This window comes from Pseudomonas sp. LB-090624, from assembly GCF_003205205.1.
Lineage (GTDB): Bacteria > Pseudomonadota > Gammaproteobacteria > Pseudomonadales > Pseudomonadaceae > Aquipseudomonas.
The window spans coordinates 1-201,796 of record NZ_QJRL01000008.1 but is presented as its reverse complement, the minus strand read 5'-3'; the positions used below and the strand labels follow the sequence as shown (position 1 = coordinate 201,796).

The following is a 201,796-nucleotide window of genomic DNA, read 5'->3' as shown; positions in this document are numbered from 1 at the left end:
CTTGGTCGAGCGCGCTTTCATGAACGCTTGGAACGCATGTTTGGGCGTCTACGGAGTGATTTTCCATTCCGACCAAGGGCGCCAGTACGCGAGCAGCAGGTTTCGTCTCGCTTTGGCCAAGAAGGGCTTCGCGCAAAGCATGAGTCGGAGAGGAAACTGCTGGGATAACGCCGTAGCTGAAAGTTTCTTCGCTACATTGAAGAGAGAGGAAGCCTGCGCGGTCTACCCCACAAAGAAACAGGCCCACCTGGCAATTGCCAGCTACATCCATGGGTTTTACAACAGCTGTCGACTGCATTCAGCACTGGGTTACCGTTCACCGAACGAATACGCAAAAGGCTTAAGGCAGTTGGCTCTGTAGCCAGCTTCTTGGCGTCCGCTGTCACGGGGCAGGCCCACCAAAAAACGCTGGCTCCCATCATCCGGCCCCTGCGCTGCGCTCCGGGGTCCCCTCACTACGGGCATGCTCCCGGGAGTACGCGCCGAAGGCCCCATCCATGGGGCCTCAGCGCTTGACGGGCATCCATGCCCGTCACCTCCCTCCGCATGCCCTTCGCTCAGCCTCCTGAAGTCGCAACCTGTGTCGCCTGAACTATCGCGCGCTTAGAAGCAAAATCAATATCAAAAGCGGAAAGCGGAAAGCGGAAAGCGGAAAGCGGAAAGCGAAACGCGAAACGCGAAACGCGCTCAGCGCCGTACTTGCTTGAGGGTTTCGGCGATGAGGAATGCCAATTCAAGCGACTGATCGGCATTCATCCGCGGATCACAATGGGTGTGATACCGGTCAGACAGCGCATCTTCAGTGATCGGCCGCGCACCGCCGATGCATTCGGTAACGTTTTGCCCGGTCATCTCGATATGGATACCGCCGGCATGGCTGCCTTCGGCCTGGTGTACCTGGAAGAACTGCTTCACCTCGTCCAGGATCTGCGCAAAATCGCGGGTTTTGTAGCCGCTGCTGGCTTTGATGGTGTTGCCGTGCATCGGGTCGGAGCTCCACAGCACCTTGCGCCCCTCGCGCTCGACAGTGCGGATCAGCCCTGGCAAGTGGTCACCAACCTTGCTCGCGCCCATGCGCACGATCAGGTTCAGGCGCCCTGGGTCGTTGGCCGGGTTGAGCGTGTCGATCAGGCGGATCAGCTCCTCGGGGTTCATGCTGGGGCCAACCTTGACCCCGATGGGGTTGTGCACGCCGCGCAGGAACTCAACATGGGCGCCGTCCAGCTGGCGCGTGCGGTCGCCGATCCACAGCATGTGCGCCGAGCAGTCGTAGTAGTCGCCGGTCAGGCTGTCCTGACGCACGAAGGCTTCTTCATAGTTCAGCAACAGTGCTTCGTGGGCAGTGAAAAAGCTGGTTTCGCGCAGTTGCGGCGCGCTGTCCAGGCCGCAGGCGCGCATGAACGCCAGGGTTTCGTCGATGCGGTTGGCCAACTGGTGATACTTGTCTGCCAGCGCCGAGTTGGCGATGAAGTCCAGGTTCCACTTGTGCACCTGATGCAGGTCGGCAAAGCCGCCCTGGGCGAAGGCGCGCAGCAGATTGAGGCTGGCGGTGGCCTGGTGGTAGGCCTGCAACAACCGGTCCGGGTCGGGGATGCGGCTTTTCGCGTCGAAGCCGATGCCGTTGACGATGTCGCCGCGGTAGGCGGGCAGGGTGATGTCGCCGATGGTTTCATCGCCCGCTGACCGCGGCTTGGCGAATTGCCCGGCCATGCGCCCGACCTTGACCACCGGGCAACCGGCGGCAAAGGTCATCACAATGGCCATTTGCAGCAGCACCTTGAAGGTATCGCGGATTTTTGCAGCCGAGAACTCGGCAAAGCTTTCGGCGCAATCGCCGCCCTGCAACAGGAACGCGCGCCCTTCGGTTACCTCGGCAAACTGCCGGCGCAGCTCGCGCGCCTCGCCCGCGAACACCAGTGGCGGGTAGCTGGCCAAGGTCTGTTCGACCTTCAGCAGGTGCCCGGCATCGGGGTAGGTCGGTTGCTGCTGGATCGGCAGGGCGCGCCAGCTGTCAGGGCTCCACGGTTGGTTCATGTCGGGCTCGGTCTTGTAGGTTGTCGGCTATAGGCCATGGTAACAGTTGCCGCCACGCTTGTTGCATCCAGGGCGTTGGCGGACAATGCGCGTTTTTGCGCGGGTGGGTGTTGAACATGACGGCGGAACGGGAAGAGCGGCTACTGGCACGGGTGGAGGATGCCTTTGGCGTCATCAGCGTGTACGAAGTCGACGACTACCGCTTTCTGGAATTTGGCGATGCCATCGAGCAAAGCTGTGTGTTCACCGCAGATCCCAGCTGGCTGGAGTACGACTATACCCGCGCCATGCTGGTCGGCGCGTTGTGCCATGAGCTGCCCGAGAGCGCGCTGTTTCTGGGGCTTGGTGCTGGCACGCTGACCCAGGCCTGCATGAAGTTCCTGCCGCTGGACGACATCGAAGCCATCGAGCTGCGCCCGGACGTGCCGCGCCTGGCCATGGAGTATATGGGCCTGGACGACGACCCGCGGCTGTATGTGCGCATCGGCGATGCCCTGGAGCTGTTGCCCACGGCAGAGAAGGCCGACTTGCTGTTCGTCGACCTGTATACCGACCATGGGCCAGGGGTAGGGCACCTGGCGTGGAAATTTCTGGAGAACTGCCAGCAGCAGCTCAACCCGGGTGGCTGGCTGGTGATCAACCAGTGGGCCACCGATGACGGCAAGCCGCTGGGTGCGGCGTTGCTGCGCGGGTTGTACCACCGGCATTACTGGGAGTTGCCGGTGAAGGAGGGCAATGTGATCCTGCTGGTACCGGCGGATCTGGAGCAGAGCCTGGACATCGATGGGCTGCGGGCCCGGGCCGAGGCCTTGGCGCCGCGCTTGGGGTATAGCCTTGAAGGGCTGATCCGCGAGATTCGCCCGGCTACCTGATCACGTCGTGGTGGGGCTGCCGGCAAAAGGGCCGGTACAGGCGGTAAAGAATTATCGATTCAGCCCCAGGCCATTGATGGCTCGATACTGGCCACGCCCCCTGAAAATATTCCTCACGTCCTTGCACTATTTCGGGTATAGTACGCGCCGGTCTTTTAGCGGGCCTCAAAATCAGGTGGTGCAAATCCTCCGAGTCCAGCTTCGGCTGCACGTCCGCTAGGCGGACCTTCCCAAGTTTTCTTTTTCAATCGTTTTCGCAAATCCCCGCCGACAAAGCTGCCTGGGTGACCTTCCGGTCTTTCAAGGCATGTGCAGCTTTGCAGCATGGGTCTTTGCGGATGCACTTAGAGGCAGACCCATGACCCAGGAAACCGGCGGCTTCGCCGCTCTCGATCTTAATCCGAACATTGTTGCTGCTGTTCTGGCGACCGGCTACGAAGAGCCGTCCGCCATTCAGCAACAATCGATCCCGATCATCCTCGCCGGTCACGACATGATCGGCCAGGCGCAGACTGGCACCGGCAAGACCGCTGCCTTCGCCCTGCCGATCCTCAACAAGATCGATGTGAGCAAGCGCGAACCGCAAGCCCTGATCCTGGCGCCAACCCGTGAGTTGGCGCTGCAAGTTGCTACCGCTTTCGAAACCTACGCCAAGCAGATGCCAGGCGTGAACGTGGTGGCCGTGTACGGTGGTGCCCCGATGGGCCCACAGCTGCGCGCCATCCGCAACGGCGCGCAAATCGTCGTCGCTACCCCGGGCCGTCTGTGCGACCACCTGCGCCGTGACGAAAAAGTCCTGTCGACTGTACAGTACCTGGTACTGGACGAAGCCGACGAGATGCTCAAGCTGGGCTTCATGGATGACCTCGAAGTGATCTTCGACGCAATCCCGGCTACCCGTCAGACCGTACTGTTCTCCGCGACCCTGCCGTCGTCGATCCGTTCGATCGCCGAGCGTCACCTGCGTGAACCGAAGCACGTCAAAATCCAGAGCAAGACCCAGACCGTTACCGCGATCGACCAGGCCCACCTGATGGTCCACGCCGACCAGAAGATCCCGGCAGTGCTGCGTCTGCTGGAAGTGGAAGAGTTCGACGCACTGATCGCTTTCGTGCGCACCAAGCAAGCCACCCTGGACCTGGCCGCCGCGCTGGAAGCCAAGGGCTACAAGGCTGCTGCGCTGAACGGCGATATCGCCCAGAACCAGCGTGAGCGCGTGATCGACTCGCTCAAGGATGGCCGCCTGGACATCGTCGTCGCTACCGACGTTGCCGCCCGTGGCCTGGACGTGCCGCGCATCACTCACGTATTCAACGTTGACATGCCGTACGACCCGGAGTCCTACGTACACCGTATCGGCCGTACCGGTCGTGCCGGTCGCGATGGCCGTGCACTGCTGCTGGTCACCCCGCGTGAGCGCCGCATGCTGCAGGTGATCGAGCGTGTAACCGGGCAGAAAGTCGCCGAAGCGCGCCTGCCGAATGCCCAGGCCGTACTGGATGCTCGCATCAAGAAGCTGACCAACAGCCTGGCGCCGCTGGTAGCCGAAGCAGAAGCCACCCACGGCGACCTGTTCGACCGCCTGACCAACGACCTGGGTTGCAGCGCCCGGGCGCTGGCTTCGGCCCTGCTGCGCAAGGCCACCAATGGCCAGGCGCTGGACCTGGCTGCGGTAGAGCGTGAGCAGCCGCTGGTACCAAGCTTCGCCCCGCGTGGCGAGCGTACCGAGCGCGGAGAGCGTGGCGAGCGCCCTGACCGTGGTGACCGCGAGCGCCGTGCGCCGCTGCCGCTGGCCGAAGGCCGCGTACGCTGCCGTACTGCTCTGGGTGCCCGTGACGGCATTGCCGCCAAGAACCTGCTGGGCGCGATCCTCAACGAGGGTGGCCTGGCACGTGATGCTATCGGTCGCATCCAGGTGCGCGACAGCTTCAGCCTGGTCGAGCTGCCGGAAGACGGCCTCGAGAAGCTGCTGTCCAAGCTCAAGGATACCCGTGTGGCTGGCAAGCAGCTGAAGCTGCGTCGCTACCGCGAAGATTGATCCTGGCGCACTAAAAAAATCCCCGGCCCAGGTCGGGGATTTTTTTTGCCTGTACCTACCCTTTCGCGGGCTTCAGTCGAAGCGATAGATGTCCATCCCCAGTGCGCCCAGGGTGAACCCCTGATGCACCACGCCGAACTTGCTCCCGGCCCCCAGGGCGAAGAACAGCGGCAGCAGGTGCTCGTCACTGGGGTGGTTACGCACCGCGAACGGTGCCTGCTGCCGGTAACCCAGCAATGCCGCCTGGTCATTTTCCTGCAGCCGTTCCACCACCCAGTCTCTGAACGCCAGCGCCCACGGCTCGATCGCATCCGGCCCCGCGTGCCAGTCCAGTTCCCCCAGGTTATGGGTGATGCTGCCCGAACCCACTAGCAAAATGCCCTCGTCGCGCAACCTTGCCAGCGCCTGGCCCACCTTCACCTGCAGCCCTGGGCCCATCTGGCTGGGCAGTGAAACCTGAACCACGGGAATGTTCGCATCCGGGTACATGAGCGACAGGGGTACCCAGGCGCCATGGTCGAATGGGCGCTGCATGTCCAGCTGCGCTGATAGCCCCGCAGCCTTCAACCGCTCACTGACCTCGCCAGCCAGACGGGGCTCTCCCGGCGCCGGGTACTGCACCGCGTACAGGGCCGGTGGAAAGCCGTAGAAGTCGTGCCAGGTTTCTGGCTGTGCGCTGCCGCTCACCAGCAGCTCGCGGCTTTCCCAGTGTGCCGACACCACCACGATCGCTTTCGGCCGTGGCAATGCGTTGGCCAACCCGGCCAGCGCCGGCCCGCTGGCGCCGGGTTGCAGGGCAAGCATGGGGGAGCCGTGGGAAATGAACAGGCTGGGCAGCATGGCAGGGGTCCTGGAGGTTAAGATGCAGTCATCTTCGATCAACCACAGATCGAAATCCAAACCAAGTTTTACCGACAAATCATCTAAAAATCGGGAGTGATCATGGAGCCAGCGTTCTGGCAGCAGCGGTGGGCCGACAACCAGATCGGCTTTCACCAGGCGCAGGTGAACCCCTATCTGCAGCAGTATTGGCCACAGTTGCCGCTAGCGCCGGGCAGCCGCGTGTTGGTGCCCTTGTGTGGCAAGAGCCTGGATTTGGCCTGGCTGGCAGGGCAGGGGCATCAGGTGATGGGCGTGGAGCTCTCGCGGCGGGCGGTGGAGGATTTCTTCGTTGAGCACGGGCTGGAAGCCGAGGTGCGGCAGCAGGGTGCATTCGAGGTGTGGCGCAGTGGTGATGTGGAGCTGTGGTGTGGCGACTTCTTTGCCTTGCGGGCGGAGGATGTTGGTGACTGCGTGGGGCTGTATGACCGGGCGGCGGTGATTGCCTTGCCGGTGCAAATGCGTGGGCGGTATATGCAGCTGTTGTCGGGGTTGCTGCCGGCCAATTGCCGCGGGTTGGTGGTGACGCTGGAGTATGACCAGTCGTTGTTGGCCGGGCCGCCGTTTTCGGTAAGCGATGAAGAGCTGAGGCAGGGGTTTGCGGGGTGGCAGGTGGAACAGCTAGAGGCTGTGGAGGTGATTGAGCAGAGCCCGAAGTTTGTGCAGGCCGGTGCGTCGAGTTTGTTGGAGCGGGTGTACCGGGTTAGCCGGTAAGCAGGTGTAGGGCTTGGAAAAACAAAGGGCGACCGAAGTCGCCCTTTGGGTTTGTCTGGTGAATCAACCGCGGCGGCGCAGGGCCTCGATGCGGTCTTCCAGCGGTGGGTGGCTCATCAGCAGGCCGGCCAGGCCGTGCTTCAGGCCGCCATTGATGCCGAAAGCCTTCATGGTGTCTGGCATGTGCACCGGCAGGCCTTGCTCCACGCGCAGGCGCTGCAGGGCGCCGATCATCGCCGAGGTACCGGCCAGTTGCGCGCCAGCTTCGTCGGCGCGGTACTCGCGGCGGCGCGAGAACCACATCACGATCATGCTGGCCAGGATACCCAGGATCAGCTCCGCCACGATGGTGGCCACGTAGTAGGCGATGCCCTGGCCCTCTTCGTTCTTGAAGATCACCTTGTCGACGAAGTTGCCGATAATCCGCGCGAAGAACATCACGAAGGTGTTCACCACGCCCTGCACCAGCGCCAAGGTGACCATGTCGCCGTTGGCCACGTGGCCGATCTCGTGGGCCAGTACCGCGCGCACTTCATCGGGCGAGAAGCGCTCCAGCAGGCCCTGGGACACTGCGACCAGCGCGTCGTTGCGGTTCCAGCCGGTGGCGAAGGCGTTGGCCTCGTAGGCCGGGAAGATGCCCACCTCGGGCATTTTGATGCCCGCCTCACGGGACAGCTCCTCGACCGTTTGCAGCAGCCACTGCTCGTGGCGCGTGCGCGGCTGGCTGATGATCTGGGTGCCGGTGCTCATCTTCGCCATCCACTTGGAGATGAACAGCGAGACGAGGGAGCCGGCAAAGCCGAACACGGCGCAGAATACCAGCAGGCTGCTGAGGTTCAGGTCAACCCCGTTGGCGGCCATGAACCCGTTGAAGCCGAACAGGCTCAGGGTAATGCTTGCAACCAGCACCACCGCAAGGTTGGTGGCTACAAACAACAGAATGCGCATCATGGTTGTTACGTTCTCCTGACGGATGAGTTGTTGCTTACTGCGGGGTATATAAGGGGCCTGCCGTGCCGTTTCAATCGGGCGACTATTTCAAACTGTGTACGGCGGAGTATGGCAGAGGATGGCGTGGGGGCTGTGGGATAGAGCGTTGCAGGATGTAAGAAACATTCGGTTTGGGGTTGTGGCGAGGCCATAGGGTGTATGGCGCGAGGGGTGTGGCGCCTGTGAGATCGAGCGCCGCCCGCGCGGCGCTCGATCTGCGCATCAACTCAAAAACCCCGTCGAACCTTACTGCGAATAACCCTTCAGGAAATTGCCAATCCGCCCGATCGCCGCTTCCAGGTCATCCACTCGCGGCAAGGTCACCACGCGGAAGTGGTCCGGCCATGGCCAGTTGAACGCAGTACCCTGAACGATCAGCAGTTTTTCCGACAGCAGCAGGTCGAGGGCGAACTTCTCGTCGTTGAGGATAGGGCACACCTTCGGGTCGATCCGCGGGAACGCATACAGCGCGCCCATCGGCTTCACGCAGCTTACGCCGGGGATGTCGTTGAGCAGTTCGTAGGTGCGGTTGCGCTGCTCCAGCAGGCGCCCCGGTGGCAGCACCAGGTCATTGATGCTCTGGTAGCCGCCCAGCGCGGTCTGGATGGCATGCTGCGCCGGCACGTTGGCGCACAGGCGCATGTTGGCCAGCATGTCGATGCCTTCGATATAGCTTTGCGCGTGGTGCTTGGGCCCGGAAATGATCAGCCAGCCGGAGCGGAAGCCGGCCACCCGGTACGACTTGGACAAGCCGTTGAAGGTCAGGCACAGCAGGTCGGGCGCCAGCGAGGCGGTGCTGATGTGCACGGCTTCGTCGTAGAGGATCTTGTCGTAGATCTCGTCGGAGAACACCACCAGGTTGTGCTGGCGGGCCAGCTCCAGCATGCCCAGCAGCAGCTCTTTGGAGTAGACGGCGCCGGTCGGGTTGTTCGGGTTGATGATCACCAGTGCCTTGGTATTCGGGGTGATCTTGGCCTTGATGTCCTCAAGGTCAGGGAACCAGTCGGCCTGCTCGTCACACAGGTAATGCACCGGCTTGCCGCCGGCCAGGCTCACGGCGGCGGTCCACAGGGGGTAGTCGGGTGCCGGGATCAGCACTTCGTCGCCGTTGTTCAGCAGCGCTTGCATCGACATCACGATCAGCTCGGACACGCCATTACCGAGGTAGATATCCTCGATGGTGACGCCTTCGATTTCCTTCTGCTGGCAATACTGCATCACCGCCTTGCGCGCGCTGAACAGGCCCTTGGAGTCGCTGTAGCCCTGTGCGGTGGGCAGGTTGCGGATCACATCCTGGAGGATTTCATCAGGCGCCTCGAAGCCAAACGGCGCCGGGTTGCCGATGTTCAGCTTGAGGATGCGGTGGCCTTCCTCTTCCAGGCGCTTGGCGTGCTTGAGCACTGGGCCGCGAATGTCATAGCAGACATTGGCGAGCTTGTTCGATTTGCTGAACTGCATGATGGGATCCCGATTGAGAAAACGCGCTACGCCCCGCCGAAACGTTTGAAAGGGCAGGAAGCGGGTGCCAGACTGAACGCCTGGCACACGAAGCCAACTAATATACGTGCCACCCGCGCCCCGGAAAAGACGGTGCGGGGTGAAATTCAGCCTGCCGAGGTCCCTACATGAAAAAGATCGAAAAAACCCTGGACGAATGGCGGTCGATGCTCGACCCCGAGCAGTACCAGGTCTGCCGCCTCAAGGGCACCGAGCGGCCATTCAGCGGCAAGTACAACAGCGAGCGCCGCGACGGTATCTATCACTGCATCTGCTGCAGCGCGAAACTGTTCGATGCGCAGACCAAGTTCGACTCTGGCTGCGGTTGGCCGAGTTTCTACGCCCCGATCGAGGACAGTGCGATGATCGAGATTCGCGATACCTCCCACGGCATGATCCGCACCGAGGTCACCTGCGCCCGTTGCGACGCGCACCTGGGCCACGTGTTCCCCGACGGCCCGCCACCGACCGGCCTGCGCTACTGCATCAACTCGGTGTGCATCGACCTGCGCCCTCGCGACTGACCGGAGCCTGACCATGGCGGCATCAATGCTGGAGATCGCTTGCGTGACCCTGGGCGGCGAGCACAAGAAGCTCGGTGATTTTCCGGGCAAGGCACTGCTGGTTGTCAATACCGCCAGCCAGTGCGGTTTTACCCCGCAATACAAAGGCCTGGAGCAACTGTGGCAGGCCTACCGCGAGCGCGGCCTGGTGGTGCTGGGCTTTCCGTGCAACCAGTTTGGCAAGCAAGAGCCGGGCGAGGCGCGCGAAATTGCCCAGTTCTGCGAGCGCAATTTTGGCGTGAGCTTTCCGCTGTTTCGCAAGATCGAGGTCAACGGCCCCGGCACTCATCCCCTGTATGTCGAACTGAAGAAGCGCGCCCCAGGGGTGCTTGGCTCACAGAAGATCAAGTGGAACTTCACCAAGTTCCTGGTCGACCCGGCCAGCGGCCAGGTCAGCCGCTATGCCCCGTTCACCAAACCACAGGCCCTGGAAGCTGACATCGAGCGCCTGCTCAGCCGCTGAGCGGCACCCAGTGGTCGACCAGCGCTAGCAACTCTTCGCGGCGGAACGGCTTGGCCAGGTAGTCGTTCATGCCGGCGGCCCGGCAGCGTTCGCGTTCTTCGGGCATGGCGTTGGCGGTAAGGGCGACAATAGGCAGCTCGGGCCAGCGGCCGCTCTGGCGGATGCGCCGGCTGGCCTCGTAGCCGTCCATCACCGGCATGTTGCAGTCCATCAGCACCAGGTCGAAATCATCCTGCTCCAGCAGCTCCAAGGCCTCGGCACCCTGGGTGGCGAGCTGTACCTGGCAGCCGAGCTTGGCCAGCATGCCCTTGGCCACCAGCTGGTTCACTGGGTTGTCTTCTACCAACAGGATGCGCGCCCGGCCTTGCTCCAGGGTAACGCCTGGGGTGGCCAGCGGGTGTTCGGGCTCGTGGCCCTGCAAGGTGCGGCGTAGCGTCTGGTATAAGGCATTGCGCGCCAGCGGCCGGGCCAGCTGATGCAGCGGTGCCAGGGCCAGCGCTTGCTCGCTGGGCAGGAAGTTGCCGTAGGCGGTCACTAGCAGGATCGGTGTTTTCAGTGCTGGGCGCAGTTCGAAGACGTGTTCCACGTCGTCGGTAATCAACAAGTCGAAAGCTGTGGCGTCCAGCCTGGCGACGTTGTCGTACCGCTGGTACACCAGGCCCCAGGCGGGCAATTGGGCCTGCAGCAGTTCGTTTAGCCCGCTGCCGGCTGCACTCAATGCGGCCACCCTGCCGTGCAGCGGTGCCGGTGCGATGGCTTCGGTGTGCACGGTCAGCGGCAACTCGGCGGTAAAGCAGCTGCCAAAGCCTGCTTCGGAGCGTATGTGCAAGTGGCCGTGCATGGCCTTGCACAGGTTGCGCGTCAGTGCCAGGCCCAGGCCGGTGCCGCCGTACTGCCGGGTGATACCGGCCCCGGCTTGGGTGAAAGGTTGGAATATCCGTGTCTGGGCCTCTTCGGGGATGCCGATGCCGGTGTCGCGCACCTCCAGGCGCACACCACCGACGATCGTCACCAGGCGCACATCGACGCGGCCAAAGCGGGTGAACTTCAGGGCGTTGGACAGCAGGTTGCTGACGATCTGCCGTACCCGCGTTGGGTCGCCGAGCACGCTGCTGGGAAAATCGCCGGCAATGAGGCAGGTCAGCTCCACGCTCTGCGCGGTGTTTTGCGACAGCAGGTTGGCGGTGTCCTCGACCATCGAGCCCATGTCGAAGGCAATGCGCTCCAGCTCCAGTTGGCCGGCATCGAACTTGGACAAATCGAGAATATCGTTAAGCAGCTCAACCAGCACCTTGCCCGAATCGTGGGCAATCGCCAGTTGCTGGCGTTGCTCGCCGGGCAGCGGGTTGTCCAGCGCCAGGGCGATCATGCCGAGCATGCCGTTGAGCGGGGTACGTATTTCGTGGCTCATGTTGGCCAGGAAGGCAGCGCGCGCCTGGGCCATGTCCAGGGCCCGGCTGCGGGCCTGTTCCAGTTCCTGGTTGGACAGGCTCAGGCTACTGTTGCTGGCCTTGAGCTCGTCGGTGCGCGCCGAGACGATGTCTTCCAGCTCGTTCAGGTACTGGGTCAGGCGGTTTTCCGCGTTACGGCGTTGCTCGATTTCGGTGGCCATGCTGACAAATTGCTGGTTGGCAACCTTCACCAGCACACCGATTTCATCGTGTTCGTGGCCGTGCGGGCATTCCAGCCGGGTTTGCCTGGGCTTGCGCGGGTCGCTGCCGCTGAGCGCGCCGATGACTGTGACCAGCGGCTTGGTCAGCATCATGTAGAACAGCGCCAGCAGGATGCCGGTCAGCACCAGGCTGCGGGCGAAGCCGTTGAACAGGGTAATGCCGGCGCGGTCGAGGAAGCGACTGCCGAAGGCGTAGGTGTCGACGTCCAGGTACAGGGTGCCAAGATAATCCTCGGGCATATGAGTGAGGAACAGGCGCTCCCTGAACTGGCGCTGCTCGCCGAACAGGAAATCGCTCAGTGGCCGGTAGCGGTCCTGCAAGGGCGGGCGCTCGACATCGGCCAGCACCGTTTCGTTGTTGTCGATCAGCCGGGCGCGGATGATTGCCGGCGATTGCAACAGGCCGCGGGTAAGCTCCAGGGCCAGCTCCGCGTCAATGTTATAGGCAATGCGCGAGGCCGGGTTGTGGCTGATTTGCAGCAAGGCGCGCACTTCACGGTTGATGGACGCGTCTTCGCTGGCATAATCGATGCCGATCTGGATGAGACTGAGCAATGTTCCCAGGATGAAGCCGACCAGGACTGTCAACCGGGCTTGCTTGTATGACAGGCGATTGGTGAACTTGATATCCATGAGTCCCGAGCCGGTTTCACGTTCCTTGCGCTGCGCAAGCATAGCCGAATAGCCCCGGCTGCTGGTGGGTCTGTCTGTTCATTTCAGTTGATCGCCAAGTGGGGGCGTTGTGCCCCCAAAAAACTGAAATTGTTAGGAGTCGTCATGGACGCTCGCTTGATTGCTTTTCTGGACCGCGCCGAATCGGTACTGGCGCGCCTTGAGCCTTTGTTGCCGGCACAACGCCCGAGCATCGACTGGGGCACCACCCTGGCCGCACGCTGGCAGCGCGACGGCCGCAGCGGCTACCTGCTGCCGCTGGAAGTCAGCCTGGATATCCGCCTCAGCGACCTCATCGGCGTCGACCAACAGCGCGACCAGCTTGGCCGCAACACCCACCAGTTCATCAACGGCCTGCCGGCCAACCACGCGCTGCTGTGGGGCTCGCGCGGCACCGGCAAGTCGTCGCTGGTTCGCGCCCTGTTGGCCGAACACGCCGGCGCCGGCTTGCGCCTGATCGAAATCGAACGCGACCACCTGGCCGACCTGCCGCGCGTGGTCGAGCAGCTGCAGAAACTGCCGCAACGCTTCATCCTGTTCTGCGACGACCTGTCGTTCGAAGCCGGGGAGGGTGACTACCGGGTGCTCAAGAGCGTGCTGGACGGTTCGCTGGAGCAGGCCCCAGACAACGTGCTGCTGTACGCCACCTCCAACCGCCGCCACCTGGTGCCCGAGAAAGAAAGCGACAACGAAAATTGGAAGCGTGTGGACGGCGAGCTGCACCCCAGCGAAGCGGTGGAGGACAAGATTGCCCTGTCTGACCGTTTTGGCCTGTGGCTGTCGTTCTATCCCTTTACCCAGGAGCACTTCCTGAATGTTGTGCAGCACTGGATTGGCCAGTTGGCACAACCTGCGGGCCTTGTGTGGCAGCGCTCTGAAGAACTCGACATCCTCGCCGTGCGCTGGGCCACTGGCCGCGGTAACCGTAATGGCCGTTGTGCCTATCAGTTCGCCCGCTACTGGGTCGGGCTGCAATTGCTGGAGCAAAAGTAAATGATCGACCTCAATGCCAGTGGCGCCGGCCTCGAAGGCTATAACCTGCTGGCGGCGCAAGTGCAGGCGCTGTTCGCCGACGAGCGTGACTTCATCGCCAACGCCGCGCAGTTTTCCGCGTTTCTGTATAACCAGGTGGACGACCTGAACTGGGCGGGGTTCTACCTCAACCGCAACGAAGAGTTGGTGCTGGGCCCGTTCCAGGGCCAAGTGGCGTGCGTGCGCATCCCGTTCAGTAAAGGCGTGTGCGGCGCTGCGGCGGCAACGCGGCAGACTCAACGGGTTGAGGATGTACATGCGTTCCCGGGCCACATTGCCTGTGACAGCGCCTCCAACAGCGAGCTGGTGATCCCGTTGGTGAAGGACGGCAGGTTGATTGGCGTGCTGGATCTGGATAGCCCGACGGTCGGGCGGTTCAGCGAGGCAGACCAGGTGGGGCTGGAGCGGTTGGCGGCGATCTTTCTGGCGTTGACTGACTGCTCATAGATGTTGCCTGTGTCGGCCTCTTCGCTTGTAGGAGCGGGTTTACCCGCGAATACGGTGGCGGCGGCAACGATGAATGACCAGGAATACTGGCCAGCAGCCCCGGCCCTTTCTGGCGGCGCAAGTGCAGGTGCTGTTCGTCGACGAGCGTGACTTCATCGCCATTTCTGTATAACCAGGTGGACGACCTGAACTGGGCGGCCCCTGCAGGTAGTCCGCGATGAAAAGCGTTTTCAGGTCCATAGGTTTCAGCTCTCGCCAAGGCTTGGTCAGATCCTCGAAAACCGACCTTGCCAGTAAAAGACTGTTACCTATGTGCGTGAACTGATTTGTAACCATGTGGGTGAGTCATACCGCTTGCAGCGGTTCAACTCCTTCTGGTGAGCTTCAGGAAATCATCCACCGACATCAATGGAACGGGCACGATCACCACCGCCCAGAAATGGTGCTCTGGGTTGGGTTCGATGGCGAGTATCACCGCGAACCTGTTCGATGAGCTTGGCGTGAAGACCCCGTCGGCATCAATCTGCCCACCGCCTGCCAAGAGGCTCCATTCAGTGGCAAGCGGATCGACTTCACGCTCGAGCCCATTGGCGTCGAGGTGAGTCATAACCAGTTTTAGCTTGTCGCCGCTTTTGCTTAACTTGAACTCATGTGTTGGCGCTCTATTGAGCACCACATAAGTACTGTACAGAGGAAAGGTGAGATGGCCTGTGGGTACAATATCTATCCATACAGGTTCCTGGTTGCTGGCTTCAGTACCTGGGATTGAAGTTTTATTATATAACTCGCTTGCACTCACCATCTTGACGAGCGGCCCCACACCAGAAGCCGGGGGCGTGCCCGCCTCAACGGCCACTATGGAAGGTGGGGTTTTCTCGAACAGGCCACACATAACATTGTCGAGTTCTTTCGCCCCTGTGCAGCCATGCAAAGTGCGTGGGTGGATCAATAGGCTCAAGCTGTAGAAGTCGCTAAGCCTATAACCTGCGTCAGGGACTGTATCCAGGCCGACATAGGTATTCATGTACGAGGTGTTGGTTGCGTAGGGTTGCTTGCTTACAGCAGGATCACTCGCGGAGGTCATCGTGAGCGGGGCGAAGATACCATCGTTGTCTTCACGCCAGGCGATATAGAAAATAGAGTGTGCTGAGTTCTCCGAGGCCCGCGGGTAGAAGCGCAAGGGACGCATTAGCCACTCACTGGCGGGTAGCGCATCCACGACATGCAGCGTGACATGTTGCTCGCTGGGCGGTAGCGTCAGGTAGCGCACGTCGAAGTCGTAACTGCGTTCCCGCTGCGCGCGCCACGGGTAGCCGATAGAGAAGCTCGATCGTCCTTGCTCAATTTCAAGCCTCACCCTTTTACCTGGCTCGTACAGTCCTTTGCATGCGCCAGCATCAAATTCACGAAACAAGTTCAAATGACTACTTTCATACGAAACAGTGATCGCCTCTATAGCGGCTGATGTGCTTCCCGGCTTCCGGCGTAGGGTGATGTGTTGGTAGTTCAGAAATCGCCGGCGAATACAGATTGTGTCTTTTCCGGGTGAGGTCGAAAAACTCAGCAGTGGTCGGCCCAGTCTGCAACTGACCAAGTGCGATACAAAGCCCAATGACGTTGGGATCTCAAATTCCAGCGTATCGCAGTCTTCCGGGAGGTCGTCTGGATGAGTGCCATGGACCCTGGATAGCTCTTCGTTCAATTCCACTGTGTCGCAAACAAGGTGGGCTCGCCATCCATGCATTTCATAAGCGGTGCCAGTTTTAGGGGCTTCCATGGGGCACCTGCGGTTGGGTTAGCTGCCATGCACCGTAGCCCCCTTTGCGTTCGTTCACAACTGGCAGAACTGACAGGAGGCAAGCGGCCCACCCGGCATCGCCCTTGCAGACAAAGCCTCAGTCGTAGATGACTTTCTTTTTCCAGGTCTCCTCCTCATCGGTCTTCAGCCCATCGGTCAATTCGTTGTGCTCGTCCTCTGCGGGGGCCATGCGGTCCAGCACCTGGCCATTGGCCCGGGCCAGTAGCTTCTCAAGATACGTCAGCTGCTCTTCATACACTTTTGGCTCCGGCTGCTTGCGCAAATACTGCACGCCGCGCTCGAAGGCCAGGCGCGCCTGGCCGGGCTGGCCTTTTTGCAGGGCCTGCTGACCAAGGTTGTTGAAGAACTCGATGTGCAGCAACACCAGGATATGGCGGATTTCCTTGACCCAGTGCTTGGCTTCGACGGCGGGCAAGAAGCCCTCTTGGGCTGCGCGGGTCACCTGATTGTGCAGCGCCTCCAGCAAGAAGCGTATGTCCTTGGCCTTGACCTCGGTGTGGATCGGGTTGGGTGGGTTGTTGACCGGGATCTTCTCGCCCAGGGCAATCAACCCTTCCAGTTCGGCGAGGCGCGCCTTGAGTTCGGCATTGCGCTTGTCCACCGCCAGCAGGCGCTGGTTGAGGTTCAGCTCCAGGCGGGCCAGTAGCAGTTTGAGAGCCGGGGTCATGAACTGGCCGGGGAACGTCTCGGTGATCTCGCCACAGCGGCGCAGGCGGTCGGCCAGCTCGATCTTTGTCCGAGCGCGGTCCAGCTTGCCATTCTCGACCACATTGTTGAGGTAGCCGATCACGATCAGCAACGCGATGCCCGCCACGATGAGCAGGGTGATCAGAAGTGGTGTCACCGTTAATGCCTCATGAAAAGGTTTGCATGATTGAGTGTAGGAGCGAGCTTGCTCGCGAGAGGCCCTGACAGCCATTCTCTTTTTCTATCGGCAAACTGTGCCATGCCTGGATGCTGGCACATTAATGCTGACTTGACGCCAGAAAATCAACGCCAAACCCGTTCAGGCTTGCTGAAACGGTGCTGGGTGTACCCGGAAGTCATTGATTTAAATAAATTTCTACAAAGGGGTTGACGCCTCCCCGAACCATCCATAGAATGCGCGCCACTTGCAGCGTAAAGCACATAGCGAAACGCAGCAGGGAGTGAAAGCAGGCAGTAATGCCAGCAGCGTGTCCCCTTCGTCTAGTGGCCTAGGACACCGCCCTTTCACGGCGGTAACAGGGGTTCGAGTCCCCTAGGGGACGCCAATGCGGGAATAGCTCAGTTGGTAGAGCACGACCTTGCCAAGGTCGGGGTCGCGAGTTCGAGTCTCGTTTCCCGCTCCAGTTTCTCCGGCACTGCTTAACGGCGGGGCAGGAAAAGAAAATCCAGGCTGAATCGTGAGGTTCATGTTCTGGTGCACTGAAAAGTGTTGTGTGTCCCCTTCGTCTAGTGGCCTAGGACACCGCCCTTTCACGGCGGTAACAGGGGTTCGAGTCCCCTAGGGGACGCCAAATGCGGGAATAGCTCAGTTGGTAGAGCACGACCTTGCCAAGGTCGGGGTCGCGAGTTCGAGTCTCGTTTCCCGCTCCAGTTTAAATACTGTGGCGTCTATGCGGTGCAGTGGTGGTGAAGGCTGTAAAGGCGCTTCACGCCGATAGTGGTAACGCTTCAAATTGCGGGAATAGCTCAGTTGGTAGAGCACGACCTTGCCAAGGTCGGGGTCGCGAGTTCGAGTCTCGTTTCCCGCTCCACATATCGATCTACAGAGATTCACGGAAATCTGTAAGTCATTGAAATCAGACGCTTCGGCGTCTTTTTTCGTTCCAGCCAAAACCACTCCGATCCATGGGCATCCTGTCTTCGATGTTGTACGTCTTCAATTGGGCCGTACAGCTCAGTCCCACGGTATATCCCGCGGCCACCAGGGAAATCAGCATCTCCTGGCTAGCGGCCTGGGCCGCGACAACAAGCGATGAGCCCGCGCCGCTCAGCAGTGATGAAATCTGTTGATGCAGTCCGCTCTGCAGCTCTGGATGGAACAGAACCAGTGGGCACGCAGCCAGTTCGGCCAGGGGCACACGTTTGTGGACCAACAGCGGATGGCGAGGTGGGAGGGCGACGACCAGTTCGGGCTGCCACAGCGTTTCGCTGGACAGACCGTGGGTTCGCCGGGGGCACAGGCAACGCCGACATCGAACAGGTTCTGCTGCAGGCCTTTGAGCTGTTCGGTCAGCGGCACCTCGAATAACTGTAGTTTGATGTTTAGCTCTTCCTCGCGGCTGCAGGCCAGCAGCGCCGCCAGACGCTTGGGGAGGATGCCGTCGGAGAGGGCAACGCGCAGTGTCGCGAGTGAACCGGCAGCGGCAGCCAAACTGGAACTGCGAGCCTGATCGACCAGACTGAAGATCCGTGGGGCGGATTCTGCGAGCGCTTGGCCTGCGGGCGTCAGATTCGTCCTGATACCGGCACCGCGCTCGAAAAGGGTCACCCCCAGATCATGTCCAGGTCACGGATCGTACGGGAGAGCGGTGATTGTTCGATATGCAGGCGATCGGCCGCACGAGTGAAGTGGCGTTCTTCGGCGACGGCGAGGAAGCACTTTAAGTGGCGCAAATTCATCGCTCACCTCCAGTAAGGGGTTGCCATCGGAGAAGATGGCAACCGCGTGGAGGAGCTTTGTGAGAGCAGTTGCTAAGAGGGGCATTGAAAGACGGCTTGACTACGAACATGTTGCTCCGGCTGCGATCAGTGCAGGCGGACGGATGCCTGCGGCACAGAGCATGGCATCACTGTATGAGGCTTCTCAACGTGGCAGGTGGCGAGTTCTGGCCAGGATTGGTAGCCCCACACAGGAATAAAATAAGAATGCGACGGTACTTTCACTGCCGGAGAGTCGCATGGACCAATTCTACTACAGGAATAGTGGAGTTCTCCTTCGATGGCCGAGTGAGTCAGTCCATCGAAATCGACTCCTTCAGCTCTCTTTCCGCTGTCGCGCTTTATATAAGCTGAACTTAATAAGTCTTGGCGATCGGTGATGGGGCAGATCTGTTTCGGTGGCTACATGTAGGTTTGATTCAGCACAGGTGGTGATCCCCTGTGCTGACGCTGCTGTCATTTGCACGGTCTGAAATCTTATGATGCCACTGAGTGATTTCGGATGGTTTTCACATAAATATATTTGCTGAGTAAAGGGGGCTATTTAATCAGCTTGTCCAGGTCTGTATTGGCGAAGGGTAGTCTCGGCGCGTCGAAATTACGTAGGATTAGCAGGTGAGGATCGAGCTTTAATCTACTAAGATTTTGCAGAGTGGGTTTTCCTCCGGCCACCAAAGCAGGTTCGAAGCCATAAATCTCATCTGGAGCGAGCGGGCCGTATTTCTTGATTGCACGCTCGAATAATGGCTTGCCGTTTGAGTCTGTATTATCATAGTCTTCTGGTTCGCTAGTGCCGAATAGCGATTGGATCGTTATGTTTTGAGCTGCTAGCTCTTTAGCTTTCAGTCGATTTTTTAATGCGAGTATTTCATTGTGGTTGCAGATGATTGAGGCGCTGTGTCCGGTTTTTTCGCCGCATAAGTAAAGGTTTCCAAACGCGCTTCTAGCAATGACATGAAATTTATCGATGGATTCTATCGGTGTATCCTTGAGCCAGGCATTTTTAATGTGCTCGTAATCATCGGGGTTGACGGTCCAAAAAAGTCCATTTGCATATCCTGCCCATCCTTCATCTTTCCAGTATTGGATTAATGCAGGTGGAAGTATGCTCTTCCATTTGTCAAGGCTGGCTTCTGGTACGCAGGTTCGCTGAGTCGCTTCTCCAAAGCACTCTATGAATTCAGCAAAATCTAAATCACGCATTAATTATTTCCTCTTTTTATCTGGAGGGCAAATGGTTAGTTCTACATTCATCATGCCTTCACCATCGCCCCGCTCAATGGCTCTTTCTGCTGCGCGTTCGAGGGTCTCAATTCTTTCCTTATGTCCCCAGCTTCCACCAATAGCGCTGTTTACACGTTTGTCTCCTAATCCTGTGGGGTCGGGTTTGGCCCAGCCTCCTGCGATCATATCAGGCTCGTGGAGCGCTGCTAGCTTTTCCATGATTGCGCCGCTCGCTGCTTTGGCCTCGGCTTTCGCAACTTTAGGGACTACGCCCTTGTTTCTTTTGCTTTCGTATATGCTTTTCTCTATTTCTTTACGCCTGTCACGCCGGTAATCACGCTGCGCTTTGTCTGCCAGAGGATTTCGTCCGGAATCTCCGGTTTTCCGCTTGGTTTCGTCGAACATTCTCCTTGCTCCAGAGAATTCTTTGGCCGACATGTTGTTGATTGCATCCTCCTGCCGCTTGAGCTGGCGAGCATACTCTTTGGCATACCCTTTTTTTTCTGTCTCGCTCATTTTTTTGTAGGCGTCAGACTGTCGAGGGTCGAAGCACTCTGGTTTTTTCTTTTGCAGCTTCTTCGGTCGTACCTTTCCGCCTGACGGTTGTCTGCGTGCGGCTGCTTCCTTAGCTCGCTTCTGCGCTGCTTCTTTTGCCGTTCGCTCAACAACCTCCTTGGATGTCTTGACGGATGCCTCTGCCACTGCCTTGGCGCCATGTCTACCTATTTTGCCTGCTGTTCCTAGGTACCCAGCAAAAGGAACTGCCGATAGCAGAGACAGGGCTGCTCCCGCATAGTCACCACGTGCGAGGCTGATCCCCGCATTAGCGACATCACCTATTTCGCCAACGACTGGAATCAGACCTACGATATCTAACCCTAGCTGAAGCCCATCCAGTATTTCATCGCCTGTAATGCCTTCTGCCGGTGTTTCGCTTTCTATCTCAGGGTTGGAGTACTCCGCAGCATCGCCGCTGGCGCTCGTTTCACCGCTTACTCTACCCAATGTGTTGCCATTCGGCGTGGTAGTCGAGCCGCTGTTTTTTGATGAAGCATAGAGTTGAGTGTAGGTCGGTATGTCCTTCAAGTCAGCCAGTTCCCTGCGGAACGCCTCTTGACGCAACGCTTCGTATTGTTCCTCGTTCAGTTCTAGGGCTTTGCCCCACTCGTTGGCCCCATCGGCAAAGTCCACCAGCACCTTGCCGGTGCCATCAGTCTGCACAAACATCCTGTCTGGGCCGTTTGGCAGCTTACGTAGCGATACTTCCTGTACGTGGACATGCAGCGTGTCCAGTTGAATGGGCTGCTCACTCATGGCATCAACTCCCATTCATCCAGAACAGGTCTCCATGGCGAACCAAGTGACACCCCTCGGCACGCACGGAGCTGCTGTGTTCCAACGGGTGGCATTTGCCTTCGACAGTACCGCTCTTGACACCTTTGGCTTGGCCGGCGGCGTCCCCGATGGTCTTGGGTGTGAAACTGCGCTTGTAGACGACTACTGGATGGCCATTTGCGCGCACGCTTTTCGCCACGCCGGTGCTGGTATCCAGCTCTGCCGTGACCGGATAAGGCACGGGTGGAACGCTGCTGCCCATCGGTGTTTTGCAAACGTCTGGCGCGATGCTGATGACCGTCCATTTCGTCTGTTGTCGAGCCATTACGTTATCGGCCATATCAGACGTGCTCCCTACTACGGTGCGGAGTACGTCGGATGATGGGAGCGTCGGGATTGGTTTCGAAACGCGCTTCGAGCACGCGAATATCAAGTGAGTTGGACAGACTGATGCGGTGCGTCATCGACAGAGTCATGGCGTCGGTGTCGATGCGCAAAGTGTCGGTGAGCATCGGCAACGGCAACATCATGCCGTTCGTCATGCGCATGAGTACGAAGGGGCGGTGGCCTGGAAGCTGGACTTCACAGTGCCCATCCTGGCTCAGGGATGGATCAATCAGGTTGAACAGGGCAACGCGTGCATCTGGTGTAGGAAAAGCAACTTGCTGGTCAACCGGGGCTCCATTCCAGTAGCTGAAATCGAAGTCCTGTGGCAATCCCGGCCAGTGGTTGTCCTCCCAGCTTTCGTCATACGTGCCAGCATGTGGCAAGCGCGGTGCCCAAGCGCGGCCAACGATGCCGAAGCCGGCCGGCCTGCAGCCATAGGAGGACGCCACCTCAGCCATAGCAGCGGCATTTAGCGGACCAGCTGGATGTCGCGAGCGCAGCAGGCGCTCGATGGGGGCGTCCAAATGCTCGATCTGGGGCGCCGACAGGCTGGCGAGCTTTTCGCCGGTCTGCTCGTAGTGCAGCTTTTCATGGCGATGCTCCAGCCAGCCACAGCCCAGCGGATTACTGAAGCATACTTCGTTGAGCAGGAACTCAGGGGCATCGGGGTTATGCCCATATTCGGGATTGGCGAACTGGCTGGCGCCACCAAAAGCATACTCCCAACACAGAGGAACATGTGTGACAGGCTCTGGGTCGGTGAGGTGCCAGCCGAAGAAGTTGTGATGAAACTTTCGTGGACCGTTGAAACGCAGGGTCTTGTCCAGTAACACGATTGGTGTGAGCTGTTCTCTGTTGCGACGCCGAACTTCTAGTACTTTTGCTTGGTGTGCCTGCAATTCATCGGCGGTCAGATAAACATTGGGCGCGCGCTTCGGGGAGGGCGGATCAGGGATTACTTGTTTGGGACGGGTCGATGTAACACGGACACCGGCTTCCCACGAAGTTGCAGGTTGTCCTGCCGGTGCATGCGAATGGCCGACGATAATGACATCGCAGCGCGGTTTGAATGGCGCCAAGTCGCTCTCTTCGAATACAGAACTGCTGCCGATCTCTGCATAGTAAGTATCGGCCATGCAAAGCGGCACGGGTTCGTCATCAATGACGATGGCTCGGAGTTTGCCAGGACAGCCCTCAAGCGGTTCGAGTCGATAACCGACCTTCATGGCTATGACAGGATGTTCCTGACCGTCAGGCGCGAGCGCACTGAAGCACATGACGTCAAAAGGCGTCAGGTTGCGAAATTCCATATGGGCGTTACCCCTTCAGTTGATATCGACATCCTTGCCGTTGATTTGCACAGGCCCTGTGGCACTGAAGTCAAAGTTGCTGCCATTGATCAGCACGGTCCCGTCGGACTTCATGACTAACGACGCTTTGCCAACCGTGATGCTGAGTTCGTCGCCTGTCGTGATGTTGAAGCGGTTGCCAACGATTACGGACTTGTGGATGCCCACCTGTTCGCTTTGGCTAAGACCAACTGTCGTGTTCATTGCCGCACCGACACTGACTTGGTAGCCCGCGCCAATGGTCAACGCCTTGGCCAGCGCGATGGTTTCAGTCTTGTTGGCACCGATGGTCACGCTGCGGTTGGCGCCGATGCTGATAGTTTCGTTCTTGCCAACGTCTTCGGTGCGGTGGTCGCCGATGGAGATGCTTTCGTTATGGTCCACCCGCTCGCTGCGGTCATTGCCGACGAAGGTGGTTTCGTTGTGCTTTACGACGTTGTTCTGGTCCTTCTCCGCATGGATAAAAACCTCCTGCCGACCCAGCTCATCCTCGAAACGCAGCTCGTTGAAGCCATCGCCCTTGTGGGTCTGGCTCTTGATGGTCATGCGGGTCTTGTGGTCGGGCAGGTCGTAGGGCGGCAACTGGTTACCGCAATAGGTACGCCCGGTGATCATTGGTTGGTCGGGATCGCCATTGACGTATTGGATGATCACGTCCTGGCCGATACGCGGGATGGCCATCGAGCCCCAGCTACCACCAGCCCAGCCCTGTGATACGCGTACCCAGCAGGAGCTGAACTCGTTGTTGTTGCTCTCCCGGTCCCAGGGGAAGCTGACCTTGACCCGGCCCCATTCGTCGCAGTAAATCTCCTCGCCCGCTGGGCCGACCACGGTGGCCATGTGCGGCCCATCGACTCGGGGCTTGTCCAGCGGAGCGGGGCGCCACTCGGTTCTGCCGGGAACAAGTTGAGCGGTTTGCTCATAGCGTGTGCTTTGATCGACGCCGGCTGCTTCTTCCTGAAGGCTGGTGAACTGGCTGCCCTTGTGAACGACTTCGTTCACGCGCCAGTGAGCATTCAGGTCGTCGCGTGGGTGGCCTGTGAGTGTGAAGCTCAGGCCAGGCTGCAGCCTGACGTCATCGCCCTGAACATCGACAATTCGCACATCGTGGCGCAGGGCGGTAATCCGGTTCTCAGTGAACGGCTTGCCCACGGCATCGCGTTTGTAGCGACCGGGATAGTCGAAGCGCTCGTAGTCGGTGGATTGGTGTTCCAGGAAAGGGCCGGCAGCACGGTGTTCCTGGCGATACGCCGGATGGGTGAAGGTGTAGTCGCGCTGGACCTGCCGTGAGGTTCGTACCTGCTCGCTGTAGCGCAGGCGCCGCAGGCAGGGTCTGGCCTGATCGCCGCCACTGTTGGACTGGTACAGCACGGTGCCGGGGTCGATAACGTCTTCACCTTCAAAGAAACCTTCGTCATCGTTGTCAGTCTTGAGCGCGCCGTGGCTGATCAGCCCAAGGGATAGCAGCTGATCCGTGATGATCAACTTGTGCAGTTTTTCACTGTGCTCGAAGCGATAGACGAAGCCCTCTTCAGCCGCCAGGCGGGCGATGAAGTTGAGGTCGGTCTCGCCCGCTTGCACGCAGAACTCGCGCACCGGGTGGTCCATGCTCGCGCGAAGCTCGTATTGATCGATGCCCTGACGCTTGAGCATCAGCTCAAGAATCTGCGGGACGGTCTTTTGCTGAAAGATGCGCCAGTTCGAACGCAGCCCGGCGCGCGCCAGGATGGGCTCTACCAAGGCGTGGTAGTAGGTACGGTAGAAGCCGCTTTCGCCCTGGCTGAACCGGCTGACCAGGCCGTGCACGTAGCGCACCGGTCCTTTGCCATCCCAGATCGTGAAGACGATGGGCTTATCCAGCAACTCACCGAAGTTGATGTCGGGCTCGAAACTGATCAATTCCAGTTCGAGGGTGAAGGGTGTGCTGATCGCTTCCTTGAGTTCGAACGACACCACTTCAAATTCGGCATTGCCAACGAGTGGCTCGAAGGTGTACCGCAAATCAGATTGGCTGGGCATGAAAAGTCCTTCCGCCGTCTGAGAGTTCAAACACCCCTGGCAGGGCATGCCTGCCAGGGATGTTCAGCCGGGTTAGGCGATGGGTTTACGCCAGTCGTCGGAGCCTTCAGTGCCTGCCACTACGTGGGTCCAGGATATCTTGCGGTAGGACATCGCCACCTCGATCAGCTGGGTGTAGTTCGCATTCTTCTGGTTCTGCGCATGCGGCAGCACCGTGTTGATATCGACGATGGTGGCGTCCTCCAGCTTGGTGGTGAAGAAGTGCTCTTGCTTGCCCTCCACGGAAGTGCGATACCAGTTGACTTCAACGGTCGGCAGCATTTCGCCGCTGGACAGCGCCTGATACATCAGCGGTGTCGCCTTGTTCAGCGCGCTGGTGAAGATGAATGGTTTGTGGACTCGTTGGCCTGCAGGCTGGCCGCTCTGCGGGTCGGTAGGTACGGTCACTTGGTGCTTGATCTCCTGCACCAGAATCTCGTCTTCGTGGCCCTCAACAAACACGTTGCCGACCGAATCGGAGGTGAAGGCGCCTGCGGTGATGTTGCCTTGGGTCTGGCCTTCGATCTTGATGTAAGCGGGTGTTGGCATGGCAGTTTTCTCCTGCGTCCATGTGGATAAGCACGCGCACAAAAGGCAGCGTGGCCATCGAAATCGATGGGCTTTTTCAACGAGGCAAATGCCCCATCAATTCATTGAATTCGGGTGTGCCGCCTGTTTACTGCTGCAAGATGCCGTTGAGCGACTGCAGCACCTCATTGGTGATCAGGTGCAGGCGGTAGCTGTAGATGCCGTAGGCTGTGGCCATCGCAATGGCAGAAATCACCAACGGGCTCCACCAGGGCCACTGCCGGTTCATACGGAAGTTGCGCGGGGCGACGTTGGTGTAGGGGTCGCAGACCGTTGTCGGCGTGGGTCCCCGTAGATCACGGATGATTCCGTGGAGTTGGTGAATGAGGGTGTTCAGCGTTTCTTCGCCCTTTGGCGCCAGGGCGTACTTGCCCTTCAGGCCCAGGCACAGGATGAAGTACATGAACTCCAGCACGTCCTTGTACTGCTGGGGCTCTTGCATCAGGCGCGAAATCACGGTGAAGATCTTTTCACCACCGAACGTTTCGCTGTGGAAAATGCTGAGCAGGGGCTCCTGGCTCCAGAGGCTGGCCTGACCCCAGGGCCGCTCCATCACGGCCTCATCGATGAACAGGCACAGGCCGTAGGAATACGCCAGAAGTTGCGTGGTCTCGTAGCCATGCTGGCGCATCTCTTGCTGGATGTTTTCAATCTGGTTGCGCACCTGCCGGTGCACTTCCTCGATGTTGGGCAGCGTATCGAGCGTGCGTAGGCGTATGACGAGGCCAAACAGCGGTGCAGCCGCATCCAACATCAGATTGTCGTAGCCGCCCCGCAACTGAAAGTCCGGATCAGCTGGGTACCCCTGATAGGTGGGTTCTCGCTCTGGAGCAGTTGCCTCGGATGCTGTGGTGTCATCGGGTAAAGACTTCTGAAGCATCGATTGAAACTGCGCGGTTTGAGCAGAGGCGGTTTCATTGTTGGCGAGGTTGTTCTCTTGCATCTCACTCACTCCTGATCGCCCAGAACTGCAGCTCAAGCCCAGGGAACTCGCCCGCGATATGAATCCCGAAACCGTTGGCCGTCTTCATGCAGGCCCAGGCCGGGTCGCGGCGGTCGAGCTCGAAATAGCTGAAGCCCGCATGGAAGGGGAGGTCGCGAGGCGCTACCGGCAGAGGCTGTAGCGCAATACCGGGTAGCTGCTTATGCACCAGGTCATTCAAGGTCTCCAGGGAGGTGACCTTGGCTTTCTGCATGAACAGCTGGCGTAACGTCGGCGGTGGCAGATCGGCACGCACGGCGAGGATGAAGTCGGCGTCATCGATCAAGCGGCGGTCTTCGAGCGTTGTCGTCATTACGCCGTAATCCAGTGCGTCCAGCGGCAGCGATACAGCCCGCGGTTGCAGGACCGTACCCAGGGCGCGGCGTAAGGTGTCCTGCAGCGGTTTGAACGACGTGCGCAATGCAGTGTGCTGATAGGCAGGAAATTCTGGAGGCAGCCGGCTCTCGTCGGTGAAGGTCACGAACTCGCCACAGGCCTGGCTCATGTGCAGGTACAACTGTTCAGGGTGGGTCTGCCCCTGCCTGGCCAAGTGTTGGAAGCAAGGCCACCAGCGGTTCATGGCCTGCAGCAGGTTGAAGTCGCGAATATCGGCGATGCCGGACTGGCCCGAGGCGCCAATCCGGCTGGCTAGGTTGCGTGAGCGCTCGCGCAGGGTGTTGGTGATTTCTTCGAGGTAACGCTGGAGTGCCGGCACTGCCCGTAACGAGACGCTGGTCGGGTAGAACCCTTCATCCAGTTGCAGGCTGCCATCGGGCCGGCGTTCCAGGATGCGTGCCATGGCCAGTCGGGTGTAAGCGCTGCTGTCGTCGGCCTTGCGTTTGAGTTGCAGGTTGGGCACCGCCAGATCGACCTGAGCCAGGTCGCCGTCGGCGCTATGGGTGTCCTTGATTTCCAGAGGCTGTGCGCTGTAGCGGAAGTTGGCGGCATTGTCCGGCCAGCTCACCTCTCGGCCACCCTCGGTGCGCAGTGGCAGGCAGAGGTAGACTTCGCTGTCCTTCGCACCGTCGTCCTCGATCTCCAGCGGCGGCGGCGGTGGCAGGTCTGCCGGGATGTCGAACACCGTGCCGTCCGGCATGATGCCGCGTGCGCGGGTGATGGCGATCTTGCCCAGGCTCAGGTATTCGTCGTTCAGTTGCAGCTCGCTGAAGCCATAGAAGGCTGCGTTCAGGCTGGCGAGACGTTGATGCAGGGCCGCTTCTGTTGCGCGGGCAGCCTGCTGGAAATGCTGCGGTTTGACGAACAGGCCTTCGGGCCACAGGACGGGATTACGTGAACTCATGAGCGCTCCGTGTCAGCGTGAGTGAGTAAGAAGGGTTGGGCAACCATCAGTCTTCTTCCTTCAGCAGGACCTGCGTGTCGTTGAGCAAGATCGACAGGATGATGTGTTGGCCGCGCGGCGGAATGCGCAGCACCTGGCTCCAGGTGGCGTTTTCCTGATTGCGGTAATCGGCGATCACCGCAACGAACCGGGTCTCGGGCTCGAGGGCGGCGAAGGGGATGAACTTGAACTGCCCAGGGCGTAGCAGGTAGTCGTCATCGCGGATGTAGGTACTGCGCAGCGCCTTGGCGGGGTCCTTGTCCAACAGGTCATAGAGGCTGTTGCGCAGCAGCGTGTCGTCGCGCAGTTGCAGGATCTTGATGGCCATTGGGGTGGCGACCGGCTCAGGGGTGGCCGTGGTCGCGCGCGGCAAGGTCAGCTGCACATTCGAATCTTCGTAGCGGCCGGGCGTACTTTCCTCGAAGGGTGAGCGAAGGGGTGAATCGGCCTCGTCCTCTTGCATCTCGACGGGGGAGATAGCCGGGAATTGCGCCTGCAGAAACTCGAACAGGGTTCCGACTTTTTCGATCAGGGCGTAGGGGTCGCCCGCGCTCAAACTGACCGCGTAAGGGCTGGGTTCCAGGCTGCTTGTTTGCTCTACCGCCGCATCCACACTGCTGGGATTGCTGTTGAGGGTGGGGCTGGCGTTGATGCTGAAAGCAACTTCGGTGGGCTGATCCTTGGTCGGGCCGACGGGGATCGAGGGGTCCATCGCCACCTGGCCCATTTTGCTCAGGGCAGTGCAGCCTGAGAGCCCGATCAGCGTCGCCAGAACGCCGAACACGAGTGAATGACGCGTCATGGGCGTTCTCCTGCAATCAAACGGTCCAGCGGGTTCTCTTGCGTGGTTTCTGTCGCCGCATCCAATGCTGCCAACGGATCGTTGCCCATACCCGCATCGAATACCGAGCAGATCTCAGCGACTTCTGGGGTCGTTGTGGGCTTTTTAAGCCAATGCTCTGCGGGTGCATCCAGGATAAGTCGGTCAAGTACTCGCGAATCAGCGCTGAACAACTGCTCCAGCGAACGTGCATCCGTTTGTGAGAGCTGAGCCAACAGTCGGTAAGCGCCAACACGAAGCTGGTCACCCTCAAGCAGGCGCCTGACTGCTGGCGTGCCCAGGCTGTCCAAGTTGTCGTTCAGGTAAGTGCGCCCGCAGCGGTCGATCACACAGAAGCTGCCTTCTATCCAACGGATCTCGCAGTGGATCGGCGCCACGCTCTGCTCACGGTCATTGATCAGCCACGCGGCGCCTGCGCTGCCGACGGTGCCGCCTGCGCGATCGAATTCGTGCCGGGCCGTGACGTTGTGCAGCAACTGGTCGAGGTTGGTGATGCTCAAGGTCAATGTGCTCATGAGCGCCCCCGGAACCGTACAACGGGACTGATCTGGCCGTGGCGGTCATCGACGAAGCTGGTCCAGCCCAAGTGAGCGCCTTGGCTCGGGTGTAGGCAGAAGGGCGACAGCGCGTTCTGTTGCAGCCGCAATTCCAGGTCGTAGGCCAACCCGTCGCGCAACAGGAAGTCGATCAGGGCGCGCAAGCGATTGAAGTTGATGCCGCTGGGCAGCAAGTCGCGCAGCTGTGCCTGGTCAAGCTCACTGATCACGATGGTAAATTTGCTGCTGCGCGTGCGCGTGCGGCTGCCGACCATGAAGGAACTGCCCAGCTCACCGTTGTTGCGGCCAAGGCTGACCTGTTGCTGGATTGTCGTAGGCACCGAGCGGGTTTCGAACTCGCGGATCTGCACCTGCTTCAGGTCGAAGCAGTGGGCAATGATGCCGGCGACGGTACCCGGTGCGCGGCTGCGGCTGGCGATGACGCCCGCGAAGCTGAGCAGCCGGCTCCAGGGCAACGCGGTGTCGCCGCGAAGCTGTTTGTCATTCAACCCGAGCAGGGCAAAGATGTACTGGGAGAACCCATCGCTGGCACCCGGCTGGAAGCGAATGTAGTAGCGGTACTTGCGCCAGATGCGGTGCAGCAGGCTGAGCAGATAGTGATTGAAGAAGTCGAAAAAAGTCGGGCGCACGCCGATGCCTTGCGCATGCTCGTAGGCCACCTGCTCCAGGTAGTAGGACGGCAGCGGCGAGTCAGTGCCATGCAGGCCCATGAACGTGGCGCACACGCGATAGCGGTCTTCGGCCTCGGGCATGCGCTCGGCTTTGTACACGTCGGAAACCGGAAAGGTCAGCCTTGGATCACAGGCCAGACGCACGCGCAGCCGAGTGGCCTGGTCCGGCCAACGCGGTTCCAGGTCATCCCCGTGCAAGCCGTGCAGGCGCTCCAGCAACTGGTAGAAGTTGTACTGGTGGGCGTCGGCGAGCAACTTGTCGGCTAGATCAGCGGTTGTTTGCCGGTCTGGATGGGCCATGTGTAGCGCTCGTTGTTGGTGGTGTTGATCACTTCCAGTTGATGGAAGGAATTGATGCTGGCGTACAGGGCGAAGAAGTGCGCGAGCACGCAGCCGAACAGGTACAGGTCGCCCTCGCAAAGGAATGCGGCCTGATCCAGCTTCAGTCGTGTGCGTAGCCCGCGAATGGGCTGGCCCTTGATCAGCCAATCCAGAGGTTCGGTCTGGATATCCCGGATGCCTTCGAGGCGCTTATGGGTAGTGCGTGTCTGCTGCAGGTCGTGCAGCGCCACGAAGTCATAAGCACGAATGACCGCTTTAAGCGGCTCGCAAGAAAGCAGCGACAGGTAGTTGAGCGACATGTTGGAGATGAGCGCCCACTGCAACTGGCCATCGAGCACCGGCCGATAGGGGCGTGTCGGTGCACAGATGTTGGTGTAGGTGGTCAGCGGCGGTGTGACTTCGGAAATCACATTGATGTCGTCGACGCCCAATGCCAGGGGTAGATCGCGATTGGTGCAGGTCAGGTCGATGGACGCCGTTTCCAGCTCACCGGTGTAGGCGTTGGCGTCGGCACGTACGAAAGCGATACGGTGCGTGACGCCATCGCCGCGCAGGGAATCTTCGAGGGTATAGCGGTAGTAAAGCGCCGTGCGCCCTTGAGCATGCTCGATCTCATGGGCGAACGATTCGAAGGGGCGGAAAGTGCGTAGGTGTTCGCCGGTACTGCCGTCAGTTGTCGTGCGGGTGCTGATCACCCGATCAACGCTGAAAATTTCATACGCATGCCGCTCTTTACCTCTGGGCGTGAGGTCAGAAGGGGCGTGCCGGTTGGAGAGGTCGATAGGTTCGGCACTGTGGCTGAACAGGTTTACAGCCGGGGTGCAGAACAGGCTGAAGTCCGCCATGCCGATACGCAACGAATCAGGTAGCTGGCGGGTGAAATGAAGTTCAATGCCCACCTGCTGAGTGGCTTGATCGGGCCAGACCTTCTGCAGTCCGGTTGCACTGAAGAAGTGGAAGCGCTTTGGAAATACGAAGTATTCCTGCAAGATCCGATAGCCGTCGAAGACGTTCTGCGGGTAAGGCAGCAGCCCTTCGTCTGGGCTGAAACCCGGGAAGACGATACTGCTGGCGGGCAGCCGGCGGACCTCACCATTGATCGTCACAGCCACATGCTTGAGGTATTGAGCGATCCAGAGGTACAGCGTGCGGGCAGTTTCGGTATCACCGCTCAGGTGGAAATCCAGACTGTTGCAGCCGAGGGTGTTCAATGGTCGCTCGACCAATGTTCGCAGCTCGATACGTGCCACCGAACTGTCGAGCGTCTGGGTGGCGCTTACCGATTCGATCTCGAACGGATGGATATCCACTGCCGTGCAGGTGCGAAACTCACAAGGCATGCCATCTACGGGTTTGGAGAACAGCTGTGAGCCTTTGGGAATGCGTTGTGATTGGCTGAGCGCTTGCTTGAGTGGTGTGAACTGGATGATCGTGGCGCTCGGCAGGGGCCGCAGGTAGTTGGGCCACAGCAGCTGCAACATCGGGTGCGTCAACTCTGGCAAGTCATCCTCCAGCTTGAGGCGCAGCTTGGCCGTCAGGAACGCGAAGGCTTCCATCAGGCGTTCGACATCCGGGTCGCTGCCACCCTTGCCCAGCAGCCGGGCAAGTTGTGGGTTGTCTTTGGCGAAGTCGTTCCCCAGCTCATGCAGGTAACGCAACTCTTCGCTGAATCGATCCTTGAGTGACATTGGTCACCTCACTCGGGTGTGGCGGCTATGGCCGTTGACCAGCAGCTCCAGTTGCAGCTGCTCCTTGTGGTTGTTGACCTGCACGTGGCAGTCCAGCCGGAAGTGCAGTTCCAGCGGGGCGTGGCAATCAGGCATGGCTTTGAGCGAACGCACCTGCACACGCGGTTCGAAGCGCCGGATGGTGCGGCGGATGTCGGCGCTCACCTGCTTCAACAAGTCGCCACTGCTTGCGTCGTGCCCGTTGAAGTCACGCAGGCCAAGCTCAGGGCTGCTCTGCGAGCAGCCCTGACGCGCATTGAGTAGCGTTTCCAGGTGGCGCTTGATGGCGGCAAACTTCTCGGCAGCGTTTTCTTGCCGAGAGGGCGTGCGGCTTACAGACTGATCCGTCATCAAACGGTCGAAAAATCCACTCATTGGGTATCAAGCCGGCCGACCAGTGAGATCTCGAAGTTCGCGCCCATGTACTTGAAGTGCGGGCGCACGGCGAGTGAAACCTGGTACCAGCCCGGGTCGCCGGCCACATCGGAAACCTCGACCTTTGCAGCGCGTAACGGGCGACGGCTGCGCACATCGGCAGACGGATTCTCCTGGTCGGCGACGTACTGCTTGATCCACTTGTTGAGTTCGGACTCAAGGTCCTTGCGCTCCTTCCAGCTACCGATCTGCTCGCGCTGCAGCACCTTGATGTAGTGGGCCAGCCGGTTGACGATGAACAGGTAGGGCAGCTGGGTGCCGAGCTTGTAGTTGGTTTGGGCCTGCAGACCTTCGGGGGTCTTGGGGAAGTTCTTCGGCTTCTGTACCGAATTGGCCGAGAAGAACGCAGCGTTGTCGCTGTCCTTGCGCATGGTCAGGGCAATGAAGCCTTCTTCGGCCAGCTCGAACTCCTTGCGGTCCGAAATCAGCACCTCGGTAGGGATCTTCGCTTGCAGCTGCCCCAGTGCCTCGTAGAGGTGCACTGGCAGGTCCTCGACGGCGCCACCGGACTGTGGGCCGATGATGTTCGGGCACCAACGGTAGCGGGCAAAGCTATCGTTGATGCAGCTGGCCAGCAGGAAGGCAGAGTTGCCCCACAGGTAGTTGTCGTGCCTCCCGTCGATGGTCTCGGAGTAGTGATAGCTTTGGACGGGGTTTTCTTGCGGATGATAGGCCGAGCGGAGCATGAAGCGCGGACCGGTCAGCGCAGTGTGGCGAGCGTCCTCACTTTCACGGAAGGCGCGCCATTTGGCATGCCGTGGGCCGGCGAAGATGTCCTTGATTTCTTTCAGGTTTGGCAGCTCTTCGAAGCTGCTCAAATTGAAAAACTCGGGTGACGGGGCGGCGAGGAAGGGGGCGTGCGACATTGCACCGACGGAGGCCATGTAACTTAACAGCTTGATGTCTGGTGAAGAGGGGCCGAAGTTGTAGTTGCCAACCATGGCCGCCACCGGCTCACCACCAAATTGACCGTAACCCGCGGTGTAAACGTGTTTGTACATGCCACTGCAGGTGATATCTGCAGCATTCTCAAAATCATCGAGCAGGTCTTCTTTATTGACATGCAAGACTTCAAGCTTGATGTTCTCGCGGAAGTCCGTACGGTCGACCAGGAGTTTGAGGCTGCGCCACGCCGATTCAAGCTGTTGGAACTCGGGCTGATGAAGGATGGCATCCATCTGTTTACTAAGCACCCGGTCCAGCTCTGCAATCATCTGGTCAACACGGTGTTTGTTGATTAGTTGATCTGGATCATTGCTTTTGAGTATTTCCGCAATAAAAGCAGATACACCCTGGCGAGCGACTTGGTAGCCCTCTTGTGCGGGCACCAGTTTGGTTTCGGCCATGATCTGGTCAAGTAACGTGGCATTGCTCAATGTCTCGCCGGACAGTTCAGCGGCGAGGGGAGTGCGGGTTGGTTTTGGCATGGGACGCTCCGTTGTCTCAGTCTTCTTTTGGTGCCTCAAGCACCAGGTTCAATTCTTCGGCGAGTTGTTTGCGGGCCTGTTCATTGCTCAGCAGGTGCTGCAATTGCTTGCGGAAAGCGGGCACGTTGCCCAGCGGGCCTTTCAGGGCCACCAGTGCTTCGCGCAGCTGCAATAGCTTGTTCAACTCGGGTATTTGGCGCGCGATGCCGTCTGGTCCGAAGTCGTTGATCGACCTGAACTGCAGGTTGACCGCCAGCTCCGCGTCCGCTGTCGCGCTGAGCATGGAGGGCACGGACATGGCCAAGCTGACGTCGGCGTCATTCAACACATTGTTGAAGGTGTGTTTATCGATGCGCATGACCGATCGGTCTTCCAGCGCACGGGTGTCATCCAGACCGAAATCGCCCAGCACCAACATCTTGTGCGGCAGCTCTACTTCGGCCTGTTCATCACCGGTCGCGGGTACGTACTTGATGTTGATGCGCTCTTTGGGCGCGACAGAGCCTGAGGATTTAGACATGGCTATATATCCTGCTTGGTGATTGAGTTATATGTAGGACGCGTCCTACAAGTTGGTGGGTTGTTTTAAACGAATATTAAACAGGCGAAATTTATTTCGCGTTGTTTGCTGTGTAAAAACCATGCGCTTAGTTATTGGTGTGCGTCGAGCTAGAATATGTAACAAAATAATTGCTTGTATTGTAGTGTTTTTGTGTACTAGCCTTTTTTGCTGTTTCAGGAGGCTGGCTGACGGCTAGTTCATATGTGCTATTGAATCGTGAAGTTGGGGTGGTCGATTGATTAGTTGTGGGTGGACTATTGGGCTTTTACTGCTGTTTTTTTCAGTGCCTGCCTTAGCGCGTGAACCCCGGGACTGTCCGCGGATCGCTTCCAATATCGAGCGTTTGGCATGCTTTGATCAGGCAGCGGGTACGCCGGGGTACACACAGAATCGACAACAGTGGTCGGCGCCGGAGCAGGACTCACCTACGGTGCGTCGCGTGCTGGCTCATGAAGCAGAGCGAAATCCCGAAGACCTGACGTTTCGGCTCGCGCGGGAATACGAGGGGCTGATGATCTCTGCGCCCGCTGTCGCTTCGGACGCACCGCATCCCTACCTAGTAATCAGCTGTGTGCAGAACATCTCCAGGTTGCAACTGGTCACTGCGCAGCCCATCGATGCCGGACGGGTAACGGTCCGGTTGCAGGGTGACCGCGGGGCGACGGTCCCCACTGCCTGGCAGGTGACTGAGAACGGCCAGGTGCTCGACGGCGGAAGAGGCTTGCCGGGCATCGAGCAGATCAAGCAGCTGACAGGAGCTCACCGTATTCAGGTGCAGAGCGACAATCCATCCATTGATGGGCTGGTCTTCGATGCTCAAGGCCTGGACCCGCTTATAGGCGAGGCACGCAAAGCATGTCGCTGGTAGCGGAGGTCAACGCGCAGGAAATTGCACGGTTGCTCGCACCCATCGATGCGCAGGCACCGGCTGGCCTATTCGATGTGGAGGACGAAACCTATCAGGCCATCGACCAGGAAATGGTCAAGCTGGGCGGGCTGCAAGAGTCTTCCATCGATTGGGCCTACATTGAAGAAGCGTCTCGTCAGTACTTGAGTGAGCAGTGCAAGCATCTGCGCATTGCCGCGCACCTGAGTGCCGCCTGGTTGCGCAGCCGATGTTGGGAACGCTGGGTTTTTACCCTTGCACTGCTGGGGGGCGTGGTCGAACGGTACTGGGAAAGCTCACACCCGAAACCCGGCCCAAAAGGCTTCCTCGGCAAGCGCAAGCTGGTTGCCCTGATGCTCAGCCGTTTGATCGAAGCCCTGCCACGCCTGGATCGCTTCACGTACAGCCCCACTCACGCAACGGCAGCCCTGGAGGCATTGCAACGGCTGCAACAGCAGCGAGCTACAGCACAGTTGGATGAAGTTCTTCTGGGCGAGCTTGAGCGCTTGCTTGGCAAACACACGGAGCTTGCCAGCGGCATGGGCGAGCTAGCCACCGCCAAGGCCTCTGCGACGAGCAGCAAGCCTGCACCCCTGGCCGAGGTTATCGCCACGCCAATGCCTCGCGTGTCCTTAGGCAATGAACGTGAATCACGCCGGGCCCTGCTGGCCATGGCCGAGATGATCAATCAACAAGACCCCTACGACCCGACGGGTTACCAATTACGTCGGTTCGGCTTGTGGGCTCACATCCAGGCGGCACCTCAAACCAAGCAGGGCAACCGTACTGAACTGATGGCCGTGCCGCTGGATATCGCCAGTGATTATGAAGAGGCCATTGCCGGCACCGCGATCGATGCTGCGTTGCTCCAGCGGATTGAAAAGAGTGTAACGGCTTGCCCTTTCTGGATACGCGGCAGCTTCCTCGCGGCCACGGCGGCGACACAGCTGGCGATGGCTGAGGTGGCCGAGGCAATCCGCGCCACTACTGCCCGGTTCATCCAGCGCATGCCCGCGCTGCAGCCGTTGTGCTTCAGCGATGGCAGGGCGTTCCTGGACGATCAATGCATGGCTTGGCTCAAGGGCACAGGTGAGCAGGCGCAAGCCGGAACGGCCCACGAGTTCGTGGGCTTGCGCGAAGAGCTCGTCAGTCAGTTGGAAACCGGTGGGGTAGAGCCGGTTTTGCTCAGGCTACAGGCCATGCAGGCAGACCTTCGCTCCCCTCGTGATCGTTGCCACACCACCGTCATCGCAGCTGATCTGCTGGCCGCACGCGGCGTCCCCTGGCTGGCCCAGGACCTGTGCGCCAGTGTCGCCCGGACCATGCAGCAAACCACGGCCAGTGTGTGGGAGCCGGAAGTTTTTCAACGACTGCAACAGTATGCCTCCCCCCATGCATTGGTCGATCAAAACAAGGACTAGAACCCTCCATGAATCAACTATGGAAACTATTGAAACGTTGGGGTCTGCCCCTGGTGACCCGGATCGGCCTGGCCATGCCGCTGCTGCTTGTGTTGGGTACCGTGCTGATGCTGGTCGCCATCTGGTGGCTCGGGCCGCAGTGGACGTGGCGTGAACAGCAGCCGCTGGCCAGCATGGCGCATCGCAGTCTGGCCAGCCTGGTACTCGTGCTGGTGCCGCTGCTGTGCTGGCTGGTTGTGCTGCGCAGGCGCTACGTTCGCTTGCAGGCAGAGCGCAAGCAGGCGGTGGCCGCTGAGTTGGACAGCGTTTTGCCGTTGGTTCGGGCACAAGAGAGGGCCTTGGACCAAGGGCTCTCGCGATTTCTTGACAGTGCAGGAGGGCGACGGGCCTTGTACCGATTGCCCTGGTACCTGGTGGTTGGCGACGAGCATGCTGGCAAGTCCAGCTTCATCGACCGCACGGAACAGAGCTTTTCGCTGACCCGGATCGACAAGGTGCAGGCGCGGGGCAGACAACCGCAGGCGCTGGCTTTCCCCATAGGCTGGTGGGTCAGCGATGATGCGGTGATCATCGATCCGCCAGGGGCCTTCATCAGGCAGGAATCGCTGGCTGGCTCGCTCGCCGACGATCCAAGTTCACAGCAGGTGCCGCCTGCAACCCCTGCCAGGCTGTGGCAGCACCTGTTGGATTGGCTGTTGCGCAACCGCAGCCAGAGAGCACTCAACGGCCTGTTGCTGGTCGTTGACCTACCTGCGCTGCTGCATGGCACGCCTGAACAGCGTGTTGCGTTGGCACAGGTGTTGCGCACTCGCCTTTACGAGGTCAGCAGTCAGTTGGGCTCGCGCCTGCCGCTGTATGTGGTGCTGACCAAATTCGATCTTCTGGACGGTTTCGACCAGCTCTATGCCGGCCTTTCCGTTGCCATGCGTGAAAAAATGCTCGGCTTCACGTTCAAGCTGGTTGCGGTCGGCACGTTCGACGCCTGGCTGGAAGAATATGGCGATCACTACGAGCAGTTGATCAGCCAGCTGTTTGAGCAGGTGGTGGATCGCCTCGATACCTTGAACAGTGCCCCGCAGCGCGCGCGCTTGTTCTCATTGCATGCCCAGTTGATCGGTTTGCGCCCGATATTGCTGGGTTTCTTGAAAGAAGCGCTGGCAAGTGATCGCTACACCACGCCCGCCTTGGTGCGGGGTGTGTACTTGTCCTCGGTCATCCAGCAAGGTGACATGTTCAACGCATTCGTGCGCGAGGCAGCCCAGCCGTACAAGACAGAGCTTCCGTTGCTTGAGGGTAAGGCGCAAGGCAAGGCGCTCGCCTACTTCATCCAGCATGCCTTCGGGCGTGTCATCTATAAGGAAGCCGGGCTTGCCGGGGACAACATCAAAGTGTCGCGTAGCAAGCGTCAGTTGCTATGGGTCGGTTCCGGGGTAGGCATTCTGGCTTTTTGTGTCGCCATCGCCAGCTGGCAACGCTACTCCGATATCAATGGCGCCAAGGCCGCCAACGTGCTAGCTAAAAGCCGGGAGTACAGCCATCACGAAGTGGATCAGCGCCTGGACCCGACTGGTCGCAACCTGCTGCAGCCCCTGGACCAAATCCGCGATGCGGTATCGGTATTTGGCGACTATCGCGCTGCGTGGCCGGGTGTTTCCGATTTTGGCCTGTATCAGGGCCGTGCCATCGGCCCGCGTGTCGATGAGGCCTACCTCAGCTTGCTCTCCAAGCGATTCTTGCCAGCCTTGGCCAGTGGCGTGATCGATGCCATGGATGCAGCGCCACCAGGCAGTGAACAGCAAATGGCCGCCCTCAGGGTTTACCGCATGCTGGAAGACCGTCAGAACCGGCGACCCGAATGGGTTGAAGAGTGGATGGCTCGCCAGTGGCAGCAGAAATTTCCAGGCCAGGGCCAACTGCAACGCGACCTCATGCGGCACCTGAAATACGCCTTGGCCTATGCCGATGCCGACCTGCCGCAGTACAACCAGCGTATCGCCGTGGTGCAGGAGGCTTTGCGCAAGGTCCCGTTAGCCGAGCGGGTTTATGCCGGCCTCAAACAGCAAGCGGGGGAGCAATTGCACACCGGGCTGGACTTGCGTCATCAGGTCGGGCCGGCCTTCGACGTGGTGTATCAGCCGTCCATGGGGACCAGAGTTGGCGATGATGTCCGGTTAGCGCCGATGCTCACGGCAAAAGGCTTCAAGGAGTATTTCGAACCACGCAGCCAGAGCTTCGCCGATATGGCGATGATCGACCAATGGGCGCTGGGTGAGCGCAGCCAGCTCGATTACTCGGATGCGGATCGGGAGGCGCTGAGCGAGCGGCTGCGCAACTTGTATAGCGCCGATTTCATCGACAGTTGGCGCCGTGCCTTGAGCGCCTTCTCTGTAGCTGACTTCCGCGACCTGGACCATGGCGTCACGATCCTGCAGCAGTTGACCGGGCCTGCGGCGCCGCTGTATCGGCTGCTGGATACGGTGAAGGACAATACCTCGCTTTCATCGACTGAAGCTGTCGACGCCGGGGACGAAGCCAAAGCGGTATTGCCCAAAGGCAGTAAGCCAGAGCAACAGCAGGCCTGGGCCATCCAGCGTGCCTTTGCAGGGCTGAGCGCCATGTTGCGGGCAACCGGGGAGAAGCCCAGCTACTACGATGAAACCCTTGGCGCCATTACCGCCGTGCATGACTACGCCAAGGCGGTGCAGGACAGCCCCGACAGAGGTAAAGCTGCACTCCAGGTTGTGCATCAACGTTTCTCGATGACGGGTCAGGATCCAATTGGCACCTTGCAGCGAGTCTCTACCGGCTTGCCAGAGCCGATCAACCACCAAGTCAGGAAATTGGCCGATCAAACGGCACAAGTGCTCAACATCGAAGCCCTGCGCGAGCTGGAGCGGCGCTGGGATGCCGAGGTGTACAGCTTCTTCCAGCAGCGACTGGCTGGGCGCTATCCCTTTGTAGCCAGGGCGCCCGACGCGTCCCTGGACGACTTCGAGGCATTCTTCGGGCCGAAGGGGCGACTGCAGCAGTTCAACGATCAGTACCTCAAGGTCTTCCTGAAGGACAACCTTGAAGCCCTGCAGGCCGGCCAGCAAGGCCACTCGTTGATTCGCAGCGACGTGATCGAACAGCTGGAGCGGGCAGATCGCATCCGCGAAACGTTCTTCGATCAGCGCGGCAACCTGAGCGTGCAGTTCAGCATCGAACCGCTGGGGCTGAGTGCCAACCAACGCACAAGCTTGTTGGACCTGGACGGTCAGTTGATTTCCTACACCCATGGCCCACGCCAGATCACTGGCATCGTCTGGCCCAATACTTTGGGGCAGCAGGTGCGTAGCAACCTGACCTTGCTCAGGCAGAACGGCAATAGCAGCAGCCTGGAGTACAGAGGGCCGTGGTCGATGTTCCGCTTGCTCAGCCGCGGTTCGCTCAATGGGCGGACGGCTACCAGTGTGGACCTGAGCTTCAGGACCGGGGATGGCGTGATGCGCTACCGGCTAAGCGCTGAGAAGGCCTTTAACCCCATTACCCAAGAACCGTTCAAGGGTTTCAAGTTACCGCGTGGGTTGTTGCAGCAGTCGCACAAGCTGACGCCAACCACTCAGGCCAGTCTATAAGCGATTCGAGGAGTAGCTCATGCAAACGGAAGAGCGAGTGAAACCGCTGAACTACTGTACGCAGGCCATCGAGCAATTGGAGTCGGAAATGCGCACCGTGCGCAAGGATATGCCCGGCATCCTGCATGCCCATCACCATGGGGCCGGAGCTGGCTGAGATGTTACCTGACACCGAGAAATTTCTTAAAGAGGAACAGAGTGGTGGGGTGGTTTACTCATTGTATTGGGAAGACGCCACGAGTCGCTTGACGCTGCCCATCGGTGGGGTGTTCATTCCGCATCAGAATGAGGTGGCGGACTATATTCCGGAGGAAGCGACATTGGTGGAGCGATTAGCGAGTGACTGGATGCTGGAGGTCGATCCAACCCGTTCCAAGATGCGCAAATTCAACATCGCGCCCACAATTCTGATGCCCGAAAAGTTCGATCATTGCTGTGAAGAGCTTGGCTATGAACGAACCTTGGCCTGTATCGCCCTGCTGAACATGAAGCGCAAGGCCAAAGGCAAGACACCCTTTTTCAATTACCGCGTGCTTCAGGTCGAGGCGCCACGAAGTGGTGCTGCGTCCATGGGAGGTCATCACGCGTCGCCCAGAGGGCACCTGCGCCGTGGGCACATTCGACGGCTGCAGGATCGCATGGTGTGGGTGAGGCCGGCCTTCGTGAGCCCGAGTGCGACGGGGGAGATGATCCACAAGGACTGTGCTTGCTTGAAAAAGCTAGTCTTTTCAGAGGGATAGATGCTTAGTAAGTGTCTCGTTTCCCGCTCCAAATATCGATGTGCAGAGTTCCACGGAAGTCTGTAAGTCGCTCAAAAAAGACGCTTCGGCGTCTTTTTTCGTTTCAGTCAAAGCTATCAGGATCCATGGGTATCCCGGAAGCTCCCTCGATCGCGCGCTGACCCGCAGCGTCAACTGATATTTTTGCCAGTGGTGCATCTCATTGGCTTTATCTATGTTGACCTTTAGTCAAAACGTAAAGGTCTGATCCATGGCTGCGTTCTTCAAGTACGTGCTTGTGGGCGTCTTCAACACTGCCATCCATGTTGCAGTATTCATCGCGATGCTGATGACTGGCAACCATCAGGCTGTGAGCAATCTGGTCGCCTTCATCATGGCGCTGTCATTTTCGTTTCTGGCCAATGCGAGGTTCACCTTCAAGGCCTCCGTGTCTCTGCCACGCTACCTGAGGTTCGTGGGTGGGATGGGCAGCCTCGCCGTGGCATTGGGCTATCTCGGCGACCGTTTGGATTGGCAGCCAATGTTCACGGTAACGCTGTTCTCTTTGCTCAGCTTGGTGCTGGGCTTCTTGTTCTCGCGTTGGGTCTTCATCGAGAAGCGCGGATGCATATTTCGCTGATCGTGCCGGTGTTCAATGAAGAGAAGGCGATCAGGCCGTTCTATGACGCGGTGCGCCGGGCGCTTGCCAATGAGGCTGATCAGGTCGAACTGATTTTCATCAATGACGGCAGCCAGGATGGAACTGAACGGCAGATTCGCCAACTGATCGCAGGGGACCCCGATGTTGCGCTGATTGACCTGTCACGTAACTTCGGCAAGGAGGCCGCGTTGTTCGCCGGGCTGGATCAGGCCAGCGGCGATGCCGTCATTCCAATCGACGTCGACCTGCAGGACCCGATCGAGGTCATTCCACAGCTGATAAAACAATGGCGGGCGGGTTTCGATGTCGTACTTGCCAAACGCCGTGATCGCTCATGTGACAGTTACTGGAAGCAATATACGGCGGCGATTTTCTACTTCCTGTTGAATCGCATATCGCAGATTCGTATCGAGGAGAATGTCGGTGACTTCCGCTTGCTTGACCGTCAAGTCGTGGACGTAATCAAGTCGATGCCCGAACAGCAACTTTTCATGAAAGGCATGCTGTCATGGCCAGGGTTCAGGACCGCAGTGGTCGAGTACGAGCGTTCTTCGCGAACGGCAGGAAGAAGCCGTTTCAACGGTTGGAAACTGTGGAATCTGGCTCTGGACGGGATCACCTCCTTCAGTACCGTGCCCTTGCGAATCTGGACGTACGTGGGAGGCACCATCGCCTTGCTCGCGCTGGCTTCAGCGGCCTGGCAGGTTATCGACAAATGGCTCTTCGGTAACCCGGTGCCGGGATATCCCTCGCTGATGACAGCCATCTTGTTTCTGGGTGGTGTGCAATTGATCGGCATCGGTGTATTGGGCGAGTACATTGGGCGTATTTATATGGAGTCCAAGCACCGGCCGCGATATGTAGTCAAAGGTATGGCAGGGGGGGGGCGCACGTCGCAAAAGGCTCGTCATCCTTTGAAGGAAGATTGATGATACGCCTAGAAATCGAGCGTAAATCCATTACCCACGCGTTAGCAGTCGTTTGCATTTTGCTCCTTGCGCTCGCGGTCAGGCTTTACCAGATTGAACTGCAGGTCGTCTGGTTCGATGAAGCCTACAGTGTGTGGCTGTCCAGAATGTCCCCAACGCAAGTCATCCTGTTTACCGCGCGCGATGTGCATCCCCCTTTGTACTACCTGATATTGCATGTCTGGATGGACTGTTTTGGTGATGGTGTTGTGGCCGTTCGTAGTCTGAGTGCTGTGACAGGTGTTGCCACTGTCGCCATGGGGATGCGGATCGCACATCAGTTTGCTTGCTGGCGTACTTGTGCAAAGGCGGGTTTGCTCTTGGCGGTTTTCCCTATTGGGGTCTACTACAGCCAGGAAATCCGCATGTACTCGCTACTCGGCTTGCTCATGCTTTCGGCCCTATATGCGCTACTGCTTTGGGGGCAGCGGCAGCGGCATCGATACTTGCTCGCGTATAGCCTGTTGATGGTCGCGGGATTGTACACACACTACTTTGCGGTACTGTGTGCATTGTCCTTTTGGTTGTATGTACTGTTGGCCAGGGGGCAGAACGGGCGATTGCTCATCTGGTCCAGGCCTTGGTGGATCTACAACGTGGGGATTGCATTGGCCTTTCTGCCCTGGCTACCCACATTGATCGAGCAGATCGGTCGCCCCAATCTGATAGCGTGGATAGCCACAGCGACACCGATGACGGTGCCGCTTGCTTTTTTGCGAGCATTCGCGTTAGACACGGACATGGCAGGCGCCAGTTTGCTGGCGATGGCCTTTACGTTGATTCTGCTTGCTAGCGCAACGCGCCTCTGGTGGCGGGACCGCGCATTGTCCCGACCCGGATCAATGCTCGTCATCTACTGTTTCATCCCGGTGTTGGTGACCTGGTTGGTGTCCTCGGTGAAACCATTGTTCATGGAGCGTTATCTGCTGTTTGCCTTGCTGGGCTTACCCATTCTGCTGGCCAGTGCACTGGCTGAACTCCGTCAGAGCTGGCGTGTGCTGTTACTGGTTCTTTGCGTGTTCTTCGAAGCGACAGGCATGGTAAATCTATACTGTCGGCAATTTAATCTGCGGGGCGGCGGTGAATGGGTCGACAACCGGCTCGACGCTGTCATGGCTCAGGTCAACTCACGATGGCTGCAAGGTGATGCACTGCTCGCCGATGACAGAGTCTGGTCATTGACCATTGATTTCTACAACAAGACTGGTACCCCACCGCTGGTCTACAAACCTTACTACACCGATCCTGCCACTGCATTGTATCCGCGCGTTGCACAACGGGTGGTCAATGACCCGCGAACACTGGAGCACCGTTACAAAAGAGTCTGGTGGGTCACCAGCGGCCCTGTGACGGAGATCGAACGTACGATGATGCGGAACTGGATCAGCCTGGCTGCGATCAGCAAAGGCGATTCGCGAGCACTACTGTTCGCGATGCCCGATCAATCGGCAAGCCGCGACTGAGCGATTCAGATGCCTGTGCCCGTTGCAGCCAAGTGCTTGAGTCATGCGCGCGGCAGAAGGGCTCAAACAGGTATTACATGTTTAGAGCTTCTGATCTCTGGGCCTCGATAGGTTGATTGCCCAATCATCCATCGGGCTTATGCCATGCAGACAGATCAAGCAACGACTGCTCCTGACCCCCTTGTTCTAGCGCAAGCTTACCAAGACAACCTCATTGCCAAGCGCCTGCCAGACTGGCTGAAGGCAGCGTCACAGCAGGAACTGCAGCAGCTGGGCAGGGCGATGCAGCGCAGCCTGGAGACGCGCCGTAACCTGTCCAGGTTAATGGCACGCATCCAAGGGATCGACACGTTTGCAACCTCGCTTCTGGAGTCGCAGATGCTGGTGCAGTTCGGGCATGAGTATCAGGTACGCCGCTGGGAAATGCTGGTTGGCAATCGGCAAGTGGTGATCAATACGGTACCCGTAGGCGCGCACCTTACAGAGGTGGAGTATGAGCCGATACCACTTGTGGAGGCAGCCCTGCGAAATTTCACTGAGGCAGAGTGTTCTTCGGATAGAACCCGGGAGGGTGCCCAGCCCAGGGGAAACCGCTTGCAGAACCGTCGACAGGGGAGTGTTACGCCCCCCAGTGCCGACCAGTTTGCACGGTTCTGCCGTCAGATAGATCTTGGCGGGCAATACCAGCGTCATCTGGACGAAGTGCTTCAGCCCACTGCCAGTTTCGACGATCTGGCAGGTGCTCCACGGTTATTGGCAGAGGCTCATCGAGAGGCGCTATTGGTCGACGCTTACCAGGCCAAGCTGAAAGGACAACTGACGCAGGCCGAGCTTCAACTCATCGTAAGCCTTTGTACCGACAACACGCTGGGGCGACTGAAGGGTGATCTTGTCGTCGCTAACCGTCTCCAACTGTTGGGCTTCACGATACAGCAGGTCGTGGTGCTTGCGGTTATGGATGAAGGCCTGATTCGCAATACGATAAAGCGGGTGCTGGTGCATATCCCGGGCGATGACCACGGTGCCTGGTGTGCATTCGCGAGTTTGCGCAAATTCGCGAATGCCTTGGGCCGACGGTTGCGCGACCCTGGCTATCAACAGTTCTTCAGTCGCTTTGTGCGCAGGCGCGATAGCCAAGCCTTCTACGGCGAGATCATTCCGGCCTATTCAGACCTGGTGATGACGGCCAATTACGATCTGGATGAAGAGCTCGAGCCGTACCGAATGCCGTTGTTCAACACACTGGCGATGGCACGTATTGAGCAGATCAAAGATGACGCGGCCATGATCGCTGTCCCTGTAGCGAAACTGGACCGGGAGGTAGAAGTTGCGCATAACCGGCGCCTGGCTGCAGAGGGGTGGACACTGCTGAATTTGGCGGGGCTGTTCGTACCCATCATTGGTGCGGGGTTGCTCGCGGTTACGGCGTGGAAGTTGCTGGGTGAGGTTTACCATGGCATGGAAGCCTGGCGCGAGGGTGATGATAACGAGGCCCTACGTCACCTGATCAATGTAGGGGGCGATGTTGCAGCGGCTGCGGTGACATCGGCGGGTCTCTTGTTGACGCGGCGTCTATGGCAAGGGGCAACAGTGGTAGACGAACTGGTGCCTGCCCACCTTGAAGACGGTACTGTCAAACTGTGGAACCAGGACCTGTCGTCGTTTCGTCGCGCGGCGCCTGGTGTAGGGGCGGTTCGCGATAGTCAGGGGATCTACCGCGTAGGGGAGCATGCATGGATCAAGCTGGATGATGGGTTCTACGCTGTTGCGCAGCAGGCGTCGACGGGTGAGTGGAAGTTGGTTGCGCAGCATGGACACGCACCGTTGTTGTGCCACAACGGCGCCGGTGCCTGGCGCTTGTGGAGTGAGCAGCCTGCTCAATGGGACGATACCTTTGCGATGTTCCGACGTTTGGGAGGTGATGCCCAAACACTGGAGGATGAACACATAGCACATGCCTTGGCGGCGGATGGTATGAGCGCGGATCACCTACGCGCTGTGCATGTCTATGGTCAACGGGTAGATCCTGAGCTCATGGACACGGTATTGCGCATCAAGATCGACCAGCGGATTCAGGGCGCCATTCGTGATCTGCGGGAGGGTGCCCAGGTAGCCGATCAGGTGCTGGTGGAGCAGGCACAGCGCTTGTTGGAAAGCACCACACTCCATGGTGCTGACTTGGCCGATCGGATTTCGGTTCGCCGTCGTGAATTGTTCCAGCGCTTGTACGACGGTGCGCAAGAGAGAGACTCACCGGGCGTGGCGTTTCTTCGCCGGGCGTTCACAAGTTTGCACGGGGCTGCAGCAAGGGGGCTGTTGCGTGCTGCCAGCGTGGCCGACCAACGATTGGTCGAGAGCGGCACCCGCATTGCTTTGCGACTGTCCGAGGCTGCGCGGCTTAGCGTGCAGCGTATTCGCGTTGCGCGAGTGATTGAAGCATTCCTGATCGAGTCTCCCCAGAACGCGGATACAGCACGCGTTGCGGTGGCGATGTTGAAACACCTACCCAACCCTGCAGCAGGGATTCGCTGGCGCTTGCTCGACACCGGCAGTGGTGCCGATATCGTCTTGACGGAGGGTGAACTGGGCAGCCAGCCACGAGGCTTGCTTCACCGTGCCGGGAAGTTCCAGTTGCTGGATGACCAGGGTAATGCCGTAGGCACTCCCGGAGAGTTATTCGAAACCATGTCCGCTGCTTATAGCGTAGAGCAGCGGCAGCAACTGGGTATCGCAGACCCCTGCGCACACCATCTTCGGGTTTTGTTAGGCAGGCAGATTCAACTGCGGCGGCAGGAAGTCGAGAACCTGTTTGCACCACAGCACGATGCCAATGCCTGGTTCAAGCCTGTTCGTCGGTTGAGCGATGGACGTATGGGTTACCCGCTGAGTGGGCGTGGAGCTGCAGGGAGCTCGCAAGGACGAAGGCCGCAAGCGTTGATCGCCATGGTTCGTGCCATATACCCCTCGTTCTCAGCGGCGCAGGCTGATGCCTGGATAGCGGACATCCAGGCATCGGGTCTAAATCTTGAAGCAGAGCTTGCCAGGCTGGGGAGGGAGTTGCAGTTATTGGGCACAGAGCTCTACCAGTGGCAGATGCAAGCCCCGTTGGGGGCTGAGCGCAACGCCAGGCAAGAGTTCAGGGAGGCGTTGAGAGCGTGCTGGCAGCGACGTCTTTCCTTCTCAAGATCTGCGACGGGGCAGGAGCAGAACTACCGGTGGAGTGTTTTCAATTTGTCCTTGCCAACAATCCCTGAACTCCCCGAGGGGGTCAGTTTCAGTCACCTCACCGAGTTGGCGTTATTCGAGCTGGGGCTGACTTCGTTGCCAGAGCGCTTTATACAGGCATTCCCGAATCTGCGAACATTAGAGCTGCCTGGCAACCAATTGACCCGGTTGCCTCCTTCTCTCATGCAGATAAGGTCTTTGCGTAGCCTGGACTTGTTTCGTAACCAGATTACCTTGGATGCGGGGCAGGCGACGATTTTGTCGTGCTGCGAATCGTTAGGGTATGTCAACTTGTCTTTCAATCCATTGGGGCGTGTTTTTTCTGTCAGTGGCTTGAGCCGGTTGCGCCATTTGCATATGCGCAGTACGGGCATCAGCGATTTTCCGAATGCGCTGGTGAGTCGTCCGGATCTGTTGCTCGCTGATTTTCGTGATAACCAAATAACTGCGATACCCGAAGCGTTCTACCTGGCTCCCGGCTGGGTTCGGCGCAGCATTTTGATAAGAGGAAACCCGTTGACCGAGGTGGAGTCTCAGCGCTGGGACGCTTCGCAGGGACCGGTAAGTGCAATGGGAGAGGCGTTTACGGTTGAACCGTCGGACTCAAGGCGGCAATGGCTGGATGCTTGTCAAAGGGCACGACGCGGCGAGTTCTCGCTGAGGTGGGACAGTTTGCAAAGTGACCCTGGTGCCAGTGAATTCTTGGCGATGCTCGCGACACTTTTACGCTCAGCGGAGTTTCATCGAGCACCGCGGGCATTGGCTGACCGTGTATGTACGATGGTTGAGGCTGTGGCTGAATGGTCCAGCTTGCGGGAGGAGGTGTTCTCCGGGGTGACTGAAGTCAATTGCCAGGACGATGCGGCGCTGTGCTTCAGTAATCTGGAGGTGCGTATGTTGGTATGGCAGGCGCAGCAGAGTTCTGACCATCAGGCGGATGGTTTGTTGCACTTGGGAAGACAGCTGTGGCGCCTGGATCAGGTTGATCGCATAGCATTAGAAGATATCCGAGCCAGGCGTGAGGCAGGCGGTAACCCGGACGAAGTTGAGGTGGGTCTAGCCTATCGACTGTCATTGCGTGATGCACTGGATCTGCCTGCGCAACCCAGCGACATGCTGTTTGGTGAGATTTCAGGTGTAGACGAGCGACGAACGGCGGCTGCACTGGCGCAGGTCCAGGAAGCTGAATCCTCAGTAAGCGTTGCGGCCTCGATGGTGGAGAGAGCCTTCTGGCAGCGCTATCTACAGCGCACGCATGGGGAGCAGCTTGATGCGCTTGATGCGCCTTTCCACAACCGCCTGGCGGCGCTGATGGATGAGCGGAGCTTTTTGGACGGTGAGCGCTTGGAAGCGATGAACCGCGTTCGAGACGAGCGTGAGGCTGCACGGCGTCAGCTGATGCGGGAGTTGACCGTGCCAATGCTGGAGGCAAATGACGCCCCCCGTGGTACTGACGATGCCAAGCTACCCCAGCCATCGGGTACCTCTGCAAGTTGACTGGGAGGCGCGGGTTACCGATGTTCTTTCGTCATGGTGGGCACTTCCGGTGCCCACGCAAGGTCATTTATCGGTAGGTCATGGTGAAGTCCAGCGCCCCGTTGGCCGACCCTGCGGTCACCGTTGGCGCTGTCTGATAGTAGCGCGCCTTGAAATGCAACACGGTCTTGTCGACAACCAGTGGCGTGACCGCTTCATCCTGCTGAAGGGGCATCGGGCTACCGGTACTACGCAGTAGCTGGATGCCTATACCCGTTGCGCTACCCGGCTTGTTGTCCAGGCTGAACACGCCCTGTACTGGCTCCAAGGGCACCGACCCTTTTGCCCCTTCCAGGCGAATATAGGCGCTGGCGATACCGCCGGCTGGGTCGTCTCTGCAATCGCTGAGGGTGACGTAGAAGTCCTTCGCATCGGTGTAGCTGCCGGGCCCCGTGAAATCTGCGAGGGTATAGGTTCCCAGTTGCACCGGGTCGGCGCTGACCGGGTTCGCCAACAGGGTGCATTGTGCTTGCTGCACTACGCCGCTGACATGAATGTTCAGTGCATCGCCAAGAAAGCTTATTTGGCTACGGACCATCTGGCCCCTGAAGAATTGCCGCCCGGTAGGGATCGGTCCGGTCTTGATCAGCGCCATGGTGCTGTAAAGTTCTTTGATCTGCAGGGGGGTTACGCCTGAGTACCGGTTATTCTCACCCGTATAGGGGATAGCGACGTCATCTGTCGGTGTGAATGAATTGCTACCACCTCCGTTGAAAGGGAAGCCCAAGCGGATATACAGGCCTACCCCCTTTATCCCGGTTTCGATCACCTTGCCATTGACGTCCCAGGGACCTACCTGAGGCAGGGGCCCAGGGTACAGGGCGCCGGTGGGCGACGCCTGGAAGGTTAATGTGCCGGTGCCGTCATTGATGCAGCGGATTTTACGCTCGGTCACCTCGGGTGTGGCGAACGTTTGCACCGTGCCGATGAGGGTGCCGATGGGGGCGTCCCGGGCTACCCACGGCGCGCCAAGGTCTATGTAGTAACTCAGCGGGCCGGCTGTGCTATCCCAGGTGCAGCTGGGCGCGGCATACGCCTGACCGGCGAAAGCGAGCATGGCGAAGGCCGTGCAGAGGTGTCTGATTGCGGGCATGGGAAAATCCGTAGGTGAAGCGCCAGTGTTGGGGCGATGTGTTCAAAGGGGTGGGCAGGTGAGCGTCTGCGAGCGGTAGCCTTGGCGAAGCTCCATCTGCGCCGGGGCGATAGGTAACCGACACGCTTGGTCATCAGCCTTGCCCCAGCGCACGTTCAGGGTTTGCGGATCTGTGCCGGTGGCGATCAGCGCCTGACCACCCTGGCCGACGATCGCCAGGCTATTGCCTTGCGCGTCGCTGACCTGCGTGCCAAATGGCAACGGTTGCCCGCGGCTGTCCTGCAAAGTGAGTATCAGGCGGGTGACTTGCCGTGCGGGGAAGGTGGCCTTGACGATGGCGCCGCGGCGCGGTACGACCTGTTGGGTGCCGTTTTCTACCTCGACCTCTGGGCCAAGTTGGTCGGTAAGCAGGTTCAACTGGTTTACCCGGTACGGGCGCAGATGCGGTGCCACGACATATCCGCTGGCATCGGTGCGCGCGCCAGGGGCGTTTTCCACGCCCACCCCCGCAATAGAAGGCACTTGGACCAAGGCAGTGGTTTCACCCAGGTAGGGCGTCAAGGTGATGCCGCCCTCATGGGCCAGCAGGCCGCCGCTGGCGTTGACAGAGAGCGTGCGGCGGTCACTGCTTTCGCTGAGTCCCGCGCCATAACTGGCATAGGCACTTCGGTAATTCGCCGAGAGCTCCAGGTTGTTGCGGCCCTGGTCATCGCGACTGACAGCTGCCTGGTAGCCCAAACGGTTGTCCAGGTCGCTGCCGCTGAGGCTGGCGCGTTCGTTGTGACGACCGCCGCGTTGTTGCACATCGAAGGTGGCACTGCTGCTGTTGCCCAGGTTCAATGGAATCGTGACGCTAAGGCCAACCATGCGATCGTCGAAGTTGCTGCGGCCAAGTGACTGCGAGGCGAAAAGGTTGTAGCTGATGCCACGATGCTGTGTATTGAGTTGAAACTGGTACTGCCGGCGCTGCCGGTTGCTGTTCCAGTAGTCGTCCTGGGTCAGGTTCAGGCTCAGGGAGCTGCGTGAACCCAGTGGCTGCTGTACCGAGGCTTCTACGCGGCTGCGGCGGTTACCCCTGTAATGGCTGTCGACATTGCGTTGAGCTATCGCTTCATCGAAGTCACGGTAGCCTTCGGTGGAATAGCGGTAGCCGGCGAAGCGCAGGTTGGTGCGGGTCTGGAACGTTTTGCCGTAGCGTGCGGCAAAGCTCTGCCCAGTCACGGTGCCCAAGGCTTGACCTACGTCACTGGTGGCGTGGGTGATGTCCAGCGATACAGCGCCAACGGGGCCGAAGTCGCGACCCAGTCCCAACAGCCCGGCCCGGTAATGCTCGCCACCTTGCGCGCCAGTGTACAGCGTTGTTTTCCAACCCAGCCCGCGTGCCAGGGTGGCCTGCCACAGTTGCGGCTTGTCCTGCCCGTTGATGGCGTTGTAGCGCCCGAACGCTGCGCTGTAGCGCCATACGCCTTCGCGCAGCAAGCTGCCCAGGCTGGAGTAAGGCTGTAGAAAGCGACGTACCTGCCCGTCGGCTTCGGTAAGCACGATCTCCAGCTCGCCGCTGCCGCCGCCAATGCCCAGGTCATCGATTTCATAGGGGCCAGCCGCGACGTAGGTGCTGTAGATCGGGTAGCCATTGTGCAGTACTTCAAGCTTGGCGCGGGTTTGAGCGACCCCACGGATAACCGGGGCGTAGCTTTGTAACACATCAGGTAGCATGCCCAGGTCCGAGGCCAGTTGCACACCTTTGAGCGGCAGGCTGCGAAAAACCTCGCCATTGCTGAAGGTTTCGCCAAGGGTCAGCGTGCCCCAGGTGCCGGGAAGGTCGGTTTGGGCATAGGTATTGCTGCGGGTCCAGCGCCGTTGTCCGTGTTCATCCTCGCGCAGGCTCTGGTTGCTGCGCAGGCGCCAGCCGCCAATGTTCAGCCCGCTGTTCAGGTACAGGTCCTGCTGGCTGCGGCCTGGGCCACCTTTCTGGCTGCTGTGCATGGCGGAGGCTTGGTAGTTGACAAAGCCGGCGTTGATGCCCTGGTCCCAGCGTTCTGGCGCCACGTTGCCTGCTGCGTCGCGGCGTAACGCCGCTTGGGGGATGGCGATGTCGAGTTGCAGCTGGCTGTTGTCGAACTCGACCTGGGCACCGGGCAATTGGGCGGCCAGGTCAAGGCACTGCTGGTTGGGCGCCATGGGGGTAGCCAGGCGGTCCAGCCGCAGGCCCAGTTCGGCCATCAGCTCTGGGCCCAGGCAGGGTAACAGCCCTTGGTCTGGGCCATGCTCCTGGAAATCGAGGGTATAGTCACCGGCGTGGGTCAGGTTCACCCGCACCTGCACGGTGTAGCGCCCGGCAGTCATCGGCCGGTGGGCCGCCAGGGCCTGCAGGGCCAACTCGGCACTGCCATGCGCCTGGCCAGGGGACTGGCGCAGGAAACCACTGTGGAATGTCAGATCGGGTTCGTTGGCCTGTGCAGCCGGCAGCAGACAGCTGCCACCCAAGGCCAGCAAACGTGCGAAACGAAGGCGCGACGGCGGCTGCCGACGCCGTTTGGCGCGTAGCATGAGGATGTCTCGAATGATGTCGGAGGTGGCCGCGTCGCTGCCGAGTGCTCAGGGCAGGAGGCGTGTTGTGTTGACCAGACTCCCAGGCTTGGGCGGTGAGTCAGGCGATGTGAGGAGGGTAGAGAGAGGAGTGGGAACGGTATGTAGGAGGGTTCTGAGCGGGGACGGGATTAGTCCATGAAACTATAAGCCGTCTGCCTCTTGCGAGGCAGACGGGGATCAATCAGTTCTAGTTGTTTCTGTTCTTGATGCTTTGTGCTAGTGCACGAGCGCCATCAGAAGACAACCCGGAACTCGTGACTATTGGCGTAAAAGTACTAGCACGATTTTCCGATCCCCCAGAGGGGGTTGATGTAAAGCCATGACTTCTTAGCACGTCAATCAGCACCTTCTTTATGTGTAAGTCGGAAGCGGAGCTCCCCCGGGCGCCTCGCTCTCCAGCTGGTCCAACTGGTCCAGCTGGGCCGGGTGGGCCAATTTCACCTTGAGGGCCCGGCTGCTGCACGAAGTTGTCAACTTTCCTCAGTGCTTCGTTGGCTTTTGCGCTCGCCGCTTCTGCCATGCTTTTAGCCGCATCAATTTCGCTGGCAATAGCGCCTGTATCAGCGCCCGCCGCAGGGCTGGCATCTGCGTCTGCGGTAGCTGCATTAGCTGCTTTCTTTGCTTTTTCAGCTTTCGCGTATGACCACCCCTTATACCCCGAGGCACCGGCGGCTATCCCACCTAGAAGGAGGAGCGCGCCACCGATCGACTGATACAACGTTTGTTTTGCTTGGTTCTTCTCGAAAATAGCCATAGTCTGAAGTCCAAGGCCCGTAGCCATGGCAGCCACCCCTACAGCGCCCACGGCCATCCATACCTTCGTAGTCATCGACGCCGCCATGAGCCCAACCGTAGACGCGACTTTCATCACGCCCCCCACAAATGGGATGGCGCTAAACAGCGCGGTAGCGATACCAACGCCTAACTGAATCCACGCCCCGGTTTTACTGGGACCTTTCCTCTTCCTGAACCCGATCGCCGGTCCGTCCGAAGGTGCCCTGTAGCTCGCGTGGCCGCTGGGATCGCGCCAGTTCACCGGGTCGCCAAGGCAGTATTGATAGGGGTTGATACCCGCGATCTCGGGTGGCATCGAGTCCGGGCTGTGGAAGCGCATCAGTTGCGGGTTATAGGCGCGGTAACCTCGCCCCAGCAGGTACCAGCCCAAGGCGCGTTCACGCGCCTCGCCGTTGAAGGCCAACAAGCCATGCAGTGCGTTGTCAGGGTCTTCTTTGCCGTTGTCGCCATAAGCGCTGTAACGGGCTTCGCACACCGTGTCCTTTGTGCTCTCACCCAGCACGCTGTTGCTCATATTGGTCAGTAGCAGGCGACTACCATCGCTGTCGTTGCTCGATTGCAAGCCCAGTGGGCGGCTGCCCTCATACAAGTACTCGGTCCGTACATCGTTGTCGATTGTGGTGTGCAAACGGTCGTTTTGATAGCGGCGCAGCACCTCTGCACCATTGCCGTCGCGCACGCCTACAAGGTGATCGTGGCCGTCGTAGCGGTAACTGAACAGCGTGTCGCCACCCTCGCTCAATACTTGTGCGAGGCGGCCATGGTCGTCATAGACGAGCTGGTTGCCGGCTTCGTCGTTGAGCATGTTGCCATCATCATCGTAGCTAATCCCGCGGTCGGGCAGGTAGCCAGGGGGAGAATGCGTCACCTGCATCAACTGGAAGCCTTCACAGCGATACGTGGCGGTATGCTTAGGGGTATCGGGGAACCAGGTTTCGCATTTCACCAGGTTATCCAGATCATCGTAAGTGAACACTTGCTCTTCGATCGGGTCCCCTTTGGCGTTGCGGGGGAACGCGTCCTGCTTACCCTCGCACCAATACGACTCAAGCCGTTTGCGTGGATCGTAGTCGAAAAATTCCGTGAGCTGCAGTTCACCCTCGTGGTACAGCGTGCGGCTATGGAGCAGGCCATCGTTACGCCAGATTTGGCTAACACGGTGTTCAGTCGTTTTGAGCTGATCATTGTAGCGGCTCAGAATGCGGTCGATCTCCTGGCCATGGCTATCGTAGACCTGCTCGCAGTCGACACGATGCAAGGTTTTCAGGTCTTGGGTTTTGGTCAGTTTCAGCCGCCCATCATCGTTGTACTCGAAGTCTGAGCGCAGGTTGCCCTGGGTGGTCCAGCTAAGGCGGCCGATGTCATCGTAACCGTGTTCAGTCGTGATGTTATCACTGCTCTCGCGCAGTAACTGTCGGCCCTGCAGCGAGGTGGTATGCGTGCAAACATACTGCTTGGCAGCCTGCGCGTCGTCCCAGGTCTCCTGTCGCAGATAGCCTTGGTCGGTGTAGTCATAGGTACGCGTGCCATGGTCGTTGACGGCACGGTTGATGGCAGGGGAATGACGTCCGTATTCATAAGCGGTCGGCTTGTTCTGCCCTACCGTGATGGAAGTGGGTTGCAGGGAACGGGTGGGGTCGTAGGTGAAGTTGAATTCTCGCTTGCTTTGAGTGATACGTTTGCTGGCCAGTTGCTGCTCGCTGTCGTTGCCAGCCTTGTCTTTGTACTCGTAGTGTTCCGTGCGTTTACCGTCACTGAAGCTCAGCATGCGCTCTTGCCCATCGAACGTACGCGCATAGGCCAACACGCCCGCAGCCAGCGTTCGTTTACCTTTGCGTTTCTCGTGCACATACACCGTTTCGACCAGTTCATTGCGGCTGTGCGGCGCAAATGTTCTGCTCATCGCAGTGCCGTCTGGTCGTTCGGTGTACGTCATGCGGCCGTACTCATCGTACTGGTATTTGCTGACCGTCAGTGTTTCGTTGTTGCCTTCCGGGTCTCGAATCCGCTGCTCTTCACGGGTGCTCTGGCCTACGCCATCGTAAAAGAAGTTCTGACGCCCGACTTGTTTGCGGTTGGCATCAAATCGCTCTATCTGCCACGGTTTGTCCTTTAAATTGCTTTGGGTCAGGGTGAAATGCTGGCGCAGCTCCGGCTGGTTGGGGTTGGTAACCCAGCTGGCGACCATGTCGCCCTGGGCGCCAAACGGGGAAAAGGCAGTGTGGTGTCGGGTGCCGTCAGCATTCAGGGTTTCGCAAAGCTCGCCCCAGGCGTCATAGCTGTAGTGGGTATCGATGGCCAGCATGCCGCCCTTGAGGCGAGGATGGTAGTCATAGGTAGTATCGCGGATCAACTGCCCCAACGTGTCATGCATTGCCTCGTAAACCAGCTGGGGCTGCTCTGCATTTTCGGTTTGGCGTGTCTGCCTGACGGTGCGGTTGAGACCATCGTAAAAGGTATGGGTGACCACGTTGGAGGGGTCGGTTACCGTCATCCCGGCCTGCTGGCCCTCGGCGGCCACCAAGCGATAGCTATACGAGCGAACGGACGCATTCGGGCTACCCGCAGCGAGGGTTTGTTTGATCACCCGTTGCAGCGCGTCATACTCGTACTCGATGGCTACACCGTGGACATCTTGCTCCATCAGCGTTTGGCCTGTCAGGCTGGAAACCGAGCGTACAAAGCTTTTTTGCACGCCTCTGCAGGTTACGGTTTCTTTGATTTCAAGCGGTGCCTCACGTTTTTTCGTGGTCGCGCCCGGGTAGCTCCAGCGTGTGGAAACTTTTTCCTCGCTGGCCAGCAAGCCTTTGGCCTGGGGGTTGTACAGGATTTTTTCTTCAGTGATTTGACGGCCGTGCAGCGCCGGTTGGTCTGGCGCATGGTGGTAACCCAGCGTGGTCCGCTCCAGCAGTTGCTCGTCGTCCCCCAGGCCGCTGCACTCAGTGATGCTCTCTTCAACCAGGTATTGGCTCGGTGCACTGACAAGACGGCTGTCTTCGGTCAGCCTGTCGAACAGCTGATAGCGCAGATACGTGGTCATTATCGGTGCGCCACTTTCGACCGGCACTGGCGCGGGGACGGTGGCGGGCATGTCCTCGGGCGGGACCCAGGAGGGTGGCTGGGTCCCCGATGGGTACACCGTGCGCTGGGCGAGGCTGCGCTTGAAGCCAAGCGGGTCTGCAGGGCAGCCATCCTGCCCCCCGGCCTCGTAGTATTCGCTGACGGTAAAAACGCCGTCAGGCTGTAGCTCCAGGGTCTGATTGCCGTGGTCATCGTACAGAGTTGTGGTGACTTCCTGGCGCAGCTGAGTGGGATCGTCCTTTAGCTTCCAGCGCTCGACCACGAACTTAGGCGCCTGGTAGTACCGAGGCTGCAGGGCGAACTCGAGGTTCGGGTTTTCGTGGTATGAGGTCTCGGTCTCACGGATGTGCCAGTCGTCCTTCGGCTCTGCGGCTGTGCCATCCAGCGGCGCTACTGGCTGAGCGACCCGGCCGAACTCCTCGGTAATCTCTTTGGTCATCAGATGGTAGCGGTTGTAAATGCGAGTGACCTTTCGAACCAGCTCACCACCTACTTCATGTCGTTGCGAGGAGCTGTAGGTATAAGCCCCTGGTAGCTTGAAGAGTGTATCTTCCCCCTCCGTCCAAGGCATGTTGCTATTTCCGCCCATGAAATTTTCTGCGGAGTAGCTGTAATGGGTCACCATTTCAGGCTGTTCGAAACCCGGGTTCACCACATGTTTTTCGACCCTGGGCAGCCTGGTCAGGGGGCTACCTTCGGGCATTAGGTGGCCTGCATTGTCATAGCTAAGGTGTTCGAAGCTGCCGCTAGGCGTGTGTATGGTCTCCAAGCACTGCATGTTCTGGGTAGAGGCATCTTTGAGATAGCCGAAACGCCATTTCGCACCGCCGTCATCGGGTAGCAAGACCTCGCTGACGTCGCGTGCTTTGAGTGAGACCACATAGGTGCTGGCGTTATCGTCCGGATACAAATGGATGCTGTAGCGGTCGACGCTCTGGTATTCCACCCATAACAGGCGCTTGCCCGTTGCATCGTGAACTTCGCTTAGGCACCGGTAATTTCTGTTTGCAGGTATGGCCTCGTAGGTGAGTTCGACCCAGTGCCCAGCCGAGGAATAGATTCGATGCGGCAGCGCAATTTGCTTGCCATTTTCAGAGTAGGTGCGCAGGTGTTCAATCATGCCCGAGCGATGAACGACGCGGTAGTTGGATTCGTCGTCTTTGTAGAACTCGAAACTCACCAGTTTCTGCTCATCAATAATAGCAGGTTTGGATGTGACGTCGGTCACACGATAGCTGTCACCGCTGATGAGCGACAAGGCCCGACGACTGACATCATAGCGGCTGAGGTTGATGCTCCAGCCTGATCCATAGCCGTGGTCTTCATCTTGCAACGGGCTGAAGTTCAGTGTAACGGGGAAATTAGGGCCGATCAGGTTGTTGGCGACTATTTTGGGCAGTTCGATGCCCAATGTGTACTGGCCGGTACGCGGATCAACTTCGCCTTGCATGAAACCGAGAAAGTTGAACGCATTGGAGTGTGCGGATGAGGTAGCGATCATGGTAGTTTAGCCTGGTTAAGGGATTAACGAGCGGGCAAGCGCAGCTTGGCGCATTGATACCGGGTTATGTTTTTTTCGTCACCGCGATGGGCACGGCCTACCAGCACCTCGTTTGGAGCGCATGTAAACTCCCCGTTATGAGTATCCCAATGACCATTTCCCTTCGAGCCATCCTCGGTATGGCCGGGGGACCATGGACCTGGCAGCACACTTATCCGATTACTTTCGGATTCAACGCCCTCATAAAGCTTTGCACATCGGTAGTCAGTACGCCCGTTCTCATCGCCGTGGTCTGCACCGGTATCGTCGGTATCGCCGTATTTTTGATAGGCGTGGCCGCGGCCAACCATGACTTCATCGACAGGGCAGCTGAAGTAGCGGTACTCCGTGTTATCCCAACCAACCCCGTCAGCCTCATTACAGTCCTGGTATCTGCCCTTGTCGCTGTTGTAACGGCCGGTCAGGGGAATACCGCATTCGCGAAACATAGGTGACCACGGCGTTTTCTCAATGACTACCTTTCTGTCGAACTCAGTACACAGGTGCCTGGTGTCGCCTTGTTCATCACCATAGTGAAAGCGCCCGGCCATGACCCCTACGTTGCACTCCTTCTTCGGGGCATGGTCCTCGTCACCTTCCCTCCATTTGTCCGTCCATGTTTGGTTTCCAGTACTTAAGTACTCTCCAAATTTCGTATCCTTGTTGCTGGAAGTTGTGACGCGCACGCAGGATAGCGTGTGGGTCATTTCCTGGGCGGAGCCCGACTGGGCCATGTCCACCAATTGTATGCCTTTGGTGACTTTTCCCTCTGCCTGGTTGCTAAGGAATCCTTTCTTGTTCAGTGCGCTGATACTTTGTTCCGCAAGTATCGAACCGGCGGCTCCCGTTTTTAGCTTGATCCAGAAGTTCTTGTTCGTGCTAGGATCAAGTTTCGGCTCGTAATCGTTACCCAGCATAGTGTCGCAAAAGTAATCGTCCGTCAGCAGCACTTGCGTGGCAGGCGGCATGTTCTCCATTGAGATACTTTCAACCCGCAATTGAAAGCATGCCGATGCTGGGTTGGTGAGCATGTAATCAACTGTTCGGCCAGTGCCACCAGGCAGAACCTCAATAACACAGTGGGCGTTACTGTCGTTTTCAGGGTCTGAAACGTCCCCTGTTTTTCCATACAACGTGATGGTCCCCGGGACGGTGCTGTTGGGCGTGGTGGCGTGTACCAAGTTGCTGTTCACGGTGCTGACCGTGGCAAGGGCTAGCACCATGAGGCTTCGTATGAGCAGGGGTTTTGCGGGTGGGTTGAATAACATACATATGTCTCCTGACGGGGGGCTTGCTATCGAAGTAATAAGCCTGAACTGCGGGTGGCGCCGTGGTCGCTCGGCCACGTGTCGAGTGCTACGAATCTGGAGAGTAAAAGCACGCGCTCATTCGCGCACCTGATAGAAATACCAGGTACCTGCTGCTCGCTGCCCCCCGGGGTATCAGCCGCTACCTGTTATTTCTGCTAGTAGGCAGGTGTTGAATCACGGGGTAAAAAGACTTCAAACCTGTGGAGTTCAACTGCATGAACCTGAAAAATCAGAGAGATGGCGGGCGTGCCGCCACCGGCACCCAAATGATCAATCCACCGTTGCCGTTTATTCCGACATTGACGGACAGGCGTGAAATCGATGTGGATGCGTTGGAGGGGGATCTTGATACTTATGTCAATTATCCCGGAATCCATGATGGCGATACCATCACCGTGATATGGCGAGGCACTGATGGGCAGGGCCAGCCGTTCGACGACACCAAGTCGGCCACGCCGGTCTTTAATCCTGATCCGGTTCTGGGCCAACGGGTGAATATCGAAAAAGACACACTTCTGTGGGCCAGGGGTGGGGCGGCGTTTTATTCCTATCAGGTGCGTGATTGGGAGGGTAACCCGCAACCTGAGTCGCTGCGGCTGCACTGTTTGGTGGGTTTAGTCGAAAGACCCGAATGGGATGAGCAACTGCCGGTGGTGCAAGTGCTCGAATCCCATGATCGTGTCATTGACTACAGTGCGCTGGGGTCGGGTGTCACCGTGATCATCCCCTACTACCAGGCTTTGCAAATAGGTGATGTGGTCAAGGTGGTGCTCAATGGCGAGGACGATAGCGGCACGCCAGTTGAGAAGGAGTTCAACGTTTCACCTAAGGAAGGTGGTGCAGCGGCTGTGCTGAGCGGCCCGATCTCCAGGAGCCAGTTGCGTGATTTTAAAGGCCGTAGCATCGACCTTCACTACACCATCATATTGAAGGGCAGCAAAATCGCGCTGCGCTCGCCGACTCAAACGTTCGAAGTACTAGAGGTCGCTGCCACCGAACCCTACCTGCCGCCCATGGAGATCGTAGGTTTCTCGGGCGATGTGCTGGACCCGGAGGCCTTCAAGACCGGGCTTGTGATAAAGGCTAAGTGCCCCGCGCGGGCCAAAGCCGGTGACGTAGTGCTGTGCCACTGGCTAGGCGACACGGTGGATAACCGCCACGTCATGGTGCAGCGTCTGGATGCCAGCAGCCAGCCGAATGGCGTCATGCAGTTCGGCGTGAGCCCCGCGTCACTGGACGTCAGTGTTGGCGATGACGTTGACGTGTTTTTCCAGATTGCGCGCCAGGGCTGGGCGATAAATTCGCAGCCGTTGTCGTTCAAGGTCGAGCGCGTGCGCGGGCACCTTTTGCCACCGAACGTAACCCCTACCACAGCGGAGAACGACGGGGCTGTAGGGTCCGCCATCCAGTTCGACAAGGGGGCCAAGGTAGAGGTCCCTAGCAGTGGGGTAAGGGAAGGGGACCGCATCAAAGTGAACTGGCAAGGCAATGCCTACGCCGGCAACGTGACGGTCGAAGAGCCTGATGACCCGTTAGCCCCGTTGTTCTTCACGATACCCCCCGACTACATCGCGGCCAACATGGAGCAGAACAAGGCGAGTTCGCTCAAGCGCTTTCCGGTGACCTACACCCTCGTCACCAATGAGGGCGAACTCACTTCGGATGCGTTGCGGTTAAGAATCCAGCCAGTGCCGCCAGGTGGATACCATCCGGCGTTCTGTGATGATGCGGAAGCAAACGGCGAGCTCTCAAAAAAGACATTGGTGACAGACCCTTACATTGTGCTGCCTGTCTGGCCATTCATGGCGGTGGGTAACACAGTGACCCTAAAGGTCACCGGCATGCTGGCGACGGGTGTTAGTTACGAAAAAACCATACGTGACGCCGTGAAAGTTGAAGTTGATGACGTCAACCAACAGATGGTGGTAGCGACGGTTCCTTTGGCTGACGTGAAAAACTTAAGGAGCAGCACTGAGCTGCACTTGTGGGCAACGATCAGTTTCGATGACGGCGAATCATTCCACGTAGTGCCGAATGGCAGGGTAATGATCATAGATTGACCCCGCTTCTGTGTATCCAACAGGCATAGAAAGATCTTTTGTCAACGGAGAATGGTTAAATGAGCAAGCAATCGCTGGACGATTTTTTAAAAGAAATGGCAAAGCAATCTCAAACGCTTAGATGGGATGTGATCGCCGCATTCGATCGTGACAAGACCAACTATCTATTGCTGCAGGACTATATCTCTCGCTTCAATACTGCGTCGATTATTCCGCCTTACGATAGTTTTTTGGGGACGGGAGGGACTGTGCATCATTTGCGCGATGTACAATTCGACTCGCCGCGCCTGTGGTTTGATGGGGCCGTTCTTAGCGATGGACGAGCCCGCTGCGTGATGCGAACTGTCGGGGGCTTTGTGTACGAGACCTTAACTACGCAAGGGACGCAGCGCGCCGAGATTAAACGTTTAGGCTTTATTGATGGCCTTGTCGGGCCGATCATGACGATGACTATTTTTTTAGTGAATGCGCCGGGACATGTGACCAGTAAGGGTTCGGTGGAGCTTGACCTGGCAGGCAATGGGGCCACGAGTTTTCTTTTCACCGGCGTCGATACCCGACTCGAATCGGGAAAACTGGGCGAACACCTTCATAAATGGCTTGAAACACTGCAAGATCCCCAGAAAAAATTCACGTTGGGTGAGTTGCGCCCGAACCCCGAGGACGCTTTACAACCTGGGGATTTTCGAGTTTTGACGCGGCCGGCGCGCGGTGCGGCTGTACGTGGCGCCGATAATTTTGGCGATGGTGAGGTGCTGGTGCTCATTGGTTTGGATGAAAGATCTGGTGATATCCCCTCTGGGAAAGACAGCTTGCCCTATTTTTTGCCGGAGGGTTATTCGAGTAATTTGGTTATTAGCTTTGAGCAGGTCGTCAGCCGTATGCTGCTCAAGACGATCGAAGGTTTAAAAATGTTCGAGACGCTCGAATATCAAGGTGTCGTCGCAGGAAATTTCATGCGGTACCAGGCTACGGGAGGGGGGGTTAATAGTGGTGATGCATTACCCATAGTTATGCCTGGGGCGAAGCCGGGCGCGGGTGTAGAGGGTGTTGAAATTCCCTTTGCCAGTAGCAACCCATGGTCTTTCTCGTTGGTCAGTGGGGCGATGGAGATAAAGTGGACCGGCCGTGTCGAGACGCGGGGACTTGCGGCCGAAACAATTTTTACCGCGGGCGGGTGGGTAGAGCATGAGTATGAAGCTACCGTTCTGATTGACTGGGACTTAAAGTGCAGGTTCACTCCAGTGCTAGCTAAAGATCAGGCCGGACGCTCTGTGATCCGGATTCAAACTGACATTGAAAAAAAATTCTCAACTGAGGCCCAAGGCGGAACGGGGCACGATAATCTGAAACCGGTTTTGGACGATTTTCTCGCAAATTATAATATGCCTGTCATGGAGCTGGAACAACTAGCTACGGAACTCGATAACGTTTCACTTTCCATTGACGCGTTTCGTCTCAATGGCCTTCTGTTCGCAGACGAATCGGTGGTGGTGCCTCGCGTCATTCGTCAACCCGGTGACTTGACGGCATTGGGCGACTTGGGCCCGAAGCTGACAACCAACCGACTGTCTAACAATGAACCCGTCGTGGTGGCCAATGGCACCTTTACCTTCGAGGTGATCCCTCCCTTGGAGGGCGTGCAATGGTCCGTGGCCGCGCTGGAGGGTGACCCGACAGGTGAAGAATACGTGGGGGCAATCGAGAACGGTATCTATCGAGCCCCAACGGCGGCCAGTTTCAACTTCGCTTACCGGCGAGTGATTGTAACGGCCAGCAAAGGCGACTGGTCCGCCAAGGCCATGGTCCATGTGGTTGCCTCTTCGGTTTCGGTATTCCCTATGGTCAACACGGTCAACCTGACCCTGGAAGGCGACCCAAATGCAGGGTATGTGGTCTGGGCCGGTAGCGCCAACAAGCAGGCACTTGATTGGACTATCTCCGGCAATGCCGGAGGTAGGTTGGAGTTGGATGAAAATGCCGACGTTCAGGATGCACGAGTCTATTATCCCCCAACAGAGTTCCCGGATGATGGCGCGAATGAGCTGGACCAATCGATTCGCATCGACAGGATAGAAGTCAAACAGGGCGACGGTCCACCAACCCTATGCGAAATGTTTCTTCCAAAACTGGCCACACCCAATTGCTTCTTCAAATACACCGAAGAGGAGGATGGAATACAATTTTCCTTTTGGGCGACAAAAAACGACGGCACTGATATGGAACTGTCGCCTGTCAATTGGTACAAGCTGAGTGGTAAGGGCGACTTGAGCCCGTCTGGAAAGTACACCCCACCGGCTGCCGGAGGGGAGCATTATATTGCCGTGGCTGCATTTTATGACGGCGGCTTCATCACATTGTGGAACTTCGTCATTATTCCACTCCCCCTCGCTACATTACTGAGCTTGCAGGAGTGTGAGCTATGAATCCGTTCTCTACATCGGCGCTATTACAGCGATTAAGTGAGGAAGATCGGTTCTTCGGTTGGGGCGCCGTGATGGCGCTCAGCCGCAAGGCGTTGAATACTTCGCTGCAGGACCACTACTTGCAGTCGTTGGGCAAACTGACTTATCTCGAGCCTTTTGATGATGCCTTCTCGATCAATGAAGGCAATGAGCAGATAATCGAGATCGAGGGATTGGTCCTGGGCGCAGCACACGTATCGTTCGAGGGCGCTGTGTCGACAGACCGGCTCGTCACCGTACGCATGAACCTGTTGGCTGGCGATTTCCGCTACCGGTTTCAGCTGGCCGGCCAACCGCCTCGTTTGCATCGCAGCTTCACTATTCGCGAAACACAGGGCTTCTACCTGGAGGCGCAGTGCAAATTCGAACTGCGGTTAGACCCGATCAGCATGAAGCAAGAGATCGTGATCGACATCGCCCAGGCCAGTCGTTATGGCTGCAACCTTGGTTTTGACAACTACGAACGCACCCAAATTGGCAAACGCCTGGGCCAGTGGTTGGTTCAACAGAACGAAGAGCGCAGGGTCTTGAGAATGGGCTCGTTCAACTTGCGCAACTATGAGCCGTTGGACCTGCGCAAGGGGGCCTTGATAACCCTTCCCGCGCCATGGGCGGCAACCCCAGGCTTTGAGGGTGATGGTGCACTGGTAGTGTTCATGCAAAAAGGGGTGGATTTCAAGGGGGGTAATATGCCGTCGCAACCCTACCCTTATCCGTTGCCCAATGAAGCCAGCACCGACGTCATGCTGCTTACGCCACCCATTATGCAGGAACTCAAGCTGGGCGAGCCAGCCGATGTAGTGCGCTGGTTAGCGCTGGGCAATGACCGTCGAGTGGCCTTGAGTGAAACCCACCTGCTGGCTGATGCCTCGGTAAGTTTCGGGTCGCTGGCACGTGGCGCGCTCAGTCGTGAAGTGCAGCCTGCCATCTCCACGCTGGGGGCTGCTCACAAACAGTCGTTCGCTTTGTCAGGCGGCAGCGGGGGGGTTGAATGGCAGGCGCGCAATTTATTCCGACCGCGGGCGACGGGCACGATGAATGACGGTCTTTATCAAGCGACCGCCCGGGAAAACTTCGCCAGGCCGACACAGATGATCCTGGTGACGGGTCATGCCTTGGACGATGACGAATCCTTGGTTGCATCCGCACTCGTGGTGGAAACCGACAAGCCCCTGACCATTGCCCCACAGACCGTCAACTGGTCAAACGGTGACGGGCCAATCGAGTTCGTCGTGAGCGGTGGTGCGGCCGTAGACTGGTCGCTCGAAGGCGAAGAACTGGGTAAGTTGGATAAAAACGGGAACAAGGCGACATTCACATACACGGCACAACACACATCGGGTATTCAGCGTCAGCGAATACGCGTGACGTACGACAACGAAGGTATCCAGTCGTCCGCCGAGGCGTCTGTGGTCATCGTCCACACGCCCGCTGCCGTGTACGTTGAGCCCTTTCATGTGCCCCGCGAGAACGCGCAAGCACCGATTCAGTTCTCTTTCTTGAACTGGCGCGAGGCATTGGTGGCCGCGGGTAAGACACCACCAGCCACCCTGCAGGAAGCTGACATTGAATGGACAGTAGTCGGCGAGGGTGAGATCACACCTGACGGGCTGTACACCCCACCGCTCAAGCCGGAGTCTTCAGCAAGCGTGGTGATGGTGGACTTGATGGGCTTGGCTTTCGGGTACGCCATTGTCGAACATGGCGAAGATGGCATGGGTACTGGCACACGGTCGTCAATCGCATCAGGCTGGGCGACGCTATCGAGCTTCACGCTCAAGACATTATCGGCGCCTAGGTGCTTCGCCAACGGCATGCAGCAAATTCAGGTGGAAGTTAGCATTATCACCACTCAGGGGGACTCGATTGTTGATCCGATCGGCGAAGACGATATGGCAACGTTCGGTTTTTATGTTGAAGGAGGCGGTCTGTTAGATGTCGTGGATGTTGGTATCGAGCCAGGGGCAGGCAAGCCAGAAACCTGGGTGATGCGCCGTACAAAAAACGGCAAGTTGATAACGCAGCCGGGCGTTGTTGAGGGGGGGGCACCTGCGGAACAACAAGGCGAGTTGATCAGGCACTTCTGGCTACAGACCACTGCTACGCAGGAGGTGACGATATACGCCATGTTCAAGAAAGCGGGGCTAGGGGGGCTGTGGCAACCCTCGCAAGAAATAAGCCCACAAGATGGCGAGGTGAAGGTAACCGGCATCATGCGGCCGGGTGTTGCCATTACAGATTTTGACTGGTCCAAGGAACCTATTCGGGTCGAGCAATTAGGCGAGGACGTTGGGAATGATACGTTCAGCTATAAGACCCTAACGATAGACTACTGGTATTTGAAACATATCATGAGGGAGCTGAAGATCATCCCCTTCGTGGAGATGAGGGTCGAGAATGATGATAACCTGTCGGTGATGCGCTGGGAGACCGAGGAATACGAGGACGAGCTGTGCAGTTACAGCGGCTACGTGTTTGGAAACTCGAAGGAAGAGATGATTTATGATCCCCAGCTGGTTGTCATGTCAGCACATCGGGGTGTGCCACTAAAGGCATTGCACCTGAATCATGCTCCCCCTGATAATACCTTGATGATCAGCCTGACGCGGATAATAAACTTCCCTTATCGGCACCAACTGAAGGATAACGCTGACGCCTTGTACGATTTCGAGGAAGAAGTGCGGCCTACCCTGTTACGTCCGTTCAAGTTCAGTCTGCTCGATCAGGAAGGCAACCGCCATTATCTGAGAGTGATGTATCGCGGGGTGGATCGCAACCAGTTCATGCTTGATCTGCAGTAGCCGCTAGCTGGAGCCGCATAGCTGAAGCCACGGAGCGGTGGCTTGCCTAGGCAAGCCACCGCCGAACGTAAATTTCCAGAGATCAATACGATGACAGTCACATCGGTTGTGCATTCCAACGCCTTCAATTTCATGAGTTTCATCAGTAGCAGTGTCGATCCGCGTACGGGGCAATATACCGTTACTCTAAAGTTACCCACTGTGCCAGCCAACCATTTACAGGGGCCTGAACTGCCTGTGCAGCTGGCCTTCAACCCTTTGAACACTGAAGACAGTGGTTATGGCAATGGCTGGAACATGAGCCTCAGCCAATACATGCCCCAGACCCGCACCTTGTATTTGTATACGGGCGAGCAGTTCGTCGTTTCCAGCATCACTAGCCAGCCGGCGGTCATCGATGAACAGAAACTCGTAAGTTTCAAGTTATACCGTGACGACGACGATAATTATCGGGTGGTGCACAAGTCTGGTCAGGTGGAACACCTGCGTGTCCGCTCAAGTAATGGCAAGCAGGTGGCGCTGCCCTATCGCGTCTATGCGCAGAGTGGGCATTGGATCGAGTTGGACTACACCGCTCCACCGGGCATTACTCACCAGTGCCTGAAGTCCATAAAGGACATGGCCGGTAAATCCTTGCTGGAGGTGGAATACGTTAACCGCGACCGCTACAACTTCCATGTGGCCACTCGAGCGAATACCGGCCCGTCGCGGGCGACCTACTCGGTGCAATTGACCGGTAGGGACGTCAGGAAAGTGGTACTGCCAACCCAGGACCAAGGCAGTTGGCGGTTTGACTACCGCAAGGACGCGAGCACGCAAGACATGAACTGTCTGAAGTACGTGGCCACGCCGACCGGCAGCGTCGAGACCATTACCTATGATAATGCCGGCCATCAGTTGCCAGCGGGTGCGCCTGTCGATCGGCTGCCGCGGGTGAAGAGCCACGTGCTTGCCCCTCAGGGCGGGCAGAAGTTGATCGAAACGCAGTATACCTACAGCGCCGAGAACTTCATAGGGGGGAACAGCTCGGTCTCTTGGGCGAAGGGGAAGGACAACCTCTATCAAGCTGGCGCGTCGTACGTGTATTCCAGCACCGAGCAGTTGGTTGTACAAGATGAAGTCGTGCGCCAGATCGTCCGCACGTACGACCGCCATCATCTGATGACGCGACAGGTAACCGAACAACTGAGTGACGTGCTCGATTACGACAAGGCCGACGAACCCGAACAGCAATGGTACGTGACGCAGACCACCACAGCCTACCACGGTAACGCGAACGTAGAGTTTGCGCTGCAACCGCCTTACTTCCAGCTACCTAAGCAGGTTACTGAGCAATGGCGAATGCGCCACGATTCGACGCGCCAGCGAAGCGAGGTGCGCGAATACGGCTATGACGATGCCGGCAACCAGACGCTGGAGGTTCAGGCCAATGGTGTGCGAACGGTCAGCGAGTACTACCAGCCTGGAGACAACGAGGAGGATTGCCCGCCAGACCCGCACGGCTTCGTACGCCACTTGAAAAACCGCACGGTCTATCCATCGCCCGGGTTCGAGGCTCAACCACCGGCGCCCATTTTGCGCACGAACTACCGCTATGGCCGTCACGGTTCGGTTTTACCGTCACGCCAGCGAACACTGCGGCGAAAGGTGGGGGAATATTGGTTGCAGCCCAAGCAGGAGAAGCTGATCGAGCTGCCTGCCAATGCGTGGCAGCCGATGCAAACGACCGTGCGTGACACCACTTTCGAGTACATAGCGAACCCCTCTGATTCGCTGCTTCACGGCCGACTGCAGGCCCAGGCCGTCGTCATGCATGGCAAGCCAGAGGCCATGACTTTGACTGAATTCGAATACGATACCCTCGACAACAGTACCGTGCTGGAAACGCTGCAGACAGTGATCGGCTTCGATGACGGTGAGCCGGTCGAGGGCGAAGCGGAGCCGCGCAACTCGACCAAGCAGATTACGCTGCGCCAGTGCGTGCTGATCAACCAGCCGCTGCTCAATCTCGACGACAACGAGGTGGAAATCGCATACGAATACGATGAGTTGAGTCGAGTCACCAAAGAAACCGTATCGCCCAGAGAACCTGATTACACAGCGTGGCGCAGCTACAGCTACACCCTGGTGGCGGCCGAGGGGCAGCTGGCGCGACAAACCGAAGTCGACGTCAAGGGTGTGGCCACGCGGGCCGAGCTCGATGGGATGAGCCGGGTGGTCAAGACCGAGCGGCATGACGCTGACGCCCAGGATGAAAAGCGCAAGGTCGAATTTCGTACCAACTACACCGCCGACTACGATGTGTTCGGGAACCTGGTGAAGGAAGTGCAGTTTGACTGGATGGACGAAATTGATCCCGACAACCCGGACGGGCCGGTGACCCGCATCACCCTGGAATTGCCCAAAACCATCAAGTATGACGGTTGGAATCAACAGTACGCCGAGATCGGTGCCGACGGCGTGATGATCGTGGAGCGAACCGACCTGATCGGCTCATCGCCCAGTGTGCAAGCAGTTGCCGTCGACAGCCCACGCAAAGAGCCCCGGCATGCCAATGGGCCGCACCCAGGCCAGGCGCTCGCGGACGGCCCGCAGGCATTGCGCACCAGCTGGAAGCAAACCCCCGATGGCAAGATCAAGGGGGGCAAGACGATGCAATGGCTCAACACGTTCGACCACCCGATCGAAGTGCAACGGGTGGATACCAAAGGCAAGCGAATCAGCCGCCATCGGTACTTCTACGATGGCCTGGGGCGCAGCGTGCGGGAGATCGATGCCCGTGGTGCGACGGAGCGTTCGGTGTACGACGTGTTTGACCGCGTAGTCGATAAAGTACTGGCCGATGGCAGCACGGTACACCGCGAATATGCTCAGCACAGTGGTGAAGACTTGCCGACCAGTATTGCGGTCGATGGCAAGCTGTTGGGTGAGCAGCGCTTTGACGGCCTGGACCGCATGATCGAGTCTACCACCGGCGGGCGAAAGCGAGTGATGCATTACCTGCCGGGCCACCGCCAGGCAAGCTGGGTGATCACCCCGCGCAATGCACGGATCGATTACGATTACCAGCCGCAGTTGGGTGAGGAACCCACGCAGCGTCGCGTGAGCAACAGCGAGCTCAACTTCCGATATAACCCCTTCAATGCACGCCTGGAAGAATGCATTGAAAATGGCCAGACCGTGCTGGAGCGTGATTACTTCAGTACGGGCAAGATGAAAGTGGAAAAACGTACGGTGCGCGAAGACGAGCCGGAGGCCAAGACCTATATCATGCAGTACCACTATAGTCTGCTCGGCCGGGAGCTGGCCTATGTGGACGTGCTGGGGGCTACGCAGCTTTACAAATATGACACAAAGGGGCGCTTGATCAGTACCGAGCTTGGCACTACTCAGGCCCAGTTCGAGTACGACGAACTGGGGCGCACGAAAAGTTACGTCACCACCGACGGTGCACAGCGCTTGGGCACGTTCTTGCTCTACGATGACTTCGACCGCGAAATCGAGCGCCGTTTCGAGCTGCAAGATGAAGTGCAGGTGCTCGAACAACTGTATGACGCTGCCGATGCGTTGACTGAACGCCATTTGAAGACCGGGGACGGCGCCACCCTACGCCTGGAAAACTACTGGTATGACGCGCGTGCACGCTTGGAGGACTACGAATGCCGAGGTGAACTTTCGCCAGTTGATCACTACGGCAAGGTCATTTCGGCCCAACACTTTACCTTCGATGAGTTGGACAACATCAAGCACCTCGACACTTGGTCGCCCGATGGTACAGGGGGAGAAGAAAAAGATTCCGTGGAATACTTATTCTCCAACCCCTTGGACCCCGTACAGTTGACTGGCATAACCCGTGCCGGTACCACCGTTGAACTGCACTACGACGCTGACGGCAACCTGACCACTGACGAGCAGGGCCGCACGCTGACTTACAATGCCTTGGGGCAGTTGGAACGTGTCGATCTGCCGGATGGTGAGTACGCATTGTACGCTTACGATCCCCTTGATCGCCTGGCCAGCCAAGGCGCGAGTGCGGTGGTGGCGCCCACGGAGAAAGAGCAGGCAACATCCTCTGATTAAGCGGTTCCTCGCCTGCACGGTGGCTGAGAGGCATCTTGGCTACTGTGCAGGTTTTTTCTTTTTTATAGGGCGGTAGTGCGTATAACGCGCACTGTCAAACTGATAAAAATGCCAGTTGTAGTTGTAACCTACGGCGCGTTCAATAGTGTTCATCGGCAGGTTTCTGGTGGCTGTTTTCGGCCCCTGACTATGGAGATGATCGTAATGAAGAGTTCGAGGGAAGCATTCGCGGAAGCTGATCGTGTTCGCCGAGAGGCGCGCAAGATGCAGGGCAGTGGCGCTGTGATCATGTTCGAGCCGGTTATTGAAAACCCGGATGCTGTGCTGGCAGATGCGAGTGATAATACAGTTAAGGCCTCAGTATTGAATGACCCTAACGCAGAGCTGGCGATCATTATTCCTGCATGGCAGAACCTCCCGAAACCAAGCGATGGTCAGGATAACTTGAACGTCTTTCATAAGATTGGTAATTTCGTTGAAGAGATCTATGCGGGCACCTTCGACCAGTCCAATGCAGGGGACCTGCCACTTCGTGTGGTTTTGAAGAAGGGAACAGAGGAATATGGTGCTGATGGCACCCACAGTTTTTTCTATGAAATAGCTTCGTTCTACGATCAGACAATCTATCCCTCCGACCCCGTGGCGATGATTTTCGACCGTATGCCTCCCAACAATGACAATGTTCCTGACGCGGTTCCGGGTGTTGCTGAAGTAATTGATAGCAACGTCGCGTCCGTGAGTGTCCTGCTCCCGGATTACCTCGACCGTGCCGGGAAGGATAAGGTTTACTACTACTGGCTCGACAGCGTTCCCGACAATGTTGGCGGTGTAACTCCGGCTGGGGAGGCTGAGGTCACTGAGGCCGATCAAAAGCTGATTGTTCCTGAAACCTTGATCAAGAACGGGGGGGACGGTGAATGGTTCGTGGTGTACGTGCTGGTGGATAAGGCCGGCAATATTAGCCGTTTGTCCAAGCCCAGGTCGGTTACGGTGGCTCTCGGTACAATGCCGGCGAACCTCCAGGCCCCACTGGTGCCGCTTGCCGACGATGGCTTGGTCGATCGGCTGGATGCGGTGCAGGGCGTTAAGGTGCATGTGCTGGAGTACGAAAACTGGAAACAGACCGATGAAGTCAGTGTTTCTTGGGCGGGCTCGCTAGTTGGGCGACGACAGATTGGCGAAGGCGAAACGTTTCCATTGGTCTTCAGCGTAAGCCTTGATGTACTGCGGCATGAATATGGCGAACCGCCCGTAGGTACCAAGGCAATGCCTGTCAGTTATACGGTCTTTCGAGGGGGGCAGCCCCGCGGTAATAAGGACATTGCTGTTAATGCCAATTTCGAAACGTTCGGGCCTGTGGGGCCAGACCCTGATCCCGACCCGGAATGGCCTGACCCGGTTAACCCGCGGCTGCCTCTATGCGATGTGTTTGGCCAGGGATCGTTGGAGGCTAATAAGCTGCTTCCCGAACATGACCAACAGGATGCCACACTAAAGGTAAAACTCTATGAGCACCTAGAGAAGGACGACCTCATGGAGTTCTTCTGGGGCGGAACCCACATCGAGCAGGCCGACTATCCAGTAAAAGATACCGACAAAGAAGGAGACTTGATCGAGCGACCGATTCCCTGGCGTTACATTCACAGCACCGGTAATGGTGATGTGGCTGTGCATTACCAGCTAACCCGCGGCACAGTCCCGAACCAGCCCACTTCTGCGGATCGACAGGTGGCGGTCAGTGCAATTGTGATCCATCCGGATCAGCCACAGTTCCAAGGTGTCAACGGCGCAGGTTATCTGAGCTGTCAATCGCTTATAGACCCGGACAATTCCACTCGGCCCTGGGCGGTACGGGTCAAAGTCGATGATCTCAGCCAATATGGCCTGAAAGAAAACGACAAGGTAACCATGCACTGGAAACTGTTGCATGCAGATACCGGTAACGACGAAGTTTTGAGTTGGGACGAGGAGATCACGTTGGGAGCAACGCATCCTGTAAGTGGTTTCACCTGGCGTGTTGAACCTTACGATGACTACATACTGCCTTTGTACAATCACAACCCTCCTGAACGCACCGGGCGGGCTTACTGCTGGTACACCTTCGACGCTCCAGCCCGGCGTAATCAAGGTCCGGATGCCCTGATCGTGTCGGATATCGCTGAGCAGAAGATTGCGATGGCGGCGCCCGATGGCCCATGTAAGGTGGTCTTCAAGCGTTAACGAAATATCTGCTAACACCCCATCACGACAGCTAGATCAGACTTTTCCGACATAACTAGTCGGCTGGTTTGAGTAGATTTGCCGTCTTTTCTTGCGGCCTGCCCGGCCGGGTCGCGAGTTTTCCAGCAGAAGAGGTGTTGTCTAATGTCCCCACGCAGTTATCGTCCTGTTGCCCACACGACGCAGGCATTGGCCTGGGCCGTGTTCGCGCCCCTGGCGCTTGCACTGAGCCCGCTGGCGTCGGCCACGACGCCGGTCTCGGGGGAGCGGGTGATTGGCCCCTCGACGCCAGTCGACGACTACCTGTTGAGCGATGGCGCGTCACTGACCGCCAAGGACGCCACGATCGACTATGTGGTAGCGCAATCGAGCTCGACCTTTAGCATGACGGGTGGCTCGATCAACGCGACCGGTGCCCACGACGGCGTCAGACTGATGGCCGGCAGCAGCGCGACAGTGCAGGGGGGCGCTTCGATCAAGTCGGACCTGTACGGCATCCGCCTGTTGCAGGACGGCACTGTCGGGGCTTCGGCCCTGGTCACCGATAGCCATGTACAAGGGGCCAGTGGCGGGGCCTATGTATCCTCGAACTCGGCCCTGACCGCGCTGCGCAGTACCTTTGTGGGGGACGGTAGCCGAGCGGTGGTGGACCTGTTCGGTAATGGCGAACTTACCGCGCAGGACAGCGTGTTCACCGGCGGTGGCGCGGGTATCCGCTTGTTTGGCGATGCCGCTGGCGGCACGGCGCAGGTGACCCTGGTGAATAGCCGAGTGCAAGGTTTGACGGGCCCGGCGATCGTCGTGGGCAGCGATTCGTTACCGGCGGCGACGGTGGATATCGTGGTTGGCCCGGGTTCGACCCTGGTGGGCGGTGACGATGTACTGCTGCAAGTGGCCGGCGGCTCGACGGCCAATATGCGCGTCGATGCCAGCCAACTGCTTGGGGATGTAGTCGCCGAAGCGGGTTCCACTGCCAACTTGACCCTGGAGAACCAGGCCAGCCTTACCGGCCGCCTGGAAAATGTTGCAGGCCTTACGCTCAACAGCCAGGCACGTTGGAACATGGTGGAAGACAGCCAGGTGGGGAGCATGGCGATGAACGGTGGCTCGGTGCGTTTTGGTGAGCCAGGGCAGTACCAGCGCCTCACCCTGGGCACGCTGAGTGGCAACGGTACTTTCATCATGGATGCCGATTTTGCCAATGGCCAGACCGACTTTCTGGAGGTGGGCACCGCAACCGGCAGCCACACGTTGCAAGTGGGCAGTAGCGGCAACGAGCCGAGCCAGCAGAACTCGCTGCACCTGGTACATGCAGGTGCAGGGGATGCGAGCTTTTCGCTGCTCAATGGCTCGGTTGACCTGGGCGCCTTTTCCTACGAACTCGCGCAGCGCGGTAATGACTGGTTCCTCGATGGTTCGCGCAAAGTCATCAGCCCGGGGACGGCGGCGAGCCTTGCCTTGTTCAACACCGCACCTACCGTGTGGTACGGCGAATTGAGCACGTTGCGCACGCGCATGGGCGAGTTGCGAATGGATGAGCGCAAGTCGGGTGGCTGGATACGCACCTATGGCAACAAGTACAACGCCACGCCGGCTTCGGGAGCGGCCTACTCGCAGGTGCAGCAGGGCGTATCGTTGGGGGCCGATGCCCCGCTACCCTTGGGGGACGGGCAATGGATGGCCGGTGTACTGGCGGGTTACAGCAGCTCTGACCTGGATGTGGCGCGGGGGGCTTCTGCAGAGGTTAAAAGCTATTACGTGGGTCTGTACACAACGTGGCTGGATGCCGCCAGCGGTTACTACTTCGATGGCGTGGTCAAGTTCAACCGGTTCGATAATAGCACCGAGGTCAACCTGAGCGATGGCCAGCGCAGTGATGGTGATTTCAACAACCACGGGCTCGGCGCCTCGTTGGAGTTCGGCCGTAATATCCCGCTGAGCGATGGGTACTTCATCGAACCGTATACGCAGTGGTCGGTGGTGAGCATCGAGGGCGCGAGCTATAGCCTGGACAATGGTCTGCGGGTCAAGGGCGGTGACACCCGTTCACTGCTGGGCAAGGCGGGAGCGACCGTGGGGCGCAACTTCGACCTGGGTAACGGGCACGTCGCCCAGCCCTATGTGCGCCTGGCTTATGCCCATGAGTTTGCCACTAACAATGATGCCAAGGTCAATGATCATCAATTCGACAGCGACCTGGCAGGCTCCCGAGGGGAGTTGGGCGTTGGCCTCGCCGTATCGTTGGCTGAGCGCTGGCAGCTGCATGCCGACTTTGACTACAGCAACGGTGAGCGGATCGAGCAGCCTTGGGGCGCTAACGTCGGTTTGCATTACAGCTGGTGATACTGAACAAGGGAAAGCGTTGCTTTCCCTTTTTTTTGGGATTGCGGGAGTGCTTGCATCATGCTCAATGCTCAGGGGTGGTTCACAAAGCTTCGTACTTGGCTGAAGGTTATGGTCAGGTCGTCAGGCGGCAGGCGGGAACTGTTGATTCTCAAGCCGCCGCATGTGCCACAGATGCTGGAAAACGTGCCTGGCGGGCAGATGAACCTGTTGCCTGTCAGTGCGCTGAAGGATCCACTGCGGGTCGAAGTACCGATGTGGCTGAATAGCGACCCCTCCAAAGGGAAGGAAACACTCACGCTGTTCTGGAACACTGATGTCGTCGAGCAAAGAATATTCACCGCGCCGGTGACGGACGCAGACCTCATCATGCATGTCCCCGCCAGTAGGCTCGGGGAGGGCGAGCCTGTTCTGAAATATTGGGTAGAGATCTTCAGTGGTACGTCTGAAGACTCAGCCCCACTTATACTGACCATCGACCGCCAGGCACCAATCCTGGCGAGCGACAATAAGGTGCAGCCGCCTCCCGAGGTGGTTACCGGCGGTGTGACCGTGGTGTACCTGGAACAGAACGGCGATGAGTTGTTGGCGACGTTGCCCGCCTACGATACCCCCCAGGTAGGTGACCGCATCAGCTATTACTGGGACCGGCAGCTGGGTAGTGACGAACTGGTTGATGTGCTCAGCCTCACCCAGGCTGATGTGGCGGCGGGGACGCTACCGAAGTTGAAATACGGCGGTGAAATGATTCGTGAGCGTGGAGATGGTCCGCGATTCCTGCACTATCGAGTCGATGATCGTGCTGGCAACCAGAGCGCCGCATCCACTGTCCTGCAACTGACGGTGGCAGCCACGCCTGCTCCACGCACGCTCTCCTGGCCTAACCTGCCGGCGGCGAAGGGGGAGGAAGAAACGATTGTGCTGGAAACCGGTTCGTTAGAGAAAGATCTGGAGGCATTGATCCCCGAGGATGCTGGCGTCGGTAGCCTGGAGCCTGTGCAGATGCAGTGGGGCGAACCAGGCCAGGTCGGGGCTGTGACCATTCAGGGTGCGCCTGGTACCCGAAGCTTTATGGTCCCGCTGAAGCATGTGCCCGCCCACAGTGGCAAGACCATCCCGCTGTATTACCTGGCCAGCGGCGATATGTCGATCAAGCGCCAGGTCAGGCTGACTGTATTCAGGCCATCTGCGCCGGGGCCTCAGATAACGGAAGCGGGCTCCCAATACCTAAGCCTGAAGGATGTAGGGGAGGGTGTTCATGTTACCCAAGACGCTTGGGGGCTCATCAGTACCGACCAGCGTGTCACGATCAGGGCATTCGCTTACGACGCAGAGTCCCAGTTGCAGGAGCATATCGTGCTCGATCAGCATGCAGTCACCGAGCCGGAAATGCTGGCGGGGTTTGGGCAAGGGGGAACGCTGATCCTGCCACGGTCCTTTTTTGATACGCTGAAAGCGGACATTACATTCTACGTGTGGACCACGGTGAGCCTGGATGGCGGTCAGACATGGCCTGAAAGCGGCAATTTCCGAACTTCGCTCACATTGGTCCCCTGATCCGCCTAAAGATGAACATCGCTTGTCAGTTTTTCGGATGTCGCGCCGTAGTCGTTGATGATCGAGAAGGTTACCTTGGTATCGGGTGCAAGCTGTTTGTCCGGTAACGGATACGATTGTTGTGAGAAGGGCGCCACCATCGCTCTCGCTTGCAGGTTGTGCGCACCGACTTGCACCTGGTTGAAGGTGTAATGATAAGGCGAGGGGTTGTCGACAACCAGGTTGGCCTTGCCGTTGAGTGTCTGCACCGACCATTTCAGCGCTTTGAGGTGCTCTTCGGGTCGGCTTTTCAGGTGGCTAGGGCGATAGAACAGCTTGATGCGGGTGCGCAGGGCGATGTTAAGGATGTTCGCGTTGCTTTCTAACTGCTGGGGGATTTCCTGCACATTGAAGTAGAACAAAGACTCACGGTCTTCCGGCAAGTTGTTGGGCAACCGATTGATCCGAACCATCTGCTGTTTGCCCGGGTCGAGGCGGAACAGTGCAGGTGAAGCGATCAAGGGGACAGGTGTGACAGTATCGTCTTCTTCAGTGTTGACCCAGGCCTGAGCGGCGAAGGTGTGGTTACTGGGATTGGCGACAATAACCGATGAGCTACGCGAATCGGTACCGTGCACGATGCGTGTGCTATCGATTGTCAGCGCTGCTTGTGCTGTAGAAACCGTGGTCGCCATGCAGCTTGCAAGCGCGAGAAGACGTAAAGTGGAGAATCGCTGGATGTTGGACATCGAGAGGGTGGACCTTCGTTCAAGGCTTTTGCATCTGGAGGACCCCAGGTGCCGAGTTGCAGCACTTGGGGCAATGATCAGTTGATCGCGACTACGAAGGTCACGGTCGAAGCGATCTGGCCGTTACCCACTGTATCCGCTGTTGTCTGCAGGCGGGCCGAGAACACCATCTCGGTTGGATCGGTATCGCTCAGCGGGTAGTCCATGGACGGCGTGTCTGGCGCAACTGCACCGGTTTGGTCAGAAATTTTCAGGGCCAAACCTGTGGTGTAACCCAAGCCATCTTGCAGGCCGTAGAGGTCGCCGCTGCCGGCCTGGCCGTAAGTTGGGGTGAAGGTGACATTCGCGACTGCACCTGTGGGGATGGTGCAGGTACTGTCAGGGGTGATCCGTAGTGCAAAGCCGACCCGTGGGGTTTCTTGACCGATGCCGGTAAAGTCCTTTTTCTTGTAGTCGCCCAGGTTCAGCAGTGGCATGGGGACCCCGGTGCCTGGTGTCACGACATCAATAGGGCAAGTGCCGCCAGGGCTGACAGTGCCGGTGAAATTCATCGTGCCGGTGTTGGCCATTGCTGCGCTGCTGCTCAACGTGATGGCGAGTATGGAGAGTATCTTTTTCATGCGTCTTCCTAATTGAAGGCAAGCGTGAAGCTTGAACAGGTATGTTCCATTCGTGCCCGTATTTGCGGGGGATGGCACCTGATGCAGGGTAAGGAAGGCGCAAGGTCAAGTCTGTAGGAGAAGGTTTTCGTTTTGGCGGGATTTAAGAACAGTGTGCGTGTACGGCTGCACTGCCCGGAGCGCTGCCCAGAAAGCTGGGCAGCCGTAACCAGGGTTAGTGGCTGAGGCCCTGCTTCGAGGCGTTCAGCAGTTGCTTTTCCTGATTCCAGTCGAAGGGTTCATCGTTCTGCTCCGCTTCGTAGCGACGCTCTTCCAGTTTCTGGTAAAGGTCCAGTTCCTCGTCTGGCATGAAGTGCAAACAGTCACCTGCAAAGAACCACAGCAAATCGCGGGGCACCAGGTGGGCGATTTGAGGGTAGCGCTGGATGACTTGGCAGATCAGGTCCTGGCCCAGGTATTGGCTTTCGAGCGGGGCTTGCGGCAGCAGGGTAAGCAGTTCGTCGAAGCGTTCGAGGAACAGGGCGTGGCTTTCCTCTGGTACCTGTTCTGCTTCACCCAAGGCCACCAGTATGGTACGCAGGTGGTTCAGCAGTTGCAGGTGATATTCCAGGTGGGGGTTAGCCATGGGGGCGGTCCTCGGGGTGGTTGAAACGGGGCGCGGAGTATACGCCGGTTGGGGAAGGGGCCGCAAAACGGCCCCTGTCTCAGCGTACCTTGCCTTGCTCCGGCAGCAGCTGTGCCTTGTCGAAGGCATCCACATCGATCACCGCACGGCGCGCTTGTTCGGCCGCGTGCAGGCGTTGCGCCTGATCAGGCTGAAGCACGCCGCTTTCGACTGCCGCATCGATCACCGACTGCCCGGGCGCCGGCCGTACCTTTCCTTCCTTGATTGCCTGATGCAGCGCATGGTGCACCGGCGTCGCCTCAGCCAGCAGGTCGCAGGCCCGTTGCAGGGCTGCCACCGGGTCGCCGTCAGCTTGCGGCCGGAAGCAACCGGCCAGCAGCTCCTCAAGTGCAGGGTCCCCTTTGCTGCGCCCGATCAGCGCGGCTACCTCGGCGTCCAGCTCATCGCTCGGCCCGGTGTGCCGACGACCGAAGGGGAACACCAACACCCGTAGCGCGCAGCCGACGAAGCGGTTGGGGAAGTTCTCGAGCAACCGGTCCAGGGCGTGCTCCGCCTGGCCCAGGCTCTCTTCCATGGCCCAGCGTAGCAGGGGCTGCATGTGCTCTGGCGAGCCGAGATCGTGGTAGCGCTTGAGCGCGGCACTGGACAGGTACAGGTAGCTGAGTACATCGCCCAGCCGAGCACTCAGACGTTCCCGGCGCTTGAGCGCGCCGCCCAGCAGCATCATCGACAGGTCTGCCAGCAGGGCAAAGGCCGCGGCCTGGCGGTTGAGGGCCCGGAAGTACCCCTGGCTCAGCGTGTCCCCCGGTACTTTCTCGAAAACCCCCAACCCCAGGTTGAACACCAGGGTGCTGGCCGCATTGCCGGCGGCGAACAGGATGTGCTTCATCAGCAGGTCATCGAATTCCTGGAGCGCCTGATCGTGGTCTTCACGCCCGGCCAATGCCATTTCCTTGAGCACGAACGGGTGACAGCGGATGGCGCCCTGGCCGAAGATCATCAGGTTGCGCGAAAGGATATTGGCGCCCTCGACCGTGATGAAGATCGGCGCCCCTTGCCAATTGCGGCCCAGGTAGTTGTTCGGGCCCATGATGATGCCCTTGCCACCGTGCACGTCCATGGCGTGCTGGATGCATTCGCGGCCACGCTCGGTCAGGTGGTACTTGAGGATCGCCGATAGCACCGAGGGTTTCTCGCCCAGGTCCACGGCCTTGGCGGTCAGCAGGCGGGCACTGTCCATCAGCCAGGCGTTGCCGCCAATGCGCGCCAGCGATTCCTGAATACCTTCGAAGGCAGCCAGTGGCACGTTGAATTGCTCGCGGATATTGGCGTACTGGCCGGTGACCAGGCTGGTGTACTTGGCCGCCCCTGTACCCACGGCAGGCAGTGAGATGGAGCGGCCCACCGACAGGCAGTTCATCAGCATCATCCAGCCTTTGCCGAGCATGGCTTGGCCGCCAATGAGAAAGTCCAGCGGGACGAACACGTCCTTGCCGCTGTTGGGGCCGTTCATGAATGCAGCGCCCAGTGGCAGGTGGCGTTTACCGATGTCCACCCCGGGGGTATCGGTAGGGATCAGCGCCAGGCTGATGCCCAGTGCTTCCTCATCGCCCAGCAGGTGGTCCGGGTCGTAGGCCTTGAATGCCAGGCCCAGCAGGGTGGCGACTGGGCCGAGGGTGATGTAGCGCTTTTCCCAGTTCAGGCGCAGGCCGATCACTTCTTTGCCTTGCCACTGGCCTTTGCAGATGATGCCGGTATCGGGCATGGCCCCAGCGTCGGAGCCGGCCAGTGGGCCGGTGAGGGCGAAGCAGGGGATTTCTTCGCCTCGGGCCAGGCGGGGCAGGTAATGATTGCGTTGTTCGTCGGTGCCATAGTGCAGCAACAGTTCGGCAGGGCCCAGGGAATTGGGCACCATTACCGTGGAGGCCAGGTCACCGCTGCGGGTGGCCAGTTTCATCGCCACCTGGGAGTGGGCATAGGCGGAAAAGCCTTTGCCGCCGTATTCTTTAGGGATGATCAGGGCGAAAAAGCCATGTTGCTTGATATGGGCCCAGGCTTCGGGCGGCAGGTCCAGGTCCTGGCCAATCTGCCAGTCGCTGACCATGGCGCACAGCGCTTCGGTAGGGCCATCGATGAAGGCCTGTTCTTCTTCAGTCAGCTTGGGGGCCGGGTAGGCCAGCAAGGTGCGCCAGTCAGGGCGGCCACTGAACAGTTCGCCATCCCACCATACGGTGCCGGCGTCGATGGCTTCGCGCTCGGTCTGCGACATGGGCGGCAGGGTGCGCTGGAACCAGCGGAATACCGGGGCGGTAAACACGTTGCGTCGCCACTGTGGGAGCGCAACCAGGGCAACCTTCAGGGCCAGCACCACCCAGATCAGGGCCAGCAGCCAGCCAGGGGCATTGCTGAAAATACCCATCAGCAGCACATAGGCCGCCATGATGCCGAGAATCTGCAAGGGCGCCAGGCGCCGGTGCGTGAGGTACGCCGCGCCGATCACTAACACTACCAACCACAACACCAACATAATCGGTCCTCCTTGGAACCAAGGGCTTGAGCCGTTCCAGACAGCTTAGACGCCACGCTGTGAACAGTCTGTTCAGAACAGTGACAGGGTGTGGCGGTGGGAGTTTCAGTTCATTCATACGCCTGTACCGGCTCATTGGCGGGTAAACCCCAGAGGAATACCAGTAGCTTGAAGCCGGTGGTGGGAGCGACTGTCTTGCTCAATTCTGGACCTGTGGCAGCGGGCTTGTCCCGCGAAGAGGCCAGTACAGGCGGTGAAAGTCTGGAGTAGACTGTGCCACCTCCGCATTCAAAAGGACGTTGCCATGCTGAAGATCTGGGGCCGCAAGAATTCGAGCAATGTGCGCAAGGCGCTGTGGATCGCCCACGAACTGGGCCTTAGCTTCGAGTCCATCGATGCCGGTGGCGCCTTTGGTGTGATCAACGAGCCGCACTACCGCGCCCGCAACCCCAATGGCCTGGTACCGGTGCTGGAGGACGGCGACCTGACGTTATGGGAGTCCAACACCATCGTCCGCTACCTGTGTGCCGAATACGGCGCAGAGCAGGGCTGGTACCTGGAAGACCCGCGCCAACGCGCCCTGGCTGACAAGTGGATGGATTGGACCACTTCGTCCTTCGCTACACCGTTCCGCCCGCTGTTCTGGGGCCTGCTGCGCACGCCGGAAGACCAGCGCGACTGGGTCGCGATCAATGCCGCGCACAAGCAGTGCGCCCAGTTGCTGGCCATCGCCGACGAAACCCTGGCCACGCAACCGTATCTGTCCGGTGACCAGATCGGCATGGGCGACATCCCACTGGGTAGCTTTATCTACGCCTGGTTCGAAATGCCCATCGAGCGCCCGGCCATGTACCATCTGCAGGCCTGGTACGAGCGCCTCAAGGCCCGCCCGGCCTACCAGGCAGCCGTGATGACCGCACTCACCTGATCGAACACCGCGGCTGGTTCGATAGTCACTATCAATACACATGACTGTACTTGTGCGGCCAGGCCTTGCACCATGGGCCGCACTCACTGCGCCAGTGACTTCGCCTGGCGCGTCCCTGCACCTTTTTCTTCGGTAAGCGACCCGCTATGAGTTCTGCCCTGTCCATCCGACAGCTGACCAAGACCTACGGCAATGGCTTTCAGGCCCTCAAAGGCATCGACCTCGATGTTGCCGAAGGCGACTTCTTCGCCTTGCTCGGCCCCAACGGCGCCGGTAAATCCACCACCATCGGCATTCTCTCGACCCTGGTGAACAAGACCAGCGGCACAGTGAACGTGTTCGGTCACGACCTGGACCGCGAGCCCTCAGCGCTCAAGCGTTGCCTGGGGGTAGTGCCGCAAGAATTCAACTTCAACCAGTTCGAAAAAACCTTCGACATCGTCGTGACCCAGGCCGGGTACTACGGCATCCCGCCCAAGCTGGCCAAGGAACGCGCCGAGCAGTACCTGACCCAACTGGGCCTGTGGGACAAACGCGATGTGCAGTCGCGCTCGTTGTCCGGCGGCATGAAGCGGCGTCTGATGATTGCCCGTGCATTGATCCACGAACCGCGGCTGCTGATCCTGGACGAACCTACCGCCGGGGTGGATATCGAGCTGCGCCGCTCGATGTGGAGCTTCCTCACCGAGCTGAACCAGAAGGGCATCACCATCATCCTCACCACCCACTACCTTGAGGAGGCTGAGCAGCTGTGCCGCAACATCGGCATCATCGACCATGGCACCATTGTCGAGAACACCAGCATGCGCCAGTTGCTGGGCAAACTGCATGTGGAAACCTTCGTGCTCGACCTCAAGCAGGACCTGGCCACGGCGCCGGTATTGCAGGGTTACCCCTGCCGGCTACTGACCCCGCACACCCTGGAAGTGCAGGTGGACAAGGAGGTTGGCATCACCGCGCTGTTCGGCCAGCTGGCACTGCAGAACATCGAAGTGCAAAGCCTGCGCAACAAGACCAACCGTCTCGAGGAGCTGTTCGTGTCCCTGGTGGAAAAAAACCTGTCGAAGGTGGCCGTATGAGTGTGGAACTGCGCACCAACTGGGTCGCTTTGAACACCATCGTCTACCGCGAAGTGCGGCGCTTCCTGCGCATCTGGCCGCAAACGCTACTGCCGCCTGCGATCACCATGGTGCTGTACTTCGTCATCTTCGGTAACTTGATTGGCCGGCAGATCGGCGACATGGGCGGCTTCACCTACATGCAGTACATCGTGCCGGGGCTGATCATGATGTCGGTGATCACCAACTCCTACGGCAACGTGGTATCGAGCTTCTTCGGCAGCAAGTTCCAGCGCTCGATCGAAGAGTTGATGGTATCGCCGGTATCGCCGCACACCATTCTTGTCGGCTATGTGCTGGGTGGGGTGCTGCGTGGTTTGGCGGTGGGGGTGATCGTGACCATCCTGTCGATGTTCTTCACCGACCTGCAGGTGCATCACCTGGGGGTGACGGTGGTCGTTGTGCTGCTGACCGCCACCATCTTCTCGTTGCTGGGCTTCGTCAATGCGGTGTTTGCGCGCAACTTCGACGATATCTCGATCATCCCGACCTTCGTGCTGACGCCGTTGACCTACCTGGGCGGGGTGTTCTACTCGATCAACCTGCTGCCGCCGTTCTGGCAGACCGTGTCGCTGGCCAACCCGGTGCTGCACATGGTCAACTCGTTCCGCTACGGGATTCTAGGGGTGTCGGATATCAGCATTGGCACTGCGATCACCTTCATGCTGGTGGCCACTGCGGTGCTCTACATGCTGTGCGTTCGCTTGCTGGTCAGCGGCCGCGGCATGCGTGCCTGAAGCCTTGCACCGGCATTGGCGCAGGCGCCACTGCCGGCCCACCCACCAGCGCCAGTAGAGCATGGTGGTGAAGTAGCCAAGGATGCCCAGCACCACACCGCACACGACCGAGCCCAGCAGAAAGGGTTGCCACAGCGTCGACAGCTGGTCGGTGATCCACTGGAAGGTCAGCGCGTCGGGCAGGGTGCGCGGCGGTACCTGCATCAGCCAGGCGCCGGTCATGTAGGTGACGAAGAACACCGGCGGCATGGTCAGCGGGTTGGTCAGCCACACCAGGCTGACCGCGATCGGCAGGTTGCCGCGCAACGGGATGGCCAACGCGGCGGCCAGCAGCATCTGCGCCGGCATGGGGATCAGCGCCGCGAACAGGCCTACGCCCATGGCCCGTGCCACCGAGTGGCGGTTCAGGTGCCAGAGATTCGGGTCGTGCAGCAACTTGCCGAAAAAGCGTAACGACTTGTGTTCCCGAATGCTGGTCGGGTCCGGCATGTAGCGTTTGAACAGTCGGCGCGGCATGTAGGCTCCCGGAGCGTTGATCCGGGCAGTATGCCCTTATTCCCGATCAGCCTTGTTTAGAGTTTGTGACAATTGTTTAGCGAGCTTTGTCGGCAATTGGGCTATGCCTCAGCAGGTGATCTGCCTTCTGGAGCTCTACCTCATGCGCACAGGGATGTTTGCGCTCGCGCTCGGGCTGATCTGCCTGGGCTTTCTCCCCGGATTGCCATCGGTCGGATGGTTGCTAACGCTGGCTGCCTGCGCTGCCGTCAGCCTGGTTACCCGCGCTTGGCCGTTGGGCTGTTTCCTGCTGGGCCTGTGTTGGGCGTGCTGGTCTGCACAGCAGGCCCTCGATGATCGACTGGCTGCCGGCCTGGATGGCCGTACCTTGTGGCTGGAGGGGCGGGTGGTGGGCTTGCCAGCCCGAACTGCGCAGGGCGTGCGTTTCGAAGTGGAGGCGGCACGCTCGCGGCGGGCCGAACTGCCGCGACGGCTGCAACTGAACTGGTTCGACGGGCCGCCACTGCGGGCGGGTGAGCAGTGGCGGCTGGCCGTGACCTTGCAGCGCCCGGCCGGGCTGCTCAACCCACATGGCCCCGACCGTGAGGCGCAACTGCTGGCGCGTCGGGTGGGCGCCACCGGTACGGTAAAAACCGGGCAAATGCTGGCGCCGGTAACGGGTGGTTGGCGCGATGCACTGCGCCAGCGCTTGCTGGCGGTCGACGCCAATGGCCGGCAGGCCGCATTGGTGGCACTGGTGCTTGGCGACGGCGCGGGCCTGGCCCGAGAGGATTGGCAGACGTTGCAGGCCACCGGTACGGTGCACCTGCTGGTGATCTCGGGCCAACACATCGGCCTGGTGGCCGGTTTGCTGTACGGCCTGGTCGCCGGGCTGGCGCATTGGGGGTTGTGGCCCGCTCGGTTGCCTTGGCTGCCGTGGTCCTGTGGCCTGGCCATGGCGGCTGCGCTGGCCTACGGTTGGCTGGCCGGGGCGGGTGTGCCGGTGCAGCGTGCCTGCCTGATGCTGGCAGTCGTGCTGTTGTGGCGCCTGCGCTTTCGCCACCTCGGTGCGCTGCTGCCGCTGCTGCTGGCGCTGGTCGTGGTGCTGCTGGTCGAGCCGCTGGCGGCGCTGCTGCCTGGGTTCTGGCTGTCGTTTGCCGCCGTGGCCACGCTCATCTATTGCTTCAGCGGCCGTTTGGGCGGTTGGCGGCCCTGGCAGGCCTGGACCCGTGCGCAATGGGTGATCGCCATCGGCTTGCTGCCAGTGTTGCTGGCCACGGGGTTGCCGGTGAGCCTGAGTGCGCCGCTGGCCAATCTTGTCGCGGTGCCATGGGTCAGCCTGGCGGTGTTGCCGATGGCGTTGCTGGGTACAGTGCTGCTGCCGCTGGGTGGGGTAGGGGAAGCGTTGCTGTGGCTGGCGGGTGGCCTGCTGGACGGGCTGTTCCGGTTGCTGGCGTTGGTGGCGCAGCAGCGCCCGGCGTGGGTGCCCCCGGCGCTGCCAGGGTGGGCCTGGCTACTGGTGGTGCTGGGTGCGCTGCTGGTGCTGCTGCCCCGTGGCGTGCCTTTGCGCGGGCTGGGTGGGGTCATGTTGCTGGCGCTGTGGGTACCCAGGGAGCCGGTGCCGTTCGGCCAGGTCGAGGTCTGGCAATTGGATGTCGGTCAGGGGCTGGCGGTGCTGCTGCGGACTCGGCATCACAACCTGCTCTACGATGCCGGGCCGGCCAGGGGGGAAAGCGACCTAGGGGAGCGGGTGGTGCTGCCGACGCTGCGCAAGCTGGGGGTGGGCAGCCTTGACCTGATGGTGATCAGCCATGCACATGCTGACCATGCTGGCGGTGCTGCGGCAATACAACGTGGTCTGCCGGTCAGGCGGGCGATCGGTGGGGAAGCGCTGGATGACGTGCAATTGCAGCCTTGCGTCAGTGGCGAACAATGGGACTGGGATGGCGTGCATTTTTCGCTCTGGCGCTGGGCGGACGGGCAGAGCAGCAATGACCGTTCCTGCGTGCTGTTGATAGAGGCGCAGGGCGAGCGCTTGCTGCTGGCGGGGGATATGGAGGCAGCGGCCGAACGGGCCTGGCTGGCAGAGACTGAAGCGCCGCGTATCGACTGGCTGCAGGCGCCGCACCATGGCAGCCGCAGCTCGTCCACCGAGGCGTTCATCCGGGCGACCGCGCCGCGGGGGGTATTGATTTCACGAGGGCGCAACAACAGCTTCGGGCACCCGCATGTGCAGGTGGTGGAGCGGTATGGGCGACATGGGGTGGTGGTGCATGATACGGCGGTGGAGGGGGCGTTGCGGTTGGTGTTGGGGCGGCTGGGAGACGTTGAGTTCGTTCGGGGGCAGCGACGGTTTTGGCGGGCTCAACAGGATTAAAGGGGGACTGCTGGGTGTACGGCGTTACAGGTTTAGCGCCCATGAGATCGAGCGCCGCCCGCGCGGCGCATCGCGAGCTGTGCTCGCTCCTACGCTTGTTTCGGGCCAATTATGCCTGCGGGATCTGCGCGCGTTCGCCCTGGGGCATGACGGGATATCGCGTCGTACATACAAGGCGGTCGCGCGCGCCTGTCACAGGCGTTACTGGCCATAAACAAAGGTAGGAGCGAGCGGAGCTCGCGATGCGCCGCGCGGGCGGCGCTCGATCTCATGGGCGCTGAACCTGTAACGCCAAGCACCCGTCAGCCCCACCCCCCAATTCCCTGACCTCCGGCAGATGAGCCCCCGGCGCGCCTATGGTAGAGTGGCGGCCTTTTTCCGAAGGGGCGTTTACTGTGTGGGAATTGGTCAAGTCCGGTGGTTGGATGATGCTGCCGATCATTCTGAGTTCCATCGTTGCCATGGCTATCGTCGTCGAGCGCCTGTGGACCCTGCGTGCCAGCCGCGTCACCCCGCCCCACCTGCTGGGCCAGGTGTGGATGTGGATCAAGGACAAGCAACTGACCAGTGACAAGCTCAAGGCGCTGCGGGCCGATTCGCCACTGGGGGAAATCCTGGCAGCGGGCCTCGCCAACTCGCGCCATGGTCGCGAAATCATGAAAGAGTGCATCGAGGAAGCTGCCTCGCGCGTCATCCACGAGCTGGAGCGCTACATCAGCACCCTGGGTACCATCGCCGCCATGGCCCCGTTGCTGGGCCTGCTGGGTACCGTGCTGGGCATGATCGACATCTTCAGCGCCTTCATGGGCTCGCAGATGACCGCCAACGCCGCGGTGCTTGCAGGTGGTATTTCGAAAGCGCTGGTTACCACTGCGGCTGGCCTGATGGTCGGTATCCCGGCCGTGTTCTTCCACCGCTTCCTGCTGCGCCGCATCGATGAACTGGTGGTGGGCATGGAGCAGGAAGCAATCAAGTTGGTAGAAGTGATCCAGGGAGACCGTGAAGTGGAAGTGGCCGGAGGCAAGGCGTGAAGTTCCGGCGCAATCGGCAGCGGGAAAACGTCGACATCAACCTGGCGTCGTTGATCGACGTGGTGTTCGTCCTGCTGCTGTTCTTCGTGGTGACCACCACCTTCACCCGCGAAACCCAACTTCGCGTCGAGCTGCCCGAAGCCAGCAGCGCCGAGCCGGCGCCGGCCGACCAGGGCAAGCTGGTAGAAATCACCATCAGCGCCGAAGGCGTGTATTCGGTGAACAACCACTTGCTGCCCAAGAGCGACCTGGCCACCTTGAGCGAGGCCATCGAGCGTGAGTCCGGCGGCGACAACACGCTGCCGCTGGCCATCAGTGCCGACGGCAAGACCCCGCACCAGGCTGTGGTCACTGCGATGGATGCTGCCGGCAAGCTCGGTTTCAGCCAGTTGCGCATGACCACGGTCGAGGCGGCTCAGGGCACGCCCTGATGGCCATTGCCGACCGTTTGCTCGCTGCCTGGTACGCCGGGCATCCAGCGCTGGCGCTGCTGCGCCCGCTAGCGGCGTTGTACCGCCGTGTGGTCATGCGCAAGCGGGCGCGCTTTCTCAGTGGCGAGAGTGCCAGCTACCGGGCCCCGGTACCGGTCATCGTGGTGGGCAACATCACGGTGGGGGGCACCGGCAAGACGCCGATGATCCTCTGGTTGATCGCGCACTGCCGCCAGCAAGGGCTGAACGTTGGCGTCGTCAGCCGTGGCTATGGTGCCAAGCCGCCACAGCTGCCCTGGCGCGTCCAGGCCGACCAGCTTGCCGAACAGGCCGGGGATGAGCCGCTGCTGATCGTGCAGCGCACCGGTGTGCCGCTGATGATCGACCCCGACCGTTCACGAGCCGTGCAGGCGTTACTGGCCAGTGAACCATTGGACCTGATCCTGTCTGACGACGGCATGCAGCACTACCGCCTGGCCCGTGACCTGGAGCTGGTACTGATCGACGCCGCCCGTGGACTGGGCAACGGCCTTTGCCTGCCAGCCGGCCCCCTGCGTGAGCCGGCGGAGCGCTTGCACGATGCGGATGCGGTGCTGTTCAACGGCGCCAGCGAAGACCGCAGCGACGGCTTCGGCTTTTGCCTGCAGCCGTCGGCGCTGGTCAACCTGCGCAGTGGCGAGCGGCGCACCCTCGACCACTTCCCCCCAGGCCAGCGCCTGCATGCGGTTGCCGGCATCGGTAACCCGCAACGTTTCTTCAATACCCTGCTAGGGCTAAACTGGCAGCCGGTGCCGCACCCGTTTGCCGATCATGCGCAGTTCAGCGCCCAGAGCCTGGCCTTCAGCCCGGCGCTGCCACTGGTCATGACCGAGAAGGACGCGGTGAAGTGCCGGGCCTTCGCCGCCGACGACTGGTGGTACCTGGCCGTCGAGGCGCAGCCCTCGCAGGCGTTCAGCGCTTGGTTCGACAACCAGTTACAGCGCCTGCTGCGCAAGCCCTGAGCCCGTTTTCAATTTCCGGCCACCTGGCCTAAAGGAAGCCTTCAATGGACACCAAACTGCTCGATATCCTGGCCTGCCCGATCACCAAGGGCCCGCTCAAGCTCAGCGCCGACAAGACCGAGCTGATCAGCAAGGGCGCCGGCCTGGCCTACCCGATTCGCGACGGCATCCCGGTCATGCTGGAAAGCGAGGCGCGCACCCTTACCGACGACGAGCGTCTGGACAAATGAGCCTCGATTACACCGTGGTGATTCCTGCCCGGCTGCGTTCTACACGCTTGCCGGGCAAGCCATTGCTGCAAATCGCGGGCAAGCCCATGGTCCAGCATGTGTGGGAGCAGGCACGCAAGAGTGGCGCCAGCCGTGTGGTCATCGCCACCGACGATGCCAGCATCGTTGAAGCCTGCCAGGCCTTTGGCGCCGAAGTGCTGCTGACCCGTGCCGACCATGAGTCCGGCACCGATCGCCTCGCCGAAGTGGCCGCGCGCCTCGGCCTGCCCGCCGATGCCATCGTGGTCAACGTGCAGGGCGACGAGCCGTTGATCCCGCCGGTGATCATCGACCAGGTGGCCGCTAACCTGGCCGCCCACCCAGAGGCTGGCATCGCCACCCTGGCCGAGCCGATCCACACGCCAGAAACCGTGTTCAACCCGAATGCGGTCAAAGTGGTCAGCGACAAGAACGGGCTGGCCTTGAGCTTCAGCCGTGCGCCGCTGCCCTGGGCGCGTGATGCCTTTGCCAGCGACCGCAGCCTGCTGCCGCCGAACGTGCCCTACCGTCGCCACATTGGCATGTACGCGTACCGCGTCGGCTTCCTGCAAGACTTTGTCAGCTGGGGCCCTTGCTGGCTTGAGCAGACCGAGGCGCTGGAGCAGCTACGGGCGTTGTGGCACGGCGTGCGCATCCACGTCGAGGACGCCATCGAGGCGCCTGCCGTGGGCGTGGATACCTCTGAAGACCTGGAGCGCGTACGGCGCTTGCTGGAGGCTTGATGCGCGTCCTGTTCGTGTGCCTGGGTAATATCTGTCGCTCGCCCACTGCCGAAGGCGTGCTGCGCCATCAATTGCAGGCCGCCGGGCTTGCCGACAAGGTGCATGTGGCCTCGGCCGGTACTGGCGACTGGCACGTCGGCAATGCACCTGACAGCCGCACCTGCAAGGCGGCGTTGGCGCGCGGTTACGACCTGTCGCAGCAGCGGGCCCAGCAGGTCACGGCGGCGCATTTCGCCGAGTACGACCTGGTGCTGGCCATGGATGAGAGCAACCTGCGCGACCTGCGTGCCCTGCGCCCGCACAATGCGCCAGGCGAGCTCGACCTGTTCCTGCGCCGTTATGGCGCGGCGCTGGACGAAGTGCCAGACCCCTACTACGGCGGTGCCGATGGTTTCGAGCAAGTGCTCGACCTGGTCGAAGTGGCATGCCAGGCGCTGGTGCTGGAAATCAAGGGGCGGTCATGACTGAGCAGTGGCAGGAGCAGGTATCGCTCAAGCCTTTCAACACCTTCGGCATTGATGTGAAGGCGCGCTATTTCAGCCAGGCACGGAACGACCAGCAGGTGCGTCAAGCGCTGAGCCTGGCCCGACGGCAAGGCTTGCCGGTGCTGGTGATCGGCGGCGGCAGCAACCTGCTGCTGACCCAGGATATCGATGCACTGGTGCTGCACATGGCTAGCCAGGGGCGGCGCGTGCTCAGTGACGATGGCGAGCGTGTCGTGGTCGAAGCCGAGGCCGGCGAAGCTTGGCACCCGTTTGTGCAGTGGGCACTGGCCCAGGGTTATTGCGGGCTGGAGAACCTCAGCCTGATCCCCGGCACCGTGGGTGCCGCGCCGATGCAGAACGTGGGCGCTTACGGTGTGGAGATCAAGGACGTATTCGCTGGTCTGACTGCCCTGGACCGAGAGACTGGCGAGCTGCGTGACTTCGACTTGGCGGAGTGTGCCTTCGGTTATCGCGACAGCGTGTTCAAGCGCAGCCCTGGGCGCTGGCTGATCCTGCGGGTGCGTTTTGCCCTGCACCGTACCTTGCAAGCGCACCTGGACTATGGCCCGGTACGCCAGCGCCTGGCAGAGCAGGGCGTGACCAAGCCGACCGCTCAGGCTATCAGTGACGCAATCTGCAGCATCCGTCGCGAGAAGCTGCCAGACCCGGCTGAGTTGGGCAATGCCGGGAGTTTCTTCAAAAACCCAGTGGTGGCTGCGGCGTTGGTCGAGCGGATTCGCGCGCAGTATCCCGGCGTCGTGGCTTACCCTCAGGCAGATGGCCAGGTGAAGCTGGCGGCAGGTTGGTTGATCGAGCAGGCGGGCTGGAAGGGCTATCGCGACGGTGATTCCGGGGTGCATCGCTTGCAGTCGCTGGTGCTGGTCAACTATGGCCAGGCTAGTGGGGCGCAGATGCATGCGCTGGCGCAGCGGATCCAGGCCGACATCTTCGAGCGGTTCGGGGTGGTGTTGGAGATGGAGCCTAACCTGTACTGATTCATCGCCGCTACTGTCACTTTTCGACGCAAGGCCGCTCCCGCAGGCTGGGTCGCCGACGCTGATTCAACGTGACAGTGTCTAGCCCAAGAAAAAGCCCCGCCAGTTCGCACTGGCGGGGCTTTTTCATTCAGCCTTGGCTATCAACCGTGATGAGGCTTGTGCTCATCGGCGGCTTCGAGCGCTGGCTCCCCGGCGGCGGCAGCAGCTTCCTGCGCAGCTTTGGCGGCAGCCTCGGCCTCGCGCTTGCGGCGGCGCACTTCACGCGGGTCGTTCGGCGCGCGGCCGTTGGACAGCATGACAGTGGCAGGCGCTACCGCGGCTGGGGCTTCTACGGGTGCAGGCTCGACCACGGCAGGGACAGGCTCGGCCACCACTTCTGGCTGGGCTTCGACAGCCGGGGCAGGCTGCTCGGCAACCGGCGCGACTTCGATCACGGCCGGCGCCTGTTCGATTTCACCAGCTTCCACAGCAGGTGCTTCCACTGGGGCTTCAACAGCCACGGTTTCGGCAGGCACAGTCGGCTCGATAGCAGGTGCTTGTTCGGCAAACGGCTGCGGAGCGACTTCGACCACTGGCTCGGCAGTTGCTTCGACCACGGCCACCGGCTCGCTGACCGGTTGCTCGACCACTGGGGCCACGGCGACTTCTGCCTCTGCCTTGGCTACAGCTTCGACCTGCTCGACCTTTTCAGCCTGGTCGGCCGGTTGGGCGACTTCGCTGTTGTCGGTTTCGGCAACGGCAGCGACTTCAGCGGTGGCGCGCTCGGCCTGCTGGTTGGCCTGGGCCTCGGCATCGCTGCTGATGTTGCTGGTGGCCACGGCGGCGGTCACGGCCAGGCCGGCGGCCAGTTCGGCACCCAGCTCGCTGGCCTGGTGCTGTTGTGGCTGCTCTTCGCTGCCTTCTTCTTCGCCGTCGATCAGCTCGCCATTGGCGTTACGCTGGCGCTCGCGACGGTTGCTGCGGCGACGCTGGCCACGCGAGCGGCGGCGTGGGCGCTCGCCATCGGTGCCTTCCTGCTCGTCTTGCAGCAGCTCTTCGTTCGGCAGTTGCTCTTCGGCCAATTCGGCAGCCTGCTCGGCGGCTTCCTCGGCTGCACGTGGCTGACGCTCTTCACGTGCTGGGCGCGGGGCGCGTTCTTCGCGAGGTGCGCGTTCGTCACGCGGGGCACGTTCTTCACGAGGTGCGCGTTCTTCACGTGGGGTGCGTTCTTCGCGAGGTGCGCGTTCTTCACGTGGAGCACGTTCTTCGCGAGGTGCGCGTTCTTCACGTGGAGCACGTTCTTCACGCGGGGCACGCTCTTCGCGTGGAGCACGTTCTTCGCGGGCTACACGCTCTTCACGTGGCTGGCGCTCTTCGCGTTCGGCTGGCGGGGTGGCGTCCAGTGGTTCGCGCAGTTCGCGCACACGCTCTTCGCCACGGTTGCCGCGGCGGTCTTCGCGTGGCTGGCGCGGTGCACGCTCTTCACGCGGTGCACGCTCCTCGCGTGGGCTGCGTTCTTCGCGTGGAGCGCGCTCTTCACGTGGTGCACGCTCCTCGCGTTGCTGGCGTTCTTCGCGTGGTGCCCGCTCGGCGCGTTCCTCGCGCGGCTTGCGCTCTTCGTCGCGGCGGCCGTTACGGTTGCGGCTCTGCTGGCGGCCATTACGGCGCTCTTCATTGCGTTGGCTGCGCTCGGCGGCCGGTTTTTCGGCAGCGGTAACCACTGGCGCAGCAGCTGGCTCGTCCTTGCCGGCGAACAGGCTGACCAGCGACTTCACCAGGCCCTTGAACAGGCTTGGCTCGGGAGCGCTCGGGGCCGGGGCGACCGGAGCGGCAGGCTGCGCTTCATCAGCGGCGGCTGGGACCGGGGCATTGGCGCGGGCCGGGGCGGTTTTCACTGCGGCTTCCTGGCGAACCAGGGTGCGGGTAGCGGTCGGCTGCGGCGCTTCCTCTGCCTCGGTGGCGGCAATTTCGTAGCTGGACTGGTTGTTCAGCACTTCCGGGTTGTCGTCGCGCAGGCGCTGGACTTCGAAGTGCGGGGTTTCCAGGTGGTCGTTCGGCAGAATGATGATGCGCGCACGGGTGCGCAGCTCGATCTTGGTGATCGAATTGCGTTTCTCGTTGAGCAGGAATGCAGCCACCGGGATCGGGACCTGGGCACGTACTTCGGCGGTGCGGTCTTTCAGTGCTTCTTCTTCGATCAGGCGCAGGATGGCCAGCGACAGCGATTCGACGTCACGGATGATGCCGGTGCCGGAGCAGCGTGGGCAGACGATGCCGCTGCTTTCGCCCAGCGACGGGCGCAGGCGCTGACGGGACATTTCCAGCAGGCCGAAGCGCGAGATGCGGCCAACCTGCACGCGGGCGCGGTCGGCTTCCAGGCATTCACGCACACGTTCTTCAACGGCGCGTTGGTTTTTCGCCGGGGTCATGTCGATGAAGTCGATGACGATCAGGCCGCCGATGTCACGCAGGCGCAACTGGCGGGCGATTTCTTCGGCCGCTTCCAGGTTGGTCTGCAGGGCGGTTTCTTCGATGTCGCTGCCTTTGGTGGCGCGCGCCGAGTTGATGTCGATGGACACCAGGGCTTCGGTCGGGTCGATCACGATCGAACCGCCGGACGGCAGGTCGACCACGCGCTGGAAGGCGGTTTCGATCTGGCTTTCGATCTGGAAGCGGTTGAACAGCGGCACGCTGTCTTCGTACAGCTTGACCTTGCTGGCGTACTGCGGCATCACCTGGCGGATGAAGGTCAGGGCTTCTTCCTGGGCGTCGATGCTGTCGATCAGCACCTCGCCGATGTCCTGGCGCAGGTAGTCGCGGATGGCGCGGATGATGACGTTGCTTTCCTGGTAGATCAGGAATGGCGCGGCGCGGTCCAGGGACGCTTCCTTGATGGCGGTCCACAATTGCAGCAGATAGTCCAGGTCCCACTGCATTTCTTCGCTGCTGCGGCCAAGGCCGGCAGTGCGCACGATCAGGCCCATGTCGCCCGGTACGGTCAGGCCGTTCAGGGCTTCGCGCAGTTCGTTGCGCTCTTCGCCTTCGATGCGGCGCGAGATGCCGCCGGCACGCGGGTTGTTGGGCATCAGTACCAGGTAGCGACCGGCCAGGCTGATGAAGGTCGTGAGGGCGGCGCCTTTGTTGCCGCGCTCTTCCTTCTCGACCTGGACAATGACTTCCTGGCCTTCGCTGAGTACTTCCTTGATGTTGACCCGGCCTTCTGGGGCCTTCTTGAAGTATTCGCGGGAGATTTCCTTCAGCGGCAGGAAGCCGTGACGTTCGGAACCGAAGTCGACGAAGGCGGCTTCGAGGCTGGGTTCGATGCGGGTGATCTTGCCTTTGTAGATGTTGGCCTTTTTCTGCTCGCGCGCGCCAGACTCGATGTCCAGGTCGTACAGGCGTTGGCCGTCCACCAGGGCTACACGCAACTCTTCGGGTTGAGTTGCGTTAATCAGCATTCTTTTCATGTTGTACCGTCGGTTTCCGGGCTGCCGGAAACGGCGTTCGGCACACACGACGTCTCATGGTCGGTGCCAAGGTGCGCAAAGGGTGGGCGGGCCACCCCCGTGTCGAGCGACGTTCGGCACCAGCCGGTTGCCCAGCCTGCCGTTGTCGCGACGACGCGTCCTGTTTGCTGCGGTGCCAACAAGGCCCCGGTGGCTTCGAATGGGTATCCGAATCAACCAAGCGGGCCTTGTGCACTCAGTCAGGAGGAGGAATCAACCGTCAGCCGTGGACGCCCGGGGGCATCTGTTCAGGACCTTATCCGCTCGCCAGCCGTCAGTGGGCTGGTGGCCGGACGCGGTGCTACACGGTCCGAGGGCTGTGCATCTCCACCCTGCACGTATCCCTGATAATTCGGGTGCTGCCGCGCGCTGAATCCGCAACGGGTTGCATTTTTCGCCAGCTTCGAATGGGAAGCTGACGCCATTACATGTCCAAGGCAGGTATTTCCGAAGCATTCGCCGTGCGTTGCGTGGAAGCGACGGGGCGGGCAGAGGTACAACGAAAAAAATCGGGTAAGCAGGTGAAACACCGCACTTGTCGTTTTTTTCGGTCTTCTCTACACAGCGCTGGTGGCGATTCCAGGCAATTCGGTAAACTGGCGAAAACCCCGTAGGACGGCCTCGCGTCCTGCAGAATTGCGTAGGTCAGGAACCGGCCAAGGGCCTGGTTTCACTGGCCTGCCGCTTTTGGCGGCGTTCGCGACTATAGCAGCAATGATTAAGTGCTTCAATTCCATAAAAAATTGTTATCATTCCCGCCATGACGACCAATACCCCTCCGACTTCCGGCGTTCAGCTGATCGAAGTCGCGCCGGAGCTTGCCGGCCAACGCATCGACAATTTCCTTATCACGGCGCTCAAGGGCGTGCCCAAGACCCTGGTCTATCGCATCCTGCGCAAGGGTGAGGTAAGGGTCAACAAGGGCCGCGTGAAGCCGGAATACAAGATTCAGGCCGGTGACATCGTGCGGGTACCGCCCGTCCGCCTGCCCGAGCGTGACGAACCGGCGCCGGTGGCCCAGGGCTTGTTGCAGCGCCTGGAGGCCGCCATCGTCTACGAAGACAAGGCGCTGATCGTGATGAACAAGCCGGCCGGCATCGCCGTGCATGGCGGCAGCGGCCTGAGCTTTGGCGTGATCGAGGCGCTGCGCCAGCTGCGTCCGGATGCCAAGGAGCTGGAGCTGGTGCACCGCCTGGACCGCGACACCTCCGGGCTGCTGATGATCGCCAAGAAGCGCAGCATGCTGCGCCACCTGCATGCCGCCCTGCGCGGCGATGGGGTCGACAAGCGCTACATGGCGCTGGTGCGCGGCCACTGGCCGACCGCGAAAAAGCAAGTGAACGCGCCCTTGCTCAAGAGCAACCTGCGGTCGGGCGAGCGCATGGTCGAAGTGAACGACGAGGGCAAGGAGGCGCTGACCCTGTTCCGCGTGCTGCGCCGCTTCGGCGACTTCGCCACTATCGTCGAGGCGCGCCCGATAACTGGCCGTACCCACCAGATTCGCGTGCACACCTTGCATGCCGGGCACATGATTGCTGGTGACAGCAAGTATGGCGACGAAGACTTCAGTCGCGAAATCCGAGAGCTCGGTGGCAAGCGCCTGTTCCTGCATGCCTATGCGTTGACCGTGCCGCTGCCCGACGGCGGCGAGCTCAAGCTTGAAGCGCCTGTGGACGAGGTGTGGGCCAAGACTGTGGAGCGTTTGAGTGCGCCGTGACTATGAGTTGCTGATCTTCGACTGGGACGGCACGTTGGCCGATTCCATCGGGCGTATCGTCGAGGCCATGAACGCCGCTGCCGAACGTGCCGGGGAGGCACAAAGCAGCGAAGATGCGGTCAAGGGCATTATTGGCCTGGCCCTGGGCGAGGCGATCCACACCTTGTACCCGCACCTGGCGCCCGCGCAGGTCGATAGCTTCCGCCAGCACTACGCCGATATCTACATGGCGCTGGACCAGCAGCCCTCGCCGTTGTTCGAGGGTGTGACCGAATCGCTGGACGCCTTCCGTGCCGAGGGCTACCGCCTGGCGGTGGCCACCGGCAAGGCCCGTCGCGGGCTGGACCGGGTGCTGAAGGCCAACGGCTGGGAGCGGTTCTTCGACATCACCCGCGCCGCCGACGAAACGCGTGGCAAGCCGCACCCGCTGATGCTCGAGCAGATCCTTGATCATTGCGGCGTCGAACCGGGCCGCGCGCTGATGGTCGGTGATTCGGCATTCGACCTGCAGATGGCCAGCAATGCCGGCATGCATTCGGTCGCGGTGGGCTATGGTGCCATGTCGCTGCAGGCGCTGGCCGAGTTCGGGCCGCAGGTGTGCATCGATCATTTTTCCCAGTTGCGCGAGTGGCTGGGTGGTTCTGCAATTCCACTTCCAAGGTAGGTGAGCATGGCTGACGAATGGAAGGCCCCCGAGGCCGAGCCCGAGGAGCGCGAGGAGCGCAAGAGCTGGAAACTGCTGGAAAAAACCTTGCTGGCCAGCGTGCAGGAGCAGCGCCGATCGCGGCGTTGGGGGATCTTCTTCAAGCTGCTGACCTTCGTCTACCTGTTCGGCATCCTGGCCTTGTTCTCGCCGCTGATGGACATGGACAAGGCTGCATCGCGCAGTGCCAGTCATACCGCGCTGGTCGAGGTGCGCGGGGTGATCGCCGACCAGGAGGCCGCCAGTGCCGACAACATCGTCAAGAGCCTGCGCGAGGCGTTCAAGGACGGCAAGACCAAGGCTGTGGTGATGCGCATCAACAGCCCGGGCGGCAGCCCGGTGCAGGCGGGTTACGTGTATGACGAAATTCGCCGCCTGCGCGCCGAGTATCCGGCCATCAAGCTGTATGCAGTCATTGCTGATCTTGGCGCTTCCGGTGCCTATTACATTGCCAGTGCTGCGGACGAGATCTATGCCGACAAGGCCAGCCTGGTGGGCTCGATTGGTGTGACGGCGGCCGGTTACGGCTTTGTCGGCACCATGGAGAAGCTGGGCGTGGAGCGGCGTGCGTACACCTCGGGTGAGCACAAGGCTTTCCTTGATCCGTTCTCCCCTGAAAAGCCAGAAGAAACCCGGTTCTGGCAGGGGGTGCTGGACACCACGCACAACCAGTTCATCGCCATGGTCAAGCAGGGGCGGGGCGAGCGCCTGAAGGATAAGGACCACCCGGAGTTGTTCAGTGGTCTTATCTGGTCGGGCGAGCAGGCCAAGGCGCTGGGACTGGTGGATGGACTGGGCAGTGCCAGCTACGTGGCGCGTGAGATTGTAGGCGAGAAGGAGCTGGTGGACTTCACTGTGCAGGAGTCGCCGTTCGATCGCTTCTCCAAGCGCGTGGGGGCCAGCGTGGCTGAGCACCTGGCGATGTGGATGGGGTTCCAGGGGCCGCAGTTGCGTTGAGTGTTTGTCGTGCGATGTTTGTCGCCCGATTCGTGGGATTTGTGAGATCAAGCGCCGCCCGCGCGGCGCATCGCGAGCTGCGCTCGCTCCTACGTTTGTTTCGGGCCAGTTCCGCCAGTGACAGGCGCGCGCGACCGCCTTGTTCGTACGACGCGATATCGCGCCATGCGCCAAAGCGTTCGCGCGCAAATCCCACAGGAATGATTGGCCCGAAACAAACGTAGGAGCGAGCGCAGCTCGCGATGCGCCGCGCGGGCGGCGCTCGATCTCACAGGCGCAGAAAATCTCAAGCCAGGCTCAAGGGACAGCCACCCCCTCCCGGGTCAACATATCCACCAGTCGAATCAACGGCAGACCGATCAGGCTGGTCGAATCGCACCCATGGGTGCTCTGGAACAAACTCACCCCCAGCCCCTCCGCCTTGAAGCTCCCTGCGCAATCCAGCGGTTGTTCCGCCGCCACATAGCGCTCCACCTGCTCGCGGCTCAGCTCGCGCATCGTCACGGTAAACGGCACGCAATCCACCTGGCATTGCCCGGTGGCGCTGTTCAGCAGTGCCAGCCCGGTCAGGAAGCTTACCTGTTGCCCGCTGCACTCCAGCAGCTGCTCACAGGCTCGCTCGAAGGTGTGCGGCTTGCCCAGCACCTGCTCGCCCAGCACCGCTACCTGGTCCGAGCCGATGATCAGGTGCCCTGGATGGCTGCCTGCCAGGGCCTCGGCCTTTAGCCTGGCCAGTCGGCGCACCAGTTCTACGGCCGGCTCGTCATCCAGGCGCTGCTCGTCTATATCGGGGCTTGCCCACGTGTAGGGCAGGCGCAGGCGGGCGAGCAGTTCGCGGCGATAGGCAGAGCTGGAAGCCAGTAACAGAGGAAGCATGGTAGACTCCTGAATCAGTTGAATAAATTCTATCACGCACGATGCCGCCTAATTTCCTTTGACAGGGGCGGGGGGCATCCCTATTATGCTGCGCCTATGTTGAATGACCCGATTCCACCTCACGTTGACCCGCGCAAATTAGCCGATCGTGGCGTAACCCTTAACGGTTCGCTGCAACTCGCTGATTTGGAAAGACTCTGCGACCCGCTTTCCGACAATGTCGGTACGGTGCAGGCGAAGTTCGATTTTGAACGAGATGAACAGCACGTAGTGGTTATCCACAGCGAGCTGGACGTCGAGGTCAAGATGGTTTGCCAGCGTTGTCTTGAGCTGGTCACCCTGCCGATCCACAGCGAATGTACTTACGCCGTGGTGAAGGAGGGTGCGAATACCCAGTCGTTGCCGAAAGGCTATGACGTGCTGGAACTGGGCGAAGATCCTTTGGATCTGCAGGCATTGATCGAGGAGGAGCTTCTGCTCGCCTTGCCAATCGTGCCTGCTCATCATCCGGAAGAATGCCAGCAGCCGGCGGGCGCAGACGAGCCCGAATCGAGCAAGGACGAGGTATCGCGGTCCAACCCGTTCAGTGTTTTGGCGCAGTTAAAGCGTGACCCAAACGTTTAGGAGTTAATCAATTATGGCTGTTCAGCAGAACAAAAAATCCCGCTCTGCCCGTGACATGCGCCGTTCGCACGACGCCCTGTCGGAAAACGCGCTGTCGGTAGAGAAAACCACCGGTGAAGTTCACCTGCGCCACCACGTATCGCCAGAAGGCGTATACCGTGGTCGCAAAGTGGTCGACAAGGGCGCTGACGAGTAATCCTTGTCCGCTCAGATCATCGCGATCGACGCAATGGGCGGGGACTTCGGTCCCCGCAGCATTGTCCAGGCTAGCATTGCCTGCCTGTCTGCTACCCCCTCGCTGCACCTGACCCTCGTCGGTCAACCCTCCCTCCTGGAAGATCTTGTCAGCGGCCTTGCGGCTGCGGATCGCGCGCGCTTGCAGATTGTCGCCGCCAGTGAGGTGGTCGGTATGGACGAGCGGCCATCCCAGGCGTTGCGCGGCAAACCGGATTCGTCGATGCGCATCGCCCTTGAGTTGGTGCGAGACGGCAAGGCCCAGGCCTGCGTCAGTGCCGGTAACACCGGGGCGCTGATGGCGCTGTCGCGTTTCGTGCTCAAGACCCTGCCGGGCATTGACCGGCCAGCCATGGTGGCGGCCATTCCGACCCAGGCTGGTTATTGCCAGTTGCTCGACCTCGGGGCCAATGTCGACTGCAGTGCCGAAAATCTCTACCAGTTCGCTGTCATGGGCTCGGTGGCCGCCCAGGCGCTGGGTGTGCATCGACCACGCGTGGCGCTGTTGAATATCGGCACCGAGGACATCAAGGGTAACCAGCAGGTCAAGCTGGCTGCCACGCTGTTGCAGAACGCCCGCGGCCTTAACTACGTCGGTTTCGTCGAAGGGGACGGCCTGTACCGTGGAGAGGCGGACGTGGTGGTGTGTGACGGTTTTGTCGGCAATATCCTGCTCAAATCCAGCGAAGGCCTGGCGACGATGATCGGCGCGCGCATCGAAAAACTGTTCAAGGGCGGTGCCTTTGCCCGCGTCGCCGGGGCGATGGCCATGCCACTGCTCAAGCGTCTGCAGGCCGATCTGGCGCCAGCACGGCATAATGGTGCGAGCTTCCTGGGGCTGCAGGGTATCGTCATCAAGAGCCATGGCTCGGCGGGCGTGCAGGGGTTTCAGAGTGCCATCCAGCGGGCGTTGATCGAGATCCAGGAAAACCTGCCGCAGCGGCTGCATGGCCGCCTCGAAGACCTGTTGCCTTAGGCTTTTCCCCGATGAAGTGCTTAAATGTGACCGCTTGGTCTGTGTTTCCATCCAAGTTTTCAGATTCCGCGTCTGGCTTCGCGCCTGGCGCACACTATCCGACGACAAGATCATAAGGGCTTGTTCAATGTCTGCATCCCTCGCATTTGTCTTTCCCGGTCAAGGCTCCCAGTCGCTGGGCATGCTCGCCGAGCTCGGCGCCGAGAAGCCAGTGATCATCGAAACCTTCAAGGAAGCTTCCGAGGCACTCGGTTACGACCTGTGGACGCTGATCCAGGAAGGCCCGGAAGAGCAACTCAACCAGACCGACAAGACCCAGCCGGCCATCCTCACCGCGTCCATCGCGCTGTGGCGCCTGTGGCTGGAGGAGGGCGGCGCTACGCCAGCCTTCGTTTCCGGTCATAGCCTGGGCGAATACAGTGCTTTGGTTGCCGCTGGCAGCATCAGCCTGAAAGACGCCGTTCGCCTGGTCGAGCGCCGTGGTCAGTTGATGCAGGAAGCCGTGCCGGCAGGCCACGGTGCCATGGCTGCAATCCTTGGCCTGGACGACGCCGTAGTCGTAGAAATCTGCGCCGAAGCGGCTGAAGACCAAGTGGTCAGCGCCGTCAACTTCAACTCGCCAGGCCAGGTGGTCATCGCCGGTAACAAGGCTGCGGTAGATCGCGCCATGGAGCTGTGCAAGGCCAAGGGTGCCAAGCGCGCCCTGCCGCTGGCGGTCAGCGTGCCGTCGCACTGCGCCCTGATGAAGCCGGCCGCCGAGCGCTTTGCCGAATCGGTCAACGCCATCGAATGGAAAGCGCCGCAAATTCCGGTGGTGCAAAACGTCACTGCCGCCGTTGCCGCCGACCTCGACGCCCTCAAGCATGACCTGCTGGCACAGCTGTACCAGCCGGTGCGCTGGGTGGAGTGCGTGCAGACCCTGGCTGCGAATGGCGCGGTCAACCTGGTCGAGTGCGGTCCGGGCAAGGTCCTGGCTGGCCTGAACAAGCGTTGCGCCGAAGGCGTGACCACCTACAACCTCAACACCCCTGACGCCGTTGCCGCCACCCGTGCGGCACTGGCCTGATTTGGAGAAGCTTGCATGAGCCTGCAAGGTAAAGTTGCACTGGTGACCGGCGCCAGCCGTGGCATTGGCCAGGCCATCGCCCTCGAGCTGGGCCGCCAAGGCGCTACCGTGATCGGCACAGCCACGTCGGCATCCGGCGCTGAGCGCATTGCTGCCACCCTGAAAGAGCACGGCATCACCGGCACCGGCATGGAACTGAACGTGACCAGCGCCGAATCCGTTGAAGCGGTACTGGCGGCCATTGCCGAGCAGTTCGGTGCGCCGACCATCCTGGTCAACAACGCCGGCATCACCCGCGACAACCTCATGCTGCGCATGAAAGACGACGAGTGGTTCGACGTCATCGACACCAACCTGAACAGCCTCTACCGTCTGTCCAAGGGCGTGCTGCGTGGCATGACCAAGGCACGTTGGGGTCGTATCATCAGCATCGGCTCGGTCGTCGGCGCCATGGGTAACGCTGGCCAGGCCAACTACGCGGCCGCCAAGGCTGGCCTGGAAGGCTTCAGCCGCGCCCTGGCGCGTGAAGTGGGCTCGCGTGGCATCACCGTCAACTCGGTGACCCCGGGCTTTATCGACACCGACATGACGCGCGAACTGCCAGAGGCACAGCGCGAAGCCCTGCAGACCCAGATTCCGCTGGGCCGCCTGGGTCAGGCCGACGAAATCGCCAAGGTGGTTTCGTTCCTGGCGTCCGACGGTGCAGCCTACGTGACCGGCGCTACCGTGCCGGTCAACGGCGGGATGTACATGTAACACTGCAACTCAATGTGACGGGTTTCGTAAAAAAAGAGTCATACTGCGAGCCTAAAATCCGTTATAAAGCTGCAACCAGATTCCAGGCAGCGGGTGTGGTGACTAGCCTGAAGGTGCGTTTCGCTTGAAAAGCAAACGTCTTTCTATAAAATTAGCCACCGGCCAGCTGCCTGACATATATCCATTAGGAGTGAGAACTAGGTATGAGCACCATCGAAGAACGCGTCAAGAAAATCGTCGCCGAGCAACTGGGCGTCAAGGAAGAAGAAGTGACTACTGAGAAGTCCTTCGTTGATGACCTGGGTGCCGATTCGCTTGACACCGTTGAACTGGTGATGGCTCTGGAAGAGGAATTCGAGACCGAAATCCCTGACGAAGAAGCTGAGAAGATCACTACCGTTCAAGCTGCTATCGACTACGTCAAAAACCACCAGGCTTAAGACGTTGTAGTCGACGCTTCTTGTCGAGAAGAACCGCACTGCCTTTGCTGGCGTGCGGTTTTTTCTTTGCGAGCGTCCTGTCGCGGTTTTCTTGGGCTCGATCCCAGGCATCGAGAGCTTGTTGCCATTTCATTCCGTTGCGCTGAATGCAATGGCAAGAAACTCTGTCATTAGAAAAGGAGAGTACTGTGTCGCGTAGACGCGTCGTGGTCACCGGTATGGGTATGCTGTCGCCACTGGGTACCGATGTACCGAGCACATGGCAGGGCATTCTGGCTGGCCGCAGTGGCATTGGTCCGATCGAACACACGGACCTGTCTGCCTACTCCACCCGTTTTGGCGGCTCGGTGAAAGGCTTCGAGGTTGAGCAGTACCTGTCGGCCAAGGAGGCCCGCAAGCTCGACCTGTTCATCCAGTACGGCCTGGCCGCTGGTTTCCAGGCGGTGCGCAATGCCGGCCTGGAAGTCACCGATGCCAACCGCGAGCGCATTGGCGTGGCCATGGGCTCGGGTATCGGCGGCCTGACCAACATCGAAGAAACCAGCCGCACCTTGCACGATTCGGGGCCGCGCCGTATTTCGCCGTTCTTCGTGCCGGGCTCGATCATCAACATGATCTCCGGTTTCCTGTCGATCCACCTGGGCCTGCAGGGGCCGAACTACGCCATCGCCACCGCCTGCACCACCGGCACCCATTGCATCGGCATGGCCGCGCGCAATATCGCCTACGGTGAAGCTGACGTGATGATCGCTGGTGGCGCCGAAATGGCCGCTTGCGGCCTGGGCATGGGCGGCTTCGGTGCCTCGCGTGCGCTGTCGACCCGCAACGATGAGCCGGCCCGTGCCAGCCGCCCGTGGGACAAAGGCCGTGACGGCTTCGTGTTGTCGGACGGTGCCGGTGCGCTGGTGCTTGAAGAGCTGGAACATGCCAAGGCGCGCGGTGCGACCATCTACGCCGAGCTGGTCGGCTTTGGCATGAGCGGTGACGCCTACCACATGACCTCGCCACCCGAGACCGGTGAAGGTGCTGCCCGCTGCATGGCCAATGCCCTGCGCGATGCCGGCATCCAGCCAGAAGAGGTCAGCTACATCAATGCCCACGGTACTTCGACACCTGCGGGTGACGTGGCCGAAGTGGCAGCGATCAAGCGTGTGTTCGGCGAACATGCCTACAAGCTGGCGGTCAGCTCGACCAAATCGATGACTGGCCACCTGCTGGGTGCCGCTGGCGCGGTGGAAGCAATCTTCAGCGTGCTGGCGATCAACAGCCAGATGGCACCACCGACCATCAACCTGGATGAGCCGGACGAAGGTTGCGACCTCGACTTCGTGCCGCACCAGGCGCGCAGCATGCCGATCGACGTGGTGTTGTCCAACTCGTTCGGCTTTGGCGGCACCAACGGCTCGCTGGTGTTCCGCCGGTTCGCCGGTTGATGCACAGCTGGATCGATGGCCAGCCGGCGACTGCAGTCAACCTGCAGAACCGCGGCCTGGCCTACGGCGATGGCCTGTTTGAAACCATCGCCGTGCGCGGCGGCCGGCCTAGCCTGCTGGACGGCCACCTCGCACGCCTGGCGCTGGGCTGTCAGCGCCTGGCGATCAGCGCCGACCTGGGGTTGGTGCGCGACGAGCTGCTGCGCTTTGCCAGCCAGCTCGGTGATGGCGTGGCCAAACTCATCCTCACCCGTGGCGACAGCCAGCGTGGCTATGCGCCGGTTGCTGGTGTCGCACCGCGGCGAATCCTCCAAGGCAGCCCAATACCCAGCTATCCTGTCGAGCATGCCGAGCACGGCGTGCGCTTGTTCCCTTGCCAGACCCGGCTTGGGGAACAACCGCTGCTGGCCGGCCTCAAACACCTCAACCGCCTGGAGCAGGTGCTGGCCCGTGCCGAATGGCAGGACAGCGAACATGCCGAAGGCCTGATGCGTGACGGGCAGGGCAGGTTGATCGAAGGGGTGTACAGCAATCTGTTTCTTGTGCGCGATGGCCTGCTGCTCACCGCCGACCTCAGCCGCTGTGGCGTGGCCGGGGTGATGCGCGCTGCGTTGCTACAGCAAGCCGCGCTGCTGGGCATTCCTGTGCAGGTCTGCGACCTGCCGTTCGACGCGCTGGAGCAAGCAGATGAAGTATTTGTTTGCAATAGCGTTTACGGCATTTGGCCCGTGCGTGGCGTAGCCGCGCTAAACTGGTCGCCGGGCCCGCTCACCCGTCAACTGCAGGCCATTGCCCGTACGTTACTGGAAACCTGAATTCGTGAGACGTAAATTCCTGCTGCTGCTGGAAATGGGGCTGATCCTTGCAGGCCTGGCGCTTGGCTGGTCGGCCTGGAAGGTCAACTCGGTCCTGGAGCAGCCTTTGCACGTGACGCAGGAACGCCTGCTGGACGTGCCCAATGGCACCACCCCCAACCGCATGTTCTACCGCATGCAAACGGAAGGGCTGCTCGACGACGCTGTCTGGTTGCGCCTTTACTGGCGCTTCAACATGGCCGGCACCCCCTTGCATACCGGCGAATACCGCATTACCCCCGGCATGACCGTCGAGCAGCTGTTCGACGCCTGGCGCCGCGGCGACGTGGTGCAATACAACCTGACCCTGGTCGAAGGCTGGACCTTCCGCCAGGTCCGCTCGGCCGTGGCCAAGCATGAAAAAATCAGGCATACCCTGGACGGTCTGTCCGACGCCGAGGTCATGGACAAGCTTGGCCATACCGGCGTGTTCCCCGAAGGCCGTTTCTTCCCTGATACCTACCGCTTCGTGCGCGGCATGAGCGACGTCGAGCTATTGCAGCAGGCCTACATGCGCCTGGACGAAGTGCTGGCCAAGGAGTGGGCCGAGCGCACCACCGACCTGCCGTATCGCGACCCGTACCAGGCACTGATCATGGCTTCGCTGGTAGAGAAGGAAACCGGCATTCCACAGGAACGCGGGCAGATAGCCGGCGTATTCGTGCGGCGAATGCGCCTGGGCATGATGCTGCAAACCGACCCGACGGTGATCTACGGCATGGGTGAGCGCTACAACGGCAAGATCACCCGCGCCGACCTGCGCGAGCCAACGCCCTACAATACCTACACCATGACCGGTCTGCCGCCCACGCCAATCGCTATGGTCGGCCGTGAGGCGATTCACGCGGCGCTCAACCCGTCAGAAGGTACCAGCCTGTACTTCGTCGCCCGTGGCGACGGCAGCCATGTGTTCTCCGACGACCTTGACGACCATAACTCGGCGGTGCGCGAGTTCCAGCTCAAGCGCCGCTCGGACTACCGCTCCAGCCCTGCACCGCAGTCGCCGTCAGCGCCGCAGCCTGAGTCGCAGCCAGGGAGTGATGAGGCTGCGCCGCCCGAAGCACCTGAGGTGGATCAGCCGGCTGCGCAGCCAGCGCCCGACGAGCCGCCCGTGCAGGATGCCCCTGCCGGCGGTGCGCAAGCGGCCGAGCGGCCATCGCCTGACGAACAACATTAAGGACTGCCTGTGAACGGCTTGTTTATTACTTTGGAAGGCCCCGAGGGCGCGGGCAAGAGCACCAATCGCGACTACTTGGCAGCGCGCTTGCGCGAGCACGGCCTTGACGTGGTGCTGACCCGGGAGCCCGGTGGTACGCCGTTGGCGGAAAAGGTGCGTGAGCTGCTACTGGCCCCCACTGAAGAAAATATGGCTGCCGATACCGAGCTGTTGCTGGTGTTCGCCGCACGTGCCCAGCACCTGGCCCAGGTGATCCGCCCGGCCCTGGCGCGCGGAGCCGTTGTCCTGTGCGACCGGTTTACCGATGCCACTTACGCCTACCAAGGCGGCGGGCGTGGGTTATCGGTCGAGCGGATCGCCACGCTGGAGCAATTCGTCCAGGGTGACTTGCGCCCGGACCTTACCTTGGTATTCGACTTGCCAGTGGAAGTGGGCCTGGCCCGCGCCGCCGCCCGGGGCCGTCTGGACCGTTTCGAACAGGAAGGCCAGGGGTTCTTCGAAGCCGTACGCCAGGCCTACCTGCAACGAGCCCAGCGCGAACCGCAGCGCTATAACCTGCTCGATGCCGCACAATCGCTGGAGGCAGTGCAGCGCGCCATCGACGCGCTGCTGCCGGCCATCGTGGAGCGTTGCCGTGGCTGAGGCCTACCCCTGGCAGCAGGCGCTCTGGCAGCAACTGGCTGGGCGCCGCCAGCATGCCCATGCCTACCTGCTGCACGGGCCGCAGGGCATCGGCAAGCGGGCCATGGCCGAGCGCCTGATGGCCCGCTTGCTGTGCCAGCAGCCTCAGGGCCTGGACGCCTGTGGCGGGTGCAAGTCCTGCCTGTTGCTGAAGGCCGGCAGCCACCCGGACAATTTCGTCCTTGAGCCCGAGGAGGCTGACAAGCCGATCAAAGTTGACCAGGTACGTGAACTGGTGGCCTTCGTGGTGCAGACCGCACAGTTGGGCGGGCGCAAGGTGGTGCTGATCGAGCCGGTGGAGGCGATGAACATCAACGCTTCCAACGCACTGCTGAAAAGTCTCGAAGAGCCATCCGGCGATACGGTGCTGCTGCTGGTTACCCATCAGCCCAGCCGGTTGTTGCCGACGATCAAGAGTCGTTGCCAGCAAGTGGCTTGCCCGCAGCCAAGCCTGGCCCAGAGCCAGGCCTGGTTGGCCGATGCGCTCCCTGACAGTGACGAGGCCGAACGCGTCGAGCTGCTGACCCTGGCCGCCGGTTCGCCGTTGATGGCAGTGAGCCTGCAGGCGCAAGGTGTGCGCGAGCAGCGCGCGCTGGTGACTGACGGGGTGAAGAAGCTGCTGAAACAGCAGCAATCGCCCAGCCAGTTGGCCGATGCCTGGAGCGGCGTGCCGCTGCTGCTGCTGTTCGACTGGTTCTGTGAGTGGGCGCACCTGATCTTGCGCTACCAGTTGACCCAGGACGAAGAGGGTTTAGGCTTGGCCGACATGCGCAAGGTCGTGCAATACCTGGCGCAGAAAAGCCGTCAGACCAAGGTGCTGGAAGTGCAGGCTTGGGTTCTGGAGCAGCGCCAGAAGGTGCTGGGCAAGGCCAACCTGAACCGTGCCCTGTTGCTTGAATCGCTGCTGGCCCACTGGCTGCAACTGCCGGGCGCCCGCTGATTTTTACTTTTTTCATGTGTGCTGTTATCCCATGCTCGTAGATTCTCATTGCCACCTCGATCGCCTAGACCTCAGTGCCCACCAGGGCTCGCTCGACGCTGCCCTGCAGGCGGCGCGTGACCGTGGGGTAGGGCATTTCCTTTGCATTGGCGTCAGTGCCGAGAACGCCGGCGCGGTGAAGGCGCTGAGCGAGCAGTACGCTGACGTCGACTGCTCGGTGGGTGTGCACCCGCTAGACCTGGCCCCGGGCGAGACCCCGGCGCTGGAATGGCTGCTGCGCGAGCTGGCCCATCCGCATGTGGTGGCGATTGGCGAGACCGGCTTGGATTACCATTACGAGCCGGAGGCGGCAGCGTTGCAGCAGGCTTCGTTCCGCTTGCACCTGGAGGCCTCGCGGCAGACCGGCAAGCCGGTGATCGTGCATACCCGGGCGGCACGTGCCGATACCCTGGCGCTGCTGCGTGAGGCGAACCTGCCGCAAGCGGGCGTCTTGCACTGCTTTACCGAAGACTGGGACATGGCCAAGGCGGCGCTGGACCTGGGGTATTACATTTCGCTGTCGGGCATCGTTACCTTCCGCAATGCCGATGCCCTGCGCGAAGTGGCACGGCAGGTGCCGGTCGATCGCTTGCTGGTAGAGACCGATTCGCCGTATCTGGCACCCATTCCGTACCGTGGCAAGCCGAATTTGCCGCAGTATGTGCGGGAAGTGGCGGAGTATGTGGCTTCGTTGCGGGGGGCCAGTTATGAGCAGCTGGCCGAGCAGACCACTGCCAACTTCAAGCGGTTGTTCCCGTTGGCGCGGGTGGCCTGATTCTCGGCAAAAAAAAACCCGGGTTCTGGGGGGGGAATCCGGGTTAAGACCATTAGGAGTAAAACAAAGGTACGCGGTCCCTGAGCACCTTTATCGGCGCGCCACTTGGGGGGGATGCGCCGCGCCAACACTTCAAGTATTGGTCAGCTTTGGCGCAGTGCCAGTGCCTGTTGGTCGTTTTTTAAACAGATTTGGAATACGTCGACGTCCCATTCCTCCCGCAGCGCATGGCCGTAAGCATCGTGAAACACAGACATGCTTGGATGATCCGTGCAATTTCCCGCAAGTTAGGCATAATAAACCGCTTCGATTGTCATCCAGTCCTTCCCATGCAGAAAGAACCTCGTAAGGTCCGTGAGTTTCGCCGTCGCGAACAGGAAATCCTCGACACCGCGCTAAAACTGTTTCTTGAACAGGGTGAAGACAGCGTCACCGTCGAGATGATCGCCGACGCCGTGGGCATCGGCAAAGGCACGATCTACAAGCACTTCAAGTCCAAGGCGGAGATTTACCTGCGCCTGATGCTCGACTACGAGCGCGACCTGAACGAGCTGTTGCACTCGGCCGACGTTGACCGCGACAAGGAAGCCCTGTCGCGTGCCTACTTCGAGTTCCGCATGCGCGACCCTCAACGTTACCGGCTGTTCGACCGCCTTGAAGAAAAGGTCGTCAAGGGCAACCAGGTACCGGAAATGGTCGAACAACTGCACAGCATTCGCGCCTCGAACTTCGACCGGTTGACCCAGCTCATCAAGGGCCGTATCAGCGAAGGCAAGCTTGAAGACGTGCCGCCTTACTTCCACTACTGTGCCGCCTGGGCGCTGGTGCATGGCGCTGTGGCCCTGTACCACTCGCCGTTCTGGAGCAACGTGCTGGAAGACCAGGAAGGCTTCTTCCAGTTCTTGATGGACATCGGCGTGCGCATGGGCAACAAGCGCAAGCGCGACCCGGAGCCGTCGAACTGAAACATTCCTGAGCTCGGCATTGCTTGGGGCTTGCAAAAACCTGATTTATGAGTCAGCTTTTGCCGGCCCCTTCATCCATGCCGGAGTCATCCATGATCGTCGATCGTCAAGGCAGGCGATTTCGCAACCTGCGCGTCAGCCTGACGGCTGCCTGCAACTACGCTTGCACCTACTGCGTACCTGACGGCAAGCGCCTGGTGGCAGCGCAGGATGAACTGTCGGCGGATGCACTGGCCCGTGGCGTGGCCTACCTGATCGAAGCAGCGGGCATCGAGCGCCTGCGCATCACTGGTGGTGAGCCGTTGGTCAGCCCACGCCTGGATGCCTTTCTGGTTGCCGTGGCCAAACTCGACCTCGACGGCATTTCCCTGACCACCAATGGCCAGCTACTGACTCGCAAGTTGCCGCAACTGCAGGCGGCTGGAATTCGCCGGCTGAATGTTTCCCTCGACACCCTTGACCCGCTGGCTTTCCGTCAAATCGCTCGGGGCGGCGACCTGGCCAGCGTGTTGGACGGAATGGAGCGCGCTAGCGCTCTGGGCATGCGAGTCAAGGTGAATATGGTGCCCATGCGTGGACACAACCTCGACCAGGTGCTGCCGCTGCTGGATTACTGCCTGGGGCGTGGCTTCGAACTGCGCTTCATCGAACTGATGCGCATGGGCCACCTGGCCCGTGACCACAATGCCTTCGTACAGCAATTTGTCGGCCTCGACCAGCTGCTGGCGCTGATTGGCGGCAAGCATGCGTACACACAAGTGGACGCTCCACTGGACGCTACCGCCATGCGCTATCACATCCCAGGCCAGGGCCACTTCGGCATCATTGCCAACGAAAGCGTGCCGTTTTGCCGTACCTGTTCGCGGTTACGGTTGTCGTCAACGGGCTGGCTGCATGGTTGCTTGTCGTCTGGCAATCGCCACTTCATTGGCGACCTGCTGGAAAAACCGCGCCACCAGGCGCTGCCGGCCTTGCAACGGTTGTTGGTCAAGGCGCTGGCAGACAAGCAGGACCTGGCGTTTTCCGGCGGCGTGACGATCATGAAGGTGATTGGCGGCTGAAGCTGGCGCAAAAGCTGCATCCGCCGGCTATCCGCCGGTTTTTCGTCGCCGGCCATTGGAGGAAAGATGCGTAGCCTGGTCTTGCCGCTGGCGCTGATGGCGCTGGGTGGTTGCATGAATGTCAGCGATATGGGCGAGGGTGTCCGCTATCACATGAGCGATGCGGGGCTGCTGGACCACAGTGACACCCGGCGTACCCTGTCGATTCGCTTGCAGCCGGATTCGTTCATCTTCATCGGCCAGGGCGCGTTCGTCCCACCTGGTAAAGGGCCGGTGCCCCGGCAGAATGCCGTGGCCGAGCAGGCGTTCAAAAGCTTCATCGAGTACTTTCCGCTGGTGCGTCGCGCCCAAGGACCACTGGGCCTGGAAGAGGCCATTGCCCAAGCCCGCTCGGTGGGCGCCGACTACGTGCTCTATACCCGTTTTGCCCGCACCGACGACCGCATCGGCAATGGCGACGAGTGGTATGACGAACAAGCCGTTGACCGCCTGGGCTGGGACAGTGGGGTGGTGCAGATGATGTTGATAGAAACCAATACCCGCTACCTGATCGACACCGCACGCATCAAGAGCCGTGGCGGTTTGTTGACGTTCCACGACAAAACCCCCGAGGATTTGCTTGGTGCGCCGATGCGCGAGTACGCTCGTAGCCTCCTGGGCATGAGTGAATGAGGCAAGCGTGATGAGCGACTCCGGCAAGGCCAGTGACCTTCTGGCACAGATCCCCAAGGCCAAGGGCCTGCCGCCAGTGCACCTGTGGCATCCGGATTTCTGCGGTGACATCGACATGCGCATCGCCCGCGATGGTACCTGGTACTACCTGGGCACGCCGATCGGGCGCAAGCCGATGGTGCGGCTGTTCTCTACCATCATTCGCCGCGACGGCGATGACTATTTCCTGGTTACCCCGGTAGAGAAGGTTGGCATTCGTGTCGACGATGCGCCGTTCGTGGCCGTGCTGCTGGAGGTGCAGGGCGAAGGCGAACAGCAGGTGCTGCGCTTTACCAGCAATGTCGAAGACCAGGTCGAGGCCGGGCCGGATAATCCCTTGCGGGTAGTGATCGACCCGGTGACGCAAGAGCCATCGCCGTATGTGTTGATGCGCAGCAACCTTGAAGCGCTGATACATCGCAATGTGTTTTACCAGCTGGTGGAACTGGCGGTGCCGCGTGTGATCGAGGGGGAGGAGTGGTTGGGCGTATGGAGCCGGGGGGGGTTTTACCCGATTGGCCGCAGTAGTTGAGGGCTCTGGAGCTGGAAGGCGCATGCCTTGAGTTTTGTGCTGCCTGGTAGATCGAGCGCCGCCCGCGCGGCGCATCGCGAGCTGCGCTCGCTCCTACGTTTGTTTCGGGCCAATTATTCCTGGGGGCTTTGCGCGCGAACGCCTTGGCGCATGGCGATATTGCGTCGAACAAACAAGGCGGTCGCGCGAGCCTGCCACAGGCGTTACTGGCCCGAAACAAACGTAGGAGCGAGCGCAGCTCGCGATGCGCCGCGTGGGCGGCGCTCGATCTACCAGGCGCTGACATACTTCCGGTGAACAACGAAAAAGCCCCCGGTTGCTTGCGCACCCGGGGGCTTTTTCAGTGTCTGGCTCCGCGACCTGGACTCGAACCAGGGACCCAATGATTAACAGTCATTTGCTCTACCGACTGAGCTATCGCGGAATCTGCGCGTATCTTACTGATTGTCAGGGGGAAGTCAAGCCACCCCCTGACAAATCAATCAGTTACAGCACTTCGACGATAGCCTTGGTGACCACGTGGATATTGCTCTGGTTCAGCGCGGCCACGGCGATACGGCCGGTGTCCAGCGCGTAGATGCCGAAGTCGTTCTTCAGGCGGGCGACTTGTTCAACGGTCAGGCCCGAGTAAGAGAACATGCCCACCTGGCGACCTACGAAGCTGAAGTCGCGGTTTGCGCCGTATTCGGCCAGCAGCGCAACCATCTGCTTGCGCATGCCGTGGATACGGTCGCGCATTTCGGCCAGCTCGGTTTCCCACATCTGGCGCAGTTCGGCGCTGTTCAGCACGGTGGCAACGATGGTAGCGCCGTGGGTTGGCGGGTTGGAGTAGGTGGTGCGGATCACGCGCTTGACCTGCGACAGCACACGGGTGCTTTCGTCCTTGGAGGCGGTGACCACCGACAGCGCACCGACGCGCTCGCCGTACAGCGAGAACGACTTGGAGAACGAGCTGGAGACGAAGAACTCCAAACCCGATTCGGCGAACAGGCGCACGGCGAAGGCGTCTTCGGCGATGCCGTCACCGAAACCTTGGTAGGCCATGTCGAGGAACGGTACGTGGCCTTTGGCCTTGACCACTTCCAGCACGTTTTTCCAGTCTTCCAGGTTCAGGTCGACACCGGTCGGGTTGTGGCAGCAGGCGTGCAGCACCACGATCGAGCCAGACGGCAGGGCGTTGAGGTCTTCGAGCATACCGGCGCGATTGACGTCGTTGGTCGGCGCATCGTAGTAACGGTAGGTCTGGACCGGGAAACCGGCCGACTCGAACAGCGCGCGGTGGTTTTCCCAGCTCGGGTCGCTGATGGCAACCACGGCGTTCGGCGAGATACGCTTGAGGAAGTCGGCGCCGATCTTCAGTGCACCGGTACCACCGACGGCCTGCACGGTAACCACGCGGCCAGCGGCCAGCAGTGGCGATTCGGCGCCGAACAGCAGCTTTTGCACGGCCTGGTCGTAGGTGGCAATGCCGTCGATCGGCAGGTAGCCGCGCGAGGCGTGCTGGGCGGCACGCTGGGTCTCGGCTTCGATCACGGCACGCAGCAGCGGAATGCGGCCTTCCTCATTGCAATACACGCCTACGCCCAGGTTGACCTTGTCGGTACGTGGGTCGGCGTTGAATGCTTCGTTGAGGCCCAAAATAGGGTCGCGGGGTGCCAGCTCGACAGCGGAAAACAGGCTCATTGTTACTTCGGCTCTGATTGGAGAGTGATAGGGCGTACACGCTCCAGCCGAATGCACTGAAGCGGTGCACAAACGGGGAGTCAGTATAGTGATACGGACCGGTCACCGCGACACTCTGGCGCAGCTTTTCCAGCTATTTGCGCAAATATTTTTTGACCATTGGTCTATTTGCCCGGTCCACCGTAATACCCGTTCACAGGTATGCCTTGAAAGCGCACCCTGAGGGCGGCATTTGGGTATAGACTACTGGCTAAATTTACAGTTACTGCAGCGCCGCGAGGTCCGTCATGTCCGAGTTCCAGCTCGTCACCCGTTTCCAGCCGGCCGGCGACCAGCCCGAGGCCATCCGCCAGATGGTCGAGGGCATCGAGGCCGGTTTGTCGCACCAGACGCTGCTCGGGGTGACCGGCTCGGGCAAGACCTTCAGCATCGCCAACGTCATTCAGCAGGTACAGCGCCCGACCCTGGTGCTGGCACCGAACAAGACCCTGGCGGCGCAGTTGTATGGCGAATTCAAGGCGTTCTTCCCCAACAATGCGGTGGAGTATTTCGTTTCCTACTACGACTACTACCAGCCGGAAGCCTACGTGCCGTCGTCGGATACCTTCATCGAGAAGGACGCCTCGATCAACGACCACATCGAGCAGATGCGCCTGTCGGCGACCAAGGCACTGCTGGAGCGGCGTGACGCGATCATCGTCACCACGGTGTCGTGCATCTACGGCCTGGGCAGCCCCGAGACTTACCTGAAGATGGTCCTGCACGTGGACCGCGGCGACAAGCTTGATCAGCGTGCCCTGCTGCGCCGCCTGGCTGACCTGCAGTACACCCGCAACGAGATGGACTTCGCCCGCGCCACCTTCCGCGTGCGTGGCGACGTGATCGACATCTTCCCGGCCGAATCGGACCTGGAGGCGATCCGCATCGAGCTGTTCGATGACGAAGTGGAGAACATCGCCGCCTTCGACCCGCTGACGGGGGAGGTCTTCCGCAAGCTGCCGCGGTTCACCTTCTACCCCAAGAGCCACTACGTCACCCCGCGGGAAACCCTGCTGGAGGCCGTGGAGGGTATCAAGGAGGAGTTGAAGGAACGCCTGGAATACTTGCACAAGGCCAACAAGCTGGTAGAAGCCCAGCGCCTGGAGCAGCGTACCCGCTTCGACCTGGAGATGATCCTGGAGCTGGGCTACTGCAACGGCATCGAGAACTACTCGCGCTACCTGTCCGGTCGGCCTGCCGGCGCTCCGCCACCCACCTTGTACGACTACCTGCCGGCCGACGCACTGCTGGTGATCGACGAGTCCCACGTCAGCGTTCCGCAGGTCGGCGCCATGTACAAGGGCGACCGCTCGCGCAAGGAAACACTGGTGGAGTATGGCTTCCGCATGCCGTCGGCACTGGATAACCGGCCGATGCGTTTCGATGAGTGGGAGGACGTGAGCCCGCAGACCATCTTCGTTTCTGCCACCCCAGGCCCCTACGAGGCCGAACACGCCGGGCGCGTGGTTGAGCAAGTGGTGCGGCCGACCGGCCTGGTCGACCCGCAGGTCGAGGTGCGCCCCGCGTTGACCCAGGTCGATGACTTGCTGTCGGAAATCCGCAAGCGGGTGGCACAGGGCGACCGGGTCCTGGCCACCACCCTGACCAAGCGCATGGCTGAAGACCTGACCGATTACCTGGCCGATCACGACGTGCGGGTACGCTATCTGCACTCGGACATCGACACCGTGGAGCGGGTGGAGATCATCCGCGACTTGCGCCTGGGTACCTTTGACGTGCTAGTGGGTATCAACCTGCTGCGTGAAGGCCTGGACATGCCTGAGGTTTCGCTGGTGGCGATCCTCGATGCCGACAAGGAGGGCTTCCTGCGTTCCGAGCGCTCGCTGATCCAGACCATTGGTCGTGCGGCGCGTAACCTCAATGGCCGGGCAATCCTGTACGCCGATAACGTCACCGGCTCGATGCAGCGCGCCATCGACGAAACCGAGCGCCGCCGCGAGAAGCAGATCGCCTTCAACGAAGCCAACGGCATCGTGCCCAAGGGCGTGGTCAAGGACATTACCGACATCATGGAAGGTGCCACGGTGCCCGGTGCGCGCAGCAAGAAGCGCAAGGGTATGGCCAAGGCGGCAGAGGAGAGCGCCCGCTACGAAGCCGAACTGCGCACGCCGGGCGAGATCACCAAGCGTATCAAGCAGCTGGAAGAGAAAATGATGCAGTTCGCCCGTGATCTGGAATTCGAGGCCGCGGCGCAGTTGCGCGACGAGATTACCCAACTGCGGGAGCGCTTGATTACCAGCTGATCCTGTGGGAACGGGCGTGCCCGCGAAGAATTCTACGCGGTGTCTGGCACCGGCTGCGCCGGTGTTCGCGGGCTCGCCCGCCCCACTGGCATCGCAGATCATCTGAAATTGGCTCAGTGTGCTTCCCCTGCCTTCAACCCCTCCGGCAGCTTCCGGGTCAGCAACACCGCCACCATGCTCACCGCCAAGCCGATCCCGACAAAGTGGAAGGCATCGTTGTAAGCCATGATCAGCGCTTGCTGGTGGGTAATCTCGCTAAGCTTGCCCAGCGCCGCATTGTCACTACCCAGTCGCTCCGCCAACTGCGCAAGCCGTTCTGCCACCTGCGGGTTGCTCGGCACCACCGATTCGCGCAGGTAATCGAAATACACCTTGGTGCGCGCATCCAGCAGGGTAGCCAGCAAGGCAATACCAATCGCGCCACCGAGGTTACGCAAGATATTGAACAGGCTCGATGCGGAGCCTGCGTCCTGTTGTTGGATATACGCGGTGGCAATCAGCGAAATGGTCACCATGATCATCGGCTGGCCCAGGGCGCGGATGATCTGGATATGGTTGAACTGCGGCCCGGCGAAGTCCGGGTTGAGCACCCCCGAACCGAAACTGGCGGCGCCGAACAGGCAAAACCCCAGCGCGCAGAGTATCTTGGGCGATATCACCTTCATCAGTTGCGGCACCAGCGGTATCAGGAACAGCTGCGGTATCCCCATCCACATGATCACCTCGCCAATCTGCAAGGCGTTGTAGCCCTGCACCTGTGCCAGGTACAACGGCAGCAGGTAGATGGACCCGTACAGCCCTACGCCCATGCCCAGGCTGGCGATGCTCGACAGGCCGAAGTTGCGGTTACCGAGGATGCGCAGGTTGATCAACGGGTGCGGTTTGGAAAACTGCAGGATGACGAAGGTGATCAGGCTGACCAGCGCGACGCTGCCCAGGCCGACGATCAGGTGCGATTCCAGCCAGTCCTTGCGGTGGCCTTCCTCAAGAAATACCTGCAGGCAGCCCAAGCCCAGGCCCAGGGTGAGGATGCCGGCATAATCGGTGCTTTTCAGCAGCTCCCAGTGCGCCTCTTTCTTCTCCAGCCCGTACAGGAGTCCGGCGATCATCACCAGGCCTGGCGGGATGTTGATGTAGAAGATGTACTCCCAGCCCCAGTTTTCGGTCAGCCAGCCGCCCAGGGTAGGGCCGATGGACGGGGCGAAGGTAGCGGTCATGGCGAACATTGCCATGCCTTTGGCGCGGTGGTGTTCGGGCAGCTTGATCAGGGTCAGGGTAAACGCCAGCGGGATCAGCGCCCCGCCGGTAAAACCCTGCAGGGCACGGAACAGGATCATGCTTTCCAGGTTCCAGGCCATCGAGCACAGCAAGGACGACAGCAGGAAACCGGCGGACACCCAGACCGCCAGGCGCCGTGCCGACAGCAGCTGCACCAGCCAGGCGGTCAGCGGGATCATGATGATTTCCGCGACCAGGTACGAGGTGGAAATCCACGAGCCTTCTTCCAGGGTGGCCGACAGGGCGCCCTGGATGTCTTTCAGCGAAGAGTTGGTGATCTGGATGTCCAGCACGGCCATGAAGGCGCCGAGCATCACGCTCATCACCGCGATCCAGTCGCGTCGGCTTGGCTCCGCGGTAGGGCGCAGCAGTTGATCACCGGCCATCGTGGCCGTCGTCTTCGTTGCGCAGGTCGACGGTGGCGGTGACCGACATGCCGGGGCGGATGCGCCCGCGCAATGGGTTATCGGCGCGGAACGTGAGTTTTACCGGGATGCGCTGCACCACCTTGGTGAAGTTGCCGGTGGCGTTGTCCGGCGGCAACAGGCTGAACTGCGCACCTGAAGCGGCGAACAGGCTTTCGACCCGTGCTTCGATTGGCGTATCGGGGTAGCTGTCGAACTCCAGTTCGGCGCGTTGGCCGGGCTGCATGTGGCCGATCTGGGTTTCCTTGAAGTTGGCCTGCACCCAGATGTCTTCGTCGGGCACGATCGACAGCAGGTAGGCGCCAGCCTGCACTACCTGGCCATTGCGTGCGTTGCGCTGGCCGATGGTGCCGCTGATCGGCGCGCGGATCTCGCAGCGGCTCAGGTTCAGTTCGGCTTGAGCCAGGTCGGCGCGGGCATTGGCGATTTGGGCATCGAGGCGTTTCAGGTCGGCCGTGAGTGCGTTGACCTGCTGGCGCTGGCTTTGCAGGTCGGCGCGGGCCTTGTCGACCTGCGAGCCGGCGACATGGCTGTCGGCCGACAGGGTAGTGACTCGCTCTTCAGAGACAAACCCGGGCTTGCGCAGTTTTTCCGCGCGGCTGAGGTCCAGCCGTGAACGGTCGAAGGTGGCCTGGTTGGCCGCCACCTGGGCCTGACCTGCGGCAATCAGGCTGCCTTGCTGGGTCAGGCGGCTTTGTGCCTGGGCATATTCGGCTTCGCGGGTCGCCAGGGCGGCGCGGGCGCGCTCGATCGCCAGCTCGAAGTCGGCGGCTTCCAGGCGTACCAGCAGGTCGCCCTTGTTGACGTGCTGGTTGTCCTCGACCGGCACGCTGTCGATACGGGCGCCGAGCTGGCTGGAGATACGGGTAATCTCGCCCTGCACGTAGGCGTTGTCGGTACTCTCGTAGAAGCGGCCCTTGAAATACCAGTGGGCCAGGAAGGCGAGGGCGATGATGGCCACCAGGGTAAAGAAGATCGCCAGGCGGCGCTTGAGTTGGGCAGGCATGGGTACGGTCGTTCCAGAAATGTAAATAAATTTAACAGCGGCACATGGCCAGTCGGCAAGTGACGTTCGCGCCATTGCTGGAGCCCGGTGCCTGCCTCCTGCTAACATCCCGCCTTTGTTTCATCTTTCGTTCGAGACTCCCATGACCACCGTACGCACGCGTATCGCGCCATCGCCTACCGGCGACCCCCATGTCGGCACTGCCTACATCGCCCTGTTCAACTACTGCTTTGCCAAGCAGCACGGCGGTGAGTTCATCCTGCGCATCGAAGACACCGACCAGCTGCGCTCCACGCGCGAGTCGGAACAGCAGATCTTCGACGCCCTGCGCTGGCTCGGCATCGAATGGAACGAAGGCCCGGACGTTGGCGGCCCGCATGGCCCGTACCGGCAGAGCGAGCGTGGCGAAATCTACGCCAAGTACGCCAAGGAACTGGTTGACGCCGGCCACGCCTTCTACTGTTTCTGCACCGCCGAAGAGCTGGAGCAGATGCGCGCCGAGCAGCAAGCCCGCGGCGAAACCCCGCGCTACGACGGCCGAGCGCTGCTGCTGAGCGCCGAAGAAGTACAGCGTCGCCTGGACGCTGGCGAGCCACACGTGATCCGCATGAAGGTGCCGAGCGAAGGTATCTGCGTGGTACCTGACATGCTGCGTGGCGATGTCGAAATCCCGTGGGACCGCATGGACATGCAGGTGCTGATGAAGAACGACGGCCTGCCGACGTACTTCCTGGCCAACGTGGTCGACGACCACCTGATGGGCATCACTCATGTGTTGCGCGGCGAAGAATGGCTGCCATCGGCGCCCAAGCTGATCAAGCTTTACGAGTACTTCGGCTGGGAGCAGCCCAAGCTGTGCTACATGCCGCTGCTGCGTAACCCGGACAAATCCAAGCTGTCCAAGCGCAAGAACCCGACCTCGGTCACCTTCTACGAGCGCATGGGCTTCATGCCTGAAGCCATGCTCAACTACCTGGGCCGCATGGGCTGGTCGATGCCGGACGAGCGCGAGAAATTCTCGCTGGCGGAAATGGTCGAGCACTTCGACCTGTCGCGTATCTCGCTGGGCGGCCCGATCTTCGACATCGAAAAGCTGTCCTGGCTCAATGGCCAGTGGCTGCGCGAGCTACCGGTAGAGGCGTTCGCCGCACGGCTGCAGAAGTGGGCGTTCAACAGCGACTACATGATGAAGATCGCCCCGCACGTGCAAGGCAGGGTCGAAACGTTCAGCCAGGTTGCCCCGCTGGGCGGGTTCTTCTTCGAAGGCGCGCTGAAGCTGGACGCCAAGCTGTTCGAAAGCAAGAAACTGTCGGCCGACCAGGTGCGCCAGGTGATTCAGCTGATCCTGTGGAAGCTCGAGAGCCTGCGCCAGTGGGAAAAAGAGCGCATCACCGGCTGCATCCAGGCTGTGGTCGAGGCGCTGGAGCTGAAGCTGCGTGATGCCATGCCGCTGATGTTCGCCGCCATCACTGGCCAGGCAAGCTCGGTATCGGTCCTGGACGCCATGGAAATCCTCGGCCCGGACCTGACTCGCTACCGCCTGCGTCAGGCCCTGGACCTGCTGGGTGGCGTGTCGAAGAAAGAAAACAAAGAGTGGGAAAAGCTGCTGGCTTCCATCGCCTGACTGCGTTCCGAACACCGCTGTTGAGCACTGTGGGAGCGGCCTTGTGTCGCGAAAGGACCGCAACGCGGTCCCACAATCTTTGATTCGACGCAAAACCGCCGGGGCCGCTTTGCGGCCCTTTCGCGACACAAGGCCGCTCCCACAGGCATTTTCCTGAGGGCCAAGTGGCCGGATTGAGTGGAGCAGGGCGGTAAGTGATTGTTATCTGTGAAAAAATTTTTGGATATTTTTGAAAATTAGTTTGACAGCCCTGCAATCCGATCTTAATATGCGCCCCGTCCACAGCGATGAACGAAAACGAAGCGCAAGGCACCCAGCCAGCGATTCGGTTCAGAGCGACATTGTGGGGCTATAGCTCAGCTGGGAGAGCGCCTGCATGGCATGCAGGAGGTCAGCGGTTCGATCCCGCTTAGCTCCACCAAATTCCGCTTAGCAGCCAAGGCTGATGAGCAAGACCGGGTCCAGCAACCGGGTCTTGAAGGTAAGAAGGTTCGTCCCCTTCGTCTAGTGGCCTAGGACACCGCCCTTTCACGGCGGTAACAGGGGTTCGAGTCCCCTAGGGGACGCCAGTTTTGCACAAGCGATGTTTCAGATGTCGCTGGGCCGCGAGGCTATAAATCCGGGGCTATAGCTCAGCTGGGAGAGCGCCTGCATGGCATGCAGGAGGTCAGCGGTTCGATCCCGCTTAGCTCCACCAATTTGCCGCGGTTCGCGTTAGCGAATCGGCACGAAGGTTACGTCCCCTTCGTCTAGTGGCCTAGGACACCGCCCTTTCACGGCGGTAACAGGGGTTCGAGTCCCCTAGGGGACGCCACTTTTCCTGCGTTTTGCAGGGCTTAAAAAGGCTCGTCGATTATTGATGAGCCTTTTGTTTCGGGGCTATAGCTCAGCTGGGAGAGCGCCTGCATGGCATGCAGGAGGTCAGCGGTTCGATCCCGCTTAGCTCCACCATTTCTGCCAGGGTTCACGCAAGTGAATCTTCGCGAAGGTTACGTCCCCTTCGTCTAGTGGCCTAGGACACCGCCCTTTCACGGCGGTAACAGGGGTTCGAGTCCCCTAGGGGACGCCATTTTTACCCGCGTTTTGCGGGACTTTGAAGGCTCATTCGATTATTGAATGAGCCTTTTGTTTTTCTTATCTCCCTAAAATTGTCTGCCGACAAACGGCCGCAGATTCCGCTTGCCAAAAAATATGATGAGAATAATATTTCGATCATCATATTCCGACTTGTGAGCGCCGAATGAGCGACAAGAAGAGCAGAACCCGCGAACGCATACTGGAGGCTGCCCGCAGTGCACTGATTCAGCACGGGCCGGCCGAGCCCAGTGTCAGCCAGGTGATGGGGGCTGCTGGGCTGACCGTTGGGGGCTTCTACGCCCATTTCGACAGCAAGGACGACTTGATGCTCGAAGCGTTTCGCCAGCTGTTGGGCGAGCGCCGCGCCTTGCTCGCGCAGATCGACCCCAACCTCGATGGTGCAGGGCGGCGGGCCCTGGCCGGCGCCTTCTACCTGTCGCGCAAGCATCGGGATGCCGAAGTGCACGCATGCCCCTTGCCCAACTCGCTGGGCGAAATGCAGCGCCTCCCTGAGGCCTTTCGTGAGGTGCTGGCCGAGCACATCGAGTTGATGACTGCCGCGATGGTTGACCGCCCTGAAGACGCCGACAAGGCGCTGGCCGACCTGGCGCTTATGGTTGGCGGCCTGGCGTTGGCCCGGGCACTGGGTACCAGTGATCTGTCTGACCGCATTCTGCGCGCCGCCAAATCGGCGGTGCTTTAACCCTGGAGCATGGCGATGACCACCCTGAGCTGGATTCGTGGTGTCAATGGCACCCTGGGCCGCCTGGCCCCCGAGCACGTCGCGGGCAAGATGCGCCGTGCCTTCATGACCCCGCGCAACCTGCCGCCGCGGCACTGGGAGTTGCCCCTGCTGGCCAGCGCCGAGCGCATCACCTTGCGCTTTGGCCTGTCTGCATTGCGCTGGGGGCAGGGGCCGACCGTGTTGCTGATGCATGGTTGGGAGGGCAGGCCCACTCAGTTTGCCGCCTTGATCGAAACCCTGGTTCAGGCCGGGTACACGGTGGTGTCGCTGGAAGGGCCGGGGCATGGCCGTTCGCCCGGTCAGCAGGCGAATGTGGTGCTGTTTGCCCGCGCGCTGCTGGAAGCTGCCGCCGAGTTGCCGCCCCTGCGCGCGGTGATCGGCCACTCGATGGGCGGTGCCAGTGTGTTGCTGGCCCTGCAGATGGGGTTGCGCACGGAAGCGGCGGTGAGCATCGCTGCCCCAGCCCGGCTGCTGGGCGTGCTGCGTGGCTTTGCCCGGCGTTTGGGGTTGCCAGCACGGGCGCGGGCGGCGTTCATTCGCCAGGTGGAGCGCGACGTCGGCATGCAGATCGCCCGGCTGGATGTCAGTGGTTATCAACTGGAGCTGCCGGGTCTGGTGGTGCATGCCGCCGATGACGTTCTGGTGCCTGCCGATGAGGCCGATGTTATTCACAAAGCCTGGTTCGACAGCCGCTTGCTGGTGCTGGATGAAGGCGGCCATCAGCGGGTGCTGGCCGACCCACGGCTGAGTGACGCCGTGCTCGAATTGCTGGCCCGGGCTGACGTGCCAGCGCGACAAACTGCCTGAGGGTGTTGCCGGCGATGAGGCCGGTAAATCTGCCACAGGGGCTGGACATTGCCCCGCAGGTCGCTGCTAAATCGGCTTTTGTGCCAAGGAAGCGAACATGAGCTGGGACCTGGCAACACCCTTCGTCATCGACCTGCGCGTCAGCAGCGAGGACATCGACGGCCTCGGTCACGCCAATAACGCGGTCTACGTTACCTGGCTGGAGCGCTGTGCCTGGCGTCACTCCCAGCTTCTGGGGTTGGACCTTGCCGAATACCGGCGGCTGGATCGGGCCATGGCGGTGGTGCGCCACGAAATAGACTACCTGGCTGCCGCCTACGAAGACGACGAACTGCAACTGGCCACCTGGATCATCGACTGGGACCAGCGCTTGCGCATGACCCGGCGCTTCCAGCTCAAGCGCCCGCGTGACGGCGTAACCCTGTTGCGCGCACAAACCACGTTTGCCTGCATCGAGCTGTCCAGCGGCAAACCCCGGCGCATGCCGGCAGAATTTCTCGACGGTTACGGCCCTGCGCTGATCGGCGCCTGATAGCCCGGGTTTTTTTGCTAGACTGCCGGCTTTTCCGCCGAGACCCCGACATGCAAATTGCCCTGGCCCCCATGGAGGGGCTGGTCGACAACATCCTGCGCGACGTGCTGACCCGCGTGGGCGGTATCGACTGGTGCGTCACCGAGTTCATTCGCGTGTGCGACCGCCTGTTGCCGCCTGCCTCGTTCCACAAGCTGGCGCCCGAGTTGCGCCAGGGCGCGCTGACGGCTGCCGGGGTGCCGATGCGCGTGCAGCTGCTGGGCTCAGACCCTGTGTGCCTGGCGGAAAACGCCGCGCTGGCCTGCGAACTGGGTGCGCCGGTGATCGACTTGAACTTCGGTTGCCCGGCCAAGACCGTGAACAAGTCTCGCGGTGGCGCCGTACTGCTGAAGGAGCCGGAGTTGTTGCACGCCATCGTGCGTGAAGTGCGCCGAGCAGTGCCGGCGCATATCCCGGTGACTTCAAAAATGCGCCTGGGCTTCGATAGCCCGGAGGGTGCGCTGGATTGCGCCACCGCGCTGGCCGAAGGCGGTTCGGCACACCTGGTGGTGCATGCGCGGACCAAAGTCGAGGGCTACAAGCCGCCTGCCCACTGGGAGTGGGTGGCGCGGGTGCAGGACGTGGTCAAGGTGCCGGTGTTCGCCAACGGCGAGATCTGGACCGTCGACGACTGGCGACGTTGCCGGGAGGTCAGTGGCGCCGAAGACATCATGCTCGGTCGCGGGCTGGTTTCGCGTCCGGACCTGGGCCTGCAGATCGCTGCGGCACGGGATGGGCGCGAGTACCAGCCGATGAGCTGGAATGACCTGCTGCCGTTGCTGCGCGAGTTCTGGCGCCAGGCCCAGGCCAAACTGTCACCGCGCTACGCGCCGGGCCGGATGAAGCAGTGGCTGGCCATGCTGACCCGGAGTTATCCCGAGGCGGTGGTGCTGTTTGCCGAGTTGCGCCGGGAAGATGACTGCGCGCGGATCAGCCGGCTGCTAGGGGTGGAGGTGCAGGCTTTGGAGGCCTGTGTTGCCTGAGCTGGCCTCTTCGCGGGCGCGCCCGCGAAAAGGGCTGCACCGATTGCAGATTTTTTACTGATTGCCCCTTGAAAGCACTTCCCTCGGCCATATCTCTTGAGTACGCGATGCCGAAGTCGGGTCGCGTAGTGACTTACTTGCTGAATCTCAGGAGTTAATGACCATGACCACCGCTTTCTCTCTCGCTCCACTGTTCCGCCATTCCGTTGGTTTCGACCGTTTCAACGACCTGTTCGAATCCGCGGCACGTAACGAGGCCGGTAGCAGCTACCCGCCCTACAACGTGGAAAAGCATGGCGATGACCACTACCGCATCGTGGTTGCCGCAGCCGGTTTCCAGGAGCAGGACCTCGACCTGCAGGTCGAAAAGGGTGTCCTGACCGTAACCGGTGGCAAGCGTGATAATGGCCCCGCCGAGGTGACCTACCTGCACCAGGGTATCGCGCAACGCGCCTTCAAGCTGTCGTTCCGCCTGGCAGACCATATCGAAGTGAAGGCCGCCGGCCTGGCCAACGGCCTGCTCAGCATCGACCTGCTGCGCATCGTGCCTGAAGAAGCCAAGGCCAAGCGCATCCCGATCAACGGCGATAAGCCAGCGCTGAATTGATTGTGTTGATGTGAAGAAGGGCACCCTCGGGTGCCCTTTTTGTTAAGCCTGTCCCGGGTGACGCTGGCGCCAGGGTCAGTAGCCCGCCGGCGCCTCCAGCAACATCTGCCGAAACTCCGGTAGCGGCAACGGCCGGCTGTGCAGATACCCTTGGTACAGGTGGCACCCTAGCCGCTCCAGGAACTCCAGCTGTTCGGTCAGCTCCACCCCCTCGGCAATCACCGCCAGGTCCAGGCTGCGGGCCATGGCGACGATGGCGCGGACGATTTCCGCGTCGTTCGGGTCCACGGGGGCATCGCGCACAAAAGTCTGGTCGATCTTCAGGGCATCCACCGGCAGGCGCTTCAGATACGTCAGCGAGGAATAGCCCGTGCCGAAGTCATCCATAGCAAAACTCACCCCGTAGCGCTTCAGTTCGCGCATCTTGCTGATGGTGTCTTCCAGGTTCTGGATGACAATGCCTTCGGTAATCTCCAGCTTCAGCATTTGCCGTGGCAGGCGATAGTCGTCAAGGCTGCGCAATACCCGCCCGACGAAGTCATTTTGGCGGAATTGCCGCGGGCTGATGTTCACGCACAGGCTGAATTCATCAGCGTCGATCAGCCCGTCGGCCAGCATGCGCGCACAAGCATCGCACGCTTCGTCGAGGATCCAGCTGCCAACCTCCAGGATCAGGCCACTTTCTTCCAGCACCTGGATGAACTGTGCCGGCGGCTGCTGGCCGAGTTGCGGGTGGTGCCAGCGCAACAACACTTCAGCGCCGACGATGCGGTTGTCGCGCGCATCCACCTGGGGCTGGAAGTGCAGTGCCAGCTCCCCGCGGGCCAGGGCCAGGCGCAGGTCGTTTTCCATGCGCAGGCGCTCGCTGGCGGCTTTTTGCATGGTGGTGTGGAAAAGCTGGGTGGTGTTGCGCCCGGAGTCCTTGGCCCGGTACAGGGCGATGTCGGCGCGCTTGAGCAGGTCGGCCGGGGTGGTGCCATGGTCGGGGATCAGCGCCACGCCGATGCTTGGCGTTACCTGCAGGCGCTGGCCATCCAGCGACATCGGCTCGGCCAACAGTTCGCGCAGGGTATCGGCCAGTTCGCGGACCTTTTCTTCCACCAGTTCGCGGCTGCCTTCCAGGCCGCTGAGCAGCACCACGAACTCGTCGCCACCCAGCCGTGCGACGGTGTCCTCCAGGCGCACGCTGGCCTCCAGCCGGGCGGTGATGATCTTCAGCACCGTATCGCCCACCGGGTGGCCCAGTGAGTCGTTGATGTGCTTGAAGTGGTCGAGGTCAAGGAACAACAGGGCGCCGCGCAGGTTGTGGCGCTTGAGCAGGGCGATCTGCTGGCTCAAGCGGTCCATCAGCAGCGCGCGGTTGGGCAGGTTGGTCAGCGGATCGTGGTAGGCGAGGTGGCGGATCTGCGCCTGGGCGTTCTTCAGCTGGCTGACGTCGCGAGCATTGAGCAGCAGGCATTCCACTTCATTGAGGGTGATCGGCTCCACCGATACTTCCACGGTAAGAATGTCGCCGCGCTTGTTGCGCCCGAGCATTTCGCGGTGATGCACCCGGCCGCGCTCGCGCAACTCGGCCAACAACGCGCTGCGTTGCTTGTCGTCCGCCCAGATGCCGATCTCGTACACCGTATGGCCGATCACTTCGGCAGCGCTATAGCCGGTCAGGCGGCAGAAACCATCGTTGATCTCCAGGTAACGGCCGCTGTGGCGTTCGGTGATGGTGATGGCGTCGGGGCTGGAGTGGAAGGCCTTGGCGAACTTCTCCTCGCTCGATTTGAGCGCCGCCTCGGCGCGTTGCTGCTGGGTGATGTCACGCAGGGTGGTGACGCTGCAGGGCTGGTCGTCGACGGTGATCAGGCGGCTGGATATCACGCACGTTAGCGGTGCGCCGCTGCGGTGGTTGACCACCACTGCGACGTTGCTCAGGGCCTGTTCGCGGATGACCCGTTCGATACGTTGTGCGCGCTCGATGGACTCGGCCCACAGGCCGATTTCCTCGGCGGTGCGGCCAAGCACCTGCTCGGTATTCCAGCCGAAGGTCTGGGTGAATGCCGGGTTGATCTCGATGAACTGGCCAGTGTCCTGGCGTGTAACGCAGATTGGGTCGGGGCTGACCTGGAACAGGCTGGCGAATTTCTCTTCCGAGGCGCTCAGGCGCTGCTCGCGCTCCACCTGGTCAGTGATATCGAGCAAAGTACCGGCCATGCGCAGCGGGTTGCCCTGCTCGTCGCGGTACAGCCGGGCGCGGCTTTCGATGTAGCGCGAAATGCCGTTTTCCAGCTGCACCCGGTAGGTGATCTGGTAGTTGCCCGCAGGCCCCTCGCGCAGGCTGCGGTAGGCTTGGCGCATCGAGTTGCGCTCCTGTTCCGGTACCCCCTCGAAAAACGCGTCGAACGACTCGTGGAAGGGGATCGGCGGCAGGCCGTGCAGTTGCGCGGCGCGGGCCGAGCCGTAGAGCATGCCGCTGGGGATGTGCCAGTCCCAGGTGCCCAACTGCGCCGAATCCAGGGCCAGGTCCAGGCGTTCCTGGCTGTCTTTCAGCGCCTGCTCGGCGCGCTTGCGTTCAGTGGTGTCGACAAAGGTGCTGATAAGAAAAGTCACCCCCTCCAGCTCGATGCCCTGGGTGCAGAGAATACCGTCGTGGATTTTGCCGCTGGTGGCGCGGAACTGCACCTCCATGATCAGCGGGCCGCCGTTGGCGCGGGTCGACTCCATCACCTGGTGGCGCTGTTCCGGGTTGACCCACAGGCCCAGTTCCAGGCTGGTCTTGCCGATCACCTGGGTGCCGGGCCAGCCGAACATGTCTTCGAAATGCTGGTTGACCTCGAAAATCATGCCGTCGTGGCGCCGGGTCAGCAAAATGGCGTTGGGGCTGAGGTGGAACAGCGTGGCGAAGCGCTTTTCCGAGTTGATCAGCGCCGTTTCCCGCTCGCGCTGGCGGGTGATCTCGCGGATCACCCCGATCATCTGCGCTCGGCCATGCTGGTCGTGGGTCAGGCTGCCGTTGATTTCCAGCCAGTGCAGGCTGCCGTCCGGCCAGCGTATGCGGTGGCGCATGGCCTGTTCCACCGGCTCGCCATTGAATATCGCCTGGAACACCTGGCGCGTGCGGGCGCGGTCCTCCTCGGGCAGCAGGTCGAGGTAATCGACATCGGCCGGCAGCGGCCGTTGCGGGTCGAAACCGAACAGCGCCTGGGTGCCGCGCGACCAGCTGACCCGGCCGCTTTCGATATCCCATAGCCAGGCCCCCAGGCGCGCGCCGTTGAGCGCGGCCAGCAGTTGCGGGGCGTTCTGCCAGGCTTGTTCGGACTCATCGGGGTCGGCCGCGGGTATTCTCGGCAGGCGCAAAAAGCGGTTAGCTGATTTGGGCATCGGTACCAGACCTTTGGCGAATGACGCGTCCTTGGAGTTGGAAATGCCGGGCTGACGGCCGGTCAGGCGGACCCTGCGTGGCTGTCGAGCAGGGCCATGAATGCCCTGGCGGCGTTCGATAGCGTACGCTCCGTGTGCAGAATGTAGCCTAGCTGGCGCGACAGCTGTATGCCGGGCAATGCGATGGGTGCAACCTGTTCGTCGAGCATGGTGCGTGGCAGCACACTCCAGGCCAGGCCGATCGACACCATCATCTTGATGGTTTCCAGGTAGTTGGTGCTCATGGCGATGTTCGGCGTCAGCCCTTGGCTTTCGAACAGACGCTGCACGATATGGTGGGTGAAGGTGTTGCCGCCGGGGAACACCGCAGGGTGGCGAGCGACATCGGCCAGGCTGACCGCCTGGTTGTTGGCCAGTGGGTGCTCGGGCGCAGCGACGAAGTCGAGGGCGTCGTCCCACACCGGCACGGCCTTGACCAGGTGGTGTGGCTCGGGGGCCAGGGTGATCACGGCAATCTCGGCGCGGCCATGCAGAATCTCGTCGTAGGCCTGTTCCGAATCCATGAACTGGATATCCAGCGCAACCGCCGGGTGTTCGCGGGTGAACGCCCGCAGCAGCGGGGGCAGGCGGTGCAGGCCGATGTGGTGGCTGGTGGCCAGGGTCAGGCGACCGCTCACGGCTCCGTTGAGGTTGGTCAGCGCCCGTCGGGTATCATCGAGGACGTTGAGGATCTGGTAGGCCCGTGGCAGTAGCGCGCGCCCGGCCTCGGTCAGGGTTACTTCGCGGCCCAGGCGGTCGAACAGGCGCACGTCCAGCTGCTGCTCCAACCCGGCGATACGTTTGCTGATAGCCGGTTGGGTCAGGAACAGGCGTTCGGCCGCCCCTGAAAAACTGCCGGTTTCGGCGATGGCGATAAAGGCGCTGAGGTTGGCCAGGTCCATGGAGTTATATTCCTTTGGGTTATCCAAAGCATAAAAAATATGAATTTGAGTTATTCAATCTAACCCCATAGCATCGTCCATACAAGCCAAGGGGTTTTTGGCATAGAAAGACGCTGATGAGGAACAGTCTGATGGCTGGCAAAACGCTCTACGACAAACTCTGGGAAGCCCATGAGGTCAAGCGCCGTGATGACGGCTCGTCCTTGATCTACATCGACCGCCACATCATCCACGAAGTGACGTCGCCCCAGGCCTTCGAAGGCCTGCGCCTGGCCAACCGCAAGCCATGGCGGATCGACGCCAACATCGCCACGCCGGACCACAACGTACCGACCACGCCAGAGCGCAAGGGCGGTATCGAAGCTATCGTCGACCAGGTGTCGCGCCTGCAGGTGCAGACCCTCGACGAGAACTGTGACGAATACGGTATCGTCGAATTCAAGATGAACGACGAGCGTCAGGGCATCGTCCACGTCATCAGCCCGGAGCAGGGTGCCACCTTGCCGGGCATGACAGTGGTCTGCGGTGACTCGCACACCTCCACCCATGGCGCTTTCGGTGCCCTGGCCCATGGCATCGGCACCTCCGAGGTCGAGCACGTGCTCGCCACCCAGTGCCTGGTCGCCAAGAAGATGAAGAACATGCTGGTGCGCGTGGAAGGCCAATTGCCGGCCGGCGTGACCGCCAAGGACATCGTCCTGGCCGTGATCGGCAAGATCGGCACCGCGGGTGGTAACGGCCACGCCATGGAATTCGCTGGCAGCGCCATTCGCGAGTTGTCGATGGAAGGCCGCATGACCATCTGCAACATGTCCATCGAAGCCGGTGCCCGTGTGGGCCTGGTGGCGACCGACGCCACCACCGTTGCCTACGTCGAAGGCCGCCCGTATGCGCCGAAGGGCGAGCAGTGGAAGCAGGCGGTCGAGTCGTGGAAAGACCTGGTGTCGGACGACGACGCGGTGTTCGACACCGTGGTCGAACTGGATGCCAGCCAGATCAAGCCACAGGTCAGCTGGGGCACCTCGCCAGAGATGGTCCTGGCCGTCGACCAGCGCGTACCGGACCCGGCCGCTGAAGCCGACCTGGTCAAGCGTGGCTCGATCGAGCGTGCCCTGAAATACATGGGCCTGACCGCAAACCAGGCGATCACCGATATCAAGCTGGACCGCGTGTTCATCGGCTCGTGCACGAACTCGCGCATCGAAGACCTGCGTGCCGCGGCGGAAATCGCCAAGGGCCGCAAGGTGGCTGCGAGCGTCAAGCAAGCCATCGTCGTGCCGGGTTCGGGCCTGGTCAAGGCCCAGGCCGAGCGTGAAGGCTTGGACAAGATCTTCCTCGAAGCCGGTTTCGAATGGCGTGAGCCAGGCTGCTCGATGTGCCTGGCGATGAACCCGGACCGCCTGGAGAGCGGCGAGCATTGCGCGTCCACCTCCAACCGCAACTTCGAAGGCCGTCAGGGCGCTGGTGGCCGTACCCACCTGGTCAGCCCGGCCATGGCCGCTGCTGCCGCAGTCGCCGGCCACTTCATCGATGTCCGCGAGTTGATCCAAGGGAGCGCAGCATGAAAGCCTTTACCCAGCACACTGGCCTCGTCGCGCCGTTGGACCGTGCCAACGTCGACACCGACCAGATCATCCCCAAGCAGTTCCTGAAGTCGATCAAGCGCACCGGCTTTGGCCCCAACCTGTTCGACGAATGGCGTTACCTGGACGTGGGGCAGCCCTACCAGGACAACAGCAAGCGCCCCGTCAACCAGGAGTTCGTGCTCAACCACGCGCGCTACCAGGGTGCCAGCGTGTTGCTGGCGCGGGAAAACTTCGGTTGCGGCTCCAGCCGTGAGCACGCCCCTTGGGCGTTGGACGAGTATGGCTTCCGTAGCATCATTGCGCCGAGTTTTGCCGACATCTTCTTCAATAACAGCTTCAAGAACGGCCTGCTGCCGATCATCCTCAGCGATGAGGAAGTGGACGAGCTGTTCAAGCAGGTCGAAGCCAACCCGGGTTACCAGCTGACCATCGACCTGCAGGCGCAGGCGGTGACCCGCCCGGATGGCAAGGTGCTGCATTTCGAGGTGGATGCGTTCCGCAAGCACTGCTTGCTCAACGGCCTGGACGATATCGGCCTGACCTTGCAGGACAGCGAGGCGATCAAGGCCTTCGAAGCCAAACACCGCGCCAGCCAGCCATGGCTGTTCCGTGACGCCTGAGTGATGTAGCTGTGAGTGCTGGCCTCTGTGGGGGTGGGCTTGCCCCGCGAAGAGGCCGGTACTGGTGATGACAATCGAAAGGACTGCACCCATGACCAGCACCAACCATACCGATGTGGTCCAGCGCCAGTTCGGCGAACAGGCCAGCGCCTACCTCAGCAGCGCCGTGCACGCCCAAGGCAGTGAATTCGCCTTGCTGCAGGCCGAGCTGGCGGGGCAGGGGGCTGCCCGCGTACTGGACTTGGGCTGCGGTGCCGGTCATGTCAGCTTCCACGTCGCCCCGCTGGTTGCCGAGGTGGTCGCCTACGACCTTTCGCAAGCCATGCTCGACGTGGTCGCCAGCGCCGCTGCCGAGCGCGGCCTGGCCAATGTCACCACTGAGCGCGGCGCCGCCGAACGCCTGCCGTTCGCCGATGCCTCGTTCGATTTCGTCTTCAGCCGCTATTCGGCCCATCACTGGAGCGACCTGGGCCTGGCCCTGCGCGAAGTGCGCCGGGTGCTCAAGCCGGGTGGTGTGGCGGCGTTCATCGACGTGATGTCGCCGGGTAGCCCGTTGCTCGACACCTACCTGCAAACGGTCGAGGTGCTGCGCGATACCAGCCACGTGCGTGATTATTCCGCCGCCGAATGGCAGCGCCAGGTCAGCGAGGCCGGTCTGCATGTGCGCAGCCATACCCGTCAGCCGCTGCGCCTGGAGTTCACCAGCTGGGTCGAGCGCATGCGCACCCCTGAACCGATGCGCGTGGCCATCCGCCAATTGCAGCAAGCCATGGGCGAAGAAGTGCGTCAGTATTACCAGATCGAGGCCGATGGTTCGTTCAGTACCGATGTGCTGGTGCTGTGGGCCGAGCGTTAAGAACTTTTCGGTGGGGCCCGCTTGGCCGCACCGCGTGAATGGATAGAGGAAAGCATGAGCAAGCAGATTCTGATTCTCCCAGGTGACGGTATCGGCCCGGAAATCATGGCCGAGGCGGTCAAGGTGCTGGAGCTGGCCAACGACAAGTTCCAGCTCGGCTTCAGCCTGGCACACGACGTGATCGGCGGCGCTGCCATCGACAAGCACGGCGTGCCGCTGGCCGACGAGACCCTGGAGCGGGCGCGCAAGGCCGATGCCGTGCTGCTGGGCGCCGTGGGCGGGCCGAAGTGGGACAAGATCGAGCGAGACATTCGCCCGGAGCGCGGCCTGCTGAAAATCCGTTCGCAACTGGGCCTGTTCGCCAACCTGCGCCCGGCCATCCTCTACCCGCAACTGGCGGACGCCTCGTCGCTCAAGCCAGAAATCGTTTCTGGCCTGGACATCCTCATCGTCCGTGAGCTGACCGGCGGTATCTACTTCGGTGCCCCGCGTGGCCAGCGTGAGCTGGAAGGCGGCGAGCGTCAGGCCTACGACACCCTGCCGTACAGCGAAAGCGAAGTGCGCCGCATTGCCCGGGTCGGCTTCGACATGGCCCGCGTGCGCGGCAAGAAGCTGTGCTCGGTGGACAAGGCCAACGTCCTCGCTTCCAGCCAGCTGTGGCGCGAAGTGGTCGAAGACGTGGCCAAGGACTACCCCGATGTGGAACTGAGCCACATGTACGTCGACAACGCCGCCATGCAGTTGGTGCGTGCACCCAAGCAGTTCGACGTGATGGTGACCGACAACATGTTCGGTGACATTCTGTCGGATGAAGCTTCCATGCTGACCGGTTCCATCGGCATGCTGCCTTCGGCGTCGCTGGATGCCGACAACAAGGGTATGTACGAGCCGTGCCACGGGTCGGCGCCGGACATCGCAGGCCAAGGCATCGCCAACCCGCTGGCGACCATCCTTTCGGTGTCGATGATGCTGCGTTACAGCTTCAATCAGTCGGCTGCCGCCGAAGCGATCGAGAAGGCCGTTAGCCTGGTTCTGGACCAGGGTTTGCGCACCGGCGACATCTACTCGGAAGGCTGCCGCAAAGTTGGTACGCAGGAAATGGGCGACGCAGTAGTCGCAGCGCTGCGGAATCTGTAATCTCTCTGGCCCGCTACCCCAAATTCCCGGTGGCGGCCCACTTTTAGCAAAGGTGTAGTTGCGATGAAACGTGTAGGTCTGATCGGTTGGCGCGGTATGGTCGGTTCCGTGCTCATGCAGCGGATGCTGGAGGAGCAGGATTTCGACCTTATCGAGCCGGTGTTCTTCACTACCTCCAATGTTGGCGGCCAGGGCCCGAACGTGGGCAAGGATACAGCTCCGCTCAAGGATGCTTATTCGATTGAAGAACTCAAGACCCTCGACGTGATCCTGACTTGTCAGGGCGGCGACTACACCAACGAGGTCTTCCCCAAGCTGCGTGAGGCTGGCTGGCAGGGTTACTGGATCGATGCCGCGTCGTCCCTGCGTATGCAGGATGATGCAGTGATCGTCCTCGACCCGGTGAACCGCAAGGTCATCGACCAGCAGCTGGACGCCGGTACCAAGAACTACATCGGCGGCAACTGCACCGTCAGCCTGATGCTGATGGGTCTGGGCGGCCTGTTCGAAGCCGGCCTGGTGGAGTGGATGAGCGCCATGACCTACCAGGCCGCCTCGGGTGCTGGCGCGCAGAACATGCGTGAGCTGATCCGGCAGATGGGGGCTACCCACGCTGCCGTTGCCGATGACCTGGCCAACCCGGCCAGTGCCATCCTCGACATCGACCGCAAGGTTGCCGAGACCATGCGCAGCGATGCCTTCCCGACCGAGAACTTCGGCGTACCGCTGGCTGGCAGCCTGATCCCGTGGATCGACAAAGAACTGCCGAACGGCCAGAGCCGTGAAGAGTGGAAGGCCCAGGCCGAGACCAACAAGATCCTCGGCCGCTTCAAGAGCCCGATCCCGGTCGACGGCATCTGCGTGCGCATCGGCGCCATGCGTTGCCACAGCCAGGCGCTGACCATCAAGCTGAACAAAGACGTGCCGATCGCCGACATCGAAGGGATGATCAGTCAGCACAACCCTTGGGTGAAGCTGGTGCCGAACCAGCGTGAAATCAGCATGCAGGAACTGACCCCGACCAAGGTCACCGGCACTCTGAACATCCCGGTTGGCCGCCTGCGCAAGCTGAACATGGGGTCGCAGTACCTGGGCGCGTTCACCGTGGGTGACCAGCTGCTGTGGGGCGCGGCCGAACCGCTGCGCCGCATGTTGCGGATTCTGCTGGAGCGTTGATCGTTCTGCTTTGACCAAAAACCCGCGCTGGCGACAGTGCGGGTTTTTTTGTGTCCGGGGGTGAGGGTTTCAGCGCCTGTGAGATCGAGCGCCGCCCGCGCGGCGCATCGCGAGCTGCGCTCGCGTTTGTACGACGCGATATCGCGCCATGCGCCAAGGCGTACGCGCGCAAATCCCCCAGAAATAACTGGCCCGAAACAACCGTAGGAGCGAGCGTAGCTCGCGATGCGCCGCGCGGGCGGCGCTCGATCTCACAAACACCGCAAATCCCAAACCATCCCCGCTAGCCCGCACGCAACCCACAGCGACGAAGATACGGCCAGCACAGACAAAACCCTACAATCCGAGTAAAGTGCCGCCCCCGCCGTTTACAGCAAGAGGATCCCTTCCATGACACACCCTTTGGATATCGCCGTCGTCGGCGCCACCGGCAGCGTCGGTGAAACCTTGGTGCAGATCCTCGAAGAGTTGGCCTTCCCGGTTGCCACCCTGCACCTGCTGGCCAGCATGGAATCGGCGGGCAGCAGCGTGATGTTCGCTGGCAAGAAACTGAAAGTGCGCGAAGTCGACAGCTTCGAGTTTGCCCAGGTCAAGCTGGCCTTCTTCGCCACCGGCGCCGCCGTCAGCCGCAGCTTTGCCGGCAAGGCGCTGCAGGCAGGCTGCACGGTGATCGACCTGTCCGGTGGCCTGGACGACGCCCTGGCCTTGGTGCCGGAAGCCAACGCCGACCGCCTGGCCGGCCTGTCGTTGCCAGCGCGCATCGTCAGCCCATGCTCGGCCGCTGTAGCCCTGGCCGTCGCGCTGGCGCCGCTCAAAGGCCTGCTCGACATCGAGCGGGTGCAAGTGATGGCCGCGTTGGCGGTGTCTGCGCAAGGCCGTGAAGCGGTCAGCGAACTGGCCCGGCAAACCGCCGAACTGCTCAATGCCCGACCGCTGGAACCGCGTTTCTTCGACCGCCAGGTGGCGTTCAACCTGCTGGCCCAGGTGGGCGCTGCCGACGAGCACGGCCATACCGCGCTGGAGCGCCGTCTGGTCAGTGAATTGCGCGTGCTGCTGGGCCTGCCTGAGCTGAAGATTTCGGTAAGTTGTGTTCAAGTCCCGGTGTTTTTCGGCGATAGCTTCAGTGTGGCCGTGCAAAGCCGTCGCCCGGTAGACCTGGCAGCGGTCAACCAGGCCCTGGAGGCAGCCGACAGCGTCGAGCGGGTGGAAAACGATGACTATCCGACCCCAGTCGGTGACGCAGTAGGCCAAGACGTGGTCTATGTTGGTCGTGTACGTCACGGTGTTGATGAAGACCAGCAGCTCAACCTCTGGCTGACCACCGACAACGTGCGCAAGGGCGCTGCGCTCAACGCCGTGCAAGTGGCGCAATTGTTGATTAAACACATGCCGTAAAAGATACTGGCGAGCACTTTTGTCCTGCTCCGCATGCAGGTTTCGGGACGATTCATACAAGGGAAGAGGTCATGCTTCGAATTCGCAAACTGGTTCTGGCCATGGCTGCAGCATCAGCGCTGTCGTCTGGCATGGCGAATGCGCTGGGCCTGGGGGAGCTGACCCTGAAGTCGGCACAGAATCAGCCGCTGGACGCCGAGATCGAATTGCTCGACGTGCGCGACCTCAAGGCCGCCGAAGTGGCGCCAAGCCTGGCGCCGCCAGAAGAGTTCAGCAAGGCCGGGGTGGCGTTTCCGACCTACCTTGAAGACCTGACCTTCACGCCTGTGATCAACCCCAACGGCAAGAGCGTGCTGCGGGTTACCTCCAGTCAGCCGCTGCCGGGGCCTGTGGTCAAGTTCCTGGTCCAGGTGATGTGGCCGCAGGGCCGCTTGCTGCGTGACTACAGCGTGCTGCTCGACCAGACCAAGGCCCAAGGCGACAAGCCGGCGGCAGGCAATGTGACCCCGGCCACCACCGGAGCCAGCAGCTACACCACCCAGCGTCGCGACACCCTTTGGCAGATTGCTGCGCGCAACACCCAGGGTGGCTCGATCCAGCAGACCATGATTGCCATCCAGGCGCTCAACCCGGATGCCTTCATCGGCAACAACATCAACCAGCTGAAGGTTGGCCAGGTGTTGCGCCTGCCCGACCAGCAGCAGATCCAGAACATCCCGCAGGGCGAGGCCAACAGCGAAGTGGCCGAGCAGTATGCCGCCTGGCGTGAAGGCCGTCGTCTGGGCCCGCGTGCCCGCCAGCTCGACGCCACCCGCCGTGGTGCCGCCGACGCTGCCCCGGCACGGATCGCGCAGGGCGACAACCTGCGGCTGGTCAGCCCGGGCAACCAAGCCGGTGCCGACCAGGCCAAGGCGCTCAACGACAAGCTGGCAGTGGCCCAGGAAAGCCTGGACACCAGCCGTCGTGACAATGAAGAACTCAAGAGCCGCATGACCGACCTGCAGAGCCAGTTGGACAAGCTGCAGCGTTTGATCGAGCTGAAAAACGACCAGTTGGCCCGTCTTGAAGCCCAAGGCGCAGCCACGCCAACCCCGGCTGCCGCCGCACCTGCACCTGCACCTGCAACGACTGTCCCGGCGGCAGGCGCGCAGCCAGCAGCCAAGCCAGCACCTGCCGAAGCCGCCCCCGCGGCCGAGCCTGCGCCGGCCGCCCAGCCGGGCAGCGTTGTCGATCAGGTCATGGGCAACCCGCTGCTGCTGGGGCTGATTGCCGGTAGCGCGTTCCTCGTGCTGTTGCTTCTGCTGTTGCTGCTAGCGCGCAAGCGCAAGGCCCAACAGGAAGCCGAGAAGCACCTGCGCATGGCGCGGGCGCTGGAAGAGGAGCAGGGCAGCGGGTTCGACAGCGATACCGAGAGCCTTGATGGCATTGAGGTCCCGGAGCCCAGCGTGACGCTGTCGCCTGCCGTGGTCGCCGCGTCGGCGGCGGCTGCAGTCGCTGCGGAAAAAGTGGCAGAAGCCGAGCCACAACCGCAAGCTGACCCGCACGCCGCACTGCTCGCGGAAGTTGATCAATGCCTGGCCGAAGGCCGCCTGAACCGTGCCGCCGACTTGCTGGAGCCCGCCGTGGCCGCAGCCCCGGCGCGTGACGACCTGCGCCTTAAACTGATGGATGTGTACGCCCGCCAGGGTGATCAGAGCGCGTTTGCCGAGCAGGAGCGCCTGCTATCGGCAAGCGAGCACAACGCGTCTGAAGTCGCCGGCCTCAAAGAGCGCTACCCGGCCATGCTCGGCCTGGCCGCCGCCGGTCTGGGGGCGGCGGCGCTGGCTGCCGAAATGGATGAGCAGTACGTGCAGGAACTGCTGCACGAAGACGCCGAGGCGCCGGTAACTGCCGATGTGGTGCCTGAAGAGGTGCCTGAGTTCGAGCCGCAAGGCGAGGCGGAGCCGGAGGTTGTCGCCCAAGCGGAGCCTGAGACTGAATTCGATGCCCTCGACGAAGTACCCATCCTCGATGTTGCGGGCCTGGAAGACCAGGGGCTGGGCGAGCAGGACCTGGACAGTGCCTTTGACCTGAGCCTGGATGGTGACCTGCCCGAGGAAGACTCATTGGCAGCGCCATTGCTGGACGAGTCGGTAGCGCAGGCGTCTGTCCCCGACGAACTGGTCATTGCCGAGTCCGTGCTGGACGAGCCGGAGCAGGCGCAGGTTCAGGCCGAAGAGCCACCGTTCGCCGTGGATGCCGAGCTGCAGGCCGAAGCCGATGCCGATTTCGAGGCCATGCTGGCCCAGGCCGAGCCGCAGCCAGTCGTGGACCTGTCTGACTTCGATCTCGATGTCGGCGAGCCAGTCGCCCCGGCCGCACCGCAAGCAGAGGCAGGGGCCTCGGTAGATGCTGCGGCTGAGCTGGCCGCCTTCGACAGCATGCCGGAGTTCGACCCGGCATCCGACTTCGACATGCCGTCGGACTTCGACCTGTCGCTGTCGCTGGACGACGATTCGCCGGCCGCCAAGAGCTTTGCCTCGGAGCTGGACGACGTCAACGCCGAACTGGACAAGCTGTCGCAGAGCCTCGAAACGCCGTCGCTGGAGCCGCACTTCACCAGCGAGGATGCTGCAGCCCAACCCGAGCCCGAGCCGCTCGACGACCTGGACTTCGACTTCTTCTCCGGCAGTGATGAAGTGGCCACCAAGCTCGACCTGGCCCGTGCCTATATCGACATGGGCGACAGCCAGGGTGCCCGCGACATCCTCGACGAAGTGATCAAAGACGGTGACGACAGCCAACGCCAGGAAGCCGAGGACATGCTTTCCCGGCTGGTCTGATGCAAACAGGGCAGGCTTCGCGGCTTGCCCGCTTTCACAGGAACCCACACATTTTAGAGCTTGTGGGTCACTTGTGGGAGTGGGTGCGGCCGCGAAGAGGCCTGCGCATGCAGTGTTCATCCACCGGCAGCCCTACGCGGCTGCCGTTGTCGTTATAATCCCCGCCATTCCGTACATCCCACAGGTTTCATGCTCTTGGACATCATCGACCCCGTCGCCACCGAATCCGCGGCCGAAGGCTACTCTCGCATCGCCCTGGGCGTGGAATACAAAGGCGCGCGCTACCGCGGCTGGCAGCGCCAGGCCAGTGGGGTGCCAAGTGTCCAGCAGGCCCTGGAAAAAGCCCTGTCCACGGTCGCCAACGAGCCGATCTCGGTCATCTGCGCCGGTCGCACCGATGCGGGTGTGCACGGTTGCGGCCAGGTCGTGCACTTCGACACCCGCGCCGTGCGTGACGAGCGTGCCTGGACCATGGGCACCAACTTCAACCTGCCGCACGACATCAGCGTAGTCTGGTCGCGGCCGATGCCGGCCGATTTCCACGCACGCTTCAAGGCCTGCGCCCGGCGCTACCGCTACGTCATCTACAACGACCCGATCCGCCCGGCCCACCTGGCCGAGGAAGTGACCTGGAACCACCGCCCGCTGGACGTCGAACGCATGGCCGAGGCAGCGCAGTTCCTGCTCGGTACCCACGACTTCAGCGCCTTCCGCGCCAGCCAGTGCCAGGCCAAATCGCCGATCAAGCACATCTACCACCTGCGCGTTACCCGCCATGGCCAGATGATCGTGCTGGACGTGCGCGCCACCGCCTTCCTGCACCACATGGTGCGTAACATTGCCGGCGTGCTGATGGCCATCGGCGCTGGCGAGCGCCCGGTGACCTGGGCCCGCGAAGTGCTGGAAGGGCGCAACCGAAGCGAGGGGGGCGTTACCGCGCATCCCTATGGCCTGTACCTGGTGCAGGTGGAGTACCCCGAAGCGTTCGCCCTGCCCAAGCGTTACATCGGCCCACACTTTTTGAGCGGTTACGAAGCGTTGGCAGACTGACGGGCGAAAAGCCATTTGCTAACATCCGGCCTTTGACCGTAATAACCAGGGTTTGCGTGCCATGAGCAATGTTCGCAGCAAGATCTGCGGGATCACCCGCATCGAAGACGCACTGGCCGCTGTCGAAGCGGGTGCCGATGCCATCGGCTTCGTCTTCTATGCCAAGAGCCCGCGTGCCGTGGACGTGCGCCAGGCGCGGGCAATCATTGCCGAGTTGCCGCCGTTCGTGACCACGGTCGGGTTGTTCGTCAATGCCTCGCGCTGCGAGCTGAACGAGATCCTCGAAGCGGTTCCGCTGGACCTGCTACAGTTCCACGGCGACGAAACCCCGCAGGACTGCGAAGGTTACCACCGCCCCTGGATCAAGGCCCTGCGGGTGCGCCCGGGCGACGACCTGGAGGCGGCCTGCAAGCTCTACGCCGGGGCTCGTGGCATTTTGCTGGACACCTATGTGGCAGGCGTGCCCGGGGGAACCGGCGAGGCGTTCGACTGGTCTCTGGTGCCGGCGCGCCTGAGCAAGCCGATCATCCTCGCCGGTGGTCTGTCGGCCGACAACGTCGCCCAGGCCATTGCCCAGGTGCGGCCTTATGGCGTGGATGTCAGCGGTGGCGTCGAGCAAGCCAAGGGCATCAAGGACGCGGCGAAGATCGAGGCCTTCATGCGTGCGGTGAAACAGGCGTGATAGCGGATGTGACGGCTGGCTGCGCGCCATCGTCCATAGCTTTCGCAGCCCTGCGGGGCAGCTGCCTGTGCCTGTGGCAGCAATACAACACATTAACGGTGGAGTGGTGCGCGGGAAGCCCCGGCAGCCGGTCCATCATCGTTTCATAAGATTTTGAGCTCAAGGGCAGGGCAGGGTCGGCGCTAACGGCCCCCGCCTGCCAATACTGGAGAAAGAAAGCATGAGCAACTGGTTAGTCGACAAACTGATCCCTTCGATCATGCGTTCCGAGGTGAAGAAGAGCTCGGTGCCTGAGGGCCTGTGGCACAAGTGCCCGTCCTGCGAGGCCGTGCTGTATCGTCCGGAGCTGGAAAAAACCCTGGATGTCTGCCCCAAGTGCAACCACCACATGCGCATCGGCGCACGTGCGCGCATCGACATCTTCCTCGACGCCGAAGGCCGTGCCGAGCTGGGCGCCGACCTCGAGCCGGTCGACCGCCTGAAATTCCGTGACGGCAAGAAGTACAAGGATCGCCTGGTTGGCGCGCAGAAGCAGACCGGCGAAAAAGACGCGCTGATTTCCATGAGCGGCACCCTGATGGGCATGCCAATCGTGGTCAGCGCCTTCGAATTCTCGTTCATGGGCGGCTCCATGGGTGCCATCGTCGGCGAGCGCTTCGTACGCGCGGCCAACTACGCCCTGGAGCACCGCTGCCCGATGGTCTGCTTCTCCGCCTCGGGCGGTGCGCGCATGCAGGAAGCGCTGATCTCGCTGATGCAGATGGCCAAGACCTCGGCTGTGCTGGCGCGCCTGCGCGAAGAAGGCATCCCGTTCATCTCGGTGCTGACCGACCCGGTGTATGGCGGTGTTTCCGCCAGCTTGGCCATGCTCGGCGACGTCATCGTCGGTGAGCCCAAAGCCCTGATCGGCTTCGCCGGCCCGCGGGTGATCGAGCAGACCGTCCGCGAGAAGCTGCCTGAAGGCTTCCAGCGCAGCGAATTCCTGCTGGAGCACGGCGCCATCGACTTGATCATCTCCCGTGGCGAACTGCGCCCGCGCCTGGCCCGCCTGCTGGCGCAGATGACCGGCCAGGACACTCCGGAGCAAGCGCGTGAGGCGGCTGCCGTCGCGTGATGAAACAACGATCCCTGGGCGAATGGCTCGCCTACCTCGAGCAGTTGCACCCCTCGGCTATCGACATGGGCCTGGAGCGGTCGCAGAAGGTGCTTGCCCGCCTGGCGCTGGGCAAGCTGGCGCCGCGCGTGGTCACCGTTACCGGCACCAATGGCAAGGGTTCGACCTGCGCCTTTGTGGCCTCGTTGCTGCGCGCCCAGGGGCTCAAGGTCGGCGTTTACAGCTCGCCGCACCTGTTGCGTTACAACGAGCGGGTGCTGATCGATGGCCAGGAGGCCAGTGATGAGCGCCTTTGCCAAGCCTTCGCTGCCGTCGAGGCGGCGCGGGGCGATATTTCCCTGACCTACTTCGAGATGGGCACGCTGGCCGCGTTCTGGTTGTTCTACCAGTCACAGCTGGACGCCGTAGTGCTGGAAGTAGGCCTTGGTGGCCGCCTGGACACCGTGAACGTGGTGGATGCCGACCTGGCCCTGGTGACCAGCATCGGCGTCGACCATGTCGATTACCTGGGCGATACCCGCGAGCTGGTAGCCTTCGAAAAGGCCGGGATCTTCCGCCAGGGCAAACCGGCCCTGTGCGGCGACCTCGATCCGCCACAACCGTTGCTGGACAAGGCCGCCGAGCTGGGCGCGCCGCTGTTCCTGCGTGGGCGTGACTTCGATCTGGTCCGCACCGAGGGCGGCTGGAGCTGGCGCGGTACGGCGGCGGATGGTGCGCCGGTAGCGCTTCATGGCCTGCCACTGCTCGACTTGCCCATGGAAAACGCCACGCTGGCCCTGCAGGCCTACCTGTTGATGGGCCTGCCGTGGGATGCCGCGCAGGTACGCCAGGCGTTGCTGGATACCCGCATTACCGGGCGCCTCGACCGCCGCCAGCTGAGCTGGCATGGCAAGCCGGTAGAACTGCTGCTGGATGTCGGGCACAACCCGCATGCCGCCGAGTATCTGGCCCGGCGCCTGGCTGCCCGACCGCCGAAGGGGCGCCGCCTGGCGGTATTCGGCCTGCTCGCCGACAAGGACCTCGACGGCGTTGTGGCGCCGCTGCAGGAGCTGGTCGACGACTGGGCGGTGGCGCCGCTGGATACCCCGCGTAGCCGCCCGGCTGCAGAACTGGCCGCAGCCTTGACGAACCTCGGCGCGGCGGTGAAGTCTTATGCCAGTGTCGGCGCCGCCCTTGAGGGGCAATGTGCGCAGGCGACGGCGGATGACCAGATCCTGCTGTTCGGTTCGTTTTTCTGTGTCGCCCAGGCGCTGGAATGGCTGGAGCGGCACGCCCAGGAGGGTGGAGTAGATGGCAGTGCTGGATAAAGGGATGAAACAGCGCATGGTGGGTGCGCTGGTGCTGGTGGCGCTGGCGGTGATTTTCCTGCCGATGCTGTTCACCCGCGAGGACGAGATGCGCCAGGTGCGCGTCGACGCCCCGCAGGCACCGGCCATGCCCAGCCTGCCGGAAGTGAAGGTGGAGCCGGTTGCTGTGCCGGAGCCGCAGGCCATTCCGGAAGAGCCCCAGCAGGCACCGGTTGTGGTCAACGAGTCGACTACCCCGGCCAGCGTGCCCAGCCAGCCGATTGCACCGTCGCCGCAGACCCAGGCGCAGGCCCAGCCGGCCAAGCCGCAAGCGCCTGCTCCTGCGCCCAAGGTCGAGGCCAAGCCCGCTGCAACGCCAGCCCCGGCCGCACCATCGAAGATCGACGTCAATGGTTTGCCAGTCAGCTGGTCGATCCAGTTGGCCAGCCTGTCCAACCGCGCCGGTGCCGAAAAACTGCAGCAGACCCTGCGGACCCAGGGTTACAACGCCTATATCCGTTCGGCAGGTGGCATGAACCGGGTGTATGTGGGGCCGTTGATCGAACGCGCCGAGGCCGAGCGCGTGCGTGACGCGATCAACCGCCAGAACAGCCTCAAGGGCTTTGTGGTGCGCTTCCAGCCCGAGCGCAGCTGATCAAGCTGGGCGGCTTTGCCGCCCATCGCCGGCACACCGACGCCTGCCTGGGGCGCATTGGCCCCAGGCCCTGTGCAAACCCTGAAAGCACAGCGGCCATGCCCGGAATCCCAACGCTTGCGCGATCCCCGTGGCAGCTGGCTTGCCGGCGATGAACCAAACGCAAAACCAGCTGACATTCCGCTTACCCAAGCCCCTGCCGCTCTGGTAAAATGCGCCGCCTCAAACGTCTGCAGGCAGCACCGTGGCATTTACCTTGGTTGATTGGGCGATCATCGCGATCATCGCCGTCTCCACACTGATCAGTCTCAAGCGCGGCTTCGTCAAGGAAGCCTTGTCCTTGCTCATCTGGATCATTGCCGGTGCGGTTGCCTGGATGTTCGGCGGTTCACTCTCGGTGTATCTTGAGAGCTATATCCAGACCCCATCGATGCGCATCATCGCGGGCTGCGCCATTCTATTCGTCGCCACCTTGCTGGTGGGGGCCATGGTCAACTTCCTTGTCGGCGAGCTGATCCGTGTGACCGGGCTGTCCGGCACCGATCGTTTCCTGGGCATGGCCTTCGGTGCCGCGCGCGGGGCCTTGCTGGTAGTGGTGGCCATAGGCCTGATCAGCCTGGGGCCGGTTCAACAAGACACCTGGTGGCAGGAATCTCGCCTGATACCACAGTTTCTCCTGGTCGCCGACTGGTCGAAAAACCTGATCCTGGGTTTCACCGGCCAGTGGTCGCCCGGTGGGCTGATCAGCGCTCCGGCTGATCTTCCGTTCAAGGAACAGTTGCTCGGGCCAGCAAAGCCCTGAGCGCTATTCACTCAAGTTTTGTCAAAGTAGGGGTTGCGTCGCATGTGTGGCATCGTCGGTATCGTCGGTAAGTCGAACGTCAATCAGGCGCTGTATGACGCGCTTACGGTCCTCCAGCACCGCGGCCAGGACGCTGCCGGTATCGTGACCAGCCATGACGGCCGGTTGTTCCTGCGCAAGGATAATGGCCTGGTGCGCGATGTCTTCCAGCAGCGCCACATGCAACGCCTGGTCGGCAGCATCGGCATCGGCCACGTGCGCTACCCGACTGCGGGCAGTTCCACATCGGCCGAGGCCCAGCCGTTCTACGTCAACTCGCCGTATGGCATCACCCTGGCGCACAACGGCAACCTGACCAACGTCGAGCAGTTGGCCAAGGAGATCTACGAGTCCGATCTGCGCCACGTCAACACCAACTCCGACTCGGAAGTGCTGCTGAACGTATTCGCCCATGAGCTGGCGGTACGCGGCAAGCTGCAGCCGACCGAAGAAGACGTGTTCGCCGCCGTTTCCCATGTGCACAGCCGCTGTGTGGGTGGTTACGCCGTGGTGGCGATGATCACCGGGTATGGCATCGTCGGCTTCCGTGACCCCCACGGTATCCGCCCAGTGGTGTTCGGCCAGCGTCACACCGACGAAGGCGTTGAGTACATGATCGCCTCGGAAAGCGTGGCCCTGGACGTACTCGGCTTCACCCTGATCCGCGACCTGGCACCGGGCGAAGCGGTGTACATCACCGAAGAAGGCCAGCTGTTCACCAAGCAGTGTGCCGAAGCCCCGACGCTGCAGCCATGCATCTTCGAACACGTCTACCTGGCCCGTCCGGACTCGATCATCGACGGTATCTCGGTGTACAAGGCCCGTCTGCGCATGGGTGAAAAACTCGCCGACAAGATCATGCGCGAGCGCCCCGAGCACGATATCGACGTGGTCATCCCGATCCCGGATACCAGCCGCACCGCCGCGCTGGAACTGGCCAACCGCCTGGGCGTGAAGTTCCGCGAAGGCTTCGTCAAGAACCGCTACATCGGCCGGACCTTCATCATGCCTGGCCAGGCCGCGCGGAAGAAATCGGTACGCCAGAAGCTCAACGCCATCGAGCTGGAATTCCGCGGCAAGAACGTGATGCTGGTGGACGACTCGATCGTGCGCGGCACCACCTGCAAGCAGATCATCCAGATGGCCCGCGAAGCTGGCGCCAAGAACGTCTACTTCTGCTCCGCAGCCCCGGCAGTACGCTACCCCAACGTCTACGGCATCGACATGCCGAGTGTTCACGAACTGATCGCCCACAACCGTACCACCGAACAGGTGGCCGAGTTGATCGGCGCCGACTGGCTGGTCTATCAGGACCTGCCAGACCTGATCGACTCGGTCGGGGGCGGCAAAATCAAGATCGAGCACTTCGATTGCGCCGTGTTCAACGGTGAGTACGTCACCGGCGATATCGACGAAGCCTACCTCGACCGTATCGAGCAGGCCCGTAATGACCTGGCCAAGGTCAAGAACCAGGCCGTCAGCGCGATCATCGACCTCTACAACAACTGATTCAGGGAGCGACGGCATGACGGATCAATGGGATGCCGGTCGACTGGACAGCGACCTCGAGGGTGTCGGTTTCGACACCCTGGCGGTGCGCGCCGGTCAAAACCGTACACCAGAGGGTGAGCACAGCGAAGCGCTGTTCCTGACCTCGAGCTATGTGTTCCGCACGGCGGCCGACGCCGCTGCGCGCTTTGCCGGTGAAACGCCGGGCAACGTCTATTCGCGCTACACCAACCCCTCTGTGCGTGCCTTCGAGGAACGCCTGGCGGCCATGGAAGGGGCCGAACAGGCCGTGGGCACGTCCACCGGCATGGCGGCAATCCTCGCCGTGGTCATGTCGCTCTGCAGCGCGGGTGACCATGTGCTGGTATCGCAGAGCGTGTTCGGTTCGACCATCAGCCTGTTCGAGAAGTACTTCAAGCGTTTTGGGCTGCAGGTGGACTATGTGCCCCTGGTCGACCTGGCTGGCTGGGAACAGGCCATCAAGGCCAATACCAAGCTGCTGATCGTCGAGTCACCGTCCAACCCGCTGGCCGAGCTGGTCGATATCACCGCCCTCAGCGAGATCGCCCATGCCAACGGTGCCATGCTGGTGGTGGACAACTGCTTCAGCACCCCGGCACTGCAGCAGCCGCTGAAACTGGGGGCCGACATCGTGTTCCACTCGGCCACCAAGTTCATCGACGGCCAGGGCCGTTGCATGGGCGGCGTGGTTGCCGGCCGTGCCGAGCAGATGAAAGAAGTGGTGGGCTTCCTGCGCACCGCAGGCCCGACCCTCAGCCCGTTCAACGCCTGGATCTTCACCAAGGGCCTCGAAACTCTGCGCCTGCGCATGCGTGCACACTGTGAAAGCGCCCAGGCCCTGGCTGAGTGGCTGGAGCAGCAGGACGGCGTGGAGAAGGTGCACTACGCCGGCCTGCCAAGCCACCCGCAGCACGAACTGGCCAAACGCCAGATGAGTGGCTTTGGTGCGGTGGTCAGCTTTGAGGTGAAGGGCGGCAAAGAGGGCGCCTGGCGCTTCATCGATGCCACCCGGGTGATTTCCATCACTACCAACCTGGGTGACAGCAAGACGACCATCGCCCACCCGGCCACCACCTCCCACGGCCGCCTGTCGCCGCAGGAGCGTGCCGCCGCGGGTATCCGCGACAGCTTGATCCGCGTTGCCGTGGGCCTGGAAGACGTGGCCGACCTGCAGGCGGACCTGGCGCGCGGTCTGGCAGCACTGTGATCGAAATCAGCGGCAGCCCCCCGGGCCACAATGGCCGGGTAGCCCTGGTAACCGGTGCCGCGCGCGGCATCGGCCTGGGTATTGCCGCATGGTTGATCTGTGAAGGCTGGCAGGTGGTGCTCAGCGACCTTGATCGCCAGCGCGGCGCCAAGGTGGCCAAGGCCCTCGGTGACAACGCCTGGTTCATCACCATGGACGTTGCCGATGAGGCTCAGGTCAGCGCCGGGGTGTCCGAAGTGCTCGGGCAGTTTGGCCGGCTGGATGCGCTGGTGTGCAACGCGGCAATCGCGAACCCGCACAACCAGACGCTGGAAAGCCTGAGCCTGGTGCAGTGGAACCGGGTACTGGCGGTCAACCTCAACGGCCCGATGTTGCTGGCCAAGCACTGTGCGCCTTACCTGCGTGCGCACAACGGGGCGATCGTCAACCTGACCTCTACCCGGGCGCGCCAGTCCGAGCCGGACACCGAGGCTTACGCGGCGAGCAAAGGCGGGCTGGTGGCCTTGACCCATGCCTTGGCCATGAGCCTTGGCCCGGAGATCCGCGTCAATGCGGTGAGCCCGGGCTGGATCGACGCCCGCGACCCGTCGCAGCGTCGTGCCGAGCCACTGACCGAAGCCGAGCATGCCCAGCACCCGACGGGGAGGGTAGGCACGGTGGAGGATGTGGCTGCCATGGTGGCCTGGCTGCTGTCGCGCCAAGCAGCCTTCGTCACCGGCCAGGAGTTCGTGGTCGATGGCGGCATGACCCGCAAGATGATCTACACCTGAGCACCTTATCTGATCTGTGGCGGACTCTTCGCAGGTAAACCTGTTCCTGCCAAGGCAAATGCCCAACTTTGGGAGCGGGGTTATCCGCGAAGAGGCCGGCGCAGGCAATCACATCACGTTGTCTTTTTGAAAAAAATTCAATGGGGCTATTGACTTAGCTTCACCACCTGCGTAGATTTCGCGGCCTCAGCGAAGCAAACGCAACAAGCAACATCGCGAGGGTGATTAGCTCAGCCGGGAGAGCATCTGCCTTACAAGCAGAGGGTCGGCGGTTCGATCCCGTCATCACCCACCACTTCCTGAGATGTTCCTGCCGCTTCAGGTTTTGCAAAAAGCCTCAAGCCAGAGAGGAACGCACTGCGCAGCGGTAGTTCAGTCGGTTAGAATACCGGCCTGTCACGCCGGGGGTCGCGGGTTCGAGTCCCGTCCGCTGCGCCATTTTTCAGTAACAGATGGGTGCCTGGCACCGGTCTGAGGCCACAAGGTTAACGCCTTTGGCTGATCCCAGTTTCAATCGGGCGCAAGCCTGAACGATACGCAGCGGTAGTTCAGTCGGTTAGAATACCGGCCTGTCACGCCGGGGGTCGCGGGTTCGAGTCCCGTCCGCTGCGCCATCTTCGTTTCAAGGTCCCTAGAACACCTTGAAGCAAACACAAGAGAAGCGATCACGTCATCGCTTTTTTTGTGCCTGCCCTGAGGCCATCGCGCCGGAAGGGTAGACCCAGGTTTCAATCGGGCGCAAGCCTGAATGATACGCAGCGGTAGTTCAGTCGGTTAGAATACCGGCCTGTCACGCCGGGGGTCGCGGGTTCGAGTCCCGTCCGCTGCGCCATCTTCGCCTCAAGGCCCCATGAACGCCTTGGAGCAACGTCAAAGCGACCTTCGGGTCGCTTTTTTCGTTGTGGTGCCTGGCCATTGCCTGCCTTTACCCACATTTACACCAAGTTGACAGGTTCTTCACCGACCAGTGGTTCCAGTGCCTGCCTGCTGTGTTGCACAATAGGCACCTTCTCGACATACCCGGAATTCGCAATGACCAGATCTTCCGTCTTTGGTGCGCTCGGGCTGGCCCTGGTGCTGGCGGGCGTGACCGGTTGTTCCTCAAAAAAAGCTGCCGTCTACGAGCACGAGAATTTCGATGACTCGGGCACCTTCTCGCGCAGCTTCCCGGTGAGCGATGCCGGTTCGTGCGAGGCCGCACGGCGCGCTTTGCTCAGCCAGGGTTACATCATCACCAGCAGCGGCGCCAACCAGGTGGTGGGCAACAAGAGCTTCCAGCAGAACAGCGAGAACCACCTGCAGATCAGCTTCAACGTTACCTGTGCGCCGGATGTCAGCGACGACCAGCGCTCGACCATGTTCGCCAACGCCCTTCAGGATCGCTACGCGTTGAAGAAGTCCAACACCTCCGCCAGCCTCGGTGTGGGTGTGCTCGGTTCGGTGTCGATGCCGATTGGTTCCAGTGACGATTCGATGGTCAAGGTGGCCAGTGAGACGGTGACGGCGGCGCAGTTCTATGATCGCTACTTTGCCTTGGTGGAGAGCTACCTGCCCAAGCCAAAACCGAAGCAGCCCAAGGCCCAAGCCGAGGTACCCAAGGTTGAAAAGCCAGCGGTTGACCTGGGTTTGCCGGAACAGGCCGCGGCGAAGCCGTTGGCACCGCCGGTTGAGGTCGCGCCTGCGCCTGCGGCGGCTGCTCCGAGCAGTGAGGCAGTGGCGGCGCCGGTGGTGGATGACAGCCAAGGGTCGCAACCAGTGGCTCCGCCGGTGGAGGCTGCACCGATCCAGGTGCAGCAGGATACCCAGCCCGCCGAGGCCGCGTCGCCCGATTTATGATGGGCGCCTGGGTGTGGCGGAAGGTGTAACCGGAATCTGCTCGTCAAGTATCGATCGGAGCATCGCCCGTTCGACCTCGTTTGGCACGACCCCAGTTGTTCGTGCAGTCATAACGAGTTCTCCACCTTGGTTCTGCACCTTAATATCTGCCTCAGCCCGACCGCTTTCGTCAATGCTGAGGATCCTCCACTCGCAGGTCAACGCTTCTCCTGGATAAACAGGGCGCTTGAATCCAAAGCTCATTGACGCGGCTAGCCAGCCGAGCTGACCTCCAATCTCGGTTACTAAACTGGCTGTCAATAAACCGTGAGCGATCGTTCCTTTAAAGCCTCTGGCTTTGGCATAGTCAGGATGGGAATGTATGGGGTTTTGATCCCTTGATATTTGTTCGAAGCTTGCAACTTCGGCATGGGTGAAGGTGCGTTTTATGCTGAAGGTATCCCCTACCTGAAGGCCTTCAACCGCCTTGCGACGTATTTCGCTCATGACTCACCCCTTTTTCAGAAAGTGTGCGCTGGGCCAGGGAAATTCCCCCCCGCTACATCTTCGGCAAACGCCTGCGCAGCATCGATCAAAACCTGACGCATGTTGGCGTATTGCTTGACGAACCGAGGTAGTGGGGTGCTCCGCAGGCCTGCCATATCCTGCCAGACCAAAACCTGTGCATCGCAACCATTGCCTGCTCCAATTCCCACTGTGGGAATAGAGACAGCCTGACTAATTTCGGTCGCCAAGGCACCAGGCACCATCTCGATCAGTAAGGCGAAAGCACCTGCTTGCTCGAATGCTTTGGCCGCTTCAAGGAGCCTTAGAGCGTCCTGACCTTTGCCTTGTACGCGATAGCCGCCAAGGTGATGTTCGGCCTGAGGGGTGAAGCCGATGTGAGCCATCACGGGGATTCCCGAACTGACCAGCTTCTGCACCTGAGGCAGCATCTCGATGCCGCCCTCCAGTTTCACGGCATGGGCGCCACCTTCCTTCATGAAGCGAACGGCTGTGTTGAAGCACTGCTCTGGGGTGCCTTGGTATGAGCCAAATGGCAAATCAGCAATGACCAATGCTCGCTCGCAGCTCTTTGAGACGGCTCGCACCAATGGCAACAACTCATCAATGGTCACTGAAAGAGTGGAGTCATAGCCGTACACATTATTGGCTGCAGAGTCGCCGACCAGAAGCACCGGGATGCCTGCCGCCTCAAAAATCGACGCGGTTAACATATCGTAGGCGGTCAACATCGCCCATTTTTCCCCCCGTTCCTTCATTTCACGGAGATGAGGAATTCGGACCCGTCGTGATCGACGGGTAGCGTAGGGTGCATTGGATTGATCAGGCATTTTATTGCTCACGATAGGGTGATGATTCGTTCGGCTGCAAGCACCACGGCGATCACTATCATTGCTGCTCCCGAAAAGCGACTGACCATGATGGCAGCGCTTGGACGCGTTCCAAGCACGGCACGAGCGCCGTAACCCACAGTGAGGTACACGACGCCGCAACTGAGGGCATGGACCATCCCCAGTGCCAGAATCTGGATCGAAACGGGCCAGTTGCCCAGCGGATTGGTGAACTGGGGTAGCAGTGCGAGAAAGAGCAGAACGACTTTGGGGTTCATGCCGCTCACACACAGTCCCTTGAGTGCCCAAGCCATCCAGTTGCCTTCATTGGATTCTGCTTCTTGAACTCGAGCAGCGGGTTTAAGCAACATATTCAAGCCAAGCCACAGCAGATAGCCGGCACCCATCAGTGTAAGCGCCGACAGTGCGAATGGCACTCGAACAAGCAATCCACCGACACCTGCGGCCACGATGACGGTCGCCAGAAGGTGCCCTGACAGCATTCCGGCTACCGCTGGTATAACAACTCGGCCGCGCAAGCCTGCAGATATTGCATAAGCCCAATCAACTCCTGGTGTGATGACGAAGAGAAATGAAACAGCCCAAAACGCTGCCAGAACGGACAAACTCACGATCAATTTTCCTTCAGAGTGAAAATGAGCAGGCCACAGGCTGGGTCTGCTGCGATAGAAGGATAAGTAAAATCGGGTGGTATTATCTTTCAAAGTGAGTCGAATACTGGATTAAGCGTGGGAGGTTTTTCTGAGTGGACCGGATAGACAAGAAGATTCTTGCTGAGCTACAGCGCGATGGGCGCCAGTCGCTGACTGAGCTGGCCGAGAGAGTAGGATTGAGCCTCTCGCCGTGCCATCGTCGTGTCCGCGCGCTAGAGGAGGGAGGTGTCATCACCGGATACCGGGCTCATCTGTGCGCGACTGCCCTCGGCCTGAATTTCTCCTCACTTGTATTTGTGACATTGCGAGAGGGGCACCACCAGGCAGTGGCTGACTTTGAAAGGGCGTTGCCAGGTATTCCATCCATCATTCAGGCACAACGCTTATTCGGTGATCCCGACTACCTGCTGATGGTAGTAACAGCTGATCTGCCTGCTTTTCGAGAGCTCTATGATGAAGAGCTCTCCAGGCTGCCGAATGTTCAGAGGCTGACGTCAACGTTGGTGATGAAGCATGTGATCACCGACCGCCCCCTGCCTTTGGGGGCGTGAGGAGAGGGCGTCGCTGGTCTCCCCGTACGCTACTTCACACCTTTGGCCTCATGGGCAGCTTTCAAGCGGCTCACATGATCCAAGTGCGAGCGAAGGAATTCGGCAGCCTGTTCGCGTTGGCCAGACTCAATCAGGTCCAGCAATTCGATGTGCTCGCGGCATTGTTGAATCAACCGCGGTCTGTCGACGTTGGACTTATAAGCCATGAAGCGGCGCAGCTGGTTTTGCCGGCGGATGGATTCAAGGAAGAACGGATTGCCCGAACACCGCACGATCAGTTCATGCAACTGCGCGCCGATCTGGAACAGTTGCGAACGAGACAGCGTAAAAATCTCGCCTTCCAGCAGCGTTTGCTGTGTCTTGCGTGCTTTAGCGAAAGCGGCTTTGTCTACCACATAGCCAGGTTCGAGGAGGGCAGCCGGTTCAACAGCCATGCGAAATCGGTAGCTCTGTATGTGCGCTTCGGAGTCGTGGAGAAAAGCATTGATGCTCCAGCCCTGGCCAGGGTTCCGTTCGATCATGCCCTCCCGAGCCAGCCGGTTGAGAACTTTAATGATCTGACCCCGCGGTACAGCGTACTTGCGCATCAGCTCAGCTTCGAAGAAGGATGCTCCGATGTCGCCCGCCAACACGTCGTCGACTACCCGCAGGTAGAAGTCTTCGAAAGAATCAACCTCCAATGGCAGTTTTCCGGTATCGACACTGCGTGCATCGCAGGTCAGGAAAAACCCTCGGTTAGGCTCTTTGACGGCCAGTCCCAGCTCTTCAAGAAGCGCAAAACCACGACGGATGGGGGATCGGGAAACGCCCAATTCCTTTGCGAAAGCTTCTTCTCTAAGCGGATCACCGGCTCGCATCGAGCGTGCGCGAGCCATATCCAGGATCTTGGGTGCCAACTGGTTGGCAAGGTCTTTACGGATCGGAGAGGTCAAGGTGGTCAAGGTGCGTATCCAGCGATAGCTGCCCGGCTGGGTGAGGTCGATGCTCACTATATCGTATAGCTGAAGGTTGCGGAGCGTAACAGTCATTCGATGCAGGCAACCCGGATGTGATATTGCACTTGCAATTTCCAAAATGCAGTAGCAGAGTGGCAGAGGCCTGTCCGCAGGTTCGCCGTTCAGGGGCTCTAATCACGTGGGTTGCCTGTACAATTGCTCAGGATTGTATTCCTGATCAATGAAGTCCAATATCAGGCGTGTTTTTCTCGCTAGCTGCTCCCTACAAAAAACACAAAAGGAGTAAGGTTTATGTCCAAACGCATCGCTTACGTCACGGCCGGCATGGGCGGCTTAGGTACTGCTATTTGCCAGCGTCTTTATCGTGACGGTTTTACCGTAGTGGTCGGCTGTGGACCCTCTTCGCCGCATAAAGCTGATTGGCTTGCCGAGCAGCATCGAAAGGGGTTCGACTTCATTGCCTCTGAAGGCAACGTCGCTGACTGGGACTCTTGCACTGCCACCTTTGACCGTATCAAGAAAGAAGTCGGTCCTATCGATGTGCTGGTCAACAATGCCGGCACAGCCTGCAATGTGGTATTTCGCGACATGCAGCCCGGGGATTGGGCAACTGTCATTGATACCAACCTCAATTCGCTGTTCAACGTGACCAAGCAGGTTATCGATGACATGGCCTCCCGGGGATGGGGCCGAGTGATCAACATTTCATCGGTGAACGCGCAGATCGGCCAGGTCGGCCAAGTCAATTATTCCACCGCCAAATCAGCCATCCGCGGCTTTACCCGCGCCTTGGCCCGTGAAGTAGGGTCGCGGGGCGTGACCGTGAATACGGTATCGCCAGGCTTTATTTCCACTCCCAAGCTCAAGTCCGTGACCAGTACCGCCATGATGGATCGCTTGATCCACGACATTCCTGCACGGCGGCTTGGCACTCCCGAAGAAATTGCAGCCATTTGTGGCTGGCTGGCATCCGAAGAGTCAGGGTACGCAAACGGAGCTGACTTCTCGGTCAATGGCGGCTTGCACATGAGCTGACGGTTCGCCGTCTGTGACCTTGATGCGCCGAAAGAGCGCTGACCCACAACAATAATTGTATTTCAAGTCAAGGTGATACAAATGCTGTCATTTCTTGGATACGGCATGATCGTGACCTTCATGGCCCTGATCATGACCAAACGGCTGTCACCCCTGGTGGCCATGACCACCGTACCGATCGTCTTCGCGTTGATTGCCGGCTTCGGGCCGGACATGGGCGACATGATGATCGAGGGCCTGCGCAAGGTCGCGCCGACTGCGATCATGGTGATGTTCGCCATCCTCTACTTCGGCCTGATGTTCGACACTGGGCTGTTCGACCCAATCATCAAGAAGTTCATCAAGCTGATTGGCGGGGACCCGATGAAAGCGGTGGTGTTCGCCGCGCTGCTGGCAGGTCTGGTGTCGCTGGACGGTGACGGCTCGACCACCTACATGATCACGGTCACTGCGATGCTACCGTTGTTCAAGCGGATGAGGCTGGACCCTCTGGCACTGACCTGCGTGGTAATTCTGGCTGCCAGTGTGACCAACCTGCTGCCATGGGGCGGACCATTGGCACGGGCAGCGGCCTCGCTGCAAGTGGAGACTTCCGAGCTCTTCCTGCCATTGATCCCGACGCTGATCATCAGTTTCCTGGGTGTCATGCTGCTAGCCTGGTTCATTGGTACCCGCGAACGTCAGCGCCTGGGACGCTTGCCGCAATCGCTGGGAGCAGCGGCCACGGTATTCGATGACGCTGATAACGAGGCTACGCCTTCACTGTCGGAAGAAAACGCCGAACTGCGTCGACCCAAATTGTTCTGGCTCAATGCGGGCCTGACTATCGCGCTGATGACTGGCCTAGTGCTGGAGATTCTGCCGCTGGCGATCCTGTTCATGGTGGCGTTCTCGATTGCGCTGGTAATCAACTACCCGCACATGCAAGACCAGCGCCGGCGTATCTCCGCGCATGCGCCCACGGCCTTGAACCAGATCGCGATTTTCCTGGCTGCCGGTATCCTGGCGGGCATTCTATCGGGGACCGGCATGGTCGATGCAATGTCCAAGAGCTTCCTGAGCATGCTGCCGGCGGAATGGGGCCCTTATATGGCACCTATCACTGCACTGGCGAGCATTCCAGGCACGTTCTTCATGTCTAACGATGCCTTCTACTACGGTGTATTGCCTGTGCTGGCCAAGGCCGCCGAGGTCTATGGCATCACCCACGCCGAGATCGGTCGGGCTTCGTTGGTCGGGCAACCGGTGCACTTGCTCAGCCCGTTGGTGGCATCGACTTACCTGCTGTGTGGGTTGGCCGGGGTCGAGTTCAGTGACCATCAGAAGTACACCCTGAAGTGGGCCTTTGCCCTGTGCATGCTGATCATGGTCGTGGCCATGGCGTTTGGCTTGTTCCCTTGGAGTGCAGGCTGACGTTCATTATGGAATGCCGGTGCGGTCAATAACCGCACCGGCTACTTCTCTCCCTGCGGTTCTCCGTACATCGCAACAGCCCTAGCGTTAGATCCCTCATACCCTTCGATGCGTGGCGACCTCAGGCAGATCTTGCGGGCCGGGGCGCCACCGCCGTGACTAACACATCCGATCAATCCCAAGCCCGTGGTTGGCCCTCCTTCTAGCGAAGCTGTGGGCAATGCAATTGCACCCATTTGAAATCCTGACCCAGCGTGCGGGGGCAGGTGCAAGCGTAAGCAACAGCAGTCGACATCGGATAACGTGTGCCACTACTCGGTACTTCGCCGTCGTGGGACAGGCTTTCAGCTTGATTCAAACGCATTGGGGCCGCATAAGCGGCCCCAATCTGTAGTACAAGGAAGGTGCTCAGTCGGCTTTTGCCAGGTTACCTTCACCTGCCTCATCCTGAGCTTTTTCACGGCGGGTTCGCATACGGATGTTCAAAGCTTCCACTGCCAGCGAGAACGCCATTGCGAAGTAGACATAGCCCTTGGGTACATGCACGTCGAAAGACTCTGCGATCAGCACGGTACCGACCACGACCAGGAAGGACAGCGCCAGCATCTTCAGGCTTGGATGGCGCTCGATGAACGCGCTGATAGTGCCGGCGGCCATCATCATCACCATCACCGCGACGATGATCGCGGCAACCATCACGGGCACATTCGAAACCATGCCCACGGCAGTGATGACCGAGTCGAGCGAGAAGACGATATCGATGATGGCAATTTGAATGATCGTGGCGATGAATCCGCGTCCGACACCTGGGGCGTCGGAGGCTTGTTCTTCTTCACCTTCCAGGCTTTGGAACATTTCAGTACTGCTCTTGTACAGCAGGAACAACCCGCCGAAAAACAGAATCAGGTCTCGCCCGGAAATGCCTTGGCCAAAGACTTCGAACAGGTCGCGGGTGAGCCCCATGATCCAGGTGATCGAAAGCAGCAGCAAGATGCGCGTGACCATCGCCAGCGCCAGCCCGAAAAAGCGGGTGCGCGCACGCATATGCGGCGGCATGCGGCCGACGAGAATGGCGATCATGATGATATTGTCAATGCCAAGGACGATTTCCAGGGCGGTCAGGGTGAAGAAGGCGACCCAGATTTCTGGGCTGGTAAGCCATTCCATATCAATTACCTATCAGTGTCTAAGCCCTGCAGTCAGGCTGCGCAGGCGGGAATAAAAAGGAGGCGGTCCCGTTGGGGACCGCCTCAAAGACGCGCAGTAGCGTCACCGTGGAGCACGTCATCGATGGCAAGGCAGGGTGACCAGACCACTCCCAGCCCATCCATGACCTGATGGTCCCCTGAAGACCGATCAGTTGGTAAGCAACGAATGACCTTCCATCTGTGCCGGTAGTGGGAGATTCATCAATTGCAAAAGCGTGGGGGCTATGTCGCACAGCCTGCCGTCGCGCAAGCCTGTATTAGCTACGTGACGGCCCACCAGAATCAGCGGCACCGGGTTCAATGTGTGAGATGTGTGGGACTGCCCGGAGTCGGGATCGGTCATCTGTTCAACATTGCCGTGGTCGGCGGTGATCAGGCACTGTCCACCGACCTTCAAAATCGCTTCGACTACGTTAGCAAGGCAGTTGTCGAGGGCCTCGACGGCCTTTACTGCCGCGTCGAACGATCCGGTGTGTCCGACCATGTCGCCATTGGCGTAATTGCACACTACCAAGTCAAAACGTTCGCTTTCGATCGCTTCGACCAGGCGCTCGGTCAGTTCTGGCGCACTCATCTGCGGTTGAAGGTCATACGAGGCCACGGCGGGCGAGGGGATCAGGATGCGCTCTTCGCCGGGAAAAGGCTGTTCGCGCCCGCCATTGAAGAAGAATGTTACATGGGCATACTTCTCCGTCTCGGCGATACGCAATTGTCGCTTGCCCAGACCCGCCAGGTATTCGCCCAGGCTGTTGACGATGCTTTCTGGCCCAAACGCGAAGGGGCAGGGCAGGTCTTCGGCGTACCTGGTCAGTGTCAACAACTGCGGCGCTGGCACTACAAACGGCCGCTCGAAGCCAACGAAATCCGGCATGACCAGCGCCTGGCACAATTGCCGTGCACGATCCGGGCGGAAGTTCATGAACAGAAGTGCATCCTGCGGCTGCAGCGGAACCGGCTCACCGATGATCGTTGCGGCAACGAACTCGTCGCTTTCGCCACGTTCATAGGCCTGTGACAATGCCTCCCTGGCAGAGCTGGCCTGAAACTCGGCCTGCCCCTGAACCATAGCGCGGTAGGCACTCTCGATCCTCGGCCAACGATTGTCGCGGTCCAGCGCAAAATAGCGTCCGACCAGCGTAGCGATACGCCCACGGCCTGACTGTGCAAGCGCTGCCTCCAGTGCCTCGATCGATTCACTAGCGCTTTTCGGCGGCGTATCTCGGCCATCGAGGTAGGCATGTACATAAAACCGCTCGACGCCCAACTCCGCCAAGGTCTTGCAGGCTGCAGTGATCTGCTCGATGTGGCTGTGGACACCGCCGGGCGACAGCAGCCCCATGACATGGACCGCGCCGTCACGCTCTACCGCCTGGTCGACCAGTGACCTCAGGGCAGCATTGCGAGCGAAGTCCCCGTCGGCAATAGCCTTGTCGATGCGGGTAAGGCTTTGATACACGACCCGTCCGGCGCCCAGGTTCATGTGCCCCACCTCAGAGTTGCCCATCTGGCCTTCGGGCAGGCCAACGGCCAAGCCCGAGGTCGCGATCTGACTATTTGGGTAGTGCGTCAGTAGTGAGTCCAGGTTCGGCGTGCGGGCCGCTGCCAAGGCATTGGACTCGCTGGCCTCACGCAGGCCGATGCCGTCCAGGATGATCAATGCACGGGTGCTCATCGCCGGGCCCTCAGAAGATATAGTCGGTCGTGAGGAAGCTCGACTCACGATTACGAATGATCTTGCTGATCAGTTCTTTGTTGCTGCCTTGGAACTTGGTGGCAACCAGGGTGCGGATGGAGAACACACGCAGCGCATCGTGAACCGACAAGGTACCTTCAGCGCTGTTTTTACGGCCGTTGAACGGATAGTTGTCCGGGCCGCGCTGGCACTGGGCATTGATGTTGATGCGACCCACCTGGTTGGCGAAGGCATCGACCAGACGACCCACCTCTGCACTGTCATTACCGAAGATGCTCAATTGCTGGCCGTAGTCAGAGTCCAGAACATAGTCGATAACCGTTTTCAGATCGCGATAAGGCACTACCGGCACCACGGGGCCAAACTGCTCTTCGTGATAGACGCGCATCTCGCGGCTGACTGGGAAGAGCACCGCCGGGAAGAAGAACGAGCCGCGGACATCGCCCCCCCCTTCGTTGACCACTTGGGCGCCCTTGGCTTTAGCATCAGCGACAAGGGTGGCGAGGTAGTCGGTCTTGCCCGGTTCCGGCAGTGGCGTGAGCGAAACACCCGGCTCCCAAGGCATGCCCGGCTTGAGCGCGGCAACCTTGCGATTGAATTTATCAAGGAATGCCTCTACCACATCCTCATGTACGAAGAGGATCTTCAGTGCGGTGCAGCGCTGGCCATTGAAGGACAGTGCGCCGGTAACCGCCTCTTCCACGGCATTGTCCAGATCTACCTGGGGCAGCACGATGCCCGGGTTCTTGGCGTCCAGGCCGAGCGCAGCGCGCAGGCGGTGCGGGCGTGGGTGCAGTTTCTTCAAATCGCTGGCAGCCTTGTGGGTGCCAATGAAGGCAAACACGTCGATCTTGCCGCTGGCCATCAGTGCGCTCACGGTCTCGCGGCCGCTACCGTATATCACGTTGATGACACCAGCCGGGAAGCTGTCGCGGAAGGCTTCGAGCAGAGGGCGAATCAGCAGCACACCGAACTTGGCCGGTTTGAATACCACAGTGTTACCCATGATCAGCGCGGGGATCAGGGTGGTGAAAGTCTCGTTGAGCGGATAGTTGTAGGGGCCCATGCACAGCGTCACGCCCAGCGGTACTCGGCGGATTTGGCCAAGTGTGCCTTGTTCAAGCTCGAATCGGCTTGAGCGACGGTCGAGGTCTTTAAGAGCGTTGATGGTGTCGACTATGTAATCGCAGGTGCGGTCGAATTCTTTTTCAGAGTCCTTCAGGTTCTTGCCGATCTCCCACATCAGCAACTTGACGACGGCCTCGCGCTGCTTGCGCATGCTGGCCAGGAAAGTTTCGACATGCTGGATGCGTTCAGCCACGCGCATCGTCGGCCAGGTACCTTGGCCATTGTCATAAGCCTTGACCGCTGCATCGAGGGCGACCAGCGCGGTGGTGGCATCGAGCAGCGGCGCGCTGCCCAGCATGACTTGCTGCTCGCCCGTTGCGCTGGCCAGGTAGACCGGGCTGCGCACTGTGGCCACTGGACCGTCCCAGTGGTGTAACTGGCCGTCTACCAGGTACTCACGCTGTTCGATCGGGTCGCCCAGACGGTAGGCCTCCGGGACTTGCTCGGCGGTGGGGAAGAGGGTGCTGAGGGGGGCAATCGAATTCATGCTTTTACCTTTCTTGTGTTTCTTGTCTGAAGGCGCACGGTTGCGCGATTGAGTCAGGCGCGAGCGGCTTTGCAGATCGCACCAAAGGCTGCTGGGTCCAGCGATGCGCCACCGATCAGGCCACCGTCAATATCGGCCTGCTCGAACAGCTGCGCTGCGTTATCTGCTTTGACACTGCCGCCGTAAAGCAGGGGAATGCTGGCGGCAGCATCCGGATCCTGCTCGGCCAGAAGCGCACGAATGTGCTGATGGACTGCTTGGGCCTGGGCTGGCGAGGCTGTCTCGCCAGTGCCAATTGCCCAGACCGGTTCATAGGCAATGACGCCACGGGCAAGTTGCTTTATCCCGACTTGCTGCAGAACCGCTCGCAGTTGTGCGCCGATCACTGCATTGGTGTTGTCCGCCCGGCGCTGATGGATGGTTTCGCCAAGGCACAGGACTGGCACCAGGTTTGCGCGTAATGCCGCCTCGAATTTCATCGCCACCAGCGCGTCAGTTTCGCCATACAGGCTACGGCGCTCGGAATGGCCCACGAGTACGTAATTGCAGCCTATGTCGGCAAGCATTTCGCCGCTGACCTCGCCAGTGAAGGCTCCTTGTGGGCGTTCGCTGAAATTCTGTGCGCCCAGCGATACACAGGAATTGCCCAGCAGATCAGCAACTTGGGACAGGTATGGCAATGGCGGGCAGATGGCGATCCGTACGCCTTGCAATTCGCTGAGTGTCGGCAGCAGGTTGTTGATCAGTTGCTCATTGGCAGCACGAGTGCCGTGCATTTTCCAGTTCGCGATTACAAGCTTTTCGTTCATGTGCGGTTCTCTCTATCAGCCGCGTTGCGCGCGCAGTGCATCCGCGCAGTAGGGCGCCTGTTCCAACAGGGCTTCTTCGATGCGCAGCAGGCGGTTGTACTTGCCCACCCGGTCAGAGCGACACAGTGAGCCGGTCTTGATCTGCCCGGCACGTGTGCCTACCGCCAGATCTGCGATAGTGGTGTCTTCGGTTTCGCCTGAACGGTGGGAAATCACGGCGTTGTAGCCCGATTGCTGAGCCAGGCGGATGGCGTCGAGCGTTTCGCTGAGGGTTCCGATCTGGTTGTATTTGATCAGGATGGCATTGCCCACGCCTTGGCTGATCCCCTCGCGCAAGATGGCCGGATTGGTGACGAACAAATCGTCACCGACCAGCTGGGTGTCTTTGCCCAGTGCCTGGGTCAGCAGGGCCCAGCCGTGCCAGTCGCTTTCATCCATGCCATCTTCGATGGACAGGATGGGATAGCGGTGACGCAGCTGACCGAGGTAGTCGGTGAATGCGGCGCTGGAAAATCGCTTGTTCTCGCCAGCAAGCACGTACTCACCGTCGTGGTAGAACTCTGAGGCTGCGCAATCCAGCGCCATGCTGATATCGACGCCGACTCGATAGCCTGCACGTTCGATGGCTTCCTGAATCACCACCAATGCTTGTTCGTTGGAGTCCAGGGACGGGGCAAATCCGCCTTCGTCACCCACAGCGGTGCTCAGGCCGCGCTCTGCTAGCACTTTCTTCAGGGTATGAAACACTTCAGCCCCCATGCGCAGGCCTTCGCTGAAGTTCTGCGCGCCGATCGGCTGGATCATGAACTCCTGAATGTCGACGTTGTTGTCGGCATGCTCGCCGCCATTGATGATGTTCATCATGGGTACCGGCATGCTGAACTGGCCGGGTGTGCCATGCAGCTCGGCGAAGTACTCGTACAATGCCAGGCCCTTGGCTTCGGCAGCAGCCTTGGCCGTGGCCAGAGAAACCGCCAGGATTGCATTGGCCCCAAGCGTGCCCTTGTTGTCTGTGCCGTCCAGCTCAATCAGAGCTTGATCGATTGCCCGCTGATCAAGTGCGTCCAATCCTTTCAGTTGGGCAGCAATTGCCTGATTGACATGTTCTACCGCGCGCAGCACGCCCTTGCCATGGTAGCGGTTGCCACCATCTCGAAGCTCCAAGGCCTCGCGGCTGCCCGTTGATGCTCCCGACGGTACGCTGGCGATACCTTGCTGGCCACCCGCCAAGGTGACTTGCGCTTCCACCGTGGGATTGCCACGCGAGTCGAGGATCTCACGTGCGATGATTTGGGTGATGAGGGTGGCGTTGATCATGGCGTCTGATGCCCCTGTGTCGAAGGTCGGATCCAGCAGCTCCTGCTGCTCTGCATATTCCTGGCGGAAATCGAAGTCACGCGGCCAACTGCCAGGTGCCGGATGATCAGATGAGACGTTGTGTGTGGGCTGGCTCACTGGCAACCTCCTGCTTCTCAGCGGATTTCATCGCCCACGCGCACTACGCGCAGGGTATTGGTACCGCCTTGGTTGTGGGCATGGTCGCCTCGGGTAATCAGCACATGATCACCGGCACTGACCACACCCCGCAGGACCAGGGCTTGCACTGCACGGTGATTGACTTCCTCGGGGAGCATGTCATCGCTGTTCAAAGGCAGGGTCTGGACGCCACGGAACAAGGCCACGCGCGTTTGTGTACGCGGATTGTCCGAGCATGCGTAGATCGGCAGGTGCGAGCGGATGCGCGACATCAGACGGGGTGTATCGCCACTTTCGGTCAGGCTGATGATCGCTTTTACGCCATGCAGGTGGTTGGCGGCGTACATGGCGGAGAGGGCGATGGTTTCGTCGATTCGCTGGAAGACTTCATCCATGCGGTGTTTTGAACGTTGCGCCTGCGGATGACGTTCAGCGCCGGCAATGATGCGGACCATTGCTTCCACTGTCTGCACTGGGTAGGCGCCGGCAGCGGTTTCGGCGGACAGCATCACGGCATCTGTGCCATCGAGCACGGCATTGGCGACATCGAACACTTCGGCGCGGGTTGGCATGGACTGCGTGATCATCGACTCCATCATCTGGGTTGCCGTGATCACAACTCGATTCAAAGAGCGCGCACGATCGATGATCAGTTTCTGCACCGCTACCAATTCGGCATCGCCGATTTCCACACCCAGATCGCCACGAGCGACCATGACCCCTTCGGAGGCTTCGATGATCGCATCGAGGATATGCCGATCAGCCACTGTTTCAGCACGTTCGATCTTGGCGATCAGGCCTGCTTCAGCGCCTGCTTCATGCAACAAACGACGCGCCAGGTGCATGTCCTCGGCATCGCGCGGGAACGACACAGCCAGGTAATCCACCTGCATCTTCGCTGCGGTACGAATGTCCTCGCGGTCCTTATCGGTCAAAGCAGCGGCAGATAGGCCCCCGCCCTTGCGGTTGATCCCCTTGTTGTTGGAGAGCGGACCGCCGACCAGCACTTCGCAGACCAGGTGGTGCGCATGAGCCTCGAGTACTTGCAGCTCGACGCGTCCATCGTCGAGCAACAGGATGTCCCCTGCGCGGCTGTCGCTGATCAGGGCTTCATAGTCGATACCCACTGCTTCGGCAGTACCCGCCTGCTTATCCATTTTAGCGTCGAGGATGAAGCGCTGCCCTTTGTTGATCGTCACCTTGCCTTCTGCAAACCGGGCAATCCGAATTTTCGGGCCCTGCAGGTCGGCCAGGATAGCGACAAAGCGATTGTGCTTGCGGGCCATCTCACGCACCAGCGCTGCTCGAGCGATGTGCTCGTTGGCCGAGCCATGGGAAAAGTTGAGGCGCACCACATCAACGCCGGCGCGCACGAGGCCCTCGATCGCCTCCGGTGATTCGGTGGCGGGTCCCAGTGTGGCAACTATTTTTGTTCTTCGCTGCATGGCTCAGCTTCCTTCAAAGCGGACGTCTGGTAAGAAAAGGCAGTCAGATCAATTGGATATTTGGATCCATACATCCAAATAAGGTTTTTGCTTGAACTCGATCTAAAGGCTGCCATTGAGCAAAAATCATGGCTTCATCAGGCGGTTGGTGAGGATGGAGAGGGCTGCCTGGCGAGCGAAAGAAGATTCGCATATTGACACTTACAAATGCAATGTTATTTTTGGAGGGCAGCGCTGCTGGTGGGCGTTCGTTTCTGGCATTGCCTGCCAGGACCTCATCAGGGGGCTGCTGCGCCGCAGTGCGCATAGCTTGTTTAGATCCACAACAAGAAAGCCCGGCAATGGCAGGCCAGGGCACTAACTTCTAAACCAGGAATACTTGACGATGCATGCAGTGACTCAGGGGTTTACCGCGTTGGCCGTTTCGCTCGCCTGTGCTGCGGCGCAGGCTTCGGATCAGTCGGAATCAGCGGGTTTTGTCGAAGGCAGCAGCCTTCGTCTGCTCAACCGCAATTTTTACTTCAATCGCGATTATCGTGATGCCGAGCCTGGTGATCAGAGCTACCGCGAGGAGTGGGCGCACGGCATCATGGCGTTCTATGAGTCTGGCTTCACACAAGGCACCTTGGGTTTCGGTGTGGATGCCTTTGGCTTGCTTGGCTTGAAACTTGACAGTGGACGAGGGCGTTCCGGCGCTGACCTGTTGCCGGTCGATAGTGATGATCGCCCGGAGGATGACTACTCCAGCGCCGGCGCCGCTGTGAAAGTGCGTTTATCCAACACCGAGCTCCGCTACGGCAACATGCGCACCGAGGCGCCGGTGTTCGCAACCGGGGATTCGCGACTGTTGCCAGAGACCGCAACCGGTCTGTTGCTGCAAAGCAAAGAAATCGATGGCCTTGATCTGCAGGCGGGGCATTTCACCGCCTACAAGCTGCGGGACTCCAGCAACCAGGATGACGATCTTTATCTCAATTACGGTGAAAACCGCATTGGCAAGTCGATCGATTTCGTCGGCGGCACCTATGCCTTGAGCAAGCAGCTCAGTGCTAGCCTTTATGCGTCGGATTTCGATGAAACCTGGCATCAGTATTACGGCAACCTGAACTATGTGTTGCCGCTCTCCGATACCCAGTCCCTGGACATGGACGCCAACCTCTACAAGACCCGGGATGCCGGCAAGGCGTTGCAGGGCGAGATCGATAACACCACCTATAGCCTGGCGCTGGGCTATGCGTTCGGCGATCACAAGCTGACCGTTGCGTACCAGGACGTAGATGGCAACACGCCTTTCGATTTTGTTGGCGGCGACTCTATTTTTCTCGCCAACTCCGTCAACTACTCGGACTTCAACGGGGCAAACGAGCGCTCCTATCAGGTGCGCTACGACCTGGACTTTGCAGGCTACGGCGTGCCGGGCCTGAAGTTTTCTGCACGCTATCTCAAGGGTGATCATATCGATGGCACCAAGGCCGATCCCCTGGGTGGATACGCAGGGCTGCAAGGTGAGGATGGCAAGCACTGGGAGCGTAACCTGGACCTGCGCTACGTCGTGCAATCGGGCGCTGCCAAGGACCTTTCCCTGCGGCTGCGACACACCACTCACCGTGCCAACGAAGCTCAGGCAGAGGGCGATGTGGACGAAGTGCGCGTAATCATCGAGTACCCGCTCGAACTGCTCTGAGCCGTCACTGCGACTTGTTCGTCGATGCCGGGCCTGTTCGCGGGCCTCGTATCGGCGCAAGTCATTGTTGCGATTCCCGTCCGGGAACAAAGGAAACCTTGATTAGATGAACGTCAGAATGATCGGTGTAGGACCGCGAGCTGCTATAGGCTTCGCGTGCCTGGCGCTGTTGAGCGTGCTGTTGGGCGCGTTTGCGCTGCAACAAATCCGCGTAGTACAGGCTGAGGCTCTGGATATCAAGGATAACTGGCTGCAGCGCGTTCGCGCCCTGGGTACGGCCAATGCCGCCTTGAATCGCTATCGAATGGGGTCGATGCAGCACATCCTTTCAGTTAGCCAAGAGCAGATGCAGACGTACGAAGAACGTACAGCAGGTCGCCTTCAACAAGTGCGCGAACAAATGCAGCGATACGCCGGGCTGTTGCAAACCGAGCAAGAGCGTACCGGCCTCAAGGACTTTGTGCGTAGCCTTGAAACCTATGCAAAGCATCATCAGGCACTACTGGCCGTTTCGCGTACAGGCGACAAGGCAGGGGCACGTGCTTACCTCATGTCGGTGCGTGATGCATACGATGAGATGACACGCCAGTTCGACGCGTTGATCGAACAGGCTGATGAGGGCGCTCAGCGCGCCAACCTGCGATCGGAAACCGCGTATTCCAATGCGATCAAGGGAGTCGTGCTGGTGGTACTGTTGGTCTTCGTCTGCACCGGGTTGATCGCGTGGCTCCTTATCACCAGCATCACTGCACCCTTGCGGTCGGCAGTACAAATTGCCGAACGGGTTGCCGAAGCGGATCTGAGCCAGGTGATCACGCCAACGGGTAACGATGAAGCGACGCGGTTGATGCAGGCCCTGAAGCGTATGCAGTCGAACCTGTTGCAGACACTGCGACAGATCGATGGCTCGTCTACGCAGCTGGCAACAGCCGCCGAGCAACTTAATGCCGTTACCGAAGAGGGGCGACGGGACAGTCACATGCAGCACAGTGAGATCGAGCAGGCGGCTACCGCGGTCACCCAGATGACCAGCGCAACCGAGGAAGTCGCTCAGAGTGCGGCCATGGCGTCGCAATTGGCACACGAGGCCCGTGAAACGGCGCTCCAAGGCAGGCAAAAGATGGAGGAGGCACTGGCTTCGCTCAATGGGCTGATACGGGACGTGTTGGCCAGTGCCAGCCAGGTTGAGGGGCTTTCAGGGGCAGCGCAGGGGATCGGCCGGGTACTGGATGTTATCCGTACGATTGCCGAGCAGACCAACCTGCTCGCACTCAATGCCGCGATCGAGGCTGCCCGTGCAGGCGAAGCGGGGCGTGGTTTTGCAGTGGTCGCAGATGAAGTGCGGGGCTTGGCTCACCGTACGGCAGAATCTACCCGGGAGATCGAAGCCATGATCACGGCGATGCAGCGGGAAACCGGGGCCGCAGTGCAGACCATGCACAACAGTACCAGCCGAACCCAGGAAACCTTGGCCTTGGCCGAGGCAGCCAGCGTCGCGCTGCAGGCGCTGCTTTCTAGCAGCGAGCAAATCAATGAGCGTAATCAGGTCATCAGTTGTGCGGCGACCGAGCAGGCGCAGGTGGCCAGGAGCACGGACCGTAACCTGCTAGCAATCCGTGAGCTGTCGATACAGACTTCGGCGGGCGCCGCTCAGACCGCAGCGGCAAGCCAGTCGCTGGCCCAGTTGGCGTTGGAACTCAATGAGCTGGTGCGACAATTTCGCATGGCGCCCCGCTAGTGGTGTCTGCCGCCTTGAGCAGGTTCTAGCGTATACTTGCATTTACCGGCGCCGATAATCAAAGGATTGGCTGCTGATCTCTCCGGTTTTACAACGTATCGGTTCAGGAATATGGCATCAAGCACCCTAGTCCAGCGCATTGTTTTTGACATAAAACACAAGATCCAGCTCGGCGAAATTACCACTGGAGCGCATTTGAGTGCGCAGAAAGTCGCTGATGACTTTCATGTGTCGCGCTCACCTGCTCGGGAGGCGTTGACGCTGTTGGCCGAGCAGGGCGTCCTGGAGCAGATTCCCAACCGTGGCTTTTTTGTAATTGGCATTGCTGACGGCTTGACTGAGGCACTGGATGAGATCACGGCGACTGAAGAACCCCCAGAGTACTATCGGCTTTCAGAGGATTGGCTCAACGATGCAATTCCATCGGAAGTCACCGAGAAGTACCTGCGAGAGCGCTACGACCTGACCAAGTTTCAGGTCATCGATATTCTCAACCGAGCGGCGAAAGTTGGCTGGGCCGAGCCCAAGCCAGGTTACGGCTGGCGGTTCCTGGATGTGGCGAAAACCCCAGAGACGCTCCAGCAGATTTACAAGGTCCGGTCTCTGATCGAGCCTGCAGCTCTGCTCGAGAATGATTTTGCGTACGACCTCGATGTGCTCAGGCGTCTTAAAAAGGAGCAGAAGGACCTGCTGTCCGGCGGCATCGACACGCTGCCGGCCGATGTCCTCATGAAGTCCGGTATCCGCTTCCACGAGGATTTGATCAAGTTGTCCGGCAACCCGCTGTATCACATGATCCTCAAGCAGCTGAACAACATGCGTCGCTTGCTGGAATACCGCTCCATGATCGACCGCAAGCGCCTCTACACGCAGTGTGCCGAGCACCTTCGGATGATCGAGTTGGTCGAAGAAGGAAACAATCTGGAAGCAGCGCATCTGATGAAACGCCATCTGAGTGGGTCGCTCGCCCGCAAGTCGCCAATTCTGGAGCGCAGCAGGCCAACGGAGACGCCCGCGGATACGGTCGAGGCGGGCGTTCCTGTTGCGTAAAGGCGCTAGTCCTGCTCTTGCTGCTCGTTCACGACGTCACCCTGGCGTGCCAGCCATAGCTTGAGCACAGGTTCTGCGCATAACATGACCACCACCAGGCGCATGATCTGCATAGCGGTCACCATCCCAGCCCCCAGGTGAAGGGCTTCAGCGGTAAGGTACATCTCAGTGCTGCTGCCCGGCATCATGCCCAGCGCCAATGACAGCACGGGCATACCTGTCAGCCAGCCGAAGCCCCAGGCGAACAGGAAAGTGCCAACGATCATCGACAGGGTAAAAATCACCACCTTCATCAGGTATAGCGGCGAACGACGGAAGAAGCCTCGATCGAAGAAGCTGCCCAGGGCACAACCAATCATCAATTGGCCATAGTGGCTCATCTCTACTGGGAGTGCTGTTCGCAGGTCGAACGCTGCCGTCAGGCCAGCGCACAGGGCCATCGGGCCGAACATCCACGGGTTCGGCAGGCCCATCCGTCGCCACAACACTGCCACCAACGCGCCCCCTACCAGCATGGGGCCGAGCCACTGCCACTGGGCTGCAGGGCGCAACGGTTCGGTTACGCCTGGGGTAACTTGCATCAACAGGAACATGGCGGCAGGCACGCTGAGCACGATCAGCACCAGGCGGATGCTATGAGCCGCAGCGATCTGACTGACGTCAGCGCGGTGGCGCATCCCCAGCTGGATCATTTCGGCAAAGTTTGCCGGCATGAAGGCGAAGTAAGCGGTCTTCAGGTCCATGCCCTGGCGCCGCATGAAGGCGATCCCGGCAAGGGCGAGTAACAGGGTAAGAAAGGCTGCCGCCAGCATCATCGGGAAATGGCCGACAATTTCATGGACTACAGGTTGGGTGAAATGCAGGCCGATGGAGGTGGCAATCATCCATTGGCCTGATTTACGTCCATTTGGAATCTCGGCAATCAACCAGCCGCTGCAGCGGACGAAAATCACCGCTAGCATCGAGCCTATGATCCATGGCAGGGGCCAGTGCGCCGCACTGGCCAGAAGGGCGCCGATGATGCCTACCAGAGGTGTTGCCCACCAGGTTTTCAGGCTCGCAAACATGTGCCATTCACTTCAGAGGATAGAGGCGCCGCAGTTCGGCAATTTGCTCGGGGGTCAGGGTCTTGAACTTGTGCTGGAAAATCAGCAGGAACAACTGAGCGGTAGCCTCGAGTTCCTCGGTTGCATCTACAGCGGCGTTCAGGTCACTGCCCGCCACCACGGGGCCGTGATGGGCCAACAGCATGGCGTGATGCTTGCTGGAAAACGAGCGGACTGCTTCTGCCAGGGCCGGATCCCCCGGGGCGTAATAGGGTACCAGCGGAAGTTTGCCGACGCGCATGGCGTAGTAGGCAGTAATCGCCGGCAGCAGGTCGTCCGGGTCCAAACCATCCAGTACCGAGACGGCTACCGAGTGGGTGGAATGCAGGTGAACGACGGCGCCACTCGTGGGGCGCTCTTGATACATGGCAAGGTGCAGCATCAATTCCTTGGAGGGCTTGTCGCCGCTGATGTGCCGACCTTCCCAGTCGAGCTTGGTCAGTCGTGCGGGATCGAGTCGGCCCAGTGAGGAGCCGGTTGGCGTAAGCAGCCAGCCGTCATCCAGACGCACGCTGATATTGCCTGTGCCCCCGTGGGTCAGGCCACGGTCGTACATGGACTTGCCGAGCAGGACAATCTGTTCCCGTTCCTTGTTCTCGTTCATGGCGCCAGCTCCAGGGCTTTGATGAAGAAGTTACGGGTACCGAAATTACCGGATTTAAGTGCCAGCGCTGTCGGGTGCTCACCCAGGCCAAGCGTCCATGGCACGCCTGGGTCGATAGGTGCACCGATTCTCAGTGCGTCGACACCCAGCGCCTTCACTACTGCCCCGGAGGTTTCGCCGCCCGCGACAACGAAGATGTTTACGCCCAGGTTTCGTAGACCAAGAGCAATCTGCGACAGGGCACGTTCGACAATTTCGCCGGCAGCGGTAATGCCAAGTCGCTCCTGAACTGCTTTGACTGCTTCGGGGCGAGCGCTGCCGTAGATCAGTACCGGTCCTTCGCCCAGCAGTGGTTTAGCCCAGTTCAGCGCCTCAGTAACCTGGTCATGTCCATCGGCGAGGCGCAGCGGGTCGAGCGCGAAGCTCGGGCGACCACTCTGCTGCCAGAATTCGACCTGGCCGTTAGTCGCGACCGAACAGCTACCGGACAGTACCGCAGAATGACCTTCGATATGAGGTAGCTTGGCGGCACAAGAAGCGCCAGGCAGCAGCCCTGCGCGTTTGAAATTATCGGGTAGGCCGATTGCGACGCCAGAACCGCCGGTGATCAATACATGGTCTGCGGCAGCTTCGCCGATAACCTTGAGGTCCAGGTTGCTCACAGCATCGACGATAGCGTATCCGCTGCCATCTGCCTGGGCCTCGGCGAACGCTTGGCGTACCGCGCTAGTACCTTGATTGACGATGTTGTGGGGAACCAGGCTGACCTTGCGCTTGGTTTGCTGTTGCAGGACGCGCACGAGATTGGCGTCAGTCATCGGCGTCAACGGGTGATGGCGCATGCCGGACTCACTGAGCAGTTCGTTACCAACGAAGAGGTAGCCGTTGAAGAGCGTGCGCTGGTTTTCCGGGAATGCCGGGCATGCCAGTGCGAATGGCGCGTTCAGGGCTTCGAGCAGGGCGTCTGCGACTGGGCCGATATTGCCTTGCGCGGTGGAATCGAACGTTGAGCAGTACTTGAAGAAGAACTGACGGCAGCCGGCCTGTTTGAGCCAGTCAAGTGCTGCAACTGATTCTTCAATGGCTTCGGCGGCCGGGAGGGTTCGGGACTTCAACGCGATGACTACGGCATCGACATCAGCGTCGATCGGGCCGTCGGGAACGCCTATCACCTGCAGGGTGCGCATGCCTCCGCGCACCAACATGCTGGCGAGGTCGGTGCCGCCGGTAAAGTCGTCGGCGATGCAGCCGAGTAAGGGTTGGGTCACGGGCAGTTTCTCCTGTGCAATTGTTGGGCGGCGTAAAACGGGTTCAACCCCGCAGGAGCGGGAAAAGCCGGCGACGACAGCGCATCGCCAGCTTGGTAGGTTCCTGCAGGATTTACGGCGTGCGGTCGATCAGCCGGCAATCACTGCTGCAACAGCTTCACCGAAGGCGGCGCAGCCCAGCTTGCCGCCGAGGTCGGCAGTGCGCTTGGCTGGATCTTCCAGTACGACGTCCACTGCCTGCTCCATGGCCTTGCCCGCTTCGCCCAGCGCAGGCTTGCCGTGCTGCTCGCCCATCCACTGCAGCAGCATCGCCACCGAGAGAATCATCGAGACAGGGTTGGCCTTGTCCTGGCCGGCGATGTCAGGCGCCGAACCGTGCTGGGCCTGAGCGCAGCAGTGAATGTCGCTGGCCATCATCGAGCCGGCGAGGCCGAGGCTGCCGGACAGTTCGCTGGCCAGGTCGCTGATGATGTCGCCGTAGAAGTTGGTTGCAACCAGCACGTCGAAACGCTCAGGGCTGCGCACCAGGTGAGCGGTAGAAGCGTCGACCAGCAGGTCGTCGACTTTGACTTCCGGGAAGTCTTTGGCCACGTTGCGCACGCACTCCAGGAACAGACCATCGGTCATGTGGAAGCTGTTGGCCTTGTGGATCGCTGTGACCTTGCGGTTACGCTTCATGGCCAGCTCGAAGGCGCGACGGGCGATACGTTCGCTGCAGTGGCGAGTGATTTTGCGAGTCGACAGAGCCATGTCCGGCGATGGCATGACTTCGCCCCAGCCACGGGACATGTTGCGGTCCGGATAGAAGCCTTCGGTGGCTTCACGCATGATCACCAGGTCCATGGTCTTGCCAGGCTTCATGTTCGACTCGAGGAACGAACGGGTGCGCGCCGGGCGCACGTTGGCGTACAGGTCAAGACCGATACGGAAGCCGGCGGAAACGTTGCGGCCACCTTTCTCCGGCGCTGGGTAGTCAGCATGGGACTGCGTGCCCAGGATGATGCCGTCGTAGGTCTTGGCTTTTTCCAGCGTCTCATCACGCAGGGTGGTGCCGTACTTTTCCAGGCTTACGAAGCCGACGTCGTCGTAGTCAAAGCTCAGGCCAAGATCAAATTTCTTGTTGGCAGCATGCAGGGCCGACATCGAAGATTCGACGATTTCAGGACCGATACCATCGCAGGGAAGAACCAGAATACGCATCACACTCTCCTAAGCATTTTTGTTCGTAGATAAAGCGGCTCGTCGCTACTCGCTAGGGTGTACGTTGCGGCGACGAAGTACAATCATCGAAGCGATTCGTTGCCGCCCCGATCGATGCTGTCCACTGGAGCAACCCGCTGCCGCCCCGGCCTTTGCATTTTATTGCATGTAAAACCAATATATGCAACATTTGTTTTGTCTAAACCTAGCGAAGGGGCTGCAATGAGCATCAAGACCACCGATCTGTGCGATGAGTTTGGCGCGAGTGCCAGAGTGCTTCTGCCGATTTTTCAGGACCTGGGCGGCAAACCTGACTTTCAGGGCCCGGCAGTCACGGTCAAGTGCTTCGAAGACAACTCGCGCATCAAGGAGCTGAGCTGCCAGGCCGGCGCGGGGAGGGTGTTGGTAGTGGATGGCGGCGGTAGCGACCGTTGTGCACTGTTTGGCGATCACATCGCCGAAGACTTGGTACGCAACGGCTGGGCGGGCGTGCTGGTGTATGGCTATGTGCGCGACAAGGCGGTCCTGCGCACCTTGCCGATCGCCATCAAGGCGCTGGGGGTGACCCCGGCCAAGTCGACCAAGCGCAATGAAGGCCAGGTTGGGCTGAACGTGACGATTGCCGGCCAAACCATTGCCGATGGCGATCAGCTATTTGCCGATGACGACGGCGTGCTGGTGCTTGATGCATCGCGCGTCCAGGGAGCCGCATAATGTCGACCAAGCGTGTTTTCCTTATTCACGCCACCCCAGTGGCGGTTGCGCCTATCAATGAAGCTTTTGCACGTTTGTGGCCTGAGGCCGAGCTGTGCAATTTGCTCGAAGATTCGCTATCACGCGATTTGCGAAGCGCAGGTTCCGTCACGGATGCACTGAAGCAGCGCTTTATGGCGCTTGCACGCTATGCGCGCGAGGCGGGCGCGGACGGAATCCTGTTCACCTGCTCGGCGTTCGGTGAGGCGATCAATGCGTGCAAAGCCAGCTTGGATATTCCTGTCCTGAAGCCCAACGAGGCAATGCTCGAAGACGCCTTGCAATACGGTGATCGGGTGGCGCTGCTGGCGACCTTCGCCCCGGCAATCGATTCGATATCCGAGGAACTGCACGAGGCAGCCGCGGCACGAGGCAAAAAATTGACCTTGCAACATGCCGTCTCGCCTCGGGCCATAGAAGCACTTCATCAAGGAGATGCGGCGCGCCATGATCAGTTGATCAGTGAAATGGTCCCGCCGCTCGCTGACGTCGATGTGATCTGTTTTGCTCAGTTTTCCATGACATCGGCCGCCTCGGCTTGTGCGGCGTTAACCGAGACGCCTGTGTTGACCACTCCCGACAGTGCGGTTTTAAAGCTCAAGCGGCTGTTGCAATCCTAAATAACGACATATTGCACTTGTATTTACTGAAATGCAGATGCACAGTGTTGGTCGTGCTTGCCAGGGGCATCCGCGCGTTCATGCGCGCATGCCCTCAGGCCCTCCGCGATATGAGAATAAAGGGGTGATTCATGACTAAACGCGTAGCTTACGTAACAGCCGGTATGGGCGGATTGGGTACCGCTATCTGCCAACGGCTGTACCGCGACGGTTTTACGGTAATCGTAGGCTGTGGCCCGGACTCCCCACACAAGGCAGACTGGCTTGCGGAGCAGCACCGAAGGGGCTTCGATTTCATTCCCTCGGAGGGCAATGTGGCCGACTGGCAGTCATGTGAGGCGGCCTTCGATCGCATCAAGCGCGAGATTGGGCCCGTCGATGTGCTGGTCAATAATGCAGGCACCGCTTGTAACGTCGTTTTTCGTGACATGCAGCCCGGGGATTGGGCGACTGTCATCGACACCAACCTCAACTCACTGTTCAACGTCACCAAGCAGGTGATTGAGGACATGGTTGCCAATGGATGGGGGCGGGTGATCAATATCTCCTCAGTCAACGCCCAGATTGGCCAAGTAGGCCAGGTCAATTACTCGACGGCAAAGTCCGCCATTCGTGGATTCACCCGGGCGCTTGCCCGTGAGGTCGGGGCGAGGGGCGTCACGGTAAACACGGTTTCTCCCGGTTACATTGCCACTCCCAAGCTCAAAGCGATCACAAGCACGACGCATATGGATCGCATCGTCCATGAGATCCCAGCGCGCCGGCTGGGCGCTCCAGAAGAAATTGCCGCGATCTGCTCCTGGCTTGCATCTGACGAATCGGCCTATGCCAATGGAGCGGACTTCTCGATCAATGGTGGCCTGCATATGAGCTGATCCACTTTGCAGCGATTAATCTACAGCTGCCGTTCACACGCTATCGCTGCTGCCCTTGATGCGCCTCACCGCGCTGACTCACAACAATAATTGTATTTTAAGTCAAGGTGATACAAATGCTGTCATTTCTCGGATACGGCATGATCGTGACCTTCATGGCCCTGATCATGACCAAGCGCCTTTCGCCCCTGGTGGCCATGACCACCGTACCGATCGTCTTCGCGTTGATTGCCGGCTTCGGGCCGGACATGGGCGACATGATGATCGAGGGCCTGCGCAAGGTCGCGCCGACTGCGATCATGGTGATGTTCGCCATCCTCTACTTCGGCCTGATGTTCGACACTGGGCTGTTCGACCCAATCATCAAGAAGTTCATCAAGCTGATTGGCGGGGACCCGATGAAAGCGGTGGTGTTCGCCGCGCTGCTGGCAGGTCTGGTGTCGCTGGACGGTGACGGCTCGACCACCTACATGATCACGGTCACTGCGATGCTGCCGTTGTTCAAGCGGATGAGGCTGGACCCTCTGGCACTGACCTGCGTGGTAATTCTGGCTGCCAGTGTGACCAACCTGCTGCCATGGGGTGGGCCGCTCGCTCGTGCCGCTGCTTCCTTGCAGGTCGATACAGCAGACCTGTTCTTGCCGTTGATTCCGACACTCATCATCAGTTTCCTGGGTGTGCTGCTGCTTGCATGGTTCATTGGTACCCGTGAGCGGCAACGGCTGGGCAGGCTCCCACAATCGCTGGGCTCGGCGGCCACTACCTTTGATGATGGCGACGGTGATGGCACCCCGGCATTGTCGGAGGAAAACGCCGAACTGCGTCGGCCCAAGCTATTTTGGCTCAACGCTGCACTGACCATTGCCTTGATGGCTGGCCTGGTCATGGAACTGTTGCCGCTGGCGATCCTGTTCATGGTGGCGTTCTCGATTGCGCTGGTAATCAACTACCCGCACATGCAGGATCAGCGCCGGCGTATCTCCGCGCATGCGCCTACGGCCTTGAACCAGATCGCGATCTTCCTGGCTGCCGGTATCCTGGCGGGCATTCTGTCGGGGACCGGCATGGTCGATGCAATGTCCAAGAGCTTCCTGAGCATGCTGCCGGCGGAATGGGGCCCTTATATGGCACCTATCACTGCACTGGCGAGCATTCCAGGCACGTTCTTCATGTCTAACGATGCCTTCTACTACGGTGTATTGCCTGTGCTGGCCAAGGCCGCCGAGGTCTATGGCATCACCCACGCCGAGATCGGTCGGGCTTCGTTGGTCGGGCAACCGGTGCACTTGCTCAGCCCGTTGGTGGCATCGACTTACCTGCTGTGTGGGTTGGCCGGGGTCGAGTTCAGTGACCATCAGAAGTACACCCTGAAGTGGGCCTTTGCCCTGTGCCTGGTGATCATGCTGGTCAGTATGGCCTTTGGCTTGTTCCCTTGGCGTGCTGTCTGACAGCAGGCGAGCAAACGGCGATCCTGGATCGCCGTTTCTTTAGGCTCTGATTAACTGAACAGGAGCGCTTATGTTTGCCTATGTAGGATCCCGCACCACTGAAGAACGCAACGCGCGCGGCATCGGTATCAGCGTTTACCGGCTGGATCAGGAGCGAGGCGTGTTGGAGCTGATTCAGCAAGTAGAGGATCTGGTTAATCCCTCGTTCCTGGCTGTAAATCGTGCGGGTGACCGTTTGTACACCGTGCATGGGGACCGTAGTGACGTCAGCGCTTTCAAAATCGACAATGCTAGCGGTTACCTGAAACTGCTCAATTCCCAGTGTTGCGAAGGCAAGAACCCCGTCCACCTCGCGCTGTCTGCGGATGAGCGGCATCTGGTGGTTTCCAACCACATCACAGGAACTTTGGCTGTGATGGAGGTTGACGATCAGGGCGCGCTTGGGTCGGTGGTACAACTCGTCGCCTTGGACGGGCCGCCAGGCCCACATCGTACGGAACAACCTTTTCCCAAGCCGCATTTCAATCTCTTCGACTCCACCGGCCAGTTTGTGCTGGTGCCAGACAAGGGGCTTGATCGAATCTTCAGCTTCCGATTCGAGCAAGGACGCCTGACCCCGGCCGAGCAGCCGTTTGTGATCACTCGCGAAAATGCGGGCCCTCGGCATATTGCACTGCATCCGAATCTGCCTTGTGCATATGCCGTAAATGAACTCGACTCCAGCGTCACCACTTATGATTACGATGCGCAAACAGGCGGATTACAGGCCAGGCAGATACTAAGCCTGTTGCCGGAATACTTCACTGGGAACAGCCGTGCCTCGGAGGTCGAAGTTGACCGTACTGGCCGTTTCCTTTATGCATCGAACCGTGGGTATGACAGCATTGTGATGTTCGCCATCGATCAGGTTACCGGCGGGCTGAAGCTTATCGACTGGGTCCCAAGTGGCGGTGCTACTCCGCGGTTCTTTTCGTTGACGCCGAATGGTCGTTTCCTGTTCGCGCTTAACGAGGACAGTGACACCCTCGAGGCTTTCGAGGTCTGCCAAGAGAGTGGCCGCCTGTCCGCCACCGGGCATGTGACCCACACCGGTAGCCCCGTTTGTATGGTGTTCGTCGGCGACTAGCGGCGCGGTTGGACCGGCATAGGCTTGCCAGTAACGAACTCGATGAAGCGCCTGTTGGCCAAGGAAAGGTGCTCATCTGCTCGCCAACATAAACTGAACTGCAAATGCTGGGGCGTTTCGAACGGCACGCTAATCAGGTTGCCAACGGCGTGAAGGTTGGATTTGAACACCGTTGTCGCACCTAGACCCCGCAGTGCGGCCTGTAGCACCAATGGGGCGTCATTGCTCTGCAACACGGTGCAAAACGCAACCCTGTGCTGTTTGCAGTATTCATCGAGCATCAGGCGTTGCGCGAAACGTCCATCGAGCACCGCCATGGGCAGGCCCTGCAAGTGTTCGGCAGAGACAGCATCCAGCTTGGCCAGTGGGTGATCAGGCAGTACGCATAGCACAAGCTCGTCGGCATCGACCACGGCCGATTGCCAGTGCGGCTTGACCCTGCGGGCATTCATCAACGCGACGTCGATGTCGCGTGACTCAAGCCGCCAGTCCACCTCTTGGCCGCCTCCTTCAAACGCCTTGAAACGCACGCCCGGATACTGGGCGTGAAACTGCTCGAGCCACATCGGCAGGCGGCCCATCCCGAACATGGGCGCAAATCCCAGTCTCACCTCACCGCTTTGCAAATTGGCCAGTGAGGTCAGCTCCTGGCGGGCTGCTGCCAACTCCTGAAGCATGAGGTCGACCCGCTCGAGAAACCTTCCGCCCTCCGCTGTGGCCGTCACCCCGCGAACACTGCGGTCAAACAGTGGCACCCCTAACTCATGCTCAAGCCGAGCGACTGCCATGCTGAGGGCCGATTGTGCAACGTGCGAATGCTGTGCGGCACGAGTGAAACTGCCGGTGCGAGCGACTTCGACTGCGTATTTGAGGGCTTTCAGGTTCATTGTGTTAGCGGGAGCTCACAACAAAAATAGATGGCTAACCTTACATAAAAGAATTTTCCATTCCAATTAGTGGTGGCTAATCTCGGTCAATTCGACGTGAGTACTGGACGCCCTGAGCATGACTCGATCAACCCAAATCGCTTTTCTGGTAGCCGCTACATTCTTCATGGAGAACCTGGATGCGACGGTGATCGTCACTGCGCTACCGGAAATGGCCCGTAGCTTTGCCATTCGCCCGGTAGACCTGAGCATTGGGATGAGCAGCTATCTCCTGGCGATGGCAGCGTTCATTCCACTTAGCGGGTGGGTTGCCGATCGACTGGGGGCGCGTACGACCTTCGCTGCCGCTATTGCCGCATTTACCTTGGCGTCGTTGTTGTGCGGGCTGAGCTACAGCCTAGAAACATTCGTTGTTGCGCGTGTCATGCAGGGTATTAGTGGAGCATTGATGGTGCCAGTCGGCCGTTTGGCCGTGCTACGCGCCACTGAAAAGAAGGACCTGGTAAGAACCATAGGCTACATCACCGTACCGGGCTTGGTGGCGCCAGTGCTCGGGCCCCCGGTTGGCGCTTTGATGGTCACACATGCCACCTGGCCCTGGATCTTCTATTTGAATATTCCCTTCGGCATCATCGCGTTCATCTTCGCATGCTACCTGATCGACAATCATCGCTCCGAGCGCCGCATGCCATTCGACTGGACTGGCTTCATTCTGTTGTCAGGCACTTGTGTTGCCTTGTTGGCAGGGTTTGAAATGTTAGGTCACGCGGCCGGACAGTCGTGGTCTGGCGCATGGACCATTGTCGCTGCAATGCTGCTTGCGGTGCTGAGTGTGTGGCATCTGCGCAAGGCCCCGTTTCCGCTGCTTAAACTCGATGCGCTGGGCGTGCAGACCTTTCGGCTGACCTTTTTCAGCGGCTCTTTGTACCGGGTCTGTATCAGCAGTTTGCCGTTCCTGTTGCCGTTGATGTTCCAACTCGCCTTCGGTCTGTCGGCGCTAACCGCCGGCAGCCTGATGATCGCGGTCTTTGCTGGCAACCTGGCAATGAAAGCTGTCACTACTGCGGTGCTCAAGCGATGGGGTTTCCGGCAGGTATTGCTATTGAATGGCTGGCTGGGCGTTCTCTGTATCGGTGGTTGTGCGCTGCTCGAGCCGTCTACCAGCCATGAGCTGGTAGTTGCATGGCTTTTCATCGGCGGCCTGTCTCGTTCGCTACAGTTTACGGCCTACAACAATGTTGGATTCTCCGAGATATCCACGACTGGGATGCGGGATGCTTCCACACTCTTCAGCATGGCTTTCCAGCTCAGCATGGGTCTTGGGATCGCGGTTGGAGCGCTGATTTTGCGGTTCGCCATGCTGCTCCATGAAAACGTCGGAGTGGAAACGGCTGCGGACTTCCAGTTTGCATTTCTGTTGGTTGCGCTGCTGGCAGCGGTTGCCACGGGTGCCAGCTGGACACTTCGTCGAGATGCTGGAGCTTCCGTAATACAGGGGTGATAGTGGATGGCGGGATGAAGCAGTAATGACCGCCACTGCGAAGCGGTTCATCGTAAAAAGCAATTTTCATCTTATTTTTGTATTTTGGTGTTACAAAAAACATTACCATGCCGGCCGCTCGTGATTCGTCCTGAGAGGCCTAAATGAAACTTACATCTCCTGGTATCACCCGCCGTCAGCTCCTGGGGGCCGGCACGCTGATTGCGGTGAGCTCATCTTTCACCCATGCCGCCACCATCGTCGGTGGTGAACCCTTGCCTTGGGCGCCAAACGCCGCAGACCCGCCTGCGGACATCGATCCGCATAACTGGACGTTCTTCACCGAGCACGAACAGCAGTTGGTTGAAGCGATTGTTGAGACACTCATCCCGGCCGATGAAATGAGCATGAGCGGTAAAGAGGCCGGCTGTGCCATCTACATTGACCGCCAGATGTCTGGCCCTCAGGGGCAAGGGGCGCGCATGTACTTGCAGGGGCCCTTTGCCAAAGGGCTGCCAACCCAAGGTCCGCAATCACCGTTGACGCCTGCGGAGCAGATGCGGGCTGGGTTGACGTCGCTCGAAAAACACTGTCAGGGAGCCTTCGGCAAGACGTTCGCCCAGTTGTCGGGGCACGATCGAGAGGCGCTGCTCAGCGGCCTGGAAAGCGGCCATGTGGAACTGCCCGATGGTGTGCAAGGCGCGGCGTTTTTCGAGGTGCTGCTGTCGCGCACTATGGAAGGCTTTTTCGCCGATCCCATCTATGGCGGAAACCGCGACATGGTCAGCTGGAAAATGATTGGTTATCCCGGTGCTCGTTACGACTACCTGGACTGGATCGACAAGCATGGCCAGACGTATCCGAACCCTCCCGTAAGTATTTCCGGCCGCCCAGACTGGAAGGTGTAAGAGTCAAATGATCAAGTTACCTAAAAAAGACGTGGCAATCGTTGGCCTGGGCTGGTGCGGTTCGATCATGGCGATCGAGATGGCCGAAGCAGGCCTTGAAGTCATTGCCTTCGAGCGTGGTCCGTGGCGCGATACCGGTACCGACTTCAATCCGGGATATGTACAGGATGAACTGCGTTATGTGATCCAGCAGGAGTTGATGATCACTGCTGCCGAAGACACCTATACCTTCCGTAACGCGTATGACCAGACTGCCTTGCCGATGCGCGAATATGGCTCGTTCTTGCTGGGCACCGGCCTGGGCGGCTCCGGCGCCCACTGGAGCGGGCTCACGTGGCGCTACAACCCCAGCGACTTTGTGCTGCGTTCGCATCTGACCGAGCGCTATGGTGCCAAAGCCATCCCCAAGGACTTGCTGATCCGCGACTGGGGTATCACTTACGACGAACTTGAACCGTTCTATGACAAGTTCGAAAAAATGGCAGGTATTGGTGGCAAGGCCGGTATGCTCAACGGCCACTATCAACCCGGCGGCAACCCGTTCGAAGGCAACCGCTCGAGTGAGTTTCCGTTGCCGCCGATGGCAATGACCTACGCGCCGACGCTGTTCGCCGAGGCAGCTGCGAAGATGGGACTGCGTCCGTTTCCGACGCCCAGCGGCAACGCATCGCAGGTGTACACCAACCCCTATGGCGTGACCATGGCGCCGTGTACTTACTGTGGCTACTGTTCGCGTTGCGGTTGCGCCAACTATTCCAAATCCACCCCGCAGACCAACATCATTCCCGCGCTGATGCGTCGGCGCAATTTCACCGCCCAGGTTCAGTCAGAGGTGTTGCAGATCAAGCTGGATGCCTCGGGCAAACGCGCGGTTGGGGTCATCTACGTCGATGCCAGTGGCCAGCATTATGAGCAACCGGCGGACCTGGTCATTCTGACGGCGTTCTCGGTACCCAACGTGCGCCTGCTCTTCGCATCCGGCATTGGCACGCCGTATGACCCTATCAGCGAGAGAGGCCTCATCGGAAAGAATTACGCCTACCAGACCAACTCTGCGGTTCAGGCATTCTTCGATGACAAAAACTTCAATCCCTTCATCGCGGGAGGCGGAGTAGGGCAGGCATGCGACGAATACAACGGCGACAACTTCGATCACTCCGGGTTGGGTTTCTTTGGTGGTGCCTGCATCATGTCCAACGTCACAAGCGGTTGGCCGATCAGCAACCGGATGACTCCTCCAGGCACGCCCCGCTGGGGTAGTAAGTGGAAGGTAGCGACCCAGAAGCATTACCTCAGCACCACCGTGGTTCGCACCCAGGGCAGTTCGTACCCGACCCGTTCGAACTACCTCGGCATAGACCCGACCTACAAGGACCGCCACGGTCGGCCAATGATGCAACTGACGTTCGACTTCCCGGACAACGACTTGAAAATGTCGAGCTTCGTCACCGACAAGGCCGCCGATGTGGCGCGTGCCATGGGGGCTCGGCAGCTAGTCGCAAAGCCGGCCAAGGGGCCTTACAACATTGTACCGTTCCAGAGCACCCACAATACCGGTGGCGCGATCATGGGCGACAACCCACGCGAAAGTGTGGTCAACAAGTACTTGCAATGCTGGGACGTTCCAAACCTGTTCGTGATCGGCGGGTCAGCCTTCCCGCAAAATGCGGGTTATAACCCTACCGCCACGGTTGGCGCGCTGGCTTACTGGGCTGCGAATGCTATCCGGACACAGTATCTGAAGAACCCTGGCCCGTTGGTGCACGCATGAACAGGTCAGCTACTGCAGCGCTAGCTGTGTCCCTGATGTGGGTGCCTGCTGGCCCTGCCCAAAGCGCGTCGTTCCCGACCATCGAGAAAGGCCGCTACCTGACAACCGTGGGTGACTGCACCGCCTGCCATACTGCCGAACACGGCGCTGTGATGGCGGGAGGCAAAGCAATCGAAACGCCTTTTGGCAAACTGGTCGCCCCCAACCTTACGCCTGATCGTGAGACAGGCATTGGTGCCTGGACCGATGAGCAGTTCATACAGGCTCTGCAGAAGGGTATCGGGCACAGAGGCGAATTGTTGTACGGCGCGTTCCCCTACACGGCGTACACCAAGGTCAAGCGTGAAGACCTGCTGGCCATTCGTGCCTACCTGGCAACTTTGCCGCCGGTGCGCAACAAGGTCGAGGCCAATCAGCTGCCGTTCCCGTTCAATGTGAGGACCAGCCTCTACGGTTGGAACATGATGTTCTTCAAGGAAGGTGAGTACAAACCTGACCCGAACAAGAGCGAACAGTGGAACCGCGGCGCATACCTGGCCGAGGGCCTTGCACACTGCGGTACCTGCCACAACTCCAAGAATCTGCTGGGCGGTGATACCTCGGGTGGACACCTGCAGGGTTACACGCTGCAGGGCTGGGTCGCGCCGACCATTACCGGAGATGCCTACCGCGGGGTTGGCGCCTGGACCAACGCAGAGCTGGTCGAGTACCTCAAGACCGGTCGCAATCGTTACTCGGCGGCTTCTGGACCTATGGGGGAGGTTGTTATGCATTCCACCCAGTTCATGCGGCATGAAGACCTGGCCGCGATCGCCACCTACATCAAGAGCCTGGATGCTGGGCTGGAGGCGCCCAAGCAAGTGGATCCGACGACATCGTCGATGGTGGTGGGCAAGGCGCTTTATGCCGACAACTGCTCGGCATGTCACATGGCCAATGGTGAAGGTGTACCGAAGTTGTTCCCCTCTTTACGTAATGCAGGCGCGGTACTCGCACAGGACCCGGCCACAGTGCTGCGTGTAGTGCTGGACGGGGCGCAGGCGGTTGCTACCGATGCGGCACCGACGGGGCCATCCATGCCGTCGTTCGCATGGCGTCTTGATGACAGCCAAGTGGCTGCTGTGGCGACCTACATCCGCAATACCTGGGATAACGCCGCCCCTGCTGTTACCACTCAACAGGCGCGGGCAGTTCGCGAACAGCTGGCTAACGAGCGATGAATGAACTGAGCCCCGCAGCAGCGGGGCTCGGTCATTTTCAGATATCCATCCACAGTAGCGATTTGCTTTCATCATCCATTTCGTACTTGCGCACGAACTGGAGCTTGCCACTATTCTCGATACGGAAAACCGCCAGGTTCGAGCGGCGCTTGCGTAGCTCGCCGTGATCCTTCACCCATTGCGTCATCTGGTTGGCCACGATCAGCAATTTGCCAGAGGGATCGACCTTCATGGTGCGTGCTTCGATGCCTTGACCATCGATGACCTGAATCCGATGAGGTTCACCCGTGCGCTGGTCGATGGCAAATACGGCGATGTTGTTCTCTCCGCCATTGTTCACTCGTTTACCCTCATGCTCGGTGGCGGCATCCGCACGGTTGCTCACGTAAAGGAAGCGTCCATTCGGCGAGAGTTGGATCACACCGCCTCTTTGACGAGGCGTTTCGAGATTGCTCAGGTGCTCAAGGGTATCCTTCTTGAAGCTGGGCGCCTGCTGCAACGACCCATCAGCCTTGAGCTTGTACATATAGAGTTTACTGCCGCGTTCCATGGCCACGTAAGCCCAGGGTTGGCTAGGGTGGTAGGCCAGGTGCCTTGGGCCAATTCCTGGGTCGACCGCCGCAACTGAAACCTTGTGCAGCAAACCCTGTTCATCCAGCGCAAATGTGTTCACGCTGCCTGGCTGGTCTGGTACCTGCTTGACCGCGTCATTGCCGCGAGCCAGGGCTATCACGAAGCGGTCATTGGGGGTGAAGGTTACCTGATGTGTGAATATGCCTGCCTGTGGCACCTGCCCCTGTGGGACTGCTGGGCTGACACTGCCGTCCGCCTTGATTGGATGCACGCTGAGGGTAGAGGATTGGTTATAGGCAACCACCGCAAATCGATCTTGCCGATCCAGCCCCAGGTTGATCGGTCGTTCCGGTAGGGCGATGACGTCCCCGACCGCTGTCAGTTCCCCGGATGCTTTGTTGATGCTGAATGCCTGCAAGACATGGGTATCACCCTTGGCGCCCAAGGTGCCGTTCCCGGCGTTGCTGGAAACCACATACAGCATGCTGCCTTTGGCATTCTTCACGCCAAATTGCAGGTTTGCCGGAACCTTTGTTTCACTGATCAATTGCAACTCGCCCGCACTGGGATCGACACGGTACCCCAGCACTCTCTCTCCTAGGCTTGCATAGAGCAGCTCTGGTTGTTGCTGTGCAGAAGATGCGGCGCTTGATATCGCAGGCAGGGACGCTGTCAGCACCAGTGCGAGAAGGTTTTTTTTCATGGTCTGCTCGGCTTTCGTTATTGTGATTGGCCGTTCCATTGAACGGTGCCTAACATTGTATTTAAAGTTGTTAAAAAGCAATAATGAAGAATCGATCAATCCTCTGACGTGTGACCGGCGTCAGGTCTGCAGCATGAAGTGTTTCTAGTGCGTGGATCCGCCATTTCGGGGAGTATGTGATACGAAAACGGCGATTGGAGCGCGCAGCCAGCTCGGAGACGCAATGCGATACGATTTGACAAGCCTTGATGTTTTTATTGCTGTTGCAGAAACGCAAAACCTCACCCATGCCGCGAACCTTCGGCACCTGGCTGTTTCTGCGGTCAGCAAGCGCATCAGCGAACTGGAGGACCTTACCGGGGCGCCATTGCTTATCCGTCATGCACGTGGCGTAGAGCTGACCCCGGCCGGGCAGTCATTGCTTTTTTACGCCCGACAGGTGCGGCAGACGCTGCAAAACCTTGATGCCGAGCTGGGGGAGTTTTCCGAAGGGGTCAAGGGGCACATACGTATTCACGCTATCACTTCTGCGTTATCTCAATTTCTACCCACGGATATCACAGCATTCGCCGCGCTCTATCCATTGATTCGTTTCGACATTCAGGAACGAGTGGGGGCCGATGTGGTGAGCGCAGTGGCGGAGGGCCGCGCTGACGTTGGGGTTATCGCGTCGCAAACCGCTTCCAGAGGTTTGCAAACAGTGCCTTATCGCACCGATGAATTGGTCGTGGTAGTGCCGGGAGCGCATGCCCTGGCGTCCTCTGCAAGCATAAGGTTCGCTGAAGTCTTGCAGTACGAGATGGTCGGCCCGCACCGTGAAAGTTCCATGTATGGCTTGCTGACTCAGCAGGCAGAGGCTCTGGATATGCCGCTCAAGCTGCGAATCCGAATCAGCAGTTTTGATTGCATCTGTCGAATGGTGGCCGCTGGCATGGGCATCGCGGTGCTGCCGCGGTCCGTAGTGAAGCCCTACCAGCGAAGCCTCAAACTGAAGGTTCTGCGCCTGGACGAAGCCTGGGCCGTACGCGCATTGTTGCTGGTCTTGCAGAGTTACGATGCCGCTGCGCCAACCTTACGCACGTTCGTCGACAACATTCGCAGTGAGGCAGGCTAGCTCTAGCCCGCACCCTGGTGCTGTTGACCCCATCACCCGATCAATCCACTTGAGCAGCGTTCTCCAATAGAGAACGCTGCCATGGCGATTCATCAATTTTCATCCGGTGGGCCAACCACTAGCATTGCCCCATCACCAGCATCGGTCAGCCGATGCTGTCACAACGATAAGACGCAGAGCGATACGAGCATGACCAAGACTGCCCGCGACCTGATGAGCAACCTGGAGATCGACCAGGCCCAATTCGCCTATGTTGATTTGAAGAAGTTGCTGAGCCCAGCCCAATTGCAGCGCCTGCCCTACTCGATCCGTATTCTTCTGGAGAACGTTGCCCGTTGCACACCCGAAGCGCTCGCATCAGTACTGGCTAGAGCCACGGGGCAGGGGCCAGATTGCGAAGTGCCGTTCCAGCCGAACCGGCTGATGTTCCATGACACCACCTGTCTGCCGGCTTTGGCTGACTTTGCAGGTATGCGCGATGTAGTCGCCGAGCTCGGTGGTGACCCCAGCGCTATGAACCCGCTGATTCCCGCCGTGCTGACCATTGACCACTCGGTGATTGTCGAAAGCTATGCCGACGCCAATGCGGTCGAGCAGAACCTTGATATCGATTTCCGCCGTAACAGTGAACGTTATCGTTTCATCAAGTGGGCGCAAAAAAGCCTGGACAACTTCGGTGTGATCCCCCCAGGCACCGGTATCATCCATCAAATGAACATGGAAGCCTTGGCCAAAGTCGTGTGGGAAAGCCGCACCGAAGATGGCCAGCGCTTGTTGCACCCCGATGACATGGTCGCGACAGACAGCCATACACCGATGATCAACGCCATCGGTGTTCTGGGGTGGGGTGTTGGCGGCCTCGAAGGGCAGGCAGCGATGGTTGGTGAGCCGGTACCTATCAGCTTTCCCAAGGTCATTGGCCTGCGTGTGACCAACGCGCTGCGCCCAGGTGTTACCGCGACGGATTTGTCATTGCATGTCGCTGAGATCCTGCGCAAGCGCTCGGTGGTCGGCAAGTTTGTAGAGTTCACCGGCCCAGGCCTTTCGAACGTTGGGTGGGCCGCGCGTGGCACGGTGTCGAACATGGCCCCGGAGTATGGCGCTACGGTAGTGTTCTTCCCCTTCGATACCCAGACGCTCGACTATATGCAGCTTACCGGCCGCTCTTCAGCGCTCTGTCAGCAGGCCGCCGCATACATGAGTGCGCAAAACCTGTATCGCAGTGATGAACTGCCGGAGCCGGAGTTCGATGAACTGATCGAACTGGACCTGGCCAGCATCGAGCCAAGCGTTGCAGGACCTTACCAGCCGCATCAGCGTCAACCGCTGTCGCGCTCGGGCGACTCATTCCGTAAGGAAGTCCTGGGCGGCGGCAACCTTATCGCCGGGCCATCCTCTGAGCAGTACTTCGAGCCCACATTCGCAGAACCGATCACGCATGGCGCCGTGGTTATCTCGGCAATTACCAGTTGCACCAATACGGCCAACCCGGCGCAGATGATCCAAGCCGGCTTGCTGGCCCGAAAGGCACGTCGCCTGGGCCTGCAACGCAAGCCCTGGGTCAAGACTTCCTTGTCGCCAGGCTCCCAGGTCGTCTCCGACTATCTGGCTGAAGCTGACCTGCTGCAGGATTTTTCCGCTCTGGGCTTCGATGTTGCAGGCTTTGGCTGCATGACCTGTATCGGCAACTCGGGCAAGCTGGAAGAGCATGTCGAGGTGTTCGCCGATCAAGGCCTGAAGGGGGTGGTCGTACTGTCCGGTAATCGTAATTTTGAAGGTCGGGTGAACCCTAAAGTCCCCGCGGGTTATCTTGCCTCGCCCGCGTTGTGCGTCGCCTTTGCCATCGCCGGTACCATCGAGATCGACCTGACGCGTGAACCTTTGGGTTATGACTCAGCAGAGAATCCGGTCTATCTGCACGACCTGCTGCCCAGTGATGAAGAAGTGGCTGCGCTGGCCGCGAAAGTGGTGAAGCCGGAGTTCTTCCAACAGCGGCTGGCTACGGTGTGGGAAGGTACTCATCACTGGCAGGCGCTCTCCGCAGAGGGCAGTGTCCAGTTCCCTTGGGACCCTCGCTCGACTTATCTTCGCCGTCCGCAATACCTGGCTGACATCCAGGCTGAACCAAATTCTAGCCTGGCGATTCAGGGTGCTCGTGCCCTCATGGTGCTTGGGGACAACGTTACCACCGACCATATTTCGCCCGCCGGTGCCATCCCTGCCGATAGCCTTGCAGGCCAGTGGCTGCTGGAGCGCGGTGAGGATCCACAAGACCTGAACCAATATTCCACTCGCCGCAGTAACCACGAAGTCATGCTGCGTGGAGCTTTCACCAACAAGTCGGTGAAAAACCGTCTGGTCGGTGAGCAGCAGCCTGGCGTCGGCGCTTGGGCCTGGAATGCGGACCACAGCGAGTGCTTGCCCCTGTACGAAGCCGCCCAGAGTTACGCGGGTACGCCGATGATTGTCTTCGCAGGCATCAACTACGGCGCCGGTTCCAGCCGCGACTGGGCAGCCAAGGCGCAGGCCCTGCTTGGGGTGAAAGCTGTGGTAGCCCGCAGTATCGAGCGCATCCACCGCAGTAATCTGATCGGCATGGGCGTGTTGCCCCTGTTGTTCCAGGACGGGCAGGGCGCAGACGATCTACAACTGATCGGCACTGAGCAATTCGATTTGGTGGGTCTGGATGAGCTGGTCGTTGGCGATAACCGTGTTCGCCTGAAGATAGTCCGTGAGGGTGGCGTTCGCGATCAGATCGAGCTGATTGCTCGACTGGATTCGCTGCAGGAACTGCGCTACCTGACTAACGGCGGGGTGCTGCCGTACGTGATCCGAAAAGTGGTCAAACGGACTCGCGGCTAACCCGCCAAGCACTGGTGTAACGACTCCGGCGGCGGCAGCAATGCTGCCGCACAGGGTACTGCTGCCTGCCAAAAGGCTGGTGCCCGCTTGAAAACGCATTTGCAAACGGGAGAACAACCCTATGTACGCCTATGTCGGCTCGCGGACCACCCGCGAGCGTAACGCCCGGGGTGATGGCATCACGGTCTATCGCCTGGATCAGCAGGCCGGTACGTTGGAGCAGGTACAGGTCGTCACTGATCTGGTCAACCCTTCCTTCCTTACCCTCAACCGTGCCGGAGACCGGTTGTATACCGTTCACGGCGACTGCAGCGAAGTCAGCGCCTTCAGCGTCGACAAGGCCAGTGGGACCTTGACCTTCCTCAACCGCCAGAGCTGCGAGGGCAAGAACCCGGTGCACCTGGCGCTGGACCCAAGCGAGCGTTTCATGGTGGTGTCCAACCACATCACCGGCACCTTGGCCGTGCTGAATGTGGCCGAAAACGGCGCGCTGGGCAGTGTCAACCAGTTGCTCACCCTTGACGGCCCAGTCGGCCCGCACCGCGTCGAACAGCCGTTCGCCAAGCCGCATTTCAATCCGTTCGATGCGTCCGGTAACTTTGTCCTGGTACCGGACAAGGGGCTCGATCGAGTGTTCAGCTTCCGCTTCGACAACGGCAGGTTGCATCCTGCCGACCAACCCTTCATTGCTGCGCGTGAAGGTGCCGGCCCGCGCCACATTGCAGTGCATCCCAAGGCGGGGTTTGCCTATGTGATCAACGAGTTGGACTCCAGTGTCACCAGCTATCGTTTCGACCCACATAGCGGCGCGCTACAGCCGATCCAGGTACTCCCTTCATTGCCCGCCAGCTACACCGGCAACAGCCGCGCTTCGGAAATTGAAATCGACCGTAGCGGGCGTTTCCTCTACGCCTCGAATCGCGGTTACGACAGCATCGCGGTATACGCCATCGATCGGGTCAGTGGGCTGCTCAGCCCGGTCGAGTTCGTTCTCACTGAAGGCAAGACGCCGCGCTTCTTCACCCTGACACCTGATCAGCGCTTCCTGTTCGCGCTCAATGAAGACAGCGACAGCATCGTATCGTTTGCAGTCGACCCGTGCAGTGGTGCACTGAGCAAGACCGGCTTCTCGGTTTCGACCGGAAGTCCGGTGTGCATGATCTTTTCTGCCTGATACCCGTTACAACGATAACAATTAAGGGACGGGCTACGGTCCGTTCCAGATGAGGTCCTTATGAACAACAACAATACTGTCGACGAGCAGGCGATTGTCCGCAAGGTGACCTTGCGCATCATCCCGTTCATGTTCCTGCTGTACATCGTGTCCTATCTTGACCGCGCCAACATCGGCTATGCCGCGCTAGAGATGAACAAGGAGCTGGCGTTGACCAGCGAAGCCTTCGGTTTCATTTCCGGAATCTTCTTCATCGGTTACTTCCTGTTCGAAGTGCCCAGCAACGTTATGCTCAACAAGTTCGGTGCGCGGGTGTGGATTGCTCGCATTCTGGTGACCTGGGGCGTCATCGCCGCAGCCACGGCGTTTGCCCAGACGGCCAACCAGCTCTATGTACTGCGGTTCTTCCTCGGCGTAGCCGAGGCGGGCTTCTTTCCGGGCGTGATCGTCTACCTCACCTATTGGTTCCGCTCGCGTGAGCTGGCCACCACGGTGGCGCTATTCACCGCGGCGATTCCGGTGAGCTACACCATCGGCGCACCGCTTTCGACCTGGATCATGGACAACATCAAGTGGCTCGACTGGAGCGGCTGGCGCTGGATGCTGTTCCTCGAAGGCGTGCCTGCCGTGTTCCTGGGCATTGCCTGCTTCTTCTTCCTGACCGACAAACCCGAGCAGGCCAAATGGCTGACCTCGCAGGAAAAGGAGTGGCTGCTGGCCGAGCTCGAACGCGACCGCCAGAGCCGCAAGAACGTCAAGCGCCTGGGTGTGTTCAAGACCATGGTCAACAAAAAGGTGCTGTACCTCGCGTTCATTTACTTCGTTTATCAGTGCGGTAGCCTGGGCGTCGGTTACTGGATGCCACAGATCATCAAGGGCTTCTCCAGCGACCTGACCCATACCCAGATCGGCCTGATCGCGATGCTGCCGTATATCGTTGCAACCGCGGCGATGATTATCTGGTCGCGCAGTTCTGATCGGCGCAACGAGCGCAAGATGCACTCGGCCATCCCCCTTGCAATCGCTGCACTGGGCCTGGTCGGCGCCGGCACGCTGGCCAGCCCGATTGCTTCGATGGCGATGATCTGTGTTGCGCTGTCTGGGTTGTACAGCTTCAAGTCGCCGTTCTGGGCGCTGCCGACGCTGTTCCTCGACCGCGCCACCGCTGCGGTATCCATTGCGGTGATCAACTCGATCGGCAACCTCGGTGGTTTTGTGGGTCCGTCGATGATTGGCGTAGTCAAGGGTAACAGCCAGAGCGCGGCCACAGGCCTGCTGTTCCTCAGTGCGCTGCTGCTCATCGCGTTCCTGATGACAGCGCTGATGCGGGTCAATAACAAAGAGCCGGATCAACCGATGGCAGCTTCTGCACATTGATCGTCGGGGCTGCCACGCGGCCCCCATCCGCTGGACTCCTTTGCACTTCTCCAAGCCCGGACCGAGCGTCCAGGCCGGGCATTCCTGTGTTAACCAAACGGAACCGCCAGATGCACAACAACAAGAACATCCTGCGCACTCTGATTACCCTGTCACCTTGCGTGCTCGCCGGTACTGCTGACGCAGGGGGCTTTGTCGAGGACAGCAAGCTCAACCTGCAGATGTCCAACTATTACTTCAACCGTGATTTTCGGGACGGCACTGGCCAGTCCAAGCGGGAGGAATGGGCGCAGGGCTTTCTGCTCGACTTCCGCTCAGGCTATACCCCAGGCACCGTAGGCTTTGGCCTTGATGCTCTGGGCATGCTAGGTATCAAGCTTGACTCGAGCCCCGACCGTGCAGGCTCCGGTTTGCTGCCGGTGCATGACAACGGCCGCGCCGCCAATGAGTTCACCCGCCTCGGCCTGACGGCCAAGGTCAAGATGTCCGAAACCGAACTCAAATACGGCACCCTGATTCCCAAGTTGCCGACAGTGCAAGCCAACACTGGCCGTATCTTGCCACAGACCTTCGAGGGCGGGTTGCTCACAAGCAACGAGATCGCTGGCCTGACCGTGACCGGTGCACGCTTGGACCGGGTGACCGATCGCGACTCGAGCGACGCCCAGAAGATCAGCCTGAACAACAAGAATCGCCGCTTTGCCGGTGCTGTCGAAGGCGACGAATACTGGGTCGGCGGCGCCGACTACGCGGTGAGCAAGGCGCTGACCCTAAGCTACCAATACGCCGAACTTGAGGATGTGTACCGTCAGAACTTTTTCGGCATCGGCCATACGTGGAACATTGGCCCGGGCAAGCTCAAGAGCGACCTGCGCTACATGCTCAGCGATGACGCCGGCAATGCTCGCGGCGGTGCGATCGACAGCGGCGCGCTCAGCGGTCTGTTCACCTACAGCCTGGGCGGCCATGCGCTGGGCTTGGGCCTGCAAAAAATGAACGGCGATACCTCAATGCCATTCCTCGACGGCACCGATCCCTACCTGGCTAACTACATTCAGATCAATGATTTCGCCGAGCCCGGCGAGCGCTCGTGGCAGCTGCGTTACGATTACAACTTCGCCGCCGTTGGCATCCCGGGGTTGACCTTCATGACACGCTACGTCAAGGGGGATCAAGCCGATGCCGCTACGCGTGGCGATGAAGGTCGCGAGTGGGAGCGCAACACCGATATCGCCTATGTGTTCCAGTCCGGCGCGCTGAAGAATGTCGGTGTGCGCTGGCGCAACGCAGCCTATCGTTCCAATTTCGCCCGTGGCGCAGATGAAAACCGTCTGATCGTTTCGTATACCTTGCCGATTTGGTGACGTTTTTGCCGACATGGCTGGGAAAAGTATCACACGACTTCTATAGGAGACCTGCATGAACACTATCGCCACCAGCGTCCTCAAAGATCTGGCCCCCGACGGCACCCTGCGCGTCGCGATCAACCTCGGCAACCCGGTGTTGGCCCAGCTTGGCTCGACGGGCGAGCCGCAGGGTGTATCCGTAGCCCTGGCCAAGGCTTTGGCCGAAGAGCTGGGTGTCACCTTGCACATGCGCACTTTCGATGCTGCGGGAAAAGTCTTTGCTGCACTGGAAGAAGGGGCTTGGAACTTGGCGTTTCTGGCCATCGAACCCGTGCGTGAGGCGCAAATCGCGTTCAGTGAGCCCTATGTGCTGATCGAGGGTACCTATCTGGTCAAGCGAGAAGCACCGTTCCAGCACGTTGACGAGCTGGACCGGCCTGGCCTTCGCCTGGCTGTGGGTAAAGGTGCAGCCTATGACCTGTATCTCACGCGCACGCTGCAACATGCCGAGCTGGTCCGTGCTGAGACTTCTGCCGGCGCAGTGGACCTCTTTATTGAGAGCGATCTGGATGCTGCTGCAGGCGTACGTCAGCCGCTGGAAAGGGTCGCCGCCAGTGATCAACGCTATCGCGTGCTTGACGGTGCATTCACGTCGATTCGGCAAGCGATGGCCGTACCTCGCGAACGTGAAGCAGGCGCCGCCTATGTGCGCAATTTTGTCGAGCGCCGTCTTGCCGAGGGCTTCGTCCGCGGCGCGTTGCTTGCTAGCGGACAGACAGACGTCAGTGCTCCCCGCTGAGCGTTGCCGGAACGCATGGCGCAGCCGAGAAACCGCTTACCTATCTTGAATGCCCATGTCGATCCGCTAAGGGAGAAATTAGGCAGAACCTGCATATGAAAATTTTGTCCTAGTATGCATAGAGCGCAGAGATCTAACGGTTGCTACGTACCAGATCATAAGCTTGTCATCATTCCTTCATGCCACCTGCTTAGCTTGAAGGCGACACCTACGAAGACAAAATGAGTAAAGAGGACGCAGGGCTATGGATGAATACCAGGAAGAACTACTCGAAACCCAGGCTTACGAACTGGACACCCCGGAACCGGCTGACGACGCCACCGAGCTTTAACCTGCGCGTCGCTGGCTGCGGCGGAACTCCCCCGGTGTAAGGCCCGTCCAGCGCTTGAATGCGCGCTGGAAGGCCTCTGCCGAAGCGAAACCCAACAGAAAGGCAATCTCGCCGAACGCCAGCTCCGTATCGCGGATATAGGTCTCGGCCAGGTCGCGCCGTGTTTCATTGAGCAAATCCCGAAAGCGCGTGCCTTCCTCGGCCAGCTTACGGCGCAAGGTCCAGGTGGGCAGTTGCAGTTGCAGTGCCACTTCTTCCAGGTCCGGTTCGCGGCCGCCATTGAGCAGGGGTCCCAGCAGGTGGGTGATGCGCTCACCCAGGCTGCGGACCCTTGTGCGTTGCAGCATCTCTGCCTCGCACAGCTGCAACAGGTGCTGCCAGGTGCTCGGGCAATGCGCTGGGTTGGCCAGTTGCAAGGTGGCGCGGCTCAAGCGTAGCTGGTTGCTTTCGGCGGCGAACTGCACGGGTGTACTGCACAGCGGCTGGTACTTCGCGGCATAGGCTGGCGCGGCAAATTCGATGTCCAGGCGTTCGGCCTGCACTGGGGTGCCGGCAAGGTCCGTCAGTTGGGCCAGCCAGCCGGCCAGCAGTGAGTCGACCACAAAGCGGTTGTAGTCGTTATACGGGCTGATGGAGTAGAAGCGCAGCCAGGCGCCCTGGGCATCTTCCACAAAGCGGGAACGGCCACGGTAGTTGGCCGCGTAAAGCGGCTCGAAGCGCAGCAGAGTGCGCGCCGCCTCACCCAAGGTGGGGGCCTGGGCCGCGGTGACCCCGGCCAGGCCAGCAAGCGCCAGGCGGCTCAGGCGCCCCATGTGCAGGCCCAGCGCTGGCTCATTACTCAGCTCGATTGCCGCGTGCCCCAGGTGCATGTAGCGGGGGATCGACAGGCGTGCACCGGCTTCACTCAGCCGCGCCGCGTCCAGGCCATAGCGGTGCAGCAGTGGCTCGGGGTCGTGGCCCAGCCCAAGCAAGGCCTCGGTCAGCGGCTGAACGAAGCCTACCGAAAGCTCGCCAAGCCGCACGCGGGTACGGGCCATGAGCCTATAGCCACAGATTCAGCAAGCGGGCGCCAGGGCTGGGCGTTCCGGCCAGCAATTCACCCGACTGGCGGGCGAAGCCCTGGCCATCGCTGCCCTGTTCCCAGAACTGCCCGCGCATGAACACACTGATGCTGCTGGCATTGGCGCCGGCCGCTTCGGTCAGGCGATGCCAGGCGTCCTGCTCGCTGACTTCGCCACGTTGCACGGCCAGCCCGGCGCTGGCGTGCTGGTGGCGATTACCGCGCCATGGCGCCTGCCAGCTGCCCTTGCCGCTGAGAAACACCGGGTTGGCGATCAGGTCTACCGACTGTTGTGCCAGTTGCTGGTGGTTTTCCGGGTACCAGCTGTCACTGCCTACCAGCACGCCCAGGCGCCCGACTGGGGTTTGCACGACCTGCAGCGGATGCTGGCGGCCATTGTGCACATAGCGGCGCATCTCGCTGTCGGGGTACTGCTGGCGTTGCGGCTGGCCCAGCATTGAACCGTCGCCGGCAAACACTACGCTGCTGTTGAACAGCGGGCCCCGCCCGGCATGCAGTACGCCTTGTTTCACGTAGGGTTCCGGTAGCACGATCGAACCGGCCACCAAGGTGACGCCAAATTCCTTGGCCAGGCCGCCGAACAACTGCTGATAGTCTGCGGCCATTTGCTCGGCCTTCATGCGCAGGTGCGCATCGGTGCGCCAGTCATCGCCGTCGGCGCCGAGTATGGCCAGGCCGTAGCGCATCGGGTTGCTCAGCTCCAGCCATTGCAGGGCCTCGCGGCTCTGGGTCACCTGATACAGTTCGTTTTTCTCACCGCGCGCCCACAGCCAGGTGCCGATGTGCTCCGGCAGCACCACTACCGTGCGCGGGCTTATCAGGCCTTGTGCGCGGGCCTGTTCGAGGTAAGCGGCGAGCTTGCGGTGCAGGCGCTGCAGGTTCTGGTAGTCCCCCGGGTACAGCAGCGGCTCGACGCCCAGCAGGTTGCCGTGTTCGCCTGGCACGCCATGGTTCAGTGCCAGTTCGATGCGCAGGTCGGACAGGTAGTGGCCTTCCGGGCGCTGTTGGGTCCAGAAGCCGTAGCCGCACAAGGCGGCGATCATCACCAGCGCCAACGCGCTTGCCAAGAGTTTTCGCATGAAGCAGGACAGCGCCTTAGGTGTCGAGGGATTCCCTAGGGTAGTCCCGCTGTTTGTCAGGATCAATAACTTGTCAGTTTCGATCATTGAGCCCTTTCAAACGGCTGTTTAATGTCGCTGACAGACAAACGACGGGGCCCGCCACCCAGTGAGGTGCCCGCAATCCGTGATCACGCCATCAGGAGACCTTTCCATGGCCGCCGACCGCTACCCGCACCTGCTCGCCCCGCTGGACCTGGGCTTCACCACCCTGCGCAACCGCACCCTGATGGGCTCGATGCACACCGGCCTCGAAGAGCGCCCCGGCGGTTTCGAGCGCATGGCTGCATACTTTGCCGAGCGCGCCCGCGGCGGCGTTGGCCTGATGGTCACGGGCGGCATTGCGCCCAATGATGAAGGCGGGGTGTATTCCGGTGCAGCCAAGCTCAGTACCGAGGAAGAGGCCGAAAAGCATCGTATCGTCACCGCAGCGGTGCACGCCGCCGGTGGCAAGATCTGCCTGCAGATCCTGCATGCCGGGCGCTATGCCTACAGCCCTCGCCAGGTGGCACCTAGCGCGATCCAGGCGCCGATCAACCCGTTCAAGCCCAGGGAGCTGGACGAGGAGGGCATCGAAAAGCAGATCGCCGACTTCGTCAATTGCGCAGTGCTGGCCCAGCGCGCCGGTTACGACGGTGTCGAGGTCATGGGTTCGGAGGGTTACTTCATCAACCAGTTCCTGGCCGCCCATACCAACCACCGCACCGACCGCTGGGGCGGCAGTTATGAAAACCGCATGCGCCTGGCGGTGGAAATCGTCAGCCGGGTACGTGGCGCGGTCGGCCCGAATTTCATCATCATCTTCCGCCTGTCGATGCTCGACCTGGTCGAGGGTGGCAGCACCTGGGACGAGATCGAGCTGCTGGCCAAGGCCATCGAGCAGGCCGGCGCTACCTTGATCAACACCGGAATCGGTTGGCACGAGGCGCGGATTCCGACCATCGCCACCAAAGTGCCGCGTGCGGCCTTCAGCAAAGTCACTGCCAAGTTGCGGGGCGTGGTGAGCATTCCGCTGATCACCACCAACCGCATCAACACCCCGGAAGTAGCCGAGGCGGTGCTGGCGGAGGGCGACGCGGACATGGTCTCGATGGCCCGCCCGTTTCTCGCCGACCCGGACTTCGTCAACAAAGCCGCTGCCGGTCGCGCGGATGAAATCAACACCTGCATCGGCTGCAACCAGGCCTGCCTGGACCATACCTTCGGCGGCAAGCTGACCAGTTGCCTGGTCAACCCCCGTGCCTGTCATGAGACTGAGCTCAATTACCTGCCGGTGCGCGAGGTGAAACGCATTGCCGTGGTGGGCGCCGGCCCTGCCGGCCTGGCCGCTGCCACCGTTGCCGCAGAACGTGGCCACACAGTGACCTTGTTCGACAGTGCCAGTGAGATCGGTGGGCAGTTCAATGTCGCCAAGCGGGTACCGGGCAAGGAAGAGTTCTTCGAAACCCTGCGCTACTTTCGCAAGAAGGTGGAAAGCACAGGCGTCGACCTGCGCCTGAATACCCGCGTAGACGTGCAGGCGCTGGTGGCAGGCGGCTACGACGAAATCATCCTGGCCACTGGCATCGCCCCGCGTACCCCGGCCATTGCGGGTATCGAGCATGCCAAGGTACTCAGCTACCTGGATGTGCTGCTGCAACGCAAACCGGTGGGCAAGGCGGTAGCGGTGATTGGTGCGGGTGGCATTGGCTTCGACGTGTCGGAGTACCTGGTGCATGAAGGGGTAGCCACCAGCCAGGACCGCGACGCCTTCTGGAGAGAGTGGGGCATCGATACCGGGCTCGAGGCGCGCGGTGGCGTAGCCGGAATCAAGGCCGAGCCGCACGCCCCGGCGCGCCAGGTGTTCCTGTTGCAGCGCAAGAAGTCCAAGGTAGGTGACGGGTTGGGCAAGACCACCGGTTGGATTCACCGCACCGGGTTGAAGAACAAGCGGGTGCAGATGCTCAACAGTGTCGAGTACCTGGGCATCGACGATGCCGGGCTGCACATTCGCGTTGGTGAGGGTGAGCCGCAGGTGCTGGCGGTGGACAACGTGGTCATCTGTGCCGGGCAAGAGCCGCTGCGCGAGCTGCAGGATGGGTTGGTGGCGCAGGGGCAGTCGGTGCACTTGATTGGTGGCGCCGATATTGCGGCCGAGCTGGATGCCAAGCGTGCGATCAACCAAGGGTCGAGATTGGCGGCTGAGCTTTGAGACTGCCGGGGCCGCTGCGCGGCCCATCACCGGCAAACCAGCGCTTACAAGTAGTGCACTGGGCCCTCGGGGTTTCCTTGTAAACTGCGGTCCATGCATGCATTCGACCTCCCCCAAGCCCCCCTGCAACCCCTCAGCTTGCCCTGGCTGCAACACGCCCAGGTGCAGGCTGCCATCCTGCGTCTGGACCTGATCGACCCGCTGATCAGTGGCAACAAGTGGTTCAAGCTTCGCCACCACTTACAGCAGGCCAGCGCCAGCAATGCCTCAGGCTTGATCAGCCTGGGTGGCAACCACTCAAATCACCTGCATGCCCTGGCCGCCGCCGGCAAGCGCTTCGGTTTCGCCACCGCCGGGCTGCTGCGCGGCCATGCCCAAGACACACCCACCGTGCGTGACCTGCAGGCGCTGGGTATGGAGTTGCACTGGCTGGGCTATAGCGGCTACCGCGCCCGCAATGAGCTGGGTTTCTGGGAACCATGGCAGGCGCGCTACCCTGGTTGGCATTGTATTCCCGAGGGCGGTGGCGGGTTGGCCGGTGCACAGGGCTGCACGCTGATCATGCAGCAGGCCCGCGCCCAAATCGCGGCATTGGGCTGGGCGGACTACGACGCCTGGTGGCTGGCCGTCGGAACCGGGACTAGCCTGGCCGGCCTGGTATTGGCCGAAGCAGGTGCACATGCTGTGCATGGCGCATTGGCGGTACCCAGGGATCACGGTGTGCCAGAGACGGTAACGGCACTGGCTGGCGCCCATGGCTACCAGCTACACGACGCTTGCCGTGGTGGTTTTGGCAAGTTCGACGATGACCTGCTGGCGTTCATTGCCGACTGCGAGCGGCACACTGGCGTGCCGCTCGAAGCCCTTTACACCGGCAAGGCCCTGCTGGCCCTGCGTGACCAGGTGGCGGCGGGGCTGTTCACGCCCGGTAGCCGCCTGATCTTCGTGCATACCGGGGGGCTGCAGGGCCGGCGCGGTTACTTGTAGGGGAGCATGCGCAGCAGCGTGTTGTCGCGCTGCACGTAGTGGTGGTACAGCCCAGCCAGTGCATGCAGGCCGATCAGCCAGTAGCCCCAACTGCCGATGCGTTCATGCCAGCCCTTGATGAATTTAGCCTGGTCCGGGTTCGGGCCGATCAGGTGCGGCAGCTCCAGGCCGAAGAACGGCACCGGTTTATCGGCAGCGCTGAGGATCAGCCAGCCGGCCAGCGGCATGCCGATCATCAGCAGGTACAGCGCCAGGTGCATCAAGTGCGCCAGGCCGGTCTGCCAGGCTGGCGGCTTGGGCACGATGGGCGGGGTCGGGCGGCTCAGGCGCACGGCCAGGCGCAACCATACCAGCACGAACACGCTCAGCCCGAGCATGAAGTGCAGGTCCTTCATCAGGTTGCGTTCGACGCTGTCCTTGGGGAACAGGCCACGCAGTTCGATAAGGGCGTAGACAGCGGCCAGCAGCACCAGCATCAGCCAATGCAGGGCGATGGACAGGCGCGCGTAGTGGTTCGCGGGGGTGGATGAAACCATGATCGGTCCTCGTCATCAGGTCGGAATGGCGCTCTTGCTGGCGCTCAGGTGTCATTTTACTGGCTACCGGGAACAGATCTTTGCGCTGGGTCTGTGAAAATTGTGTTGTCCGCCCCGGCCCCTTCGCGGGCGTGCCCGCCAAGGGGCCGGAACAGGCGACATCAGTGACCGGGCAGATACGGCCAGTCATCAGCCACCAGAAACACCCGCTCTGCTTCCTGCCAGGCACCATCGGCATCAGGCTCCAGTCGCACCAGCAACTGTGCTGGTGCCTGCTGCTCCAGCACATGCAGCCAAGCCGCGAAGTGCTCCGCCTGCCAGCATTCAGCCGACTCGACCCGCGCTGGCGCCAGCCAGGCATGCCGCGGCAGCGGCTGCCAACGCTCGCCTTCACCCATCACCCAGTCCCGCCGCCGCAGCCAGCGCCCACGCAGATGCTGCGGGTTGGCGCGGTCGGGCGCCTCGGCATGCCCAGGCCATGGATAGAACAGATAGCCACCCAGCCACATGTGCGCCTGCACCTGTTCCACGCCTAGCTGAACCAGCACTTGACGGCTGTGCGCCCCCTTCGACATGGGCAACTGGTGCCCCGCCAGGTGCGCCAGCTTGGTCCCCAGCCGGTCATGGCAACCTGGCCCCAGCCAGGTATGGGGATCGTGCCCGGCACCTTCCGGGCCCAGGTAAAGCTTGATCGCCAGTTCCAGATGGTGCACGCCGTCACCGTCGCGCAGCAGCACGTCCAGTTCACCCAAGGTATGCCCGCCATCGCGGATGGCCAGGTTGGCCGCCAGCAGCTCGACGCCCGGCGCCTGGCCTAGGGCGAATTGCCACAGGCGTTCGTAGTAGTGCCCCAGGCGCCGGCTGCCGAGCTTGGCCAGCCACTCGCGCAACGGCCGATCATCCTCTTCCAGCCCCCGCAACCACTGCTCCAGACGCTGCGGTTGCTGCGCCCACAGGCTGCCGGCCAGCGGGTGGCGCTGGGG

At 60.4% G+C, this 201,796-nt stretch carries 159 protein-coding genes, 16 tRNA genes and 3 pseudogenes; 117 read left to right on the top strand and 61 right to left on the bottom strand.

Going from position 1 to position 201,796, the window contains the following annotated elements:
• A partial coding sequence (locus DMX11_RS26430) for an integrase core domain-containing protein (RefSeq protein WP_218278958.1) occupies positions 1 to 361 on the top strand: 361 nt, incomplete at its 5' end.
• A 326-nt stretch (positions 362 to 687) separates the two neighbouring features.
• Here the strand turns inward: DMX11_RS26430 and DMX11_RS11275 are convergent.
• Entirely contained in the window at positions 688 to 2,034 is a 1,347-nt protein-coding gene (locus DMX11_RS11275; protein WP_110744602.1) for a class II 3-deoxy-7-phosphoheptulonate synthase, read from the bottom strand.
• Positions 2,035 to 2,150: 116 nt separating this feature from the next.
• Between DMX11_RS11275 and DMX11_RS11270 the strand changes: the two genes are divergently transcribed.
• Both DMX11_RS11270 and DMX11_RS11265 read left to right on the top strand, forming a co-directional pair.
• Positions 2,151 to 2,906 carry a spermidine synthase gene (locus DMX11_RS11270; RefSeq protein ID WP_110744601.1) on the top strand — a complete coding sequence of 252 codons (756 nt, stop codon included), beginning with the start codon at positions 2,151 to 2,153 and terminating at the stop codon, positions 2,904 to 2,906.
• A gap of 324 nt (positions 2,907 to 3,230) precedes the next feature.
• Positions 3,231 to 4,944, top strand: a pseudogene (locus DMX11_RS11265) (DEAD/DEAH box helicase).
• A 72-nt stretch (positions 4,945 to 5,016) separates the two neighbouring features.
• Here DMX11_RS11265 and DMX11_RS11260 read toward each other — a convergent pair.
• Positions 5,017 to 5,784 (bottom strand): class III extradiol ring-cleavage dioxygenase, encoded by a 768-nt coding sequence (locus tag DMX11_RS11260; RefSeq protein ID WP_110744599.1) that lies wholly within the window; start codon positions 5,782 to 5,784, stop codon positions 5,017 to 5,019.
• Between the two features lie 102 nt (positions 5,785 to 5,886).
• On the opposite strand from DMX11_RS11260, the gene DMX11_RS11255 reads away from it, so the two are divergent.
• The gene (locus DMX11_RS11255; RefSeq protein ID WP_110744598.1) at positions 5,887 to 6,537 is read left to right on the top strand and encodes a thiopurine S-methyltransferase; all 651 of its coding nucleotides are present in this window, start codon (positions 5,887 to 5,889) and stop codon (positions 6,535 to 6,537) included.
• Positions 6,538 to 6,600: 63 nt separating this feature from the next.
• Here DMX11_RS11255 and htpX read toward each other — a convergent pair whose 3' ends face one another.
• Entirely contained in the window at positions 6,601 to 7,488 is an 888-nt protein-coding gene (htpX, locus tag DMX11_RS11250) for a protease HtpX (RefSeq protein WP_012271122.1), read from the bottom strand.
• A 285-nt stretch (positions 7,489 to 7,773) separates the two neighbouring features.
• The gene (locus tag DMX11_RS11245; protein WP_012271123.1) at positions 7,774 to 8,985 is read right to left on the bottom strand and encodes a pyridoxal phosphate-dependent aminotransferase; all 1,212 of its coding nucleotides are present in this window, start codon (positions 8,983 to 8,985) and stop codon (positions 7,774 to 7,776) included.
• Positions 8,986 to 9,152: 167 nt separating this feature from the next.
• On the opposite strand from DMX11_RS11245, the gene msrB reads away from it, so the two are divergent.
• Together msrB and DMX11_RS11235 are read left to right on the top strand one after the other, a co-directional pair.
• Positions 9,153 to 9,548 (top strand): peptide-methionine (R)-S-oxide reductase MsrB, encoded by a 396-nt coding sequence (gene msrB / locus DMX11_RS11240; protein ID WP_016500928.1) that lies wholly within the window; start codon positions 9,153 to 9,155, stop codon positions 9,546 to 9,548.
• A 13-nt stretch (positions 9,549 to 9,561) separates the two neighbouring features.
• Positions 9,562 to 10,050: a glutathione peroxidase gene (locus tag DMX11_RS11235; protein ID WP_110744597.1), complete on the top strand. Its 489-nt coding sequence runs from the start codon at positions 9,562 to 9,564 to the stop codon at positions 10,048 to 10,050.
• On the opposite strand, the gene DMX11_RS11230 is transcribed toward DMX11_RS11235, so the two are convergent.
• Positions 10,040 to 12,397 carry a response regulator gene (locus DMX11_RS11230; protein ID WP_110744596.1) on the bottom strand — a complete coding sequence of 786 codons (2,358 nt, stop codon included), beginning with the start codon at positions 12,395 to 12,397 and terminating at the stop codon, positions 10,040 to 10,042. The genes DMX11_RS11235 and DMX11_RS11230 overlap by 11 nt on opposite strands.
• Positions 12,398 to 12,499: 102 nt before the next feature.
• Here DMX11_RS11230 and DMX11_RS11225 point away from each other — a divergent pair, with 102 nt between their 5' ends.
• Both DMX11_RS11225 and DMX11_RS11220 read left to right on the top strand, forming a co-directional pair.
• Positions 12,500 to 13,387, top strand: a complete 888-nt coding sequence (locus DMX11_RS11225) for an ATP-binding protein (RefSeq protein ID WP_110744595.1) — start codon at positions 12,500 to 12,502, stop codon at positions 13,385 to 13,387.
• On the top strand, positions 13,388 to 13,873 hold the full coding sequence (locus tag DMX11_RS11220) for a GAF domain-containing protein (RefSeq protein ID WP_110744594.1): 486 nt from the start codon (positions 13,388 to 13,390) through the stop codon (positions 13,871 to 13,873).
• A gap of 364 nt (positions 13,874 to 14,237) precedes the next feature.
• Here the strand turns inward: DMX11_RS11220 and DMX11_RS11210 are convergent, their stop codons facing one another.
• Both DMX11_RS11210 and DMX11_RS11205 read right to left on the bottom strand, forming a co-directional pair.
• Positions 14,238 to 15,650, bottom strand: a complete 1,413-nt coding sequence (locus DMX11_RS11210; protein WP_177410734.1) for a hypothetical protein — start codon at positions 15,648 to 15,650, stop codon at positions 14,238 to 14,240.
• Positions 15,651 to 15,768: 118 nt separating this feature from the next.
• Positions 15,769 to 16,536 (bottom strand): hypothetical protein, encoded by a 768-nt coding sequence (locus DMX11_RS11205; RefSeq protein ID WP_110744591.1) that lies wholly within the window; start codon positions 16,534 to 16,536, stop codon positions 15,769 to 15,771.
• 333 nt (positions 16,537 to 16,869) lie between these two features.
• Here DMX11_RS11205 and DMX11_RS11195 point away from each other — a divergent pair.
• The 5 genes from DMX11_RS11195 to DMX11_RS11175 all read left to right on the top strand — a co-directional run bounded on the left by DMX11_RS11195 (position 16,870) and on the right by DMX11_RS11175 (position 17,431).
• Positions 16,870 to 16,945 (top strand) — tRNA-Glu (locus DMX11_RS11195).
• 2 nt (positions 16,946 to 16,947) lie between these two features.
• Positions 16,948 to 17,023: transfer RNA gene (locus DMX11_RS11190), tRNA-Gly, on the top strand.
• A gap of 92 nt (positions 17,024 to 17,115) precedes the next feature.
• Positions 17,116 to 17,191 (top strand) — tRNA-Glu (locus tag DMX11_RS11185).
• A 3-nt stretch (positions 17,192 to 17,194) separates the two neighbouring features.
• A tRNA-Gly gene (locus DMX11_RS11180) sits at positions 17,195 to 17,270 on the top strand.
• A gap of 85 nt (positions 17,271 to 17,355) precedes the next feature.
• Positions 17,356 to 17,431: transfer RNA gene (locus tag DMX11_RS11175), tRNA-Gly, on the top strand.
• A gap of 45 nt (positions 17,432 to 17,476) precedes the next feature.
• On the opposite strand, the gene DMX11_RS26425 is transcribed toward DMX11_RS11175, so the two are convergent.
• The 17 genes from DMX11_RS26425 to tssB all read right to left on the bottom strand — a co-directional run bounded on the left by DMX11_RS26425 (position 17,477) and on the right by tssB (position 34,120).
• Complete coding sequence (locus DMX11_RS26425) at positions 17,477 to 17,806, bottom strand: LysR substrate-binding domain-containing protein (RefSeq protein ID WP_371921788.1); 330 nt, start codon at positions 17,804 to 17,806, stop codon at positions 17,477 to 17,479.
• A 358-nt stretch (positions 17,807 to 18,164) separates the two neighbouring features.
• Positions 18,165 to 18,299 carry a LysR family transcriptional regulator gene (locus tag DMX11_RS11165; protein ID WP_110744588.1) on the bottom strand — a complete coding sequence of 45 codons (135 nt, stop codon included), beginning with the start codon at positions 18,297 to 18,299 and terminating at the stop codon, positions 18,165 to 18,167.
• A 579-nt stretch (positions 18,300 to 18,878) separates the two neighbouring features.
• Positions 18,879 to 19,541, bottom strand: coding sequence for a GAD-like domain-containing protein (locus tag DMX11_RS11160; protein WP_110744587.1), 663 nt, complete (start codon positions 19,539 to 19,541; stop codon positions 18,879 to 18,881).
• Positions 19,542 to 19,544: 3 nt separating this feature from the next.
• Positions 19,545 to 20,876 carry a polymorphic toxin type 15 domain-containing protein gene (locus tag DMX11_RS11155; protein WP_146230354.1) on the bottom strand — a complete coding sequence of 444 codons (1,332 nt, stop codon included), beginning with the start codon at positions 20,874 to 20,876 and terminating at the stop codon, positions 19,545 to 19,547.
• Positions 20,877 to 20,880: 4 nt separating this feature from the next.
• Complete coding sequence (locus DMX11_RS11150) at positions 20,881 to 21,237, bottom strand: DUF4150 domain-containing protein (protein WP_110744585.1); 357 nt, start codon at positions 21,235 to 21,237, stop codon at positions 20,881 to 20,883.
• 1 nt (position 21,238) lies between these two features.
• Positions 21,239 to 22,594: a DUF2169 domain-containing protein gene (locus tag DMX11_RS11145; RefSeq protein ID WP_110744584.1), complete on the bottom strand. Its 1,356-nt coding sequence runs from the start codon at positions 22,592 to 22,594 to the stop codon at positions 21,239 to 21,241.
• Between the two features lie 15 nt (positions 22,595 to 22,609).
• Entirely contained in the window at positions 22,610 to 24,652 is a 2,043-nt protein-coding gene (locus tag DMX11_RS11140; protein WP_110744583.1) for a type VI secretion system Vgr family protein, read from the bottom strand.
• Positions 24,653 to 24,724: 72 nt separating this feature from the next.
• Positions 24,725 to 25,240 carry an Hcp family type VI secretion system effector gene (locus DMX11_RS11135; protein WP_110744582.1) on the bottom strand — a complete coding sequence of 172 codons (516 nt, stop codon included), beginning with the start codon at positions 25,238 to 25,240 and terminating at the stop codon, positions 24,725 to 24,727.
• 127 nt (positions 25,241 to 25,367) lie between these two features.
• On the bottom strand, positions 25,368 to 26,159 hold the full coding sequence (icmH, locus tag DMX11_RS11130) for a type IVB secretion system protein IcmH/DotU (RefSeq protein ID WP_110744608.1): 792 nt from the start codon (positions 26,157 to 26,159) through the stop codon (positions 25,368 to 25,370).
• Positions 26,160 to 26,223: 64 nt separating this feature from the next.
• The gene (gene tssK, locus DMX11_RS11125) at positions 26,224 to 27,561 is read right to left on the bottom strand and encodes a type VI secretion system baseplate subunit TssK (RefSeq protein WP_110744581.1); all 1,338 of its coding nucleotides are present in this window, start codon (positions 27,559 to 27,561) and stop codon (positions 26,224 to 26,226) included.
• A 46-nt stretch (positions 27,562 to 27,607) separates the two neighbouring features.
• Positions 27,608 to 28,402 (bottom strand): type VI secretion system lipoprotein TssJ, encoded by a 795-nt coding sequence (gene tssJ / locus DMX11_RS11120; protein WP_110744580.1) that lies wholly within the window; start codon positions 28,400 to 28,402, stop codon positions 27,608 to 27,610.
• Positions 28,399 to 28,956 carry an FHA domain-containing protein gene (locus DMX11_RS11115; protein ID WP_110744579.1) on the bottom strand — a complete coding sequence of 186 codons (558 nt, stop codon included), beginning with the start codon at positions 28,954 to 28,956 and terminating at the stop codon, positions 28,399 to 28,401. Before DMX11_RS11115 ends, tssJ begins: the two co-directional genes overlap by 4 nt.
• On the bottom strand, positions 28,953 to 29,969 hold the full coding sequence (tssG, locus tag DMX11_RS11110) for a type VI secretion system baseplate subunit TssG (RefSeq protein ID WP_110744578.1): 1,017 nt from the start codon (positions 29,967 to 29,969) through the stop codon (positions 28,953 to 28,955). The genes DMX11_RS11115 and tssG overlap by 4 nt, the downstream gene beginning before the upstream one ends.
• Positions 29,933 to 31,699 (bottom strand): type VI secretion system baseplate subunit TssF, encoded by a 1,767-nt coding sequence (gene tssF / locus DMX11_RS11105; protein ID WP_110744577.1) that lies wholly within the window; start codon positions 31,697 to 31,699, stop codon positions 29,933 to 29,935. Before tssF ends, tssG begins: the two co-directional genes overlap by 37 nt.
• A gap of 3 nt (positions 31,700 to 31,702) precedes the next feature.
• Complete coding sequence (gene tssE, locus DMX11_RS11100; protein ID WP_110744576.1) at positions 31,703 to 32,113, bottom strand: type VI secretion system baseplate subunit TssE; 411 nt, start codon at positions 32,111 to 32,113, stop codon at positions 31,703 to 31,705.
• Positions 32,110 to 33,600: a type VI secretion system contractile sheath large subunit gene (gene tssC, locus DMX11_RS11095; RefSeq protein WP_110744575.1), complete on the bottom strand. Its 1,491-nt coding sequence runs from the start codon at positions 33,598 to 33,600 to the stop codon at positions 32,110 to 32,112. The genes tssE and tssC overlap by 4 nt, the downstream gene beginning before the upstream one ends.
• Positions 33,601 to 33,616: 16 nt before the next feature.
• Positions 33,617 to 34,120 (bottom strand): type VI secretion system contractile sheath small subunit, encoded by a 504-nt coding sequence (gene tssB / locus DMX11_RS11090; protein WP_110744574.1) that lies wholly within the window; start codon positions 34,118 to 34,120, stop codon positions 33,617 to 33,619.
• 325 nt (positions 34,121 to 34,445) lie between these two features.
• On the opposite strand from tssB, the gene vasI reads away from it, so the two are divergent.
• The 9 genes from vasI to DMX11_RS11050 all read left to right on the top strand — a co-directional run bounded on the left by vasI (position 34,446) and on the right by DMX11_RS11050 (position 48,619).
• A complete protein-coding gene (gene vasI / locus DMX11_RS11085; RefSeq protein WP_256590589.1) occupies positions 34,446 to 35,030 on the top strand; it encodes a type VI secretion system-associated protein VasI in 585 nt (194 codons plus the stop codon).
• Entirely contained in the window at positions 35,018 to 36,469 is a 1,452-nt protein-coding gene (gene tssA, locus DMX11_RS11080; RefSeq protein ID WP_110744573.1) for a type VI secretion system protein TssA, read from the top strand. The genes vasI and tssA overlap by 13 nt, the downstream gene beginning before the upstream one ends.
• Before the next feature lie 8 nt (positions 36,470 to 36,477).
• The gene (tssM, locus tag DMX11_RS11075) at positions 36,478 to 40,086 is read left to right on the top strand and encodes a type VI secretion system membrane subunit TssM (protein WP_110744572.1); all 3,609 of its coding nucleotides are present in this window, start codon (positions 36,478 to 36,480) and stop codon (positions 40,084 to 40,086) included.
• A 19-nt stretch (positions 40,087 to 40,105) separates the two neighbouring features.
• On the top strand, positions 40,106 to 40,243 hold the full coding sequence (locus DMX11_RS25975) for a hypothetical protein (RefSeq protein WP_158286174.1): 138 nt from the start codon (positions 40,106 to 40,108) through the stop codon (positions 40,241 to 40,243).
• Positions 40,212 to 40,826 carry a hypothetical protein gene (locus DMX11_RS11070; protein WP_146230353.1) on the top strand — a complete coding sequence of 205 codons (615 nt, stop codon included), beginning with the start codon at positions 40,212 to 40,214 and terminating at the stop codon, positions 40,824 to 40,826. The genes DMX11_RS25975 and DMX11_RS11070 overlap by 32 nt, the downstream gene beginning before the upstream one ends.
• Positions 40,827 to 41,076: 250 nt before the next feature.
• Complete coding sequence (locus DMX11_RS11065) at positions 41,077 to 41,445, top strand: GtrA family protein (RefSeq protein WP_110744570.1); 369 nt, start codon at positions 41,077 to 41,079, stop codon at positions 41,443 to 41,445.
• Positions 41,430 to 42,395: a glycosyltransferase family 2 protein gene (locus DMX11_RS11060; protein WP_110744569.1), complete on the top strand. Its 966-nt coding sequence runs from the start codon at positions 41,430 to 41,432 to the stop codon at positions 42,393 to 42,395. The genes DMX11_RS11065 and DMX11_RS11060 overlap by 16 nt, the downstream gene beginning before the upstream one ends.
• Entirely contained in the window at positions 42,395 to 43,897 is a 1,503-nt protein-coding gene (locus DMX11_RS11055; RefSeq protein WP_110744568.1) for a glycosyltransferase family 39 protein, read from the top strand. Before DMX11_RS11060 ends, DMX11_RS11055 begins: the two co-directional genes overlap by 1 nt.
• Positions 43,898 to 44,041: 144 nt before the next feature.
• A complete protein-coding gene (locus DMX11_RS11050; protein WP_110744567.1) occupies positions 44,042 to 48,619 on the top strand; it encodes an NEL-type E3 ubiquitin ligase domain-containing protein in 4,578 nt (1,525 codons plus the stop codon).
• A gap of 67 nt (positions 48,620 to 48,686) precedes the next feature.
• On the opposite strand, the gene DMX11_RS11045 is transcribed toward DMX11_RS11050, so the two are convergent.
• The 4 genes from DMX11_RS11045 to DMX11_RS11030 all read right to left on the bottom strand — a co-directional run bounded on the left by DMX11_RS11045 (position 48,687) and on the right by DMX11_RS11030 (position 58,952).
• Positions 48,687 to 49,751: a fimbrial protein gene (locus DMX11_RS11045; RefSeq protein WP_110744566.1), complete on the bottom strand. Its 1,065-nt coding sequence runs from the start codon at positions 49,749 to 49,751 to the stop codon at positions 48,687 to 48,689.
• A 42-nt stretch (positions 49,752 to 49,793) separates the two neighbouring features.
• Positions 49,794 to 52,301, bottom strand: coding sequence for a fimbria/pilus outer membrane usher protein (locus DMX11_RS11040; protein ID WP_110744565.1), 2,508 nt, complete (start codon positions 52,299 to 52,301; stop codon positions 49,794 to 49,796).
• A gap of 229 nt (positions 52,302 to 52,530) precedes the next feature.
• Positions 52,531 to 57,720 carry an RHS repeat domain-containing protein gene (locus tag DMX11_RS11035; protein WP_110744564.1) on the bottom strand — a complete coding sequence of 1,730 codons (5,190 nt, stop codon included), beginning with the start codon at positions 57,718 to 57,720 and terminating at the stop codon, positions 52,531 to 52,533.
• Positions 57,721 to 57,743: 23 nt separating this feature from the next.
• Positions 57,744 to 58,952: a hypothetical protein gene (locus DMX11_RS11030; RefSeq protein WP_146230352.1), complete on the bottom strand. Its 1,209-nt coding sequence runs from the start codon at positions 58,950 to 58,952 to the stop codon at positions 57,744 to 57,746.
• A 332-nt stretch (positions 58,953 to 59,284) separates the two neighbouring features.
• On the opposite strand from DMX11_RS11030, the gene DMX11_RS11025 reads away from it, so the two are divergent.
• From DMX11_RS11025 to DMX11_RS10995, 7 genes are all read left to right on the top strand, one after another.
• A complete protein-coding gene (locus DMX11_RS11025) occupies positions 59,285 to 61,129 on the top strand; it encodes a hypothetical protein (protein ID WP_110744562.1) in 1,845 nt (614 codons plus the stop codon).
• A 59-nt stretch (positions 61,130 to 61,188) separates the two neighbouring features.
• Positions 61,189 to 63,555 (top strand): hypothetical protein, encoded by a 2,367-nt coding sequence (locus DMX11_RS11020; RefSeq protein WP_110744561.1) that lies wholly within the window; start codon positions 61,189 to 61,191, stop codon positions 63,553 to 63,555.
• Entirely contained in the window at positions 63,552 to 66,395 is a 2,844-nt protein-coding gene (locus DMX11_RS11015) for a hypothetical protein (RefSeq protein ID WP_110744560.1), read from the top strand. The genes DMX11_RS11020 and DMX11_RS11015 overlap by 4 nt, the downstream gene beginning before the upstream one ends.
• Positions 66,396 to 66,437: 42 nt before the next feature.
• Entirely contained in the window at positions 66,438 to 70,475 is a 4,038-nt protein-coding gene (locus tag DMX11_RS11010) for an RHS repeat domain-containing protein (protein WP_146230351.1), read from the top strand.
• Between the two features lie 204 nt (positions 70,476 to 70,679).
• The gene (locus DMX11_RS11005) at positions 70,680 to 72,695 is read left to right on the top strand and encodes a hypothetical protein (RefSeq protein WP_146230350.1); all 2,016 of its coding nucleotides are present in this window, start codon (positions 70,680 to 70,682) and stop codon (positions 72,693 to 72,695) included.
• A 144-nt stretch (positions 72,696 to 72,839) separates the two neighbouring features.
• Complete coding sequence (locus tag DMX11_RS11000; RefSeq protein ID WP_110744557.1) at positions 72,840 to 75,038, top strand: autotransporter outer membrane beta-barrel domain-containing protein; 2,199 nt, start codon at positions 72,840 to 72,842, stop codon at positions 75,036 to 75,038.
• A 60-nt stretch (positions 75,039 to 75,098) separates the two neighbouring features.
• Positions 75,099 to 76,595 carry a hypothetical protein gene (locus tag DMX11_RS10995; protein WP_110744556.1) on the top strand — a complete coding sequence of 499 codons (1,497 nt, stop codon included), beginning with the start codon at positions 75,099 to 75,101 and terminating at the stop codon, positions 76,593 to 76,595.
• A 5-nt stretch (positions 76,596 to 76,600) separates the two neighbouring features.
• On the opposite strand, the gene DMX11_RS10990 is transcribed toward DMX11_RS10995, so the two are convergent.
• The 4 genes from DMX11_RS10990 to DMX11_RS10975 all read right to left on the bottom strand — a co-directional run bounded on the left by DMX11_RS10990 (position 76,601) and on the right by DMX11_RS10975 (position 81,095).
• Positions 76,601 to 77,236 carry a molecular chaperone gene (locus tag DMX11_RS10990; protein WP_110744606.1) on the bottom strand — a complete coding sequence of 212 codons (636 nt, stop codon included), beginning with the start codon at positions 77,234 to 77,236 and terminating at the stop codon, positions 76,601 to 76,603.
• A gap of 164 nt (positions 77,237 to 77,400) precedes the next feature.
• Positions 77,401 to 77,943: a fimbrial protein gene (locus DMX11_RS10985; RefSeq protein ID WP_158286173.1), complete on the bottom strand. Its 543-nt coding sequence runs from the start codon at positions 77,941 to 77,943 to the stop codon at positions 77,401 to 77,403.
• Positions 77,944 to 78,157: 214 nt separating this feature from the next.
• Positions 78,158 to 78,568: a PA2817 family protein gene (locus tag DMX11_RS10980; protein ID WP_110744555.1), complete on the bottom strand. Its 411-nt coding sequence runs from the start codon at positions 78,566 to 78,568 to the stop codon at positions 78,158 to 78,160.
• A gap of 79 nt (positions 78,569 to 78,647) precedes the next feature.
• On the bottom strand, positions 78,648 to 81,095 hold the full coding sequence (locus tag DMX11_RS10975) for an acyl-CoA dehydrogenase (RefSeq protein ID WP_110744554.1): 2,448 nt from the start codon (positions 81,093 to 81,095) through the stop codon (positions 78,648 to 78,650).
• Positions 81,096 to 81,399: 304 nt separating this feature from the next.
• Between DMX11_RS10975 and DMX11_RS10970 the strand changes: the two genes are divergently transcribed.
• From DMX11_RS10970 to DMX11_RS10960, 3 genes are all read left to right on the top strand, one after another.
• The gene (locus DMX11_RS10970; protein ID WP_110744553.1) at positions 81,400 to 82,023 is read left to right on the top strand and encodes a glutathione S-transferase; all 624 of its coding nucleotides are present in this window, start codon (positions 81,400 to 81,402) and stop codon (positions 82,021 to 82,023) included.
• Positions 82,024 to 82,169: 146 nt separating this feature from the next.
• Positions 82,170 to 83,102 carry an ABC transporter ATP-binding protein gene (locus DMX11_RS10965; protein WP_110744552.1) on the top strand — a complete coding sequence of 311 codons (933 nt, stop codon included), beginning with the start codon at positions 82,170 to 82,172 and terminating at the stop codon, positions 83,100 to 83,102.
• Complete coding sequence (locus tag DMX11_RS10960) at positions 83,099 to 83,878, top strand: ABC transporter permease (RefSeq protein ID WP_110744551.1); 780 nt, start codon at positions 83,099 to 83,101, stop codon at positions 83,876 to 83,878. The genes DMX11_RS10965 and DMX11_RS10960 overlap by 4 nt, the downstream gene beginning before the upstream one ends.
• Before the next feature lie 9 nt (positions 83,879 to 83,887).
• Here DMX11_RS10960 and DMX11_RS10955 read toward each other — a convergent pair.
• A pseudogene (locus tag DMX11_RS10955) lies at positions 83,888 to 84,394 on the bottom strand (DUF2062 domain-containing protein); the annotation flags it as partial.
• A gap of 142 nt (positions 84,395 to 84,536) precedes the next feature.
• On the opposite strand from DMX11_RS10955, the gene DMX11_RS10950 reads away from it, so the two are divergent.
• The 8 genes from DMX11_RS10950 to murB all read left to right on the top strand — a co-directional run bounded on the left by DMX11_RS10950 (position 84,537) and on the right by murB (position 91,684).
• Positions 84,537 to 86,750, top strand: a complete 2,214-nt coding sequence (locus tag DMX11_RS10950) for a DNA internalization-related competence protein ComEC/Rec2 (protein WP_110744550.1) — start codon at positions 84,537 to 84,539, stop codon at positions 86,748 to 86,750.
• 395 nt (positions 86,751 to 87,145) lie between these two features.
• Complete coding sequence (locus DMX11_RS10945) at positions 87,146 to 87,781, top strand: MotA/TolQ/ExbB proton channel family protein (RefSeq protein ID WP_003247132.1); 636 nt, start codon at positions 87,146 to 87,148, stop codon at positions 87,779 to 87,781.
• The gene (locus DMX11_RS10940) at positions 87,778 to 88,212 is read left to right on the top strand and encodes a biopolymer transporter ExbD (RefSeq protein ID WP_110744549.1); all 435 of its coding nucleotides are present in this window, start codon (positions 87,778 to 87,780) and stop codon (positions 88,210 to 88,212) included. The genes DMX11_RS10945 and DMX11_RS10940 overlap by 4 nt, the downstream gene beginning before the upstream one ends.
• Positions 88,212 to 89,213 (top strand): tetraacyldisaccharide 4'-kinase, encoded by a 1,002-nt coding sequence (gene lpxK / locus DMX11_RS10935; RefSeq protein WP_110744548.1) that lies wholly within the window; start codon positions 88,212 to 88,214, stop codon positions 89,211 to 89,213. The genes DMX11_RS10940 and lpxK overlap by 1 nt, the downstream gene beginning before the upstream one ends.
• Before the next feature lie 44 nt (positions 89,214 to 89,257).
• Entirely contained in the window at positions 89,258 to 89,443 is a 186-nt protein-coding gene (locus tag DMX11_RS10930; RefSeq protein ID WP_003247142.1) for a Trm112 family protein, read from the top strand.
• Positions 89,440 to 90,204 (top strand): 3-deoxy-manno-octulosonate cytidylyltransferase, encoded by a 765-nt coding sequence (gene kdsB / locus DMX11_RS10925; RefSeq protein ID WP_110744547.1) that lies wholly within the window; start codon positions 89,440 to 89,442, stop codon positions 90,202 to 90,204. Before DMX11_RS10930 ends, kdsB begins: the two co-directional genes overlap by 4 nt.
• Positions 90,204 to 90,668 carry a low molecular weight protein-tyrosine-phosphatase gene (locus DMX11_RS10920; protein WP_110744546.1) on the top strand — a complete coding sequence of 155 codons (465 nt, stop codon included), beginning with the start codon at positions 90,204 to 90,206 and terminating at the stop codon, positions 90,666 to 90,668. Before kdsB ends, DMX11_RS10920 begins: the two co-directional genes overlap by 1 nt.
• Complete coding sequence (murB, locus tag DMX11_RS10915) at positions 90,665 to 91,684, top strand: UDP-N-acetylmuramate dehydrogenase (protein WP_110744545.1); 1,020 nt, start codon at positions 90,665 to 90,667, stop codon at positions 91,682 to 91,684. The genes DMX11_RS10920 and murB overlap by 4 nt, the downstream gene beginning before the upstream one ends.
• 143 nt (positions 91,685 to 91,827) lie before the next feature.
• Here the strand turns inward: murB and rne are convergent, their stop codons facing one another.
• A complete protein-coding gene (gene rne / locus DMX11_RS10910; protein ID WP_110744544.1) occupies positions 91,828 to 95,133 on the bottom strand; it encodes a ribonuclease E in 3,306 nt (1,101 codons plus the stop codon).
• Between the two features lie 799 nt (positions 95,134 to 95,932).
• Between rne and rluC the strand changes: the two genes are divergently transcribed.
• Genes rluC through DMX11_RS10890 form a run of 3 tightly spaced genes read left to right on the top strand, consistent with a single transcriptional unit; the run spans position 95,933 to position 98,549 of the window.
• Positions 95,933 to 96,889: a 23S rRNA pseudouridine(955/2504/2580) synthase RluC gene (gene rluC, locus DMX11_RS10900; RefSeq protein ID WP_110744543.1), complete on the top strand. Its 957-nt coding sequence runs from the start codon at positions 95,933 to 95,935 to the stop codon at positions 96,887 to 96,889.
• On the top strand, positions 96,879 to 97,553 hold the full coding sequence (locus tag DMX11_RS10895) for an HAD family hydrolase (RefSeq protein WP_110744542.1): 675 nt from the start codon (positions 96,879 to 96,881) through the stop codon (positions 97,551 to 97,553). The genes rluC and DMX11_RS10895 overlap by 11 nt, the downstream gene beginning before the upstream one ends.
• Positions 97,554 to 97,559: 6 nt before the next feature.
• Positions 97,560 to 98,549, top strand: a complete 990-nt coding sequence (locus tag DMX11_RS10890; protein WP_110744541.1) for a S49 family peptidase — start codon at positions 97,560 to 97,562, stop codon at positions 98,547 to 98,549.
• Between the two features lie 297 nt (positions 98,550 to 98,846).
• On the opposite strand, the gene DMX11_RS10885 is transcribed toward DMX11_RS10890, so the two are convergent.
• On the bottom strand, positions 98,847 to 99,425 hold the full coding sequence (locus DMX11_RS10885) for a nucleoside triphosphate pyrophosphatase (protein ID WP_110744540.1): 579 nt from the start codon (positions 99,423 to 99,425) through the stop codon (positions 98,847 to 98,849).
• Between the two features lie 96 nt (positions 99,426 to 99,521).
• Between DMX11_RS10885 and DMX11_RS10880 the strand changes: the two genes are divergently transcribed.
• The 16 genes from DMX11_RS10880 (at position 99,522) to DMX11_RS10805 (ending at position 112,689) form a co-directional block, all read left to right on the top strand.
• Positions 99,522 to 100,049, top strand: coding sequence for a YceD family protein (locus tag DMX11_RS10880; protein ID WP_012313431.1), 528 nt, complete (start codon positions 99,522 to 99,524; stop codon positions 100,047 to 100,049).
• 13 nt (positions 100,050 to 100,062) lie between these two features.
• Positions 100,063 to 100,245 (top strand): 50S ribosomal protein L32, encoded by a 183-nt coding sequence (gene rpmF / locus DMX11_RS10875; protein WP_003247154.1) that lies wholly within the window; start codon positions 100,063 to 100,065, stop codon positions 100,243 to 100,245.
• Positions 100,246 to 100,248: 3 nt separating this feature from the next.
• Complete coding sequence (plsX, locus tag DMX11_RS10870) at positions 100,249 to 101,259, top strand: phosphate acyltransferase PlsX (protein WP_110744539.1); 1,011 nt, start codon at positions 100,249 to 100,251, stop codon at positions 101,257 to 101,259.
• 127 nt (positions 101,260 to 101,386) lie between these two features.
• A complete protein-coding gene (fabD, locus tag DMX11_RS10865) occupies positions 101,387 to 102,325 on the top strand; it encodes an ACP S-malonyltransferase (RefSeq protein ID WP_110744538.1) in 939 nt (312 codons plus the stop codon).
• 15 nt (positions 102,326 to 102,340) lie between these two features.
• Positions 102,341 to 103,081 carry a 3-oxoacyl-ACP reductase FabG gene (fabG, locus tag DMX11_RS10860; protein ID WP_110744537.1) on the top strand — a complete coding sequence of 247 codons (741 nt, stop codon included), beginning with the start codon at positions 102,341 to 102,343 and terminating at the stop codon, positions 103,079 to 103,081.
• Between the two features lie 203 nt (positions 103,082 to 103,284).
• Entirely contained in the window at positions 103,285 to 103,521 is a 237-nt protein-coding gene (acpP, locus tag DMX11_RS10855; RefSeq protein ID WP_110744536.1) for an acyl carrier protein, read from the top strand.
• Positions 103,522 to 103,709: 188 nt separating this feature from the next.
• A complete protein-coding gene (gene fabF / locus DMX11_RS10850) occupies positions 103,710 to 104,954 on the top strand; it encodes a beta-ketoacyl-ACP synthase II (protein ID WP_110744535.1) in 1,245 nt (414 codons plus the stop codon).
• Positions 104,954 to 105,769, top strand: coding sequence for an aminodeoxychorismate lyase (gene pabC / locus DMX11_RS10845; RefSeq protein ID WP_110744534.1), 816 nt, complete (start codon positions 104,954 to 104,956; stop codon positions 105,767 to 105,769). The genes fabF and pabC overlap by 1 nt, the downstream gene beginning before the upstream one ends.
• A gap of 4 nt (positions 105,770 to 105,773) precedes the next feature.
• The gene (gene mltG, locus DMX11_RS10840; RefSeq protein WP_110744533.1) at positions 105,774 to 106,985 is read left to right on the top strand and encodes an endolytic transglycosylase MltG; all 1,212 of its coding nucleotides are present in this window, start codon (positions 105,774 to 105,776) and stop codon (positions 106,983 to 106,985) included.
• A gap of 9 nt (positions 106,986 to 106,994) precedes the next feature.
• On the top strand, positions 106,995 to 107,627 hold the full coding sequence (gene tmk, locus DMX11_RS10835) for a dTMP kinase (protein WP_110744532.1): 633 nt from the start codon (positions 106,995 to 106,997) through the stop codon (positions 107,625 to 107,627).
• On the top strand, positions 107,620 to 108,606 hold the full coding sequence (locus DMX11_RS10830; protein ID WP_110744531.1) for a DNA polymerase III subunit delta': 987 nt from the start codon (positions 107,620 to 107,622) through the stop codon (positions 108,604 to 108,606). The genes tmk and DMX11_RS10830 overlap by 8 nt, the downstream gene beginning before the upstream one ends.
• A gap of 31 nt (positions 108,607 to 108,637) precedes the next feature.
• Entirely contained in the window at positions 108,638 to 109,420 is a 783-nt protein-coding gene (locus tag DMX11_RS10825) for a TatD family hydrolase (protein ID WP_110744530.1), read from the top strand.
• Between the two features lie 329 nt (positions 109,421 to 109,749).
• Entirely contained in the window at positions 109,750 to 110,385 is a 636-nt protein-coding gene (locus tag DMX11_RS10820) for a TetR/AcrR family transcriptional regulator (protein WP_003247170.1), read from the top strand.
• A 92-nt stretch (positions 110,386 to 110,477) separates the two neighbouring features.
• Complete coding sequence (locus DMX11_RS10815; protein ID WP_110744529.1) at positions 110,478 to 111,446, top strand: GTP 3',8-cyclase MoaA; 969 nt, start codon at positions 110,478 to 110,480, stop codon at positions 111,444 to 111,446.
• A 66-nt stretch (positions 111,447 to 111,512) separates the two neighbouring features.
• Positions 111,513 to 112,118: a DUF4823 domain-containing protein gene (locus DMX11_RS10810; RefSeq protein WP_110744528.1), complete on the top strand. Its 606-nt coding sequence runs from the start codon at positions 111,513 to 111,515 to the stop codon at positions 112,116 to 112,118.
• A 10-nt stretch (positions 112,119 to 112,128) separates the two neighbouring features.
• Positions 112,129 to 112,689, top strand: coding sequence for a DUF1285 domain-containing protein (locus tag DMX11_RS10805; RefSeq protein WP_110744527.1), 561 nt, complete (start codon positions 112,129 to 112,131; stop codon positions 112,687 to 112,689).
• A gap of 348 nt (positions 112,690 to 113,037) precedes the next feature.
• Here the strand turns inward: DMX11_RS10805 and DMX11_RS10800 are convergent.
• Both DMX11_RS10800 and DMX11_RS10795 read right to left on the bottom strand, forming a co-directional pair.
• A tRNA-Asn gene (locus DMX11_RS10800) sits at positions 113,038 to 113,113 on the bottom strand.
• Positions 113,114 to 113,175: 62 nt separating this feature from the next.
• Positions 113,176 to 114,372 (bottom strand): amino acid aminotransferase, encoded by a 1,197-nt coding sequence (locus tag DMX11_RS10795; RefSeq protein WP_110744526.1) that lies wholly within the window; start codon positions 114,370 to 114,372, stop codon positions 113,176 to 113,178.
• Between the two features lie 287 nt (positions 114,373 to 114,659).
• Here DMX11_RS10795 and uvrB point away from each other — a divergent pair, with 287 nt between their 5' ends.
• On the top strand, positions 114,660 to 116,675 hold the full coding sequence (uvrB, locus tag DMX11_RS10790; protein ID WP_110744525.1) for an excinuclease ABC subunit UvrB: 2,016 nt from the start codon (positions 114,660 to 114,662) through the stop codon (positions 116,673 to 116,675).
• 113 nt (positions 116,676 to 116,788) lie between these two features.
• On the opposite strand, the gene DMX11_RS10785 is transcribed toward uvrB, so the two are convergent.
• Both DMX11_RS10785 and DMX11_RS10780 read right to left on the bottom strand, forming a co-directional pair.
• Complete coding sequence (locus DMX11_RS10785) at positions 116,789 to 118,279, bottom strand: MDR family MFS transporter (protein WP_177410735.1); 1,491 nt, start codon at positions 118,277 to 118,279, stop codon at positions 116,789 to 116,791.
• A 49-nt stretch (positions 118,280 to 118,328) separates the two neighbouring features.
• On the bottom strand, positions 118,329 to 119,384 hold the full coding sequence (locus DMX11_RS10780; RefSeq protein WP_110744523.1) for an HlyD family secretion protein: 1,056 nt from the start codon (positions 119,382 to 119,384) through the stop codon (positions 118,329 to 118,331).
• 142 nt (positions 119,385 to 119,526) lie between these two features.
• Between DMX11_RS10780 and gltX the strand changes: the two genes are divergently transcribed.
• The 12 genes from gltX to DMX11_RS10720 all read left to right on the top strand — a co-directional run bounded on the left by gltX (position 119,527) and on the right by DMX11_RS10720 (position 125,798).
• Positions 119,527 to 121,008, top strand: coding sequence for a glutamate--tRNA ligase (gene gltX, locus DMX11_RS10775; protein ID WP_110744522.1), 1,482 nt, complete (start codon positions 119,527 to 119,529; stop codon positions 121,006 to 121,008).
• 345 nt (positions 121,009 to 121,353) lie between these two features.
• A tRNA-Ala gene (locus DMX11_RS10770) sits at positions 121,354 to 121,429 on the top strand.
• Between the two features lie 72 nt (positions 121,430 to 121,501).
• Positions 121,502 to 121,577, top strand: a tRNA-Glu gene (locus tag DMX11_RS10765).
• Positions 121,578 to 121,629: 52 nt separating this feature from the next.
• Positions 121,630 to 121,705 (top strand) — tRNA-Ala (locus DMX11_RS10760).
• Positions 121,706 to 121,746: 41 nt separating this feature from the next.
• Positions 121,747 to 121,822, top strand: a tRNA-Glu gene (locus tag DMX11_RS10755).
• 61 nt (positions 121,823 to 121,883) lie between these two features.
• Positions 121,884 to 121,959, top strand: a tRNA-Ala gene (locus DMX11_RS10750).
• Between the two features lie 42 nt (positions 121,960 to 122,001).
• A tRNA-Glu gene (locus DMX11_RS10745) sits at positions 122,002 to 122,077 on the top strand.
• A gap of 171 nt (positions 122,078 to 122,248) precedes the next feature.
• Positions 122,249 to 122,788: a TetR/AcrR family transcriptional regulator gene (locus DMX11_RS10740; RefSeq protein WP_110744521.1), complete on the top strand. Its 540-nt coding sequence runs from the start codon at positions 122,249 to 122,251 to the stop codon at positions 122,786 to 122,788.
• Between the two features lie 15 nt (positions 122,789 to 122,803).
• The gene (locus DMX11_RS10735; RefSeq protein WP_110744520.1) at positions 122,804 to 123,637 is read left to right on the top strand and encodes an alpha/beta fold hydrolase; all 834 of its coding nucleotides are present in this window, start codon (positions 122,804 to 122,806) and stop codon (positions 123,635 to 123,637) included.
• Positions 123,638 to 123,734: 97 nt separating this feature from the next.
• The gene (locus tag DMX11_RS10730) at positions 123,735 to 124,169 is read left to right on the top strand and encodes a thioesterase family protein (RefSeq protein ID WP_110744519.1); all 435 of its coding nucleotides are present in this window, start codon (positions 123,735 to 123,737) and stop codon (positions 124,167 to 124,169) included.
• 50 nt (positions 124,170 to 124,219) lie between these two features.
• Positions 124,220 to 125,191: a tRNA-dihydrouridine synthase gene (locus DMX11_RS10725; protein ID WP_110744518.1), complete on the top strand. Its 972-nt coding sequence runs from the start codon at positions 124,220 to 124,222 to the stop codon at positions 125,189 to 125,191.
• 163 nt (positions 125,192 to 125,354) lie between these two features.
• Positions 125,355 to 125,798: an Hsp20 family protein gene (locus DMX11_RS10720; protein WP_110744517.1), complete on the top strand. Its 444-nt coding sequence runs from the start codon at positions 125,355 to 125,357 to the stop codon at positions 125,796 to 125,798.
• 75 nt (positions 125,799 to 125,873) lie between these two features.
• On the opposite strand, the gene DMX11_RS10715 is transcribed toward DMX11_RS10720, so the two are convergent.
• Together DMX11_RS10715 and DMX11_RS10710 are read right to left on the bottom strand one after the other, a co-directional pair.
• Positions 125,874 to 129,170: a PAS domain S-box protein gene (locus tag DMX11_RS10715; RefSeq protein WP_110744516.1), complete on the bottom strand. Its 3,297-nt coding sequence runs from the start codon at positions 129,168 to 129,170 to the stop codon at positions 125,874 to 125,876.
• Between the two features lie 62 nt (positions 129,171 to 129,232).
• Positions 129,233 to 130,111 (bottom strand): LysR family transcriptional regulator, encoded by an 879-nt coding sequence (locus DMX11_RS10710; RefSeq protein WP_110744515.1) that lies wholly within the window; start codon positions 130,109 to 130,111, stop codon positions 129,233 to 129,235.
• Between the two features lie 131 nt (positions 130,112 to 130,242).
• Here DMX11_RS10710 and leuC point away from each other — a divergent pair, with 131 nt between their 5' ends.
• The 21 genes from leuC (at position 130,243) to DMX11_RS10605 (ending at position 150,674) form a co-directional block, all read left to right on the top strand.
• A complete protein-coding gene (gene leuC, locus DMX11_RS10705) occupies positions 130,243 to 131,676 on the top strand; it encodes a 3-isopropylmalate dehydratase large subunit (protein WP_003247191.1) in 1,434 nt (477 codons plus the stop codon).
• Positions 131,673 to 132,317, top strand: coding sequence for a 3-isopropylmalate dehydratase small subunit (gene leuD, locus DMX11_RS10700; RefSeq protein WP_110744514.1), 645 nt, complete (start codon positions 131,673 to 131,675; stop codon positions 132,315 to 132,317). Before leuC ends, leuD begins: the two co-directional genes overlap by 4 nt.
• A gap of 91 nt (positions 132,318 to 132,408) precedes the next feature.
• The gene (locus DMX11_RS10695; protein WP_110744513.1) at positions 132,409 to 133,173 is read left to right on the top strand and encodes a class I SAM-dependent methyltransferase; all 765 of its coding nucleotides are present in this window, start codon (positions 132,409 to 132,411) and stop codon (positions 133,171 to 133,173) included.
• A 54-nt stretch (positions 133,174 to 133,227) separates the two neighbouring features.
• Positions 133,228 to 134,310: a 3-isopropylmalate dehydrogenase gene (gene leuB / locus DMX11_RS10690; RefSeq protein WP_110744512.1), complete on the top strand. Its 1,083-nt coding sequence runs from the start codon at positions 133,228 to 133,230 to the stop codon at positions 134,308 to 134,310.
• 63 nt (positions 134,311 to 134,373) lie between these two features.
• Positions 134,374 to 135,486: an aspartate-semialdehyde dehydrogenase gene (gene asd, locus DMX11_RS10685; RefSeq protein ID WP_110744511.1), complete on the top strand. Its 1,113-nt coding sequence runs from the start codon at positions 134,374 to 134,376 to the stop codon at positions 135,484 to 135,486.
• Positions 135,487 to 135,876: 390 nt separating this feature from the next.
• Positions 135,877 to 136,881 (top strand): aspartate-semialdehyde dehydrogenase, encoded by a 1,005-nt coding sequence (locus DMX11_RS10680; protein ID WP_110744510.1) that lies wholly within the window; start codon positions 135,877 to 135,879, stop codon positions 136,879 to 136,881.
• Positions 136,882 to 136,952: 71 nt separating this feature from the next.
• Entirely contained in the window at positions 136,953 to 139,703 is a 2,751-nt protein-coding gene (locus DMX11_RS10675; RefSeq protein WP_110744509.1) for a FimV/HubP family polar landmark protein, read from the top strand.
• Between the two features lie 189 nt (positions 139,704 to 139,892).
• The gene (truA, locus tag DMX11_RS10670; RefSeq protein ID WP_110744508.1) at positions 139,893 to 140,753 is read left to right on the top strand and encodes a tRNA pseudouridine(38-40) synthase TruA; all 861 of its coding nucleotides are present in this window, start codon (positions 139,893 to 139,895) and stop codon (positions 140,751 to 140,753) included.
• 61 nt (positions 140,754 to 140,814) lie between these two features.
• Positions 140,815 to 141,435 (top strand): phosphoribosylanthranilate isomerase, encoded by a 621-nt coding sequence (locus DMX11_RS10665; protein ID WP_110744507.1) that lies wholly within the window; start codon positions 140,815 to 140,817, stop codon positions 141,433 to 141,435.
• 220 nt (positions 141,436 to 141,655) lie between these two features.
• Positions 141,656 to 142,549, top strand: coding sequence for an acetyl-CoA carboxylase, carboxyltransferase subunit beta (gene accD / locus DMX11_RS10660; RefSeq protein WP_110744506.1), 894 nt, complete (start codon positions 141,656 to 141,658; stop codon positions 142,547 to 142,549).
• Positions 142,549 to 143,856: a bifunctional tetrahydrofolate synthase/dihydrofolate synthase gene (gene folC, locus DMX11_RS10655; RefSeq protein ID WP_110744505.1), complete on the top strand. Its 1,308-nt coding sequence runs from the start codon at positions 142,549 to 142,551 to the stop codon at positions 143,854 to 143,856. Before accD ends, folC begins: the two co-directional genes overlap by 1 nt.
• Positions 143,840 to 144,490 (top strand): SPOR domain-containing protein, encoded by a 651-nt coding sequence (locus tag DMX11_RS10650; RefSeq protein WP_110744504.1) that lies wholly within the window; start codon positions 143,840 to 143,842, stop codon positions 144,488 to 144,490. The genes folC and DMX11_RS10650 overlap by 17 nt, the downstream gene beginning before the upstream one ends.
• Positions 144,491 to 144,734: 244 nt before the next feature.
• Positions 144,735 to 145,292: a CvpA family protein gene (locus DMX11_RS10645; protein WP_110744503.1), complete on the top strand. Its 558-nt coding sequence runs from the start codon at positions 144,735 to 144,737 to the stop codon at positions 145,290 to 145,292.
• Positions 145,293 to 145,334: 42 nt separating this feature from the next.
• Positions 145,335 to 146,840, top strand: a complete 1,506-nt coding sequence (gene purF, locus DMX11_RS10640; protein ID WP_110744502.1) for an amidophosphoribosyltransferase — start codon at positions 145,335 to 145,337, stop codon at positions 146,838 to 146,840.
• A 16-nt stretch (positions 146,841 to 146,856) separates the two neighbouring features.
• A complete protein-coding gene (locus DMX11_RS10635; RefSeq protein ID WP_110744501.1) occupies positions 146,857 to 148,068 on the top strand; it encodes an O-succinylhomoserine sulfhydrylase in 1,212 nt (403 codons plus the stop codon).
• Positions 148,065 to 148,838, top strand: a complete 774-nt coding sequence (locus DMX11_RS10630) for an SDR family oxidoreductase (protein ID WP_110744500.1) — start codon at positions 148,065 to 148,067, stop codon at positions 148,836 to 148,838. Before DMX11_RS10635 ends, DMX11_RS10630 begins: the two co-directional genes overlap by 4 nt.
• Before the next feature lie 219 nt (positions 148,839 to 149,057).
• Positions 149,058 to 149,133: transfer RNA gene (locus DMX11_RS10625), tRNA-Val, on the top strand.
• 66 nt (positions 149,134 to 149,199) lie between these two features.
• Positions 149,200 to 149,276, top strand: a tRNA-Asp gene (locus DMX11_RS10620).
• Between the two features lie 99 nt (positions 149,277 to 149,375).
• Positions 149,376 to 149,452: transfer RNA gene (locus tag DMX11_RS10615), tRNA-Asp, on the top strand.
• Between the two features lie 141 nt (positions 149,453 to 149,593).
• Positions 149,594 to 149,670 (top strand) — tRNA-Asp (locus DMX11_RS10610).
• A 200-nt stretch (positions 149,671 to 149,870) separates the two neighbouring features.
• Complete coding sequence (locus tag DMX11_RS10605) at positions 149,871 to 150,674, top strand: DUF2242 domain-containing protein (RefSeq protein WP_110744499.1); 804 nt, start codon at positions 149,871 to 149,873, stop codon at positions 150,672 to 150,674.
• Here the strand turns inward: DMX11_RS10605 and DMX11_RS10600 are convergent.
• From DMX11_RS10600 to DMX11_RS10590, 3 genes are read right to left on the bottom strand one after another with little or no spacing between them, the layout of a single operon-like run.
• Positions 150,669 to 151,160 carry a MaoC family dehydratase gene (locus tag DMX11_RS10600; protein ID WP_110744498.1) on the bottom strand — a complete coding sequence of 164 codons (492 nt, stop codon included), beginning with the start codon at positions 151,158 to 151,160 and terminating at the stop codon, positions 150,669 to 150,671. The two genes, DMX11_RS10605 and DMX11_RS10600, sit on opposite strands and share 6 nt — an antisense overlap.
• A 14-nt stretch (positions 151,161 to 151,174) precedes the next feature.
• The gene (panB, locus tag DMX11_RS10595) at positions 151,175 to 152,008 is read right to left on the bottom strand and encodes a 3-methyl-2-oxobutanoate hydroxymethyltransferase (protein ID WP_110744497.1); all 834 of its coding nucleotides are present in this window, start codon (positions 152,006 to 152,008) and stop codon (positions 151,175 to 151,177) included.
• Positions 152,009 to 152,016: 8 nt separating this feature from the next.
• Entirely contained in the window at positions 152,017 to 152,640 is a 624-nt protein-coding gene (locus tag DMX11_RS10590; protein WP_110744496.1) for a LysE family translocator, read from the bottom strand.
• Between the two features lie 134 nt (positions 152,641 to 152,774).
• Here DMX11_RS10590 and DMX11_RS10585 point away from each other — a divergent pair, with 134 nt between their 5' ends.
• On the top strand, positions 152,775 to 153,233 hold the full coding sequence (locus DMX11_RS10585) for an Lrp/AsnC family transcriptional regulator (RefSeq protein WP_110744495.1): 459 nt from the start codon (positions 152,775 to 152,777) through the stop codon (positions 153,231 to 153,233).
• 29 nt (positions 153,234 to 153,262) lie between these two features.
• Here DMX11_RS10585 and DMX11_RS10580 read toward each other — a convergent pair whose 3' ends face one another.
• Positions 153,263 to 154,165, bottom strand: coding sequence for a GntR family transcriptional regulator (locus DMX11_RS10580; protein ID WP_256590591.1), 903 nt, complete (start codon positions 154,163 to 154,165; stop codon positions 153,263 to 153,265).
• Between the two features lie 315 nt (positions 154,166 to 154,480).
• On the opposite strand from DMX11_RS10580, the gene phbB (DMX11_RS10575) reads away from it, so the two are divergent.
• Complete coding sequence (phbB, locus tag DMX11_RS10575) at positions 154,481 to 155,224, top strand: acetoacetyl-CoA reductase (RefSeq protein WP_110744493.1); 744 nt, start codon at positions 154,481 to 154,483, stop codon at positions 155,222 to 155,224.
• Positions 155,225 to 155,305: 81 nt separating this feature from the next.
• Positions 155,306 to 156,637 carry a CitMHS family transporter gene (locus DMX11_RS10570; RefSeq protein ID WP_110744492.1) on the top strand — a complete coding sequence of 444 codons (1,332 nt, stop codon included), beginning with the start codon at positions 155,306 to 155,308 and terminating at the stop codon, positions 156,635 to 156,637.
• Positions 156,638 to 157,045: 408 nt separating this feature from the next.
• Here DMX11_RS10570 and DMX11_RS10565 read toward each other — a convergent pair whose 3' ends face one another.
• The 6 genes from DMX11_RS10565 to pyk form a co-directional block, all read right to left on the bottom strand.
• Complete coding sequence (locus DMX11_RS10565) at positions 157,046 to 157,804, bottom strand: TerC family protein (protein ID WP_110744491.1); 759 nt, start codon at positions 157,802 to 157,804, stop codon at positions 157,046 to 157,048.
• Between the two features lie 189 nt (positions 157,805 to 157,993).
• The gene (gpmI, locus tag DMX11_RS10560) at positions 157,994 to 159,517 is read right to left on the bottom strand and encodes a 2,3-bisphosphoglycerate-independent phosphoglycerate mutase (RefSeq protein ID WP_110744490.1); all 1,524 of its coding nucleotides are present in this window, start codon (positions 159,515 to 159,517) and stop codon (positions 157,994 to 157,996) included.
• 10 nt (positions 159,518 to 159,527) lie between these two features.
• Positions 159,528 to 161,153, bottom strand: a complete 1,626-nt coding sequence (locus tag DMX11_RS10555; protein ID WP_110744489.1) for an NADP-dependent glyceraldehyde-3-phosphate dehydrogenase — start codon at positions 161,151 to 161,153, stop codon at positions 159,528 to 159,530.
• 53 nt (positions 161,154 to 161,206) lie between these two features.
• Complete coding sequence (gene tpiA, locus DMX11_RS10550) at positions 161,207 to 161,962, bottom strand: triose-phosphate isomerase (protein WP_110744488.1); 756 nt, start codon at positions 161,960 to 161,962, stop codon at positions 161,207 to 161,209.
• A gap of 15 nt (positions 161,963 to 161,977) precedes the next feature.
• Positions 161,978 to 163,279 carry a phosphopyruvate hydratase gene (eno, locus tag DMX11_RS10545; protein WP_110744604.1) on the bottom strand — a complete coding sequence of 434 codons (1,302 nt, stop codon included), beginning with the start codon at positions 163,277 to 163,279 and terminating at the stop codon, positions 161,978 to 161,980.
• A 155-nt stretch (positions 163,280 to 163,434) separates the two neighbouring features.
• The gene (gene pyk / locus DMX11_RS10540; protein WP_110744487.1) at positions 163,435 to 164,883 is read right to left on the bottom strand and encodes a pyruvate kinase; all 1,449 of its coding nucleotides are present in this window, start codon (positions 164,881 to 164,883) and stop codon (positions 163,435 to 163,437) included.
• Positions 164,884 to 165,268: 385 nt separating this feature from the next.
• Between pyk and DMX11_RS10535 the strand changes: the two genes are divergently transcribed.
• The 4 genes and pseudogenes from DMX11_RS10535 (at position 165,269) to DMX11_RS10525 (ending at position 169,355) form a co-directional block, all read left to right on the top strand.
• Entirely contained in the window at positions 165,269 to 166,567 is a 1,299-nt protein-coding gene (locus DMX11_RS10535; protein ID WP_110744486.1) for an OprD family porin, read from the top strand.
• 106 nt (positions 166,568 to 166,673) lie between these two features.
• A pseudogene (locus DMX11_RS26420) lies at positions 166,674 to 167,438 on the top strand (MCP four helix bundle domain-containing protein); the annotation flags it as partial.
• Entirely contained in the window at positions 167,415 to 168,305 is an 891-nt protein-coding gene (locus DMX11_RS26415; RefSeq protein ID WP_371921787.1) for a methyl-accepting chemotaxis protein, read from the top strand. The pseudogene DMX11_RS26420 and the gene DMX11_RS26415, both read left to right, overlap by 24 nt.
• A 111-nt stretch (positions 168,306 to 168,416) precedes the next feature.
• Positions 168,417 to 169,355, top strand: a complete 939-nt coding sequence (locus DMX11_RS10525; protein WP_110744484.1) for a GntR family transcriptional regulator — start codon at positions 168,417 to 168,419, stop codon at positions 169,353 to 169,355.
• A gap of 5 nt (positions 169,356 to 169,360) precedes the next feature.
• Here DMX11_RS10525 and DMX11_RS10520 read toward each other — a convergent pair whose 3' ends face one another.
• From DMX11_RS10520 to DMX11_RS10505, 4 genes are all read right to left on the bottom strand, one after another.
• Entirely contained in the window at positions 169,361 to 170,422 is a 1,062-nt protein-coding gene (locus tag DMX11_RS10520) for an AbrB family transcriptional regulator (RefSeq protein WP_110744483.1), read from the bottom strand.
• 7 nt (positions 170,423 to 170,429) lie between these two features.
• Positions 170,430 to 171,065, bottom strand: coding sequence for a 3-oxo-tetronate 4-phosphate decarboxylase (gene otnC, locus DMX11_RS10515; RefSeq protein WP_110744482.1), 636 nt, complete (start codon positions 171,063 to 171,065; stop codon positions 170,430 to 170,432).
• Positions 171,062 to 172,333 (bottom strand): 3-oxo-tetronate kinase, encoded by a 1,272-nt coding sequence (otnK, locus tag DMX11_RS10510; protein WP_177410731.1) that lies wholly within the window; start codon positions 172,331 to 172,333, stop codon positions 171,062 to 171,064. Before otnK ends, otnC begins: the two co-directional genes overlap by 4 nt.
• A 129-nt stretch (positions 172,334 to 172,462) precedes the next feature.
• Entirely contained in the window at positions 172,463 to 173,533 is a 1,071-nt protein-coding gene (locus tag DMX11_RS10505) for an isocitrate/isopropylmalate dehydrogenase family protein (protein WP_110744480.1), read from the bottom strand.
• Positions 173,534 to 173,755: 222 nt separating this feature from the next.
• Here DMX11_RS10505 and rraA point away from each other — a divergent pair, with 222 nt between their 5' ends.
• The 5 genes from rraA to DMX11_RS10480 all read left to right on the top strand — a co-directional run bounded on the left by rraA (position 173,756) and on the right by DMX11_RS10480 (position 178,355).
• Positions 173,756 to 174,247, top strand: coding sequence for a ribonuclease E activity regulator RraA (gene rraA / locus DMX11_RS10500; RefSeq protein ID WP_110744479.1), 492 nt, complete (start codon positions 173,756 to 173,758; stop codon positions 174,245 to 174,247).
• Complete coding sequence (locus tag DMX11_RS10495; RefSeq protein WP_110744478.1) at positions 174,247 to 174,906, top strand: aspartate/glutamate racemase family protein; 660 nt, start codon at positions 174,247 to 174,249, stop codon at positions 174,904 to 174,906. Before rraA ends, DMX11_RS10495 begins: the two co-directional genes overlap by 1 nt.
• A gap of 131 nt (positions 174,907 to 175,037) precedes the next feature.
• On the top strand, positions 175,038 to 175,781 hold the full coding sequence (gene phbB / locus DMX11_RS10490) for an acetoacetyl-CoA reductase (RefSeq protein WP_110744477.1): 744 nt from the start codon (positions 175,038 to 175,040) through the stop codon (positions 175,779 to 175,781).
• Between the two features lie 116 nt (positions 175,782 to 175,897).
• Positions 175,898 to 177,229, top strand: a complete 1,332-nt coding sequence (locus DMX11_RS10485; protein WP_110744476.1) for a CitMHS family transporter — start codon at positions 175,898 to 175,900, stop codon at positions 177,227 to 177,229.
• A 70-nt stretch (positions 177,230 to 177,299) separates the two neighbouring features.
• Positions 177,300 to 178,355, top strand: a complete 1,056-nt coding sequence (locus DMX11_RS10480; RefSeq protein ID WP_110744475.1) for a beta-propeller fold lactonase family protein — start codon at positions 177,300 to 177,302, stop codon at positions 178,353 to 178,355.
• On the opposite strand, the gene DMX11_RS10475 is transcribed toward DMX11_RS10480, so the two are convergent.
• Positions 178,352 to 179,242, bottom strand: a complete 891-nt coding sequence (locus DMX11_RS10475; protein ID WP_110744474.1) for a LysR family transcriptional regulator — start codon at positions 179,240 to 179,242, stop codon at positions 178,352 to 178,354. The genes DMX11_RS10480 and DMX11_RS10475 overlap by 4 nt on opposite strands.
• A 112-nt stretch (positions 179,243 to 179,354) precedes the next feature.
• Between DMX11_RS10475 and DMX11_RS10470 the strand changes: the two genes are divergently transcribed.
• From DMX11_RS10470 to DMX11_RS10455, 4 genes are all read left to right on the top strand, one after another.
• Positions 179,355 to 180,743 (top strand): MFS transporter, encoded by a 1,389-nt coding sequence (locus DMX11_RS10470; protein WP_110744473.1) that lies wholly within the window; start codon positions 179,355 to 179,357, stop codon positions 180,741 to 180,743.
• Positions 180,744 to 180,886: 143 nt separating this feature from the next.
• Complete coding sequence (locus DMX11_RS10465) at positions 180,887 to 181,630, top strand: gluconate 2-dehydrogenase subunit 3 family protein (RefSeq protein ID WP_110744472.1); 744 nt, start codon at positions 180,887 to 180,889, stop codon at positions 181,628 to 181,630.
• 7 nt (positions 181,631 to 181,637) lie between these two features.
• On the top strand, positions 181,638 to 183,401 hold the full coding sequence (locus DMX11_RS10460; RefSeq protein ID WP_110744471.1) for a GMC family oxidoreductase: 1,764 nt from the start codon (positions 181,638 to 181,640) through the stop codon (positions 183,399 to 183,401).
• Positions 183,402 to 183,436: 35 nt separating this feature from the next.
• Positions 183,437 to 184,621 carry a cytochrome c gene (locus DMX11_RS10455; protein WP_256590590.1) on the top strand — a complete coding sequence of 395 codons (1,185 nt, stop codon included), beginning with the start codon at positions 183,437 to 183,439 and terminating at the stop codon, positions 184,619 to 184,621.
• 37 nt (positions 184,622 to 184,658) lie between these two features.
• On the opposite strand, the gene DMX11_RS10450 is transcribed toward DMX11_RS10455, so the two are convergent.
• Positions 184,659 to 185,897 (bottom strand): beta-propeller fold lactonase family protein, encoded by a 1,239-nt coding sequence (locus DMX11_RS10450; protein ID WP_158286172.1) that lies wholly within the window; start codon positions 185,895 to 185,897, stop codon positions 184,659 to 184,661.
• 223 nt (positions 185,898 to 186,120) lie between these two features.
• Between DMX11_RS10450 and DMX11_RS10445 the strand changes: the two genes are divergently transcribed.
• The 6 genes from DMX11_RS10445 (at position 186,121) to DMX11_RS10420 (ending at position 194,569) form a co-directional block, all read left to right on the top strand.
• On the top strand, positions 186,121 to 187,011 hold the full coding sequence (locus tag DMX11_RS10445; protein ID WP_110744468.1) for a LysR substrate-binding domain-containing protein: 891 nt from the start codon (positions 186,121 to 186,123) through the stop codon (positions 187,009 to 187,011).
• Positions 187,012 to 187,200: 189 nt separating this feature from the next.
• On the top strand, positions 187,201 to 189,873 hold the full coding sequence (acnA, locus tag DMX11_RS10440) for an aconitate hydratase AcnA (protein ID WP_110744467.1): 2,673 nt from the start codon (positions 187,201 to 187,203) through the stop codon (positions 189,871 to 189,873).
• Positions 189,874 to 189,994: 121 nt separating this feature from the next.
• Positions 189,995 to 191,047, top strand: a complete 1,053-nt coding sequence (locus tag DMX11_RS10435; RefSeq protein WP_110744466.1) for a lactonase family protein — start codon at positions 189,995 to 189,997, stop codon at positions 191,045 to 191,047.
• Positions 191,048 to 191,107: 60 nt separating this feature from the next.
• A complete protein-coding gene (locus DMX11_RS10430) occupies positions 191,108 to 192,424 on the top strand; it encodes an MFS transporter (RefSeq protein ID WP_110744465.1) in 1,317 nt (438 codons plus the stop codon).
• A 110-nt stretch (positions 192,425 to 192,534) separates the two neighbouring features.
• On the top strand, positions 192,535 to 193,788 hold the full coding sequence (locus tag DMX11_RS10425; RefSeq protein WP_110744464.1) for an OprD family porin: 1,254 nt from the start codon (positions 192,535 to 192,537) through the stop codon (positions 193,786 to 193,788).
• 55 nt (positions 193,789 to 193,843) lie between these two features.
• Complete coding sequence (locus DMX11_RS10420; protein ID WP_110744463.1) at positions 193,844 to 194,569, top strand: transporter substrate-binding domain-containing protein; 726 nt, start codon at positions 193,844 to 193,846, stop codon at positions 194,567 to 194,569.
• A 327-nt stretch (positions 194,570 to 194,896) separates the two neighbouring features.
• On the opposite strand, the gene DMX11_RS10415 is transcribed toward DMX11_RS10420, so the two are convergent.
• Both DMX11_RS10415 and DMX11_RS10410 read right to left on the bottom strand, forming a co-directional pair.
• Entirely contained in the window at positions 194,897 to 195,937 is a 1,041-nt protein-coding gene (locus DMX11_RS10415; RefSeq protein WP_110744462.1) for an AraC family transcriptional regulator, read from the bottom strand.
• A 4-nt stretch (positions 195,938 to 195,941) separates the two neighbouring features.
• On the bottom strand, positions 195,942 to 197,060 hold the full coding sequence (locus tag DMX11_RS10410; protein WP_110744461.1) for a nitrilase-related carbon-nitrogen hydrolase: 1,119 nt from the start codon (positions 197,058 to 197,060) through the stop codon (positions 195,942 to 195,944).
• Between the two features lie 193 nt (positions 197,061 to 197,253).
• Between DMX11_RS10410 and DMX11_RS10405 the strand changes: the two genes are divergently transcribed.
• Entirely contained in the window at positions 197,254 to 199,290 is a 2,037-nt protein-coding gene (locus tag DMX11_RS10405; protein WP_110744460.1) for an NADPH-dependent 2,4-dienoyl-CoA reductase, read from the top strand.
• Between the two features lie 93 nt (positions 199,291 to 199,383).
• Positions 199,384 to 200,277: a 1-aminocyclopropane-1-carboxylate deaminase/D-cysteine desulfhydrase gene (locus DMX11_RS10400; protein ID WP_110744459.1), complete on the top strand. Its 894-nt coding sequence runs from the start codon at positions 199,384 to 199,386 to the stop codon at positions 200,275 to 200,277.
• On the opposite strand, the gene DMX11_RS10395 is transcribed toward DMX11_RS10400, so the two are convergent.
• A complete protein-coding gene (locus DMX11_RS10395) occupies positions 200,268 to 200,813 on the bottom strand; it encodes a cytochrome b (protein WP_110744458.1) in 546 nt (181 codons plus the stop codon). The two genes, DMX11_RS10400 and DMX11_RS10395, sit on opposite strands and share 10 nt — an antisense overlap.
• Before the next feature lie 161 nt (positions 200,814 to 200,974).
• Positions 200,975 to 201,796 (bottom strand): DUF1853 family protein (locus DMX11_RS10390; protein ID WP_110744457.1); only part of this gene is annotated, 822 nt, incomplete at its 5' end.

Bases quoted from the DNA above. Each gene is read 5' to 3' on its own strand.
- DMX11_RS11275 (WP_110744602.1), bottom strand. From the start codon at position 2,034: ATGAACCAACCGTGGAGCCCTGACAGCTGGCGCGCCCTGCCGATCCAG.
- DMX11_RS11270 (WP_110744601.1), top strand. From the start codon at position 2,151: ATGACGGCGGAACGGGAAGAGCGGCTACTGGCACGGGTGGAGGATGCC.
- DMX11_RS11260 (WP_110744599.1), bottom strand. From the start codon at position 5,784: ATGCTGCCCAGCCTGTTCATTTCCCACGGCTCCCCCATGCTTGCCCTG.
- DMX11_RS11255 (WP_110744598.1), top strand. From the start codon at position 5,887: ATGGAGCCAGCGTTCTGGCAGCAGCGGTGGGCCGACAACCAGATCGGC.
- htpX (WP_012271122.1), bottom strand. From the start codon at position 7,488: ATGATGCGCATTCTGTTGTTTGTAGCCACCAACCTTGCGGTGGTGCTG.
- DMX11_RS11245 (WP_012271123.1), bottom strand. From the start codon at position 8,985: ATGCAGTTCAGCAAATCGAACAAGCTCGCCAATGTCTGCTATGACATT.
- msrB (WP_016500928.1), top strand. From the start codon at position 9,153: ATGAAAAAGATCGAAAAAACCCTGGACGAATGGCGGTCGATGCTCGAC.
- DMX11_RS11235 (WP_110744597.1), top strand. From the start codon at position 9,562: ATGGCGGCATCAATGCTGGAGATCGCTTGCGTGACCCTGGGCGGCGAG.
- DMX11_RS11230 (WP_110744596.1), bottom strand. From the start codon at position 12,397: ATGCTTGCGCAGCGCAAGGAACGTGAAACCGGCTCGGGACTCATGGAT.
- DMX11_RS11225 (WP_110744595.1), top strand. From the start codon at position 12,500: ATGGACGCTCGCTTGATTGCTTTTCTGGACCGCGCCGAATCGGTACTG.
- DMX11_RS11220 (WP_110744594.1), top strand. From the start codon at position 13,388: ATGATCGACCTCAATGCCAGTGGCGCCGGCCTCGAAGGCTATAACCTG.
- DMX11_RS11210 (WP_177410734.1), bottom strand. From the start codon at position 15,650: ATGGAAGCCCCTAAAACTGGCACCGCTTATGAAATGCATGGATGGCGA.
- DMX11_RS11165 (WP_110744588.1), bottom strand. From the start codon at position 18,299: ATGAATTTGCGCCACTTAAAGTGCTTCCTCGCCGTCGCCGAAGAACGC.
- DMX11_RS11160 (WP_110744587.1), bottom strand. From the start codon at position 19,541: ATGCGTGATTTAGATTTTGCTGAATTCATAGAGTGCTTTGGAGAAGCG.
- DMX11_RS11155 (WP_146230354.1), bottom strand. From the start codon at position 20,876: ATGAGTGAGCAGCCCATTCAACTGGACACGCTGCATGTCCACGTACAG.
- DMX11_RS11150 (WP_110744585.1), bottom strand. From the start codon at position 21,237: ATGGCCGATAACGTAATGGCTCGACAACAGACGAAATGGACGGTCATC.
- DMX11_RS11145 (WP_110744584.1), bottom strand. From the start codon at position 22,594: ATGGAATTTCGCAACCTGACGCCTTTTGACGTCATGTGCTTCAGTGCG.
- DMX11_RS11140 (WP_110744583.1), bottom strand. From the start codon at position 24,652: ATGCCCAGCCAATCTGATTTGCGGTACACCTTCGAGCCACTCGTTGGC.
- DMX11_RS11135 (WP_110744582.1), bottom strand. From the start codon at position 25,240: ATGCCAACACCCGCTTACATCAAGATCGAAGGCCAGACCCAAGGCAAC.
- icmH (WP_110744608.1), bottom strand. From the start codon at position 26,159: ATGCTTCAGAAGTCTTTACCCGATGACACCACAGCATCCGAGGCAACT.
- tssK (WP_110744581.1), bottom strand. From the start codon at position 27,561: ATGAGTTCACGTAATCCCGTCCTGTGGCCCGAAGGCCTGTTCGTCAAA.
- tssJ (WP_110744580.1), bottom strand. From the start codon at position 28,402: ATGACGCGTCATTCACTCGTGTTCGGCGTTCTGGCGACGCTGATCGGG.
- DMX11_RS11115 (WP_110744579.1), bottom strand. From the start codon at position 28,956: ATGAGCACATTGACCTTGAGCATCACCAACCTCGACCAGTTGCTGCAC.
- tssG (WP_110744578.1), bottom strand. From the start codon at position 29,969: ATGGCCCATCCAGACCGGCAAACAACCGCTGATCTAGCCGACAAGTTG.
- tssF (WP_110744577.1), bottom strand. From the start codon at position 31,699: ATGTCACTCAAGGATCGATTCAGCGAAGAGTTGCGTTACCTGCATGAG.
- tssE (WP_110744576.1), bottom strand. From the start codon at position 32,113: ATGAGTGGATTTTTCGACCGTTTGATGACGGATCAGTCTGTAAGCCGC.
- tssC (WP_110744575.1), bottom strand. From the start codon at position 33,600: ATGCCAAAACCAACCCGCACTCCCCTCGCCGCTGAACTGTCCGGCGAG.
- tssB (WP_110744574.1), bottom strand. From the start codon at position 34,120: ATGTCTAAATCCTCAGGCTCTGTCGCGCCCAAAGAGCGCATCAACATC.
- tssA (WP_110744573.1), top strand. From the start codon at position 35,018: ATGTCGCTGGTAGCGGAGGTCAACGCGCAGGAAATTGCACGGTTGCTC.
- tssM (WP_110744572.1), top strand. From the start codon at position 36,478: ATGAATCAACTATGGAAACTATTGAAACGTTGGGGTCTGCCCCTGGTG.
- DMX11_RS25975 (WP_158286174.1), top strand. From the start codon at position 40,106: ATGCAAACGGAAGAGCGAGTGAAACCGCTGAACTACTGTACGCAGGCC.
- DMX11_RS11070 (WP_146230353.1), top strand. From the start codon at position 40,212: ATGCCCATCACCATGGGGCCGGAGCTGGCTGAGATGTTACCTGACACC.
- DMX11_RS11065 (WP_110744570.1), top strand. From the start codon at position 41,077: ATGGCTGCGTTCTTCAAGTACGTGCTTGTGGGCGTCTTCAACACTGCC.
- DMX11_RS11060 (WP_110744569.1), top strand. From the start codon at position 41,430: ATGCATATTTCGCTGATCGTGCCGGTGTTCAATGAAGAGAAGGCGATC.
- DMX11_RS11055 (WP_110744568.1), top strand. From the start codon at position 42,395: ATGATACGCCTAGAAATCGAGCGTAAATCCATTACCCACGCGTTAGCA.
- DMX11_RS11050 (WP_110744567.1), top strand. From the start codon at position 44,042: ATGCAGACAGATCAAGCAACGACTGCTCCTGACCCCCTTGTTCTAGCG.
- DMX11_RS11045 (WP_110744566.1), bottom strand. From the start codon at position 49,751: ATGCCCGCAATCAGACACCTCTGCACGGCCTTCGCCATGCTCGCTTTC.
- DMX11_RS11040 (WP_110744565.1), bottom strand. From the start codon at position 52,301: ATGCTACGCGCCAAACGGCGTCGGCAGCCGCCGTCGCGCCTTCGTTTC.
- DMX11_RS11035 (WP_110744564.1), bottom strand. From the start codon at position 57,720: ATGATCGCTACCTCATCCGCACACTCCAATGCGTTCAACTTTCTCGGT.
- DMX11_RS11025 (WP_110744562.1), top strand. From the start codon at position 59,285: ATGAACCTGAAAAATCAGAGAGATGGCGGGCGTGCCGCCACCGGCACC.
- DMX11_RS11020 (WP_110744561.1), top strand. From the start codon at position 61,189: ATGAGCAAGCAATCGCTGGACGATTTTTTAAAAGAAATGGCAAAGCAA.
- DMX11_RS11015 (WP_110744560.1), top strand. From the start codon at position 63,552: ATGAATCCGTTCTCTACATCGGCGCTATTACAGCGATTAAGTGAGGAA.
- DMX11_RS11005 (WP_146230350.1), top strand. From the start codon at position 70,680: ATGAAGAGTTCGAGGGAAGCATTCGCGGAAGCTGATCGTGTTCGCCGA.
- DMX11_RS11000 (WP_110744557.1), top strand. From the start codon at position 72,840: ATGTCCCCACGCAGTTATCGTCCTGTTGCCCACACGACGCAGGCATTG.
- DMX11_RS10995 (WP_110744556.1), top strand. From the start codon at position 75,099: ATGCTCAATGCTCAGGGGTGGTTCACAAAGCTTCGTACTTGGCTGAAG.
- DMX11_RS10985 (WP_158286173.1), bottom strand. From the start codon at position 77,943: ATGAAAAAGATACTCTCCATACTCGCCATCACGTTGAGCAGCAGCGCA.
- DMX11_RS10980 (WP_110744555.1), bottom strand. From the start codon at position 78,568: ATGGCTAACCCCCACCTGGAATATCACCTGCAACTGCTGAACCACCTG.
- DMX11_RS10975 (WP_110744554.1), bottom strand. From the start codon at position 81,095: ATGTTGGTGTTGTGGTTGGTAGTGTTAGTGATCGGCGCGGCGTACCTC.
- DMX11_RS10970 (WP_110744553.1), top strand. From the start codon at position 81,400: ATGCTGAAGATCTGGGGCCGCAAGAATTCGAGCAATGTGCGCAAGGCG.
- DMX11_RS10965 (WP_110744552.1), top strand. From the start codon at position 82,170: ATGAGTTCTGCCCTGTCCATCCGACAGCTGACCAAGACCTACGGCAAT.
- DMX11_RS10960 (WP_110744551.1), top strand. From the start codon at position 83,099: ATGAGTGTGGAACTGCGCACCAACTGGGTCGCTTTGAACACCATCGTC.
- DMX11_RS10950 (WP_110744550.1), top strand. From the start codon at position 84,537: ATGCGCACAGGGATGTTTGCGCTCGCGCTCGGGCTGATCTGCCTGGGC.
- lpxK (WP_110744548.1), top strand. From the start codon at position 88,212: ATGGCCATTGCCGACCGTTTGCTCGCTGCCTGGTACGCCGGGCATCCA.
- DMX11_RS10930 (WP_003247142.1), top strand. From the start codon at position 89,258: ATGGACACCAAACTGCTCGATATCCTGGCCTGCCCGATCACCAAGGGC.
- kdsB (WP_110744547.1), top strand. From the start codon at position 89,440: ATGAGCCTCGATTACACCGTGGTGATTCCTGCCCGGCTGCGTTCTACA.
- DMX11_RS10920 (WP_110744546.1), top strand. From the start codon at position 90,204: ATGCGCGTCCTGTTCGTGTGCCTGGGTAATATCTGTCGCTCGCCCACT.
- murB (WP_110744545.1), top strand. From the start codon at position 90,665: ATGACTGAGCAGTGGCAGGAGCAGGTATCGCTCAAGCCTTTCAACACC.
- rne (WP_110744544.1), bottom strand. From the start codon at position 95,133: ATGAAAAGAATGCTGATTAACGCAACTCAACCCGAAGAGTTGCGTGTA.
- rluC (WP_110744543.1), top strand. From the start codon at position 95,933: ATGACGACCAATACCCCTCCGACTTCCGGCGTTCAGCTGATCGAAGTC.
- DMX11_RS10890 (WP_110744541.1), top strand. From the start codon at position 97,560: ATGGCTGACGAATGGAAGGCCCCCGAGGCCGAGCCCGAGGAGCGCGAG.
- DMX11_RS10885 (WP_110744540.1), bottom strand. From the start codon at position 99,425: ATGCTTCCTCTGTTACTGGCTTCCAGCTCTGCCTATCGCCGCGAACTG.
- DMX11_RS10880 (WP_012313431.1), top strand. From the start codon at position 99,522: ATGTTGAATGACCCGATTCCACCTCACGTTGACCCGCGCAAATTAGCC.
- rpmF (WP_003247154.1), top strand. From the start codon at position 100,063: ATGGCTGTTCAGCAGAACAAAAAATCCCGCTCTGCCCGTGACATGCGC.
- fabD (WP_110744538.1), top strand. From the start codon at position 101,387: ATGTCTGCATCCCTCGCATTTGTCTTTCCCGGTCAAGGCTCCCAGTCG.
- fabG (WP_110744537.1), top strand. From the start codon at position 102,341: ATGAGCCTGCAAGGTAAAGTTGCACTGGTGACCGGCGCCAGCCGTGGC.
- acpP (WP_110744536.1), top strand. From the start codon at position 103,285: ATGAGCACCATCGAAGAACGCGTCAAGAAAATCGTCGCCGAGCAACTG.
- pabC (WP_110744534.1), top strand. From the start codon at position 104,954: ATGCACAGCTGGATCGATGGCCAGCCGGCGACTGCAGTCAACCTGCAG.
- DMX11_RS10825 (WP_110744530.1), top strand. From the start codon at position 108,638: ATGCTCGTAGATTCTCATTGCCACCTCGATCGCCTAGACCTCAGTGCC.
- DMX11_RS10820 (WP_003247170.1), top strand. From the start codon at position 109,750: ATGCAGAAAGAACCTCGTAAGGTCCGTGAGTTTCGCCGTCGCGAACAG.
- DMX11_RS10815 (WP_110744529.1), top strand. From the start codon at position 110,478: ATGATCGTCGATCGTCAAGGCAGGCGATTTCGCAACCTGCGCGTCAGC.
- DMX11_RS10810 (WP_110744528.1), top strand. From the start codon at position 111,513: ATGCGTAGCCTGGTCTTGCCGCTGGCGCTGATGGCGCTGGGTGGTTGC.
- DMX11_RS10805 (WP_110744527.1), top strand. From the start codon at position 112,129: ATGAGCGACTCCGGCAAGGCCAGTGACCTTCTGGCACAGATCCCCAAG.
- DMX11_RS10795 (WP_110744526.1), bottom strand. From the start codon at position 114,372: ATGAGCCTGTTTTCCGCTGTCGAGCTGGCACCCCGCGACCCTATTTTG.
- uvrB (WP_110744525.1), top strand. From the start codon at position 114,660: ATGTCCGAGTTCCAGCTCGTCACCCGTTTCCAGCCGGCCGGCGACCAG.
- DMX11_RS10780 (WP_110744523.1), bottom strand. From the start codon at position 119,384: ATGCCTGCCCAACTCAAGCGCCGCCTGGCGATCTTCTTTACCCTGGTG.
- gltX (WP_110744522.1), top strand. From the start codon at position 119,527: ATGACCACCGTACGCACGCGTATCGCGCCATCGCCTACCGGCGACCCC.
- DMX11_RS10740 (WP_110744521.1), top strand. From the start codon at position 122,249: ATGAGCGACAAGAAGAGCAGAACCCGCGAACGCATACTGGAGGCTGCC.
- DMX11_RS10735 (WP_110744520.1), top strand. From the start codon at position 122,804: ATGACCACCCTGAGCTGGATTCGTGGTGTCAATGGCACCCTGGGCCGC.
- DMX11_RS10730 (WP_110744519.1), top strand. From the start codon at position 123,735: ATGAGCTGGGACCTGGCAACACCCTTCGTCATCGACCTGCGCGTCAGC.
- DMX11_RS10725 (WP_110744518.1), top strand. From the start codon at position 124,220: ATGCAAATTGCCCTGGCCCCCATGGAGGGGCTGGTCGACAACATCCTG.
- DMX11_RS10720 (WP_110744517.1), top strand. From the start codon at position 125,355: ATGACCACCGCTTTCTCTCTCGCTCCACTGTTCCGCCATTCCGTTGGT.
- DMX11_RS10715 (WP_110744516.1), bottom strand. From the start codon at position 129,170: ATGCCCAAATCAGCTAACCGCTTTTTGCGCCTGCCGAGAATACCCGCG.
- DMX11_RS10710 (WP_110744515.1), bottom strand. From the start codon at position 130,111: ATGGACCTGGCCAACCTCAGCGCCTTTATCGCCATCGCCGAAACCGGC.
- leuC (WP_003247191.1), top strand. From the start codon at position 130,243: ATGGCTGGCAAAACGCTCTACGACAAACTCTGGGAAGCCCATGAGGTC.
- leuD (WP_110744514.1), top strand. From the start codon at position 131,673: ATGAAAGCCTTTACCCAGCACACTGGCCTCGTCGCGCCGTTGGACCGT.
- DMX11_RS10695 (WP_110744513.1), top strand. From the start codon at position 132,409: ATGACCAGCACCAACCATACCGATGTGGTCCAGCGCCAGTTCGGCGAA.
- leuB (WP_110744512.1), top strand. From the start codon at position 133,228: ATGAGCAAGCAGATTCTGATTCTCCCAGGTGACGGTATCGGCCCGGAA.
- asd (WP_110744511.1), top strand. From the start codon at position 134,374: ATGAAACGTGTAGGTCTGATCGGTTGGCGCGGTATGGTCGGTTCCGTG.
- DMX11_RS10680 (WP_110744510.1), top strand. From the start codon at position 135,877: ATGACACACCCTTTGGATATCGCCGTCGTCGGCGCCACCGGCAGCGTC.
- DMX11_RS10675 (WP_110744509.1), top strand. From the start codon at position 136,953: ATGCTTCGAATTCGCAAACTGGTTCTGGCCATGGCTGCAGCATCAGCG.
- truA (WP_110744508.1), top strand. From the start codon at position 139,893: ATGCTCTTGGACATCATCGACCCCGTCGCCACCGAATCCGCGGCCGAA.
- DMX11_RS10665 (WP_110744507.1), top strand. From the start codon at position 140,815: ATGAGCAATGTTCGCAGCAAGATCTGCGGGATCACCCGCATCGAAGAC.
- accD (WP_110744506.1), top strand. From the start codon at position 141,656: ATGAGCAACTGGTTAGTCGACAAACTGATCCCTTCGATCATGCGTTCC.
- folC (WP_110744505.1), top strand. From the start codon at position 142,549: ATGAAACAACGATCCCTGGGCGAATGGCTCGCCTACCTCGAGCAGTTG.
- DMX11_RS10650 (WP_110744504.1), top strand. From the start codon at position 143,840: ATGGCAGTGCTGGATAAAGGGATGAAACAGCGCATGGTGGGTGCGCTG.
- purF (WP_110744502.1), top strand. From the start codon at position 145,335: ATGTGTGGCATCGTCGGTATCGTCGGTAAGTCGAACGTCAATCAGGCG.
- DMX11_RS10635 (WP_110744501.1), top strand. From the start codon at position 146,857: ATGACGGATCAATGGGATGCCGGTCGACTGGACAGCGACCTCGAGGGT.
- DMX11_RS10605 (WP_110744499.1), top strand. From the start codon at position 149,871: ATGACCAGATCTTCCGTCTTTGGTGCGCTCGGGCTGGCCCTGGTGCTG.
- DMX11_RS10600 (WP_110744498.1), bottom strand. From the start codon at position 151,160: ATGAGCGAAATACGTCGCAAGGCGGTTGAAGGCCTTCAGGTAGGGGAT.
- panB (WP_110744497.1), bottom strand. From the start codon at position 152,008: ATGCCTGATCAATCCAATGCACCCTACGCTACCCGTCGATCACGACGG.
- phbB (WP_110744493.1), top strand. From the start codon at position 154,481: ATGTCCAAACGCATCGCTTACGTCACGGCCGGCATGGGCGGCTTAGGT.
- DMX11_RS10570 (WP_110744492.1), top strand. From the start codon at position 155,306: ATGCTGTCATTTCTTGGATACGGCATGATCGTGACCTTCATGGCCCTG.
- DMX11_RS10565 (WP_110744491.1), bottom strand. From the start codon at position 157,804: ATGGAATGGCTTACCAGCCCAGAAATCTGGGTCGCCTTCTTCACCCTG.
- gpmI (WP_110744490.1), bottom strand. From the start codon at position 159,517: ATGAGCACCCGTGCATTGATCATCCTGGACGGCATCGGCCTGCGTGAG.
- DMX11_RS10555 (WP_110744489.1), bottom strand. From the start codon at position 161,153: ATGAATTCGATTGCCCCCCTCAGCACCCTCTTCCCCACCGCCGAGCAA.
- tpiA (WP_110744488.1), bottom strand. From the start codon at position 161,962: ATGAACGAAAAGCTTGTAATCGCGAACTGGAAAATGCACGGCACTCGT.
- eno (WP_110744604.1), bottom strand. From the start codon at position 163,279: ATGATCAACGCCACCCTCATCACCCAAATCATCGCACGTGAGATCCTC.
- pyk (WP_110744487.1), bottom strand. From the start codon at position 164,883: ATGCAGCGAAGAACAAAAATAGTTGCCACACTGGGACCCGCCACCGAA.
- DMX11_RS10535 (WP_110744486.1), top strand. From the start codon at position 165,269: ATGCATGCAGTGACTCAGGGGTTTACCGCGTTGGCCGTTTCGCTCGCC.
- DMX11_RS26415 (WP_371921787.1), top strand. From the start codon at position 167,415: ATGCAGGCCCTGAAGCGTATGCAGTCGAACCTGTTGCAGACACTGCGA.
- DMX11_RS10525 (WP_110744484.1), top strand. From the start codon at position 168,417: ATGGCATCAAGCACCCTAGTCCAGCGCATTGTTTTTGACATAAAACAC.
- DMX11_RS10520 (WP_110744483.1), bottom strand. From the start codon at position 170,422: ATGTTTGCGAGCCTGAAAACCTGGTGGGCAACACCTCTGGTAGGCATC.
- otnC (WP_110744482.1), bottom strand. From the start codon at position 171,065: ATGAACGAGAACAAGGAACGGGAACAGATTGTCCTGCTCGGCAAGTCC.
- DMX11_RS10505 (WP_110744480.1), bottom strand. From the start codon at position 173,533: ATGCGTATTCTGGTTCTTCCCTGCGATGGTATCGGTCCTGAAATCGTC.
- rraA (WP_110744479.1), top strand. From the start codon at position 173,756: ATGAGCATCAAGACCACCGATCTGTGCGATGAGTTTGGCGCGAGTGCC.
- DMX11_RS10495 (WP_110744478.1), top strand. From the start codon at position 174,247: ATGTCGACCAAGCGTGTTTTCCTTATTCACGCCACCCCAGTGGCGGTT.
- phbB (WP_110744477.1), top strand. From the start codon at position 175,038: ATGACTAAACGCGTAGCTTACGTAACAGCCGGTATGGGCGGATTGGGT.
- DMX11_RS10485 (WP_110744476.1), top strand. From the start codon at position 175,898: ATGCTGTCATTTCTCGGATACGGCATGATCGTGACCTTCATGGCCCTG.
- DMX11_RS10480 (WP_110744475.1), top strand. From the start codon at position 177,300: ATGTTTGCCTATGTAGGATCCCGCACCACTGAAGAACGCAACGCGCGC.
- DMX11_RS10475 (WP_110744474.1), bottom strand. From the start codon at position 179,242: ATGAACCTGAAAGCCCTCAAATACGCAGTCGAAGTCGCTCGCACCGGC.
- DMX11_RS10465 (WP_110744472.1), top strand. From the start codon at position 180,887: ATGAAACTTACATCTCCTGGTATCACCCGCCGTCAGCTCCTGGGGGCC.
- DMX11_RS10460 (WP_110744471.1), top strand. From the start codon at position 181,638: ATGATCAAGTTACCTAAAAAAGACGTGGCAATCGTTGGCCTGGGCTGG.
- DMX11_RS10455 (WP_256590590.1), top strand. From the start codon at position 183,437: ATGTGGGTGCCTGCTGGCCCTGCCCAAAGCGCGTCGTTCCCGACCATC.
- DMX11_RS10450 (WP_158286172.1), bottom strand. From the start codon at position 185,897: ATGAAAAAAAACCTTCTCGCACTGGTGCTGACAGCGTCCCTGCCTGCG.
- DMX11_RS10445 (WP_110744468.1), top strand. From the start codon at position 186,121: ATGCGATACGATTTGACAAGCCTTGATGTTTTTATTGCTGTTGCAGAA.
- acnA (WP_110744467.1), top strand. From the start codon at position 187,201: ATGACCAAGACTGCCCGCGACCTGATGAGCAACCTGGAGATCGACCAG.
- DMX11_RS10435 (WP_110744466.1), top strand. From the start codon at position 189,995: ATGTACGCCTATGTCGGCTCGCGGACCACCCGCGAGCGTAACGCCCGG.
- DMX11_RS10430 (WP_110744465.1), top strand. From the start codon at position 191,108: ATGAACAACAACAATACTGTCGACGAGCAGGCGATTGTCCGCAAGGTG.
- DMX11_RS10425 (WP_110744464.1), top strand. From the start codon at position 192,535: ATGCACAACAACAAGAACATCCTGCGCACTCTGATTACCCTGTCACCT.
- DMX11_RS10420 (WP_110744463.1), top strand. From the start codon at position 193,844: ATGAACACTATCGCCACCAGCGTCCTCAAAGATCTGGCCCCCGACGGC.
- DMX11_RS10415 (WP_110744462.1), bottom strand. From the start codon at position 195,937: ATGGCCCGTACCCGCGTGCGGCTTGGCGAGCTTTCGGTAGGCTTCGTT.
- DMX11_RS10410 (WP_110744461.1), bottom strand. From the start codon at position 197,060: ATGCGAAAACTCTTGGCAAGCGCGTTGGCGCTGGTGATGATCGCCGCC.
- DMX11_RS10405 (WP_110744460.1), top strand. From the start codon at position 197,254: ATGGCCGCCGACCGCTACCCGCACCTGCTCGCCCCGCTGGACCTGGGC.
- DMX11_RS10400 (WP_110744459.1), top strand. From the start codon at position 199,384: ATGCATGCATTCGACCTCCCCCAAGCCCCCCTGCAACCCCTCAGCTTG.
- DMX11_RS10395 (WP_110744458.1), bottom strand. From the start codon at position 200,813: ATGGTTTCATCCACCCCCGCGAACCACTACGCGCGCCTGTCCATCGCC.